The 227,676-nt window shown below is 70.3% G+C and carries 199 protein-coding genes and 7 pseudogenes (2 of these 206 running past the window's edge); 105 read left to right on the forward strand and 101 right to left on the reverse strand.

The genetic code is table 11. The annotated features are described in order from the left end of the window. Both AB0G47_RS22290 and AB0G47_RS22295 read right to left on the reverse strand, forming a co-directional pair. A protein-coding gene (locus tag AB0G47_RS22290; RefSeq protein ID WP_360773185.1) for an RICIN domain-containing protein crosses the window boundary here: on the reverse strand, nt 1-1,372 show its 5' portion. Its footprint begins 86 nt before the window's first position; only the first 1,372 of its 1,458 coding nucleotides appear in the window; the start codon lies at nt 1,370-1,372; its stop codon lies off the left edge, out of view. Between the two features lie 116 nt (nt 1,373-1,488). Then, nucleotides 1,489-2,493: a cellulase family glycosylhydrolase gene (locus AB0G47_RS22295; RefSeq protein WP_360772555.1), complete on the reverse strand. Its 1,005-nt coding sequence runs from the start codon at nt 2,491-2,493 to the stop codon at nt 1,489-1,491. Between the two features lie 655 nt (nt 2,494-3,148). Between AB0G47_RS22295 and AB0G47_RS22300 the strand changes: the two genes are divergently transcribed. From AB0G47_RS22300 to AB0G47_RS22310, 3 genes are all read left to right on the forward strand, one after another. Continuing rightward, nucleotides 3,149-3,901 (forward strand): hypothetical protein, encoded by a 753-nt coding sequence (locus AB0G47_RS22300; protein ID WP_360772557.1) that lies wholly within the window; start codon nt 3,149-3,151, stop codon nt 3,899-3,901. Between the two features lie 98 nt (nt 3,902-3,999). Next, on the forward strand, nt 4,000-4,836 hold the full coding sequence (locus AB0G47_RS22305) for a cyclase family protein (protein WP_360772560.1): 837 nt from the start codon (nt 4,000-4,002) through the stop codon (nt 4,834-4,836). Next, complete coding sequence (locus AB0G47_RS22310) at nt 4,833-6,482, forward strand: thiamine pyrophosphate-binding protein (RefSeq protein ID WP_360772563.1); 1,650 nt, start codon at nt 4,833-4,835, stop codon at nt 6,480-6,482. The genes AB0G47_RS22305 and AB0G47_RS22310 overlap by 4 nt, the downstream gene beginning before the upstream one ends. Nucleotides 6,483-6,500: 18 nt before the next feature. Here the strand turns inward: AB0G47_RS22310 and AB0G47_RS22315 are convergent, their stop codons facing one another. From AB0G47_RS22315 to AB0G47_RS22325, 3 genes are all read right to left on the reverse strand, one after another. Next, nucleotides 6,501-8,774, reverse strand: coding sequence for an MMPL family transporter (locus tag AB0G47_RS22315; RefSeq protein WP_360772566.1), 2,274 nt, complete (start codon nt 8,772-8,774; stop codon nt 6,501-6,503). Between the two features lie 151 nt (nt 8,775-8,925). Further along, a complete protein-coding gene (locus tag AB0G47_RS22320) occupies nt 8,926-9,168 on the reverse strand; it encodes a hypothetical protein (protein WP_360772569.1) in 243 nt (80 codons plus the stop codon). Next, on the reverse strand, nt 9,155-9,790 hold the full coding sequence (locus tag AB0G47_RS22325; RefSeq protein ID WP_360772572.1) for a hypothetical protein: 636 nt from the start codon (nt 9,788-9,790) through the stop codon (nt 9,155-9,157). Before AB0G47_RS22325 ends, AB0G47_RS22320 begins: the two co-directional genes overlap by 14 nt. A 138-nt stretch (nt 9,791-9,928) precedes the next feature. Here AB0G47_RS22325 and AB0G47_RS22330 point away from each other — a divergent pair, with 138 nt between their 5' ends. After that, a complete protein-coding gene (locus AB0G47_RS22330; RefSeq protein ID WP_360772575.1) occupies nt 9,929-10,435 on the forward strand; it encodes an NUDIX hydrolase in 507 nt (168 codons plus the stop codon). A gap of 2 nt (nt 10,436-10,437) precedes the next feature. Here AB0G47_RS22330 and AB0G47_RS22335 read toward each other — a convergent pair whose 3' ends face one another. Both AB0G47_RS22335 and AB0G47_RS22340 read right to left on the reverse strand, forming a co-directional pair. After that, a complete protein-coding gene (locus tag AB0G47_RS22335) occupies nt 10,438-10,953 on the reverse strand; it encodes a flavin reductase family protein (protein ID WP_360772577.1) in 516 nt (171 codons plus the stop codon). Next, nucleotides 10,950-12,539: a tryptophan halogenase family protein gene (locus AB0G47_RS22340; protein ID WP_360772579.1), complete on the reverse strand. Its 1,590-nt coding sequence runs from the start codon at nt 12,537-12,539 to the stop codon at nt 10,950-10,952. Before AB0G47_RS22340 ends, AB0G47_RS22335 begins: the two co-directional genes overlap by 4 nt. 253 nt (nt 12,540-12,792) lie before the next feature. Here AB0G47_RS22340 and AB0G47_RS22345 point away from each other — a divergent pair, with 253 nt between their 5' ends. The 5 genes from AB0G47_RS22345 (at nt 12,793) to AB0G47_RS22365 (ending at nt 23,882) form a co-directional block, all read left to right on the forward strand. After that, nucleotides 12,793-14,253, forward strand: a complete 1,461-nt coding sequence (locus tag AB0G47_RS22345; protein WP_360772582.1) for an NAD(P)/FAD-dependent oxidoreductase — start codon at nt 12,793-12,795, stop codon at nt 14,251-14,253. Continuing rightward, entirely contained in the window at nt 14,254-17,478 is a 3,225-nt protein-coding gene (locus AB0G47_RS22350; RefSeq protein WP_360772585.1) for a ferritin-like domain-containing protein, read from the forward strand. It abuts the gene before it with no gap. Nucleotides 17,479-17,502: 24 nt separating this feature from the next. Beyond that, entirely contained in the window at nt 17,503-18,759 is a 1,257-nt protein-coding gene (locus tag AB0G47_RS22355) for a cytochrome P450 (RefSeq protein ID WP_360772588.1), read from the forward strand. Nucleotides 18,760-18,908: 149 nt separating this feature from the next. Further along, nucleotides 18,909-20,810 (forward strand): BTAD domain-containing putative transcriptional regulator, encoded by a 1,902-nt coding sequence (locus tag AB0G47_RS22360; RefSeq protein ID WP_360772591.1) that lies wholly within the window; start codon nt 18,909-18,911, stop codon nt 20,808-20,810. A gap of 195 nt (nt 20,811-21,005) precedes the next feature. Next, nucleotides 21,006-23,882: an AAA family ATPase gene (locus AB0G47_RS22365; protein WP_360772594.1), complete on the forward strand. Its 2,877-nt coding sequence runs from the start codon at nt 21,006-21,008 to the stop codon at nt 23,880-23,882. A gap of 35 nt (nt 23,883-23,917) precedes the next feature. Here the strand turns inward: AB0G47_RS22365 and AB0G47_RS22370 are convergent, their stop codons facing one another. Together AB0G47_RS22370 and AB0G47_RS22375 are read right to left on the reverse strand one after the other, a co-directional pair. After that, nucleotides 23,918-24,973 (reverse strand): class I SAM-dependent methyltransferase, encoded by a 1,056-nt coding sequence (locus tag AB0G47_RS22370; protein WP_360772597.1) that lies wholly within the window; start codon nt 24,971-24,973, stop codon nt 23,918-23,920. After that, nucleotides 24,936-25,601 carry a TetR/AcrR family transcriptional regulator gene (locus tag AB0G47_RS22375; protein ID WP_360772600.1) on the reverse strand — a complete coding sequence of 222 codons (666 nt, stop codon included), beginning with the start codon at nt 25,599-25,601 and terminating at the stop codon, nt 24,936-24,938. Before AB0G47_RS22375 ends, AB0G47_RS22370 begins: the two co-directional genes overlap by 38 nt. A gap of 171 nt (nt 25,602-25,772) precedes the next feature. On the opposite strand from AB0G47_RS22375, the gene AB0G47_RS22380 reads away from it, so the two are divergent. From AB0G47_RS22380 to AB0G47_RS22435, 12 genes are all read left to right on the forward strand, one after another. Beyond that, complete coding sequence (locus AB0G47_RS22380; RefSeq protein ID WP_360772603.1) at nt 25,773-27,242, forward strand: MFS transporter; 1,470 nt, start codon at nt 25,773-25,775, stop codon at nt 27,240-27,242. 243 nt (nt 27,243-27,485) lie between these two features. Then, nucleotides 27,486-28,100: a SchA/CurD-like domain-containing protein gene (locus AB0G47_RS22385; RefSeq protein WP_360772605.1), complete on the forward strand. Its 615-nt coding sequence runs from the start codon at nt 27,486-27,488 to the stop codon at nt 28,098-28,100. Next, a complete protein-coding gene (locus AB0G47_RS22390) occupies nt 28,097-28,498 on the forward strand; it encodes a cupin domain-containing protein (RefSeq protein ID WP_360772607.1) in 402 nt (133 codons plus the stop codon). Before AB0G47_RS22385 ends, AB0G47_RS22390 begins: the two co-directional genes overlap by 4 nt. Next, nucleotides 28,495-29,760, forward strand: a complete 1,266-nt coding sequence (locus AB0G47_RS22395; RefSeq protein WP_360772610.1) for a beta-ketoacyl-[acyl-carrier-protein] synthase family protein — start codon at nt 28,495-28,497, stop codon at nt 29,758-29,760. Before AB0G47_RS22390 ends, AB0G47_RS22395 begins: the two co-directional genes overlap by 4 nt. After that, nucleotides 29,757-31,010 (forward strand): ketosynthase chain-length factor, encoded by a 1,254-nt coding sequence (locus AB0G47_RS22400; protein WP_360772613.1) that lies wholly within the window; start codon nt 29,757-29,759, stop codon nt 31,008-31,010. The genes AB0G47_RS22395 and AB0G47_RS22400 overlap by 4 nt, the downstream gene beginning before the upstream one ends. 36 nt (nt 31,011-31,046) lie before the next feature. Then, nucleotides 31,047-31,286, forward strand: a complete 240-nt coding sequence (locus AB0G47_RS22405) for an acyl carrier protein (protein WP_360772616.1) — start codon at nt 31,047-31,049, stop codon at nt 31,284-31,286. Next, entirely contained in the window at nt 31,283-31,774 is a 492-nt protein-coding gene (locus AB0G47_RS22410) for an SRPBCC family protein (protein ID WP_360772618.1), read from the forward strand. Before AB0G47_RS22405 ends, AB0G47_RS22410 begins: the two co-directional genes overlap by 4 nt. After that, entirely contained in the window at nt 31,771-32,112 is a 342-nt protein-coding gene (locus AB0G47_RS22415) for a TcmI family type II polyketide cyclase (RefSeq protein ID WP_360772621.1), read from the forward strand. Before AB0G47_RS22410 ends, AB0G47_RS22415 begins: the two co-directional genes overlap by 4 nt. Before the next feature lie 42 nt (nt 32,113-32,154). Beyond that, nucleotides 32,155-33,432: an NAD(P)/FAD-dependent oxidoreductase gene (locus AB0G47_RS22420; RefSeq protein ID WP_360772623.1), complete on the forward strand. Its 1,278-nt coding sequence runs from the start codon at nt 32,155-32,157 to the stop codon at nt 33,430-33,432. After that, a complete protein-coding gene (locus AB0G47_RS22425) occupies nt 33,432-34,772 on the forward strand; it encodes a cation:proton antiporter (RefSeq protein ID WP_360772626.1) in 1,341 nt (446 codons plus the stop codon). The genes AB0G47_RS22420 and AB0G47_RS22425 overlap by 1 nt, the downstream gene beginning before the upstream one ends. Further along, nucleotides 34,684-35,454: an SDR family NAD(P)-dependent oxidoreductase gene (locus tag AB0G47_RS22430; protein ID WP_360772629.1), complete on the forward strand. Its 771-nt coding sequence runs from the start codon at nt 34,684-34,686 to the stop codon at nt 35,452-35,454. The genes AB0G47_RS22425 and AB0G47_RS22430 overlap by 89 nt, the downstream gene beginning before the upstream one ends. A 74-nt stretch (nt 35,455-35,528) precedes the next feature. Continuing rightward, nucleotides 35,529-36,563: a methyltransferase gene (locus AB0G47_RS22435; protein ID WP_360772632.1), complete on the forward strand. Its 1,035-nt coding sequence runs from the start codon at nt 35,529-35,531 to the stop codon at nt 36,561-36,563. A 142-nt stretch (nt 36,564-36,705) separates the two neighbouring features. Here the strand turns inward: AB0G47_RS22435 and AB0G47_RS22440 are convergent, their stop codons facing one another. Further along, the gene (locus AB0G47_RS22440) at nt 36,706-37,434 is read right to left on the reverse strand and encodes a VOC family protein (RefSeq protein ID WP_360772635.1); all 729 of its coding nucleotides are present in this window, start codon (nt 37,432-37,434) and stop codon (nt 36,706-36,708) included. Between the two features lie 70 nt (nt 37,435-37,504). Continuing rightward, nucleotides 37,505-39,088: an MFS transporter gene (locus tag AB0G47_RS22445; protein ID WP_360772637.1), complete on the reverse strand. Its 1,584-nt coding sequence runs from the start codon at nt 39,086-39,088 to the stop codon at nt 37,505-37,507. Nucleotides 39,089-39,168: 80 nt separating this feature from the next. Here AB0G47_RS22445 and AB0G47_RS22450 point away from each other — a divergent pair, with 80 nt between their 5' ends. From AB0G47_RS22450 to AB0G47_RS22460, 3 genes are all read left to right on the forward strand, one after another. Then, a complete protein-coding gene (locus AB0G47_RS22450; RefSeq protein WP_360772640.1) occupies nt 39,169-39,741 on the forward strand; it encodes a TetR/AcrR family transcriptional regulator in 573 nt (190 codons plus the stop codon). Nucleotides 39,742-40,082: 341 nt separating this feature from the next. Then, nucleotides 40,083-40,832 carry a methyltransferase domain-containing protein gene (locus tag AB0G47_RS22455; RefSeq protein ID WP_360772643.1) on the forward strand — a complete coding sequence of 250 codons (750 nt, stop codon included), beginning with the start codon at nt 40,083-40,085 and terminating at the stop codon, nt 40,830-40,832. After that, the gene (locus AB0G47_RS22460) at nt 40,832-42,466 is read left to right on the forward strand and encodes an FAD-dependent monooxygenase (RefSeq protein WP_360772646.1); all 1,635 of its coding nucleotides are present in this window, start codon (nt 40,832-40,834) and stop codon (nt 42,464-42,466) included. The genes AB0G47_RS22455 and AB0G47_RS22460 overlap by 1 nt, the downstream gene beginning before the upstream one ends. Nucleotides 42,467-42,490: 24 nt before the next feature. Here the strand turns inward: AB0G47_RS22460 and AB0G47_RS22465 are convergent, their stop codons facing one another. After that, nucleotides 42,491-43,225: a class I SAM-dependent methyltransferase gene (locus AB0G47_RS22465; RefSeq protein ID WP_360772649.1), complete on the reverse strand. Its 735-nt coding sequence runs from the start codon at nt 43,223-43,225 to the stop codon at nt 42,491-42,493. A gap of 287 nt (nt 43,226-43,512) precedes the next feature. Between AB0G47_RS22465 and AB0G47_RS22470 the strand changes: the two genes are divergently transcribed. Both AB0G47_RS22470 and AB0G47_RS22475 read left to right on the forward strand, forming a co-directional pair. Further along, nucleotides 43,513-45,141 carry an FAD-dependent monooxygenase gene (locus AB0G47_RS22470; protein WP_360772652.1) on the forward strand — a complete coding sequence of 543 codons (1,629 nt, stop codon included), beginning with the start codon at nt 43,513-43,515 and terminating at the stop codon, nt 45,139-45,141. A gap of 31 nt (nt 45,142-45,172) precedes the next feature. Continuing rightward, nucleotides 45,173-46,360, forward strand: a complete 1,188-nt coding sequence (locus AB0G47_RS22475) for a cytochrome P450 (RefSeq protein ID WP_360772655.1) — start codon at nt 45,173-45,175, stop codon at nt 46,358-46,360. Between the two features lie 17 nt (nt 46,361-46,377). Here AB0G47_RS22475 and AB0G47_RS22480 read toward each other — a convergent pair whose 3' ends face one another. Further along, nucleotides 46,378-47,268: an NAD(P)-dependent oxidoreductase gene (locus AB0G47_RS22480; protein WP_360772658.1), complete on the reverse strand. Its 891-nt coding sequence runs from the start codon at nt 47,266-47,268 to the stop codon at nt 46,378-46,380. Between the two features lie 132 nt (nt 47,269-47,400). On the opposite strand from AB0G47_RS22480, the gene AB0G47_RS22485 reads away from it, so the two are divergent. Beyond that, nucleotides 47,401-49,602: a hypothetical protein gene (locus AB0G47_RS22485; RefSeq protein ID WP_360772661.1), complete on the forward strand. Its 2,202-nt coding sequence runs from the start codon at nt 47,401-47,403 to the stop codon at nt 49,600-49,602. Nucleotides 49,603-50,244: 642 nt separating this feature from the next. Here the strand turns inward: AB0G47_RS22485 and AB0G47_RS22490 are convergent. From AB0G47_RS22490 to AB0G47_RS22500, 3 genes are all read right to left on the reverse strand, one after another. Then, complete coding sequence (locus tag AB0G47_RS22490; protein ID WP_360772664.1) at nt 50,245-51,957, reverse strand: hypothetical protein; 1,713 nt, start codon at nt 51,955-51,957, stop codon at nt 50,245-50,247. A 238-nt stretch (nt 51,958-52,195) separates the two neighbouring features. Then, nucleotides 52,196-52,369, reverse strand: coding sequence for a hypothetical protein (locus AB0G47_RS22495; protein ID WP_360772667.1), 174 nt, complete (start codon nt 52,367-52,369; stop codon nt 52,196-52,198). A gap of 60 nt (nt 52,370-52,429) precedes the next feature. Beyond that, nucleotides 52,430-53,743 (reverse strand): MFS transporter, encoded by a 1,314-nt coding sequence (locus AB0G47_RS22500; RefSeq protein ID WP_360772670.1) that lies wholly within the window; start codon nt 53,741-53,743, stop codon nt 52,430-52,432. A 105-nt stretch (nt 53,744-53,848) separates the two neighbouring features. On the opposite strand from AB0G47_RS22500, the gene AB0G47_RS22505 reads away from it, so the two are divergent. Then, nucleotides 53,849-54,301 carry a helix-turn-helix domain-containing protein gene (locus AB0G47_RS22505; protein ID WP_135329663.1) on the forward strand — a complete coding sequence of 151 codons (453 nt, stop codon included), beginning with the start codon at nt 53,849-53,851 and terminating at the stop codon, nt 54,299-54,301. A 32-nt stretch (nt 54,302-54,333) separates the two neighbouring features. Here AB0G47_RS22505 and AB0G47_RS22510 read toward each other — a convergent pair whose 3' ends face one another. After that, the gene (locus tag AB0G47_RS22510) at nt 54,334-55,896 is read right to left on the reverse strand and encodes a sigma-70 family RNA polymerase sigma factor (RefSeq protein WP_360773188.1); all 1,563 of its coding nucleotides are present in this window, start codon (nt 55,894-55,896) and stop codon (nt 54,334-54,336) included. Nucleotides 55,897-56,192: 296 nt separating this feature from the next. On the opposite strand from AB0G47_RS22510, the gene AB0G47_RS22515 reads away from it, so the two are divergent. After that, complete coding sequence (locus tag AB0G47_RS22515) at nt 56,193-56,648, forward strand: hypothetical protein (protein WP_360772674.1); 456 nt, start codon at nt 56,193-56,195, stop codon at nt 56,646-56,648. 83 nt (nt 56,649-56,731) lie between these two features. Here AB0G47_RS22515 and AB0G47_RS22520 read toward each other — a convergent pair whose 3' ends face one another. The 4 genes from AB0G47_RS22520 to AB0G47_RS22535 form a co-directional block, all read right to left on the reverse strand. Further along, nucleotides 56,732-57,874 (reverse strand): serine hydrolase domain-containing protein, encoded by a 1,143-nt coding sequence (locus AB0G47_RS22520; RefSeq protein ID WP_360772677.1) that lies wholly within the window; start codon nt 57,872-57,874, stop codon nt 56,732-56,734. 70 nt (nt 57,875-57,944) lie between these two features. Further along, nucleotides 57,945-59,480, reverse strand: coding sequence for an AMP-binding protein (locus AB0G47_RS22525; RefSeq protein WP_360772680.1), 1,536 nt, complete (start codon nt 59,478-59,480; stop codon nt 57,945-57,947). Nucleotides 59,481-59,557: 77 nt separating this feature from the next. Beyond that, the gene (locus tag AB0G47_RS22530; RefSeq protein ID WP_360772683.1) at nt 59,558-60,976 is read right to left on the reverse strand and encodes a cysteine desulfurase; all 1,419 of its coding nucleotides are present in this window, start codon (nt 60,974-60,976) and stop codon (nt 59,558-59,560) included. Then, the gene (locus tag AB0G47_RS22535; RefSeq protein WP_360772685.1) at nt 60,963-62,351 is read right to left on the reverse strand and encodes a family 2B encapsulin nanocompartment shell protein; all 1,389 of its coding nucleotides are present in this window, start codon (nt 62,349-62,351) and stop codon (nt 60,963-60,965) included. The genes AB0G47_RS22530 and AB0G47_RS22535 overlap by 14 nt, the downstream gene beginning before the upstream one ends. A 474-nt stretch (nt 62,352-62,825) precedes the next feature. Here AB0G47_RS22535 and AB0G47_RS22540 point away from each other — a divergent pair, with 474 nt between their 5' ends. Next, a complete protein-coding gene (locus AB0G47_RS22540) occupies nt 62,826-63,866 on the forward strand; it encodes a S1 family peptidase (RefSeq protein ID WP_360773191.1) in 1,041 nt (346 codons plus the stop codon). A gap of 179 nt (nt 63,867-64,045) precedes the next feature. Continuing rightward, nucleotides 64,046-64,903, forward strand: a complete 858-nt coding sequence (locus tag AB0G47_RS22545) for a GNAT family N-acetyltransferase (protein WP_360772687.1) — start codon at nt 64,046-64,048, stop codon at nt 64,901-64,903. A 46-nt stretch (nt 64,904-64,949) separates the two neighbouring features. Here AB0G47_RS22545 and AB0G47_RS22550 read toward each other — a convergent pair whose 3' ends face one another. Next, nucleotides 64,950-67,079 (reverse strand): glycoside hydrolase family 3 N-terminal domain-containing protein, encoded by a 2,130-nt coding sequence (locus AB0G47_RS22550; protein ID WP_360772689.1) that lies wholly within the window; start codon nt 67,077-67,079, stop codon nt 64,950-64,952. A 262-nt stretch (nt 67,080-67,341) separates the two neighbouring features. On the opposite strand from AB0G47_RS22550, the gene AB0G47_RS22555 reads away from it, so the two are divergent. From AB0G47_RS22555 to AB0G47_RS22565, 3 genes are all read left to right on the forward strand, one after another. Beyond that, nucleotides 67,342-69,252, forward strand: a complete 1,911-nt coding sequence (locus AB0G47_RS22555; RefSeq protein WP_360773194.1) for an ABC transporter ATP-binding protein — start codon at nt 67,342-67,344, stop codon at nt 69,250-69,252. Nucleotides 69,253-69,472: 220 nt separating this feature from the next. Then, entirely contained in the window at nt 69,473-70,192 is a 720-nt protein-coding gene (locus AB0G47_RS22560) for a helix-turn-helix domain-containing protein (protein WP_360772692.1), read from the forward strand. Next, complete coding sequence (locus AB0G47_RS22565) at nt 70,185-72,461, forward strand: arylsulfatase (RefSeq protein WP_360772695.1); 2,277 nt, start codon at nt 70,185-70,187, stop codon at nt 72,459-72,461. The genes AB0G47_RS22560 and AB0G47_RS22565 overlap by 8 nt, the downstream gene beginning before the upstream one ends. A gap of 27 nt (nt 72,462-72,488) precedes the next feature. Here the strand turns inward: AB0G47_RS22565 and AB0G47_RS22570 are convergent, their stop codons facing one another. Together AB0G47_RS22570 and AB0G47_RS22575 are read right to left on the reverse strand one after the other, a co-directional pair. Then, the gene (locus tag AB0G47_RS22570) at nt 72,489-73,190 is read right to left on the reverse strand and encodes a heparin lyase I family protein (RefSeq protein ID WP_360772698.1); all 702 of its coding nucleotides are present in this window, start codon (nt 73,188-73,190) and stop codon (nt 72,489-72,491) included. A gap of 130 nt (nt 73,191-73,320) precedes the next feature. Next, entirely contained in the window at nt 73,321-74,436 is a 1,116-nt protein-coding gene (locus tag AB0G47_RS22575; protein ID WP_360772700.1) for a substrate-binding domain-containing protein, read from the reverse strand. 162 nt (nt 74,437-74,598) lie between these two features. Between AB0G47_RS22575 and panD the strand changes: the two genes are divergently transcribed. From panD to AB0G47_RS22600, 5 genes are all read left to right on the forward strand, one after another. Then, nucleotides 74,599-75,018: an aspartate 1-decarboxylase gene (panD, locus tag AB0G47_RS22580; RefSeq protein ID WP_135336439.1), complete on the forward strand. Its 420-nt coding sequence runs from the start codon at nt 74,599-74,601 to the stop codon at nt 75,016-75,018. 25 nt (nt 75,019-75,043) lie between these two features. After that, nucleotides 75,044-75,391 (forward strand): GNAT family N-acetyltransferase, encoded by a 348-nt coding sequence (locus tag AB0G47_RS22585; protein WP_360772703.1) that lies wholly within the window; start codon nt 75,044-75,046, stop codon nt 75,389-75,391. Beyond that, complete coding sequence (locus AB0G47_RS22590) at nt 75,385-76,065, forward strand: aspartate/glutamate racemase family protein (protein WP_360772705.1); 681 nt, start codon at nt 75,385-75,387, stop codon at nt 76,063-76,065. Before AB0G47_RS22585 ends, AB0G47_RS22590 begins: the two co-directional genes overlap by 7 nt. Before the next feature lie 88 nt (nt 76,066-76,153). Next, nucleotides 76,154-76,600 (forward strand): nitroreductase family deazaflavin-dependent oxidoreductase, encoded by a 447-nt coding sequence (locus AB0G47_RS22595; RefSeq protein WP_360772708.1) that lies wholly within the window; start codon nt 76,154-76,156, stop codon nt 76,598-76,600. Nucleotides 76,601-76,719: 119 nt separating this feature from the next. Further along, nucleotides 76,720-76,917, forward strand: coding sequence for a hypothetical protein (locus AB0G47_RS22600; RefSeq protein ID WP_360772711.1), 198 nt, complete (start codon nt 76,720-76,722; stop codon nt 76,915-76,917). 45 nt (nt 76,918-76,962) lie between these two features. On the opposite strand, the gene gndA is transcribed toward AB0G47_RS22600, so the two are convergent. Further along, nucleotides 76,963-78,405: an NADP-dependent phosphogluconate dehydrogenase gene (gndA, locus tag AB0G47_RS22605; protein WP_360772714.1), complete on the reverse strand. Its 1,443-nt coding sequence runs from the start codon at nt 78,403-78,405 to the stop codon at nt 76,963-76,965. 123 nt (nt 78,406-78,528) lie between these two features. Between gndA and AB0G47_RS22610 the strand changes: the two genes are divergently transcribed. After that, nucleotides 78,529-79,500: an acetylxylan esterase gene (locus AB0G47_RS22610; RefSeq protein ID WP_360772717.1), complete on the forward strand. Its 972-nt coding sequence runs from the start codon at nt 78,529-78,531 to the stop codon at nt 79,498-79,500. A 154-nt stretch (nt 79,501-79,654) separates the two neighbouring features. Beyond that, nucleotides 79,655-80,881 (forward strand): transglycosylase family protein, encoded by a 1,227-nt coding sequence (locus tag AB0G47_RS22615; RefSeq protein WP_360772720.1) that lies wholly within the window; start codon nt 79,655-79,657, stop codon nt 80,879-80,881. 84 nt (nt 80,882-80,965) lie between these two features. On the opposite strand, the gene AB0G47_RS22620 is transcribed toward AB0G47_RS22615, so the two are convergent. Continuing rightward, the gene (locus AB0G47_RS22620) at nt 80,966-81,988 is read right to left on the reverse strand and encodes a DMT family transporter (RefSeq protein WP_360772723.1); all 1,023 of its coding nucleotides are present in this window, start codon (nt 81,986-81,988) and stop codon (nt 80,966-80,968) included. 420 nt (nt 81,989-82,408) lie between these two features. Between AB0G47_RS22620 and AB0G47_RS22625 the strand changes: the two genes are divergently transcribed. The 4 genes from AB0G47_RS22625 to glgC are packed head-to-tail and all read left to right on the forward strand — an operon-like array spanning nt 82,409 to nt 86,413. Next, nucleotides 82,409-83,140, forward strand: a complete 732-nt coding sequence (locus AB0G47_RS22625; protein ID WP_360772726.1) for a class I SAM-dependent methyltransferase — start codon at nt 82,409-82,411, stop codon at nt 83,138-83,140. 34 nt (nt 83,141-83,174) lie between these two features. After that, on the forward strand, nt 83,175-83,945 hold the full coding sequence (locus tag AB0G47_RS22630) for an IucA/IucC family C-terminal-domain containing protein (protein WP_360772729.1): 771 nt from the start codon (nt 83,175-83,177) through the stop codon (nt 83,943-83,945). Nucleotides 83,946-83,997: 52 nt separating this feature from the next. Then, entirely contained in the window at nt 83,998-85,170 is a 1,173-nt protein-coding gene (gene glgA, locus AB0G47_RS22635) for a glycogen synthase (protein ID WP_360772732.1), read from the forward strand. 22 nt (nt 85,171-85,192) lie between these two features. Then, nucleotides 85,193-86,413 carry a glucose-1-phosphate adenylyltransferase gene (gene glgC / locus AB0G47_RS22640; protein ID WP_360772735.1) on the forward strand — a complete coding sequence of 407 codons (1,221 nt, stop codon included), beginning with the start codon at nt 85,193-85,195 and terminating at the stop codon, nt 86,411-86,413. A gap of 42 nt (nt 86,414-86,455) precedes the next feature. Here glgC and AB0G47_RS22645 read toward each other — a convergent pair whose 3' ends face one another. The 5 genes from AB0G47_RS22645 to AB0G47_RS22665 all read right to left on the reverse strand — a co-directional run bounded on the left by AB0G47_RS22645 (nt 86,456) and on the right by AB0G47_RS22665 (nt 92,236). After that, nucleotides 86,456-87,463, reverse strand: coding sequence for an ABC transporter permease (locus AB0G47_RS22645; RefSeq protein ID WP_360773197.1), 1,008 nt, complete (start codon nt 87,461-87,463; stop codon nt 86,456-86,458). Between the two features lie 11 nt (nt 87,464-87,474). After that, nucleotides 87,475-88,440: an ABC transporter permease gene (locus AB0G47_RS22650; protein ID WP_360772738.1), complete on the reverse strand. Its 966-nt coding sequence runs from the start codon at nt 88,438-88,440 to the stop codon at nt 87,475-87,477. Then, nucleotides 88,433-89,974, reverse strand: a complete 1,542-nt coding sequence (locus tag AB0G47_RS22655) for a sugar ABC transporter ATP-binding protein (protein WP_360772741.1) — start codon at nt 89,972-89,974, stop codon at nt 88,433-88,435. The genes AB0G47_RS22650 and AB0G47_RS22655 overlap by 8 nt, the downstream gene beginning before the upstream one ends. A gap of 1 nt (nt 89,975) precedes the next feature. Further along, nucleotides 89,976-91,079: an ABC transporter substrate-binding protein gene (locus AB0G47_RS22660; protein ID WP_360772747.1), complete on the reverse strand. Its 1,104-nt coding sequence runs from the start codon at nt 91,077-91,079 to the stop codon at nt 89,976-89,978. Between the two features lie 143 nt (nt 91,080-91,222). Beyond that, a complete protein-coding gene (locus AB0G47_RS22665; protein ID WP_266872709.1) occupies nt 91,223-92,236 on the reverse strand; it encodes a LacI family DNA-binding transcriptional regulator in 1,014 nt (337 codons plus the stop codon). 257 nt (nt 92,237-92,493) lie between these two features. Here AB0G47_RS22665 and AB0G47_RS22670 point away from each other — a divergent pair, with 257 nt between their 5' ends. From AB0G47_RS22670 to AB0G47_RS22690, 5 genes are all read left to right on the forward strand, one after another. Further along, a complete protein-coding gene (locus AB0G47_RS22670; RefSeq protein WP_360772750.1) occupies nt 92,494-95,076 on the forward strand; it encodes a PA14 domain-containing protein in 2,583 nt (860 codons plus the stop codon). A 95-nt stretch (nt 95,077-95,171) separates the two neighbouring features. Next, nucleotides 95,172-95,891, forward strand: coding sequence for a hypothetical protein (locus AB0G47_RS22675; RefSeq protein WP_360773199.1), 720 nt, complete (start codon nt 95,172-95,174; stop codon nt 95,889-95,891). Nucleotides 95,892-95,993: 102 nt separating this feature from the next. Next, nucleotides 95,994-98,345, forward strand: coding sequence for a GH92 family glycosyl hydrolase (locus AB0G47_RS22680; protein WP_360772752.1), 2,352 nt, complete (start codon nt 95,994-95,996; stop codon nt 98,343-98,345). 233 nt (nt 98,346-98,578) lie between these two features. Further along, the gene (locus AB0G47_RS22685) at nt 98,579-99,958 is read left to right on the forward strand and encodes a wax ester/triacylglycerol synthase family O-acyltransferase (RefSeq protein ID WP_360772755.1); all 1,380 of its coding nucleotides are present in this window, start codon (nt 98,579-98,581) and stop codon (nt 99,956-99,958) included. A gap of 82 nt (nt 99,959-100,040) precedes the next feature. Continuing rightward, nucleotides 100,041-101,546, forward strand: coding sequence for an SDR family NAD(P)-dependent oxidoreductase (locus AB0G47_RS22690; protein WP_360772757.1), 1,506 nt, complete (start codon nt 100,041-100,043; stop codon nt 101,544-101,546). Between the two features lie 83 nt (nt 101,547-101,629). Here AB0G47_RS22690 and AB0G47_RS22695 read toward each other — a convergent pair whose 3' ends face one another. Next, nucleotides 101,630-101,962 carry a hypothetical protein gene (locus tag AB0G47_RS22695; protein WP_360772760.1) on the reverse strand — a complete coding sequence of 111 codons (333 nt, stop codon included), beginning with the start codon at nt 101,960-101,962 and terminating at the stop codon, nt 101,630-101,632. A gap of 132 nt (nt 101,963-102,094) precedes the next feature. Continuing rightward, nucleotides 102,095-102,928 (reverse strand): annotated as a pseudogene (locus AB0G47_RS22700) (SDR family oxidoreductase). 385 nt (nt 102,929-103,313) lie between these two features. On the opposite strand from AB0G47_RS22700, the gene AB0G47_RS22705 reads away from it, so the two are divergent. After that, nucleotides 103,314-103,490: a hypothetical protein gene (locus AB0G47_RS22705; protein WP_360772763.1), complete on the forward strand. Its 177-nt coding sequence runs from the start codon at nt 103,314-103,316 to the stop codon at nt 103,488-103,490. Between the two features lie 176 nt (nt 103,491-103,666). Further along, nucleotides 103,667-103,911, forward strand: a pseudogene (locus tag AB0G47_RS22710) (Rrf2 family transcriptional regulator); the annotation flags it as partial. Between the two features lie 66 nt (nt 103,912-103,977). On the opposite strand, the gene AB0G47_RS22715 reads toward AB0G47_RS22710, so the two are convergent. Continuing rightward, nucleotides 103,978-105,024 carry a matrixin family metalloprotease gene (locus AB0G47_RS22715; protein ID WP_360772766.1) on the reverse strand — a complete coding sequence of 349 codons (1,047 nt, stop codon included), beginning with the start codon at nt 105,022-105,024 and terminating at the stop codon, nt 103,978-103,980. Nucleotides 105,025-105,260: 236 nt separating this feature from the next. Between AB0G47_RS22715 and AB0G47_RS22720 the strand changes: the two genes are divergently transcribed. After that, entirely contained in the window at nt 105,261-107,171 is a 1,911-nt protein-coding gene (locus tag AB0G47_RS22720; protein ID WP_360772769.1) for a family 20 glycosylhydrolase, read from the forward strand. A gap of 52 nt (nt 107,172-107,223) precedes the next feature. Then, nucleotides 107,224-108,852, forward strand: a complete 1,629-nt coding sequence (locus tag AB0G47_RS22725) for an alpha-L-fucosidase (RefSeq protein WP_360772772.1) — start codon at nt 107,224-107,226, stop codon at nt 108,850-108,852. A 216-nt stretch (nt 108,853-109,068) separates the two neighbouring features. Here the strand turns inward: AB0G47_RS22725 and AB0G47_RS22730 are convergent, their stop codons facing one another. Further along, nucleotides 109,069-110,085 carry a LacI family DNA-binding transcriptional regulator gene (locus AB0G47_RS22730; protein WP_360772775.1) on the reverse strand — a complete coding sequence of 339 codons (1,017 nt, stop codon included), beginning with the start codon at nt 110,083-110,085 and terminating at the stop codon, nt 109,069-109,071. Nucleotides 110,086-110,336: 251 nt separating this feature from the next. Between AB0G47_RS22730 and AB0G47_RS22735 the strand changes: the two genes are divergently transcribed. The 5 genes from AB0G47_RS22735 to AB0G47_RS22755 all read left to right on the forward strand — a co-directional run bounded on the left by AB0G47_RS22735 (nt 110,337) and on the right by AB0G47_RS22755 (nt 118,140). Continuing rightward, on the forward strand, nt 110,337-111,644 hold the full coding sequence (locus AB0G47_RS22735) for an extracellular solute-binding protein (RefSeq protein ID WP_360772778.1): 1,308 nt from the start codon (nt 110,337-110,339) through the stop codon (nt 111,642-111,644). A gap of 20 nt (nt 111,645-111,664) precedes the next feature. After that, the gene (locus AB0G47_RS22740; protein ID WP_360772781.1) at nt 111,665-112,588 is read left to right on the forward strand and encodes a sugar ABC transporter permease; all 924 of its coding nucleotides are present in this window, start codon (nt 111,665-111,667) and stop codon (nt 112,586-112,588) included. An 83-nt stretch (nt 112,589-112,671) separates the two neighbouring features. Beyond that, nucleotides 112,672-113,517: a carbohydrate ABC transporter permease gene (locus tag AB0G47_RS22745; protein ID WP_360773202.1), complete on the forward strand. Its 846-nt coding sequence runs from the start codon at nt 112,672-112,674 to the stop codon at nt 113,515-113,517. 68 nt (nt 113,518-113,585) lie between these two features. Then, nucleotides 113,586-114,836 carry a glycosyl hydrolase gene (locus AB0G47_RS22750; protein ID WP_360772784.1) on the forward strand — a complete coding sequence of 417 codons (1,251 nt, stop codon included), beginning with the start codon at nt 113,586-113,588 and terminating at the stop codon, nt 114,834-114,836. 280 nt (nt 114,837-115,116) lie between these two features. Next, on the forward strand, nt 115,117-118,140 hold the full coding sequence (locus AB0G47_RS22755) for a glycoside hydrolase family 38 C-terminal domain-containing protein (RefSeq protein ID WP_360772786.1): 3,024 nt from the start codon (nt 115,117-115,119) through the stop codon (nt 118,138-118,140). Between the two features lie 72 nt (nt 118,141-118,212). Here the strand turns inward: AB0G47_RS22755 and AB0G47_RS22760 are convergent, their stop codons facing one another. Next, entirely contained in the window at nt 118,213-118,599 is a 387-nt protein-coding gene (locus tag AB0G47_RS22760; protein ID WP_360772788.1) for a hypothetical protein, read from the reverse strand. Between the two features lie 171 nt (nt 118,600-118,770). Between AB0G47_RS22760 and AB0G47_RS22765 the strand changes: the two genes are divergently transcribed. Then, nucleotides 118,771-119,709: a helix-turn-helix domain-containing GNAT family N-acetyltransferase gene (locus tag AB0G47_RS22765; RefSeq protein ID WP_360773205.1), complete on the forward strand. Its 939-nt coding sequence runs from the start codon at nt 118,771-118,773 to the stop codon at nt 119,707-119,709. On the opposite strand, the gene AB0G47_RS22770 is transcribed toward AB0G47_RS22765, so the two are convergent. The 5 genes from AB0G47_RS22770 to AB0G47_RS22790 form a co-directional block, all read right to left on the reverse strand. Continuing rightward, on the reverse strand, nt 119,654-119,878 hold the full coding sequence (locus AB0G47_RS22770) for a hypothetical protein (RefSeq protein WP_360772791.1): 225 nt from the start codon (nt 119,876-119,878) through the stop codon (nt 119,654-119,656). The two genes, AB0G47_RS22765 and AB0G47_RS22770, sit on opposite strands and share 56 nt — an antisense overlap. Before the next feature lie 3 nt (nt 119,879-119,881). Continuing rightward, entirely contained in the window at nt 119,882-121,336 is a 1,455-nt protein-coding gene (locus AB0G47_RS22775) for an amino acid permease (RefSeq protein ID WP_360772793.1), read from the reverse strand. Nucleotides 121,337-121,641: 305 nt separating this feature from the next. Beyond that, nucleotides 121,642-124,101, reverse strand: a complete 2,460-nt coding sequence (locus AB0G47_RS22780; RefSeq protein ID WP_360772796.1) for a SpoIIE family protein phosphatase — start codon at nt 124,099-124,101, stop codon at nt 121,642-121,644. A gap of 61 nt (nt 124,102-124,162) precedes the next feature. Then, a complete protein-coding gene (locus AB0G47_RS22785; protein ID WP_360772798.1) occupies nt 124,163-125,785 on the reverse strand; it encodes a helix-turn-helix domain-containing protein in 1,623 nt (540 codons plus the stop codon). Between the two features lie 143 nt (nt 125,786-125,928). Then, complete coding sequence (locus AB0G47_RS22790; RefSeq protein ID WP_360772801.1) at nt 125,929-126,630, reverse strand: FadR/GntR family transcriptional regulator; 702 nt, start codon at nt 126,628-126,630, stop codon at nt 125,929-125,931. 164 nt (nt 126,631-126,794) lie between these two features. Between AB0G47_RS22790 and AB0G47_RS22795 the strand changes: the two genes are divergently transcribed. The 8 genes from AB0G47_RS22795 to AB0G47_RS22830 are packed head-to-tail and all read left to right on the forward strand — an operon-like array spanning nt 126,795 to nt 134,902. Beyond that, nucleotides 126,795-127,880, forward strand: a complete 1,086-nt coding sequence (locus tag AB0G47_RS22795; RefSeq protein WP_360772803.1) for a sugar ABC transporter substrate-binding protein — start codon at nt 126,795-126,797, stop codon at nt 127,878-127,880. A gap of 8 nt (nt 127,881-127,888) precedes the next feature. Next, entirely contained in the window at nt 127,889-129,496 is a 1,608-nt protein-coding gene (locus AB0G47_RS22800; protein ID WP_360772805.1) for a sugar ABC transporter ATP-binding protein, read from the forward strand. After that, nucleotides 129,489-130,526 (forward strand): ABC transporter permease, encoded by a 1,038-nt coding sequence (locus tag AB0G47_RS22805; RefSeq protein ID WP_360772808.1) that lies wholly within the window; start codon nt 129,489-129,491, stop codon nt 130,524-130,526. The genes AB0G47_RS22800 and AB0G47_RS22805 overlap by 8 nt, the downstream gene beginning before the upstream one ends. Nucleotides 130,527-130,574: 48 nt before the next feature. Further along, nucleotides 130,575-131,945 (forward strand): L-fuconate dehydratase, encoded by a 1,371-nt coding sequence (locus tag AB0G47_RS22810; RefSeq protein WP_360772811.1) that lies wholly within the window; start codon nt 130,575-130,577, stop codon nt 131,943-131,945. Further along, on the forward strand, nt 131,942-132,697 hold the full coding sequence (locus AB0G47_RS22815; RefSeq protein ID WP_360772813.1) for an SDR family oxidoreductase: 756 nt from the start codon (nt 131,942-131,944) through the stop codon (nt 132,695-132,697). Before AB0G47_RS22810 ends, AB0G47_RS22815 begins: the two co-directional genes overlap by 4 nt. After that, entirely contained in the window at nt 132,694-133,701 is a 1,008-nt protein-coding gene (locus AB0G47_RS22820; RefSeq protein ID WP_360772816.1) for an aldo/keto reductase, read from the forward strand. The genes AB0G47_RS22815 and AB0G47_RS22820 overlap by 4 nt, the downstream gene beginning before the upstream one ends. Beyond that, nucleotides 133,698-134,009 (forward strand): L-rhamnose mutarotase, encoded by a 312-nt coding sequence (locus AB0G47_RS22825; protein WP_360772818.1) that lies wholly within the window; start codon nt 133,698-133,700, stop codon nt 134,007-134,009. The genes AB0G47_RS22820 and AB0G47_RS22825 overlap by 4 nt, the downstream gene beginning before the upstream one ends. Further along, entirely contained in the window at nt 134,009-134,902 is an 894-nt protein-coding gene (locus AB0G47_RS22830; RefSeq protein WP_360772821.1) for an amidohydrolase family protein, read from the forward strand. Before AB0G47_RS22825 ends, AB0G47_RS22830 begins: the two co-directional genes overlap by 1 nt. Here AB0G47_RS22830 and AB0G47_RS22835 read toward each other — a convergent pair. After that, nucleotides 134,890-136,317, reverse strand: a complete 1,428-nt coding sequence (locus AB0G47_RS22835; RefSeq protein WP_360773208.1) for a lipase maturation factor family protein — start codon at nt 136,315-136,317, stop codon at nt 134,890-134,892. The two genes, AB0G47_RS22830 and AB0G47_RS22835, sit on opposite strands and share 13 nt — an antisense overlap. A 138-nt stretch (nt 136,318-136,455) precedes the next feature. Between AB0G47_RS22835 and AB0G47_RS22840 the strand changes: the two genes are divergently transcribed. Genes AB0G47_RS22840 through AB0G47_RS22855 form a run of 4 tightly spaced genes read left to right on the forward strand, consistent with a single transcriptional unit; the run spans nt 136,456 to nt 140,355 of the window. Beyond that, nucleotides 136,456-136,839, forward strand: a complete 384-nt coding sequence (locus tag AB0G47_RS22840; protein ID WP_360772824.1) for a DUF6777 domain-containing protein — start codon at nt 136,456-136,458, stop codon at nt 136,837-136,839. A 33-nt stretch (nt 136,840-136,872) separates the two neighbouring features. After that, nucleotides 136,873-137,340: a DUF6777 domain-containing protein gene (locus AB0G47_RS22845; protein ID WP_360772827.1), complete on the forward strand. Its 468-nt coding sequence runs from the start codon at nt 136,873-136,875 to the stop codon at nt 137,338-137,340. Between the two features lie 42 nt (nt 137,341-137,382). Continuing rightward, nucleotides 137,383-139,464 carry a SpoIIE family protein phosphatase gene (locus tag AB0G47_RS22850; RefSeq protein ID WP_360772829.1) on the forward strand — a complete coding sequence of 694 codons (2,082 nt, stop codon included), beginning with the start codon at nt 137,383-137,385 and terminating at the stop codon, nt 139,462-139,464. Between the two features lie 30 nt (nt 139,465-139,494). After that, the gene (locus AB0G47_RS22855; protein WP_360772832.1) at nt 139,495-140,355 is read left to right on the forward strand and encodes a DNA-formamidopyrimidine glycosylase family protein; all 861 of its coding nucleotides are present in this window, start codon (nt 139,495-139,497) and stop codon (nt 140,353-140,355) included. Nucleotides 140,356-140,385: 30 nt separating this feature from the next. On the opposite strand, the gene AB0G47_RS22860 is transcribed toward AB0G47_RS22855, so the two are convergent. Together AB0G47_RS22860 and AB0G47_RS22865 are read right to left on the reverse strand one after the other, a co-directional pair. After that, nucleotides 140,386-141,045, reverse strand: a complete 660-nt coding sequence (locus tag AB0G47_RS22860) for a zf-HC2 domain-containing protein (RefSeq protein ID WP_360772835.1) — start codon at nt 141,043-141,045, stop codon at nt 140,386-140,388. A 148-nt stretch (nt 141,046-141,193) separates the two neighbouring features. Then, a complete protein-coding gene (locus AB0G47_RS22865) occupies nt 141,194-141,706 on the reverse strand; it encodes a hypothetical protein (protein ID WP_360772838.1) in 513 nt (170 codons plus the stop codon). A 288-nt stretch (nt 141,707-141,994) separates the two neighbouring features. Between AB0G47_RS22865 and AB0G47_RS22870 the strand changes: the two genes are divergently transcribed. Beyond that, nucleotides 141,995-143,239, forward strand: coding sequence for a CapA family protein (locus tag AB0G47_RS22870; protein WP_360772841.1), 1,245 nt, complete (start codon nt 141,995-141,997; stop codon nt 143,237-143,239). 22 nt (nt 143,240-143,261) lie between these two features. Here the strand turns inward: AB0G47_RS22870 and AB0G47_RS22875 are convergent, their stop codons facing one another. Continuing rightward, nucleotides 143,262-144,038, reverse strand: coding sequence for a methyltransferase domain-containing protein (locus AB0G47_RS22875; RefSeq protein ID WP_360772844.1), 777 nt, complete (start codon nt 144,036-144,038; stop codon nt 143,262-143,264). Nucleotides 144,039-144,066: 28 nt separating this feature from the next. Here AB0G47_RS22875 and AB0G47_RS22880 point away from each other — a divergent pair, with 28 nt between their 5' ends. Then, nucleotides 144,067-144,483: a MerR family transcriptional regulator gene (locus AB0G47_RS22880; RefSeq protein ID WP_360772847.1), complete on the forward strand. Its 417-nt coding sequence runs from the start codon at nt 144,067-144,069 to the stop codon at nt 144,481-144,483. An 82-nt stretch (nt 144,484-144,565) separates the two neighbouring features. On the opposite strand, the gene AB0G47_RS22885 is transcribed toward AB0G47_RS22880, so the two are convergent. Continuing rightward, nucleotides 144,566-147,466: a glycoside hydrolase domain-containing protein gene (locus tag AB0G47_RS22885; RefSeq protein ID WP_360772850.1), complete on the reverse strand. Its 2,901-nt coding sequence runs from the start codon at nt 147,464-147,466 to the stop codon at nt 144,566-144,568. Nucleotides 147,467-147,628: 162 nt separating this feature from the next. Between AB0G47_RS22885 and AB0G47_RS22890 the strand changes: the two genes are divergently transcribed. The 4 genes from AB0G47_RS22890 (at nt 147,629) to AB0G47_RS22905 (ending at nt 152,490) form a co-directional block, all read left to right on the forward strand. Further along, nucleotides 147,629-148,756, forward strand: a complete 1,128-nt coding sequence (locus tag AB0G47_RS22890) for an ROK family transcriptional regulator (protein WP_360772853.1) — start codon at nt 147,629-147,631, stop codon at nt 148,754-148,756. Between the two features lie 127 nt (nt 148,757-148,883). Beyond that, entirely contained in the window at nt 148,884-149,882 is a 999-nt protein-coding gene (locus AB0G47_RS22895) for an ABC transporter permease subunit (protein ID WP_360772856.1), read from the forward strand. Next, nucleotides 149,879-150,802, forward strand: a complete 924-nt coding sequence (locus AB0G47_RS22900) for a carbohydrate ABC transporter permease (RefSeq protein ID WP_360772859.1) — start codon at nt 149,879-149,881, stop codon at nt 150,800-150,802. Before AB0G47_RS22895 ends, AB0G47_RS22900 begins: the two co-directional genes overlap by 4 nt. A 56-nt stretch (nt 150,803-150,858) precedes the next feature. Next, the gene (locus AB0G47_RS22905; protein ID WP_360772862.1) at nt 150,859-152,490 is read left to right on the forward strand and encodes an extracellular solute-binding protein; all 1,632 of its coding nucleotides are present in this window, start codon (nt 150,859-150,861) and stop codon (nt 152,488-152,490) included. A 4-nt stretch (nt 152,491-152,494) separates the two neighbouring features. Here the strand turns inward: AB0G47_RS22905 and AB0G47_RS22910 are convergent, their stop codons facing one another. Together AB0G47_RS22910 and AB0G47_RS22915 are read right to left on the reverse strand one after the other, a co-directional pair. After that, nucleotides 152,495-153,928: an amino acid permease gene (locus AB0G47_RS22910; protein ID WP_360772864.1), complete on the reverse strand. Its 1,434-nt coding sequence runs from the start codon at nt 153,926-153,928 to the stop codon at nt 152,495-152,497. 137 nt (nt 153,929-154,065) lie between these two features. Continuing rightward, nucleotides 154,066-154,527 (reverse strand): universal stress protein, encoded by a 462-nt coding sequence (locus tag AB0G47_RS22915; protein ID WP_360772867.1) that lies wholly within the window; start codon nt 154,525-154,527, stop codon nt 154,066-154,068. A 118-nt stretch (nt 154,528-154,645) separates the two neighbouring features. On the opposite strand from AB0G47_RS22915, the gene AB0G47_RS22920 reads away from it, so the two are divergent. Further along, nucleotides 154,646-155,494 carry a polysaccharide deacetylase family protein gene (locus tag AB0G47_RS22920; protein WP_360772870.1) on the forward strand — a complete coding sequence of 283 codons (849 nt, stop codon included), beginning with the start codon at nt 154,646-154,648 and terminating at the stop codon, nt 155,492-155,494. Nucleotides 155,495-155,552: 58 nt separating this feature from the next. Here the strand turns inward: AB0G47_RS22920 and AB0G47_RS22925 are convergent, their stop codons facing one another. Next, complete coding sequence (locus AB0G47_RS22925) at nt 155,553-156,212, reverse strand: class F sortase (protein WP_360772872.1); 660 nt, start codon at nt 156,210-156,212, stop codon at nt 155,553-155,555. A 350-nt stretch (nt 156,213-156,562) separates the two neighbouring features. Here AB0G47_RS22925 and AB0G47_RS22930 point away from each other — a divergent pair, with 350 nt between their 5' ends. Next, complete coding sequence (locus AB0G47_RS22930) at nt 156,563-157,057, forward strand: hypothetical protein (protein WP_360773210.1); 495 nt, start codon at nt 156,563-156,565, stop codon at nt 157,055-157,057. Nucleotides 157,058-157,118: 61 nt separating this feature from the next. Here the strand turns inward: AB0G47_RS22930 and AB0G47_RS22935 are convergent, their stop codons facing one another. Then, nucleotides 157,119-157,658, reverse strand: coding sequence for a hypothetical protein (locus AB0G47_RS22935; RefSeq protein ID WP_360772875.1), 540 nt, complete (start codon nt 157,656-157,658; stop codon nt 157,119-157,121). Between the two features lie 184 nt (nt 157,659-157,842). Next, nucleotides 157,843-158,073 (reverse strand): hypothetical protein, encoded by a 231-nt coding sequence (locus tag AB0G47_RS22940; RefSeq protein WP_360772877.1) that lies wholly within the window; start codon nt 158,071-158,073, stop codon nt 157,843-157,845. Nucleotides 158,074-158,223: 150 nt separating this feature from the next. Here AB0G47_RS22940 and AB0G47_RS22945 point away from each other — a divergent pair, with 150 nt between their 5' ends. After that, on the forward strand, nt 158,224-158,865 hold the full coding sequence (locus AB0G47_RS22945) for an HAD family hydrolase (protein ID WP_360773213.1): 642 nt from the start codon (nt 158,224-158,226) through the stop codon (nt 158,863-158,865). 1 nt (nt 158,866) lies between these two features. On the opposite strand, the gene AB0G47_RS22950 is transcribed toward AB0G47_RS22945, so the two are convergent. Together AB0G47_RS22950 and AB0G47_RS22955 are read right to left on the reverse strand one after the other, a co-directional pair. After that, the gene (locus AB0G47_RS22950; protein ID WP_360772880.1) at nt 158,867-159,631 is read right to left on the reverse strand and encodes a hypothetical protein; all 765 of its coding nucleotides are present in this window, start codon (nt 159,629-159,631) and stop codon (nt 158,867-158,869) included. A gap of 15 nt (nt 159,632-159,646) precedes the next feature. Beyond that, complete coding sequence (locus AB0G47_RS22955; protein WP_266872759.1) at nt 159,647-159,775, reverse strand: hypothetical protein; 129 nt, start codon at nt 159,773-159,775, stop codon at nt 159,647-159,649. 659 nt (nt 159,776-160,434) lie between these two features. Between AB0G47_RS22955 and AB0G47_RS22960 the strand changes: the two genes are divergently transcribed. From AB0G47_RS22960 to AB0G47_RS22975, 4 genes are all read left to right on the forward strand, one after another. After that, on the forward strand, nt 160,435-161,421 hold the full coding sequence (locus AB0G47_RS22960; protein WP_360772884.1) for an SCO0930 family lipoprotein: 987 nt from the start codon (nt 160,435-160,437) through the stop codon (nt 161,419-161,421). Nucleotides 161,422-161,681: 260 nt separating this feature from the next. Continuing rightward, a complete protein-coding gene (locus AB0G47_RS22965; RefSeq protein WP_360772886.1) occupies nt 161,682-162,494 on the forward strand; it encodes an SAM-dependent methyltransferase in 813 nt (270 codons plus the stop codon). Further along, nucleotides 162,491-164,635, forward strand: a complete 2,145-nt coding sequence (locus AB0G47_RS22970; RefSeq protein ID WP_360772889.1) for an EAL domain-containing protein — start codon at nt 162,491-162,493, stop codon at nt 164,633-164,635. Before AB0G47_RS22965 ends, AB0G47_RS22970 begins: the two co-directional genes overlap by 4 nt. Before the next feature lie 9 nt (nt 164,636-164,644). Then, entirely contained in the window at nt 164,645-165,382 is a 738-nt protein-coding gene (locus AB0G47_RS22975) for a VOC family protein (RefSeq protein ID WP_360772892.1), read from the forward strand. 92 nt (nt 165,383-165,474) lie between these two features. On the opposite strand, the gene AB0G47_RS22980 is transcribed toward AB0G47_RS22975, so the two are convergent. Beyond that, on the reverse strand, nt 165,475-166,362 hold the full coding sequence (locus AB0G47_RS22980; RefSeq protein ID WP_360772895.1) for a LysR substrate-binding domain-containing protein: 888 nt from the start codon (nt 166,360-166,362) through the stop codon (nt 165,475-165,477). 132 nt (nt 166,363-166,494) lie between these two features. Here AB0G47_RS22980 and AB0G47_RS22985 point away from each other — a divergent pair, with 132 nt between their 5' ends. From AB0G47_RS22985 to AB0G47_RS23015, 7 genes are all read left to right on the forward strand, one after another. Further along, entirely contained in the window at nt 166,495-167,166 is a 672-nt protein-coding gene (locus AB0G47_RS22985; RefSeq protein ID WP_360773216.1) for a succinate dehydrogenase, read from the forward strand. Then, nucleotides 167,166-169,115, forward strand: a complete 1,950-nt coding sequence (locus tag AB0G47_RS22990) for a fumarate reductase/succinate dehydrogenase flavoprotein subunit (protein ID WP_360772898.1) — start codon at nt 167,166-167,168, stop codon at nt 169,113-169,115. The genes AB0G47_RS22985 and AB0G47_RS22990 overlap by 1 nt, the downstream gene beginning before the upstream one ends. After that, on the forward strand, nt 169,112-169,858 hold the full coding sequence (locus AB0G47_RS22995; protein ID WP_360772901.1) for a succinate dehydrogenase/fumarate reductase iron-sulfur subunit: 747 nt from the start codon (nt 169,112-169,114) through the stop codon (nt 169,856-169,858). Before AB0G47_RS22990 ends, AB0G47_RS22995 begins: the two co-directional genes overlap by 4 nt. Nucleotides 169,859-169,946: 88 nt before the next feature. Next, entirely contained in the window at nt 169,947-171,458 is a 1,512-nt protein-coding gene (locus tag AB0G47_RS23000) for an acyl-CoA synthetase (protein WP_360772904.1), read from the forward strand. Between the two features lie 148 nt (nt 171,459-171,606). After that, on the forward strand, nt 171,607-172,023 hold the full coding sequence (locus AB0G47_RS23005) for an SRPBCC family protein (RefSeq protein ID WP_360772905.1): 417 nt from the start codon (nt 171,607-171,609) through the stop codon (nt 172,021-172,023). 68 nt (nt 172,024-172,091) lie between these two features. Next, nucleotides 172,092-172,886, forward strand: a complete 795-nt coding sequence (locus tag AB0G47_RS23010; RefSeq protein ID WP_360772908.1) for an SDR family oxidoreductase — start codon at nt 172,092-172,094, stop codon at nt 172,884-172,886. Between the two features lie 254 nt (nt 172,887-173,140). Next, nucleotides 173,141-174,220, forward strand: coding sequence for a glycosyltransferase family 2 protein (locus AB0G47_RS23015; RefSeq protein ID WP_360772910.1), 1,080 nt, complete (start codon nt 173,141-173,143; stop codon nt 174,218-174,220). A 31-nt stretch (nt 174,221-174,251) separates the two neighbouring features. Here the strand turns inward: AB0G47_RS23015 and AB0G47_RS23020 are convergent, their stop codons facing one another. From AB0G47_RS23020 to AB0G47_RS23045, 6 genes and pseudogenes are all read right to left on the reverse strand, one after another. Next, nucleotides 174,252-175,124, reverse strand: a complete 873-nt coding sequence (locus AB0G47_RS23020; protein WP_360772913.1) for a glycoside hydrolase family 16 protein — start codon at nt 175,122-175,124, stop codon at nt 174,252-174,254. Between the two features lie 187 nt (nt 175,125-175,311). After that, nucleotides 175,312-177,711, reverse strand: coding sequence for an excinuclease ABC subunit UvrA (locus AB0G47_RS23025; RefSeq protein WP_360772916.1), 2,400 nt, complete (start codon nt 177,709-177,711; stop codon nt 175,312-175,314). Between the two features lie 42 nt (nt 177,712-177,753). Next, on the reverse strand, nt 177,754-178,908 hold the full coding sequence (locus AB0G47_RS23030) for an LLM class flavin-dependent oxidoreductase (RefSeq protein ID WP_360773219.1): 1,155 nt from the start codon (nt 178,906-178,908) through the stop codon (nt 177,754-177,756). A 592-nt stretch (nt 178,909-179,500) separates the two neighbouring features. Continuing rightward, on the reverse strand, nt 179,501-182,299 hold the full coding sequence (locus AB0G47_RS23035) for a patatin-like protein (RefSeq protein WP_360772918.1): 2,799 nt from the start codon (nt 182,297-182,299) through the stop codon (nt 179,501-179,503). 518 nt (nt 182,300-182,817) lie between these two features. Further along, nucleotides 182,818-183,341: pseudogene (locus AB0G47_RS23040) on the reverse strand (transposase); the annotation flags it as partial. A gap of 83 nt (nt 183,342-183,424) precedes the next feature. Next, nucleotides 183,425-184,372 carry a LysR family transcriptional regulator gene (locus AB0G47_RS23045; RefSeq protein WP_360772921.1) on the reverse strand — a complete coding sequence of 316 codons (948 nt, stop codon included), beginning with the start codon at nt 184,370-184,372 and terminating at the stop codon, nt 183,425-183,427. A 71-nt stretch (nt 184,373-184,443) separates the two neighbouring features. Between AB0G47_RS23045 and AB0G47_RS23050 the strand changes: the two genes are divergently transcribed. The 3 genes and pseudogenes from AB0G47_RS23050 to AB0G47_RS23060 all read left to right on the forward strand — a co-directional run bounded on the left by AB0G47_RS23050 (nt 184,444) and on the right by AB0G47_RS23060 (nt 186,299). Then, on the forward strand, nt 184,444-185,370 hold the full coding sequence (locus AB0G47_RS23050) for a dihydrodipicolinate synthase family protein (protein ID WP_360772924.1): 927 nt from the start codon (nt 184,444-184,446) through the stop codon (nt 185,368-185,370). 6 nt (nt 185,371-185,376) lie between these two features. Next, nucleotides 185,377-185,502, forward strand: a pseudogene (locus tag AB0G47_RS23055) (IS5/IS1182 family transposase); the annotation flags it as partial. 173 nt (nt 185,503-185,675) lie between these two features. Further along, nucleotides 185,676-186,299, forward strand: a complete 624-nt coding sequence (locus AB0G47_RS23060) for a DUF6000 family protein (RefSeq protein ID WP_360772927.1) — start codon at nt 185,676-185,678, stop codon at nt 186,297-186,299. A 371-nt stretch (nt 186,300-186,670) separates the two neighbouring features. Here AB0G47_RS23060 and AB0G47_RS23065 read toward each other — a convergent pair whose 3' ends face one another. From AB0G47_RS23065 to AB0G47_RS23075, 3 genes are all read right to left on the reverse strand, one after another. Further along, complete coding sequence (locus AB0G47_RS23065; RefSeq protein ID WP_360772929.1) at nt 186,671-187,417, reverse strand: hypothetical protein; 747 nt, start codon at nt 187,415-187,417, stop codon at nt 186,671-186,673. Between the two features lie 681 nt (nt 187,418-188,098). Further along, entirely contained in the window at nt 188,099-188,470 is a 372-nt protein-coding gene (locus AB0G47_RS23070) for a hypothetical protein (RefSeq protein WP_360772930.1), read from the reverse strand. A gap of 449 nt (nt 188,471-188,919) precedes the next feature. Then, entirely contained in the window at nt 188,920-189,477 is a 558-nt protein-coding gene (locus AB0G47_RS23075; RefSeq protein WP_360772933.1) for a hypothetical protein, read from the reverse strand. Nucleotides 189,478-189,543: 66 nt separating this feature from the next. Here AB0G47_RS23075 and AB0G47_RS23080 point away from each other — a divergent pair, with 66 nt between their 5' ends. Further along, nucleotides 189,544-189,726, forward strand: coding sequence for a contact-dependent growth inhibition system immunity protein (locus AB0G47_RS23080; RefSeq protein ID WP_360772936.1), 183 nt, complete (start codon nt 189,544-189,546; stop codon nt 189,724-189,726). Here AB0G47_RS23080 and AB0G47_RS23085 read toward each other — a convergent pair. Next, nucleotides 189,716-189,964, reverse strand: coding sequence for a transposase (locus AB0G47_RS23085; protein ID WP_360773233.1), 249 nt, complete (start codon nt 189,962-189,964; stop codon nt 189,716-189,718). The genes AB0G47_RS23080 and AB0G47_RS23085 overlap by 11 nt on opposite strands. Before the next feature lie 254 nt (nt 189,965-190,218). On the opposite strand from AB0G47_RS23085, the gene AB0G47_RS23090 reads away from it, so the two are divergent. Beyond that, nucleotides 190,219-191,184 (forward strand): MerR family transcriptional regulator, encoded by a 966-nt coding sequence (locus AB0G47_RS23090; RefSeq protein WP_360772939.1) that lies wholly within the window; start codon nt 190,219-190,221, stop codon nt 191,182-191,184. Between the two features lie 200 nt (nt 191,185-191,384). Continuing rightward, complete coding sequence (locus AB0G47_RS23095) at nt 191,385-191,792, forward strand: actin depolymerization factor/cofilin-like domain-containing protein (RefSeq protein ID WP_360772942.1); 408 nt, start codon at nt 191,385-191,387, stop codon at nt 191,790-191,792. A gap of 291 nt (nt 191,793-192,083) precedes the next feature. Here AB0G47_RS23095 and AB0G47_RS23100 read toward each other — a convergent pair whose 3' ends face one another. The 7 genes and pseudogenes from AB0G47_RS23100 to AB0G47_RS23130 form a co-directional block, all read right to left on the reverse strand. Further along, complete coding sequence (locus tag AB0G47_RS23100; protein ID WP_360772945.1) at nt 192,084-192,476, reverse strand: nuclear transport factor 2 family protein; 393 nt, start codon at nt 192,474-192,476, stop codon at nt 192,084-192,086. 120 nt (nt 192,477-192,596) lie between these two features. Continuing rightward, a complete protein-coding gene (locus AB0G47_RS23105; RefSeq protein ID WP_360772948.1) occupies nt 192,597-192,872 on the reverse strand; it encodes a hypothetical protein in 276 nt (91 codons plus the stop codon). 231 nt (nt 192,873-193,103) lie between these two features. After that, nucleotides 193,104-193,487 (reverse strand): annotated as a pseudogene (locus AB0G47_RS23110) (helix-turn-helix domain-containing protein); the annotation flags it as partial. A gap of 75 nt (nt 193,488-193,562) precedes the next feature. Further along, nucleotides 193,563-194,437, reverse strand: a pseudogene (locus tag AB0G47_RS23115) (alpha/beta hydrolase). A 172-nt stretch (nt 194,438-194,609) separates the two neighbouring features. After that, nucleotides 194,610-194,909, reverse strand: a complete 300-nt coding sequence (locus AB0G47_RS23120) for a hypothetical protein (RefSeq protein ID WP_360772951.1) — start codon at nt 194,907-194,909, stop codon at nt 194,610-194,612. A gap of 590 nt (nt 194,910-195,499) precedes the next feature. Then, nucleotides 195,500-195,847 carry a DUF2637 domain-containing protein gene (locus AB0G47_RS23125; RefSeq protein ID WP_360772954.1) on the reverse strand — a complete coding sequence of 116 codons (348 nt, stop codon included), beginning with the start codon at nt 195,845-195,847 and terminating at the stop codon, nt 195,500-195,502. A gap of 186 nt (nt 195,848-196,033) precedes the next feature. Next, entirely contained in the window at nt 196,034-196,519 is a 486-nt protein-coding gene (locus AB0G47_RS23130; protein ID WP_360772957.1) for an Lrp/AsnC family transcriptional regulator, read from the reverse strand. 108 nt (nt 196,520-196,627) lie between these two features. Here AB0G47_RS23130 and AB0G47_RS23135 point away from each other — a divergent pair, with 108 nt between their 5' ends. Both AB0G47_RS23135 and AB0G47_RS23140 read left to right on the forward strand, forming a co-directional pair. After that, nucleotides 196,628-197,587, forward strand: coding sequence for an SMP-30/gluconolactonase/LRE family protein (locus AB0G47_RS23135; RefSeq protein ID WP_360772960.1), 960 nt, complete (start codon nt 196,628-196,630; stop codon nt 197,585-197,587). 20 nt (nt 197,588-197,607) lie between these two features. Continuing rightward, nucleotides 197,608-198,096, forward strand: a complete 489-nt coding sequence (locus AB0G47_RS23140) for a hypothetical protein (RefSeq protein WP_360772963.1) — start codon at nt 197,608-197,610, stop codon at nt 198,094-198,096. Nucleotides 198,097-198,123: 27 nt separating this feature from the next. Here AB0G47_RS23140 and AB0G47_RS23145 read toward each other — a convergent pair whose 3' ends face one another. Together AB0G47_RS23145 and AB0G47_RS23150 are read right to left on the reverse strand one after the other, a co-directional pair. Beyond that, the gene (locus AB0G47_RS23145; protein WP_360772966.1) at nt 198,124-198,345 is read right to left on the reverse strand and encodes a dodecin; all 222 of its coding nucleotides are present in this window, start codon (nt 198,343-198,345) and stop codon (nt 198,124-198,126) included. 50 nt (nt 198,346-198,395) lie between these two features. After that, nucleotides 198,396-199,184: a GntR family transcriptional regulator gene (locus AB0G47_RS23150; protein ID WP_360772969.1), complete on the reverse strand. Its 789-nt coding sequence runs from the start codon at nt 199,182-199,184 to the stop codon at nt 198,396-198,398. A 372-nt stretch (nt 199,185-199,556) separates the two neighbouring features. Here AB0G47_RS23150 and AB0G47_RS23155 point away from each other — a divergent pair. Both AB0G47_RS23155 and AB0G47_RS23160 read left to right on the forward strand, forming a co-directional pair. After that, nucleotides 199,557-200,360: pseudogene (locus AB0G47_RS23155) on the forward strand (glycoside hydrolase family 16 protein); the annotation flags it as partial. 253 nt (nt 200,361-200,613) lie between these two features. Next, complete coding sequence (locus tag AB0G47_RS23160) at nt 200,614-201,852, forward strand: extracellular solute-binding protein (protein ID WP_360773222.1); 1,239 nt, start codon at nt 200,614-200,616, stop codon at nt 201,850-201,852. A 225-nt stretch (nt 201,853-202,077) separates the two neighbouring features. Here AB0G47_RS23160 and egtD read toward each other — a convergent pair whose 3' ends face one another. From egtD to egtA, 4 genes are read right to left on the reverse strand one after another with little or no spacing between them, the layout of a single operon-like run. After that, entirely contained in the window at nt 202,078-203,040 is a 963-nt protein-coding gene (gene egtD / locus AB0G47_RS23165) for an L-histidine N(alpha)-methyltransferase (RefSeq protein ID WP_360772972.1), read from the reverse strand. Then, the gene (egtC, locus tag AB0G47_RS23170) at nt 203,037-203,792 is read right to left on the reverse strand and encodes an ergothioneine biosynthesis protein EgtC (protein ID WP_360772975.1); all 756 of its coding nucleotides are present in this window, start codon (nt 203,790-203,792) and stop codon (nt 203,037-203,039) included. The genes egtD and egtC overlap by 4 nt, the downstream gene beginning before the upstream one ends. Further along, nucleotides 203,792-205,144 carry an ergothioneine biosynthesis protein EgtB gene (egtB, locus tag AB0G47_RS23175; protein WP_360772978.1) on the reverse strand — a complete coding sequence of 451 codons (1,353 nt, stop codon included), beginning with the start codon at nt 205,142-205,144 and terminating at the stop codon, nt 203,792-203,794. The genes egtC and egtB overlap by 1 nt, the downstream gene beginning before the upstream one ends. Further along, complete coding sequence (gene egtA, locus AB0G47_RS23180; RefSeq protein WP_360772981.1) at nt 205,141-206,490, reverse strand: ergothioneine biosynthesis glutamate--cysteine ligase EgtA; 1,350 nt, start codon at nt 206,488-206,490, stop codon at nt 205,141-205,143. Before egtA ends, egtB begins: the two co-directional genes overlap by 4 nt. 247 nt (nt 206,491-206,737) lie before the next feature. Here egtA and AB0G47_RS23185 point away from each other — a divergent pair, with 247 nt between their 5' ends. Then, a complete protein-coding gene (locus tag AB0G47_RS23185) occupies nt 206,738-207,580 on the forward strand; it encodes a TIGR02452 family protein (RefSeq protein ID WP_360772984.1) in 843 nt (280 codons plus the stop codon). Nucleotides 207,581-207,629: 49 nt separating this feature from the next. Here the strand turns inward: AB0G47_RS23185 and AB0G47_RS23190 are convergent, their stop codons facing one another. The 5 genes from AB0G47_RS23190 to AB0G47_RS23210 all read right to left on the reverse strand — a co-directional run bounded on the left by AB0G47_RS23190 (nt 207,630) and on the right by AB0G47_RS23210 (nt 210,601). Next, nucleotides 207,630-208,088: a type II toxin-antitoxin system PemK/MazF family toxin gene (locus tag AB0G47_RS23190; RefSeq protein WP_360772987.1), complete on the reverse strand. Its 459-nt coding sequence runs from the start codon at nt 208,086-208,088 to the stop codon at nt 207,630-207,632. 708 nt (nt 208,089-208,796) lie between these two features. Further along, nucleotides 208,797-209,177, reverse strand: a complete 381-nt coding sequence (locus AB0G47_RS23195) for a hypothetical protein (RefSeq protein WP_360772990.1) — start codon at nt 209,175-209,177, stop codon at nt 208,797-208,799. A gap of 292 nt (nt 209,178-209,469) precedes the next feature. Then, nucleotides 209,470-209,631 carry a phage tail protein gene (locus tag AB0G47_RS23200; RefSeq protein WP_360772992.1) on the reverse strand — a complete coding sequence of 54 codons (162 nt, stop codon included), beginning with the start codon at nt 209,629-209,631 and terminating at the stop codon, nt 209,470-209,472. After that, the gene (locus AB0G47_RS23205; RefSeq protein ID WP_360772995.1) at nt 209,628-209,837 is read right to left on the reverse strand and encodes a hypothetical protein; all 210 of its coding nucleotides are present in this window, start codon (nt 209,835-209,837) and stop codon (nt 209,628-209,630) included. Before AB0G47_RS23205 ends, AB0G47_RS23200 begins: the two co-directional genes overlap by 4 nt. Nucleotides 209,838-209,878: 41 nt before the next feature. Beyond that, a complete protein-coding gene (locus tag AB0G47_RS23210; RefSeq protein WP_360772998.1) occupies nt 209,879-210,601 on the reverse strand; it encodes an HNH endonuclease family protein in 723 nt (240 codons plus the stop codon). Between the two features lie 390 nt (nt 210,602-210,991). Between AB0G47_RS23210 and AB0G47_RS23215 the strand changes: the two genes are divergently transcribed. Next, the gene (locus tag AB0G47_RS23215) at nt 210,992-211,441 is read left to right on the forward strand and encodes a hypothetical protein (RefSeq protein ID WP_360773001.1); all 450 of its coding nucleotides are present in this window, start codon (nt 210,992-210,994) and stop codon (nt 211,439-211,441) included. A gap of 182 nt (nt 211,442-211,623) precedes the next feature. On the opposite strand, the gene murJ is transcribed toward AB0G47_RS23215, so the two are convergent. Next, nucleotides 211,624-213,309 (reverse strand): murein biosynthesis integral membrane protein MurJ, encoded by a 1,686-nt coding sequence (gene murJ, locus AB0G47_RS23220; RefSeq protein WP_360773004.1) that lies wholly within the window; start codon nt 213,307-213,309, stop codon nt 211,624-211,626. A 385-nt stretch (nt 213,310-213,694) separates the two neighbouring features. Here murJ and AB0G47_RS23225 point away from each other — a divergent pair, with 385 nt between their 5' ends. Then, the gene (locus tag AB0G47_RS23225; RefSeq protein ID WP_360773007.1) at nt 213,695-214,267 is read left to right on the forward strand and encodes a hypothetical protein; all 573 of its coding nucleotides are present in this window, start codon (nt 213,695-213,697) and stop codon (nt 214,265-214,267) included. Between the two features lie 123 nt (nt 214,268-214,390). Here AB0G47_RS23225 and AB0G47_RS23230 read toward each other — a convergent pair whose 3' ends face one another. From AB0G47_RS23230 to AB0G47_RS23315, 18 genes are all read right to left on the reverse strand, one after another. Next, a complete protein-coding gene (locus AB0G47_RS23230; RefSeq protein ID WP_360773010.1) occupies nt 214,391-214,861 on the reverse strand; it encodes a hypothetical protein in 471 nt (156 codons plus the stop codon). A gap of 33 nt (nt 214,862-214,894) precedes the next feature. Then, nucleotides 214,895-215,935, reverse strand: coding sequence for a YgjP-like metallopeptidase domain-containing protein (locus tag AB0G47_RS23235; RefSeq protein WP_360773012.1), 1,041 nt, complete (start codon nt 215,933-215,935; stop codon nt 214,895-214,897). A gap of 488 nt (nt 215,936-216,423) precedes the next feature. Then, a complete protein-coding gene (locus AB0G47_RS23240) occupies nt 216,424-217,239 on the reverse strand; it encodes a hypothetical protein (protein ID WP_360773015.1) in 816 nt (271 codons plus the stop codon). Nucleotides 217,240-217,256: 17 nt separating this feature from the next. Then, complete coding sequence (locus AB0G47_RS23245; RefSeq protein ID WP_360773018.1) at nt 217,257-217,493, reverse strand: hypothetical protein; 237 nt, start codon at nt 217,491-217,493, stop codon at nt 217,257-217,259. A gap of 451 nt (nt 217,494-217,944) precedes the next feature. Next, nucleotides 217,945-219,561: a ParB N-terminal domain-containing protein gene (locus AB0G47_RS23250; protein ID WP_360773021.1), complete on the reverse strand. Its 1,617-nt coding sequence runs from the start codon at nt 219,559-219,561 to the stop codon at nt 217,945-217,947. A gap of 73 nt (nt 219,562-219,634) precedes the next feature. Continuing rightward, on the reverse strand, nt 219,635-220,249 hold the full coding sequence (locus tag AB0G47_RS23255; protein ID WP_360773024.1) for a hypothetical protein: 615 nt from the start codon (nt 220,247-220,249) through the stop codon (nt 219,635-219,637). A 63-nt stretch (nt 220,250-220,312) separates the two neighbouring features. Next, complete coding sequence (locus AB0G47_RS23260; RefSeq protein ID WP_360773027.1) at nt 220,313-220,684, reverse strand: hypothetical protein; 372 nt, start codon at nt 220,682-220,684, stop codon at nt 220,313-220,315. A 112-nt stretch (nt 220,685-220,796) separates the two neighbouring features. Further along, nucleotides 220,797-221,855, reverse strand: coding sequence for an N-6 DNA methylase (locus AB0G47_RS23265; RefSeq protein WP_360773030.1), 1,059 nt, complete (start codon nt 221,853-221,855; stop codon nt 220,797-220,799). 181 nt (nt 221,856-222,036) lie between these two features. After that, nucleotides 222,037-222,588: a hypothetical protein gene (locus AB0G47_RS23270; protein ID WP_360773033.1), complete on the reverse strand. Its 552-nt coding sequence runs from the start codon at nt 222,586-222,588 to the stop codon at nt 222,037-222,039. 80 nt (nt 222,589-222,668) lie between these two features. Then, nucleotides 222,669-223,139 carry a hypothetical protein gene (locus AB0G47_RS23275; RefSeq protein WP_360773036.1) on the reverse strand — a complete coding sequence of 157 codons (471 nt, stop codon included), beginning with the start codon at nt 223,137-223,139 and terminating at the stop codon, nt 222,669-222,671. Between the two features lie 26 nt (nt 223,140-223,165). After that, nucleotides 223,166-223,693 (reverse strand): hypothetical protein, encoded by a 528-nt coding sequence (locus AB0G47_RS23280; RefSeq protein ID WP_360773039.1) that lies wholly within the window; start codon nt 223,691-223,693, stop codon nt 223,166-223,168. 17 nt (nt 223,694-223,710) lie between these two features. Then, nucleotides 223,711-224,505, reverse strand: coding sequence for a hypothetical protein (locus AB0G47_RS23285; protein WP_360773042.1), 795 nt, complete (start codon nt 224,503-224,505; stop codon nt 223,711-223,713). 160 nt (nt 224,506-224,665) lie between these two features. Then, nucleotides 224,666-225,682 (reverse strand): DUF3560 domain-containing protein, encoded by a 1,017-nt coding sequence (locus tag AB0G47_RS23290; protein WP_360773045.1) that lies wholly within the window; start codon nt 225,680-225,682, stop codon nt 224,666-224,668. A 229-nt stretch (nt 225,683-225,911) separates the two neighbouring features. Beyond that, a complete protein-coding gene (locus AB0G47_RS23295; protein ID WP_360773048.1) occupies nt 225,912-226,571 on the reverse strand; it encodes a hypothetical protein in 660 nt (219 codons plus the stop codon). Between the two features lie 29 nt (nt 226,572-226,600). Further along, a complete protein-coding gene (locus tag AB0G47_RS23300) occupies nt 226,601-226,783 on the reverse strand; it encodes a hypothetical protein (protein WP_360773051.1) in 183 nt (60 codons plus the stop codon). Then, nucleotides 226,780-227,088: a hypothetical protein gene (locus AB0G47_RS23305; RefSeq protein ID WP_360773054.1), complete on the reverse strand. Its 309-nt coding sequence runs from the start codon at nt 227,086-227,088 to the stop codon at nt 226,780-226,782. The genes AB0G47_RS23300 and AB0G47_RS23305 overlap by 4 nt, the downstream gene beginning before the upstream one ends. A gap of 80 nt (nt 227,089-227,168) precedes the next feature. Then, nucleotides 227,169-227,477, reverse strand: a complete 309-nt coding sequence (locus AB0G47_RS23310) for a hypothetical protein (RefSeq protein ID WP_360773056.1) — start codon at nt 227,475-227,477, stop codon at nt 227,169-227,171. A gap of 85 nt (nt 227,478-227,562) precedes the next feature. Beyond that, nucleotides 227,563-227,676, reverse strand: the end of a protein-coding gene (locus AB0G47_RS23315; RefSeq protein ID WP_360773058.1) for a hypothetical protein. It continues 234 nt past the right edge of the window; the window shows 114 of its 348 coding nt (coding positions 235-348); its start codon lies beyond the right edge, outside the window; its stop codon occupies nt 227,563-227,565.

Here is a 227,676-nt window from a genome sequence, read left to right on the forward strand (position 1 = left end):
TGTTCTGTACGTCGAGGCACTTGCCGCTGTGCCGCGCGACGAGGCGCACGCCGTCCCCGGTGGTGTCCTCCACCGTCCAGCGCTGGCTGTCGGCCTCGCCGCAGGCGGACTGGACGACGGCCGCTCCGTCGTCGGTGGAGGTGTCACGGACGTCGAGGCACTTCCCGCTGTGCCGGAGCATCGCGCGCACTGTGCCGTCACCCGAGTCCCGCAGCCAGAACTGCTGGTTGAGGCGCCCCTGCGCGCAGGACCACTGGACCGCGGCCGCACCGTCACCCAGGGACTCGTCGGCGATGTCGGCGCACTTCCCGCTGTGCTCCGCGGTGAGCGTCTCCCAGGTGCCGGTGCCGCTCACCTTGCCGGCCTCCGCGTCGACGGAGATCTGCGGGTAGTAGTCCATCGTCATCGTGTCCCCGGTGGGGAAGTCCAGCGGGAGCCACACGTACTGGGAGTCGTTGACGTTCCCGCCCATCGAGTTGCCCCAGCGGTCGCCCATGTAGAGGTACGACGTCCCGGAACTGCCCTGGACCGACAGGACGTACGCGGTCTGCGAGCTGTATGTCTTCCCGTCGCCGATGTCCTTCAGCCCGTTCCAGTCGCCGGTGATGCTGTCGGCGCTGCTGTACTTCTGCTGGTTCGGCGACCAGCCGGTGGCGCCCGATGTGAGGAGGAAGTACCTGCCGTCGCGCTTGAACATGGCCGGCGCCTCGCGCGACTGGCCCTCCCACAGCTTGCGCACCAGGGAGTCCACCTTGGTGTAGTCCGCGGACAGCCGGTAGACGTGCAGATCGGCGTTCTCGTTCGCCGCCGAGATCATGTAGCCGGTGCCGTCGTCGTCGACGAACGTGGTGATGTCCCGCGACATGTGGTCGAGCGGCCGGAAGCTGCCCTGCCAGGCGTAGTCGCCGTCCACGGTGGAGGAGACCGCCACGGCGGCGCGGGCCTCGCCGTAGTCGGAGCCGTTCTCCTTGTGCATCCACATCACGTACTTGCCGGTGGCTTTGTTGTAAATGACCTTGGGGCGCTCGATGTTGGCCCAGTCCAGCTCCGGGTCCGACTTCTCGGTCAGGACGTGGTTGCGGAACTCCCAGGTCTTCAGGTCGGTGGAGCGGTAGGCGGAGACGTACCGGAAGGTGTTGTCCTCGTTCCGGTTCTCACCGAACCAGTAGTAGTACCCGTCCACCTTGATCACGCCGCCGCCGTGGGCGTGCACGACCTCGCCGTTCGGGTCGGTGAACTGGGTGCCGTTGGTGACGGTGACGGCGGCGGAGGCTGCCTGGGCCGAGCCCGGCGGAGAGAGGAAGGAGAGGAGGAGCCCCGCCAGGGCGGCGAACAGCAGGGCGGCGACCACCACGCCTCTCGTCCTCCGTATCCTCCTGGGCTCCGGTGTTCTCCTCTGCAGATTCGCGGACATGGCTTCTCCCTGTCGGTGTGGGGGTGTGAGGGGTGTGGGGGATGGGCGGGGCGCGCCGGCGTGCAGGAGTGTGACTACCCGGCGTCGAGGCCCCAGGCGTGCTTGAGGCGGTCGATCCCGCTGGGGTTGCGGGGGCTGAGGCGCAGGTCCGTGCCGCTGCCTTCCAGGGCGAAGAGGGAGTAGTAGTCGTACGTGGGACGTTCCTGGTGCTTGCCGCCGAGGGCCGGCCAGTAGATCGCGCCCATGCCGAGGGCGCGGACGGTGTCGGTGTCCGCGCGAAGGTACCGGACGAAGTTCTCGCCGCTTTCCGGGTCGTTGTAGTCGAATCCGGTGTCGGGTTCGTCGTCCATGGGCGCCCCGAACTCGTCCAGGACGGTGCGCGAGGCACAGTCGCCGAGTCCGTTCTTGAGGTCGGCGACCCACCCGTCGTAGTCCTTCGGGTCCTTTCCGAAGGCGTAGTGGTGGAGGGAGAGATAGGTCCCGTCGAGCCTGCTGTCGGCGCACACGGACTTGACCTCGTCGTTGTAGCCGGACCCGCTGACGAAGATCCGTTCCTTGGGGATCGCCGGGCGGTCGGCGATCCAAGTGGCCGCGATGTCCGCCCACTCGGTGGCGCTGTATCCGTGGGGCTCGTTCATCGGCTCGAAGTACACGTGGTCGTCGGAGCCGTACCTCTCCGCAACCGTGTTCCACATCGAGTTGAAGGCGGCCAAGTCGATGATCCGGCCGTTCGAGGACGCTCCGTCCTCCCAGTAGGAGAGGACGACCTTGAACCCCTTGGCCGTCGCGGCGTCGATCGCGCCGGTGTAGGCGTCCCACCACGGCGTGCCCACCGACTTGGTGTTGACGGGGAGGCGGACGGTGTTCACGCCGATGCTCTCGAATCCCGTGTAGACGGAGTCGGCCTTCGCCTTCACGGTGTCGTAGCTGTCCGCGACGTCCAGCCCTTCGGGTACGAGGGGGGCGTCGACGAAATTGTCGCCGGGGCGCGCCCAGTTCACGCCCTTGAATTGGCTGGGGTCCAGCTCGCTCGGCTCCGCGGTGGCCGATGAAGCGCCGGACACGAGGGCGATCGGCACGGCTGCCAGTAGGGGCAACAGGCCGGCCAGCGTGCGACGTTGGAGGCGGCGGAGTCGGCGCCTTCGGGCTGATGGCGGCGTGCTGGGCTGCGAGGTGATGTGGGGGGAGATGTGGGGGGACATGATTCCTTCCCTGGTTCGGCAGCCAAGGGATCTGGATGTTCACGTAAACATCCAGCGGGTCGAGTGAAACCTTGGGAGCAGCCCCGGAATCTGTCAAGGACTTGCGCACGGAGTGGGTGCGCGGGATCCCCGGCTTGGATGCAAAGTGGCTGCTGGGGCCGCTCAATCTCGGTCCAGGGGTGGGGATGTGGTCACGCAGCTAACTGACGTGCCGTCATCTTGTGCCTGTGTCAGTGTCGTTGACGAAGCTCCGCGCCGCCCCTACCGTCCATCGACGAAGCCGCACAGAATCAAACAAGTGGCAACGTCATGCCGTGCCGCGCTGGTACCGGATGTCGCGTGCACCCGCCGCACGGGCGTCACCCCGTCCGCTTTCCGTACGCAACAACGCCGGGCTTGACCGCCAGGCAGGGCAGGGCTGCCTCCACGTGGTTGGTGGGGCGGTTGAGACGAGTGGGGCTGCTGCGCGTATGTGACGGCACACGGAAACCCATCCGGCGGTGGCGTACACCGCCGGGGACAGGAGTCGCACGTGTCGCGCAAGAAGACTCTCACCCGTAAGAAGAAGGTCGTCCTCATGGTGGGCGCCGCCGCGCTGGTGGCGGGAACGGCGGTGGTGATGACCGGTACGAGCCAGGCGTCGGGAGCATGTGACGGGCTGGCCACCGCGCTGAGCAACAACGAGAAGTTCATCGCGGGTCAGCGGGCCAACCCCGACGCCCAGTCCGCTGCGCGGATCGCCAATCGGGAAGCGGTGATCGAGGAGATCAGGCGGAAGCAGGCGGCGTCGGGCTGCGACGCGGATGCCGGGGAGGGTGCGGAGGGCGGTGCGGAGGCCGGCGGGGGTGCCGGGGCCGATGAAGGAGCGGGCGCCGGTGAAGGAGCGGGTGCCGATGAAGGAGCAGGCGCCGGCGAGGGCGCGGGTGCCGGTGAGGGCGGCGCCGGTGGGGACGCTGCGCAGCCGCCGGCGGAGGAGCCGGGTGGCGAGGCCACGGCCACGGCCCCGCCCGAGGGCGGGGGAGACGCGGGGGCTGAGGGCGAGGTCGTCTGCGCCGGTTCCACCGTCACGCTGTCCGGCGAGGCCGGCGCGCCGGCCGCGTCCAGCAACGAGTTCCCCGTCGGTACGCAGCTGAAGGTGACGAACCTGGACAACTCCAAGTCCACCACGGTGGAGGTCACTTCGGCGTCGGGCAGCTGTGTGCTGCTCAACAACGCGGCGTTCGAGGAGGTGCGCGAGGCCGGGAAGTTCCTGATCCGCAAGGCGCGGATCGAGCGCGTCGGATAGGCGGATCCGGCAGGTGGGTCCCGGCAGGTGGGTCCGGTGGGTGGATCCGGGGATCCCGGGCGCTTGTGCGGCCCTGCCGGCGGCTTCAGGATGCAGGCATGTCTGAGTCAACGTCAGCATCCGCAGCCGCGCCGGGATCCTCGTCGCCCTCCGTTCTCGCCGCCCTGGTGGCCGGGTTGCGTGGTGGCGCGATCGAAGTCGTCGACCTCACCGCGCCGTTGTCGTCCAGCACGCCGGTCCTTGAACTGCCGCCCGAGTTCGGGCAGACCAAAGTGTTCGAGCTGGAGGAGATCAGCAGGTACGACGACCGGGGGCCCGCCTGGTACTGGAACAACTTCCGCACCGGCGAGCACACCGGCACCCACTTCGACGCGCCCAACCACTGGGTCACCGGCAAGGACCTCGCCGACGTCGCCTCGGTGCCCGCCCACCAACTGGTGGCTCCCGCGGCGGTGCTCGACGTCACCGACGAAGTCGCCAAGGACCCCGACTTCCTCGTCGAGGTGGAGCACATACAGGCGTGGCAGAACCGGCACGGTGCGCTGCCCGACGGCGGGTGGCTCCTGGTGCGGACCGGGTGGAGCAGCAGGTCGTACGCGCAGGAGCCCTTCCTCAACGCGGATGAGAACGGGCCTCATACGCCGGGCCTGTCCGCCGCGTGCGCCCGCTGGGTGGCCGAGCAGTCGCCGGTGGCCGGGCTCGGCGTGGAGACGGTGGGCACCGACGCGGGCCGTGCGCACGCGTTCGAGCCGGCGTTTCCCTGTCACTCGTACCTCATGGGCAGCGGCAAGTACGGCCTGACGCAGCTGCAGAACCTGGCCGAGCTGCCGCCGACCGGGGCCGTCGTCATCGCGGGGCCGCTGCCCATCGTCTCCGGCTCCGGGGCGCCGGCCCGGGTCCTCGCCCTGGTCGAACGAGCGGGGCGGCCGTCGTGAAGGTCGCCGAAGCGGTCGGGCGGGCCCTGGTCGCGGCCGGGGTCGGCCAGGTCTTCGGCGTGGTGGGCTCCGGCAACTTCCACGTCACCAACGCGATGGTGGCGGCGGGCGCGAGGTTCGTCGCGGCGCGCCACGAGGGCGGCGCCGCCACCATGGCCGACGCGTACGCGCGCGTGCGGGGCGCCGTGACCGTGGTCAGCGTGCACCAGGGATGCGGGTTCACCAACGCACTCACCGGGATCGGCGAGGCCGCCAAGAGCCGTACGCCGCTCGTCGTGCTCGCGGCGGAGGCGTCGAACCCGCGCTCCAACTTCCATGTGGATCAAGGGGCGTTGGCGCAGGCGGTCGGTGCGCGCAGTGCCCGTGTGACGTCGGCCGCCGACGCCGTCGGGCAGGCGACCGCCGCCGTGCGCCGTGCCGCCCAGGAGCGGTGCACGGTCGTGCTCAACCTCCCGCTCGACGTACAGGCACTGGACGCCCCGGACGCGGACCGGGCCCTGGCCGCCGTGGTGCCGCCGCCCCCGCGTCCCGCCGTCGTACCCGCCGACGACGACATCGCGGCCCTCGCCGGGATCCTCGCGCACGCCGAGCGCCCGGTCTTCGTCGCCGGACGCGGCGCGCGCGGCCCCGGCTGCCGCCAGGCCCTTGAGGCGCTCGCCGAGCGCTGCGGCGCACTGCTCGCGACGTCGGCGGTGGCCCGCGGCCTGTTCCAGGGCAACCCGTGGTCGCTCGATGTCGCGGGCGGGTTCTCGTCACCGCTCGCCGCCGAGCTGATCCAGGGCGCCGACGTGATCGTGGCCCTGGGCTGTTCGCTCACCATGTGGACGACGCGGCACGGCCGGCTCATCGGCCCGGACACGACCCTGGTCCAGGTCGACGACGACCCCACGGCGCTCGGCGCGCACCGTCCCGTCCAACTCGGGGTCACCGGCGACGTGCTCCTGACGGCGCGGCAGACGCACACCGCGCTGGGGGACGGCGGCGGCCGCGGCTACCGCACCCCCGCCACCGCCGAAGCGCTCGCCGCGCGACTCAACTGGCGCGACGTCCCGTACGACGACACCGGCACCCGGGACCACATCGATCCACGCACGCTCAGCATCGCCCTCGACGACATCCTCCCCGCGCAGCGCGTGATCGGCGTCGACTCGGGCAACTTCATGGGCTACCCGACGATGTACCTGTCCGTCCCCGACGAACAAGGCCTGTGCTTCACGCAGGCCTTCCAGTCCATCGGCCTCGGACTCGCCACCACGATCGGCGCGGCCCTGGCCCGCCCGGACCGTCTCGCGGTGGCCGCGCTCGGCGACGGCGGGGCGCTGATGAGCGCCGTCGAACTCGACACGGTGCGCAGGCTCGGACTGCCGATGGTGGTCGTGGTCTACAACGACGACGCGTACGGAGCGGAGGTGCACCACTTCGGCCCGGACGGATTCCCGCTCGGCACGGTCGAGTTCCCGCCCACCGACATCGCCGCCGTGGCCCGCGGTCACGGCTTCGAGGCGGTGACCGTGCGCACGCCCGCCGACCTGAAGGCCGTACAGGACTGGGTCGTCGGCCCGCGCACCGCACCGCTGCTCGTCGACGCCAAAGTGGTGCGGGAGCACGGGGCATGGTGGCTGGAGGAGGCGTTCCGCGGACACTGAGTGCGCGGCGTGCGGCGCCTAACGCCCGCCGGCCGCCTCCTCTTCCTTCTCCCTTTCCTCCTCCTCGCCCTCGGCGTCGATGTGCGGGAGCACCCGGTCAAGCCACCGCGGGGTCCACCAGGCGGCCTTCCCCAGGAGGGTCATGACGGCGGGCACCAGCAGCAGGCGGACCACGGTGGCGTCGATGAGTACGCTCGCGGCCAGGCCGAGGCCCAGCATCTTCACCACGATGTTGTCGCTGACGATGAACGCGGCGAAGACGCTGACCATGATCAGTGCGGCGCAGGTGATGACCCGTGCGGTGATCTCCAGGGCATGGGCGACGCTCGCCCGGGGATCCCGGGTGCGCAGCCAGGCCTCGCGGACCCGGGAGAGCAGGAAGATCTCGTAGTCCATGCTCAGGCCGAAGACGATCGCGAACATCATCATCGGTACGTAGCTCTCGATCGGGACCTTTCCCGAGACGCCGAGCGCCGGACCGCCCCAGCCCCACTGGAAGACGGCCACCACGACTCCGTAGGAGGCCGCGATCGACAGGACGTTGAGTACGGCGGCCTTGACCGCGACGAGCAGCCCGCGGAACACGGTGAGGATGACGAGGAAGGCCAGGCCCACCACCACGGCGATGATCAGCGGCAGTTTCTTGGAGACGATCTCCAGGAAGTCGCCCTGCGCGGCGGTCGTCCCCGTGACGTACGTCTGCGCGCTGGTCCCCGACACCGCCTGCGGCAGCACGTCGTCGGTGAGCCGGTCGAGCAGGTCCGTGGTCCGCTCGTCCTGCGGGGCGGCGACGGAGTAGGCCGTCGAGATCAGGACGTCGCCGTCCGATGTGGGCTCGAGCGGGGTGATCGCGGCCGCGTCCGGCACATTGGTGAGGGCCTTCTGCGCCTGGGTCTCCAGCGACTGTCTGTCGTTCTGGGGCACGTCGCTCTGGTCGATGACGAGGGTCATCGGGCCGTTCGAACCGGGCCCGAAGGCGTCGGACATCAGGTCGAAGGCGCGCCGGTCGGTGAAGGACTTCGGGTCAGCCCCGTCGCCGATGTGGCCCAGTTGGAGGGAGAAGACCGGGACCGACAGGACGGCGAGCACGACGACGCCGCCGACCAGGAACCACCAGGGCCGCCGCTCCACGCGCTGCGCGTAGCGGTGCCAGCCGCCCTGCGCCGTCGCCCCCGGCTCGGCGTTCGTCTCGGCCACAGGGGTCCGCACGCGCAGCTTGTCGATCCGCTGCCCGATGAGGCCGAGCAGCGCCGGGACCAGCGTCAGCGCGCCCAGGACGGCCGTGACGACGGTGACCGCGGCGGCAAGGCCCAGCTTGCCGATGAACGAGATCCCCGAGACCCACAGGCCGGACAGGGCGATGATCACCGTGCATCCGGAGACCAGTACGGCCCGGCCGCTGGTCGCCACCGCGTGCCCGGCCGCCGTCGAGGGGTCCTGGGTGAGCAGGTTCTGGCGGTGGCGGGTGACCAGGAAGAGCGCGTAGTCGATCCCGACGCCGAGCCCGATCATCGTCGCAAGGGTCGGCGAGACCGTGGCGAAGGTGAACGCGGCCGCGAGCAGCCCCAGGCAGGCCAGGCCGCAGATCACGCTGATCAGCGCGGTCACCAGGGGCAGCAGCGCGGCGAGCACACTGCCGAAACCGACCAGCAGGACCACGATCGCCACACCGAACCCGATGGCTTCGCTCGTCCGGTCGTCCGGCTCAGGCCGGGCCAGCTCGCCCAGCGGGCCGCCGTACTCCACCTCCACGCCGGCGGCACGCAGCGGCTGGACGGCGTTGTCGACGCCGTCCAGATAGTCGTCGCCGAGCGTGGAGGGCTGCACGTCGAAGCGGACGGTGATGTATCCCGTCTTGCCGTCGGAGGACAGCGGCCCCACGTCGGGCGTGCCGGCGGGCTGCTGCTGCGCGGGCAGCGGGCTCTGCGCGGACAGCACATGGGGGAGCTTCTGCAGACTGCTGACGGCCGAGCCGACCTGGCTGCTCAGGTCGCTGAGCGACTTGGCCGCATCGTGCAGCACGACCTGCGCGCTGTAGCCGCCGGCCGCGGGCTCATGCGCCTTGAGTACGTCGAGGCCCTGCTCGGACTGGGTTCCGGGCAGGGAGAAGTCGTCGGAGTACTCACCGCCCAGTTTTCCGTTCAGAACCTGCAGGCCGACCAGAGCGGCCAGCCACACCACGATGACGATCACGCAGTGGCGGGCGCACCACTGCCCGGTTCTGCGGAGCCGGCCCCCGCGGGGCGGCAGGCTCGCAGGTGACCCCCCGGTCGGGCTGTGCGGCACGGACATGCTGGCTCCCGGAGGCGTCGACCACTGCCGATTCAACGCAATGCCGGCGCTCCCGGCACCCAGGGGCGGGGAGAACGGGTGATTCACCTTTCCCGGGGGACCACCACGGCTGGTTTCCTGGGGGGACTACCAAGGCTGGTTTCCCGGGGGACTACCAAGGCTGGGACGGAGAGCCATCGCCCTCAAGCCCCCAGCACAACAGCCGCCGCGCGCCCGCCGCGTCCCCGGCCTTCTCGCGCAGCCCCGCAAGCCAGCCAAGGGCCCGGGTGTTCCCGGCGTCCGCGGCCCGCAGTACAGCCGCGCGCAGGGCGTACGACTGTGCCCCGTCGATGTCCCCGGCGTCCGCGCGTGACTTCGCAAGGCGCGTCAGTGGCCTGACATCACGCAGGGTCATGCTCCGGGGAGGTCTGTTGCTTGCGGTCGCCGAAGCGGCCGGACAGCCACATGATCAGCACGGTGCCCACCGGGATGGCGAGGATGCCGAGCAGCCAGGCCAGGGGGTAGTGCTCGCTGATCCAGCACGCGCCACCGCTCTCGTAGCAATCGGCGTCCCGGTTCCGGCGCTTGGGCTTGATCGCGCCGAATTGGAGGCCGGCGAGGAACGTGCTCGCCGCGTAGGCCGTGACCGTGGTCAGCGCCCATCCGGACGCCCTGGTCAAGCCCGCCCGTCCCTGGGCGGCGCTCTGCTTCGTACGCATCGCCGCCATGGCCATCAGGGCGATCGCGGCGGGCAGCAGCAGGCCGACGGTGACGGAGAAGCCGTAGCCCTCGGCCGGCCAGTGCGGTGCGAGGCCGGCCCACAGGGGAGCGGTCCAGAAGAAGGTGCCGACCGCGGCCGCCATCAGGCCGAGGACGCAAGCCGTGATCTGGGGCCAGGACATGGCGTTCTTGTCCTTGGTCTTTTTGCCCTTCTTCCCGGCCGGCTTCCGCTCCTGTCGCGGCCGCGGAGTGCGCGGCTCCACCGGCAGCGCCGACGGTGTGGCCCTGCGCCGCTTCGGCCTGGTTGAACCCGCCATCCCGAATGTCCCCTGCTCCGTACGTTGTCTGGGTGCCGCGACATTCCACCACGCCGCTGCCGGGCCCGACCGGCGGCCGGCTCCGGGTGCTGCGTACCGTCGTCGTGTCGTCCCCGGTCACGCAGAAAGGCATGGCGCATGAGCAGCAGTACCTCGCCCGCGGAGCGGCCCGAGCGTCCCGAGAGGCCGGAGCGGGCCTTCCCCACGCCGCACGGGCTCGTCGGTGTCGGAGTCGTCGTCCTCGACGCGAGCGGGCGCGTGCTGCTCGGGCTCGGGCACGACGGGCGCTGGGAGCTGCCGGGCGGCAAGGTCGACCCCGGTGAGAGCTTCGAGGGCGCGGCGGTGCGTGAACTGGCCGAGGAGACCGGTCTTTCGGCGGATGCGGAGGATGTCCGGATCGGCGCGTTCTTCGTGGACGGGGAGCGCGGCGTGACCCGGGTGACGGCCGGAGCACTCGTGACGACGGCCTCAGGTGCCCCGGCCAGGGCGCGCGAGCCGGACAAGATCGAGCGGTGGGCCTGGTTCGCGCCCCAGGACGTACCGTCCGAGCTGTTCGCACCGTCGGCCGCCGTACTGCACGGGTGGCGGCCGGAACTGGGCGTGCCGTCCGGTGCGTTCCACCGCTATCCCACTGTTGCCGGGTGACGTCACGGCTCGCCCGGCCAGGCGGCGAACCGGCGCAGCCCGTAAAGCAGCGGCTGGGGCGGTTCGTCGGCGAGTTCGGCGTCCATCACCTCCCCGAAGACGACGGTGTGCGTGGACACGGTGGTGAGTTCGCTGACCCGGCACTCGGCGACGGCGAACGCGTCATGGGCCAGCCAGGGCAGGCCCTCGGTGCCGAGGCGCTTCCAGTGCACCCGGGCGAACCGGTCGTCCACGGGGGAGGAGAAGACCTCCGCCGCCGACCGGGCCCCGGCGTGCAGCAGGTTCAGCGCGAACCAGCCCCGCTCCCGCACCGCCGCCAGGGTGCTGCTGCCCGCGGTGAGGCAGACCAGGACCGTCGGCGGGACCATGGTCACACTGCACAGCGCGGAGCAGGTCGCGCCCCGCGGTTCCCCGAGTTCGTCGATGCCCGTCACCACCGAGACACCGGTCGGGAAGCCGCTCATCAGGGTCCGGTAGCGGTCGGCCTCGACGGGCCCGGTCTGCCTGCGCCCGTTCATGCGCTGTGCAGGCGGCTCAGATAGTCGTGGTGCGACGGCAGCGTCGCGAGCAGTCCGCGCTGCTCCTCCTCGACCCGCGCGAAGAGCGGCCTGGCCCCCTCCAGGGACTCGGTGCGGTGCAGCAGCGCGGGCAGCGGGTGCTCTGGCTGCAGGCCGAGACCGGAGAAGATGCAGTAGTAGCTGCCGTTGGTCCAGAAGTTGCGGAACTCCGCGTCGAAGTTGCCGTAGTACTCGCTCTCGCCGGCCGTCGGTGCGTTGACGGGCAGCCCCGCCCGGTACATGGCGATCTTCTCCTGGATCTGGTCGGAGAGCTTCAACTCCTTGTTGGCCCGCCAGAATTCGGTGTCGTTGCGGGGCGCCAGCGCGAAGTGCGCCTGCAGGAAGTCCCTGGAGTCGTCGAACATCGCCTCGATCTCGGCGTTGAAGCGGTCGCTGAGCACCGGCTCGAACCGCTTGTCGGGGAAGTGCTTCGCGAGCTGGTAGATGGCGGCGGTGATGAAGTAGATGCCCGTCGATTCGAGTGGTTCGAGGAAGCACGAAGACAGGCCGATGCTCACGCAGTTCTTCACCCAGGCACGGCGGTTGCGTCCGACCCGGAACCGGACGTGGTTCAGCGGCGCCTGCTCGGGGTCCAGGTCCCACAGCCGGCAGAAGTCCTCGGTGGCCTCGTCCTGGCCGGTGAACTCGCGGGAGTAGACGTATCCGGTGCCGAACCGCCCGAGCAGCGGAATGCGCCAGGTCCAGCCCGACTTCATGGCGATCGCCGAGGTGTAGGGCTCGACGCCGTGCGCCGCGTCGTCGTGCGGCACGGCGGAGGCGACCGCGCTGTTGCACAGCAGGTGGTCGCTCATGTCGACGAAGGGCTCCGCCATCGCCTGGTTGATGAGCAGGCCCCGGAAGCCGGAGCAGTCGACGAACAGGTCCCCGTCGAGGACCGTGCCGCTCTTGGTGCCGAGCCCGGTGATGAACCCCCGCTCGTCCCGGTGCACTTCGGTCATCTCGTCCTGTACGTGCAGCACCCCCTGCTTGTCGGTCGCGTACCGGCGCAGGAAGTCCGCCACGAGATGCGCGTCGAAGTGCCAGGCGTAGCGGGTGACCCGTTCGCCGTCGAAGCGGCGTGGCGCCGTCTTCGCGTCCATCAGCGGCGGTTCGCGGAAGCAGGAGTAGTCGTACGGCAGATCCGTCGCACCCCGCTGCCGCTCATGGACCCAGTAGTGCGACAGCGGAAGGCCGTCGTGCTCGGGCAGGATGCCGAACGGGTGGTAGAAGTGGTCGGGCCGCCCGTCGAGCGTGCGCCCCTGGGGCTGGCCTTCGCCCTCGGTGCGCCAGTTGATGAACTTGACCGCCATCTTGAAGGACGCGTTGCACTCGGGCATCCACTCCTCCTCCGTCAGGCCGAGATGGTCGAACAGGACCCTCTGGAGGTTGGGCACGGTCGCCTCGCCGACACCGATGCGTGGTATGCCGGGAGCTTCGAGCACGGTGATGGCGGCGGTGTTCCTGAGTGACTTCGCCAGATAGGCGGCGGTCATCCAGCCGGCCGTGCCGCCGCCGAGAATGACGATCTTCTTGATCCTTCGGTCCACTGCGGACTCCCCCTTAGATCGTTCGCCTGCAGATCGTTCGCATTTCGCTCATGGCGCGGAGCGGCTCGATGCTAGGCACCGGGCGTGCGGGGGTGACGCGGACAACGGCGCGGTCCGGCAGAACCCATGCGGCCGCGCGGGATGCCGCCACGCACGGTCACGGGCCGGGGTAGTACGAGCCGGACGATTCACGGGTACGGGCCGCGCGGTGGGGGATGTGGCGGCCGCGCGCCAAGCAGCAGACTCGGCTCCCGTGTTGATATCGAGCGAAAGGCGGACCGGCGGCGCAGTGGTACTCGGCGCCGGGGTCTCGGGCCTGGTGGCGGCCCACGAGCTGGAGCGACTCGGCCACCGCGTGGCCGTGCTCGAGGGCAGCGAACGGATCGGCGGCCGCATCCACACCCACCGTTTCGGCGACGCGGACGACGCGGCGTACGCGGAGCTCGGCGCCATGCGGATCCCTCAGACCCACACCTTCACCATGCGGTACGTGGCGAAACTGGGCCTGGAGTCCGCGCTGCGCCCCTTCTCGACGATCCTGAGCGACGAGAACAACTACCTGCCCACCGGGCGGGGGTTCGTCAGAGTCCGGGAAGCGGCCGGGCCCGTCGTGGAGGACCTGCGCAGGGACCTGCCCGTCGAACGCCACCGCCCCGCGACCGTCGTCTTCGGCGCGTGGCTCGCGGCCACCGTGCGGGTGCTGGGCCCAGGAGAGCTGAGGGACGGACTCGTCGGGGACCTCGCGGGACTGCTCGACCTCGCCGACGGGGTCGACCTCGCGCCGTATCTGCGGGGCCCCGCCGATGACCGGATCGACCTCGGCCAGGTCTTCCGTGACCACCCCGGGCTGCGGGCGGGCTGCGGGCGACGCCTTGAGGGCTTCCTCGACGACATCCTCGTGGAGACGGGTCCCGGGCTCTGGTACCTCAGCGGCGGCATGGCCCAGCTCACCGACCGGCTCGCCGCGTCGCTGCGCGGACCGGTCCTGCGGCGCCAGGAGGTGCTGGGACTCGGCGTCCGGCCGGGCGGCGTCGACATCCGGGTGCACACCCGGCGCGGCACGCGGACCCTGGCGTACCCGCTGGCCCTGTGCACCCTGCCGTTCTCCGTGCTGCGCGGCCTCGACCTCGACGGGTTCGACGAGGACAAGCGCGACATCATCCGCTCCGTCGAGTACGGGGCGGCGACCAAGGTGGTGCTGCACTGCCGGGAGGCGTTCTGGGAACGCGACGGCATTCTCGGCGGCGCCTCCGCCACCGGCGGACGGACCCGGCAGACCTACTATCCGCCACGCGACGCGGGACCGGGGCGCGGCGCCGTACTCCTGGGCAGCTACGCGATCGCCGAGGACGCCGACCTGCTCGGCCACCTGCCGAAGGAACGGCGCGTCGAGGCCGTCATCGAGGAACTCGCCCCGCTGCACCCCGAGTTGAAGGAACCGGGCATGGTGCTCGACTCCGTGAGCGTCGCCTGGGGGCACAACCCCTGGAGCCAGGGGTGCACCTCGCGCCGCTGGGGCAAGGACGCGGCCGCGCGGACCGTCGAGCGCCGCCGCGCGGCCCGCCCGCAGGGCCGGCTCTTCTTCGCCGGTGAGCACTGCTCGTCCTGCCCCGCGTGGATCAACGGAGCGATCGAGTCGGCGCTCGGGGCGGTCACGGCCATGGACGCCTTCGTCCAGAGGCCACCCCAACGGCACGACGATGCGGAGGTTTGAGTGAGCGTCTTCGACGTCCCCCGGCTGCACTTCGCCGGCACCGCGGTCACCCGGCTGCCCACCGGGCCGCGCAGCGGCCTGTACGACCTGGCCCGCAACCAGGCCATGACCGAGGACGGGCCGTACCCCGTGGACGGCCCGGTGCGGGAGTACCACGATCACCTCGAACGGATCGGCGCCAAGGGCCACAACTTCGGTGGCAACGGGCACTTCTGGGTGGACGCCACCGTCCGCGGCTGGGAGCGGGCCCCCGGCGAGATCGACACCACCGACGCGGTGGTCGGCCGGCACGTCGACATGTGGGGCCACTACAACGACTACCTGGCGACGACGTTCAACCGGGCCCGCGTCCTCGACGTCGACCCGGCGTCGAACTGGACCACCACCCTGATGATCGGCCAGTTCTGCTTCGGCAGGCTCGGCCGCTCCCACGACGTCGGCTACATGGCGGTCGGTGACGTGCGCGGAATGCAGCCGCCGCACCGGCAGAACCCCCGGTACGTGTGCGGCCCCGAAGGGCAGCCGCCGGACGTACGGTTCAGCCGCTCGGTGGTGCACCAGTTCGCCGTGGACCGCGAAGAGGGCCTGGAGTGGCTCGACGAGGCGGAGGCGTCCGAGGCGGCACGGCTGCTGCGGGACCGCACCACGGGAGGCGGCGCGGACGGACTCCTCGTGCGGTTCGCGCTGAGCAACATGGCGACGCCGACAGTCGAAGACGCCCCGGACTTCTGGCAGTTGAGGGGCACGATCGCGCCCTGGCACCGGGACGAGCCGCGCAACTGCCCGGTGGGGCGGCTGCTCAGCGCCCGCCGCACCTCCGGTCCGCTGCACAGCGCGGCGGTCGAGGTGACCGACGGCCACGCCACGCTTGACCTGATCACCGCAGTGCCCGTCGAGTCCCGCAGCCCCGAGCCCGGCCCCGGCCCCATCCACCGGCTCGGCCCCCGACTGGACGCCGGCGACCTGGAGTTGCGCACCAGGGACTCGGGCCGCCTCGTCGCCCGCGTCCCGAGGGCGGCGTATCTGGGGGACACCGATGTGTCCGGCGGGCTCGTCACCGTACCCGTGGAGCGGGGACGCACCGACGAGCCCCTGGTCCTGACCGGACTGCGGGACGGCGGGCCGCCCGTGGTGCTGCTCACGGAGGAGGAGACGACGGTCGCCGTCGACGACGCGAGCCTCTTCCTGGAGCACCCCGACCGCCGCACCGGCGAGAGCCACGCCGCCGAGGTGGAGATCCGTACGTACCGGCTCGGGCGTCCCGCGGCCGTGCCCGACCTGAGAGTCGAGCAGTACGTCAACCCGAGGGCGCTGCCCGCCGATCCGCGCGCCACCGCGCCCGGGGCCAGGAGCACCGACATCCGGACGCTCGACCTGCGGCCCGGCGGCCTCGATGCCACGGGCCCGTACGCCGCGAGCTGCGTCGTCGCCACCGACCCGGACGGCCGCGGCCGGCTCACCCTGCGGTCGGCGGCTCCCGGCGCGGCCCGGCTGCTCTTCCTGCCCGCCGCCGAACCGCCGCCCTGCGACCCGGCCGAACCGGGCTCCGCGGCGCGCGGCTACGACAACGACGACCTGCTCGGCTACTGGCCGGCGATGGGCGCCATGGCGGTCCGTACGCTGCCCGACACCTGGCATCTCGACGACATCCCGCAGGGCGACATCACGCCCGAGCTGCTCTACCGCGAGGTGTTCGCCCCGTACGAACTGCTCTACTCCTTCATGAAGGACGAGATCTTCAGCCTGCGGGACGCCTGCAAGGTGGCCACCTATCCGCGCCTGATGTGGCTGATGTGCGACCCGCGCAACAAGGACAAGACCTTCTACATGCCGCCCACCCGCGACATGACGGGGCCGCAGACCCGGCTGCTCCTGAAGTATCTGCGGGCCGACGAGAGCGGCCGCGCGGCTCCGCCCGCCTTCGTGCCCGCACGAGCCCGCGAGGGCGCCATCACGACGCGGCAGCAGCTCTACGACGGTCTTCGCGAGGCGGCGACCATCGAACTGGCCGTCATGATGCAGTACTTGTACGCCGCCTGGTCCATCCCGCTGTACGAGGCGGGCCGGGAGTACGTACGGCGCGGCGAGTGGAGCGAGGAGCAGTTCCGGCTCGCCTGCGGGGACGGCGGCGAGACGCTCAGCAACGGAATGCGCGGCAGCCTGCTGCACGTGGCCCGTGAAGAGATGATCCACTTCCTGGTCATCAACAACATCATCACCGCCATGGGGCAGCCCTTCCACCTCCCCGCCATCGACTTCGCCACCGTCAACAGCGGTCTTCGGCTGCCGCTCGGGCTCTGTCTGGAGGGCTTCGGACTGAGCAGCCTGCAACGGTTCATCGAGCTGGAGCAGCCGCACTCGCTGCGGCGCGGCCTCGCCGACGACCCGGCGGCCGCGAACACCTCCGCAGGGGGCGGGCTCTATCCGTACGACTCGCTGAGCGACCTCTACGAAGCCATCAAGGAAGGCATCCGGCGGGTGCCCGACCTCTTCCTCGTCGACCCCGGACGGGGCGGCGGCGAACACCATCTGTTCATGCGGGAGTCGGTCAACGCGGTCCACCCCGACTACCAGTTGGAGGTCGACGACGTACGCAGCGCGCTCTTCGCCATCGACTTCGTCACCGAACACGGCGAGGGCGGAGTGATCGACACGACCAAGCCGGACGGAGAGGCGCACTTCGACACGTTCCTGAGGATGTCCGATCTGCTGATGGCCGGGCATCTGAAGGACCCCGGCGACCGGCGCGCGCCCTGGACGCCCGCCTACCCGGTCCTGCGCAACCCGACGCTGCACGCAGGGAGCGGCGCCGCCGACCAGGTGACCGAGCCCGCGGCCCGGTCGGCGATGGTGCTCTTCAACCGCTCGTACTTCCTGATGCAGCAGCTGATGATCCAGCACTTCGGCTCCGCGGCCGACGCGAGCCTGCGGCGCTCGAAGCTGATGAACGCCGCCATCGACGTGATGACGGGCATGATGCGGCCGCTGGCCGAGCTGATCGTCACCCTGCCGTCCGGGCGGCCGGGCAGGACCGCGGGGCCCTCCTTCGAACTGGAGGAGCAGCCCGGTTTCCTGGCCCGCCCGGACGTCGCGCGGCGGTCCATAGCACTGCGCTTCGCGCATCTGGCCCGATCGGCCGAAGAACAGCCGGGGCTGCCGTCGCGAGTGGCCGAACTGATGCGGTACTACGCGGACTTCTTCAGGGAGTTCGATACGCGCGAGTAATCCGAACAGGGGAACGGAAATCCGATGCAAGGGACATTTCTCGAACGGCTCAGGAAGAACATCGAGGAACCGTACGCCCTCTACCGGGAATTCAGGGAGAACGACCCCGTGCACTTGCTGCCGGGGCGTGCGGAGGCCCCGGAACAGCAGTGGTTCGTGTTCCGCCACGACGATGTGGGCCAGGTGTTGACGGGCCGTCATTTCGGTCGCAGGGCCGCCGTCGGATACCGCGGATCAGGGCCGCCGCCCGCACTCATCCCGCCGGGATTTCCGCGGCTTGCCAGGAGCGTCGAGAACTGGCTCGTTTTCATGGATCCGCCGGCGCACGGGAGGCTGCGTTCGCTGATCGCCGACCGGTTCGCGGACCGGCTGCGCAGCGGTGAACTGAACGAGGCGGTGGACAGGATCACCGCGGATCTCGCCCGGGGCCTCGCCGGGCGGTCCACGGTCGAACTGGTCGACGACTACGCGGCCCCGCTGCCGTTGCTCGTGGTGCTCGAAGCGCTCGGCGTCGACCCCGGGGACCGGGAGGCGCTGCGCGGGCACGCGCTCGCGCTGCGCGAGGGAAGCAGCTTCCGCCCCGGCGACCGGGCGGCCCGGCTCGCGCGGGCGGAGGAGGCGGCGGGCCGGCTCGACGACTACTTCCGGGCAGCGGTGCACGAGCGGCGCCGCACGCCCCGTACGGATCTGATCGGGGAGTTGGTCGCCGCGGACGACGGGAGCGGCCCGCTGACGGACGACGCGCTGGTGGGGACCTGTGTGCACCTGCTGACCTCAGGGCACGAGGCCACGTCCAACGTGGTGTCCAAGGCGGCGCTCGCACTGCTCGGCGCCCCCGCGGCGCTCGCCGAGCTGCGGGCGCGGCCCGAGGCGCTGAGCGGGGCCGTGGACGAACTGATCCGCTACGACGCGCCGGTGCAGATGGTGACCCGGTGGGCCTACCAGGACGCGCGGGTCGGCGGGCGCGCGGTGCGCCGCGGCGACAAGCTCACGCTGGTCCTCGGTTCCGCGAACCGGGACCCCGACCGCTACCCCGATCCCGACGAGCTGAGGATCGGCCGTGACGTGGGCCGGCACTTCGGCTTCGGCATGGGGATCCACCATTGTCTGGGATACGGGCTTGCCCGCATGGAGACCACCAAAGCCCTTCAGTCCATCCTTGAATTACTTTCTGAGGTGGACACGACCGACGTGCGGGTCCGGTACGCGGACGACATCGTCTTTCACGGTCCCGAAAGGATTGAGCTGAAGGTTCGTCAGACGGCCGGACCCGAACGCTGAACAAAAGGCAACGGACCCCTGTGTAGGGTCTAATTCAGCCAAAATAAACTGTTCCTCTATTGATCAAGTAGATCGCGGTATGCTGCGATTTGCCATCCCAATCGGCATACGCTCCGATACGTGAAGAGCAAGATTTGGGGGAAGTCCGTATGAGGTTTCAGGTCCTGGGGAACTTCGAGGTCCTCGCCGGCGATCAGGTACGAACGCCGAGTGCGCCAAAGCTGAGAAAGACCCTGGCCCTCCTGATACTGAGGCACAACCAAGTGGTGTCGACCAAGGAACTGATAGACGAGTTGTGGGGAATGCGACCGCCCAGTAAGGCGGTGCGGGCCGTGCACACGTACATATACGAACTGCGCCGGGCCCTGGAGGAGCCCGAGCTCGGCCCCACCCCCTGCCGCCTGCTGACCCGGCCCAACGGCTACCTCGTCCAACTGCCGGACAACGCGGTCGACCTGAACGCCTTCCGCGCCCTGGTGAAGGACGGCAGCGAGGCGCTCTCCGCGGGGAACCCGGCCCGCGCGGGACGGATGCTCGCCCGCTCGCTCTCGCTGTGGCGGGGCAGCGCACTGGCCAATGTGGACTGCGGCGAACTCCTCGAACCGCACGCCGCCGAGCTGGAGGAGAGCCGGATGCGCGCCCTGGAGCTGCGCATAGAAGCCGACTTCCAGCTCGGCAGGCACCAGCAACTGACCGCCGAACTCAAGGCGTTGGCCGCCGCCATGCCGCTGCACGAGGGGGTGTACGCGAAGCTGATCCTGGCCCTGTACCGGTCCAACCGGCGCGGCGAGGCGCTGAAGGTGTTCCAGGACCTGCGCCGCCATCTGATCAAGGAACTCGGACTCGAGCCCGGTCCCGAACTCCAGCGGCTGCAGCAGGCCGTGCTCGCCGCCGACTCCACCCTCGACCCGCCGTCGACGCCCGAGGCGCGGACCTCGGCCCCCGCCCGCTGGGTCGCCGTCGGACCGCCGGCCCAACTGCCCCGCGACAGCGTCGACTTCATCGGCCGCGAGGCGGTCGTCGGGGAGCTGACCGGGACGCTGCGGCGCGGCGGTGCGAGCGACACCGCGATGCCTCTGGTCTCCCTCATCGGCATGCCGGGCGTGGGCAAGACGGCCACCGCGGTCCACCTCGCCCACACGGTCCGCCGGGAGTACCCCGACGGCCAGCTCTTCCTCTCGCTGCGCGGCACGCGGGCGGTCCCGCTGAGCGCGATGGACGGCACGGAACAGATCCTGCGGGGGATCGGGGTGCCGTCCGAGGAGCTGCCGACCACGCTCGCCGGGCGGATCGCGATGTTCCGCACCTGGTCGTCCGGCCGCCGGGTGCTCCTCGTGCTCGACGACGCCGACTCGATGGCCCAGGTCGACCCGCTGCTGCCGGGCGGCACGGGCTGCGCGGTGCTCATCACCGGACGTACGCGGCTCTACGGCCTTCCCGGCGCCCGCAGCGTGCGCCTCGGCCCGCTCGCCGTGCGGGACGGCGTCGACCTGCTCGCCCGGCACGTGGGCAGAGAGCGGATCGCCGCCGAACCGGACGCCGCGCAGGGCCTGGTCCGGTTCGTGGAGGGGCTGCCGCTTGCCGTCAACTTCCTCGGCGAGCGGCTCGCCGCGCTGCCCGACGCCAAGGTCTCCGCCGTGCTAGAGGGGATCGAGTCGGCCAAGGGGGTGTGCGGGCTCTCCGAGCTGGCCGCCGTGGGCCTCGATCTGTACGGCCGATTCGAGGCGAGCTTCAGCAGACTCGACGAGGAGACCCGGAAGATGGCGCTGCGCCTCGCGCTGATGCCGCGCCGCCGGTTCGACGTGGCCCAGGCGGCGCGGACCCTCGGCGTCGACAGCGCCGTCGTCGAGCTGCTCCTGATGCGCCTCTCCGACGCCTCGCTCCTTGAGGCCGCCGGGCCCGACGGGGCGTCACCAGATCAACGGACGTACTGGTTCCCGGAGTTGGTGAGGGAGTACGCCACCGAACGGGGCTCTGACCGAGCGCTCGCCGCACTGCCACGGGTCGGTTCCGGGCGCGAGGACCGGTTCCGGGAGGAGTCCAGGCGCTGAGCCGCGCCGGACCGTGCGGCGGGGCGCCGGATCCCGCGGCAGCACGGTGGGTGGGGCGCGGTGAGCGGCGCATCACCGTCGCCTGAGCACTCCTTGACAGGCGATGGTCAGCCTGGGTCTGTCGTCAGGGCTCGTGGAGTCGCGCACGGCTCCCGGGCCGCGAAGGCCGCAGTGCGCGAAACGGGGGGCGGGAGCATGACTGTCTGCACGGAGTTACGGGAGTTACGACGCCAGGGACCAGCGCTCGGCCAGGGCCCGCAATCGGGGGTCCTGTGGTGCGGGCACGAGCGGCAGTGGGAGCGCTTGTGCGAACTGCTCGACCGGGCCGCGGGATCGGGCGGCGGCGGCATCCTCCTGGTGGAGGGGCCGCCGGGCGCGGGCCGCAGCAGGCTGCTCGCCGATGTGGCGCAGGCCGCTTCCGCACGCGGCCTCTCGGTGGCCCGCGGCGCCGCCGACGAGGTGCGCAGCGCGGTGCCGCTGGCCCCGCTCGCCGCGGCGCTCGGCGCCGACCTCGACGCATCGGCCGACGGCACCGCGTCCGTGTCCCGGCTGATCGGCCACCTCCGCTCGCACATGGAGGAACGGCTGCGCCGCGCGCCGACCGCGGTCGTCATCGACGACCTCCAGTGGGCGGACCCGGCGACCCTGGCGGCGCTTGTCATGCTGGTCACGCGGTTCGCGCAACGGCCGCTCGTGTGGGTCCTCGCGCGCCGCATCGGGGCCGGATCGCGGACGGAGGACCGGCTGTTCCGCCAGCTGCGGCTCGCCGCCGGGGCCGACCTCGTCAGGCTCGGACCGCTGCCCGACCCGGCGGTGCGGCAGATCGCCACCGAGGTGCTCGGCGCCGTGCCCGCACCGGAGCTGATCGCCCTCGCCGACGGCGCGGACGGCAATCCGGCCGCGCTCATCGCGCTGATCGAAGGGCTCGCCGAGGACGGCGCGGTGCACATCAGCGACGGCACCGCCCGGTTCGCACCCCACGCCGAACAGGGCCGCCCGCCACGGCGGTTCGGCCGGCTCGTCCGCGAACGCCTCGACATGGTCGGGCCGTCCACCCGGCTGCTGCTCGACGTGGCCGCCGTGCTCGGACCGTCCTGCGCACCGGACGACCTGTCCCACATGCTGGCCGACCCGGTGGCGAGCGTCCTGCCGGCGCTCCAGGAGGCACTCGACTCCCGCATCCTGGTCTGCGAGGGCGACAACGTGGCCTTCCGGCACGAGCTGGTGAGGCTCGCCCTCCTGTCGACGATCCCCTCACCGCTGCGCTGCGCCCTGCACCGGCAGGCCGCGGACATGATCCTCGGCAGGGACGGCGGCCTCCTTTCGGCGGCCACCCACCTCGTGCACGGGGCGCGGTCCGGCGACGGCCGAGCGGTCGACGTGCTCGGCCGGGCGGCCGCCGAGATCGTCGCATCCGAGCCGGGCCCGGCCGCCGAACTCGCCCTGCGCGCCCTGGAGATCGCGGGACCCGCCGAGCCCGCGCCCGACGCCGTCACCGACACCGCCGTCGAGGCGCTCACCCGCGCGGGGCCGCTGCCGCGTGCCGTCGCCCTCGCGACCGAGGCGCTCGCCCGGCCGATGTCCCCGGACCGGAGCACATTTCTGCGGCACTGGTTGTCCACCGGACTGCTGCTCTCGGGCCGCTCCTGCGAGGCGGTGGCCGCGGCCGAACAGGTCATCGACGGGAGCACCGGTCCTGCCTGGCCGCACGACGAGGCCCTGGCCAACCGGGTGTTCGGGCAACTGGCACGGGACGGGTCCGCCGCCGCCCGCGCTGCGGAGCCGGCCACCAGGACGGACCTGGCCGCCGAAGCGGGCGGCGACTCCGAGCTGCCGCCAGGACGCCTTGCGGCCCTTGCCGAGCTGCGCTGGTCGGCGGGGCGCACCGGCGAGGCCCTGAACCTGGCGCGGGAGGCGGTGAAGCGGGCCGACAGCGGAGCCCCTGCGCCCTGGCATCTGCCGCCCCGGCTGACCCTGGCCACCCTGCTCTGCAGGCTCCGGGAGGCCGACGAGGCGGGCACCGTCACCGACGCGCTGGCCGAAGAGGCACCGGCGTCCGGGAGTTGGGCGCTCAGCGGCGCCTCGATGATCCTCGCCTCCCGTGCCGCGCTGGCCCGAGGCCTGCCCCAGGAGGCGACGGAGCTGGCCACCGCGGGGCTCACGGCCGCCGAGCAGGCGGGAGTGCCGCTGCACGTGCCGCTCGGTCTCACCGTCCTTGCCGAGGCGGCGCTGTGGCGGGGCGAGATCCTCGCGGCCGATGAGCAGGCCGGGCGGCTGCGGGACGCGGCACGGGAGTACGAGGGGGAGGCGGCCCGCATGGGCCGGGTGCGGGCCGACTGGATCACGGCGCAGGTCGCCGCCGCGCGGGCCGACCACGACGGCGTACGTGCCGCGCTCGGCGACGTCCGCCGCGACCCGGAGGCGCTCTCGCGGCTGCTCGTCGACGAGCCGACGGCCGCGGTCTGGCTGATCCGCGCTGCACGCCCCGCGGGGATCCCCGAACTGGCCGACGAGAGCGCCGGGTTGATCGCCGCGCTCGCCGCGGACAACCCCGGAGTCTCCGCGCTGCTCGTCACCGCCGCGCACGCCCGCGGGGTGCACGAGGCCGACGCCGGGGCGCTGCGCTGGGCGGTCGACGAGCACCCCGACGCCTGGTCCCGCGCGTCCGCCGCCGAGGACCTCGGCACGCTGCGGGGCGACGCGGACCGGGAGGAGGCCGTCGCCGCCCTGGACCGCGCCATGGCCGGATACGCCCGCGTTGACGCGGGACGGGACGCGGCCCGCGTACGCCGCAAACTGCGCGAGCGCGGGGTGCGGCGCCGGCACTGGACGCACGCGGAGCGGCCCGACTTCGGCTGGGCGAGCCTGACCGTCACCGAACGCTCGGTGGCCGCCCTTGTGGCGCAGGGCCTGACGAACCGGCAGGTCGCCACCCAGATGTTCCTCTCACCGCACACCGTGGGCTTCCATCTGCGGCAGATCTTCCGGAAGTTGGGCATCCGCTCGCGGGTCGATCTCGCCCGGATGGACGCCGACGGGACCGACGGCACCGGAGGCCAGGGGGCCAAGTAGCCGGGGCGTGGCCACCGGTGCCGTACGGGAACAGGTCAGACCACCCGCTCGGCGAGGAGGACGGATGTGGGCATGTGCGGCGCCTCGTGCCGGGAGACGATGCTGAGACCGGCCGCCGCGAGCATGTCCTGCATCTGGTCGCCGTCGTACACCTGGCCCTCGGCGGTGATGATCAGCATGAGCACCGAGAAGATGCGGGCGACGCCCTCCGGGTCGGTGTCGGGGCCGCCGGGCACGAAGTCCTGGACGACCACCCGGCCACCGGGCTTGAGGGCCTCGGCCGCCCGGGTCAGGAGCTCGACACACCTGCGCTCGCCGAAGTTGTGCAGGACGTTGTTGAGCAGGACCAGGTCGTACGGACCGCCGTAGGGCGCGGTCAGGACGTCTCCGCTGAGCTCGGTGACCCGGTCGGCCACACGCAGCCGCTGTGCGGCGGCCCGGTGCGTCCCAAGGACGTCGGGCCAGTCGAGCAGCGTCACGCGGGCCGCCGGGAACTCCGCGGCGAGCAGGCAGCCGTACAGTCCGCTGCCCGCGGCCAGGTCGAGGATGTCGAGCTCAGGGCGCGATACCGCCCAGGGGCCGAGCAGCCCGGCGGTGAAGCGGGCACCCTGCACGGCGAACTGGCCGCTGGCCTGGGCGAATTCCCGCCAGAAGGGATGCTCGTCCTTGCTCTCGGACGCCAGTACGCTGCCGCCCGCGCGGACCGCGTCGGCGAGCCGGCGGTCGCCCTCCCAGAGGTAGTCGTGGGTCTGGATCCGGGCCGCGTCGCCGAAGTAGGTGTCCTTGCCGAAGACGAGATAGCGCTCCGAGACCGGGGTGAGGCGGTACTCGTTCCCGGTCCGGTCGAGCATGTCGATGCCGGTGAGGGCGTCGAGCAGGATGCGCGTCGCGCGCTCGTCGGCCTCGATGGACAGGGCGACGGTGCGGGCGGTGCACGGACCGGTCACCAGCGCGTCGAAGACGTGCAGTTGGATACCGGCCCGGAGCACCGCCGACTTGTGCACCCCGTTGAGGATCTTCAGGATCGGGGTGGGTGCGGGGGGCGCCGTGGCGTCAGGTCGGGCGGCCGTGCCGGGCTCGTTTCGGGGCATGCCGAGTCTCCTCTGCGGCGGTGCTCGGTTGCAGGACGGGCAGAACCACTTCGTCGACGACGCTCTCGATGGTCCGGTCGTCGGGGGGCGTTCCGTTCATCAGGAAGTGCATGATGATGTGGGCGGGGCCGGTCCGCGCCGCGAGATCGGTGACGGCCGCGGGAGAGATCTCGCCGTTCTCGGCGGCCCGCCGCATCACGGCGAGGATCGCCTCCAGGCGCGGCTCCACGAGCCGGGCGCGGAACGCCGCGACCAGTTCGGGGTGGCGCAGCAGATCGCCCATCAGGACCATGGCGGGCGGGCCGATCCGGCCGGCCAGCGAGTCGTTCATCCGGTGCAGTGCGGCGAGCAGGTTCCCGCGCAGGCTGCCGGTCTCGGGCAACTCATCGGTGACCGGGAGCAGATGGGCGAACGCGTCGAGGAGCAGCTCCTGCGGGGTGCTCCAGCGGCGGTACAGGGCGGCCTTGCCGGTGCGTGCCCGTGCGGCGACGCCCTTGAGCGAAAGCCGGCCGTAGCCCACGGCCGCGCACTCTTCGATCGTCGCCGCGTAGATCTCCTCCTCCAGGGCCGCGCCCCGGCGTCGGGTACGGACCGGGTGCTCCTGCTCCGTCTCCTGATCGGCCGTCACCCGGCCCCCTTCCTCCTGGGCTGCGCGGCCGGTCCCGGTGTCTGTCGCGGGGGACCTTCGCGCTCTTGTGCTCTCCATGCGGAATGGTTCTACCCTACTAAATAGAGAACCATTTGGTCTACTATTTTGGCGGGTGCCGTCCGGTGCCCCCTCCGAGAGGGGTGTATGACCATGAACACGACCGCCCGGAAAGGGCCGTCCTTCGTCCCCGCCATCTCCGTGATCGCCGGCGCCCAGCTGATGGTGGTCCTCGACATCAGCATCGTGAACATCGCGCTGCCGAGCATCCGCGACGATCTCGGCTTCGCCCAGGGCGACCTGCAATGGGTGCTCAACGCCTACACGCTGACCTTCGGCGGGCTGCTGCTGCTCGGCGGGCGCGCCAGCGACATCCTCGGCCGCCGCTCCATGTTCATCGCCGGCATCTGCGCCTTCACCCTTGTGTCACTGCTCGGCGGATTCGCCGCGGGACCCGGCTGGCTGATCGCCGCCCGCGCGGCCCAGGGCGTCGCCGGAGCCGTCATCGCACCGACCGCGCTGGCCCTGATCAGCACGACCTTCGAGCAGGGAAAGCAGCGCAACGCCGCCTTCGGCGTCTATGGAGCGGTCTCCGGATCGGGAGCGGTCATCGGGCTGCTCCTCGGCGGGGCGCTCACCGACTCGCTCGGCTGGCGCTGGGTGCTCTGGGTCAACGTACCCATCGGCATCGCCATCGCCATCGGCGCGTACTACCTGCTGCCCCGTACGGCGGGCAATCCCGGACGCTTCGACATCCCGGGCGCGTTCGCCGTCACCGGCGGTCTCACGCTGCTCGTGTACGGGCTCGTCCGCGCCCCGGAGCACGGCTGGTCGGACGTGTGGACCGTGACGTCGTTCGCCGCCGCCGCGGCCCTGCTGGTGCTCTTCGTCGTCCTGGAGGCGCGCGGCAGCCAGCCGCTGATGCCGCTGCGGATCTTCGCCGACCGGGACCGCGCGGGCGCCTACGCGGTGGCCGTCCTCGTCGGCGCCTCCCTCATCAGCACCCTGTTCTTCCTGGCGCAGTTCGTGCAGGAGGTGATGGGCTACTCGCCGCTGCGCAACGGCGTCGCCTTCCTGCCCAACGCCCTGTGCGTACTCGCCTTCTCCGGCCTTGCGGCCCGCCTCGTCACCCGGATCGGGGCCATGCCGCTGATGGCGACGGGCGCCGCGTCCATGGGCTGCGGCCTGTGGTGGCTCTCGGGCATCGACCTGGACACCGAGTACGCGTCGGGGCTGCTGCCCGGACTGCTCCTGTTCGGCTCCGGGCTCGGCCTGCTGTTCGTGCCCATGGCCATGACCGCCGTCGCCGCGGTCGCCGAACGGGACTCGGGTCTGGCCGCAGGACTCCTCAACACCTCCCAGCAGGTGGGCGGTTCGGTCGGCCTCGCCTCCCTGAGCACGGTGGCGGCCGACGCCACCAAGGACGAACTGCCGCCCGGCCGCCCGGAACCCGGACAGGTCGCCCGCGCCGTCACCGAGGGCTGGTCCACCGCCCTTTCGGTGAGCGTCGGGTTCGTCGCCGTCGCCCTGATCATCACGCTCCTCTTGATCCGCGCCAAGCCGCAGACGTTCCAGGCAGCCGGTGGCGCGCGGCCCCGAGAGGAGGCCGAAGCGGGCGGCTGACCTGGCGCCGAAGTGCTGCTGAACCGGCGCTGACCTGGCACCTTGTGTAAGCCCTGGGAGGTTCCTGAGAGCAGGCGTGCAGTCTCGTTCCGTCGGCATATTCCCGACGGACCGAAGACCGCTCGACCAGCTTCACGGGGGGAGCCACGCATGGCACGCATCGCGCTGGGCATTCCAGTAGCTCTTGGTCAAGAACCGCGGCTCGCAGGGCTGTTGGCACGACAGTCCTCCGGGCCGGCTCCCGTGGCGACGTTCACCGCCGCGGGCACCGTGCTGCACATCGTCGAGAACAACACCGGCGCGGCGCAGGGCCCGACGCCGGACGAGGAACCGAAGGCGGACCCGGAGGCCGAGAGCCTGCTGCGCGAGTGCTGCCGAGTGCCCGCGGCCCGCTCGACCCGCGGGTTCCTGCGCGCCGCCGTGCTCGTGCGCCGGGCCCACTTCGCCCGGCCGCACCCCGGGCCGCGCCCGCCGCACCGCCGCGCCCTGCTCTATCCCGTACGCCCCGGAAGGGCGGGGGAGTTACGGCGTCTGCTCGCCGCGGGCATCGCGCCCGGAACCTCGAAGCAGCTTTCGTCCGCCCTGGTCAGCAGCACCGTCTACGCCCGGGGCGACACCGTCGTGCGGTTCTGGGAAGCGACCGCCGACGCCGACGAGGAAGTCGGCAACCTCATCCGTGTCGTCCCGTACTCGGGCCTCGGCGCCAAGCTGAACGACCTCCTGGACTTCGACCAGGACCTGACCACCGAAAGCGGCTTCCGCACCTTCTTCACGCGCTGTGCGATGACGCTCGCGCATCCGCTCCACCCGCACCCGTCCTTGCCGAGTGGCACCGCCAGGCCCGAGGAGGAAGCGTGACCACCATCCCCGTACCCGTCGTCTCCCTCGACGACGCACCGCCCAACCGCCGGCGCGGCGGCGATCTGCGCACCGTGCTCAGCCCGAAGTCCGTCGGCTCGACCTCCGGCTTTCTCGGAGTGGCACTCATCGACCCCGGCGACCGCGTCGCCGAGCACTACCACCCCTACTCCGAGGAGTTCCTCTACGTCGTCCAGGGCTCGGTCACCGTCGACCTCGACGACGTACCCCATCAAGTCGGCACCGACCAGGGCCTGATGGTGCCCATCGGCATGCGCCACCGGGTGCGCAACACCGGCGACGTACCGGCCCGGATCGTCTTCCACCTCGGCCCGCTCGCGCCCCGCCCCGAACTGGGGCACGTGGACACCGAGACGCTGACCGAGGAGGCCAGGTGAGTCCCCGCCAGGCCGTCATCACCGGCATAGGAGTGGTGGCGCCCGGCGGGATCGGGACCAAGGCCTTCTGGAAACTGCTCACCGACGGACGCACCGCGACCCGGCGGATCTCGCTGTTCGACCCGACCGGATTCCGCTCCCAGATCGCCGCCGAGTGCGACTTCCATCCGGCCGCCGAGGGCCTGAGCCCGCAGGAGATCCGCCGGATGGACCGGGCAGCCCAGTTCGCGGTCACCGCGGCCCGCGAGGCGGTTGCCGACAGCGGCATCGCGGACGAACTCCCCGCGCACCGCACCGGCGTGAGCCTGGGCAGCGCGGTCGGCTGCACCACGGGTCTCGAGCAGGAGTACGTCGTCCTGAGCGACGGCGGCAAGCACCACCTGGTCGACCACCGCTACGGCGTTCCCGAGCTCTACGACTACATGGTCCCCAGCAGCCTCGCCGTCGAGACGGCCTGGGCCTGCGGCGCCGAAGGACCCGTCAACCTCATCTCCACCGGCTGCACTTCGGGGCTCGACGCCGTCGGGTACGGCCGCCAGCTCATCGCCGAGGGCTCGGCCGACGTGATGATCGCGGGCGCCACCGACGCGCCGATCTCGCCCATCACCTCGGCCTGTTTCGACGCGATCAAGGCCACTTCGCCCAGCAACGACGACGCCGAGCACGCCTCGCGCCCCTTCGACCTGGACCGCAACGGCTTCGTGCTCGGCGAGGGCTCCGCCGTCCTCGTCCTGGAGGAGCGGGAGCGCGCGCAGGCCAGGGGAGCGCACATCTACGCCGAGGTCGCCGCCAGTGTGCACCGCAGCAACGCCTTCCACATGACCGGACTCAAGCCGGACGGCAGGGAGATGGCGGAGGCCGTGCGGGTGGCGCTCGACCGGGCGCGCCTCGACCCCACCGCGGTCGACTACATCAACGCGCACGGCTCCGGCACCCGGCAGAACGACCGGCACGAGACGGCCGCGTTCAAGCGCAGCCTGGGCACGCACGCCTACGACGTACCCGTCAGCTCCATCAAGTCGATGGTGGGCCACTCGCTCGGCGCGATCGGCGCGATCGAGGTCGCGGCGTGCGCCCTGGCCCTCGAGCACCAAGTGGTGCCGCCCACCGCCAATCTGCACACCCCCGACCCCGAGTGCGACCTCGACTACGTCCCGCTGACCGCCCGCGACCACACCATGGACACCGTGCTCTCGGTGGGCAGCGGCTTCGGCGGCTTCCAGACCGCGATGCTCCTCACCCGTGACCGGGGGAGCCGATGAGCGTGCGCACGGCCACCCGTACCGCCACCGCGGTCGTCACCGGCATCGGTGTCGCAGCGCCCAACGGCCTGGGAGTGGCGCCCTACTGGTCGGCCGTCCTGCGCGGCGAGAGCGGCATCGGACCGCTGACCCGCTTCGACGCCTCCGGCTATCCCGTACGGCTCGCGGGCGAGATCTCCGCGTACCGCACCGAGGAGCACATCCACGACCGGCTCGCCGTACAGACCGACCGCTGGACCCACCTGGCGCTCACCGCCACCGAAGAGGCCCTCTCCGACGCCGGCGCCGACCCCGCCACGCTGCCCGAGTACGACATGGCGGTGGTCACCTCGTCGTCGTCGGGCGGCACCGAGTTCGGCCAGCACGAGATCGAGAGCCTCTGGTCGCGCGGCCCGCGGTACGTCGGCGCGTACCAGTCGATCGCGTGGTTCTACGCCGCGACCACCGGCCAGATCTCCATCCGGCACGGGATGCGCGGCCCCTGCGGCGTTGTCGCCGCCGAACAGGCCGGTGCCCTGGACGCGTTGGGGCACTCCCGCCGGGTGGTCAGGGAAGGCGCGCGGCTCGTCGTCAGCGGCGGCACCGACGCCTCCCTGTGTCCCTACGGCCTGGTCGCCCAGCTCTCCACCGGCCGGCTGAGTACCAGCGACGACCCGCAGCTCGCGTATCTGCCGTTCGACGCCCGGGCCCGCGGCCATCTGCCGGGCGAGGGCGGCGCGATGCTGATCGTCGAGGACGCGGAGTCCGCCGCCGAGCGGGGCGCCGCCCACCGGTACGGGGAGATCGTCGGCCACGCGTCGACCTTCGACCCGGCGCCGGGCAGCGGACGCGAACCGGGCCTGCGCAGGGCGGTGATGAACGCCCTGATCGACGCCCGCATGGCGCCCGAGGAGATCGATGTCGTCTTCGCCGACGCGGCCGCCGTGCCCGAACTGGACCGGATCGAGGCCGAGGCGCTCGCCTGGGTCTTCGGGCCGCGCGGCGTACCGGTCACCGCGCCCAAGACGATGACCGGCCGGCTGTACGGCGGTGCGTCCCTTGACGTCGCCACCGCGCTCCTGGCCATCAGGGACGACGTCGTCCCGCCGTCCGGCGCGGCGATCGTCCCCCACCCCGATTACGACCTCGACCTCGTGGTGGGCGAGCCGCGGCCAGGACCCGTACGGACCGCGCTCGTCGTCGCGCGCGGCCACGGCGGCATGAACTCCGCGCTCGTCCTGCGCGAGCCGGCACCGGGCGGCGGGGACTGACGCGTACCGCACCAGCACGTCAAGTGAGGAGAGGGAATGACTGAATTCACCATCGACATGCTCCGCGAGATCACCCGCGGCGGCCCCGACGAGGACGCCGACACCGACTACACCGCACTCGACTACGACTCGCTCGCCGTCCTGGAGATCCAGTCGCAGATCGAGAACGCCCTGGGAGTGACGCTGCCCGACGGAGCGATCGTCACCACGATGACGCCCCGCCAGACCGTCGCCCTCGTCAACGACCATCTGCGGAAGCGGGAAGTGAACTCATGACCGCGCACACCGACAACAGCATCGTCATCGACGCGCCGATCGAGCTGATCTGGGAGGTCGTCAACGACGTCGAGGGCTGGCCCGGCCTCTTCAGCGAGTACGCGTCGGTCGAAGTCCTCGAACGCCGGGGCGAGACCGTCCGGTTCCGGCTCACCATGCTCCCCGACGAGCAGGGCAAGCAGTGGAGCTGGGTGTCCGAACGCACCACGGACCCCGCCACGCACACGGTGCGGGCCCGCCGGGTCGAGACGGGACCCTTCGAATTCATGGACATCTTCTGGGAGTTCACCCCCGCCGACGGCGGCGTGCGGATGCGCTGGGTGCAGGACTTCCACATGAAGCCCGAGGCGCCGGCCGACGACGCGGCCATGACCAAGCACATCAACCACAACTCCGCGATCCAGATGGAGCTGATCCGCGACCGGATCGAGGCCATCGCCCGCTCGCGCACCACATCCGACAACGCCGGAAAGGGCGAGAACCGATGAACACCACCTTGATCGTCGCCCGGATGAAGCCGGGCAGCGAGGCCGACATCAGCAGGCTGTTCGCCGCGTCCGACGCCACCGAACTGCCCGACATCGTGGGGGTGCGCGAGCGCAGGCTGCTCACCTTCCACGACCTGTACTTCCACCTCGTACAGACCGAGGACCCGCTCTCGTCGACGCTCACGCCGCAGCACGACAACCCGCTGTTCACCCAGATCAGCGAGGCGCTCGACGAGTTCATCACGCCCTATCAGGGGGCCTGGGGCAGCGTCGAGAAGGCATCCGCCCGGCAGTTCTACCACTGGCAGCGAGGCGTCGGCGTGGTCAGCAGGCCATAGAGGAACGGCCTCTGACGGGCCGTCACGACAAGGGAGATCAGCGTGACCAATACTCCGAGCGCATACGACGTCGTCGTCATCGGCGGCGGACCGGCGGGCTCGACCACCGCCGCCCTCCTGGCGAGGGAGGGCCACCGGGTGCTCCTCCTGGAGAAGGAGAAGTTCCCTCGCTACCACATAGGCGAGTCCCTCATTCCCGGCTGTCTCGGGGTGGTGGAGGAACTCGGCCTGTGGGACCGGCTCGAACAGCTCGGCTTCACCAAGAAGTACGGCGGCACCCTGCTGTGGGGCGCCACCGACGGCACCTGGGATTTCCGGTTCAGCGACGGAAGCGGCTACGACTACTCGTTCCAGGCGCGCCGAGCCGACTTCGACGCCCTGCTCCTGACCCGCGCCAGGGAACTCGGCGCCGACGTCGTCGAAGAGGCCACCGTCAAGGACATCCTCTTCGACGGGGACCGCGCCACCGGCCTCCTCTACACGGTCAAGGGCCGCGACGAACCGGTGCGGATCACCTCCCGGATGATCGTCGACGCCTCCGGGCAGGGCCGGGTGATGGGCCGCAGGCTCGACCTCGTCGAGTGGCACGAGGACCTGCGCAACGTCGCCGTGTGGAGCTACTTCCAGGGCTGCGGCCGGATCTCGGAGGAGAAGGCCGGCGACATCGTCGTCGAGAACATGTGGCAGGACGAGAACCCGCCCGGATGGTTCTGGTTCATCCCGCTCAGCGACGGCACCGTGAGCATCGGCTACGTCACCCGCACCGCGCTGCTCAAGGAGTCCGGACTCAGCACGGACCAGCTGTTCGAGAAGGAGCTCGCGGCATCGGTGGAGGTCCGCAAGCTGACCGCGGACGCCACCCGGGTCAGCGCCTACCGCACGCTGCGCGACTGGTCGTACGAGTGCAACAAGTTCCACGGGCCGGGCTGGGCCATCGTGGGCGACGCCGCCGCCTTCGTCGACCCGCTGTTCTCCACCGGCGTCACCCTCGCCATGCGGGGCGCGCTCTCCCTGTCCACCGCGGTCGACACGGCGCTGCGCGAGCCGGCGAAGGAGGCCGAGCTGCTCAAGGAGTACGAGGACAACTACCGCACGTTCCTTGGCCATGTCCTGGACTTCGTCCGCTTCTTCTACAACGTCAAGATGCGCAAGGAGCAGTACTGGGAGGGCGCCCAGGAGATCGTCGACCCCGAGCGGAAGATGCCCCCGAAGATCGACTTCGCCGCTCTGCTCTCCGGCATCACCGGCCAGGCGCCGAGCGAGGAGATCCTGCGCGAGGCGAAGCTGCGGAGCGAGCAGATACAGGCCAACCAGCCGTGATGAGCGCGATGCCCACGGAGCGGCTGCTGCTGGCCGCCGCCGCGCTCCTGTTCGCCGTACGGGCCGTGCATGTGCTGGCCCGGCGGATCGGTCAGCCCGCCGTGGTGGCGGAGCTCTCCGTGGGCATCGTGCTCGGCCTCGTGCTGACCGGCGGCATGGAGCGGGAACTGCTCACAGCTCCGGTCCGCGAAGGGCTCGCCGCCCTGGGGGGACTCGGGCTGCTGCTCTTCCTCTTCGAGACGGGCTGCGCCACGGGGCACGGCCCATCCCCGCGGCACGGGCGGCGGATCCTGCTGATCGGCGGCGCGAGCTTCCTGGTGCCGTTCGCCGCGGGGGCCGCGGTCGCCGCGCTGCTCGCCGATGCGTACGGCCCGGGTTCCGGACGCTCCGTCGCCTTCGTGCTGTTCCTCGCCACCGCGCTCGCGGTGACCGCGCTGCCCGTCCTTGCCCGCATCATGTCGGACCTGGGCCTCGCGGACACCCGCCTGGGGGTGACGAGCATCGGCAGCGCGGCCGTCTGCGACGCGCTCGCCTGGACGGTGCTCGCCGTGGCGCTCGCCGTGGACGGCAGCGGCGAACTGGGGGAGGGGATCGCGGGCCTGGCCGGCTGCGCGCTGTACACCGCGCTGCTGCTGACCCTGGGCCGCCGCCTCCTGGTGCGGCTCGCCACGGCGCGCGGACCGGTCGCGGCGCATCCGGCGGCCGCGCTGCTCGCCGCCGGGATCCTGCTCTCCGCGTGGGTCACCTCGCTGCTCGGGGTGCACGCCGTGTTCGGGGCGTTCCTCCTTGGCTTTGCCCTGCGCCCCGTGGGGGACGTCGATCCGCTCGGCCCCGCCCGCGCCGTGCTGCGCCCCGTGGCGGCGCTGCTCGCGCCGCTGTACTTCGTGGTCAGCGGCATGGCGGTGGACCTGGGCGCGGTCGCGTCCGAGCTGTGGCTGCTCGGTCTACTCGGCGGGGTCGCCCTCGCAGGGAAGCTCGTCGCCGCGCTGGGGGCCGGTGCCCTCAGCGGCATGAAACCGCGCGAATCGCTGTTGCTCGGCGCGGTGTTGAACACCCGGGGCGTCACCGAGCTGGTGATCCTGTCGATCGGCTTCAGCAACGGCCTGCTCGGCGCGGAGCTCTTCGGCACGCTGACCGTGTTCGCGCTGCTCGCCACGGCACTGACCGGACCCGTGCTGTCCCGGTGGGGCCCCGGCAGAACCCCGGGCACTGAACTCGCCCCACCCGTATCCCTGTTGAGAGGAGACGACGATGGAGCTGGGACTGCAAGGCCGGGTGGCGCTGATCACCGGCGGATCGACGAACATCGGCGCGGCGACGGCCGTGGCATTCGGCCGTGAGGGAGCCAGGGTCGCGCTGACCTACCGCAGCCGTGGCGAGGCCGCCGAGAAGGTGGCGCGCGCGGTGAAGGAGGCCGGCGGGCGGGCGATGGTCCTGCCGTACGACCTCGCCGACGACGCGTCCGCGCGGCGCACCGTCGACGCCGTGCTCGACCGCTGGGGCACCCTCGACGTCCTGGTGAACAACGCGGCGTCCTGGGAAGGCCCGCCACCGGGACCCCACTCGCCGCCCTTCGGCGATGGCACGGACTGGGAGCCGGTGCTCGACGCCAACCTCACCGGCCACCTGCGGCTGCTGCACCACGCGCTGCCCCGGCTGCGCCGCAGCTCCGCGGGCCGCGTCGTCAACGTGTCGAGCATCGTCGCGGCGCGCGGCGCGCACGGCACCACGGTGCTCGCCGCCGCCAAGGCCGGGCTGCACGGCGCAACCCGCTCCCTCGCCTGGGAGTTGGGGCCCGACGGCGTCCTGGTCAACGTGGTGATGCCCGGCCTCGTCCTGGACGGCAAGGACGAGGCGGAGCGGGCCGGACTCCCGCCGCAGCTCCTCCAGGAGGTGCTGCGGGAACTGCCGACCGGCCGGCTGCCGCTGGCCCGGCACGTGGCGGACACCGTCGTCTTCCTGTGCTCGTCGGCGAACGGCGCCATCACCGGCGAGGTGGTGCGCGTCACCGGCGGCGCGTGACGGGCGTACGCCATCAAGAGACCGACTGCCCAGTACCGAATCCTGCTTGACCCTCTGAGAGAGACGGAAGAGCCATGTCCGCAAATGAGTACGCACCTGAACTGGCCACCGCGGCGCGCGTGAAGGAACTGGCGATGGGACTCTGGGTCTCCGCCATGATGATGACGGCCGTCCGGCTGCGCGTGCCGGACGAGATCGGCGACAAGCCGGTCTCCGCCGAGGAGTTGGCGTCCCGCCTGGAAGTCGACCCCGCGGCGCTCGCACGACTGCTGCGCGCGCTCGGCACGCACGGGGTGTTCAAGGAAACCGACGACGACGTCTTCGCCCACACGGACCTGTCGCGGGTCCTGCGCGAGGACGACGTGAACAGCGTGCGCTACCAGGTCCTGTGGACGGTCGCCCCGTGGACCTGGCAGACCTGGCCGCACCTGGAGACCGCCGTGCGCACCGGGGAGCGCGTCTTCCCCGACCTGTACGGCAAGGAGTTCTTCCCCTATCTCGCCGAGGACGCCCCGGAGTCGGCGGAGATCTTCAACCGGGCCATGACGCAGTCGAGCGGCTTCACCTCCGCGATGGTCGCCGACGTCCTCGACGTACGGGGAGTGCGCGAGGTCGTGGACGTCGGCGGTGGCCGGGGGCATCTCCTGCGCACGCTGCTCGAGCGGAACGCCTGGCTGGCCGGGGTGCTCTACGACCTGCCGGGCGTCGTGGCCACGGCCGACCCGGCGCTGCGCACCGGCGGTGAACTCGCCGACCGGGCAAGGGTGGTGGGCGGCGACTGCGTGGAGCGGGTGCCGCCGGGGGACCTGCACATCCTCAAGAACCTGCTGGAGTGGGACGACGACCGCACGGTGGCCACCCTGCGCAACGTGGCCGACGTGGTGCACCCCGGCGGCCGGATCGTCCTGGTGCAGAACTTGGTCGACGACAGCCCCGAGCCCAAGGTGACCACCGGCATGGACCTGATGCTGCTGCTCAACGTGGGCGGCAAGAAGCACACTCGGCGGCATCTGACCGAACTGCTCACCCGGGCGGGCCTGGAGGTCGTGGATGTCCGCCCCACCGCGAGCAGCCTCTTCATCATTGAGGTGGCACGCATCGGAGCGTGACGCTCCGCGGGTAGAGCCGTGAGGTGCGTCGTCGCTCGGCTGCGGGTGTGTTGTGGCTGGGCGCGCAGTTCCCCGCGCCCCTTCGGGCGCGGCCCCGGCCCGGACGCTTAGCGTCCGGGCCGGGGCCTTCCTGTGCGCGGGCTCAGTCGGTGAGCAGCAGTGTGAAGACCTCGCCGCCCGGTGCGCTCACCACGACCGCGGGGCCGTCGGGGCAGTCGTAGCGCAGCAGCACGGATGCGCCGAGCATGACGGCGGCGGGCACGGCGGACTCCTGTGCGCGGAAGCAGGGGTACCAGCCGGACGGGGCGGCGGGACCGACCTGCCGTATCGCGGCCCGGCGGCCGCCGCCGTCCGTACCGGACTCCGTGGCAAAGTCGGCGCCGAACAGCCCCCGGTAGAAGGCGCCGTCGGTCGCGGACGCACCGGTGAGGAGCTCGCTGCGGGTGTACGCGCCGATGCCGTCGTCGGGGCCGCTGCCCGTGTGCTCCTTCGCCTGCCACAGGCCGACGCGGTGCCCCGACGGATCGCCCGCGAGGAGCATCCTGCCCTGTGCGAGGATGTCGATCGGGCCGAGGAGCACGGCACCGCCGAGCTCCGGTACGGCGGCGGCCGCGGCGTCGGCGTCGTCGACGCTGAGATAGCTGGACCAGCCGCCGAGGGCCGGGCCCGGGTTCTCGCCGAGGTCCCCGATGCTGCACACCTCCCGGCCCCGCAGCCGGCACATCGTGTACGGACTAGTGCCGTCGCTCGTGGTGCTGAACTCCCAGCCGAACAGGGCGCTGTAGAACTGCAGGGCGGCTCCCCTGTCCGGCGTCAGGAGGTCCACCCAGGTCGGCTCTCCCGGTGCGGGACGTACGGCGTCGTGGCTCATCCGAGGCTCCCTTTCTGGTCGTTTGCTCGTGATGATGGGCCCCCGCGCTCAGGGCACGGCCCGCGACGGCTCAGGCCACCGGCGGGCCATGGCCTGCCTCTGCCTTCGCCTCGGCAGGACTCGACTGCTTCGAAGTGGTACGGCCCGGAGCGACCAAGGCGGCCAACACGGCGCCCGCACCGGCCAGCACGATCAGCGCGATGGCCGCAGCGGCGAAGCCGTCGGTGAACGCCTCGCGGGCCGCCGCGACGAGCGGACCCGCGGCGGCGTCCGGCATCTGCTGGGCGACGCCGAGCGCCGCGCCGAGCGAGTCCTGGGCCGCTTCCCTTGCCTCCGGGGGCAGTTGGGCCACCACCCGGTCGGGCAGCTGATCGCTGTACACGCTCGTCAGTACGCTGCCGAAGACGGCGATGCCGAGTGCGGCGCCGACCTCGATGGACGCGTCGAAGGTCGCCCCGGCCACCGAACCGCGCTCGGTGGGCGCGTTGGCCATCACGGACTCCGTCATGGAGGGGATGGCGAGACCGCCGCCGAGACCGACGAGGATTCCGGCCACCATCACGACCTGGGCGTCGGTGGACACATCGACCGACGCGAGCACGGCGGCCCCGGCGACGGCGAGCGAAAGCCCGGCCGTGATCGGCCACTTGGGGCCGAACCTGCGGTGCAGCTGCTCCCCGGCCGGCGCGCCCACGATGATCGCGAGCCCGGCGGGAAGCAGCCGCAGGCCGGTGCCGAGCGCGTCCTCGCCGAGCAGTTGCTGGAGGAAGAGCGTGATCAGATAGATGACGCCCACCAGGACCGTGAAGGTGATGAGCGAGAACCCGGCGCCCGCGGCGAAGTGCCGGTTCAGGAACCAGCGCAGGTCGAGCATCGGATCGCTGACCCGCAGCTCGACGGCGATGAAACAGACCAGGGACACCAGGGCCACCGCCCACGCCCCGAGCACCTGGACCGACGTCCAGCCCTCGACGGGGCCCTCGATGACCCCGTACACGAGTCCTCCGAGGAGCAGACAGGACAGCACGGCGCCCAGCGGGTCGAGCTTGCCCGCGTCCTCGTTGCGCGACGCGGGAAGCAGCGGCACGGCGACGGCGAGCAGCACCACGACCAGCGGGATGTTGAGGTAGAACGCCGCTTCCCAGCCGTACGGCTCCACCAGCGAGCCGCTGAGCAACGGCCCTGCCGCGAGCCCGAGTCCGGCCGATGCCGACCACAGGGCGAGTGCGCGCGGGCGCTCCTCGTCGGAGAATGTCACCCGGATCAGACCGAGCGTCGCGGGCATGATCAGCGCGGCGGAGACACCGAGTCCGGTGCGGGCGGCGATCAGCTGCTCCGGGGAGTCGCCGACCGCGCCGAGCACACTGAACGCCCCGAACCCGACGAGGCCGAGCAGCAGCGCGCCGCGGCGGCCGTACTTCTCGCCCGCCGCGCCGAGGGCGAAGAGCAGCGCGGCCATGGTGAGCGGATAGGCGTCGAGGATCCACTGCAGTTCGGACGTGGTCGCGCCCAGCTCCCTCGCGAGGTCGCCGAGTGCCACCGTGAGCGTGATGTTGGCGGTGACGACCAGCAGCAGGCTGATCGAAAGAACCGCTAGTCCGGCCCAGCGGCGCGGATGGTCCTTCGTCGTGGAAAGGGCGGCGGGTTCGGGCATGGGGGCCTCACTCCTCCCTGAGTAGTACGGTACCGTACCGTACTGTAGGGCTTCGGGCGGCAGCCCGTAAGCTGACGGGCATGTCCGTCGCACCGCTCAGGGGAGGCCGTCCCCGTCAGGACCAACTGCTCGGCGCCACACTCGATGTGCTGCGCGAGAAGGGCTACGACCGCCTCACGGTCGACGCCGTCGTCGCCCGCGCCCGCGCCAGCAAGGCCACCGTCTACCGCCGCTGGCCGTCCAAGTCGGCCCTCGTGGTCGCCGCCTTCGCGAGCGCCGTCGAGGGCGTCGCCACCCAGCGGGACACCGGCTCGCTCCGCGGTGACCTGCTCGCCGCACTCGACGGACTGCTCGGCGAGATGGACCGGCTCGGCGACGTGATCGCGGGCCTGGTCGGGGAGTTGCGCCGCAATCCCGAGCTGGCCGATGCGATGCGCGCCGGCTACATCGACGCCCAGCGGCAGATGGTCGTCGACATCTTCAACCGGGCCAGGGACCGCGGCGACCTCGCGGCGGGCGCGGACGTCGAGATGCTGTGGCAACTGGCGCCGTCGGTCATTTCCTTCCGGGTGCTCCTTGCGGGCGAGCCGGTGGATCGCGCGTACGTCACGCGTCTCGTCGACGAGGTTGTGCTGCCGCTGGCGCAGCGGTGAGCGGTCTTGCAGAATTCCGCTGCGGTCCGGCAGCGCCCCGGCAAGGGGCGCGGGGAACTGCGCGACCAGCCACGGCGCACCCGCAGGTACTCGACGGCGCGGCGTGGCACATCCACCGGAGCCCTTAGCGCTGCCGCTCACCCAACCGCATCCCCCGTCCAGCCCGCGCGAGCGGCCAGCACCCCACGCATCCGCGTGGGAAGCCCGCGCCGCGCGGCGCCCGAGGTACCGGGCGGCGCCGCCCGCTGGTTAGCGTCCTCGGTGCCACGGAGCGGCTCCCGTCGCTCCGTGGCACCCCATCTGCCCGCGGACATCGAGGCACGAAGCGGAGCGAGAACGCCATGACAGCAGCTGCCACCTCGCGGGACGACGTTCCCGCCGGTCCCCCCTCGGCGGAGATCCCGGTCCTTTTCGGTGATCTCGCCGCACTCTTCGAACAGTTCACCATCAGCGTGGAGTCGGGCCAGAACCCCATCCACGACTGGCTCGACGCCCGGCTGCCCGGCGGCGGCCGGCTGCTCGACGTCGGCTGCGGCGCCGGACGGCACTGCCTGATGTTCTCCGAGCGCTACGACCAGGTGCTCGGCATCGACCCCGCCGCGCCCATGATCGACATAGCCCGCAAGTCCCGTCCCGCACCCAACATCAGCTACCAGGAGCGGGACGCCTACGACGTCACCGCCGAGAAGGACGGCCAGTTCGACGCCGTCTTCTCCTTCAGCGCCGTCTTCCACATGGGCCGCTACGAGCGGATCCTTGGCCACCTGCGCTCGCTGGTCGCCCCGGGCGGCCGCCTGGTCGTCTTCGACCCCGAGCGCACGCCCGTCTACGGGCAGCCGGACTGGCAGACCACGTACGCCTTCGAGATCGCGCAGACCGCCTACCGGGTCACCGGGGACGCGGGCGCCGCGGCCGACGGCCTGAGTCTCTTCCTGCACCCCAGCTGGCGCAAGCTCAGCGAGTTGAGCGTCCCGCCGAGCCGCGAGGAGTTCCACCGGGCCTACGAGGCGTCGCTGCCCGGAGTGGAGTTCGCCGACGACCTCTACCCAGGCTTCTACGCCGCCTGCTGGCAGGCACCGGCTGCCGGTTGATGGAGACGGACGTACTGATCGTCGGCGCGGGACCGGCGGGCCTCGCCCTGGCGAACGTGCTGGCCGAGTGCGGGGTGCGCTGCCGCATCGTGGACGCGGCCGGCGGTCCGGTCCGGGAGTCGCGCGCGGGTCTCATCCACACCAGAACCCTGGAGCTCCTCGACCGGATCGGCGTCGCCGCGCCGATGATCGAGTCCGGTCGCAAGATCACGCACGTGGAGATGTTCGAACGCGGCCGGCGGGCGGGAGGTTTCCCGCTCGCCGGCCGCGGCATCGAGGGGCGCACCCCCTTCCCGTACGCCCTCGCCCTTGAGCAGTACCGGACCGAGCAACTGCTCGTGGACGCGCTGACGGAGCGGGGCGCCGCGGTCGACTGGGACACCGAGTTCGTCCGCTTCACCGACCCGGCCCGCCCGCGGACCGCGGTGCTGCGGCGGTGCTCCGGCGCCGAGTTCGAGGTGTCCGCGCGCTGGACCGCCGCGGCGGACGGCGCGGGCAGCGCGGTGCGCCGCAGCCTCGGGCTCGGGTTCACCGGGCGGACCTTCGGGCAGACCGGTCTCCTCGCCGACGTCGAGACCGACTTCGCCGGCGCGGGCAGACCCGCCGACGGCCGCCTGCGGCTCAACCTCGCCAGGGGCGGATTCGTCGGGATGCTCGGCATGAGCGGCGACCGGTACCGCTTCTTCGGCGCCGTGCCGCGCGGGTTCACCCCGGCGCCGGACGGACCGCACGCCCCGCACAGCGCCTATGCGGCGATCGGCGACGAGACCCTGCAGCGGTGGTTCGACGAGTACTTCTCGGTGGACGCCACCCTGCGGACGGTGGAGTGGACCGCGCTGTTCCGGCTGCACAGCAGAATCGCCGAACGCTTCGGCTCTGGCCCCGTCCATCTGCTGGGCGACGCCGCCCACATCCACAGCCCGGCCGGCGGCCAGGGCCTCAACCTCGCCATCGGTGACGCCTTCAACCTGGGCTGGAAGCTCGCCCAGGTCGCGGGCGGGCACGCAGGGGAGCGGCTCCTCGACTCCTACGACGCCGAACGCAGACCGGTGGCCCGCCAAGTCCTCCGCGGCACCGACCGCGGCTTCGCCCTTGAGACGGTGGACCACGGCATCGCCGTCTGGTTCCGGACCCATGTCGCGCCGCTGCTCATCCGCCCGCTGAGCCGCCTTCGCCCGGTGCGCCACGGCATCTTCCGCCTGTTCGCCCAGACGTGGATCGGCTACCGCCGCAGCCCCGCGGTCGCGGCGGCCCGCCGCCGGGTGGGCCGCGGGCCACGCCCCGGGGACCGCATTCCGTACGGGGCCTTCCGCCCGGCCTCCGGCGGCGGTGGTGCGCAGGGCGTCCGCTACAGCCTGCTCATCTCCGAGGGGCGGCGCCCGGACCCCGCGTTCGACGGGCGGCTTCGCGCGGTCCGGGACCTCCTCGGCCGCTATCCGGTCCCGGTCGACGTCCACGTGGTGCGGGCGGGGGAGCGGCCGCCGCCCGGCTGGGGAGCCGCCGGGCGACGGCCCCGGGTCAGCCTCGTACGACCCGACGGGCACCTCTGCTACACCGGGGCCCCCGATGAACTCGGGGCCCTGCGCGACTGCCTGGAGGGTCCTTGCGCGTGGCTGCCCCGGGCCGAGGGGTGAACGTCAGGACGGACCGGTGGCGGGTCAGGCGGACGGCGCGTCCCAGACAGCCGTGCAGAGCGTCGGGTTCACGTCGTCCCTGATCACTGCTCCGGGCAGCGCGTCGGCGTACGCACGGTGGAAGGCGCTGCGGGACAGCGGGAGATTGCCCCGGCTCATCTCGAGCCAGCGCGGGTGCAGCATCAGCCGCACCGCGTCGGCGGCCGCGGCGGAGTCACCCGAGACCTGGTACACCATCCGCGCGGTGCCGAAGGCGTACGGCAGTTGCCAGCCGTCCACCGAGGTGTCCCAGTCGTCGTCGAGCACCACGTCGATGACGACGAGCCGGCCGCCCGGCGCGACCAGCGAGCGCAGCCGCGCGAGCACCTCGTCGGGCGGACCCATGTGGAAGACGGAGTTGACGGACAGGACCAGATCGAAGGTGCCGTCCCGGTCGGCCGACAGACCGAAGACGCCGCGGCGTTCGTAGCGGATGGCCGGCTTGGCGCGCTGCGAACGGGCGATGTCGAGCATCCGCTCGGCGATGTCCACGCCGAGCACCTCTTTGTAACGCGTCGACAGGAGCACACAGTTGCGGCCACCGCCGCAGCCGACGTCGAGGGCACGGCCGCCGTCCCGCAGCTGATCGTTGAGCCAGCCGCGTACGGGGCTCTCGTCGCCGTCGATGACCTGGATGAACCGCTCGTACAACTCGGCGAGATCGTCGAAGTACGGCTCCTCGGCGGGGGGTTGGGAACGGGCATCGGTCTGCTGGGCCATGGAAGTCCCCGATCTGACGGCTCGGTCTGCGGCCCGGCGGGCGCCGGTGGCCCCGAGGGTAGGGACACAAGCCCCCGCCGGAAGCCGCCCGAGATCCGGGGCCGCGCGAACCCGCGCATCCCCGTGGGATGACGCGCCCGCGGGGCGGCGGCGGACCCGCTCCGGGCCGCGCGGAGCCACGCGTTCCGGGCACCGGCGGGGGATGTGGGGCCGCCCGCACCGGCAACAGACTGTCCCGGGGCGGCAGCAGGCCCGCACCCCGGCCCGACGACGAACGGGAGAGACCGATGCCGCGCCCCCCACTCCAAACGGATGTCCTCGTCGTCGGCGGTGGCCCGGTGGGCCTCGCCCTGAGCCTCGCCCTGCGCCACCACGGCGTCGACCACCTCGTGGTGGAGCGCACGGACGGCACGGTCGGCCACCCCAAGGTGGGCACCGTCGGCCCCAGGTCGATGGAGCTCTTCCGGCGCTGGGGCGTCGCCCCCGCGCTGCGCGCTGCGGGCTGGCCGGACGACCATCCGCTCGACGTCGCCTGGGTGACCGCGGTCGGCGGCCACGAGATCCTGCGGCTCCCCTTCGGCACCGCGGCCGGCAGGCCGCTGCCCGAGCACACCCCGGAGCCGGACCAGGTCTGCCCCCAGCACTGGCTCATGCCGGCGCTCCTGGCCGCACTCGGCACCCGCCCGCGCGGCCCGGTCGGCCTCGGCCTGCGCTGCGACAGGATCGTGCGGCACGACGACCGGGTGACGGCCACGGTGACGGACGAGGCCGACGGGACGAGCACCACCGTCGAGGCCGCGTACGTGGTGGCATGCGACGGCGCGGCATCCCCGCTGCGCAAGGCCTGCGGGGTGCCCGCTCCCTCGTACCACCGCACCCGGGTGTTCCGGAACATCCTCTTCGACGCCCCCGAACTCCGCGACAGGCTGGGCGAATCGGCGGCCCTCGTGCACTTCCTGACCGCGCCCGGACTGCTGCGCTATCCGCTGCGGGCGATGGACGGACGCCGGATGTACCGCCTGACGGCGAGCGCCGAGAGCGAGGAGGAGCGGGCCGAGGACGCGCTGGGGCTGCTGCGCCGGGCGGTCGCCTTCGACACGCCGCTCACCGTCCTGTCCGACAACACCTGGCATCTGACGCACCGGGTCGCCCAGAGCTTCCGTGCCGGGCGGGTCTTCTTCGCGGGCGACGCCGCCCACACCCTCTCGCCGTCCGGCGGCTTCGGCATGAACACCGGCATCGCGGACGCCGACAACCTCGCCTGGAAGCTCGCGGCGCGGCTCGCCGGGTGGGCGGGGCCCGGACTCCTCGACAGCTACGACACCGAGCGGCGCCCGGTCGCCGAGCAGAGCCTCGACGAGGCACACGCCAACATGGCGCGCACCACCCGCAGGACCCTGCCCCCGGAGATCGCGGCCGACACCGCCGAGGGGGCGCGGGCCCGCGCCGAGCTGGCCCGGCGGATGGAACAGGGCGGCGTACGCAGGGAGTTCGACGCCCCGGACATGGCCTTCGGGCTGCGTTACGACTCCCCGCTCGTCATGAACGACCGGACTCAGGGCACGCCGGACTGGCGGCAGGGAGCTGTCCCGGGCGTGCGCGCCCCGCACGCCTGGCTCGCACCGGACCGCTCCACGCTCGACCTCTTCGGCCGCCGGTACGTGCTGCTCACCTTCGATCCGACCGAGCCCGCGGTGGAAGCGCGGCGGGCGTTCGCCCACCACGGCGTGCCCTTGACCGTCACCCCGTGCGCGGACCCGGACGTGGCCCGGCGGTACGGGCAGCCCTTGGTGCTCGTGCGCCCCGACGGTCATGTCGCCTGGTGCGGGGCGGAGTTGCCGGCGGATGCGGACGCGTTCGTGCAGCGGCTGCGCGGGGCCGAGCCCGCCACCGCCGCTGCCCCGCTCTGGCTCTGACCTCACAGGACCCTTCATGGAAAGGCGCCCCATGGAAGAGCCGGAAGTGTTTCCCGCCGACCGCGAGTGCCCCTACGAGCCCCCACCCAGTTACGGCAGGCTCCGGGAAGAGGGGCCCTTGTCGCAGGTGGTCCTGCATGACGGACGACCGGTCTGGGTGGTGACCGGACACGCCGAGGCGCGCTCCCTGCTCGCCGACCCGCGGCTCTCCGCCGACCGCCAGAACCCCGCCTTCCCGCACCCGACGCCGCGCGACGCCGCCCTCAGCTCGCAGGTGACACCTCTTGTCGGCGTCGACGAACCCAATCACGCGCGGCAGCGCCGCCTGGTCCTTCCCACGTTCAGCTCGCGGCGCATCGGCGCGATGCGGGAGGACATCCGGCGGATCGCGGACGGGCTCCTCGACACGATGCTGGAGCAGGGGCCGCCGGCCGATCTGGTCGCCGCGTTCGCGCAGCCGCTGCCGTCGATGGTGATCTGCGAACTCCTCGGAGTTCCTTACGCCGACCACGACTTCTTCGAGAGCCGCTCGCACCGGCTGCTCACGGCGTCGACGGCGGCCGGGGCGGAGCAGGCGCGCGCGGAGCTCGAAGGCTATCTGCGCGACCTGGTCACGGCACGGGAGGCCGACCCGCGTGACGCGCTCCTCGACGACCTGATCGCCCAGCAGCGCGCCCAAGGGGGCGTAGACCGCGACGAGTTGGCGGGGATCGCGCTGGTGCTGCTGATCGCGGGACACGAGACGACGACCAACATGATCTCCCTCGGCGCGCTCGCCCTGATGGAACACCCCGGAGAACTGGCGGAGTTGAGAGCGGACGGTGCGCTGCTGCCCGGCGCCGTCGACGAACTTCTCCGCTTTCTGTCCGTCGCGGACGGCCTGCTCCGCGTGGCGGTCGCGGACATCCCCGTCGCCGACCGGGTGATCAGAGCCGGTGACGGGGTGGTCATGGCCACGTCGCTGATCAACCGCGACGCCAGGGTGTTCGCGCACCCGGACGTCCTCGACGTGCGGCGCTCCGCCGCTCAGCACGTCGCCTTCGGCCACGGCGTCCACCAGTGCCTGGGCCAGAACCTGGCGCGCGCGGAACTGGAGATCGCCCTGACGGTGCTCCACACCCGCGTGCCCACGCTCGCGCCGAACCTGCCGACGGACCAGGTGCCCTTCAAGCCGGGCGGCACGATCCAGGGGCTGCTCGCCTTCTCGGTCACCTGGTAGCGCCGCCCGGTACCGCGTCAGGCGCGGGATTCGTCGTCGAAGCTGGCGAAGTACGCGGCCGCCATGTCCTCGTCCCCGTGGCCCTGCGCGGCGGCGCGGCGCAGGCGTTCGGCGCCCGCGGCGGCCACGTCGAGGCGGACGCCGTGCCGCTCGCCCGCCTCGACGATCAGGCGGGCGTCCTTCACCGCGGTCGCCACCGCGAAGGCGGCGGGTGTCAGCCGGTCGCCCAGGATGAGATCGGCCTTGGCGTGCAGATAGCCCATGTCGAGCGGGCCGCCCGCGATGACGTCGAAGAAGTCCTGCGGGTCCACGCCGAGCGCCCGGGACAGGGCGAGAGCCTCGCCCGTCGCGTTGGTCGCCGCGATGACCCAGCTGTTGGCCACCAGCTTGAGCCGCGTCGCGCTGCCCGCCGCCCCGTCGTCACCGGTCCACACGGTCCGGGCTCCGACGGCGTCGAAGACGGGGGTCGCCACGTCCCTGGCCTCGACCGGACCCGCGGCCAGGACAAGGAGCGTTCCCGCCTCCGCCGGCTGCCGGGTGCCGAGCACGGGGGCGTCGTAGAAGGGGAGTTGACGGCTCTGGGCGAAGCCGGCGAGGTCGTCGATGGCCTCGATGCCCACGGTCGTCGACTGCACCCACACCGTGCCCGGGCGCAGACCCGGGGCCGCCTCCCGCATGACCTCCAGGGCGGAGGCGCCGTCGTACAGCATGGTGAGGACGGCATCGGCGCCCCGCACCGCGTCGGCGGCGGTGTCGGCGACGTACGCGCCGTCGGCGGCCAGCGGCTCGGCCTTGGCTCGGCTGCGGTTCCAGGCCCGGACGCGATGCCCGGCGCGGGCGAGGTTGCGGGCCATCGCGGTGCCCATGATGCCGGTGCCGAGGACGCTTACGGTGATCTTGTCGGTCATGGCATCAACCTACTGATCGCGCCGCGCGAGTCAGTCGGGGGCCTCCTCGCCAGGACGAAGATCGCTCTCTACGGTGGCACCAGTGATGCTTGGGGGCAGGCGCCCCGAGAACGGAGCGAGGGGGAGCCCTGGATGGCGAGCGAAGAGCCCGATGTGCCGAACGGGCCGGAGCCTTCGGTGATGCACACGCACAACGACCTGTCAGGAATCGTGCACGGGCCCGTCGTCCAGGCGGGGCAGGTGCACGGCGGCATCACCTTCAACGTCCAGCAGGCGCAGGCTCCCGGACCGCACGTCACACCGGACCAAGTCCCGCCCGTCCTGGGGAGTTTCGTCAATCGGCGGGACGACATCGCACGACTCGACGGCTGGTTCGGCGCGGGACGCTCGCAGCGGAGCCGGGCCCGGGTCGGTCTCGGGCTCCTCTACGGTCTGCGCGGGGTCGGCAAGACGTCGATGGTCTGCCACTGGGCCGAGCAGGGGCGCGCGCTCTTCCCCGACGGGCAGATCTACGTCGACTTCGCCTCGCTCGGCGGGCCTTCGGGCGGCAGCGACGTGTCCGAGGCCGCGCGCAAGTGCCTGCTGGCGATCGGGATCGGGGAGTCGTACATTCCCGCGACGTACGAGGACCGCGTCGCGCTGTTCCGGTCGCATTCGGCGCCGCGCCGGTTACTGATGGTCTTCGAGAACGTCAGCCACCCGGCCCAGGTGCGGTCGCTGATTCCCAAGGGGCCCGGCAGCGTCGTGCTGGCCACCAGCCACGCCCGCCTCGGTGAACTCGCCGTCTCCGGGGCCAGGTTGCTGCCCGTGGAACCCTTCGGCCACGGCAGCGGCCTCGAGTTGCTGGCCGAGCTGTGCGGCGACGATGCGGTGACGGACGAGGAGGAGGCGGCCCGGCATCTGGTCGAACTGTGCGCCGGTCTTCCCGAGGCGCTCAGCGTGCTCGCCGCCCGACTGCTCGCCGGTCCGCGGCTGACCATGACACGCCTTGCCCGCGAACTGGCCGACGAAAGCGGCCGGTTGGCGGGGATGGCGGTGGGGAAGGAGCGTTCCGTGACCGCGGTGTTCGATCTCACCTACCGGGAGCTGTCGCCGGAGGCGTCCCGGATGTACCGGCTCGTGTCCTGCCTGCCGGGAGGGTCGTTCGACGCGGGGGCCGCGGCTGCCACCGCCGGGCTCGGCACGGACACCGCCCGCTCCCTCCTCGACGCCCTGGAGGAGGTGCGGCTCCTCGACCTGACCGAGGACGGCCGCTACCGCTTCCACGATCTCGTACGCCTGCACGCCCGCGAGCGCGCCGCCCAGGAGGAGACGCGGGGCACCCTGCGCGCGGCGGTCGAGCGCATGGTGACGCACTATCTCGCCCTGACCGCGTTCGCCGACCGGGCCGTCAGAGCCGACCGGCTGCGCATCGCCGATCTCGCCGAGCTTCTGGCGGACGCGCCGGACCCCTTCGCCGCCGACGGCTCACCGGCCCCGCTCGACTGGCTCGAGGCCGAACACCCCACCATCCTCGAAGTGTTGCGCACGGCCTTCGACGAGGGCCTGTTCACGCAGGTGTGGCAGCTCTCCGAGGCGTTCACGGTGCTCTTCCTCCACCACCGGCATCTCGCCGCCTGGAAGGAGTCCCTGGAGCTGGGCGTGGCGGCCGCGGTGGCCGACGCCACGCCGGTCCCGGCGGCCGAGGCGAGGCTGCGCAGCCTGCTCTCCCGCCCGCTGATGAGCCTCGGCGAGCACGAGGCGGCCCGCGTCGAACTGGAGAAGGCCGTGGCCTGCGCCGAGGTGTCGGGGCACCCCGTGGTGCACGCCTCCGCCCTGGAGTTCGCCGGACGCCTCTGGGAGCGCACCGACCTGCCCCGGGCCATGGCGGCGTACCGGAAGTCCCTCGAACTCAACGTCCAGGGAGGGGAGTTGCGGGGCGCGGCGATAGCGACGTACTTCCTGGGCCGCACACAGGACGCCCACGGCGATCACGCCGCCGCCCTGGACACACTGCGGGAGGCACACCGGGCACTGACGGCCTGCGAGGACCCGAGGATGGCGGCGCGCGTCCTGATCGCCGTCGCAGCGGTGCACGAACGACACGGCAGGACCGACGAGGCGATCGCCGCCCTGGAGGACGCGGCGGGGGCCCTGCGCGCACTGGAGGCGTTCCACTACGAGGCCGAGGCGAGGGTGGCCATGGCCAAGATCCTGGAGGCCCGGGAGGAGGACACGGCGCGGCGCCGCGCTCTGGTGCTGAGGGCGACGGAGATCTACGAGTCCGAAGGCAACCCGGAGGCAGGGGAGTTGAGGCGGTGGCTGGGGCGGATGTCCGGGGAGAGTGATGTGTGAGGTGTGGCGGACGAGGCTGTCTGACACCCGCAACGGACAGGATCTCCGGCCGCCCGGGCGCGCCGCCTGACCGAGGGGAGCGGTCGTCGCCTGGAGTCGGATCCAGAGGGCGAAGGCGGTGGCTGCGGGGCGGTGGTGCGGTCGGCGGGGCTTTCGCTGAGTGGGGCGCCTGAGGTGCGTTGGAGGTCGGGCGTGCGGCTCAGTCGGGGGGAGTGGTCGTCGCGTGGGGGCGGATGCGGAGGGCCACGTCTTCCTCGCGCGTGTCGCCGATTCGTAGTGTCACGGTGGTGTCTGTCAGGGGGAGCTCCGTGCGTAGGCAGGTGTAGAAGGCGGTGGCTGCGGGGCTGTGCTCGGACGGTGGTCCGGTCAGTGATGCTTTCGCTGAGCCGGGCGCCTGACGTCCGTTGGAGGTTAGGCGAGGGGGGTTCGGTCGTCGCTTGGGGGGGGCGGATGCGGAGGGCGTTGTCTTCCTCGCGTGCGTCGCCGATTCGCAGCGTCGCGGTGGTGTTCATCAGGGGAAGGTCTGCGCGTAGGCAGGTGTAGAAGGCGGCGGCTGCGAGGCTGTGCTCGGATGGTGGGCCGGTCAGCGACGCCTTTGCTGAGCGGGGTGCCTGACGTGCGTTGGAGGTTCAGGCGAGCGGCTCAGTCGAGGGGCTCGGTCGTCACCTTGGGTCGGATACGCAGGGCGACGTCCTCCTCTCGCACGTCGCCGATCCGTAGTGTCGCGGTGGTGTTTGTCAGGGGAAGGTCCGCGCGCAGGCAGGTGTAGACGGTGGCGGCCGCGAGGCCGGGGCCGGGCGGTGGGCCGGTCATCGTCGCCTCCACGAGGCGCCCGTCCCGGAGCGCGGCCAGGCAGCCGCCGCCGGACAGCGTCGTCGCGGCGAGCAGTGCGCCGGGGTAGCGGTCGAGGGTGTCGTGCGCCCAGTTGATCGCCTCGGCGGCCGTCGCGGCCGGGGCGCGGCGCAGCAGTACGGACGCGCTCTCGGTCAGCCGGGTGTCCCGCTCGGCGTCGTCGCAGGCCAGGTGCGTGAACGTGCCGGGCTCCTCGCCCGCCGTGTCACCGACTGCGGCCGGATGGCGTCGCACGACGACGGTCGCGGGTTCCTGGTCCCGGATCACCGATGTGGTCACCGTCCAGGACGTGACGACATCGGCCGCCGGTTCGGGGCACGGTGGCGGCGACGGGGCGGGCGGTGCGGTTCGCGGCTCCGGCAACTCCATCAGCCGGTACACCGCCGTCCGCAACCGGGCGAGCGCGAGACCCGGTTCGGCGAAGGCGTGGTCGGCCACGGCGGCGTACCGCCCCGGGGCGGGTGGACGGAGCGCGTGCCGCAGTTGGGCGTACAGATCGCCGTGCGGGTCGAACCGGGGCGCGGTACGGCCGAGTTCGGCGATCGCCGTGCCCGGCACGGAGTCGTGGCCGAACGCGCCGAGCAGGACGGGCTTGCCGAGCGCCGCCCCGTACAGCGTCACCGAACCGTGATCGCCGACGACGGCCGATGCCGCGACGAGTACCGACTGCCACGCGCCCACTGGCGGAACCAGCAGCAGGCCCGCCTCCAGAGCGGTGGCCGCCTGCACGTTCCGGATCTGCCAACTTCCGTGCGCCGCCCAGACATTGGGGTGCACGATGGCGGCCACCCGATACTCGTCGCAGGGCAGCGCGGCAAGGAGCCGTGCCGGGAGATCGGGCGTCCGGCCGAGCAGCGAGGTACGTCCCCAGGTCGAGCTGAGCACCACGAGGTGCTGGTCGTCGCGCAGGCCGAGCGCGCGCCGGTACGCGGCGGCCCGCCCCGCGCCGGCCCGCAGTTCGTCGTAGACCGGGTCGCCGACGAGCAGCGTGCGCCCCGCGGCCTTCGGATGGGCGGCGACCAGCTGCTCCTCCTGGGCCGGATGGGAGAGGGCCAGCCAGGCCCGGCCCGCTTCGAGCAGCCTGTCCGGTACGACACCGGAGAGCCGGTCCTGCGCCGAGCGTGAGTCCGGAACGAACTTCTGGAAGCCGATGCCGTGCGGCAGGACGAGGACCGGGCACGCGCCGTCGGGCACGTCGATGTTCTCGCTCGCCGAGACGATCAGGTCAGGCGTGATCCGGCCTAGCTGATCCCACGGCATGACCCGGCAGCCGGAGGCGTGCAGCAGATCGAGGACTCCGTCGTTGAAGGCGGAAGTGCCGTCGTACGCGAAGACGACGCTCACCCGGCCGTCGCCGCGCAGCAAGGCCGGCAGACACTCCAGGACACGCACGGTCGACGTCACCGTGCGAGCCGCTACGACCAGGGTCTTCTCACCGCGGAAGGTGGTCCAGCGCTCGGCGTCGTGCCCGACGGGGACGCGCAGGGGCCCACCGCCGTTCATGCCCGCCCAGAGGAGCGCCGCCGAACGGCCCGAACGGCCCCGCCGTCACGCCGCTCGCCGCTCGCCGCTCGCCGCTCGCCGCTCGCCGCTCGCCGCTCGCCGCTCGCCGCTCGCCGCTCGCCGCTCGCCGTCATCGTCGACCTATCGCAGTTCAAGCCGCGCCACAACCTTTCCCCGAGAGCCCCTCCGATGAGCTGGGCACACGTTACCGGCGGCGCCCGACGAGGTGCCGTGCGGGCTACGGCGTCGCCTCTCTCCCCCCCCGGGCCCGCCGCTCGGCGACTCCTGCGAGCAACCTGCGGCTCTGTTCCCCGGACGCCGCGAGGTCGGCGCGGGTGCGCTGCAGGGCGCCCCCGGTCTCGTATCCGATCGTCGGGTGGATCGTGGGCACGAGCCGCGTGACGTTGCCCATGTCCGTCGATGCCAGGGTCGTGCCGTGACGGCACCGTACGCATCGTCGGCCTGTACACGGTCAAGCGCATGGGGCATCTGCTGGACGCCGCGGGGCGCCGGAGCGGCATACGGCCGATCTCGCCCTGGTAGGAGTCCTGGTAGCAGTGCTGTTCCGGGTGAGCGCCCACAAGGCGAGGCCGAGGCAGCTGAACGCGGTGCCCAGTGCGCATACGGCGCCCCAGCCGGCCACCGTGTAGAGGGAGGTCGCGGCGATGGCGCCGGTGGCGCTGCCGATCGAGTAGAAGACCATGTACCCGCCGATCAGCCGGCTGCCCGCGTCCGGGTGCAGGGCGTAGATCAGGGTCTGGTTGGTGACATGGACCGCCTGCACGGCGAGGTCCAGCAGGATCACGCCGACGGCGAGCGCCCAGAGCGAGCTGCGGGTGAAGGCCAAGGGCAGCCATGAGGCGGCGAGCAGGGCGAGCGCGATGCCGGTGGTCCGCCCGGAGAGCCCGCGGTCGTTGAGGCGGCCCGCCACGGTCGCGGCCAGCGCGCCGACGACACCGATCAGGCCCAGCGCCCCGATCGCGCTGTGCGACAGGAAGTACGGGGCCTCGCTGAGCGGCAGCGCCACGCTGCTCCACAGAGTGCTGAAGGCGGCGAAGATCAGCAGGCCGAACAGGGCCCGGAGCCGCAGGAGTTGTTCCCGCGCGAAGAGGGTGATGGTGGAGCGCAGGAGTTGTCCGTAGCGCAGGGGTGCCGGCGGTACGGCGCCGTGGCGCGGCAGCACGCGGTACAGGACCAGGGCGAGCAGCGTGGTGAGTGCTGCCGATGCGAGGTAGACGGAGCGCCAGCCCGCGAGATCGGCGATGAGTCCGGATGCGGTGCGGGCGAGCAGGATGCCGATGACCACACCGCTGGTGACGGGACCGACGACCCGTCCGCGCCCGGCGGCAGGTGCCAGTGACGCCGCGAAGGCCACCAGTGTCTGCGTGACGACCGCGAGAAGCCCCATCGCGGCCATGCCGGCGAGCAGGACCGCCGCGGTGCGGGCGACGGCCACCACGATCAACGCCACTGCCAGGAGCAGCAGTTGGGCCACGACGAGCCGTCTGCGGTCGGCCATGTCGCCCAGCGGTACGAGGAAGAAGAGGCCGAGTCCGTATCCGACGTGCGTGAGGGTGACGACGCCGCCGACGAGCGCCGGGCTCATGGCGAGGTCGTGGCCCATGGTCACCAGGAGCGGCTGGGAGAAGTAGACGTTGGCCACCGCGGCCCCGCAGGCGACGGCGAACAGGGTGACGACGCCGCGGGACAGGGCGAACGTGGGGCCTTCCCTGTCGCGGTCCTCGGTCCGTCGTGGCGCGGCCTTGCAGTTGCCGGGCATCAGCACTCCTCACGTACTTCTCCGCGTATCTGGTTTCATCTTGCTACCAGTAGCGGTGACAGTAGCCCTGATTGGTAGCATGTTGCAACCAATGTGAGAGCGAGGGACGCCATGGTGACCAGGACCCGCTTCGACGACAGTGAATGCCCCGTCGCCCGGTCGGTGGACGCGATCGGCGACTGGTGGTCCCTGCTGATCGTGCGGGACGCCTTCGACGGGAGCCGGCGCTTCGGGGAGTTCCAGCGCAGCCTCGGCGTCGCCAAGAACATCCTCACCGCACGCCTTCGCACCCTCGTGGCCGGCGGTGTCCTCGAATCCGTCCCCGCGTCGGACGGCAGCGCCTACCGCGAGTACGTACTGACTCCGAAGGGCAAGGCGCTCTTCCCCGTCATCGTGGCCCTGCGGCAGTGGGGCGAACAGAACTTCTTCGCCCCCGGTGAACCGCACTCGGAGCTGGTCGACCGCCGGGAGGGGAATCGCCTCCGCGCACTGGAGGTGCTGTCGGCGGACGGGCGACGTCTTGACCCCGACGACACCTCCGTCCACAAGGTCTCGGCCCAGTGAGCCGAGTCAGTGCGCCGAGTCGGTGAGCCGCGTCAGAGCGCCGCGCCGAAGGCCTGTGTCCACCAGGGGCCGCCGGAGCCGTTGTGGATGCCCACTCCGAGTTCCTTGAAGGAGCAGTTGAGGATGTTGGCCTTGTGGCCCTCGCTGTTCATCCAGGAGTCCATGACCGAGGCCGGGGTCTGCTGGCCGCGTGCGATGTTCTCGCCGTAGGTGCTCCAGCGGTAGCCGGCCGCGGTGATGCGGTCGCCGGGGTCCTTGCCGTCGGGGCTCGTGTGGTCGAAGTAGTCGCGGGCGGCCATGTCGGCGGAGTGGTTGGTGGCCGCCGTCGCGAGCTTGGCGTTGGAGGTGACGGGGCCGCAACCCGCCTTGGAACGCTCTTTGTTGACCAGTGCGATCACTTGGTCGGCGACGCCGCTGGGCGTGGCCGGCGGCGGGGCGGCGGTCTTCGTCGGCTTCGGCGTGGGCTTCGCCTTGGTGGGGGTCGGGGAGGGCTTCGCCTTCGTCTTGGTCGGCTTCGGCTTGGGCTTGGCCTTGGTCTTGCTCGGGGACGCGGAGGGCTTCGGCGACTTGCTCGGGCTCTTGGAGGGGGAGGCGCTGGTGGGGGACTCCGTGGCCGCCGCGGTGGAGGGCGAGGTCTCCTCCGACTCCGGAGTGGCGAGGACGTAGGCGCTGCCGCCGCCGATCAGCAGGGCGGCGGCAGCGGCCGCCACGGTCGCGTTGCGGCGGCGGCGCCTGGTGCGCCGCAGGCGTGCCCGGCCGCGGGCCGACGGGGCGGCCGAGTGGGCGGCCGAGGGCGACGCGTGGGCGTTCGCCACCGTGACAAGGCCCGGTGCCGCGACCCGGTCCGCGAGCGCCGCCGTCACCGGGACCAGGCCGAGGGCGATGAGCAGCCGCTCCGCCGGCACCAGGTTCGACCAGTGGCTCGCGCAGGCCGCGCAGTCGCGGGCGTGCCGGGCGAGCCGCTTGCGCCAGAGCGCGGAGGGCACGCCGTCCCAGCCGGCGGCTATCTGCTCCAGCTGGACACAGCGCGGATCGGCCGACAGTGCGCGCACCACCACGCGGGCCGTCTCCAACTGGGCCTTCATCCGCTGCACCCGTACCGCCGTGTGCTGCGGCGTCTGCTCAAGGGCGGCGGCGACCTCGACCCTGGAGAGCTCGCCTGCGGACTCCAGCCACCACAGGGAGAGCAGCGCGCGGTCGTCCTCGTCCAGCCAGCGGGTGGCCTCGGCGGTCTCGCGGCGCTGGCCGGAGAGCCCGAGGCGGGCGATGGTCAGGTCGACGAAGTCGGCGCCGGGGTCGACCACGTCGTACGCGTCGGCGAGCCCACCGCCGGCCGGTATCGGCTCGGCCCCGCGCCCGCGCCAGTGGCCGCGTATCTGATTCATCGTGATGGCCACGAGCCAGCTGCGGAAACTCTCCGGGCTGCGCAGCCCCTCAAGGCCCGCGAGCACGCGGAGCATGGTCTCCTGCACCACGTCGTCCACGTCCGCGTGGCCGTTCAGGGCCCGGCCGACGATGTTGTAGACCAGCGGCAGGTACTCGGCGACGAGCTCGTCCTGCGCCTGCTCGTTCCCCGCCCGTGCCGCCATGATCATCGCGACTTCACGTTCACTGCTCACGGTTGTCCACTCTCTGTCCTGGGACCTGTCTCCTCCGACAGAAGGGGAGATCCCTGGTCTCCGCCCCGATAACAGAAACCTGAGGGACAGCGGGAAATTGGCCGCGGTCTTTGCGGACAATGCACCCAAGATGGGCCAAATGCGCCTCGTGGGGGCACGGATGCTGTCCCTCCTGCCCGGGAACGGTGCCACGACATCGGCGGCCGGCGCCAGCAAGAGTGGGGGATGCCACGATGTGGGGCAGGAGAGACGCGTGGGTACGGGGGGAACGTATGGAAGAGGCGAGCGCTCGGCCTCGTCGACGCACGGCGCTGTTCTGGCTGCTCGCAGGATGCGTGGTGTGGACGCTGGCGGTGGTCGTCTGGGCCGCCGTCGCCCTGCTCACCCCGGACGCTCCACCGCCCGAGGAGGCGGTGGAGCGCAGGGCCGCGATGCATCACGACCAGCACCCGGGCACGCGTTTCTATGTGCCGACGTACGCCAAGACGCAGCAGGACGGCACCTCCGTGCTCCGGTACCGGGTCGGCAACAGTGACGACTCGGGAGTCGCCGACTTCCTCCGGACGTACGACATCACCGCCGAGCCGCGGCGGACCGGCCCGTCCGAGGAGCGGTACGCCGACCGCTTCGACGGGGTGCGGCGCACCGTCACGGTCGTCTACGCCCAACCGGCCGACGACGAAGGCCACTTCGACTCGGCGGCGCGGATCACGGTCAGGGCGCGGTGAGACGTGCGAGGCCGGTCCAGGCTTTCATCGCGAGGACCGAGTCCAGGCTGTCCTGCTGTCCTGCTGTCCTGCTGTCCGGCGCCTCAGCCGACGCATGCCCCCAGCGCCTCGATGAGCCGCCTCGCGCGCGCGTCGCCATGGCCGATCATGCGGTTCGCCGTGTAGGCGAAACCGACCCCGAACTCGTCGTCGCCGAAGGCGAATTGGCCGCCCGAGCCGTCGTTGCCGAAGCTGCGGGCGCCGAGCATCGGGCGGAACCGGGGCGCGTCGAGCAGGAAGCCGGAGCCCCAGCGTGCGCCAAGGTCGGGGAAGCCGGACCAGGACGGGCCCGCCGTCAGCTCGCGCAGCGCGTCGGTGACGGTGTCCGCCGTGAGCAGCCGGGGCGCGCCGTCGACTCCGGTCGCCGCGGCCGCGTACAGCGTCGCGAGACCGCGCGCCGACGACACCGCGCCCGCGCCGGGAATCTCGGCGCGCAACAGCGCCGGGTCGTTCCAGCCGTGCGGTTCGTCGAGGCCGGGGAAGGCGAACGCCCCGTTCATCGTGACGATCCGCATCACGAGCGACTCGGGGTCGGGGTTGCCGGGGCGGCCCGCGGCCTCGGTGAGCCGGGCGAGGCGGGGCATCTCCTCCTCGGGCAGCCCGATCCACGTACGCAGGCCGAGGCGGTCACCGACGGCCTCGCGGAAGTACGCGCCCGGTGTGCGCCCGGTGACGCGGCGGATCAGCTCACCGAGCACGAAGCCGAAGGTGTGCCCGTGGTACTCGTGGGCGGTGCCCGGCTCCCACAGCGGCTTCTGCTCCTCGATCGCGCGGACCACCGGCGTCCACGCGGTGATCTCGTCGAAGGTGAGGGAGCGGTCGAGGGCGGGGAGTCCTGCGCGGTGCGCGAGGACCATGCGCGCAGTGATCGCCTCCTTGCCGCCGCGTGCGAACTCCGGCCAGTGCACGGCCACCGGAGCGTCCAGGTCCAAGCGCCCTTCCTGGGCGAGCAGATGGACGCAGACGCTGACGACGCCCTTGGCACAGGAGAAGACCGGTACGACGGTGTCCTCGTCCCACGGCCGCCCGGTCCGCTCGTCCGCGACACCGCCCCACAGGTCGACGACCTTGCGCCCGTCGACGAACACCGCGACGGACGCGCCGAGTTCACGGGACTCCTCGAAGTTCCGGGTGAACGCCTCCGCGACCGCCCCGTACCGTTCGTCGGCCCATCCGCCGTGCTCCACCGTGACTCCTCATCCATTGATCATCGACCGGGTCACGGTATGGGCCGGTGGCAGCCGGCTCCAGCGATTTTCAGTTGACCCCCCGCTCGCGCCCCTCCCAGTAGGGCCGGCGCAGCTTGTACTTCTGGAGCTTTCCGGTGGCCGTGCGGGCCAGTTCGGCGCGGAACTCCACCGAGGTGGGGGCCTTGAAGCCGGCCAGGTGGGCCTTGCAGTGCCGGATCAGGTCCTGCTCCGTGGCCTCGGTGCCGGAAGCGAGGACCACCAGCGCCTTGATGGTCTCGCCCCACTTCTCGTCCGGCACCCCGATCACCGCGACCTCGGCCACCGCGGGATGGCTGAACAGGACGTCCTCCACCTCGATCGAGGAGACGTTCTCACCGCCGGTGATGATCACGTCCTTCTTGCGGTCGCTGATCGTGAGGTGCCCGTTCTCGCCGATGCTCCCGCCGTCGCCCGTGTGGAACCAGCCGTCCTCCAGCGCCTCGGCGGTCTCGTCGGGCTGCTCCCAGTAGCCCTCCAGGATCACGTTCGAGCGGGCGAGTACCTCCCCCTCGTCCGAGGTCCGCAGCGTCACCCCGAGGGCGGGCGGGCCGGCCTGCACCAGTTTCTCCGCGCGCTCCCGCGGCTCCAGGACGTCCCACTCGGCGCGCGTGCGGTTGATCGTGAGGAGCGGGGACGTCTCGGTGAGGCCGTAGATCTGGATGAACTCCCAGCCGAGCTCGGACTCGACCCGCTCGACCGTCTGCGTGGGCGGCGGTGCCCCGGCGACGATGACCCGCACCCGGTCCCGGCCGGGGATCTCCCCCTCCCAGGACTGCGCGGCGGCAAGCACCGCGTTGACCACCGCAGGCGCCGCACACAGCACGGTGACGCCGTGCTCGGCGACGCGGCGCAGGATCTCCGTGCCGTCCACCTTGCGCAGCACGATGTGGCGCGCGCCCATGCCGGACATCGCGAACGGCATGCCCCAGCCGTTGGCGTGGAACATCGGCAGGGTGTGCAGATAGACGTCCCGGTCGCTGACGCCCGCGTGCAGCGCGAACGTCAGCGCGTTCACCCAGATGTTGCGATGGGTGATCTGTACGCCCTTGGGGCGGGCCGTGGTACCGCTGGTGAAGTTGATGGTCGCGGTGGCGTTCTCGTCGGGCTCCCAGGGCTCGGGCTCGGTGCCGAAGCGGTACAACTCCTCGTCGGCGGCCGCCCCGAGCGTGAAACGGTGCGCGCAGTCCACGCCCGCGAGACGCTCCGTCAGCTCGGGGTCGACCAGGAGCACGCTCGCCCCCGACCGCCCGACGATATGGCTCACCTCGTCGGCCGTGAGCCGGAAGTTCACCGGCACGAGCACCCTGCCGTATCCGCTCACCCCGAAGAACGACGTCAACAACCGTGCGCTGTTGGGCGAGACCACCGCGACGCGCGCGCCGTGCGGCAGCCCGAGCGCGTCGAGCCCGGCGGCCTGGGCCCGCGCCAGCTCACCCACCCGGTGGTAGGTGAGCCCCTGCCAGGGCTCCGCGGGCTGATCCGGTTCGTCGACGATGCCGACGCGGTCCCCGTACACGGTCGTGGCGCGGTCCAGAAAATCAAGGGCACCGAACGGGACGAACATCCTGGCCTCCCGAAGCTCATGTGGCGTACGGCGCCCATAGGACCATGGACACCGCACACCACATACTCGCTCACGGGTTAAGGCGTGGGAGGCTGCTGAGCCTGTGGCGCGTCCTGCAGTCGCCGCAGCGACGCCACCAGCTGATCCACCTCCTCGGACGTGTTGTAGAGGGCGAGCGACGCGCGGGCGGCGGACTCCACGCCGTAGTGGGCAAGCGCGGGCTGCGCGCAGTGGTGTCCCGCGCGGATGGCGATGCCGTCACGGTCGAGCCAGTCGGCGACGGACGCCGGGTCGTGCCCCGCGAGGGTGAACGTGAGGACCGCGATCCGGTCGGGCGCCGAACCCAGGACGTCCAGGCCGGGCACCGTCGACATGGCCTGCGTCGCGTACGCGAGGAGCGCGTCCTCGTACGCGGCGACGGCGTCCCGGTCGAAGGACGTGAACCAGTTCAGCGCGGCAAGGAGGCCGACCGCGCCCGAGATATGGCCGGTGCCGGCCTCGAGGCGGTGCGGGACGGGCGCGAACGTCGTCCGCCCGAACTCCACGGACTCGATCATGTTGCCGCCGCCCTGCCACGGGTTCATGGCCTGGAGGATCTCCGGTTTCGCGTACAGGGCGCCGATGCCGGTCGGGGCGAACAGCTTGTGCCCGGAGAAGGCGTAGAAGTCGGCGTCCAGATCCGTCACGTCCACCGGGAAGTGCGCGACGGCCTGCGCCCCGTCGACCAGGACCTTCGCGCCGTAGCGATGCGCGAGTGCGGTCATCTCCTTCACCGGAGGGACGGTGCCGAGGACGTTCGATGCGTGGCTGATGGCGACCAACTGCGTGCGGTACGAGAGGAGATCGGCGTACGCGTCCTGATCGATCTCCCCGTCGGGGGTGAGCGGGATCGGGACGACGCGGGCCCGGGTCTCCTTCGCGAGCAGCTGCCACGGCACGATGTCGGAGTGGTGTTCCAGGACCGGCACCAGAATGTCGTCCCCGGGGCCGAGGTTCGCCCGGCCCCAGCTCTGGGCGACCAGGTTGATGGCCTCGGTCGTCCCGCGTACGAAGACGATGTCGTCCGGCGAACCGGCCCCCAGGAACCCGGCGACCGCGGCCCGCGCCGCCTCGTACAGCTCGGTGGCCTCGCGCGCCATGGTGTGCGCGCCGCGGTGGATGTTGGAGTTGGCCGCCGAGTAGTAGGCGCCGAGCGCCTCGATGACCTGGCGCGGCTTCTGCGTCGTGGCGCCGTTGTCGAGCCAGACCAGGGGGTGCCCGTTCACCGTGCGGTGCAGGATCGGGAAGTCCTTGCGGGCCGACTCGGGGGAGTAGGCGGGTGGTTGGGGGCCGGGGAGCGCGGCGGTCGCCGGTTCGGCGAGCAGTTCCTGGGCCGACGGCACGGGCGGCGTCGCAGGCGTCGCAGGGACCCCCGGGGTGGGCGGCACCCCCGGAACCGTGCCGACCGAAGCCCCCGGCAGCCCCGGCAGCTGCCCCGTGAGGTCAGGAATAGTCATGGTAGTTCGACACCTCGACGTTCTGCAGGACGGCGATGGCGTCCTCCACCAGGACCGCCGTGTTGAAGTACGCCGTCATCAGGTACGACGTGATGCCCTTCTGGTCGACGCCCATGTTCCGCATGGACAGGCCCGGTTCGACCTCGTCCGCGACGCCCGCGGGACGCAGCCCGACCACGCCCTGCTCGGCCTCGCCCGTCCGCATCAGGAGGATCTCGGTGGTGCCGACGGAGACGCCGGAGCCGTTGGAGAACCGCACCTTGTCCGAGGGCAGCAGCGGCACGCCGCGCCAGGTGAGCAGCGGGCTGCCGAAGCGGTTGTCCGTCACCGGGGGCACACCGCGCCGCGTACATTCGCGGCCGAACGCGGCGATGGCCTTGGGGTGCGCGAGGAAGAAGCCGGGCTGCTTCCACACCTTGGTCAGGAGCTCGTCCAGGTCGTCGGGCGTGGGCGCGCCGGTGCGCGACTGGACGCGCTGGCCCGCGGAGACGTTGTTGAAGAGGCCGAACTCGGGGTGGTTCAGGAGCGAGGCCTCCTGGCGCTCGCGCAGCGCGGCGACGGTCAGGTTGGACTGCGCGCGGGTCTGGTCGATGGGCCCGTTGTAGAGGTCGGCGACCCGGGTGTGCACGCGGAGCACGGTCTGCGCGAGGGTCATGTGGTACTCGCGCGGCGCGTCCTCGTAGTCGACGAACGTGCCCGGCAGATCGGGCTCCCCGACGTGCCCCGCGCTGAGGTCCACCGGCACCTCGGCACCCGGCGTCATCATGTCGCCCTCCGCGTACGCCGCGCACGCGCCCCGCAGCGTCTCGTCGCGGTCGATGAGTGCCGCGAGCGCGCTGCGGTCCGCGCAGAGCGCGACACCGGGGGTGAGCGCCTTGACGCGGTAGGGCATCGCCTCGGTGCGGGTCCATGCGCCGAGGTCGAAGAACTGTCCGTCACCGATGACTTCGAGCAGCGCGTCCTCGCCGTACCGCCCCGTCACCCGCTTCTCGGCCCGGCCCCGCACGACGACCCAGAGCCGGTCGGCGGGGTCGCCCTCCTGGGCCAGGACCTGACCGGCCTCGAAGGTGACCTCGGTGAAGGCGCCGGCGAGCTCCGCGAGCAGCGCGTCGTCGGCCTCGCGGAGGTAGGGCACCTCGCGTAAGTCGCCCGGCACGACACGGTGCGAGTCGCCTTCCTCGTACGTGGTGATGCGGTCGTCGCCGAGCACGAAGGTACGGCGGCGGTTCACCCGGTAGGTGCCCGACTCGACGTCCACCCACGGCAGCGCGCGCAGCAGATAGCGCGGGGTGATGCCGCGCATCTGCGGGGTGGTCTTGGTGGTTGTCGCGAGTTGCCGTGCGGCATCCGGGCCGAGGGTCAGACGGTCGGTCACTGGAACCTCCTGGAAGACGGTGCGAAGACGGTGCTCTGGGCGTGTGGCGCCGATCGTCTTCTCGTCGTTCCCGGGCCGCAAGTACCGTTTTTTCAGGGCTGATTGAGAAAAGGCCTGAAATGGCTGACCTGCCGGGCACTAACCCCTGGCAGACCTTTCCATACGACCCCCGGGAATTCCTCGCACGGCAGATATCAGGCTCAAATCACCCCAATACCGGAAGTAGGCGCCCCTGCAAAAGGCGCTTATGGCTCGCCGCTCGGCCGTGGATTTCAAGCCGTTGCGGGTGGCCGGGTCTTGTGACCTTGTGCCGGTCTCGCCATACTCGGCGCCGTTGCCGGGCGGGGACGCAACCACGTCACTGCTTGACATGCTCATGTCTGTAACTCCCCGGAGCCGCCCCACCGGAACGGCTCCAACCCCCCATGGAGGTACTGAGTGAGAACCCCACAGTTGCGCACGCGCCGCCTCGTCATGGCCGGAGCGGGCGTCGCCGCCCTGGTCGCGGGAAGCCTGACCATGGCGAACACCAGCACCGCGGCACCCACCCCCACTGCCGACACCCTGTCGTCGGCCGCCGCGGGTGACCTCGCGACATCGCTGGCCGCCGATCTGAAGGGCGACGAGGCCGGCGCGTACTACGACGCCAAGGCGCGGAACCTGGTCATCAACGTCGTCGACGAGGCCGCGGCCGAGCAGGCGCGCGATGCGGGCGCCGTGGCCAAGGTGGTCAGCCACAGCAGGACCGCGCTCGAAGCGGCGAAGAAGGAGCTCAACGCCAGTTCCGTGCCCGGCACTTCGCGTGCCGTCGACCCGCTGACCAACAAGGTCGTCGTCACCGCCGACAGCACCGTCAAGGGCGCCGAACTGCGGAAGGTGAAGAAGGCCGTCGCCGCCCAGGACGGCAAGGCCGTGCTCAAGCGGACAGCGGGGAAGTTCTCGCCGCTGATCGCGGGCGGCGACCCGATCTACAGCTCGGGCGGCCGCTGTTCGCTCGGCTTCAACGTCGTCAAGGACGGCGCCCCGCACTTCCTCACCGCGGGCCACTGCACCGAACTCGCGGGCACCAGCTGGTCCGACAGCCAGGGCGGCGCCGAGATCGGCCAGGCCGTCGACTGGACGTTCCCCGGAGCCGACCATGCCCTGGTGAAGTACACGGCCGATGTGCCGCACCCGAGCGAGGTCAACCTCTACAACGGCTCCACGCAGCAGATCACCGGCGCGCGCGAGGCCGTCGTCGGTGAGCAGGTACAGCGCAGCGGCAGCACCACCCAACTGCACGACGGCTCGGTGCAGGGACTCGACGTCTCGGTCACCTATCCGCAGGGCACCGTGGACGGTCTCATCCAGACCGACGTCTGCGCAGAACCCGGCGACAGCGGCGGCTCGCTCTTCGCGGGCAGCGACGCGCTGGGCCTGACCTCCGGCGGCAGCGGCGACTGCTCGTCCGGCGGCCAGACGTTCTTCCAGCCGGTGACGGACGCCCTCGCGGTGTACGGAGCGCAGATCGGCTGACCTGAATCGCACCGGAGCACGGTTGGCCGGAGCACCGGATAGCCGGGCGAGGAGTCGGGAAGGATGGTCCCGGTGCGGTCGTGATCAACGACCGCGCCGGGGCGGTCCCTCTCCGATGCGAGGGGCGGCCCCCTTCCGGGGCAGGGGACGGTCCCTGCCGGTGCGAGAAGGGTGCAGCGATGACACATTCGGCCCCAGGACGGCTCGTCATCTCGCGGGCGACGCCCGACGACTGGCGGACGGTCGTCGAATGGGCGGCGGACGAGGGCTGGAACCCGGGTCTCAGAGACGCGCCGTCCTTCTTCGCGCAGGATCCCGAGGGATTCTTCATCGGCCGGGTGGACGGCGGGGCGGCCTCCGCGATCTCGGTCGTCAACTACGACGACCAGTACGCCTTCCTGGGCTTCTACCTGGTCCGCCCCGACCTGCGGGGCCGGGGCCACGGCCTCGCCACCTGGAACACGGCCCTCGCCCACGCGGGCAGACGGACCGTCGGCCTCGACGGCGTGGTCGCCCAGCAGGACAACTACCGCCGCTCGGGCTTCGAGTTCACCCACACCACCATGCGCTACCTGGGCCCCGCACCCACCGGAGCGCCAACTCCCGTGCACATCCGGCCCGTTGAGGCGGCCGGGCTGCGCGCCATCACCGCGTACGACGCCGCGAGCCATCCCGCCGACCGCCCGCGCTTCCTGGACTCCTGGCTCACCGCTCCCGGACACCGCGCCCTCGCCCGCATCGTCGACGGCCGCGTGACCGGGTACGGAGTGCTGCGCCCCGCCCGCGAGGCGCTGCGCATCGGGCCGCTGTTCGCCGACACGCGCGCCGATGCCGAGGCGCTCTTCGACGCGCTGACCGCCGAGGCGGACGGCGCTCCCGTGGCCATCGACGTGCCCGAGACACAGCCCGAAGCCGTCGCCCTGGCCGAGAGCCGCGGCCTGAAGCCCACATTCGAGACCGCCCGGATGTACACGGGCCCGATCCGGCCGCTCGCCCAGGAGCGGGTCTTCGGCGTCACGACGCTGGAGCTCGGCTGACGCTGCGGGCCGGACCCCACCCGGGCCCGGCCCGCACGCCATCGCCCTACGTGATCGTCAGCCGCTGCTTCGCCTTCGCCTCGGAGCTGTTGCCGACGTACAGGTCCACCGCCCCCGCCTCGACCCGGAATTCACCGGCCTCGGCGTTCGTCCAGAACCCGAGGTCATCGGCGCCGAGCCGGAAGCGGACCGTCGTCGACTTGCCCGCTCCGAGCGTCACCCGGCGGAACCCGCGCAGTCTGCGCACCGGCTGGGCGATGCTCGCGGCGATGTCGTGGACGTACAGCTGGACGACCTCGTCGCCCGCCCGGTCACCGGTGTTGGCGACCGTGACCGAGACCTCCACGGTGTCGCCCTTGCGCAGGGCGCCCGCCGGCACGCGGTCGCGGCTCAGCTTCGGGGCGCCGATCTCGAAGGTCGTGTAGCTGAGCCCGTGGCCGAAGGCGAACTGCGGGTCCGGGGGCAGGTCCAGGTACTTGGACGTGTACTTGTTGTCCGCGGCGTACGGACGGCCCGTCGACTCCCGGTTGTAGTGGACGGGGATCTGGCCGACCGTACGCGGGAACGAAACGGGCAGCTTGCCGCCGGGAGCGACCTCGCCGAACAGCACGTCGGCGATGGCGTTCCCGGCCTCGAGCCCCGGGTGCCAGGCCTCGAGAACGGCGGGCGCCCTGTCCAGCCAGTCGCCGATCGTCAGCGGCCGCCCGTTGACCAGAACCACCACGAACGGCTTGCCCGTCCCCGCGATCGCCTCGATCAGCTTCTCCTGCGCGCCGGGCAGCCCGATGTCGCTGCGCGCCGCCGCCTCGCCGCTCATCGCCGGGGGCTCACCGACCACCACGACGGTGACATCGGCGCCCCTGGCCGCGGCGACCGCCGCCGGGATGCCACCGGTGTCCTTGCCCTCCGGGTCGACCCCCTTCGCGTACGTCACCTTTGCGTCCGGAGCCGCGCGCTTGACCGCGTCGAGCACCTTCCCGGCGGGGAACTTCTTCGTGGCGCCGGGGAACGTCCAAGTCCCAAGGAGATCCCCGGAGTTGCCGAACGGTCCGACGACCGCGATCGACCCGGTGGACCTCTTGAGCGGGAGCGCCCGGCCGGCGTTCTTCAGGAGCACCATGGAGCGGGCCGCCGTCTCGCGGGCCGCCTTGCGCGCCGCCGCGGACGGCTTGTCGATGGCGGCGCCCTCGTCGACGTACGGATGCTCGAATAGACCCAACGCGAACTTCAGGCTCAGGATCCGCGCGACCGCCTCGTCGAGCCGCCGCTCGCTGATCTTTCCACCGCTCAGCAGCTTCTTGCCGTGCTTGGCCAGGTCCGTGCTCGCCATCTCCATGTCGACGCCGGCGTCGAGCGCGAGACGGGCCGCGTCGGCGCCGTCCTCGGCGAAGCCGTGCGCGATCAGTTCGTCGACGCCGTTCCAGTCGCTGACGACGAACCCTTCGAAGCCCCACTCCTTGTGCAGTACGTCGATGAGGGTGTGGGAGTTGGCGTGCCCCGGGACCCCGCTGACCGTGTTGAAGGAGGCCATCACCGTGGCCACACCCGCGTCCGACGCGGCCTTGAACGGCGGCAGATACAGATTGCGCAGCCGGGACTCGGACACGTCGACGGTGTTGTAGTCACGGCCGCCCTCGGCCCCGCCGTACGCGACGAAGTGCTTGGCGCACGCGGCGATCCGGTCCTTGGCGTCGAGGCGCGAACCCTTCTCGCCCTGATAGCCCTCGACCTTGGCGACGGCGAACGCCGTCGTCAGATACGGGTCCTCGCCGCAGCCCTCGGCGACGCGGCCCCAGCGCGGCTCGTGCGTGACGTCCATCATCGGCGAGAACGTCCAGTGCACGCCGTTCGAGCGGGACTCCTTCGCGGAGATCTCGGCGTCCCTCCGTGTGACCTCCGGGTCGAAGCTCGCCGCCTGGGCGAGAGGGATCGGGAACGTGGTCCACAGACCATGGATGACATCGAGCCCGAAGAGCAGGGGGATGCCGAGCCGGGACTCCTCGACGGCGATGCGTTGCAGGGCGTTGCTGTTCTCGGCGCCGAAGATGTTCAGCACGGAACCGAGGCGTCCCGCGCGCGCCGCGTCCTCGACGTCCTTGGTCTCACTGCCCCCCGGGCCCGTGCTGACGGCCCACGGCAGTTGCTGCAGCTGACCCAGCTTCTCTTCGACAGTCATACGGTCGAGCAAATTCTTGACCTTCGGATCGGGTTGGCTCGGGCGCTGTGGCGCGGCCTGGGCGCTTCCCGTACCAGCGGCGGTGAAGCCGCTTCCTGCAACGGCCGTGCCGCCGATCGCGGACAGCAGAGAACGCCTTCGTAGCTCTCGCATGTATTCGCTTTCTCGAATCAGGAAGTCGGTAACGGTACCTCTTTCTGATGTCTGTCCAGCTGAAGCTTGACCTCAAGAAAGCTTGAGGTCTTACGTTCCTCGCATGAGCATGGAAACGACAGCCTGGACCCAGCTGCACAGCGTCATGAACGCCGAGCAGGACCGCCGCCCCTTCGCCCGCGCCACGCTGCGCCGCATCGGCGCGTTCGCCCGCCCGCACCGGCGCCGCATCGCCCACTTCGTACTCCTGAGCGTCGTGACCGCGCTCCTCGCCGTGGCGACGCCCGTTCTCGCGGGCAATGTGGTGAACGCGATCGTCTCTGACGGGGAGTCATCTCTTGTCGTCCGGTACGCCCTGCTCATCGCCGCGATCGCCGTCGCCGAGGCGGGACTCGGCCTGCTCAGCCGCTGGCTGTCGGCGAACTTGGGGGAGGGGCTCATCCTCGACCTGCGGACCGCCGTCTTCGACCACGTACAGCGCATGCCCGTCGCCTTCTTCACCCGCACCCGCACCGGCGCGCTCGTCAGCCGCCTCAACAACGACGTGATCGGCGCGCAGCGCGCCTTCAGCAACACCCTTTCCGGCGTGGTCGGCAACATCGTGACCCTGCTTCTCACCCTCGCCGTGATGCTGACGCTCTCCTGGCAGATCACGCTCCTCGCGCTCGTGCTGCTTCCGGTGTTCGTCGTCCCCGCGCGCCGCATGGGCTCCCGAATGGCCAAGCTGCAGCGGGAGGCCGCGCACCACAACGCGGCGATGGGCACCCGCATGACCGAGCGGTTCTCCGCTCCGGGCGCCACGCTGATCAAGCTCTTCGGGCGGCCCGGCGCCGAGTCGGCGGAGTTCGCCGCGCGGGCCCACCGGGTGCGGGACATCGGCGTCCGCACGGCCATGGCGCAGTCCGCGTTCATCACCGCGCTCACCCTCGTCTCGGCCCTCGCGCTCGCTCTCGTCTACGGCCTGGGCGGCTACTTCGCCCTGGAGGGCACGCTGGACGCGGGCGCGGTGGTCTCCCTCGCGCTGCTGCTCACCCGGCTCTACGCGCCGCTGACCTCCCTCGCGGGGGCGCGGGTCGAGGTCATGAGCGCGCTCGTCAGCTTCGAGCGGGTCTTCGAGGTGCTCGACCTGAAACCGCTGATCGACGAGAAGCCGGACGCCCGCGAGGTCCCCTCGGGGCCGGTGGCAGTGGAGTTCGACGACGTCCGCTTCGGCTACCCGTCCGCCGACAAGGTCTCCCTCGCCTCCCTCGAAGAGGTCGCGTCCCTCGACACCCGCGGCGGCGACGAGGTCCTGCACGGGCTGTCCTTCCGCGCCGAGCCCGGCCAGACCGTCGCGCTCGTGGGCTCCTCCGGGGCGGGCAAGTCGACGATCGCGCAACTGCTGCCCCGGCTGTACGACGCCGACGCGGGGACCGTCCGGATCGGCGGGGTCGACGTCCGCGACCTCACGGCGGTGTCCATGCGCCAGACCCTCGGCATGGTCACCCAGGACGGCCACCTCTTCCACGAGTCGGTCCGCGCCAACCTGCTGCTCGCCCGCCCCGAGGCCACCGAGGACGACCTCTGGGACGTCCTGCGCCGGGCCCGCCTCGAAGACCTCGTGCGCTCCCTGCCGGACGGCCTCGACACGGTGGTCGGCGAGCGCGGCTACCGCCTCTCGGGCGGTGAACGCCAGCGGATGACGATCGCCAGGCTGCTGCTCGCCCAGCAGCGGGTGGTCATCCTCGACGAGGCGACGGCCCACCTGGACAACACCTCGGAGGCCGCGGTGCAGGAGGCCCTCGCCGAGGCGCTGGAGGGCCGCACCGCGATCGTCATCGCGCACCGCCTCTCGACGGTGCGTTCCGCCGACCAGATCCTCGTCGTCGAGGCCGGGCGGATCGTGGAGCGCGGGACGCACGAGGAACTGCTCGCGGTCGACGGCCGCTACGCGGAGCTGTACCGGACGCAGTTCGCGGCCAAGGGCGAGGATGCCGGGGCGGGAGTGGTGACGGGCGAGGACGTGGAAGTGGCGGCGTAGGGCCAGGCGCCACGGCTCATGCGGTGTACCGGCGTCTCTGGGCGCCGGTACGCCTCGTCTCAGGCCGCCGCGGGGCAGGTTCCGGCGGCGCTGGGACGCGGCCGACCGCTGCGTTGCACCGCCGCTTGTCTATGACTGACCGTCAAGTCCGTTGCAATTACTGCGAGTTCATCTCTTAACGCACTTGCGTTGAAGGGGCAAGGTCCGCACACTTGCCGACGTGGCCGATCCCCACCAGAGCTCCGCAGCCACCCGGGTCCGGCTCATCGAGACCGCCGAGCGGCTCTTCGTCGAACGCGGCATCCACGCCGTGTCGCTGCGCGAGATCGCCGCGGCGGCCGAACAGCGCAACACCTCCGCCGTCGCCTACCACTTCGGCGACAAGCGGGGCCTGGTGACGGCTGTCTACGCACACCGGCTCGGCCCGACCAACGAGGGCCGGCTCCACCGCCTCGCCGCGCTCGACGAGGAAGGGCGCGGCAAGGAACTGCGCGGACTCGTCGAGGTGTTCGTCCGCCCCATGGCCGACCGGATCACCCGCGCCGCGGCCGACCCGGACGCACCGCCCAGCTACTTCCTCCGCTTCGTCGCGCAGGCCCTGTACGTCGAGGACATCGCCCCCTACGACCTGGCCGCCGAGACCTGGACCCGCGCGCTCGACCGCCTGTACGCCCGCATCGACGCCTGCCTCACCGAGCTCCCCGAACCGGTCCGCGCCGACCGCCGGCGCATCTTCGTCGGGCTCACCCTGCACACCCTCGCCGACCACGAACGCGCCCTGCAGCACGGCGCGGCCGAGCCGGGACGCCGTACGGACCTGCTCGTCGCGAACCTCGTCGACGCGGCGGTGGCCGTCCTCACCGCGCCCGTCGCACCCGCGACGCGCGCCCTCATCGAGCCGGACGTCCCACGCGAACCGGAGGCCCCCACCGATGACTGACCACGGCCACCGCTACCCGGTCGACCCACGCCCCGCCCCCGACGCCCCGGACGTCGTCGTCATCGTCCTCGACGACCTCGGCTTCGCCCAACTCGGCTGCTACGGCTCCGACATGGCGACGCCGCACCTGGACCGACTGGCCGCCGACGGACTGCGCTTCAACCGCTTCCACGTCACCGCGATGTGCTCACCGACCCGCGCAAGCCTGCTGACCGGCCGCAATCACCACGCCGTCGGCATGGGCTTCCTCGTCGACCTGCCGATCGCCCACCCCGGCTACACCGCACGCCTCCCGAAGTCCGCGGCACCGCTCCCCCGTGTCCTGCGCGACGCCGGCTACTCCACCCTCTCCGTCGGCAAATGGCACCTCACCCCGCGCTGGGAGCGCACCGCGTCCGGCCCCTTCGACCGCTGGCCGCTCGGCTACGGCTTCGAGCGCTTCTACGGCTTCCTGCAGGGCGACACCAACCACTACGCCCCGCGGCTCGTCCGTGACAACCACTACACCGAGCCGCCGGCGGGCCCCGACGACGGCTACCACCTCACCGAAGACCTGGCCGACTCGGCGATCCGCATGATCCTCGACCAGAAGCAGGCCACCCCCGACAAGCCCTACTTCCTCTACTTCCCGCTCGGCGCGACACACGCCCCGCACCACGTGCCCAGCGTCTGGAGCGACCCCTACCGAGGCCGCTTCGACCAGGGCTGGGAGCGCTGGCGCGAGGAGACCTTCGCCCGGCAGACCGCCCTGGGCGTGGTGCCGGGGAACACCGAACTCTCGCCCCGGCCGCCCTGGATCCAGGACTGGAGCGAACTGGACGGGGACGAACGGCGGATCTTCGCGCGCATGCAGGAGGTGTACGCCGGGTTCCTCACCCACACCGACGCCCAGATCGGGCGGCTGCTCGACTTCCTGCGCCGCACCGGCCGCCTCGACAACACCCTCGTCCTGGTCCTCTCCGACAACGGGGCGAGCGCGGAGGGCGGCAGCCTAGGCACCCTCAACGAGCACCGCTTCACCGCGCGTTCGGGCGACAGCTCCGCCCGCAACCTCGCCGCACTCGACGACTGGGGCGGCCCCGCGACCTATCCGCACTACGCGTGGGGCTGGGCCTGGGCCGGCAACACCCCGCTGCGGCTGTGGAAGCGCTACACGTGGCTCGGCGGCACCCGCGCCCCGCTCATCGCCCACTGGCCCCGCCGCGTCCCCGACCCTGGCGCGATCCGCCCCGCGTTCACGCACGCCGTCGACCTCATGCCGACGATCCTCGACGCATGCGGGGTCGAGGCGCCGACGGAGGTCGACGGTGTGCCCCAGCAGCCGGTGGACGGCCGCAGCCTGCTGGGTGTCCTCGGCGACCCGGACCACGTCCAACTACCCACCCCCACCCAGTACTTCGAGATGCTCGGCTCCCGTTCCATCGTGCACGGGGCGTGGAAGGCCACCACGGACCACGTCTCGCGCGGCGTCGAGGACGAGGAGCGGCTCCTGCCGGGCAGTCGCGACTTCGCGGCCGACCGCTGGTCGCTGTTCCGCCTCACGGACGACTTCGCGGAGGCGCACGACGTGGCGGACCAACACCCCGATGTCGTACGGAAGTTGGTGACTCTCTGGAACGCGGAGGCCGAGCGCAACCAGGTCCTTCCCCTCGACGACCGCATGCAGGAACGCCTCACCGCGATGATTCCGCCCGCCTGGCCGCCACCCGCCCGTGCCTCCTACGCTCCGGGCGGCACACCGGTGCACGACGAGGCGCTGCCCCTCCTCTTCGGCGGTTTCGAGCTGACCGCCGACGCCGAGGTGCCGGACGGCACGGTGGCCGCGGGGGTGCTGTGCGCGCTCGGCGACCTCAACGGCGGGTTCGTTCTGTACGCCGACGGGGGCCGCCTCGCTTTCGCCTGCTCCCGCGCCGGTGACCTGGACCGGGTGGTGGCGAGCGAACCGCTCGGCGCGGGCAGGCACCGGCTGGGTGTGCGGTACGACGTGGGCCAAGAGGGCAAGGGGGAAGGGGAGTTCACCCTCCACGTGGACGGCGAGGACATCGCGACCGCGCCCCTCGGCGGTCCGTTCCCCTACACCTTCCAGCACGGGGGCGCGGGTCTCTCCGTCGGCCACGACCGAGGGCTCTCGGTCGACCCGGAGCGCTACCGGCCCCCGTTCGCGTGGCGCGGCCCCCTGCACGAGGTGGTCGTCGACACCACACGGGGGAGGGGGCGGGCCAAGCGGTCGGCCGATGACGAACTGCGGGCGGCGCTGCACAGTGACTGACGGGCAGCCTGGCCGGCTGCCGGTCGGTCAGTCGACATCCCCGCGCGTCGAACCCATCTTCAGACCGTCGACCCAGTGCACGGACTCCACGTCGGTGATGGTGGAGCCGTAGGTGCCCCAGCGCGGGACATTGCCCTTGAGGTCCCAGGTCCTGGCGCCCTGCCGGTCGGCAACCTGCTTGCCGTTGACGTACAGGGAGAAGGAACCGGCGGTCGACGTCTGGGCGTTGATGCCGAGCTCGATCTTGTTCCAGGTGCCCGGCGTCCAGGGGACGCTGCCGACCAGGATCCACTCCTCGCCCGGTGCCACGTACCAGATCTTCAACTGGCTGTTCTCGACCTTCATGATGACCGGGTAGTTCTGGTCGTGCTCCGAGCCGGTGCCCCACGACTTCCACTGGAAGACCGTCTGGGCGTTGCCGGTCTTGGTCATCGACTCCCAGCCGAACCAGTAGGTTCTGCCGGCCGAGAGGGTGCGTCCTGCGATGCCGTGCCCCTCGCACCGTTGGGATCCGGGCCGCTTGGTGAAGCCGAAGATCTTGCCGCGGCCGTCGTTCCAGTTCGGCTGGTAGACGTACGACGGCGCGTCGCAGAGGACCGAGGCGAAGACGGCCGTGCCGCCGTTGTCCGCGTCGCCGTTCCATTCGACGGCTGCCTGAGCGGGGGCGGCCAGGACGAGGGAGGCCGCCGTGGCGGCGATCGCCACGGGGACGAGGAATCGCATGCGCATGGACTTCTCCTGGGGGAGGGGGGAATGGCCTCATGGTGCTTGCGGGGCCCTGTTGCTCGGCAAGGTTGGGATTCCGGTTGACCGAGGTCAACGCTCGTCGAGCATTCGGTCAACAAGCGGGCACGAGGCGTCAGTTGTCCGCATCCGCGGGGGCTCCGCACGACGCGCGCACCCGCAGCCGAGGCAGCAGCTCGATGTGCGCGCTCCGGACGCCGGGTTCGGTCAACTGCCGCAGGAGCAGCCGCACGGCGGTGTCGCCCATCGCGTGCTTCGCCGGGGCGATCGAGGTCAGGGGCACATCGGCCAGTGCGGCGAGCTCGTCGTCGTACGCGACGATCGCGAAGTCCTCGGGCACCCGGAGGCCGCGGGCCGTCAGGCGCTGGAGCAGATTGATCGCGTCGGCGTCGGTGTGCACGATCGCGGCCCGCACCCCGTCGGACGCCGCGAGCTCAAGGAGCCGGTCGGTGTCCCGCTCGAAGGTGTCGAATCCGCCCGGCCCTGCGGCGTCGAGCGGGGACAGGTCGTCCTGGGCGAAGCCGAACGAGCTGATCGCGGCGCGGTAGCCGCGGCGCAGATGCGGCGAGGTGTGTGTGGTCCGGGAGAGCAGCGCGATACGCCGGTGGCCGAGCGCGGCGAGATGGCGCACCGCCGACGCGGCACCCTCGGCGTGCGCGGAGCCGACCCGGCCGATGTCAGCGCCCCGCGAGCCCGTCGGTATCCGCCGCTCCACGAGCACCGCGGGGACGGGGAGGCCGATGAGCTCCCGCACCGCGTCCTGATCCGGACCTTCGATGCCCCAACTGGGCGTCAGGAGCAGGCCGGTGGCGCCGGCCTCGACAAGGGTCTCGATCCGCCGGGTGTCCTCCTCGCCGCGGTAGCCGGTGGTCCCGACGAGCAGCCGGGCGCCCAGGGCGGCGGCCGCGGCACGGGCGCCGCGGATGACCGAGGGGTAGAAGTAGCCGGTCGCCGGCACCACCATGCCAAGCACGAGACCGCTCTGCGCGGCGGCAACCGCCGGTGGCGTCCGGGCAAGCCGGGCTTCGTGCGGACTCAGCCGGGCGGTCGGCCAGTGCACCGAGCCGTGCAGCCGCCGCAGCCGCCCCGCCTCGGCCAGCGTGGCGACGTCACGCCGGGCGGTCTCCACCGACACCCCGAGCCGCTCGGCGAGCTCGACGACGCGCACGCTTCCGCGCTCCCGCACGAGGCCGAGCACCCGCTTGTGCCTGGCGTCCACGCTCTCCCGCATCGGCTTCCTCCCGCCGTGGTGACGGAATTATGGCCGAGGAGTGCCTTCCGCGCCGGTGGTGCGGTGCGGCCCTGGTGGGAACCCGCGACGCGATATAAAATGCGCATTCAGCCCTTGACCTGCAAAAACGCGGGCAGGGAGCCTAGATTCCGGAGTGTTCTGATGCTTCGCACCATGTTCAAGTCCAAGATCCACCGCGCCACGGTGACCCAGGCCGACCTGCACTACGTGGGATCCGTCACCATCGACGCCGACCTCCTCGACGCCGCCGACCTGCTGCCCGGCGAGCTCGTGCACATCGTCGACATCACCAACGGCGCCCGCCTGGAGACGTACACCATCGAGGGCGAGCGCGGCAGCGGCGTCATCGGGATCAACGGCGCGGCGGCGCACCTCGTGCACCCCGGCGATAGGGTGATCATCATCAGCTACGCCCAGGTCGACGACGCCGAAGCACGCACGCTGCGGCCCAAGGTCGTGCATGTGGACGGCGCGGACAACCGTGTCGTGGCCCTCGGTGACGACGCGGCCGCTCCGGTTCCCGGCGCCGACGACATGGAGCGCAGTCCGCAGGCGGTGTGAGACCTCCAGATCTCCAGGAGAGCCGATGGGCAGTGCGATCGAGATCCGTGACGACCGGGCGCGCGGCGTCCTGGAGGCTCACGCGGGCGGCGAAGTCGTCGGCCAGATCGTGTACTTCACGCTGGAGGAGCCCGAGCGCGCCCTGGTGCCCGTGCACACCGAGGTCGAGGCCGCGCACGAGGGCGAGGGCATCGCGGGATCGCTGGCCAGGGAGCTGTATGTGATGGCCGCCAGTGAGGGCATCGCCGTCGCACCCCTGTGTCCGTACGTCGTGAAGTGGGCCGAGCGGCACCCGGGCGAGGCGCCGGTCCCCTCCGGCGAGCTCGTCAAGGCCGCCCTGGACAAGGTGCGGTCGGACCCGGCCGCATGGTGAGCGCCGCGAACGACACGACTGGCGCGAGCCTCGCCCTGCTGCACACCTCTCCCGTGCACGTGCCCGTCTTCGAGGCGCTGCGGGACGAGGACCACCCGGGGCTCGGCCTGCGGCATCTCGTCCACGAGGACCTGCTCGCGCGGGCCCGCGTGGAAGGGCCGAAGGCGGTGGCCGGGGACGTCAGGGAACTCCTTGGGCAGGCCGTCGCCGACGGGGCGGACGCCGTGCTCTGCACCTGCTCGACCCTCGGCGGCGTCGCCGAAGCGGCCGCCGCCGCGCTCGGCGTGCCGGTCCTGCGGGTCGACCGGCCCATGGCGGCCGCTGCCGTGGCCGCGGGGCGGTCCGTCGCGGTCGTCGCCACGGTGGAGAGCACCCTGGAGCCGACCCTCGCCCTGGTCGAGGAGGAGGCGGCACGGGCCGGGCGCCCCGTCGAGGTCACCACCGTTCTGGTGGCGGGCGCCTGGGACCGGTTCGCCGCCGGGGACCGCGACGGATGTCTGGAGCTCGTCGCTGCCGCCGTCGACGCCTTGGACGGTGTCGACGCCGTCGTGCTCGCCCAGGCGTCCATCGCGGACGTGGCAGACAGGGCCGCCCTCGCCGTCCCGGTTCTGGCCAGCCCGCGTACGGGCCTGAGTGCGGCCGTTCTCCGGTGCCGGACGGGTGCCGCGTCGTAGGGTGAACGCGGGGGGTGAGCGATCACTCACCTCCCGCGTACCCGACCGTGTACCCCGACCGCGTACCCGGCGTCGACAGGGAGTGGATATGGCTCAGCGGGGCGAAGAAGCCGTGATCAGTCCGACGGGCTGGGTGGCCAAGCAGGCCAAGGTCTACGAGGAGTCCGGCGGCACCAAGGGCACCGAGGTCATGGACGCGCCCTGTCTGCTGCTCGACTACCGCGGCAGGCGCACCGGACAGTGGCGCCGCACCGTGCTCATCTACGGCCGTGACGGCGACGACTACCTGATCGTGGCGTCCAACGGCGGCGCCGCCGAGCACCCCCTGTGGTACCGCAACCTGGTGGACGAGCCCGACGTACGGCTCCGCGTGGGCACCGAGGAGCGGTTCACCGCCCGCGCCACGACCCTCTCGGCCGCGGACAAGGCAAGGGTCTGGCCGGGCCTCGTCGAGCTGTTCGCCCCCTATGCGGAGTACCAGCGCAAGACCGATCGGGACATCCCCGTCGTACGGCTCAGCCGCACCGAAGGCTGACATCGGGCGGCGCGGGGACGCGTGGACTCGGCGGGCGTGGGCACGCGAGGCGGGAGACAGTGGACGCGTCCGACCTCCGGACCCAGCAGACCGACCTCCGAACCCCGCTGGAGGACCCCATGACCCATCCCCACCCCGACCCCGCGCCGCCCCCGCCGTTCCCGGACCCGAACGGGCCGATCCCGGTCCCTGACCCCAATCGGCCCATCCCCGTCCCGGACCCGGTGCCGCACCCCGAGCCCGCGCCCGTGCCGCAGCCGCCCCCGTCCCCGGTCCCGCAGCCGCCGGGACCGGACACGGAGCCGAAGCCGATGTGAGGCCTGGGGCCAGGCGCTGGGACCGCACCTCCGAGCGGCCAGGCGCTAGGACTGCACCTCCGAGCGGTCACCGCCCCACAGCGTGTGGAACGACCCCTCACGGTCCGTACGCCGATAGGTGTGGGCCCCGAAGAAGTCCCGCTGCCCCTGCGTCAGCGCGGCCGGAAGCCGGTCCGCGCGCAGCGCGTCGTAGTAGGCGAGGGCCGCCGAGAAGCCCGGCGTGGGGACGCCCTGCCGGGTGGCGGCGACGACGACCGCGCGCCAGTCGTCCTGGGCCGCGCCGATCTCCTGCGCGAACGTCGCGTCCGAGAGCAGGCTCGGCAGGTCGGCGCGTGCGTCGTAGGCGGCGCGGATGCGGTCGAGGAAGGCGGCCCGGATGATGCAGCCGCCGCGCCAGATGGCGGCGACCGCGCCCAGGTCGATGTCCCAGCCGTACTCCGCGCTGCCCGCCGCGATCTCGTGGAAGCCCTGCGTGTACGACACGATCTTCGAGGCGTACAGCGCCTGCTCGACCTGGTCGGCGAACGCCCGCGCCTCCGCCTCGCCCAGCGGCTTCGCCGTGGGACCCGGCAACTCCCGTGACACCGCCCGCAGTTCGGTGTGCCCCGAGAGCGAGCGGGCGAACACCGCCTCGGCGATGCCCGACACCGGCACGCCCAGATCCAGGGCGATCTGCACGGTCCAGCGGCCCGTGCCCTTCTGCTCGGCCTGGTCCTGCACCACGTCCACGAACGGTTTGCCCGTCTCGGCGTCGACGTGGCTGAGGACCTCCGCCGTGATCTCGATCAGATACGAGTCGAGGCGGCCGGTGTTCCAGGTGCGGAAGATGTCCGCGATCCGGGCGGGGGAGTAGCCCCCCACATCGCGCAGCAGCTGGTACGCCTCGGCGATCAGCTGCATGTCCGCGTACTCGATGCCGTTGTGCACCATCTTCACGAAGTGCCCCGCGCCGTCCGGGCCGACGTGCGTGACACAGGGGGCGCCGTCCTCGGCCTTCGCCGAGATCTTCTCCAGCATCGGGCCGAGTGCCGCGTACGACTCCTCGGAGCCGCCCGGCATGATGCTCGGGCCGAGCAGCGCGCCCTCCTCGCCGCCGGAGACACCCGTGCCGACGAAGTGGAGGCCCTGCTCCCGCAGTTCGCGCTCACGGCGCCGGGTGTCCGCGAAGTGCGCGTTGCCGCCGTCGACGATCATGTCGCCCGGTTCGAGGAGCGGCGCGAACTCCCGGATCACCGCGTCCGTGGGCTCGCCCGCCTTCACCATGACGACCAGGCGGCGCGGGCGTTCGAGCGCGGCGACGAACTCCTTGGCGGTCTCCGTGGGGATGAAGTCGCCCTCGTCGCCGAACTCCTCGACCAGGGCTCGGGTCCTGGCCGCCGTGCGGTTGTGGAGGGCGACCGTATAGCCGTTGCGTGCGAAGTTCCGGGCGAGGTTGCGTCCCATGACCGCGAGGCCCGTGACACCGATCTGGGCTGACGTACTGCTCATGCCGTGGCTCCTGGAAGGGCTGCTGGAAGTGCTTCTGGAAGTGGAAGTGCCGGTGGTGTTCGCCAGTATTGCCCCGCGGCGTAGCGTGACATTCCGACACTGTGTCCGACGAAGGAGCCGCCCGTGCCCCATTTCGACATGCCGCTGGACGAACTCCGCCGCTACCGGCCCGATCTGACGGAGCCGGACGACTTCGACGCGTTCTGGGAGAAGACCCTTTCGGCCGCACGCGAGCATGACCTGGACGCGCGCTTCGTCCCGGTGGACGTCCCGCTGAGCACGGTCGACGTCTTCGACGTGACGTACGCCGGTTTCGGCGGCCACCCCGTCAAGGGCTGGCTGATTCTGCCCGCCGGGACGAGCGAGCCGCTGCCCGCCGTCGTCCAGTACATCGGGTACGGAGGCGGACGCGGCCTGGCCCACGAGCGTCTGCTCTGGTCGGCGGCGGGCTTCGCGCACTTCGTGATGGACACCCGGGGCCAGGGCAGCGGCGGTTCGGTGGGCGACACCCCGGATCCGGTCGGCAGCGGACCGGCGTATCCGGGCTATATGACGCGCGGCATCGAGGACCCGCACGAGTACTACTACCGGCGTGTCTTCACCGACGGCGTACGGGCCGTCGAGGCGGCCCGTACACATCCGCTGGTGGACGCGTCCCGGGTGGCCGCGATCGGCGGCAGCCAGGGCGGCGGCATCACGCTCGCCGTCGGCGGGCTCGTCCCGGACCTGGCGGCGATCGCGTCGGACGTGCCGTTCCTGTGCGACTTCCCACGCGCCACGACCCTCACCGACCGCCCGCCGTATAGAGAGATCGCTCTCTATATGCAGGCAAGGCGCGGCTCCGAAGAGCGCGTCTTTCAGACACTCTCCTACTTCGACGGCGTGCACTTCGCGGCGCGGGGCCGGGCGCCCGCGCTCTTCTCGGCGGCCCTGGAAGACCTCACGTGCCCGCCGTCCACGGTGTTCGCCGCCCACAACGCGTATGCGGGGGCCGAGCGGTCGATGGAGGTGTACGCCTTCAACGACCACGAGGGCGGCGGCCCCTACCAGGAAGGTGTGCAACTTCGTTGGCTCGCCGAGCACTTGACGGCGTGACCGACCGGAGTCCCCTCGGCCTCGCACCCTTGTCATGGATCGGTCGGAGCGGCTAACTTGCCGCCTTGTCGTGTGTCTGATGTGACCATTCCGACCCGATGTCCCGACCTGACGTTCCGAACTGACTGTGATGTGTGTGTCCGAGGGGGCTCTCATGGCCGTACGCGGCCGGCACCGCCGGTATCAGCCGAACCGGATCAACCGAGCGTCGCTGACCGTCACGGCGGGCGGCGCGGGGATGGCGCTTCCGCTGATCGGCACCGGAACGGCGAACGCCGCAGACGTCGACACCTGGAACAAGGTCGCGGCGTGCGAGTCCACCAACAACTGGAGCATCAACACCGGCAACGGCTACTACGGCGGCCTCCAGTTCAAGCAGTCCACCTGGGAGGCGTACGGCGGCACCGCCTACGCCCCGCGCGCCGACCGCGCCACCAAGGACCAGCAGATCGCCGTCGCAGAGAAGGTCCTCGAGGCCCAAGGGCCGCGGGCCTGGCCGGTCTGCTCCGAGCGGGCGGGCCTGACCCGGGGCGGCGACGCGCCGGACGTCACGCCGATGAGCGCGCCCAAGAAGGCGGCGAAGGCGCCCCAGCGCGAGGTCAAGGACGTCAAGCCGGAGGTGACACCGCAGTCCACCGCGGGCACCGCCCGGATGTACACCGTCGTACGCGGCGACACGCTCTCCGGGATCGCCGACGAGCGCCGAGTCGGGGGCGGCTGGCGGCAGTTGTACGACACCAACCGCCAGGTCATCGGTGGCGACCCGGACCTGATCACACCGGGCCAGCGGCTCTCGCTGCACGCCGCGCAGAAGCAGCGGGCGGAGCCCGAGCCAAAGGCCGAGCCCAAGCCGAAGCCGAAGGCCGAACCGAAGCAGCGGGCCGAGCCGAAGCCGAAGGCCGAGCCCAAGCAGCGGGCCGAGGCGAAGCCGAAGCCCAAGGCCGAGCCCCGCAAGGCGAAGCCGGCCCAGGCGACCCAGGGCTTCTCCGCCCCGGTGGCCGCGTCCCCCAGCACGCCCTACCGCGCGGCGGGCGGTTCCTGGTCGAAGGGCTACCACACGGGAGTCGACTTCCCCGTGGCCACCGGCACCTCCGTGAAGGCCGTCGCCGGGGGCACGGTCGTGTCGTCCGGCTGGGGCGGCTCGTACGGCTACGAAGTGGTGATCCGGCACGCCGACGGCAAGTACTCGCAGTACGGCCATCTCTCGGCGCTCACGGTGAAGGCGGGCCAGAAGGTCGGCGCAGGGCAGCGGATAGCGCGCTCGGGGTCCACGGGCAACAGCACGGGCCCGCATCTGCACTTCGAGATCCGGACGGGACCCGGCTTCGGCTCGGACGTCGATCCGCTCGCCTATCTGCGCGCGGGCGGCGTACGGATCTGAGCGACGTTCCCGAAACGCCGGAAGCCCCCTGAGCCTGAGGCTCAGGGGGCTTCGACGACGGGCATCGAATGCTTCGAAGGGGCTTCAGGAGCCGATGCGTTCCCGCGGATGCCGGGTGTGCCGGAACAGCACCCGCCGGTGCGGACCGGGCGTGGACTGCGAAGGCACTGCCGGCAGCTCATGCGCCCGCACATCCCCGGCGTCCACGACGGGCTCCGCGGGCACGGGCCCGCCCTTGGCCACCGGCACGTTCGCTGAGGGCGCCGGGTGGCCCTCCGTGGCGATCCGCTCCGTGGTCAGCAGGATCAGACCGCCCGCGGCGACGACGCCGAAGCCCAGTGCGACAGCCGTACCCGCGGTGCCGTAGCGGAACGATTCACCGAAGAGCGTGAGCCCCACCGCGGCCGCCACGACCGGATTCACCACCGTCACCGTGGACAGCGGCGCCGCGAGGCCCGCACCGCGGTACGAGGCCTGCGAGATGAGCACTCCTGCGCCCGCGAGGACGGCGATCACACCGAGGCTCGGCAGCTGCTGTGTCAGCGGTTCGTGCTCCGACCAGTCCACCGCGACAGTCTTGGTGAACACCGATGCGATGCCGAAGGCCACGCCCGCCGCGCAGGCCAGCAGCACACTGCGCACCACCGGATGCCGGTGCACGGCGTGTGCGAGCACCATCAGGGCCAGGACGGCGCCGCCGGTGGCGAGCGCCACCATGACCCGCTCGGCGTTGTCGAGGGACTGCGCGTCCGCGGCCCGGGTCAGCGACAACAGGCCCGCGAGCCCCACGGTCGCCATGATCGCGCCGCGCCAGGCGGTGGCCCCTGCCTTGCGGCGTACGAAGACGGCGGCCATCGGCAGGGCGAAGACGATGGTCAGGGCGCCCAGCGGCTGCACCACACTCAGCGGCCCGTACGCGAGCGCCACCACGTGCAGCAGCGCACCGAGGCTGTTCAGGGCGATCGCGACCCACCACATGCCGCGGCGCAGCGGTGCGTACCGCCGCTCCGGCGTGGTCACCGCGACGCGCTCCTGAAGGATCGCCCCGCCCGCGTAGGCGACGGCGGATACGAGGGAGAGCAGCACGGCCACCGTGAGGGCACTCATGAGGTGCTCCACGGTGTGCGATGCGCCCTGTGGGCCCGGGGCGTCCGGCGCGGCGAACGGTCGGCTTCCATACCCTCTACGATCTCGCGGATTCGGCTCCACGTCGTCGTCCCTCAGCAGGCATTGGGTCCTACTGCCGATGGAGTACGACCCGCCAGATGTCCTCCCACGGGTGGGTTACGCAGTAGTTCGGTGGATCATCCAGAATCTCGAAAATTCTTCCGCGAGCGGAGCGGTGAACGGCCCCGTGCGGGCCCCTGGCCGCGGCTCCGACGACCGTGCCCGGGTGGTCCGGGGTGCAGCCCTTCGGCGGGTCTCCGGCCCTCCCCAGAAGCCCGCTCGCACCCTCGCGAAACAGTTCCTGACCTGGGCTTTCGCGTAGATCACCGATACGGTTTCCGCTCGTGGAAAGGGGTCCGGATGCACCGGAACATACGCAGTGTCGACGACGTACTGAAGCTCCTGGACGGCCTGTTCGCGCCGGAAGCGGACCGCTGGACCGCCGACGCGGCGGAGTGGTGGGACGGCTTCTACGACGACCGTTCCCGGCAGGTGCCGTTCTTCGTCGCGAAACCGGACGAGAATCTGGTCGGGTACCTGGACCGGGGCCTGATCGCGCCGGGCCGCGCCCTGGATCTGGGCTGCGGGCCGGGCCGCAACGCCCTGCACCTGGCCGCCGAGGGCTTCCAGGTGGACGCCGTCGACCTCTCCCCGGCGGCCGTCGCCTGGGCCGAAGAGCGGGCCCGTGAGGTGGGCGTGGACGTCCGGTTCCACTGCGGAGACGCCTTCGAGCTCACGGCGGACGAGCTGGCAGGACCGTACGACCTGATCTACGACTCGGGCTGCTTCCACCACCTGCCGCCGCACCGCCGCATCAGCTACCTCGCCCTGCTCGACCGCCTCCTCGCGCCCGGCGGCCATCTCGCCCTCAGCTGCTTCGCCGCAGGGGAGATGGGCTCCGAGCTGCCCGACGCGGACTTCTACCGCGCCTGCGGCCTCCAGGGCGGTCTCGCCTACACACCCGAGTCCCTGCGCTGGATCTTCTCCGACCTCACGGAGGTCGAACTGCGCCGCATGCGCGACGAGCCGCCCGAGTCCGCGCACTTCGGTGAGCCCTTCCTCTGGACGGCGCTGTTCCGCCGGGAGGTGTAAGGGTGGCCGGGCCGTCCGCCTAGGCTCTGCTGTCGTGAAACACCACATCGGTAACCACCACACCGGTAACCACCACATCGACCTGGCCGAAGTCGCTTCCGTCGGCGGGTTCTTCGCCCTGCGGACGGGGACACCGCCGGGCGGCGCCCAAGTGACGCCCCTGGCACGGGTGTACGCAGGGGAGAGCGACCCCCTCGCGTTCCGCGTGGCCAAGGTCGGCGCGCGGCTCGGCGCCCCCGACGAGCGGGTGGCCGTGTCCGTGGCGCAGCTGGGGCTCGCGGCACGGCTGTGGTCGGTGGCGCTCGGGTCGGCCGCGCTGCACGGCGAAGTGCCGGACCTCGACCCGGCGCTGCTGCACTGGGACGCCGACGGCAGCTCGCCCGACGACCTGTGGCTCACCGATGTACGGGGCAGGACCGCCGACGCCGCTGCCGTCCGCGATGCCGTCCAGGAGAGTCATCTGGCGCCCCTTGCCGACGCCCTGCGCGACCGCTACCGCATCTCCGCCCGACTGCTGTGGGGCAACGCGGGCTCCGCGCTCGCCGGCGCCGCCCGCGAACTGCACACCTGGGCGCGGCGCACGGGACGTACCGAAGTGGGGGAGCACGCCCTGGACCTGGCCGCCGAGCTCTTCGCCCACCCCGACCTGCGCGGCACCGGAACGCTGGACGGCACGGCCTTCCGGCGCCGCAGCTGCTGCCTCTACTACCGGTGCCCCGGCGGCGGACTGTGCGGCGACTGCTGCTTCGAGCGGCCGCCGCACAGGTCCGTGCGGGACTCTTCCCCGCCGGGCGCTTCTGGGTGACCATGAGGAGGCGAACGGCCGACGGAACGGGCGGACGGACGGGGGGTTCTGCGTGCGAGTGGGACTGCTCACCCGGGAGTATCCGCCGGACGTCTACGGCGGCGCCGGAGTCCATGTCGAGTTCCTCGCAAGGGAGTTACGCTCCCTGATCGACGTCGACGTGCACTGCTGGGGCGAGCCGGACACCGCCGTCGACGGACTCACGCGGCACCAGGCCTGGGAGGCGCTCGACGGCGCCAACGACGCCCTGCGCACCCTCTCCGTAGACCTCTCCATGGCGGCCGCGCTCACCGGCTGCGACCTCGTCCACTCCCACACCTGGTACGCCAACCTCGCGGGCCACATCGGCAGACTTCTGCACGGCGTCCCGCACGTCATGACCTCGCACTCCCTGGAACCCCTGCGCCCCTGGAAGGCCGAGCAACTGGGCGGCGGCTACGCCCTGTCCAGCTGGGCCGAGCGCACCGCCATCGAGTCGGCGGACGCCGTGATCGCCGTGTCGCACGGGATGCGCGCCGACATCCTCGGCTGCTACCCGGCCGTCGACCCGGCCCGCGTACACGTCGTCCACAACGGCATCGACACCGACCTGTACCGCCCCGTCCCCGGCGTGGACGCCCTGGAGAGCCACGGCATCGACCCCGGGCGCCCCTACGTCCTGTTCGTCGGCCGCATCACCCGGCAGAAGGGCGTGCCCCATCTGCTGCGCGCGGCGGCGAAGCTGGATCCCGCCGCGCAGCTCGTGCTCTGTGCGGGAGCCCCCGACACCCCGGAGATCGACGCCGAATTCCGCACCCTCTTCGAGGAGTTGAGCCGCACCCGCGGGGGAGTCCACTGGATCCCGGAGATGCTGCCGCGCCCGCAGATCGTCCAACTCCTCAGCTGCGCCCGGGTGTTCGTCTGCCCTTCGGTGTACGAGCCGCTCGGCATCGTCAATCTGGAGGCGATGGCCTGCGGGACACCAGTGGTGGCATCGGCGGTCGGTGGCATCCCGGAGGTCGTCGCCGACGGCGAGACAGGACTCCTCGTCCCGTACGAGGAAGACGAGGAGCCCGCGGCCTTCGAGGCGCGGCTCGCCCACGCCCTGAACCACCTGATCGCCGATCCGCGCACAGCGACGCGGATGGGCGCCGCCGGACGCGAGCGCGCGGTACGGGAGTTCGGCTGGGACGCGGTCGCCCGGCGCACGGCCCACGTGTACGAGGAGTTGCTCGAGTCCAAGTGATCCCAAGTCAGGGGGCGGCGCGATGCGCGGTGGACCTTCGGTACTCGGAATCGTCCTGGCCGGCGGGGAGGGCAAACGCCTGCTGCCCCTCACCGCCGACCGGGCCAAACCAGCGGTCACGTTCGGCGGCACGTACCGCCTCGTCGACTTCGTGCTCTCCAACCTCGTCAACGGCGACGTCCTGCGGATCTGCGTACTGACCCAGTACAAGTCGCACTCCCTGGACCGGCATGTGACCACGACCTGGCGGATGTCGAGCCTGCTCGGCAACTACGTCACCCCGGTCCCGGCCCAGCAGCGCCTCGGCCCGCGCTGGTACTCGGGCAGCGCGGACGCGATCCTGCAGTCCCTCAACCTCGTCCACGACGAACAGCCCGACTACATCGCGGTGTTCGGCGCCGACCATGTCTACCGCATGGACCCGCGGCAGATGCTGGGCCAGCACTTCGAGAGCGGCGCGGGAGTGACGGTCGCGGGGATCCGGGTGCCGCGCGCCGACGCGTCGTCCTTCGGCATCATCACCCCCGCACGGGACGGCACGCGGGTCGACCGCTTCCTGGAGAAGCCCGCCGACCCGCCGGGCCTGCCTGGCTCCCCGCACCAGGTGTTCGCCTCCATGGGCAACTACGTCTTCACCACGAAGACCCTCGTCGACGCGCTCCAGCAGGACGCCGAGGACGACAACTCCGTGCACGACATGGGCGGTTCGATCCTTCCGATGCTCACCGAACGCGGCCTGGCCCAGCTGTACGACTTCGACGACAACCACGTACCGGGCGAGACCGCGCGCGACCACGGCTACTGGCGTGACGTCGGCACCCTCGACGCGTACTACGAAGCGCACATGGACCTGATCTCGGACCAGCCGGTGTTCAACCTGGACAACCGGCGCTGGCCGATCTACACGCACTCCGGCGGGTTGCCGCCCGCCAAGTTCTGCGCGGGAGGCATCGCGAGCGAGTCCATCGTCAGCCCCGGCTGCGTCATCCGAGGCCAGGTCACCCGCTCCGTCCTCTCGCCCGGGGTGACGGTCGAGGAGGGGGCGGTCGTGCAGGGCTCGGTGCTGCACGACAACGTACGCGTGGGCAGGGGTGCGGTGGTGCGAGGTGCCGTCCTCGACAAGAACGTGGACGTACCGCCCGGGGCGACGATCGGGGTCAACCCGGAGCGGGACCAGGATCTCTACACGGTGTCGAAGGCGGGCGTGATCGCGCTGGGCAAAGGAAAGGCCGTGCCCTTATAGGAGCCCCTAGAGGAGCCCCCAGAGGAACCCCCAGAGGAACCCCTATAGAACCCGGCGCCTGCGGCCCAGCCAGGTCTGCGCGATCACCACGACCGCCAGGAAGGCGCCGCTGACGACCTGTTGGTACGCGGAGTCCAGCGAGCCGATCTGGTTGATGACGTTCTGGATCACCTTCAGGAGCAGTACGCCGACGAGCGATCCGCTGATGAATCCGAAGCCGCCGGTCAGCAGCGTGCCCCCGATGACGACCGCGGAGATCGCCTCGAGCTCCATGCCCGAGCCGAGAATGGTGACGCCCGAGACCAGCCAGGCCGCGTTGAGCGCGCCCGCGAGGCCCGCGCAGAGCCCGGACAGGGTGTACACGGCGATCTTCGTGCGGGCCACGGGGGCGCCCATCAGCGCCGCCGCGTCCTCGTTGCCGCCGACCGCGTACACGTACTGGCCGAAGCGGCTGCGGCGCAGGACGACCGCGCCGGCCACGAAGAGGACGAGGGTGATCCAGACCGGCGCCCCGACACCCAGGACCTTTCCCTGGCCCAGTGTCGCGAAGAACGAGTCCTTGTCGACCAGATAGGTCGTGGAGCCCTCGTCGGTGACGGAGAGGAGGATGCCGCGCGCGCCCAGCATCGCGGCGAGCGTCACGATGAACGGGGCGAGCCGGGAGCGGGCGATCAGGAGGCCGTTGACGAGGCCGATGAGTCCGCACACGGCCAGCGGGAGAAGCAGGGCCACGGCCGTCCCGTACTGCGAACCCCACGCCGCGAGCACGCCGCCCAGTGCGAACAGGGAGCCCACGGAGAGGTCGATCCCGCCGGTGACGACCACGAACGTCATGCCGAGCGCGACGACGGCGAGGAAGGCGGAGGAGACCGCCATGTTCTCGAGGTTGTCACCGGTGAGGAAGGTGTCGAAGCTGAGGGACGCCGCGATGACGGCGACCACCAACGTGACCAGGGCGCCGTGCTGTTGGGCCAGGGCGCTGAGCCGCTCCGAGCGGTTCGCGGTGGGTGGTTCGCCGTCGCTGGTCTTGTTCGCCTGTGCCTCGGATATCACGGTGCCGGTCACCGCTTGCCCCTCTCCCGTGCCGCGTAGACGGCGAGAATGATCACCACGGCCTGGGCGATCTGCGTCCAGGACGGCGGCAGATCGTGCTTGATGAGCGTGGCGGTGAGCAGCTGGATCAGTACGGCGCCCGCGACGGTGCCGCCGATCCGCACCCGCCCGCCGCTGAGCGGTGTGCCGCCGACGACGACCGCCGTGATCGCGGACAGCTCCATCAGGTTGCCGAGCGAGGTGGGGTCGCTCGCGGTGAGACGGGCCGTCGCCAGGACGCCCGCGACGGCGGCGAGCGCGCCGGAGCAGACGTACACCAGGATCAGGACGCGTCGTACGGGCAGTCCCGCGAGGCGGGCGGCCGGGCGGCTGTCGCCGATGGCGAGCAACTGGCGGCCGAAGGTGGTGCGCCGGACGACGAAGGCGACGAGCAGTGCGAGCGCCGCCGCGATCAGGACGAGGTAGGGGATGCCGAGGACGTCGCCGGAGCCGAGCGAGGCCATGTTCGGGTCGCGTACGTCCTTGAGCTGGGGGAGCAGCACGAGGGCGAGCCCGCGGCCCGCGACCATGAGGGCCAGCGTCGCGACGATGGGCTGGACGCCGATGAAGGCGACGAGCGAGCCGTTGGCGACGCCTATGACGGCGCCGCCGATGATCGCGACGATGAGCGCGATCCACATCCCGTAGCCGAGGTAGAGGGAGAGGAGTGACGTGGAGAGCGCCATCACCGAGCCGACGGAGAGGTCCACGCCCTCGCTGCCGATGGCCAGGGCCATGCCGAGGGCGACGATGAGGACGGGTGCCACCTGGACGGCCTGGGTGCGGAAGTTCTCGGCGGAGAGGAAGTGCGGGGTCACGGCGATGTTCAGGAGGAGCAGTACGGCCACGCCGAGGTAGACGCCGTAGTTCTGGAGGAGACGGAGCGCGTGCTCACGGTCGGCGAGCGCCTTGCGGCCGATGGCGAGGTCAGTCATGGGGGCCTCCGGTGGTGGACGGGGCTGCCGCGATCGCTCGCATCAGGTGGGCCTCCGTGACCGCATCGCCGGTCAGCTCCGCCACGACCGCGCCGTCCTTCAGGACAAGCACCCGGTCCGAACCCTCGACCAGTTCCTCCATGTCGGAGGAGATCAGGAGGACACCGAGTCCGTCCTGGGCCAGTTCGTCGATCAGCTTCTGGACCTCGGCCTTCGCGCCGACGTCGATGCCGCGCGTCGGCTCGTCGAGGAGCAGGACCTTCGGGTTCATCGCCAGCCAGCGCGCAAGGAGGACCTTCTGCTGGTTGCCGCCGGACAGTTCGCCCACCTTCTGGTGGGGGCTCGACGCCTTGATGCGCAGGCGCTTGATGAAGGTGTCGACCAGCGCGTCCATGCGGCGCTCGTCCACCAGGCCGAAGCGGGAGAGGCGGGGGAGCGCGGCGAGTGCGATGTTCTCGCGGACCGAGAGGCCGGGGACGATTCCCTCGGCCTTGCGGTCCTCGGGGAGGAGGCTGATGCCGGCCCGGATCGCGGCGGGCGTGGAGCCGGTGTGGACCGGCGCCCCGGCGATCAGTACGCGGCCCGAGTCCGGCGGCAGCGCTCCCGCGATGGCCTTCGCCGTCTCGCTGCGGCCCGAGCCGAGCAGGCCGCCCAGGCCCACCACCTCACCGGGCCTGATGTCGAGGGAGACGCCGTGCAGCTGGTGGCGGACCCTCAAGTCCGTTGCGGTGAGCACGGGTTGGCCAGACGCGTCGTGACTGCCGGTGAACTTGGTGACGCCCTCTTCGCGTACGTCCCCGACCTCGCGGCCCAGCATCAGGGACACCAGGCGGAGCCGGTCGAGCTCCGCGATCGGCCCCGTATGCACCCGCTTGCCGTCCCGCAGCACCGTGACCGTGTCGCACACCTCGTAGAGCTCTTCGAGGCGGTGACTGACGTAGATCACGGCGATGCCCCGGTCCCGCAGCATGCGGATCACGCCGAACAGGGTCTGGACCTCGCGGGGTTCGAGGGACGACGTCGGCTCGTCCATGATGACGACCCGCGCGTCGACCGATACCGCTCGGGCCAGGGCCACCATCTGCTGGGTGCCTACGCCCAGTTCGCGCAGCGGGCGGCGTACGTCGACGCGTATGCCGAGGCGCCGCAGGGCATCGGCCGCCTCGCGGTGCATCCGGCGGAAGTCGATGAGACCGAGGCGCCCGCGCGGCTCGCGACCGAGGAAGAGGTTGCGGGCCACGCTCATCAGAGGGACGAGGTTGACCTCCTGGTAGATGGTGGAGATCCCCGCGTGCTGGGCCTCCAGGGGGGTGGAGAAGGCGAGCTGCCGGCCGTTGTACGTCAGCTCGCCCGCGTCCGGTGCGTACACGCCCGTCAGGACCTTGATGAGCGTGGACTTGCCCGCGCCGTTCTCGCCGATCAGGGCGTGCACCTCACCGACGCGCGCGGTGAAGTCGACCGCGTCCAGGGCCCGTACGCCCGGGAATCTCTTCGTGAGGCGGCTGACCGAGAGGACGTCGGAACCTGACGACATCTCAGTACGCCTTGCCGAGGTCCGACTTGGCATTGGACTTCGTGTACGCGCCGTCCTTGATGACGATGTCCTGCGAGACCTTCGAGCCCTTGGTGAAGGTGTCGAGCGTCTGGAAGGCCAGCGGGCCGAAGCGCGGGTTCGACTCGATGACGCCGTAGATCCAGCCGTCGACGATGCCCTGCACGGCGTTGCGGGTGCCGTCGACCGTCACGATCTTGACGTCACCGGCCTTCTTGCCCGCGCCCTTGAGCGCGCCCACCGCACCGAGGCCCATCTCGTCGTTCTCGGCGTAGATCCCGGTGATGTCGGGCTTGGACTGGATGAGCTGTTCGGTGACCTGCTGGCCCTTCTCGCGGGCGAACTCGCCGGTCTGCTTGAAGACGATCTTCAGTCCTGGGGCCTTCTCCTTGACGCGGTCCTCGAAGCCCTTGGTGCGCTCGGTGGTCACGTTGTTGCCGGCCGCGCCGAGCAGGATGGCGACCTTGCCCTTGCCGCCCGTCGCCTTGATCATCTGGTCGGCGGCGCGCCTGCCCTGCTCGACGAAGTCCGAGCCGATGAAGCTCACATAGTCCTTGCAGGCCTTAGCGTTGATCTTGCGGTCGATGGTGATGATCGGGATGTGCTTGGCGGCCGCCGAGCGAAGCACCGGCTCCCAGCCGTCGGAGTTCAGAGGCGCGATGACCAGCAGGTCGGCGCCCTTGGCGATGAGGTCCTGGACGTCGCTGATCTGCTTGGAGAACTGCGACTGGGCGTTGGCGGTGAGCAGCTTGAGGCCGCGCTTCTCGGCCTCGGCCTTGATGGACGCCGTCTCCGCGATCCGGAAGGGATTGGCCTCCTTCTCCGACTGGGAGAAGCCCACGGTGGCGGTCGTCAGGTCCAGCTTCTTGCCGCCGTACGCATCGATCGCGCAGGTCTCGCCGCTGCCCGCGCCCGGCTCCGAGACGACCTGGCCCGAGTCGCCCTGGTCCTGCGACGTGGAGCTCTTGTCACCGGCGTTGTCGTCCTCGGACTTGGCGCAACCCGCGGCGAGCGCGAGGCTCGCGGCGAGACCGGCGGCGAGGAGGGTCCTGGCTGAGGTACGGCTGAGGAGTGTGGTCGGCTTCATGGAGTCCCCAAAACGGCACGGCCCCGGCGCTGAGAGCGCTCACGGGAAGATCGGCACTTGCGGTCAACTCGCGGTACGGGGAGCTTTTTACATCGTTGGAAGGGGGCTGTAAACCCTCCGCGCACGGGCAGCCGGCCGCCGGCTCAGCGTCGGCCCAGTGTGCTCTCGCGCTCCACCAGCCGGAATTCCGCGGTGAGTTCACGCCCGGCGGGCTCTTTGCCGCCCTCCAGGCTCCGCAGCAGCGAGGCCACCGCGAGCCGTGCGATGGCCTGCTTGTCCGGCGAGACGGTGGTGAGCGTGACCGCCCCGAACTGGCCCTCCGCCAGGTCGTCGAAGCCGACCACCGCCACGTCCCACGGCACCCGAAGACCCCGCTCGTGCAGCACCCGCATCGCGCCGATGGCCACCAGGTCGTTGTACGCGAAGACCGCGTCGGGCCGCACCCCCGCGTCCAGCATCCGCGCCATCGCCTTCGCCCCGTCCCAGCGGTCCCAGCCGCCGACCGGGCCCACCAGGGAGTCCGGCGTGGCTATCCCGGCCTGCGTCAACTCCTCGCGCCAGCCCTGGAGTCGCAGATGCGCCGGGCGGTTCGCGGAGTCGGTGCGGGCGCCGAGATAGGCGATGCGGGTGCGGCCGCGCCCGATGAGATGGCGTACGGCGGTGCGCGCGGCCGCCACGTTGTCGATCGCGATGTGGTCGTAGGGCAGGTCGTACTGGCGCTCGCCGAGCAGCACGAGCGGCACGTCGTCCTCCCGGCCCTGCAGGTCCTCTGCCTCCAACTCCAGCGGGCTGAGGATGAGACCGTCGATGACCCGGGCCCGGAAGCCCTGGCTGACCAGGACCTCCTGCTCGCGCTCGCCGCGTGTGTGGTCGAGCAGCACGGTGAAGTCGTGCTCGGCCGCCGCGTCGATGACCGCGCCCGCGAGCTCGGCGAAGTACGGGTTGCCCAGCTCGGGCAGAGCGAGCGCGATGATCCCCGTACGCCCCTTGCGGAGGTGACGGGCCGTCAAGTTCGGTCGGTAGCCCAGCTCGTCGATGGCCTCCTGTACGCGGGCCCGCATCGCCGGGGTGACGTGCTGATACTTGTTCACCACGTTGGAAACGGTCTTGATGGAGACGCCCGCGCGCTCCGCGACGTCCTTGAGGCTAACCCGCACGTGCAGCTCCCTGCGTCTGGATGCACCCCCGACCGGGGGCGCTTGTCATGACCCTGGACAGCTCGCCGGGAGGCGTGCTGTCATGCCAACTGCCGTTCCTTCCAACGTTGTACAGACTCGTTGTACCGACTGGAGCGACGAGCCGCCACCCTTCCTCAGCCTTCAAGCACCGCTTCAAGCAAGGAGGATCCGTGCGCCCCATCCGAACGAGACGACCCGTACGACCCAGAAGGCCCAGCAGACCCAGCAGCCGACTGATGCTGCTGCTCGCCGTCGCGCTCGCCTTCGCCGGTCTCACCGCGGTACCGGCCGCGACCGCCGCAGACGACGAACCGCCCGAAGTCCACGGCCTGAAGGGCGAGTACTACACCCAGTCCGCCCCCGGAGCCTTCGACTTCCACGAGCTCAAGGCCACCGGCTTCGACCCGCGCATCGACTTCGACAACCTCGACCCACGCCTTTCCTTCGCCACCGGGAAGGCCGACGACGCCACCGTCCGCTGGACCGGCAAGGTCGTACCGGAGAAGACCGGACCCCACACCTTCTCCATGATCGGCGACAACGGCTTCCGGCTCTGGGTCGACGGCAAGCTCGCCATCGACCACTGGGTCGACGACTGGGACAAGGAACAGACCGCCGAGCCAGTGGAGTTGACGGCCGGTCAGGCCTACGACATCAAGGTCGAGTACTTCGAGCACTACGGCGGCTCCAACCTCCATCTGCGCTGGACCGAGCCCGGCGGCTCCAAGGAGGCCGTCCCGCAGTCGGCCTTCCGCCTCCCCGACGGATACGGGTACGACGGGGCGATCGCCGCCACGGTCCTCAAGGACGGCCGCACCCTCAAGCTCGACTTCGCACAGAAGCTCCGCCCGCCGCCCGCCGGCCTCGCGGACCACATCGAAGCCGTCATCGGCGGCGCGAAGTGGCCGCTTGGCACGGTCAAGGCCGACCCCGACGACCCGCGCGCGCTCCTCGTCGGCCTGAAGGAGCCCGTCGTCGGCAACAAGGGCGGCACGGCGAAGGGCACCGCCGACCTGCGCTACGACGGCAAGGGCGGTCTGGCCGGCGACGACGGCAAGGCGGTCGCCGCGTTCTGGACCAGCGGCCCCAACCGCTCCGAGCACCAACTGCGCACCGAGTGGGCCGACGAGGTGGGCCCCGACAACGCGCTGCCCGAGTACCCGCGCCCCCAGCTGACCCGTGACGCCTGGCGCAACCTCAACGGCTCCTGGCAGTTCGCCCCGGCGAAGGCGGGCGAGCAGCCCCCGTTCGGCAAGCAGCTCGGCGAGAAGATCCTCGTCCCCTACCCCGTCGAGTCCCAGCTCTCCGGCGTGGAACGGCACGAGGACCGCATGTGGTACCGCAGGACGTTCACCGTCCCCGAGGGCTGGAAGGTCGGCGACGGCAAGCACCTCAAGCTCAACTTCGGCGCCGTCGACTGGCAGTCCGATGTGTACGTCAACGGCACCAAGGTCGCCGAACACAAGGGCGGCTACGACAAGTTCAGCGCCGACATCACCAAGGCCCTCAAGCCGGGCCGCACCCAGGAACTGATCGTCGGCGTCTACGACCCGACCGACTCCAAGGACGGCGAGAACCCGCCCGTCGGCAAGCAGCGCCTGGACCCCAGCGGCATCTGGTACACCCCGTCGTCCGGCATCTGGCAGACGGTGTGGATGGAGCCGGTGGCGGCCGACCACGTCGACTCGCTCAAGCTCACCCCCGACGTGGCCGCCAAGGAGCTCACCGTCGAGCCGAGGGGCGTGCGCGACGGCCTGCCGGTCAAGGCAGTCGCGTACGAAGGAAAGACCAAGGTCGCGGAGGCGAGCGGACGGACGGGACAGCCGCTCAAGCTGAAGATCGCCGAGCCGCGCCTCTGGTCGCCGGACGACCCCTTCCTCTACGACCTGAAGGTGACGGTCGGCGGCGACCGCGTCGCGAGCTACTTCGGGATGCGCTCCATCGCCGTGGAGAAGGTGAACGGCACTCCGCGCACGGTCCTCAATGGGAAGCCCACCTTCCTGATGGCCACGCTCGACCAGGGCTTCTGGCCGGACGGACTGCACACCGCGCCGACCGACGAGGCCCTCGCGTACGACCTGAAGATGCACAAGGAGATGGGCTTCAACTCGGTCCGCAAGCACATCAAGGTGGAGCCGGACCGCTGGTTCTACTGGGCGGACAAGCTGGGCCTGATGGTCTGGCAGGACATGCCGTCGATGCGCTCCGACCGCACCCCGGACACGGCGGCCCGTGCCGAGTACGAGCGCGAGATGAAGCAGATGATCGACGAGCACGCGAGCAGCCCCTCGATCATCATGTGGGTCACGTTCAACGAGGGCTGGGGCCAGTACGACCAGGGCCGGATCGCCGACCAGGCCAAGTCCTGGGACCCGACCCGCCTGGTCAACGGCATGTCGGGCCTCAACCTGGGGGCCGACGGCGGCACCGGCGACATCATGGACGAGCACGGCTATCCGAGCCCGGCCCTTCCGCCGCACCCCGACGGCGAACGGGCCCTGGTCAACGGCGAGTACGGCGGCCTCGGACTCGCCGTGCCGGGCCACGCCTGGTCGGTCCAGCAGAGTTACGTGGACGTGGACCCGGCGACGTACACGGACGACTACCTCACCAAGCTCGACGAGGTACGGGCGCTCGCCTGCAAGGGCGGCAACGGCGCCGTCTACACCCAGATCTCCGATGTGGAGGGCGAGTTGAACGGTCTGCTCACCTATGACCGCAGGGTGGTCAAGCCCGATGTGAAGCGGCTCAAGGCGGCGCACGCGTCCTTGATCGGCGACGTGTCGCGGCCGGACCCGGCGGGGTGCCCCGGCTCCTGAGAGGCTCCTGAGACGGTGTGGCGCTCCGGCCCGCGCGGGCCGGAGCGCAAATCCCGTGGACGGGCGGCCGCTCCGTTGGCACGATCACCCCCGTGATCACAGCGAACGAGTGGGCAGGGGCCGCGGCCCGCAACAACGCCGAGTGGTGCGACGCGGTCTGTCGCGCGCATGGTCTGTCGGGGGAGTTCGGAGCCGGGTCTTGGAGCAGCGCGCGGCGCACCCCGCCGCTCTATCCCGACGCCGTGACGCTCACCCCTGACGCATCGCCGATGGACCTGGTGTCCCGCATCGACACCGGTTCGCCCGGCTGCTCGGTGAAGGACAGCTTCGCCCGCCTGGACCTGGCGCCGCTGGGCTTCGATGTGCTCTTCGAGGCGCAGTGGATCCACCGCCCGTCGGACAAGGCGGTCATGTCCCAGTCTGCATACGTGAGTTGGGCTCCTCTCGGCGACGCCGACGCCTTGCCCGCGTGGGAGACGGCCTGGGGCGACGGTGAGGAGGGCAGCGGTCTGTTCCGCGCGGAGCTGCTGTCCCACGACACGACGTTTCTGGCCGGGACGTCCGCCGCGGGGGAGATCGTCGCGGGCGCCGTCGTCAGCCGGAGCGACTCGGTGGTCGGCGTCTCCAACCTGTTCGCCCGTGGGGATGTCCCGGGCGGCGAGGAGTCCGCCTGGGCCGGTGTCCTCACGGAAGTCGCCCGGCTCTGGCCCGGCCTGCCCGTCGTCGGGTACGAGAGCGGCGACAGCCTGGACGCGGCCGTGCGCGCGGGGTTCACCCCGATCGGACCGCTGCGGGTGTGGCTGCGGTCCGAGTGAAGGCCGCGGCCGTCTCCCACCCCTTGACGCACCCGACGCCACCCCCGAAGAATAACCGCGTTCGGCGCTCTGACAACGTTGTCCAAGGAGGCGTTCCCACCCATGAGATGGACCCAACGGCTACGCGGTACCGGGGTGGCGGTGGCTGCGGCCGCGCTTCTCGGGGGAGCCCTGACCCTTCCGTCGGCGCAGGCCGCCCCGGCGGCGGACGGTCAACTGACCGATCTGGTCAACCCGTTCATCGGCACCGAGAACGAGGGGAACACCTACCCCGGTGCTGCCGTGCCCTTCGGCATGGTCCAGTTCTCCCCGGACACCGGCCACAACACCGGCTACGACCACTCCGACACCCACATCCGCGGCTTCTCCACCGTGCATCTCTCCGGTGTCGGCTGCGGGTTGGGAGGTGATCTGCCGGTCCTGCCCACCACGGGTGACGTCAAGGAGACGGACTACGCCAAGTACGCGGCGGAGTTCAGCCACGACGACGAGCAGGCGAGCCCCGGCGCGTACAAGGTGGGCCTGAAGTCCGGCATCGACGCCGAGCTGACCGCCACCAAGCGCACCGGCGTCCAGCGCTACACCTTCCCCGCCACCGACAAGGCCAACGTCCTGCTCAACGCGGGCCAGTCGCTGCACAAGACGGGCTCCACCAAGGTCGAGATCCTCGACAGCCGTACGGTCCGCACGGCGATCACCGGCAGCGGCTTCTGCCAGGACACCAAGCCGTACACGGTCTACACGATCACCCGCTTCGACCGGCCCTTCACCACGTCCGGCACCTGGAAGGGCGACACCGTCACCGAGGGCTCCAAGGAGTCGTCGGCGGGCGACGAGCGCAACGGCGCCTTCGTCAGGTTCGACACCTCCAAGGACCGCACGGTCGAGGCGACCACCGCGCTCTCGTACGTCGATGCCAGGGGCGCCGCGCTCAACCTCCGCGCGGAGGGCGGGCGTTCGTACGACCGTGTCGCGCAGGCGGCCCGAGCGGCTTGGGAGGACCGGCTCGACGACGTGCAGGCCAAGGGCGGCAGCGAGACCGTCCGCCGGACCTTCTACTCGTCCCTCTACCGCTCGTTCCTCGCGCCGAACATCGGCAGCGACATCGACGGCCGCTACACCGGCTGGGACCAGAAGACCCACCGCACTGCTGATGACGGGGGATTCACCTACTACCAGAACTGGTCGCTGTGGGACACCTACCGCACCCAGGCGCAGCTTCTCGCGCTCCTCGCGCCGCACGAGTCGCGCGACATGGCGCTGTCCGTCCTCAAGATCGACGAGGAGAGCGGCTGGCTGCCCAAGTGGGGCTACGGCACGGTCGAGACGAACATCATGACCGGCGACCCGGTCACCCCGTTCCTCACCAACGCCTACCAGCAGGGTCTGTTGAAAGGGCACGAGGAAGAGGCGTACCGCGCGCTGAAGAAGAACGCGGACGGTGTGCCGCCCGCCGACTCCGCGCCCGTCGGACGTGAGGCCAACAAGGAATACCTGAGCGACGGTTTCGCGCCATTCATCAAGGGCCGCCCGCACGCCAAGCCCGGCGACTCCGACTACGACCACGGCGCGTCCGCGACCCTGGAGTACGCCCTCTCGGACGCGATGCTCGGCCAGATGGCCCGCGACCTGGGACATGAGGACGACGCGAAGCGCTATGCCGACCGTGCGCAGAACTACCGCAAGATCTTTGACGGTTCGACCGGCTTCTTCCGTGCGCGGGACGCGTCCGGTGCCTTCACCGGCCCCGCCGACCCCGCCAAGAGCGAGGGCTTCCACGAGGGCACGGCCTGGCAGTACCAGTGGCTCGTCCCGCAGGACCTGCCCGGCATGGTCGGCCTGATCGGCGGCAAGCAGGCCACCAACGACCGCCTCGACTCCTTCTTCGCGTACGAGCGGCTCCTGAAGGACCCGGCGAAGACCGCGCGCGAGGTGTGGGTGAACGGTCCTTACGACTACTACAACGCGGACAAGTACAACCCGCAGAACGAGCCGGATCTGATCGCTCCGTACACGTACCTCTCGACGGGCCAGCCGTGGAAGACCACCGACGTGGTGCACGCCGCGCTGACCCTGTTCACGGACACCCCGACCGGCATGACCGGGAACGACGACCTCGGCACCATGTCGGCCTGGAACGTGCTGTCGTCGATCGGCGTCTTCCCGGTGCAGCCCGGCACGGACACCTGGGGCCTTTCGACGCCCGTCTTCGAGCGGGTCGACCTCACGCTCGACCGTCGCTACTACCCGAAGGGGCGCCTCACGGTGAAGGCGCCCGGCACCTCGGACACCAACCGGTACATCCAGTCGGCGAGCACGGACGGCGCCGACTACGGAAAGACGTATCTGACCACCGACGACATCCGCGACACCCGCGAGCTCTCCTTCACGGTGGGCGACAAGCCCTCCGCGTGGGGCACATCGGCGGACGCGGCGCCGCCGGCCCTGAAGTGAGGCGGCGCCGCCCGCGCCACATGGCGTAAGCCGGATGCCGCTGAAATCCGCTGGAGTGACGTAATCGATACGCCACATCAGCCCCACGAGGCCCGCCCTCCCCAGGGAGGCGGGCCTTAATCTGTTGTTAACTGTGCGTAGCTTGATCGTACTTGACCGTAGTCGCGCAACGGCGATTGACTGCTCGCTCCACATCCCACCCCCCGCACCGCCCTCGACGCGAGAGCAGACACGTGACGACGACGACTCGGACCGCTGACACCTCCGACCTGCTCGCACCCCTCGACCTCGCCTTCTGGAACATAGAGACCGCCGAACACCCCATGCACCTGGGAGCCCTCGGCGTCTTCGAGGCCGAGACGCCCGGCGCGGCCGAGCGTGCCGCCCGGCTCCTCGCCTCCCGGGCCGCCGCCGTGCCGGGGCTTCGCCTGCGCATACGGTCCGTCTGGCTGCCGGTCGGCGGGGCCGTCCGGACCACCGCCACCGGCTTCGACCCCCTTGACCACGTCACGCTCGCCGAGCCCATGGAGGACTTCCACGCCGCCGCCGGCGCACTGATGCAGCGCCCTCTGGAACGCGGCAAGCCGCCGTGGGAGGCGCATGTGCTGCCCGCGCGGGACGGCTCCCGCTTCGCCGTGCTCTTCAAGTTCCACCACGCCCTCGCCGACGGGCTGCGGGCCCTGATGCTCGCGGCCGCGGTGATGGACCCCACCGACCTGCCCGCCGCGCGCCCCGTGCCCGTGGGGCCCGCCGCCTCCCGGTGGGACTGGCTGCCCGACCCGCGCAAGCTGCCTGGCCTGGTCCGCGACACCGTCGCCGACGTGGGGCGGGCCCTGGACATCGGCAGCTCCGTCGCCCGCGCCACCTTGGGCGTACGTTCCTCGGACGCGCTCACTTCGGACGCGACCGGCACCCGGCGCACCGCGGGGGTGGCGCTCGACCTCGACGATGTGCACCGCGTACGCAAGACCGTGGGCGGCACCGTCAACGACGTACTGATCGCGGTCGTCGCCGGAGCCCTGCGCCGCTGGCTCGACGAGCGGGGCGACGGCAGCGAGGGCGTGGAGCCGCGCGCCCTGGTTCCCGTCTCCCGGCGCAGGCCGCGCGGCGCACAGCCGCCGGGCAACCGGCTCTCCGGGTATCTGGTCCGGCTGCCTGTGGGCGACCCGGACCCGCTGGCGCGGCTGCGGTCCGTGCGCACCGCCATGGACCGCAACAAGGACGCGGGCCCGAACCGCGGGGCGGGCGCGGTCGCCCTGCTTGCCGATCATGTGCCGCCGCTCGGTCACTGGATCGGCGGCCCCGTCGTCGCCCAGGCCGCACGGCTGCTCTTCGACATCCTGGTCACCAGCGTCCCGCTGCCCAGCCTCGGCCTGCGGCTCGACGGCTGCCCGCTCACCGAGGTGTACCCCTTCGCGCCGCTGGCCCAGGGGCAGGCGCTTGCCGTCGCCGTGTCGACCTACCGGGGGCGGGTGCACTTCGGTCTGGTCGCGGACGCGGCCGCCGTGCCCGACCTGGACGTTCTCGCCCGGAGCGTGCGGGAGGAGCTCGCGGGGCTCGTCGCGGCGTGCGCCGAAGGCCCGAGTTTGGTAAAGGGACCCGTCGCTACGTAAAGTTCCCTTCTTTGGAACATTTCTCTGGAACATTCGCGGTCACCCGGACGGCCGCGGCATGAGTGACGCGAGGACAGCGGCGATGACGGTGACAGAAGACAGCCTGGAGGCTGCCGGTTCGGCCGATGAGGCCGTCACATACGGCCCCGGTATCGACCCCGACCGTCTCGCCGTCTGCCTCAGTGTGCTCGACGAGCTGGACAAGCTGGACGTCGACCACCCCGACGCCATCGCGGTGCGCCGCGCCACGGCCGGCATCTACCGGACCGTGAAGCAGCGCCGCCGCCAGGAGCGGAGGGCCGCCAAGACCGCGCACGACAAGGCGGTCACCGAGGCCACCGCGACCGGCTCCGCCGAGCGGATCGACGACGAGACCGAGGGCCTGCTGCCCTCGTCGCAGACCGAGGAAGGCCGGCTCGCGGGGATACTCCAGCGCCCGCGCTCCTGCTACACCTGCAAGATCCGGTACGTGGAAGTCGACTACTTCTACCACCAGCTCTGTCCGGACTGCGCCCGCCTTAACCGGAACAAGCGCGACGCCCGCGCCGACCTCACCGGCAAGCGCGCGCTGCTCACCGGCGGCCGCGCCAAGATCGGCATGTACATCGCGCTGCGCCTCCTGCGCGACGGCGCCCACACGACCATCACGACGCGGTTCCCCAAGGACGCCATCCGCCGCTTCAAGGCGATGGACGACTCGGCGGACTGGCTGCACCGCCTGGAGGTCGTCGGCATCGACCTGCGCGACCCGGCCCAGTCCGTGGCCCTCGCCGAGCAGCTCGCCGCGGCGGGACCGCTCGACATCCTGATCAACAACGCGACGCAGACCGTGCGCCGGCTGCCCTCCGCGTACGCCGCCCTGGTCGACGGCGAGAGCGCGCCGCTGCCCGCAGGGGAGCTGCCCGCCCACTCCGTCATCGGCGCCTTCAACTCCGGCGCGGTGGACGGCCTGGCCGCGCTGCCCGTCGGCACCAGCGGCATCGACGCGCAGAAGGTCGCCGACCTCGCCCTCGTCGCGGGCAACGCCAGCGTCGCCCGGCACCTCGACGGCACCGCCATCGACGCGGGCGGCCTGGTCCCGGACGTCGTCGACAGCAACACCTGGGTGCAGACCATCGAGCAGATCTCCCCGGTGGAGCTCCTCGAGACCCAGCTGTGCAACTACACCTCGCCGTTCATCCTGATCAGCGCGCTGCGCTCGGCGATGGCCGACGCCGCGAAGAAGGCGTCGAGCGGCCGCGCCTACGTCGTGAACGTCTCGGCGATGGAGGGCGTCTTCGGCCGTGGCTACAAGGGCGCGGGCCACCCGAACACCAACGCCGCGAAGGCCGCGATGAACATGGTGACGCGGACCAGCGCCCAGGAGATGTTCCAGACCGACGGCATCCTCATGACCTCGATCGACACCGGCTGGATCACCGACGAGCGCCCGCACTACGACAAGCTGCGCCTCGCCGAGGAGGGCTTCCACGCCCCGCTCGACCTGATCGACGGCGCGGCCCGGGTCTATGACCCGATCGTGCGCGGCGAGGCGGGCGAGGACCTGTACGGCGTCTTCCTGAAGGACTACGCACCGGGCAAGTGGTAGGGCGGGCCGGCTGACCGGCAAGGGCCTCGCGGCCCGCCGGACGGCCGCACCCACCACATAAACGGCCGTCTTATACGAGCGACCTATACAAGCGTCATAGACGGCCGTATGGTTTCCGTCATGACGCAGACAGCGGCACGCCATCTCCCCGCACGGCCCGGATCCTTGGCCGCCTTCGCGCGCTTCGTGCTCTGCGGCGGCGGGGTGGGCGTCGTCTCCAGTGGCGCGGTGGTCGCAGTGGCGTCCTGGCTGCCGTGGGCCGTGGCCAACGCCCTGGTCACCGTCGCGTCGACCCTGCTCGCCACCGAACTGCACAGTCGCTTCACCTTCGGGGTGCGGGCCGGCAGCCGACTGCGCACCCATCTGCAGAGCGCCGCCACCGCGGCGGCCGCGTACGCCGTGACCACGCTCGCCATGGGGGTGCTGCACTGCCTGCGCCCCGAGCCGGGCGCCCTGTGTGAGCAGGCCGTCTATCTAGGGGCCTCCGGTATCGCGGGCATCGGCAGGTTCCTGGTGCTGAGGCTGGTCGTCTTCGTCCGGCCGACGCCTCAGATCTGGCCCTCGCTCTCGCCCGACGCCGCACGCAGCCGCTCGTGCACGGCGTACGAGGCGGCCGCGCCGGAGGCGGCGCGCACCCTCGTCCCGCCGTCGACCAGGAGGTCCGCCCCCGTCACCCATTCGGCCGCGTCGGACACGAGCCATGCGACGGCCCGCGCCACGTCCTGCGGCTCCCCGATGCGGCCGAGCGGCAGGCCCGCGGCGAGCCGCTCCTCGGCGCCCTCCCAGACGAAGCGCGCGAGTTCGGTGCGGACCAGGCCGGGGGAGACGGAGTTGACCCGCACCAAGGGGGCCAGTTCGCCCGCGAGTTGGGCGGTCAGGTGCAGGAGCGCGGCCTTGCTCGTGCCGTACGCGCCCACGTTGGGTCCCACATGGGTGGCGCCCTCCGAGCAGACGTTCACCACCCGGCCGCCGTGCTCGCCCATCCAGGCCCGCCAGGCCAGTTGGGTCAGGCGCAGCGCGGCCTCGACGTTCAGGGCGAAGGCGTCGCGTCACCGGGCGAGGTCGACGTCCATCAGCGCGCCGTAGGGGGCGTTCGTCGCGGCGTTGTTCACCAGTACGTCGAGCCGCCCGAACTCCCTTGCCGCCAGGGCCACGCAGGCCTCCGCATGGCCGGGGTCGGCCACGTCACCCGCGAGGCCGACCGCATCGGCGCCCCGGGCCCGGAGTCCGCCGACCGCGGTCCGCAGCGCGTCCGCGTCACGGGCGGTGACCACCAGGCGGTGCCCGGACTCCGCGAGGGCGTGCGCGACCGCGAGCCCGATTCCCCGCGAGGCTCCGGTCGTCAGAGCCACCGGGGTCTCCTGTGCCGGCCGAGAAGTCATCCGCGTACGGTCCCACGAAGTCCCCGAAAGGCCCATGGGCGCGGTCCGGGTGGGGAGTTGGCGCTCTCCCGATGTCGACTTCGTGCCGCCCTCGTGCGGCCCTCGTCCTGTCCCGCCCTGACCGCGATCTGACCTCGCTCTGACCTTGTGGTGACCCCACACCGTCACCAAGTGTCCGAAATCCACTCCTTCGCCTGCCCCCATCGAGCGCGGGCGCGCTCATTTGGTTAACCTGGGGCGAACGGACGGCCGCAAGGGATCTACAAGCTCCCCCAAGCCGCCCCGGGACAGGCTCGCAACCAGGGCCGCGGTCCCGCCCGACAACCGGCGCCACCGCGACCGAACTGCCCTTGTCCTTCCGTTACGCGACACAAAGGAGTGCGCGGTGACACCAGATCTGACGAAGCAGGAAAAGCGACCGGCGGAGCGCGGCGGCGGCGAGCGGGCCGGACGGCCTCGCAAGCTGAGCAATCTCGACTCGTGGGCCAAGGCGGCCCCGATCCGGCTTGCCGGATACGAGGACGACCTCGCGGAGCCGCACATCCTCCCCGGTATCGACTGATCCGACCGCTTCGCCGTGTGCCCCCGCCGAGATCGGCGGGGGCACACGGCGTTCTGATCGGAGGCGGCCGGGATGGCCTGGTGGCGCCCGTCCGCCGCCAGAAGGTTCCCCGTGGTGGTCCCGAAGAAGTCCCGGGACGCCGCGTCGAACGTGGGCGAGTTCGACACGCAGCTGCACACGACGTCTCGCCCAGCTATCCGGCCAAGCAGATGCAGCGCTGTCCCGGGCGGGTCTCGTGAAGTCCCTCCAGGGCAAGGCGGGCGGATACGTGCTGACGCGGGCTGCCGCCGAGATCCGTCAGCGGGGCCCGCTCCGGACGCCGGCCGAACAGTGCACGGAGCCGTGCCCCATCGCCCGCGGACCGGAAGCTCTGCCGGGCATCGGCGTGTGGCTCACCTCGGTGAGCGGCTCCGACGGCTGAGCGGGCAGAAGTCAGTGCCCCCGCCACGGACGCGGCGGGGGCACGGTGGTGACCGGTGACCGGACCTCAGTCCGTCACCTCGAGCTCGTGCAGGCCGTTGTAGTCGCCCTTGCCCAGGTAGCTCTTGTCGTTGCTGCAGACGTCCGCGGTCGGTGCCATCGTCAGGTTCTCGTGGCCGCTCGGCACGTGGCCGAGGCCGAAGGCGTGGCCGAACTCGTGGGTCATCGTGGACTCGAGGTAGAACTCGCTGAGGCAGGCGTTCCCGGCGCGCAGGAACGGTGCCTCGCTCTGGTTGTCGTTGATCTCGATGTCGGCCTCGTCGATGTACCAGCCGAACCACCAGGACTCGTACGCGCAGGTGGTCGCCAGGACTCCCGCGCGCCGGTCCCCGAAGGCGACGACGCTGTCGCCGTCGTCGTCATCGCAGGATTCGAGGCCGATGTTGGTCCCGCTGTCCGTGGTGCCTTCGTACGTCGCGTCGTCGGAGTCGAGGTCCTCGGCGAGACCGCAGTTGTTGCGGCCGAAGTCGACGTTGTCGGCCGACTCCGTGACCTCGTTCCTGATGGTCTCGGCGTCGAGATAGCCGGGCACGGAGCCCTGGTTGAAGCGCCACTCCATCGGGTCGTCGTCCCAGCTGTCGCCGTCCTTGCTGAAGGCATACTCGCCGTCGTCGCACTTGGCGGGTGCCGACTTGGCGCCCGCTGCCGGGTCGTCGGCGCGCCGCACGGTGGTGGTCACCTTGCCGTCGTGGCGCCGTACGTTGATGCTCAACGGCTGGTCCGGCGCGGCGTCATCGGCCAGCTGCACCGAGTAGGTGACGCCCTTGTTCTCCTGCGTCGGGACGCGGACGCCGAGGTCCCCCACCTTGATGAGCCGGCCGCGCAGATCGCAGTCCGCGAGCGAGACCGTTCTGCCGATGACGTCTGCCGGGACGGCGCGGTCGCTCTCGCTGTCGCAGTACGCGGCGAGAGGCGAGGCCTCCGTATCGGACGGGTTCTGTGCGGCCTGTGACGATCCGGTGGACAGGCCACCGAACAGCCCGGCGAGCGCGACCGTGGTAACGGCCAGATGCCTGGCTCTGCTGCGCATGTATCCCCCTGGTGTGGTGTTCACGTCACGCACCTGATGCGACGCGATGTGGCGTGCGATGTGACGTGGTCATGTCAGGAAAGCATTCCCCGTGATCAGTCGTCGAGCCATAAAGCGGGTCATGGCGCGGAATGTCTGGATCCGGGTGCATGCAGGCGCAGGGCTCACGCGATTCATCCGATGGGTCCGTGCAAATGTCCAAGTCCCCGCCGTGCGCTATGCATTGACACCCCCATGGGGCGCTTGAATCATCGGACGTCATGACCGTCCTGCGCTCGATCTTCGCGCCCCGCCCCCGTACTCGCCCCCGCCCGCACAGGAGACGGCTGCGGGGCACCGTGGTCGCCCTGCTGCTGCTCGCCGCATCGGTCCCGGCCACCGCCCAGGCCGCCCCGTCGGCAGCCGCGGACCCGCCCCGCACCGTCCCCGCGCTCACCGACTGGACGCCGGGGGAGGGAAGTTACTCCTACGGCCCGGACACCCGCCTCATCGCCCGCGGGAAGGCGGCGCGCGAGGTCGCCCGTACCCTCGCCGACGATCTGCGCGCGGCGGGCGAGGGCCGGGTTCCGGTCGCCGACGGCGCCCCGCGCGACGGCGACATCGTGATCGACGTCGACCCGGCACGGAAGCCGCTCGGCACCGAAGGGTACGAACTCCGGGCGGGTGAACGCCTGGAGATCACCGGAGCCACCGGGGCCGGCGCCTTCTACGGCACCCGCACGCTCCTCCAGCTCCTCGCCCAGGGCGACCGCGTCCCGGCGGGCCGCACCGTCGACGTGCCCCGGTACAAGGAGCGCGGCGTCGGCGTCTGCGCCTGCTACATCCACATCTCGACGCCCTGGCTGGAGAACCTCGTACGCGACATGGCGTACAACAAACAGAACCAACTGCTGCTCGAACTGAAGGTGAAGAGCGACAAGCACCCCGCGGCCAACAGCTGGGGCTACTACACCAAGCGCGAGATCCGCCGCCTCGTCGCGCTCGGCGAGAAGTACCACGTCACGATCATTCCCGAGATCAACTCGCCGGGCCACATGGACCCTTGGCTGGAGAACCGCACCGACCTGCAGCTCACCGACTCCGACGGAAAGCCGCAGCCGTCCCGCCTCGACATCACCAAGGACGAGGCCTTCGCCTACTACACGAGCCTCATCGACGAGTACGCCGAGGTGTTCCCCGCCAAGTCCTGGCACATGGGCGCCGACGAGTACATGCTCGGCTCCGACTTCGCCAAGTACCCGCACATCCTGGAGTACGCGCGCAAGAAGTACGGCGCGAACGCGACCCCGCAGGACGCCTTCGTCGACTTCATCAACCGCGTGCACGCCTACGCGACGCAGCAGGGCAAGCAACTGCGCATCTGGAACGACGGCCTGACCGGTGCGAACACCGTGCCCGTCGCCGCCGGGACGAGCGTCGAGCACTGGCTGGACGTGAAGACCAAACCGAGCCAACTCATCGCGCAGGGTCACCCGTTGCAGAACGCCGCGTACGCCCTCTATCTCGTACGCGGTGGCTTCCACACGAACACCAAGGCGCTCTACGACCAGGCCTGGGACCCGCGCAGCTTCGAGGGCGAGAAGCTGGCGTCGCGGGACGGCATCACCGGGGCGAAGATCAGCCTGTGGCCCGACAACGGCCGCGGCGAGACCGAGAACGAGGTCGCGGCCGCCATGGCGATGCCGCTCAGCCACATCGCCCAGGTGACGTGGGGCGCGGCGCACCCCGATCCGACGTACACGGACTTCACCGCCCGCGCCGGCACAGTCGGCCACGCGCCCGGCTGGCGGGACCTGACCCGGACCCCGGTCGCCGACGGGACGTACACCCTCCGGGACGCCAAGGGCCATGCGAAGCCCGCCCGTTACGAGATCAGGCGCACCGCCGACGGATACATCACCCTCAAGTCCGCGGCGGGCGGCAAGTGCCTGGAGACCCGCAGCGGCAAGCTCACGCTCAACGTGCCGCTGCAGCCCGGCACGGCCGTCACCGAGGAGACCTGCGACCCGGCGAACACCCTCCAGCGCTGGCAGCTCACCGAGAGCGCCGGCGGCTACCGGCTCACCAACGCCATCACCCGCATGAGCGCGCACGTCACCGACGACGGACGGATCCTCCAGTACCCGGACGACCAACAGCCGCCCGCCGTATGGACATTGACCACCCACTGACCGACCCGGCCCGCGTGATCTCAATCCGACCCCCGAGGGAGACCGCACCCCCATGACCGTCAGCAGACGCATCTTCATGGCCGCCGCCGTCACCACGGCCGTCGCCGCGTCGAGCACCTCGCTCGCGTCGGCCGCCGCGACCCGCCCCGGTGGCGCCGAACCGCCGTACCGCATCCCGATCAGCCCCGACGACACCCCGGACGAAGTCGTCGCCAAGGCCGCCCAAGTGCGGCCCACGGAACGGCAGATCGCCTGGCAGCGCCTGGAGCAGACCGCGTTTCTGCACTTCGGCGTCAACACGTTCACCGGCCTCGAATGGGGCACGGGCGACGAGGACCCCGACGTCTTCCAGCCGTCCGGGCTCGACACCGACCAGTGGGCCAGGGCCCTGCGCGACGGCGGGTTCAAGCTCGCCATCCTCACCGTCAAGCACCACGACGGCTTCGTTCTCTACCCCTCGCGCTACACCAAGCACAGTGTGGTGAGCAGCAGTTGGCAGGGCGGCAAGGGCGACGTCCTGCGCTCCTTCGCCGACTCGCTGCGGCGCCACGGCATCAAGGTGGGCGTCTACATCTCGCCCGCCGACGAGAACCAGTACCTCTACGGCGTCTACGCCAACGGCAGCAAGCGCTCGCCCCGCATCATCCCCACGCTCACGGCCGACGACGACCGCGCGGGCGACGACCTGCGCTCCTTCACGCTCGACGCCACCGACTACGGCGCCCACATGCTCAACCAGCTCTACGAAGTGCTCACCGAGTACGGCCCGGTCGACGAGGTGTGGTTCGACGGGGCGCAGGGCCGCATCCCGCCGGAGAAGGTGGAGACGTACGACTGGGACAGCTGGTACGCGGTCATCCGCGCCCTGGCCCCGAACGCGACGGTCGCCGTGCGCGGGCCGGACGTCCGGTGGGTCGGCAACGAGGGCGGGCTCGCGCGGGAGAACGAGTGGAGTGTCGTCCCGGTCAAGGACTCCGGCAACGGCAGCATCGATTACGCGCTCAAGTACGACGCGCCCGACCAGGGCAGCAGGGAGGCGCTGGCCGAGGCGCGGGCGGTCGCCCAGTACGTGCAGTGGTGGCCGGCGGAATGCGATGTCTCGATCCGGCCGGGGTGGTTCTATCACGAGGACCAACAGCCCAAGTCGGTAGAGCAGTTGACGGACATCTGGTTCCGCTCGGTGGGCCGCAACTCGGTGCTGCTCCTGAACATCCCGCCGGACAAGCGGGGACTGCTGCCGGATGCCGATGTGGCGCGGCTGCGGGAGTTCCGCGAGCGGCTCGGGCGCGAGCTGCCGGAGGACTTCGCGCGGGGCGCGCGGGTTCGGGGGGACGGGGCGTATGCGGGGCACGCGGTGGACGGTGACCCGGACTCGGCGTGGAAGTGCCCGGCCCCTTCGCGGGGGACGTTGACGGTCGACCTCGGGCAGGCCCGGTCGGTCGACCGGATCCGGCTCGGTGAGGAGATCCGGCAGGGGCAGCGGCTGGAGCACGCGGTGATCGAGGCACGGGCTTCGTCCGGCGCGGCGTGGTCCCTCGTGACGGAGGTCGCCACGGTGGGCGCGAGCCGGGTGTTGACCCTGCCTGCGCCGGTGACTGCCCGGGAGTGGCGGCTTCGGGTGAAGGGGTCGCGCGGGGCGGTGCGGTTGGCGGAGTTCGGGTTGTATCGGGCGCGGGTGTAGAGCGGTTTTTCTTTCCCCAACCCCGCCCCTTCCCGAACCTTTCCGGCTTCGCCGGCCGCGAGGTGGCCGTAGATCACCGGCTCCGCCGAGTTCGTCCTCAAACGCCGGACGGGCTAGAGGGTGGGCGGGCGGCTGCGGGGCAATCGGGTGGGTGGGCGGGAAAAAATCCGCCGCGAAGCGGCGGCCTCGAGCGGGGTCTGAGGCGCCCCGCCAGGCTCAGCGCCCGCCCACACCCCCCGTACTCTCCCGCTCGATCAGCCGAGGCAACGGCACCTGCACAGTCGCCGCAGCCTCACCGTCGATCAGCGCGAGCAACTCCCGCGCCGCCGTCCGCCCGAAGGACACCGTGTCGCGCGACAGCGCCGTCAGCCACGGGTGCACCATCCGGCACAGCGCCGAGTCCTCCCATGCCACCACCGACACATCCCCGGGCACACTGAAGCCGAGGGACGAAGCCGCGGCGACCCCCGCCACCGCCATCACGTCGTTGTCGTACACGAGCGCCGTCGGCGGCGACGCGGCGCCCAGCACCCGTCGCGTCACGGCCGCGCCCTCCGCGTCGGAGTAGTCGGTGGTCACCGAGCGGACCTCGGACAGGCCCCGGCGCCGCGCCTCCGCCCGCAGCGTACGGATCCGGCGCTCCGTGTGCGCGAGGCCGGGCAGCCCCGCGATGTGCACGATCCGCCGATGCCCGAGGCCGTAGAGGTGGTCCACGACCGCGGCCATCGCTCCCGCGTCGTCCGCCCAGACCGTGGAGAGCCCCGGATGCGCCGCGTCCGGATCCGGCGCGCCTCCCGTCACCACGGCCGGAAGACCCAGCTCGTCGAGGAGCGCCGGGCGCGGATCGTCCGTGCGCGGGTCCACGACCAGGACGCCGTCAACGCGGTGCTCGGCCCACCACCGCCGATAGACCGCGCACTCGGCGGCCACGTCCTCCACCACCTGGAAGAGCAAGCCCAGGTGACGCTCCGCCAGGACTTCCTGGATGCCCGAGATCAGCTGCAGGAAGAACGAGTCGACGCCGAGCGTCCCGGCGGGGCGTGCCACCACGAGCCCCACTGTCGCCGAGCCCTCACCCGACAGTGCGCGCGCCGCCGTGCTCGGCCGCCAGCCCAGCTGCTCGGCGACCCTGCGGACACGGTCGCGGGTGACGTCGGAGACCCCGGGCCGGTCGTTGAGCGCGAAGGAGACGGCGCTCTCGGAGACTCCGGCGCGGCGTGCGATGTCCTTCATGGTCGGCCGGCGTGCCGGTGACCGCTTGCCTTGCACCCGTGTTGCCCCTTTCCCGTTGCCCGCATACTAATGCGCTTGAGCCCGCCCACTCTAAAGCGCATTAGTCGATCCCCGCAAGAACTTCAACACACCTCTCTGACCTGCGGAGTTGGCGCCCTCGCCAAGGATTCTTCAGCGAATCCATTGACTTTTTACCCGCGTTCCATGCAGGGTCTGCCTCACGCTGGGCCGAGCAAAGGAGCCGTTTCACCGTGCGCATCTCCCGTCATCCCCGCATCCACCGAAGGGCAGTTGCCGCTGCCGCCGCCATCGCCGTGCTCCTGCCGCTGAGCGCCTGCGGGGACGGGGGCGAAGGGGGCGGATCGAATGACGCCTCCGGCAAGATCGAGGGCGAGATCACCTTCCAGACCTGGAATCTGAAGGCCAACTTCAAGTCGTACTTCGAGGGCGTCGTCGACGGCTTCGAGGAGAAGTACCCGGGTACGAAGGTGAATTGGGTCGACCAGCCCGGCGAGGGCTACGCCGACAAGATCAGTGCCGACGCCGCCGCGGGCACCCTCCCCGACGTCGTGAACGTCTCGCCCGACCTGGTGGCCCCGCTCGCCAAGGCGGGCCTCGCGCTCGACCTCGACAAGGCCGCGGGCAAGTACGAGAAGGAGTACCTGCCGGGCGCGTGGCAGAGCCACCAGATACCGGGCACGGAGGGGACGTACGCCTTCCCCTGGTATCTGAACACCGGGCCGCTCTTCTACAACAAGCGGCTCTTCAAGGATGCCGGACTCGACGCCGAGAAGCCGCCGAAGACGTTCGACGAACTCTTCGAAGCCTCCCTGCAGATGTCAAAGAAGAGCAAGGGCAAGACCGCCACGCTCGCCAACATCCCCGCCATCGAGGACTTCGGGCGCTACGGCGTACCGCTGATGGACAAGGAAGGGACCAAGTTCACCTTCAACGGCCCCAAGGGGGTCGAACTCCTCAAGAAGTACAAGGAGTTGTACGACGCGAAGGCCCTCGACGGGCAGGCGCTGAACGCGACGCCCGAGTCCACGGGCAAGAAGTTCCTCACCGAGGCCGTCGCCATGAACCCCGGAAGCGCCCTGGACCTCGGCAAGTTCAAGAAGGAAGCGCCCGGTCTCTACAAGAACATCGGGATCACCCCGCAGATCACCAACACCGGCAAGGACAACATGTACGTGATGGGGGTGATGGTGAACACCCGCACCAAGCACACGCCCGCCGCCGTCGCCTTCGCGCACTACGTCACGGACGCGCAGCACCAGATGTCCTTCGCCAAGAAGGTCGCGATCTTCCCCAGCACGAAGGGCTCGCTCGACGACCAGTACTTCACCAAGCAGGACGGTACGGACGACACGCGCGTGCGGATCGCCGCCGCCAAGTCCATCAAGACCGCGGTGAATTACACGCCGGTGCAGTTCAGCGAGCAGATGAAGATCGAGCTGCGCAACAGCGTCGGCAAGGCCCTGCAGGGCAAGGAGAGCCCCCAAGAAGCGCTTGACAACGCTGTCAAGAACTGTGACCGGCTGCTGAAGCAGAGCTGAGACGATCCGGGACCGCCACCATGAAAAGCTCAAGCGCCGCCACCGCGCCACGCCCGGGACCGTCCCGCGGCCGCATCCGGCGTCAACTGCCGTCCAGCCCCTGGCTGTTCGCCGCGCCCGGACTCGCGATCGTGGGGATCTTCATCCTCTATCCGTTCGTCAGCACGGTCATCAACTCCTTCACCGACAAGCGGACCCTGATCCCGGGGGAGTACGTCGGCCTGGACAACTTCCGTGAACTGCTGCACGACGAGATGTTCTGGATCGGCCTGCGCAACAGCACGCTGTACGTCGTCGGGGTCGTCCCCGCGCTCGTCCTGCTGCCCCTGCTGCTCGCGATGCTCGTCCAGAAGCACATCCCCGGCATCACCTTCTTCCGGTCCGCCTTCTACACGCCGGTGGTCGCGTCCGTCGTCGTGGTGGGCCTGATCTGGGTGTGGATGCTGGATGAACGGGGCCTGGTCAACGCGGTGTTGGAGGCCGTGGGCGTCGGCAAGCTCGGCTTCCTCAGCGACCAGTGGCTGCTGCTGCTCAGCGCCATGGCGGTCACGGTCTGGAAGGGCCTCGGCTACTACATGATCATTTATCTGGCGGCGCTCGCCAACGTCCCCCGCGAGCTCCACGAGGCCGCGGCGGTGGACGGCGCCGGAGCGGTCCGCCGCTTCTTCACCGTCACCGTCCCCGCCGTGCGCTCCACGATGGTCCTGGTCGCCGCGCTGTCCTCGGTCGCCGCCTTCAAGGTGTTCTCCGAGGTCTATCTGATGGCAGGGCCCAACGGCGGTCCCGCGGGCGAGGACACGACGCTCGTGATGCTGGTGCAGCGCGTCGGCACCGGCCTCACCGGTCGCGTCGGCTACGCCTCTGCCATCTCCGTCGTCGTCTTCGTCGTCACCGTCGCGCTGATGCTGCTCGTGCTGCGGGCGGACCGGAAGGAGGACGCGTGAGCATCGCGACCGACGCACGCAAGACCGAGCAGCCGGCACGGACCGACGAGAAGCCCCGCAAGAAGGGCACCCGGCGGGGGCGGATCACCGACGAGAACGGCCGCCGGATGCCGGTGTGGGAGATCGTCCTGCGCTACGCACTCCTGCTCGGCGTACTCGCGCTGATGATCGGCCCCTTCCTGTGGCAGCTGTCCACGTCCCTGAAGGGACCGCACGAGAACATCTTCAGCTCACCCCCGAAATTCCTGCCGTCCGAGCCGACCCTGCACAACTACGAGCGCGTCGCCGACACCATCCCCGTATGGGACTACGCCCTCAACTCCCTGAAGGTGGCCACCGCCAACGTGGTGACCAACTGCGTGGGCGCCACCCTCGCCGGCTACGCCCTCGCCCGCCTGCGCTACCGGGGCCGCAAGGTCGCCACGCTCGTCTTCATCCTCGCCATGCTGGTGCCGGTGGAGGGCATCATCATCGCCCAGTTCACGACCATGCGGGAGCTGGGCCTGAACAACACCCTCATCGGCGTGCTCCTGCCCGGCTGCATATCGGCGCTCAATGTGCTGCTCATGCGCAACGCGTTCCTCAATCTGCCGTACGAGGTCGAGGAGGCGGCCTACGTCGACGGCGCGAACGTATGGCAGCGGTTCTCCAGGATCGCCCTGCCCGCGGTCAAGGGAACCCTCGCCGTGGTCGCGATCTTCGCCTTCATGGGCGCCTGGGACGACTTCCTCTGGCCGCTGATCGTGCTGAGCGACCCGGACCGGTTCACCCTGACCATCGGCCTGAACTATCTGCACGGCACCTTCGCCAACGACGAACGGCTCGTCGCGGCGGGCACGGTCATCGCCGTCCTGCCGCTGATCGCTCTCTTCGCCTGTCTGCAGCGGTACTTCTTCCGCGGGGTTGGCGAAGGGGCGGTCAAGGGCTGAGGCCGTTCCCTCAGTTCGCCGCCGTACCGGAGATCATCCCCCCCGCACCCCCGAGAACCAGGACTCGTATGCCTCGCACGCCTTCTGACGTGGTGCGCTTCGGCGCCAACTACACGCCGAGCCAAGGGTGGTTCCACCACTGGCTCGACTTCGACCTCGACGCCGTGCGCGCCGACCTCGACTCGATCGCCGGGCTCGGCCTCGACCACATCCGGGTCTTCCCCGTCTGGCCGTACTTCCAGCCCAACCGCACCCTGATCAGGCCGCGCGCCGTCGAGCAGCTGGTCGCGCTCGCGGACGCCGCCGCCGAGCGCGGACTCGACGTCAACGTCGACGGACTGCAGGGCCATCTGTCGAGCTTCGACTTCCTGCCCGCGTGGACGCAGACCTGGCACCGGCGGAACATCTTCACCGATCCGGACGTCGTGACGGCGCAGGCCGGGTATCTGCGCACGCTCGCCGCCGCGCTCGCCGACCGGCCGAACTTCATCGGCATGACCATCGGCAACGAGGTCAACCAGTTCTCGGCGGGGCCACATCCCGACCCGGACAGGATCACCGAGGGGCAGGCGGAGGCCTGGCTGACGCGGGTGCTCGCCGCGTGCGAGGAGGGCGCCCCCGGCAAGCTGCATCTGCATGCCGAGTACGACGCCGCCTGGTACCAGGACGACCAGCCCTTCACCCCGGCGCAGGCCGCCCGGCTCGGGGGTGTGACCGCCGTGCACTCCTGGGTGTTCAACGGGACGGCGCAGCGGCATGGGCGGGAGGGGGTGGCCACCGCGCACCACGCCGCGTACATGATCGAACTGTCCAAGGCCTGGGCGGACGATCCGCACCGCCCCGTCTGGCTCCAGGAGGTCGGGGCGCCCGCGCCCCTCATCCCGGCCGAGCATGCGGCTCTGTTTACGGAGGCGACGGTGGCTGCGGCGCTGGACTGCGCCGATGTGTGGGGTGTGACGTGGTGGTGCTCCCACGATGTGTCGCGGTCGCTGGCGGACTTTCCCGAACTCGAGTACAGCCTGGGTCTGTTGACCAATGACGGGCGGGTGAAACCGGGGGGTGCGGCGTTGGCGCGGATCGCCAAGGAGTGGCGGGGGCGGAGGCAGGCGCCTGCGCCCCGGACGACTGCGGTGGTCGTGGACGGCGCCGTGTCCCGGCGCTCGGAGTGCGCGCCCGGAGGGGTGGTCTTCGAGGCGTTCGCTCGCCTCGTGGCGGATGGGGTGCGCCCTGCCGTGGTCCTCGCCGGACGGGTGGGGGATGCGGGGCATCTCGCTGCGCGGGGCATTACGGAGGTCGTGTCGCCGGGGGAGGTCGGCTAGGCCAAGGCGTTTCGAGCCCGCCGCTTCGCGGCGGATTTTTCCCCGCCCACCCACCCGATTGCCCCGGAGTTGCCCGCCCATCCCGTCGGTAGGTTTTCCCAGCCCGGCCGCAGATCATTCAGCCCGTCCGGCGTTTGAGGACGAACTCGGCGGAGCCGGTGATCTACGGCCACCTCGCGGCCGGCGCAGCCGGAAAATTTCGGGAAGGGGCGGGTTGGGGAAAGAAGCCCCGCAGGGCCCACCCACGCACCCGCACCCAACACCCCACCGGGAGACCCACATGCACGACGACCGCACCCTCATCGAAGCCCGCCTCAAGCGCGTCCTGGACGAGCGCATCAGGCCAGCCGTGTACCCCGAGTCCGTGCCGCTCGACGTAGCGGTGTGGACCGCCCCCGGCGAACCGGTTCCCGTCGCCGAAGGCCTCGCCGCCACCCCCGAGCCGACCACCGTCGGCGCCCGCTGGGGCGCCCCCTGGGCCACCAGCTGGTTCCGGGTGACCGGCACCGTCCCCCAGGAGTGGGCCGGGAAGACCGTCGAGGCAATCCTCGACCTCGGCTTCGACGAGAACATGCCCGGCTTCCAGTGCGAAGGCCTCGTCTACCGCCCCGACGGCACCCCGGTTAAGGGCCTCAACCCCCGCAACCAGTGGGTCAGGATCGCCGCCCCGGCGACCGGCGGCGAAGACGTCCGGCTGCACATCGAGGCCGCGTCCAACCCCGTCATCCTCGACTACCACCCCTTCCTGCCCACCCGGCTCGGCGACAAGGAGACGGCCGGCAGCGAGCCCCAGTACAAGCTCGCCCGCATGGACCTCGCCATCTTCGACGAGACGGTCTGGCAGCTCGTCATCGACCTCGAAGTACTCGGCGAACTCATGCAGGAACTCCCCGAGCACTCCGCACGCCGCTACGCCATCGTGCGCGCCATCGGCCGCGCCCTCGACACCGTCGACCTCCAGGACGTCAACGGCAGCGCACCCGCCGCCCGCGCCGAACTCGAAGGCGTCCTCGCCACCCCCGCCGAGCCCTCCGCGCACCGCATCAGCGCCGTCGGCCACGCGCACATCGACTCCGCGTGGCTGTGGCCGCTGCGCGAGACGGTGCGGAAGGTCGCCCGTACGACCTCCAACATGACCGCGCTCATCGAGGACGAACCGGACTTCGTCTTCGCCATGTCGCAGGCGCAGCAGTGGGCGTGGGTCAAGGAGCACCGCCCCGAGGTGTGGGCGAAGGTCAAGAAGGCCGTCGCCGACGGCCGGTTCGTGCCGGCCGGCGGCATGTGGGTCGAGTCGGACACGAACATGCCGGGCTCGGAGGCGATGGCCCGTCAGTTCGTGCACGGCAAGCGGTTCTTCCTCGACGAGTTCGGCATCGAGAACGACGAGGCGTGGCTGCCGGACACCTTCGGGTTCGCGGCCGGGCTTCCGCAGATCATCAAGGCCGCGGGCTCCAAGTGGCTGCTCACGCAGAAGATCTCCTGGTCGCAGACCAACCGCTTCCCGCACCACACCTTCAACTGGGAGGGCATCGACGGGACCCGGATCTTCACCCACTTCCCGCCCGTCGATACGTACAACTGCTCCATGAAGGGCAGCGAGATCGCCCACGCGGCGAAGAACTTCAAGGACAAAGGCGTCGCCCGGCACTCGCTCGCGCCTACCGGCTGGGGTGACGGAGGCGGTGGCACCACCCGCGAGATGATCGCGAAGGCGGGACGGCTGCGGAACCTGGAGGGCTCGGCGACCGTCGAGTGGGAGACCCCCGCGGCCTTCTTCGAGAAGGCGGAGGCCGAGTACCCGAACGCCCCTGTCTGGGTCGGGGAGTTGTACCTCGAACTGCACCGTGCCACCCTCACCAGCCAGGCCGGCACCAAGCAGGGCAACCGCCGCAGCGAGCACCTGCTGCGGGAGGCCGAGCTGTGGGCCGCGACCGCTGCCGTGCGCGATGCCGAATTCGCCTACCCCTACGAGGAGTTGGACCGGATCTGGAAGACGGTCCTGCTCCACCAGTTCCACGACATCCTGCCCGGCTCGTCCATCGCCTGGGTGCACCGGGAGGCGCGGGCCACCTACGCGGCGGTGGCCGACGAGCTGAACGGCATCATCGACTCGGCCCAGCGTGCACTGGCGGGGGACGGCGGCACGGGAACCCTCGTCTTCAACTCCACCCCGCACACCCGCGACGGCGTCCCGGCGGGAGGCGCGCGCCCCGCCCTCGCCGACGGGCAGTCGGCGATCGCCTCGCGGGCGGACGGCGGTTACGTCCTGGACAACGGTCTGCTGCGGGTCGAGATCGACGCCCGCGGGCTCATCGTCTCGGCGTACGACATCGCCGCAGACCGGGAGACCGTCGCACCCGGCCAGGTGGCGAACCTGCCGCAGATCCATGCCGACTTCCCGAACATGTGGGACGCGTGGGACGTCGACGAGTTCTACCGCAACACCGTCACCGATCTCACCGAGGCGGATGAGGTCGTGCCGGGGGACGGCGGCGCTTCGGTCCGTGTCGTGCGCGTCTTCGGGGACTCGAAGCTCACGCAGGTCCTGTCCCTTGCGCCCGGCGCCGCGCGCCTGGACATCGACACCGAGGTCGACTGGCACGAGACGGAGAAGTTCCTGAAGCTGGCCTTTCCGCTGGACATCCACGCCGAGCGGTACGCGTCGGAGACCCAGTTCGGCCACTTCTACCGCGCCACGCACACCAACACGAGCTGGGAGGCAGCCAAGTTCGAGGCGTGCAACCACCGCTTCGTGCACATGGAGGAGCCGGGCTGGGGTGTCGCGCTGGTCAACGACTCGACGTACGGGCATGACGTGACGCGGACGGTCCGGGAGACGGACGCCGGGACGACCACGACCGTGCGTGTCTCGCTCCTTCGCGCCCCCCGTTTCCCCGACCCCGAGACGGACCAGGGCGTGCACCGGTTCCGGCATGCGCTGGTGCCGGGGGCGGCGATCGGCGACGCCGTGCGGGAGGGGTACCGGATCAACCTTCCGGAGCGCCGGATCGCCGGTGGCGCGGAGGTGGCCCCATTGGTGACCGTCGACAACGACGCGGTCGTCGTCACCGCGGTCAAGCTCGCCGACGACGGCAGCGGTGACGTGGTGGTCCGTTTCCATGAATCGCGCGGCGGCCGGGCGCGGGCCACGCTGACGGCGGGCTTCGGCATCGGCTCGGTGACGGTGACGGACCTGCTGGAGCGTCCGCTGGCCGACGCCCCGTCCCCGGAGCGGGTGGGGGAGGGCGTCGCGGTGCGGCTGCGGCCGTTCGAGCTGGTGACGCTGCGGCTGACCAGGGCGTGATCCGTTCGCGATCCCGCTGCTGAAGACCGCCGGATGGGCTGTGGCGACAGCCCATCCGGCGGTCTTGGCGGGTCAGCCGGTGATGGTCACGCAGGGCAGGCCCACGCTGTCGCCGCCGCGGAAGCCCTCCGCGCACAGCCGGGTGCCCGCCGGGAAGTGGCGCTGGGGGTAGGCCTGGTCCCGGTACGTCCGGAACGCGGCGACGTCCTCCGTCTTGGTGTTGGCGCTCCAGCCGTTGGTGGTCCACACGCGCGCGCGGATGCTGTGCGGCTGGTTGGTGTTGGTGACCGACACCTCCACCCGGCCCAGATAGGTCCCCGAGTCGTACGTCTCGATGCAGACCGAGTGGTTGCACCACTTGCCGTCGGCGACCGCCGACGGGCCCGCGGCGATGACGCAGCCGAGTGCGGCGGCTGCTGCCGCGATCCAGGTAGCGAGCTTCTTGGTGATCTCGTGCATGGTGGAAAGCCCCTCAATCCTTCGCCATGGCCCGCGACGGAATCGCCGGGCCCCGGCAGACCAACGCGACGCCAGATCGTCAGTTACGCGCATTCCCACTGGCGTCTGACGGCGTTATCTGACTAAAGTCAGAGAATGAACCCAGTGGACCCAGCGGACGCGGCGGGCGAAATGCCCCAGGGGCAGATCGAACAGGTGCGTAGGTTCAATCGCACCGTCACCGAGCGTGTGGGTGTGCTCCATGACCGCTACCTGGGCCGCGACCGGCCCATCGGCGAGGCCCGGCTGCTCTGGGAGATCGGCGTGGGCGGCCAGGACGTACGGTGGCTGCGCGAGCGCCTCGGGCTCGACTCCGGTTACGTGAGCCGGCTGCTCCGCTCACTGGAGGCCGACGGGCTCGTGGCGGTGGAGCCGCAGCCCCGGGACAGGCGGGTGCGTACCGTCCGGCTCACCGAAGCGGGCCTCGCGGAGCGTGCCCTGCTCGACGACAGCAGCGACGAGCTTGCGGGCGCCATCCTGGAGCCGCTCAACGCCGATCAGCGTGCCCGTCTTGTGGCCGCCATGGCCGAGGTCGACCGCCTGCTGACCGCCGGCACGGTCACGCTCGACGTCGTCGACCCGGACCACCCGGACGCCCGGCACTGCCTGCTGTCCTACTTCGCCGAGCTGCGGGAGCGCTTCGACACGGGCTTCGACCCCGAGCGGAGCCTGCTGCCCGACGCCGGTGAACTCCGGCCGCCGCACGGCCTGTTCCTCGTCGCGCGGACGCACGGCGAGCCCGTCGGCTGCGCCGGTCTGAAGCTGCCGCCCGGCGCCCCGGCCGAGGTCAAACGCATGTGGGTCGCGCCGCACGCGCGGGGCCTCGGCCTCGCCCGCCGGTTCCTCGCCGACCTGGAGGCGCGGGCCGTCCGGCACGGCTGTGAAGCGCTGCGCCTGGACACCAACAAGGCACTCAGTGCCGCGATCGGCCTGTACCGTTCCTTCGGTTTCCAGGAGGTCGCCGCCTTCAATGACGAGCCGTACGCCCATCACTGGTTCGAGAAGCGTCTGCCGGTCACGGGCTGTTCTCCGGCCCCCAGGCCTGCGGCCCGGCCCCGCGCCACTCGATGAGCTCCGGGTCGTCGATCGCCGTGTCGGCCTCGGGCAGGCCCGCTCGGCGCAGGAACTCCAGCACATCGAACAGGTAGAAGGCCGTTCCCACGTCTTCACCGCGGATCGTGACCCGCCGGCCACCGTTCGGGGACGGCGGGTGCACGATCACAGGCGCATGTCCTGACATATGTCAATGATGCCGCTGGTGGCGTGCCTGTGCACCCCACCGCTCGCGGACCAGCGAGACGCCGACCACCAGCACCGCGAGGAGCACGGACAACAGCACCTGGATACGGCCGCCGCCCGGACTGTCGTCGGTGAGCATGTAGACCAGGATGAACGAGATCATCGCGATAGTGACCCACGTCAGATACGGGAAGAGCCACATCCGGACGATGAGCTTCTCCGGGTTCTCGCGGAGGATGATGCCGCGCATCCGCAGCTGCGAGAAGCAGATCACCAGCCAGACGAAGAGCGCGACCGCGCCGGAGGAGTTCAGCAGGAACTGGAACACCGTGTCCGGCCACAGGTAGTTGAAGCCGACCGCGACGAAGCCGAAGACGACGGAGGCCAGGATCGCGGCCTGCGGGACGCCCCGCCCGTTCGTCCGGGCGAAGGCCTTCGGGGCGTCACCGCGCCGGCTGAGGGAGAAGGCCATGCGGGACGCGGTGTAGAGCCCGGAGTTCAGACAGGAGAGCACCGCGGTCAGGACGATGACGTTCATGACCTGACCGGCGTGCGGAATGCCGATCGAGTCGAGGGCCGCGACGTACGAGCCCTTCTTCTCGATCGAGGGGTCGTTCCAGGGGAGCAGGGAGACCACGACGAGGATCGAGCCGAGGTAGAAGACGCCGACCCGCCAGATGACGCTCTTGGTGGCCTTGGCGACGGCGCGCTGCGGGTCCTTGGACTCACCGGCGGCGAGGGTGACGATCTCGCTGCCCATGAAGGAGAAGACGACCATCAGTACGCCGGTGAGGATGGCGCTGGGGCCGTTCGGCAGGAATCCGCCGTGCGAGGTGAGATTGCCGAAGTCGGTGGCTGCGTTGTCCGAGCCGGGCAGCACACCGAAGATCGCCAGGGCGCCGAGGCCGATGAAGGCGGCGATGGCGACGACCTTGATGCCCGCGAACCAGAACTCGAACTCGCCGAAGGAGGCGACCGATGCGAGGTTGGTGGCGGTCAGGACGGTCATCACGATGAGCGCCCAGCCCCACTGCGGTACGGCCGGTATCCAGCCGTTGAGGATGACGGCACCGGCGGTGGCCTCCACCGCGAGCACGACGACCCAGAAGAACCAGTACAGCCAGCCGATGGAGAAACCGGCCCAGCGGCCGAGCGCCCGGTCCGCGTACGCCGAGAAGGACCCCGATGTCGGGTCGGCGGCGGCCATCTCGCCGAGCATCCGCATCACCATGACGACCAGGGTGCCGACCAGCGCGTACGACAGCAGGATGCCGGGACCCGCGGCGGCGATGCCGGAGGCGGAGCCCACGAACAGGCCCGCTCCGATGACACCGCCGATGGCGATCATGGACAGATGGCGGTTCTTGAGGCCGGACCGCAGCTCCGAATCGTGCGGAGCCGTGCGGTCGCCGGGGGGAGCGGGAGGGGAGGCCGCGGGGGCAGGGGGAAGTGAAGTCATCTCGACATCCAGTGAGTTGGGACGGGTCGTGCGAGGGGTGACTACGTGCTGGATCGCCTTGGCGGCACATCGCCTCGGTGACAAGGCGGGAGCGGGCCGCGCTCTCCGTGTTCCGGCACGGGGCAGGGGGATGGGGACGTGACGGCTGCCGCGCTGTGGCCCTTCGCGCCGCCTCCTTGTGAGAGGTGAGCCGCGTCACTGCCGGAATGGATTTGCGACAGCGTATGCGGCGATGCGAGGCGGATTATTTGTGAGCAGCCACAAAATCCCCGTCGATCGCTGGCCGGCCGGCCAATGCGGGGAGCTCACACCGCGTCGTCCGGTGCAATCTGCTGCTCGGTCCAGATGATCTTGCCGGTCGACGTGTAGCGGGTGCCCCACCGCCGGGTGAGCTGGGCGACGATGAAAAGACCACGCCCGCCCTCGTCGGTGGTGCGGGCGTGCCGCAGGCGCGGTGCGGAGCTGCCGGCGTCGGAGACCTCGCAGATCAGGGCGGCCTGCCGGATCAGCCGCAAGGTGATCGGTCCGGTGGCGTGCCGGATGGCGTTGGTGACCAGTTCGCTGACGATCAGCTCGGTGGTGAAGAGCAGATCGTCCAGGCCCCACTCCGTCAGCTGCCGTCCTGCGAGGCTGCGGGCATCGGCGACCACGGCCGGATCGGACGGCAGGTCCCAGGAGGCGACCTGGTGGGCACCGAGGGCGCGGGTCCTGGCGAGCAGCAGGGCGGCGTCGTCGGACGGCGGCCCGGTGAGGAGCGCCTTGACCACGTTCCGGCCGATCTCCTCCAGCGTCGGCCCGGTCACCGCCAGGGCGTTGCTCAGCCGGGCGAGACCGACGTCGATGTCCCGGTCGCAGGTCTCGATCAGGCCATTGGTGTAGAGGGCGAGCAGGCTGCCCTCGGCCAGTTCGAACTCGACGGGTTCGAAGGGCAGCGCCCCGAGGCCGAGCGGCGGTCCCGCGGGCAGGTCGGGGAAGTCGACGGCGCCGTCGGGGGTGACGATCGCGGGCGGCAGGTGGCCGGCCCGGGCCAGTGTGCAGCGCCTGCTGACCGGGTCGTACACGGCGTACAGACAGGTGGCCCCCGTGAAGGTGGCGGCCACGCTCTCGTTGCCCGCATCCGCCGATTCGGCGGAGCCGTGCTGCTCGACGAGCCCGATGACCAGGTCGTCGAGGCGGGCGAGGAGTTCATCGGGCGGCAGATCCAGATTGGCCAGTGTCTGCACGGCGGTGCGCAGGCGTCCCATGGTGGCCGCGGCGTTGATGCCGTGTCCGACGACGTCCCCGACGACCAGGGCGACGCGGGCCCCGGACAGCGGGATCACGTCGAACCAGTCCCCGCCGACACCGCTCGGGGCGTCCGCGGGGAAGTACCACGAGGCCACGTCGACGGCGGATCCCCCGGCCAGGGCGTGCGGCAGCAGATTGCGCTGCATCACGCGGGCCGCGGCGCGCTCACGGGTGAAGCGGCGGGCGTTGTCGACACATACCGCGGCACGGGCGACGAGTTCCTCGGCGAGCTGGATGTCGCCCTCGTCGAACGGACCGAGCCGCCGGGACCGTACGAAGGTCGCAGCGCCCAGGGTGGCACCGCGCGCGAGGAGCGGCACGACGAGCACCGAGCGGAAGTCGAAGTCGCGGATGTCGGCGGCCCGCGCCGGGTCGTCGGTGACCCATCCGCTGGTGGCCGCGTCAAGGATCGTTTCGACCAGGGACCGGCTCTCCAGGAGGCAGCGGGAGATCGGCGACGAGGGCGACCGCGGGACGGCTTCCCCCACGGTCCGACTGGATTCCGGGCAGCCCTCACGGACCGACCTCTGGCCCGACCGGCGGAGGGCGGGTGCGCCGTCGACCGGGCCGGGCACCGGCTCCTGGCCACTGATGACCGAGTCGAGCAGGTCGACCGTGACGAAGTCGGCCAGCGGCGGCACGCTGACATCGGCCAGTTCCTGCGCGGTCCGTGTGACATCCAGCGTGCTGCCGATCCGGGCACCGGCGTTGTTCAGCAGGTCAAGGCGTCCCTGGGCCTGCCAGCGGTCGGTGATGTCGATGACCATGTACCAGATGCCGACGCGCCGGCCGTGCGGGCCCTCCAGGCCGAAGAAGGAGGCCGAGTAGACGCGCTCCTCGTGGGGGTCGGCGTATGTGGGGCTGCGGAATTCGTACTCCATGACCGGGGATCCGGTCTCCAGGACGTGGCGCATCCTCTCGTCGAACGCCTCGGCCTCCAGCTTCGGCAGCACCTCGCTCACCTGCCGGCCGAGCCGGCGCTCCAGGGGGATCAGGCGTTCCAGTACGTCATTGACCCAGACGTAGCGCAGATCGCTGTCCAGTACGGCCATGCCCACGGGTGCGTGGGCGAGGAACGGCTCCAGCATCAGCTGGTTCACGCCGCCGCCCGGCACCCGCCACTCCTTGAGCGCGAGGACGGACCAGCGCTCCCGTCCCGCCGCGTCGACCAGCGGCGTCACCTGCACCGCCAGCTGTACGCTCCCGCCGTCGCGGTGGCGCGCCGCGACCGAGCCGCTCCAGCCGTCCGCGGCGCGGCACCAGTTGGCGACGGCGGCCACGCGCGCCTCGTCCCCGGGGATCGCCAGCAGTTGGGCCGCAGGACGGTTCAGGATCTCTTCGGCAGGAAGGCCGAGCAGCCGCTCGGCCGCCCTGGTCCACCCGATGACGGTTCCCGCCGCGTCCAGTTCGGCCATGGCAGCGCCGGCGATGTCGCATGCTCGGTCCGAGCCGTCCGGCAGGGCATTCTCCGAGGTCATCTTCGCCAGCCCGTCATCAGCCCGTCATCTCAACTGCGCATAGTGCACATTCTAGTGAGAATCACCCGGAAAGCCGCAGCTGCAGCATGGCGAGCAGCCGCTGATCGGGACGGCTCAGATCGAGACCGGTCAGCTGCTCGGCCCGGCCGATCCGGTAGCGCACGGTGTTGGGGTGCACATGCAGCTGGGCGGCGGCCGCCCGCACATCGCCGAAGGCGTTCAGGTACGCCAGGATCGACTCGGCAAGGCGCCCTTGATGCCGGCTGTCGTGGGCGGTCACGGCGGTCAGCCGGGGGTCCCGCATGTCGGGGCGGTCGGCGAGCAGCGCAAGTACCTCGCTGACCAGGACCTCCGCCTGGATGTCCGGCAGCGCGGCGACCGTGGTGGCGACATCGGCGTTCACCATGGCGTCGAGGATCCGGTCCGCCTCCCGGCGCGACTGGGGGACCTTGCCGAGGCCCGGCACGATGCAGCCGACCGATCCGCGCAGCGCCAGGCCCAGGTGGCGGCGTGCGGTGTCGGCGATGTCCTGCCCCCAGCCGCGCAGCGTGCCGATGTCGATGCTGCGCGGCAGCGCCGGGAGCAGGACGTAGATGCGGTGATCGCCCTCCGTGACCAGGGCGGCGCGGTGCCGGGCGGCGGTGTGCACCGAGATCAGGTTGGTGACCTCGGCGCGGGCCAGCTCGGCTCCGGTGGCCTCGGTCGCCCCGTACGAGAAGCCGAGGACCGCGGCAGGCCGGGCGGCGTCGAGGCCCAGGTGGGCGGCGAGCGGCTGCGGGCCGCTGCTGCCCTCCAGGAGTCCGGCCGCGAGGGTGCGGGCGAGCGTCACGTCCGCCGAGAGCTCCCGGCGGCGGCGCACCAGGTGGAGCGCGGCGACCCGGGCAGCGCCGAGCAGCGCCTGGTCCGAGCGCTCGGTCAGCGGCGTCGATCCCTCCTGGACCCAGATGGTGCCCAGCTGCCGGTCTCCTGACCGGATGGCGATCGCGAGCCGGCGGCGGATCCCCAACTCGGGGTGGCTGTCGACATTGATCACGTCGTCGGAGGTGCGAAGCCGCTGGAACACACCCCATTCGCGCAGCCGCGCCAGATACGCCTCCGGGCCCTGCCACCCCAGGATGGACTGCCGCCGCAGGTCGTCGGCCCCGTCGTGGTCGGCGGAGCGTGAATAGGCGAGGACCCGGTTGGCGGTGTCCTCGATGCTGACGATGCCGCCGGTGAGCATGGCGGTGGTCTGCGCGAGCGAGAAGAGGTCGCCCTCATCGGCGTCCTCGGTGGAGCCGTCCACGGGTGCGTCGTCGAGGGCGGCCCTGGCGATCGCGTCCACCTGGTCCCAGCGCGCCTCGCCGCGCACCGAAAGCAGCGCGACCCCTGCCTCGGCTGCGGTCTCGCTGAGGGCGGCGGCCTGCCCTGGGGCATCCACCTTGACGGCGACGGCGGCGGCTCCGTCGCGCCCGGCCGCCCGCAGCGCGGGGAAGGCGGCGCGGCCACGGGCGCCGATGGCGAGCACCAGCTCCCCCGGGTGGGCGACCGGCGGATCCTCGGGGTCGAGCAGGGCCACACTGCGGATCTCGACGTCAAGGCCCGCGGGCGCGGTCTGCAGCTCCACCAGGGGCTCGCCGAGCGACATCAGCAGCTGGCGCAGGCTGATTCCGGCGGTGGGTGGTCCCGCGGCGGGTGATTCCATCGTCGGCGCCTCTGCTCGGGTCGGGTGGCCTGGCTCATGGCGAGGATGGCCTGGCCTCATGGCGAGGATGACCTGATGAGAGCACTCGCACATCACGTCACGGCAAGCATCCGATCACGCCGTGACCGGCAGCGGGAATCCTGCTACTCGTCCAGCTGCGCCCGCAGCCACTCCTCGACCTCTCCCACATGCGCCGCGGCGGCGGCCCGCGCCGCCTCCGGGTCGCGGGCCACCAGCGCCCGGTGGATGCGGGCGTGCTCCCGGCGCGTCCGCTCGAACGCACCCTCCTCCTGGTAGCCGCGCCACACCCGCGCGCGGAACGTGCGGGAGGAGAGGCCCTCCAGGATGGCGGCCATCGTGTCGTTGCCGGCCGCGAAGGCGATGGTGCGGTGGAACGCCAGATCGTGGGAGAGGATCTCCTCGGGATCGTCGGTGGCGTTCATCGCCTCCAAGTGCTTCTCCACATCGGCCAGTTGGTCGGCCGAGATGCGCGCGGCGGCCAGCGCCGTCGCGGTGGACTCAAGGACCCTGCGGACTTCGAGGAGCTCGACGAGCCGCGGCCCGCGCGACAGATCGGCCACCACCCCGAAGGTCTCCAGGAGATCCCCGGCCTCCAGCTGGGTGACGTAGATGCCCGATCCGTGCCGGGCCTCCAGGACGCCCATCACGGTCAGGGCGCGAATCGCCTCCCGCATGGAACTGCGCGAGATGCCCAGCCGCGTCGCCAACTCCCGTTCGGTGGGCAGCCGTTCACCCGGTTCGAGCCGGCCCTCGCCGATCATGGCCTTGATCTGCTCGATGGCCCGACCGGTCACGGTGCCCTTCTGCGGGGCGGTCTGGTCCACGTGATGCTCCTCCACTGGCTGAGTGCGCCGCAGTCTAACCAGAGATGTGGTCCGACCACTACGGCCTGAAAGCGGGGAAAGTTGGCGACGAGGGGTGTTGTGAGCGCCAAGTGGTCTGATAAATATTCGCCCATCAGTCGCCAGGACTACTGAGGAGCCGACAGATGGCCGGCAGAACAGTTCGCAACAGGCCCAGCAGGGTGGGGACTTCGCGGGCGGTGCGGATCGCCGCAGCGGCCGCCTGCGCGTCCCTCGTGATCACGGCGTGCGGCAGTACGAAGGACAGCGCGTCGCCCGGTGCCGGGGGCGGCGGCGGAGAGGGCGAGGTCGGGGTGATCCTGCCCCTGCTGACCTCGCCGTTCTGGCAGTCGTACAACGACTACGTACCGAAGATGGCGAAGTCCGAGGACGTCGACGCGCACAAGACGGTCAACTCCAACAGCGACCCCTCGCAGCAGATCACCGACATCAACAACCAGCTCAACCAGGGCGTGAAGGGGCTGGTCGTCGCCCCGCTCGACAGCGCCGCCATCTCCGCGGGACTCGACCAGGCCGAGCGCAAGGGCGTCCCCGTGGTCGCCGTCGACGTCGCCCCCGAGAAGGGCAAGGTCGCGATGGTGGTGCGGGCCAACAACGTCGCGTACGGCGAGAAGGCGTGCGCATACCTCGGCAAGCAGGTCAAGACCGGCAAGGTCGTCCAGATCATGGGAGACCTCGCCTCCGTCAACGGCCGTGAGCGCTCGGAGGCGTTCCGCACCTGCGTGAAGAAGAAGTACCCCAAGCTGAAGGTCCTGGAGATCCCCGCCAAGTGGGAGTCCGACACGGCCGCCTCCAAGCTGGACACGCTGCTCAACTCCAACCCCGACATCAAGGGCATCTACATGCAGGCCGGCGGCGTCTATCTCGCGCCCACCCTGCAGACCCTGAAGTCCAAGAAGATGCTCAAGAAGACAGGGGAGAAGGGCCACATCACCGTCGTCTCCAACGACGGCATCCCGCAGGAGTTCGACGCCATCCGCAAGGGCCAGATCGACGCGACCGTCTCGCAGCCCGCCGACGCCTACGCCAAGTACGGCATGTACTACATCAAGGCCGCGATGAACGGAAAGAAGTTCAAGCCGGGGCCGACCGACCACGACTCCACGATCGTGAAGCTGCCCAGCGGCATCCTCGAGGACCAGCTGCCCGCGCCCCTGGTCACCAAGGAGAACGTGGACGACTCCAAGCTCTGGGGCAACACGGTCGAATGAGTACGCCGATGAGCAAGCCCCCCACGACAGGGCCGACGCCGCTCGTCGAGGCGAGCGGCATAGTCAAGCGGTACGGACCCACCGTCGCCCTGCAGGACGGCCGTCTCACCGTCCTGCCCGGTGAGTCCCACGCCCTCGTCGGCCGCAACGGCGCGGGCAAGTCCACTCTGGTCACCGTCCTCACCGGGCTGCAGGCCCCGGACGCGGGCACCGTCCGCTTCGACGGCGAGCCCGCACCGCCGCTCGCCGACCGCGACGCCTGGCGCCGCAAGGTCGCCTGCGTCTACCAGAAGCCGACCGTCGTCCCCGAACTGACCGTCGCCGAGAACCTCTTCATCAACCGGCAGCCCGAGGGCCGCGGCGGCTTCATCAGCTGGCGCAGGCTGCGCGAAGAGGCGGCGCAGGTCCTCGACACCTGGGACGTGCGCGTCGACCCGGACGCGCGCACCGCCGACCTCAAGGTCGAGGACCGCCAAATGGTGGAGATCGCACGGGCGTTGAGCTTCGGCGCCCGCTTCATCGTCCTCGACGAGCCGACCGCGCAGCTCGACAACCGCGAGATCGAGCGGCTCTTCACGCGGATGCGGGCGCTGCAGGAGTCCGGCGTCACCTTCCTCTTCATCTCGCACCACCTCCAAGAGGTGTACGAGGTCTGCCAGACCGTCACCGTCCTGCGCGACGCCCGCTGGATCACCACCGCGCCCGTGGCCGAACTGCCGCGCGCCGCCCTCGTGGAGGCGATGGCGGGCGAGGCCCTGACGGAGCAGGCCGCGGCCGAGGAGTCCGTCGCCCGGACCGAGGTCCCCGCCGACGCCCCGGTGATGCTCGACGTCAGAGGCCTCACGAGTGAGTCGTACGAGGACGTCGACCTGACCGTCCGCAAGGGCGAGGTCGTCGGCCTCGCGGGGTCCAGCGGCAGCGGCAAGATCAACCTGGCCGAGACCATCGCCGGACTGCACACGCCGACCGGCGGCACGGCTCAACTGGACGGCAGGCGACTGCCGTTCGGCAATGTGGCCGCCACTCTGCGCGCCGGGGTCGGCTGTGTGCCGCGCGACCGGCACGACCAGGGCCTCGTCTTCGGCATGTCCATCGGCGACAACGCCACGATGACCGTGCTCGACCGGCTCGGGAAGTACGGCTTCGTCGGCACCGAACGCAAGCGCGGCTTCGCCGAGGAGCTGATCGACCGCCTCGACATCCACGCCGAGGGCCCCGACCAGCCGGTCTCCGACCTCTCCGGCGGCAACGCCCAGAAGGTCGTCATGGCCCGCGCGCTCGCCTCCGACCCACGTCTTCTCGTCCTCATCAACCCGACGGCCGGCGTGGACGTGAAGTCCAAGGAGTCCCTGCTCGCCCGCATGGACAACGCCCGCGAGGACGGCACGGCCGTCCTGGTCGTCTCCGACGAACTGGACGACCTGCGGCGCTGCGACCGGGTGCTGGTCCTCTTCCACGGCAGGGTCGTCGCGGAACACAAGGCGGGCTTCAACGATCACGACCTGATCGCATCAATCGAGGGGGTGGGCACCACGGGCCCCGATAGGGGCGCGGGGAACTGCGCGACAAGCCCCCACCGGCCCGCGGCCGACGCACAAGGAGACCACCATGGCTGACCTCAAGGCCCCGGCTGCGAAGGCCACCCCGGCAGCAAAGCACCCCGCCGAAGCCCGCGCAGCGAAAAGCATCCTCCTACGCCGCGCACGCGAACTCGCCCTGGTCCCCGCCCTGTTGCTCCTCATGCTCCTAGGCACCCTGGTGAACGACTCATTCCTCACCGAGCGCAACCTCATCTCCATCCTCGGCGCCTCCGCGGCCCTCGCGATGGTCGTGCTCGCCGAGTCGCTGGTCCTGATCACCGGAAAGTTCGACCTCTCCCTGGAGTCCGTCGTCGGCATCGCGCCCGCTGTCGGGGCGCTGCTGGTGCTGCCGGTGGCGCAGTCGGGGTGGGGCAGCGAGTTCCCGGCCGCCCTCGCGATCCTCGCGATCCTGGTGGCTGGCGCCGTCATCGGCGCCTTCAACGGCATCCTCGTGGTGAAGCTCAAGCTCAACGCGTTCATCGTGACGCTCGCCATGCTGATCGTGCTGCGCGGGCTGCTCGTCGGCGCCACCGAGGGCAAGACGCTCTTCGGCATGCCCGACGCCTTCTACACCCTCGCCACCTCCACCTTCCTGACCATCCCGCTCTCCGTATGGCTCGCGGCGGCCGCCTTCGGCATCGCGGGCTTCGTCCTCAAGTACCACCGCGTGGGGCGTGCGTTGTACGCGATCGGCGGCAACGCGGACGCGGCGCGCGCCGCCGGTATCCGGGTGGAGCGCGTGATGCTCGGCGTGTTCGTCGTCGCCGGTGTGCTCGCCGCCCTCGGCGGGCTGATGCAGACCGGGTACGTCGGCGCGATCAACGCCAACCAGGGCCAGAACATGATCTTCACGGTGTTCGCGGCCGCGGTCATCGGCGGCATCAGCCTCGACGGCGGCAAGGGCACCATGTTCGGCGCCCTCACCGGCGTACTGCTGCTCGGTGTCGTCCAGAACCTGCTCACCCTCGCCCAGGTGCCGTCCTTCTGGATCCAGGCCATCTACGGCGGAATCATCCTGGTCGCCCTGATGATCGCGCGCGTCACCACGGGGCGCGCACAGGACTGACCCCGTTCTGGTTCAGCGCCTCCTTGCCCCTTTCCGGAAAGGCCTCCTGTGTCCCCGACTCCCGCCCGCATCACCGCGGTTGACACCTTCGACGTACGGTTTCCGACCTCACGGGAACTGGACGGATCCGACGCGATGAACCCGGACCCCGACTACTCCGCCGCCTACGTGGTCCTTCGCACCGACGCGGACGACGGCCTGGAAGGACACGGTTTCACCTTCACCATCGGGCGCGGCAACGACGTCCAGGTCGCCGCGATCGCCTCGCTGCGCCACCACGTGCTCGGCCGGTCCGTCGAGGAACTCTGCGCCGACCCGGGGACGTTGAACCGCGACCTGATCGGGGACAGCCAACTGCGCTGGCTCGGCCCCGAGAAGGGCGTGATGCACATGGCCATCGGGGCCGTCGTCAACGCGCTGTGGGACCTGGCGGCCAAGCGCGCGCACAAGCCGCTGTGGCGGTTCCTCGCCGACGCCGACCCGCAGTGGCTCGTCTCGCAGGTCGACTTCCGCTACATCGCGGACGCGCTCACCCCCCAAGAGGCCCTGGATCTCCTCCAGTTGGGCCGCCACGGAGCCGCCGACCGGGAAGCCCTGCTGCGGGAGCGCGGCTTCCCCGGCTACACCACCTCACCCGGCTGGCTCGGCTACAGCGACGAGAAGCTCACCCGCCTCGCCCGCCAGGCCGTGGCCGACGGCTTCACCCAGATCAAGCTGAAGGTCGGCGCGGACCTGGCGGACGACATACGCCGCTGCCGCACCGCACGCGAGGCGGTCGGGGCCGGCATCCGGATGGCGATCGACGCCAACCAGCGCTGGAACGTCGACGAGGCCGTCGAATGGACCCGCGCCCTCGCCGAGTTCGACCCGTACTGGGTCGAGGAGCCCACAAGCCCCGACGACGTCCTCGGCCACGCCGCGATCCGCAAGGCCGTCGCCCCCGTCAAGGTCGCCACCGGCGAGCACGTACAGAACCGCATCGTCTTCAAGCAGCTCCTCCAGGCGGGCGCCATCGACGTCCTGCAGATCGACGCGGCCCGCGTCGGCGGTGTCAACGAGAACCTCGCGATCCTGCTGCTCGCCGCCAAGTTCCGCGTCCCGGTCTGCCCGCACGCGGGCGGCGTGGGCCTGTGCGAACTGGTCCAGCACCTGTCGATGTTCGACTACGTGGCGCTGTCCGGGACCACCGAGAACCGCGTCATCGAGTACGTCGACCACCTCCACGAACACTTCACCGACCCGGTGGTGGTGCGCGCCGGCCACTACACGGCCCCCGGCGCGCCGGGCTTCTCCGCCACCATGCGGCCCGAGTCGCTCGCGGAGTTCACCTATCCGGACGGCGCCTTCTGGGCCGCCGACCTCGCTCAAGGATCACTCGCCCAAGGCGCCGTCCCTCAAGGCAAAGGAGCAGCCGCATGACCGACTTCGAGGGGCTGAAGGCCCTCGTCACCGGCGGAGCCTCCGGCATCGGGCGGGCCACCGCCGAACTCCTGTCCGCGCGCGGCGCCCAGGTGGCCGTGCTCGACCTCGATCCGAGCACCGTGGAGAAGCCGCTCACCGGCCACCGCGCCGACGTCTCGGACGACGCGTCGGTACGCGAGGCCGTCGCCGCCGCCGTGGCCGGGCTCGGCGGACTCGACGTACTGGTCAACAACGCCGGGATCGGCGCCCAGGGGACGGTCGAGGACAACGACGACGCCCAGTGGCACACCGTCCTTGACGTCAACGTCCTCGGGATCGTCCGCACCAGCCGCGCCTGCCTGCCGCACCTCAGGGACTCCGGCCGCGCGGCGATCGTCAACACCTGCTCCATCGCCGCCACCGCCGGACTCCCGCAGCGCGCCCTGTACTCGGCGTCGAAGGGAGCGGTGCTCTCGCTGACCCTCGCGATGGCCGCCGACCATGTACGCGAAGGGGTGCGGGTCAACTGTGTCAACCCCGGCACCGTCGACACCCCGTGGGTCGGCAGGCTCCTGGACGCGGCGCCCGACCCGGCCGCCGAGCGGGCCGCGCTCCAGGCCCGCCAGCCCACAGGACGCCTGGTGTCGGCGGACGAAGTCGCGGGCGCCATCGCCTACTTGGCGAGCCCCCTCTCCGGCGCGACCACCGGCACCGCGCTCGCCGTGGACGGCGGCATGCAGGGCCTGCGACTGCGTCCGGCGGGCCGGTGAGCGGCATCGCGCGGCGCACCCTGGGACCCGGCGGCGTCGAGGTGACCGAGCTGTCCTTCGGCGCCGCCGGCATCGGCAACCTCTACGCGCCCGTCACCGACGAGGAGGCGGCCGCGGCGGTCGACGCCGCGTGGGACGCGGGCATCCGCTGCTTCGACACCGCGCCGCACTACGGCATGGGCCTGTCGGAGCGCAGGCTCGGCGAGGCGCTGCGGGCCCGCCCCCGTGACGCGTACGCGCTCTCCACCAAAGCGGGACGGATCCTCGAACCGGTGGCGGGGCGGCCGGTCGGCGACGACCTCGCCAACGGCTTCGCCGTGCCCGCCACGCACCGCCGCGTCTGGGACTTCAGCGCGGACGGCGTGCGCCGCTCCCTGGAGGACAGCCTCACCCGCCTTGGCCTCGACCGCGTCGACATCGTCTACCTCCACGACCCCGACGACCACGCCGAGCAGGCCTTCCGCGAGGGCTATCCGGCCCTCGAGCGGCTGCGCGCGGAGGGCGTCGTCGGTGCGATCGGCGCCGGCATGAACCAGACGGCCATGCTCACCCGCTTCGTCCGCGACACGGACGTCGACGCCGTGCTGTGCGCGGGCCGCTACACACTCCTCGACCAGAGCGCGCTCGCCGATCTGCTCCCGGCGGCACAGCAGCACGGCACATCGGTGGTGATGGGCGGGGTCTTCAACTCCGGCCTGCTCGCCGACCCCAGGCCCGGCGCCACCTACGACTACGCGACCGCGCCCGCCGGCCTCCTGGACCGCGCCCTCCGGCTGAAGGCCATGGCCGAACGGCACGGCACCACCCTGCGCGCCGCCGCCATCGCCTTCCCGCTCGCCCACCCGTCCGTCGCCGGTGTCCTCGTCGGCGCCCGCTCGGCGTACGAAGTCCGGGACGCCGCCGAGCAGTTCGCGCGGGCGGTGCCCGACGCCTTCTGGCAGGACGCCAGGGCCGAGGGACTGCTGCCCGCCGAAGTTCCCGTCCCCCGTGAGGAGTCCGCGTGAGAGTCGCCCTGCACACCAAGGTCCGCGCCGACCGCGTCGCCGAGTACGACGCCGCCCACCGCGAAGTGCCGGACGAGCTCACCGCCGCCATCCGCGCGGCGGGCGCCACCTCCTGGACGATCTGGCGCAGCGGGACCGACCTCTTCCACGTCCTGGAGTGCGCGGACTACCCCCGTATGCTCGCCGAACTGGAGAAGCTGCCGGTCAACATCGCCTGGCAGGCACGCATGGGCGAGCTGCTCGATGTCGTCCACGACTACTCGGCCGACGGCGCGGAGGCGGGACTGCCCGTCGTATGGGAGCTGTGATGAGCGAACCGGAGCGGGTGGCCGAACCGGAGCGGACGGCCGAAACGCCGTGGATGGTAGACGCCCACCACCACGTGTGGGACCTCTCCGTACGAGACCAGGACTGGATCACCGGCGACGCGCTCGCCCCGATCCGCCGGGACTTTTCCCTGGCCGATCTGCTGCCCGAGGCCCGCGCCGCCAAGGTCGCGGCGACCGTCGTCGTCCAGACGGTCACCGTCGCGGAGGAGACCCCCGAACTCCTCGCCCTTGCCGCGGCGGACCCCGAGCTCGTCGCCGGCGTCGTCGGCTGGACCGACCTCACCCGCCCGGATGTCGCCGACGCGCTCGCCGAGCTGTGCGAGCTTCCCGGCAGGCGGTATCTGGTCGGCATCCGGCACCAGGTCCAGGGGGAGCGCGACCCACGGTGGCTGCTGCGCCCCGACGTACGCCGTGGTCTCAAGGCGGTCGCCGACACAGGCCTCGCCTACGACCTCGTGGTGCTGCCCCATCAACTGCCCGCCTGCGTCGAGGCGGCCCGGGAGCACCCCGAACTCACCTTCGTGCTCGACCACTTGGGCAAGCCGCCGATCGCGTCCGGCGACCTGGAACCCTGGGACGCCGCCGTCCGCGCCCTCGCCGCGCTGCCCAACACCGTCTGCAAACTCTCCGGCCTGGTGACCGAGGCGGACCCGAAGAGCTGGACGGTCGAGGATCTGCGGCCGTACGCCGACACCGTGCTCGAGGCCTTCGGCCCGGACCGGCTGATGTTCGGCTCCGACTGGCCCGTCTGCACCCTGGAAGCCTCGTACGGCGAAGTGGTCGACATCGCACGGGAGTTGACCGACGCGCTGAGCGACGCCGAACGTGCCGCCGTGTTCGCCGGGACCGCGACCCGCGTCTACCGCCTCTGAGCCGCCGAGCCGAAGTGCGTCGGCGGCATGAACTCACGCACATACGTCCGCTCCCAGCAGGCGCCCGTCTCGCGCAGCTCCCGCCAGGTCGTGTAGCGGTAGCGGTACAGGCGCGCCCGGATGTACGCGGGCGGCGCCTCCGGCGGGAACGGGGAGCGGCGAAGCAGCCGCAGCGTGTCCCGGTCGCCGTCCAGGAGCCGCTCCACCAGCGGGCCGAACCACGGCCGGGCGTAGGCGGGGGAGAGCGCGGCGAACCACATCAACCAGTCGAGCCGCAGATGGTAGGGCGCGAACTGGCGTGGCCAGCGCCGCACATCGCCCGGCTTGCCCTTGAACTCGTACTCCAGCCAACGCGAGTCGTGCCGGGGCAATGTGTCCGCCGTGCCTTCGACGACGACCTCCATACGGACGCGGCTGATGCTGCCGAACGCGCCGTAGGCGTTGACGAGATGGAGCGGGTCGAAGGCGTAGTTCATGATCTGGCGGCGCGAGACGAGGTTCCGCGCCGGACGGTAGCTCAGGCCGAGGAGCAGCGCGGTCGCGGCGATGACCACCACCTCGTACCAGAGCGGGGCGCCGGGCGGATCGGCCGGTGCGCCCACGCCCCCGAAGTCCAGGACCGACAGGGCGACCACGATCGTGATCCAGTTCAGCCAGCTGAAGTTCCCGGACAGGACAAGCCACAGCTGGGTGGCGATCATCAGGCAGGCCGCGGCCGTCGCGATCGGCTGGGGTGTGAACAGGAGGACGGGGACGACGAGTTGGGTGAAGTGGTTCGCCGCGACCTCCATCCGGTGGACCGGCTTCGGCAGATGATGGAAGAACCAGCTCAGCGGGCCGGGCATCGGCTGTGTCTCGTGGTGGAAGTACAGGCAGGTGAGCTTGCGCCAGCAGGCGTCGCCGCGCATCTTGATAAGACCGGCCCCGAACTCGACACGGAACAGCACCCAGCGCAGCAGGAACAGCACAAGGACCGGGGGAGCGGTCTCGTCGTTGCCGAGGAAGACGGCGAGGAAGCCCACCTCCAGGAGCAGTGACTCCCAGCCGAAGGCGTACCAGGTCTGCCCCACGTTCACGATCGACAGATAGAGCACCCAGGGCACGATCCAGAGGAGCATCGCGCCCCACAGCGGCAGCAGCCCGTCGACCCCCGCGACCAGCGCCGCCGCACAGCCGCAGCCCGCCCAGCAGACCGCGGCGAAGAAGCGGTCCGAGTAGTGCAGCTGGAAGAGGCTCGGCGCCCGGCGGAACGGCACCTGCTCCACGTAACGCGGCACCGGCAGCATCCCGCGCTCCCCGATCAGTGCGCGGAACTGCAGCACCGCGCTCAGGAACGCGACGAGGTAGACGGCGGCCAGTGCCCGCTGGAAGACGAGTCGGGCGAGCCAGTACTGATCTGCCGTGAACCACTGCACAAGGCCATTTTGCGCCCGGACCGGCTCCGGCCACCCCTCGGCCCGCGCGGACACGCCGCCCTCACCTCGGCTTGCGCGCACCTTCCGACACCCTCAGAGAATGGGTGGAAAGTGCCTGAAAGCGGGCGGGAGAGCACGGTGCGAGTGCCCACCAGGACCTATGTGACGGCCTTCGCGATATCCATGGCCGTCGCCGTCGCGGGATGCTCCGACGGAGGCGAGAAGAACGCCGCCGACGGCGAGTCCGAGCTGTTCATGCAGCCCGCAGCCGCCGAGGGCCCCGACCCCTTCACCGACTCCACCGCCACGTCCACGGCGACCCCCTCGCCCGTCACCCGTTCGCCGCAGCCCGCACCGAGCGGAACGTCGTCGCCCACGGCCCACCAGGGCGCCCGCTCCTACTCGGCCAGCACACCGGGCCTCTACGGCGGCACACAGTCCGTCGGCAGCTGCGACGTAGACGCCCAGGTCCGCTTCCTCACCGCCGACCAGGGCAAGGCCCGCGCCTTCGCCGACTGGTAGCCGGTGGCCTGACCACTGCGGTAGCCGTGGTTCGTGACGCGGGTGTCGCTCCAGGGCACCCCGAGCAGGCAAGGACCGCAGTGGCCCGGCTACCGCCCGACGCAGGTGATCGTCGTGACCCCGGCACCGAAGATCATCACGAACATCACCATCGTGAACATCGTCAACAACACCTGGATCGAGCGGAAGACCGGCGACTACCACGGCGGCCACGACCACCGGGTGCCCCCGCCGCCCCCGACACCGACGCCGAGCACTCCGACCCCGAGCACGCCGACGCCGAGTACGTCGCCTCCCACGCCGAGCGACTCGGAGAGCAGCGAGCCCTCCACCGACCCGGGCACCACCTCCGCGGACTGCCCGACGCCCGCCCCGGCCACGGGCACGGAGCCGCCCGACGACTCCCTGTCCCCGCCTCCGCCCGGCTGCCCCACACCCACCCCGCCGACTCCGTCGAACGACGTCCCGCTGACCAGCGATCCCGGAACTTTCGAGAGCTGAGCGTGCGCGCTCGGGCCCGACAGCGAAGAATCATGAAGTGTCATGACGCCCACGTCACTGCCGGACGGCTGGCCAGCGGACCCGCGGCCGATCCTGGCGCTCAACCGCACAGGCTGCTTCGACTGGGACCTCGACAGCGGCCTGATGCACCTGGACGCCGCGGGCCTGGACGTCTTCGACCTGCGGGCCGACGAGTACGACGGTCATCCGGCGACCCTGGCCGTACGGGTCCCGCCGATCGAGGCGCACCGCCTGGACGCGTACGTCTCGCACGCGCTGAAGGACGGCAGCCGGACCTACGGCATCTACTTCCGCATCCGCCTGCGCGACGGCGGGCTGCGCTGGACGCACACCCAGGGGCACATCGAACGCGACCCGACGGGCCGCCCGCGCCGCATCGTCGGCATCGTCCGCGACGCCACCCAGGAGCTGGGCGACAGCACGGCCCGGCGCGAGCGCGCCGACGAGGAGGAGGACCGGCGGCGCCGCACGAGCATCGTGCAGGGCACCACCGCGGCCCTCGCACACGCCCGCACCGTGCGGGACGTCATCGACGTGCTCAAGGACACCCACGGCCTGGCCCACCTGGGCGCGTCGAACCTCGTCATGGGCCTGGTCGAGGCCGGCCGGATCCGTCTTGTCGCGGAGGGGCCGACGGGCAGCTTCGTGCCGGGCACCAAGTTCAGCCGCGTCGACGAGCCGTATCCGATGAGCGAGGTGGTGCGCACGCTCGCGCCGCGCTTCATCGAGACGGCCGCCGAGTTCGCGGCCTCGTACCCGGAGCTGTGGCCGCACATCGACAAGCTCGGCATCACCGCGGCCGCCTATCTGCCGCTGATCGCGCAGGCCAGGCCGATCGGCGTGCTCGGCCTGCTCTACCAGGAAAAGACCGGCTTCACCGAGGAGGAACGCAACGTCCTGGTCGCCCTGGGCAGCGGCATCGCGCAGAGCCTGCAGCGCGCGATGTTCTACGAGCAGGAGAAGGACCTCGCCCAGGGCCTCCAGCAGGCGATGCTGCCGCGCACCATCCCCGGCGTCCAGGGCGCCGAGATCGCGGTCCGCTACCGCTCGGCGGCGCTCGGCCGGGACATCGGCGGCGACTGGTACGACGTGATCCCGCTGCCCGGCGGCCGGGTCGGTGCCGTCATCGGCGACGTACAAGGTCATGACACACACGCCGCTGCCGTCATGGGTCAGCTGCGCATCGTCCTTCGCGCCTACGCCGCCGAGGGGCACAACCCCGCCACCGTCATGGCCCGCGCCTCGGGCTTCCTGCACGAGCTGGACACCGAGCGCTTCGCCACCTGCCTCTACGCCGAGGCCGATCTGTCGACGGGCGTCGTCCAGCTGGTGCGGGCCGGGCACATCGATCCGCTGCTCCAGCAGACCGACGGGAGCTGCCGCAGGGTGCCGGTCGACGGTGGGCTCCCGCTGGGCCTCTCCGCCGAGTTCGGCGGTCTCGAATACCCCGTCAGCACCCTCGAACTCGACGCGGGACAGACCCTGTTGCTCTTCACCGACGGTCTCATCGAGGAGCCGGGCGCCGACCTCGACGACGGCCTTCGGGCGCTCGGCAACCTCGCCTGCTCGGGCCCGCGCGACCTCCAGCAGCTCGCCGACCGGCTCTGCTCGATCGTCGACGAGCGGGGCGGCGACGACGACGCGGCACTGCTGCTCCTGCGCCGCCGCCTCCTGGACGCGCCGCGCTCCGGAGGCCGCCTCCAGCAGCATGTCGGCCCCGGCGATCCGGAGGCGCTCGCCGAGGCCCGGCACATGATCAGGGCCGCCGTCCGCGCCTGGGGGGCCAAGGACCGCGCCGACGAGGTCGAGCTGGTCGCCGACGAGGTCATCACCAACGCCCTGATGCACACCGACGGCGCGGCGATCGTGACCCTGCGCGTCCTGACCGGCCCCGACCGGCGCCTTCGCGTCGAGGTCGAGGACTCGTCAAGCGCGCTGCCGCGCCGCAGGGAGGCCGGGGAGTCGGGGGTGTCGGGCCGCGGCCTGCTCCTGGTGGACATGCTCGCGGACGTGTGGGGCGTGGACTCGCGGGGGACCGGCAAGTGCGTGTGGTGCGAGTTCATCGTGCCCGAGCGGGACAGCCCGAGTCGAGGAAGCACATGACCATGCCGGACCAGGGTCAGGAGTGAGCGGATGCCGGAACTCCCCGAGGTCGAGGCGCTGCGCGCCTTCCTCACCGACCACCTCACCGGCCACGAGATCGTCCGGGTGCTGCCCGTCGCGGTCAGCGTTCTGAAGACGTACGACCCCGCGCTCACCGCCCTCGAAGGCCGGCCCGTCACGGGCGTGGCGCGGCACGGCAAGTTCCTCGACGTCGACGCGGACGGCCTGCATCTGGTCACCCATCTCGCCCGCGCCGGCTGGCTGCACTGGAAGGACCGGCTGCCCGACGGCGTGCCACGCCCCGGCAAGGGCCCGCTCGCCCTGCGGGTCGCCCTGGAGACCGGTGAGGGCTTCGACCTGACGGAGGCCGGCACTCAGAAGCGCCTCGCCGTGTACGTCACCGAGGATCCGGCACAGATCCCGGGCATCGCCCGTCTCGGTCCCGACCCGCTCGCCGACGACTTCGACGAGGACCGTTTCGCGGGGCTCCTGGCGGACGAACGACGCCAGATCAAGGGCGCGTTGCGGGACCAGACCCTGATCGCCGGCGTCGGGAACGCGTACAGCGACGAGATCCTGCACGCGGCCCGGATGTCCCCGTACAAGCTGGCTTCGAGCCTGACGAAGGAGGAGACCCACGGGCTGTACGTGGCGCTGCGGACCACGCTGAGCGAGGCGGTGGAGCGCTCGCACGGCGTCGCGGCGGGCCGGCTCAAGGCGGAGAAGAAGAGCGGCCTGCGCGTCCACGGCCGTACGGGTGAGCCGTGCCCCGTCTGCGGCGACACCATCCGGGAGGTCTCCTTCAGCGACTCCTCGCTGCAGTACTGCCCCACCTGCCAGACGGGAGGCAAACGGCTCGCGGACCGCCGGATGTCACGGTTGCTCAAGTAGCGGGGTTCAGCGGTTCAGCAGTGGCGGGGTTCAGCGGCGGTCGAGCGTCAGGAGGTGCCTGCCCGCCGTGGTGCGCACCTCGTACCGGTCGATGTCCGCGCGGGGGAGCGCGGCGCCGCCCTGCGTCGACACCCCGTCCGACGGCGCACCGGCGGGCACCTTCCACGTGGTCACCGGCTGCTCGGAGCCGTCGGCGGCGATGGCGACGAGTTCGCAGACCCGGGAGCCCTCCGGGTCGTGGACACGGAGCCCGATGTCCGTGCCCCAGGCGCGGTCGCGCGCGGTGAGCGTCGCCGAGACGCCGGTGCGGCCGTCCCGCGCGGTGATCCGCTCGGGGCCGGGGCCGTCGGCGGTGAGGACCGCCACCGCGGGCCCCGCAACGGCGAGCACGACGCTCGCTGCGACCGCGCACAGCCACCGCCTGCGCCCGGCCGCCCTGCGCCGCAGCCGCCCCGAATCGGCGAGCAGCCGGTCGAGCAGGCCGGGTCCTGCCGTGGCCAGCGGGTCGACGCGCGGTGGCGTCACCCGGGCGTATGCCGCCAACTGCCGTGCTGTGGGGGTTAGTTCAGTGACCAGATCACGGCAGACCGGGCAGTCCATGAGGTGATCGTCGAAGCGGAAGGTGTCCGCCGCGTCGAGGACACCGAGCGCGTAGGCGCCGGCGTCGCGATGCCGCTCCAGGGACCTCATGGCGTTCCTTGCGTTCTGTGTGGGTCAGGTAGCTTCTTGCCCTCCCGTACGCAGTGGACCGTCGAATCACTCAAGACTCGGCGGCAGAACAGCCATTCGTGTCGTGGTGTGGCCTCGCGGGCCACAAGGCGGCGCGGTCGGCGACGTATCAGAACAAGTGGATCGCCAGATGTCCCAGCGGCAGCCCCAGGCGCCAGGCGGCCGTCCACACCTTCGGTCCGTCGTCCTCGCTCCCGGGCGACCCGCCGCCCGGCACCGCGTCCAGGTCCGGGGCGAGCAGCTCCGTCTCCTCCAGCCACCGCCAGGCCTGGTCGGCCAGTTCCAGATCGGGCGTGGGGGCGCCGGATGCGGCCGCGTCCGCCGCGAGCCCGGCCATCCGCTCGGCGACCCAGTCCTGCCACTGCTGGTCATAGGCCGTCAGGGAGAGCCAGGTCTCCAGCTGCGAGACCACACGGATGCCCGACAGCTCGCCCTGCGTGTCGGAGAGGAAAATAGTCAGGGCCAGAGCATCACGCCCCGCTCGGTATTCGAAAGATGTCGGCGGCATCAAATCGCCGGTGCGCAGTAATTCGTCCGCGATGTACTCCGCGTACAACCAGGCCATCGGCACGGTCAGTTCGCCGCCGGGGTCCTCGGCGTTTCCTCTGCTCTCGTGCAGCATCCCGTCTCGCCTTCCTCTGTCCGTGCGCGTCGCCGGCCTCTGGCCCCCAATCCGAAGCACGGATGAGGACAGCCGATTACTCAACAGGGGTGCTGAGCAAGGCGCTTTACAGAGGCTTGACCCGGGCCCCGGTTTCGTCGCAGGTCACATGCCCTCTGTCTTTCGTGTCACATGGCCGAAGGTTTTGAGTCCGTTTCAGGGACTATGGAGGCATTGCTGCTTGACTCGGCCTTGTGCCCGAATGTGGATTCGTTTCGCCGAATATCCCCCATTCACGGAGCCCGGTCGATGACACAGCGCACACCGCAGGGAACGGCCGTGCTGGCGGCCGTAATGATCGGAGCCGCTCTCGCCGGGACCGCGGCCTGCACGGCGAATGTGGAGTCCGCGCAACAGCACAAGCCGAAGCCGCGACACGAAATGCAGCGGGACGGCGAGGACGGCGGCCCGCGCGACGCCCATCGGAACGCGCCATCCGCGGCGGGCGGCGGCGCGGGCGCACCCCGCGCCTTCACCCTCATCGCCTCGGGGGACGTGCTCCCGCACTCCTCGATCATCAGCAGGGCGAACGCCGACGCGGGCGGCGACGGCCATGACTTCGAGCCGATGCTCGCGGGCGTCAAGCCCGTCGTCTCCAAGGCGGATCTGGCGATCTGTCACATGGAGACGGTGTATGGCGAGAACGGGGACTACACCGGCTACCCCAGCTTCAAGTCCCCGCCGCAGATCGCCCGCGCCCTGAAGGCCACCGGCTACGACTCCTGCTCGACCGCCTCCAACCACACGCTCGACGACGGCGCCGCGGGGGTACGCCGAACGCTGGCCGCGCTGGACAAGGCGGGCGTCAAGCACGCGGGTTCGGGCCGCACGGCCGCCGAGGGCAGGTCCCCGGCATGGCTGCCGGCGGGCGGCGCGAAGGTCGCGCAACTGGCGTACACCTACGGCACCAACGGGTACCCGCTGCCCAAGGACCAGCCTTGGGCGGTCAACCTCATGGAGCGCGACCGGATCGTCGCGGACGCGCGGGCGGCCCGCAAGGCGGGCGCGGACGTGGTCGTGGTCTCCGTCCATTGGGGCACGGAGTGGCAGGAGGCACCGGACCTCCGCCAGCTGAGCCTCGGCAAGCAGCTGACGTCCTCGCGGACGGCGGGCCGCCCCGACATCGACCTGATCATCGGTACGCACGCGCATGTGCCGCAGGCGTACGAGAAGGTCAACGGCACCTGGGTCGTGTACGGCATGGGAGACCAGATCGCCGGCGACATGATCAACCACGACGGCGAGAACGACCCCCGGGGCAACCAGGGCACCCTCGGCCGCTTCACGTTCGCCCCGCCGACCGAGCCGGGCGCCCGCTGGGTGGTGAAGAAGGCGGAGTTCATTCCACAGTGGTTCAACACGGAGACGGGCCGGGTCGTGAATCTGAACGCCGCGTTGGCGCGCGGGGCGGACGTCGGCGACGTCCGGGACCGCATCCGCAGGGTGGTGCTGAGCCGCGGGGCGGGGAAGCAGGGCTTGGTGATGGGCCGGTAGCCGGCGACCGGACGGCGCCTGCTCAGGCGGGGAGGGAGGCGGCAGCCACGAAGAACGGGACGGCGACGAGGAAGCGGCCGGTCTCGGCGCGTCGGCGCTGTTCGGCAAGCCACTCGTCCGCCCGTGCGCGGTCGACGGCGCCGCTTGCGCAGGCCGGCTCGGCGAGCCTCGTGAGCAGCGACAGCATCGCGGGGTCGGTGAACACGCTGGTGTGCGCCTCGACCGTGACATCGTCGAAGCCACCGTCCAGGAGCAGGCCGCGGTACTGGCGCCCGGCGCGGGGCGTGCCCAGGAGGTCGGCGCGGGCGTGCACGATCGTGCGGGTGAGCTCCGCGTCAGCCGACTCGATCATGATGGCGTCCCAGTCCTGACCGACCAGGACGATCCTGCCGCCCGGACAGAGCACCCGTCGCGCCTCCGTCACCGCGCGCTCCGGCTCCCGCAGTACGTGGAAGACCTTGTCGGCACGGTAGCCGCGCACGCTGCCGTCGGCGAACGGCAGATCCTCCGCCCCCGCCTCCCGGAACTCGGCCCCCGGCCACCGTCCCCGGGCCGCGGCCAGCATCTCCGGGCCGGGGTCCACCCCCACCGCGTGGACGCCGCGTTCGGCCAGCTCGGCGACGGCCCGTCCGCCGCCGCAGCCGACGTCCACGACGGTCGATCCCGGGACGAGAGACAGCAGTTCGTAGGAGCGCTCCCGCAGCCGAGCGGCGCTCGGCAGTCGGTCCGCGGCGTCGAGGACGGCCAGCAGGGCTTCGGTGTCGCGGTGCTCTTGCACCGCTTCCTGATTCTTGGACATGGGCGTCATGCTGCGACTTAATGTCGGCATGAAGTCAAGCGAAGACGGCTGCGGCACCGGCACGTTGAGCATCGGCGCCGTCGCGGCACGGTTCGGCCTGGCCACGCATGTGCTGCGGCACTGGGAGACGATGGGCCTGCTGCACCCCGGACGCGACGCCGGCGGGCGCCGCCGCTATGGCGCGGACGACCTCACCCGCGTGGCGACGATCCTCATCCTGAAGGAGGCGGGCCTCGGCCTGACCACCATCAGGAGTCTGTCCGCGACCGTCGACCGCCCCACCCGGCACAAGATCCTGCGCCCCGCGGCTGAGGAACTCCGGTCGAGAATCGCAGCGGCCCAGGCCTCATTGGCGCTCATCGAGGGCGGTCTGAACTGCGAGCACGAGGACGTCACCCAGTGCCCGAACTACCGACGGCTCATCGCCGAGCGGGTCGGCCACTAGGCGCTCCGCGGGAAGTGCGGTACTCGTCTGCGGGTTCGTTGTGGCCGGTCGCGCAGTTCCCCGCGCCCCTTCGGGGGCGCGCCTACCCGATCCGCAGCAACCACCCCCGCCCGGGCGCCACCGGCACCGCCTCGCCCGGCGCGAACCTCCGCTCGGCCTGAAAGCCCTCGACCGCGGGTGCGTACGCCGCCACCGGCTCCCCGGCAGCCGACGTCAGCACGACGTCCACCGGCCCCGCCGCCCACGAGGCGACCGCCGCCACCGTCCCGCCGGGCCCCTCCCAGGTCGTGGCGAGCACGTCCTCCCGCCCCGTGCGGACGGACGGCGACGCCCACCACCCCGTCATCTCCGCCTCCGGCAGCCGAAGTTGATCGAAGGCCCGCCACAACCCCCGCACATCCACCATCGGCGCCCGCCCGGTCATCCCGAAGACCAGCCCCCGCCAGGGATTTCCGCCGCCCTCCAGCATCTCGCCCATCAGCCCGAACGGAATCCCGGAGATCTCCACGAGCCAGTAGGCGGGGTCCGCCCCGGCGCCGTCCTCATAGTCGAAGAGCTCGCCCAGCCACAGCCGGTCCACGTACGGAAGCAGCTCCGCGTACAGATTCGCGCTGGAGGCGAATCCATCCGCCTCCCGGAACTGATTGCAGGAGTGCAGATCGACGAGCGGCGGTGACGCCCCCGCCCCGCCCAGCGCCTTCCGCACCCGCTTCATCGTCGTCCGGTCGTACGCCACGTCGTCGAGGTAGAGCCCGTCCACGCCCACCACCCGCCGCAGCCGCTCGATCCCGCACACATAGGAGTTGTGCCACCGCGAGTCGCCCGACGTGACGACCGCGACGTCTCCCACGTCGGGCGCCACCCAGCCGGGGACGTAGTCACCGCCCAGATGCTCCCGCAGCCACGCGTGACCGCCGCCAGGACCCGGCGCGAAGATCTCGTCGCCGAGCCCGGCAAGGACCGGCAACTCCGGTGTGTGCCGCGTCAGTTCGCGCACCGTGTCGTACACCTTGACCCGGACCCCGAGCCGATGCGCCTCCGCCACGTACGAGCGCAGCGCGTCCGCGCCGAGCAGCGGATCGTTGATGTAGGGGTTGGGCGGCGTCGCGTGGTGGAGGTTGGCGACGTTCGCGCCGTACTCGGCGATCTCCGCGGGCGACGCGTACGCGTGGAAGTAGCGCTCGGAGAGCTGGCGGCCCGGATCCAGCGGCTTGAACGGGGTCAGGAGCAGCCGGAACTCGAAGCACCGGCTCTCCCCGGCGCGCAGCGTCAGCGGACCGCTGAAGGCGGTCAGCAGCCGGACCCCTTCCTCCGTGCGCAGCCGCACCCCGCCCGCCCCGTCGTCGCCCGCCCAGGAACGCGGCGTACGCAGGGGCTTCTCCCGGTAGTAGTTGGTGTTGAGCGGCCGCGCGTAGTGCTCGTCGCGCAGGCTCAGCTGGAGGCCCGCCGCCGGGCCGCCGAGCCAGAAGGCGTCCTGGTTGCGGGTGGGGGTGTCCCAATGCCAGTCGTACGTCGTCGGGCACGCCCGGCCGGTCAGGCCGAGCCCCATCGCGTACCGCGCGACCTCCTCGCGCACCGGCACGTCCAGTGTCACGTCCAGCTCGGTGTCGGCGCTCGCCTCGACCGTGGCGCGTACGACGAGGAAGCCGTCCGCCTCCAACTCGCCCTGGACGGACAGGAGTACGTCCTGTCCGGTCGCCCGCGCGGACCAGTGCGCCCGTGCCGGGCCCGGCTGGTCGAGGGTGAGCGGCTCCCGTTCCAGGGGGCGGCCCAGGTCGAGTGTGATCGGCGCGGCGAGCAGCTCACGCGCCGGTCCGTCGGTGCGTGTGACGGTCGGGGTGAAGGCGGAGGTGATCCGCCGGGGGAGTCCGTCCGGGCCGAGTTCGACGGTGCGGCCGAGGATGGCCAGGCGCCGTCCGTCGGCCTCGACGGGGGTGAACGGCGCCACCACCTCGTCGTCCTGCGCGTACGCCGAGTCCAGCCAGCCGAGCCGCGCGAGCCGCCACGGCTCCCCGGCACCGCCGTCGGCGACGACGTCCTCGCCGACGGTGAGCCGCAGCGGCAGGATCCGCTCCGGGGCGCCGGACGCCTGGACGGCGATCTCGCCCTCGTACACGCCCGGTTCAGCCTCCTCGGGCACCTCCACGCCGAACCACAGCGCGCCCGCCCGCCCCGCGTCGAGACCGACGGGCCGCTCGAAGGCCCGGCCCCGCGCGTCTGTGCCGCCCGTGCTGAGGCACCGCACGGCGAAGGGCAGCCCGCGGATCTCGGCGCGTACGTCCGTCAGGTCCCCGAGCGCGTACACGCCGACCTGCAGCGCGTGGAACTCGCCGCGGTCGGCCGTGACCGTGTGCGGTGCGAAGGGGGTGGCCCGTGCCCAGCGCGCGGGCAGCCGGTGGTAGCGGCCGAGCGGATGTGCCCGGTCCTCGCCGAAGAGGAGGAACTGCTCGGCGGCGTACGTCTGTTGGAGGCGGTCGCGCTCCTCCGCCGTCGCCGCGAAGCCCAGCGGTGCGAACGAGTCGACCGCGCTCGCCGCCTCGTATCCGAAGGCCTCGGCGCGCGGCAGTTTCTCCCACCCGGCGGCGTCGTGCAGGCCGCAGCGGTGGACCCAGCCGGGGTCGGCGGTCCTGGTCGGCCTGCGGTAGTCGGCCTGCGGGTAGTAGGGCTTGCCCGTGTGCGCGTACGGGAGATAGTGCACGGCGTAGGTGCCGGGGCCGTCCACCGGCTCGAAGGCGATGCGCCCCGCCTCGTCGGTCACCTCCAGGGCCACCGTGTTGCGCACGCGCTCTCCGGAGGGGCCCACGACGATCACGTCGACGGACGCGGGGTCCGGATCCTGGCGCCGCCACGGAAGTTCGGCCGCGACGGCGGGCGCCGCGGTGTCGGAGGCGTCGGCGCGCACCAGCAGCCGGTGGTTGCCGTAGACGTCGCTGTCCCAGGAGCCGATCCCGCATGCCAGCTCCGGATGACCAGTCTCACCCATCTGTGCTCCCCCAAGGGCGCTGTTTATTAGGTAAGTTTCTCAATCTCTCCGGGGTCACACTGGAGATCAACCGATCGCGATGTCAAGGGGGACGCCTTGAATCGGGGAGCCCAGGCGGGGGAGTCCATGAAGCAGCCCGGGGAGTCCATGAAGGGGGAACCCATGAGTGGAGACCCGTCGCTGCTGCGCCGCCTGAACGCGGCCGCCGCCCTGCGCGTGCTGCGCGAGCGCGACGAGATCACCGTGCCCGAACTCGCCGCGCTGATCGGCGTCTCGCGGCCCACGGCGCAGGACCTCACGGCCCAGCTCCTTCGCGAGGGCCGCCTGGTGGAGCTGACGCCGGGCAGCGGCAGCGTGGGCAGGCCGGCCCGCAGGTTCCGCTTCCGCGCCGAGGCCGCCCATGTGCTCGGCGTGGACATCGGCGCGCACAAGATCCTGGTGCACGCGGCCGATCTGCTCGGCCGCACCGTGGCCACCCAGCGCGTCGCCGTCACGCCCGAACTGCCGGGGCCCCGGCGCCTGGACGCCGTCCGTGAGGCGATCGCGGGCTGTCTGGCCCAGCCGGCGGCGGCAGGCGTGCGCCCGCTGGCCACCGGCGTCGGCACCAGCGGCATGGTGGACGCGCGGGGCCGGGTGGTGGAGAGCGACTCGCTGCCGGACTGGACGGGCCGCGACCTGACCCGCGAGCTCGCCGACGACACCCACGGCCCGGTCGTGGTGGGCAACGACATCCAGCTCGCGACCCTCGCCGAGTGCACCGGGGGAGTGTCCGTCGGCGCCCGTGACTGTGTGTACCTGTACGTCGGCAACCGCCTCGGCATCGGCCTGTGGCTGCGCGGCGAGCTGCACCGCGGACACCACGGCGCGGCGGGCGAGATGGTCGCAGGGGACGGCTGGGGGAACTGCTACCAGCGGCTTCTCGACTGGTTCGCGGGCCACGAGGGCGCGGACCGGCCAACCCGCGAGAACGCGGCACGGGCGGTGGTGACCGCCGCGGCGGCCGGTGACGGCGGGGCCCGCTACACGCTGCGCGCGTTCGCCGAGGCGCTCGCCGACAGCCTGGCCCGCCATGTCGCCGTACTCGACCCGCAGTCCGTGGTGCTCGGCGGTGGCATCTCCCGTGCGGGCGCCCTGCTCAGCGAGCCGTTCGCGGAGCGGCTCGCCGGGCTCAGCCCCTATGCGCCGACGGTGCAAACTTCCGTACTCGGCGAGGAATCGACCGCAATCGGGGCAGCCCGTCTCGCACTGGAACACATCGATCACGCCGCGCAGAAAAGTCCAACTCTCTAGGGCCGAGAGGTGGTTGACGGACGGGAGCCGCGCTTCGATGATGTGGCTCTCATTCGGCAAGTTGGCTTCCTAATTAGCCGGATGCCGACTTCCCTATTCCGTCGTGCCGTCAGGCCAGGGAGTACGTGTGACATCCCAAGGAACGCTGCGCAGGCCCGAGGCCGCGTCGCCACCACCCGCGTCAGCCGCGACATCAAAGGGCCCGCAGCGCCACCGCCGCGTCCCGCTCCGCGTCCGATTGCGGAACAACTGGGTGATGCTCGCCCTGATGGCCCCGGGCCTGCTCTTCTTCCTGGTCTTCTTCTACGTGCCGATGCTCGGCAACATCGTCGCCTTCCAGGACTACCAGCCCTTCATCGGCTTCAAGGAAAGCCCGCTGGTCGGCCTCGCCAACTTCCAGGAGCTCTTCGCCGACCCCGCGTTCTGGGAGGCGGTCCGCAATACCCTGGCCTTCGCCGCGCTCCAGCTGATCTTCTTCTTCCCGGCCCCGCTGGCCCTCGCCCTGCTTATCAACAGCCTGGTCAGCCCACGCATCAAGAAGTTCGTGCAGAGCGTCGTCTATCTGCCGCACTTCATCTCCTGGGTGCTCGTCGTCGCGCTCTTCCAGCAAGTACTCGGCGGCGCTGGCCTGTTGAGCAACTACCTGCGCGACCACGGCATGTCGGCCCTGGAGGTGATGACCGACCCCGGCACCTTCCCGCTCCTGATCACCGGGCAGGTGATCTGGAAGGACATCGGCTGGGGCATGATCATTTACCTGGCGGCGCTCGCGAGCGTCGACCAGTCCCTGTACGAGTCGGCGGCCGTCGACGGCGCCGGACGCTGGCGCCGCATGTGGCACGTGACCCTGCCCGCGGTGCGCGGCGTCACGATCATGCTCCTCGTGCTCCGCCTCGGCGACGTACTGTCCGTCGGCTTCGAGCAGTTCCTGCTCCAGCGTGACGCGGTCGGCGCCCGCGCGGCGGAAGTCCTCGACACGTACATCTACTACCACGGCGTCGTCTACGGCGACTGGGGCGTCGGCGCCGCCGCCGGCCTGGTCAAGGGCGTCGTCGGAGCCCTGATGATCTACGGCGCCAACAAGGTCGCCCACGCCTTCGGAGAGCACGGGGTGTACAGCAAATGAGCAGCTTCGGATCTCCCCTGCGCACCCGCGCGGTCCGCGAGGAGCGGCCCGCCTGGGAAGAACCGCCGACGAAGATCGGCTCGACCGCCAAGGCCGTCGTCATCACCGTCATCTGCGCCGTGATGATCCTGCCGTTCGTCACGGTCCTCTCCACCAGCCTGGCCTCCCGCAAGGAGATAACCGAGGCGGGCGGCTTCGTCCTCTTCCCCGCGGAGCCGACCCTGGACGCGTACCGCACGATCCTTTCCGGAGGCATCGTCTCGCGCGCCGTCGTCGTCAGCGTCCTGATCACCCTGGTCGGCACGGCCCTCTCGCTCCTGACGACGATCGCCCTCGCGTACGCCCTCAGCAAGCGCGGCGTCCCCGGCAGCAAGCCGATCCTCCTGATGGTCCTGTTCACGCTGCTCTTCGTGCCCGGCATGGTCCCGATGTACGTGGTGGTCAAGGAGCTCGGACTCCTGGACTCCTACTGGTCGTTGATCCTCCCCGTCATGATCAACGCCTTCAATCTGGTCGTCCTGCGGGCGTTCTTCATGAACATCCCCGAGGAGCTCTACCAGGCGGCGCGGATCGACGGCGCAGGCGACTGGCGGATCCTGACCCGTATCGTGCTCCCGCTCTCCAAGGGCGTCGTCGCCGTCGTCGGCCTCTTCTACGCGGTGACGTACTGGAACGCCTTCTTCAACGCGATGCTCTACCTCAACGACTCGGGCAAGTGGCCCATCCAGTTGGTCCTGCGCACCTATGTCGTGCAGGGAAAGTCCATCACGGGCGACCAGTTGGGGGTCACGAACATGCCTCCCCAGCAGTCGATCTCCATGGCGGTCGTCATGATCGCGCTCATCCCGATCCTGCTGCTCTTCCCGTTCCTGCAGAAGTACTTCACCAAGGGCGTGCTCACCGGCGCCATCAAGGGCTGAACCTCCCCGCCCCCTTCCAGACCCTGACACCCTTCGCGGAGATTCCCATGACAGGCATGTCCCGACGCACCTTCCTCAGCCTCTCCACCGCCGTCGCCGCGGGAGCGGCCGCCACCTCGCTGACGGGCTGCGGCTCCTCGACGAAGAAGACGGGCGAGGCGGCATCGTCGAAGGTGAAGCTGCCTTCGTACGTTCCCTTCGCCGGGATCAGTCCCGACCTGGCGCCGAACGCGAAGGGGCTCTCGGCGGGGTTCCTCTCGTACCCCAAGGACCTGGTGCAGAGCGTCGCCAAGACCCCGGGCGACGGCTCGAAGATCACCATGCTCACGGAGATCTGGACGCAGCCGCCGACCCCCAAGGGCTCCAACGCGTACTGGAAGAAGCTGGACAAGGAACTCGGCGTCGACCTGACCGCGATCCTGGGCACCGACCCCGGCTACGAGGAGAAGTTCTCCGCGGTCGTCGCGGGCGGCGACCTGCCCGACCTGTTGTGGATCCCGCCCAACCAGGGCATCCAGCACATCGCCGAGCTGCTCGAAGCCAAGTGCGCCGACATCACCGAGTACGTCTCGGGCGACGAGGTGAAGAGATATCCGAACCTCGCCGCGATGACGCCCGCGCACTGGAAGACGGCCGTGGTGAACGGCAAGATCTGGGGCGCGCCCGTCCCGTACCCCGCGTTCGGCCAGGTCTTCGGCGGCAATCCCAAGGTCTGGGCGAAGGCGGACGGCATCCAGGCGAGCAGCCCCGAGGAGTTCCTCGCCAAGTGCAAGGAGGTCACCGGCGACAAGGTCTGGGCCCTCGAGCCGATCTACGTCAACACCGCCAGCGTGATGAGCCAGTGTTTCGGCGCCCCCAACAAGTGGCGGCAGAACAAGGACGGTTCGCTCACCTGGTTCCAGGACACCGACGAGTACCTGGAAGCCCTCAACTTCGTCCTGAAGCTGAAGAAGGCCGGGGTCTTCTACCCGGGCAACCCCAAGATGGCCGACGCGTACACCAAGATGGCGCAGGGCTCGATCGGCGCCTGCGTCTTCGCGAACCCCTTCAACGCCCGCAAGGACACCCGCGTCCAGGACCCCGAGCTTGCCGCCGAGATCCTGATCCCCTTCGCCGCGGGCGGCGGGAAGCCCAACCACCACTACCACTTGGGCACCATCGGCTACACCGCCGTCAAGAAGGGCGACGAGAAGCGGGTGCGCATGCTGCTCGACGTCCTGAACTACCTGGCGGCGCCGTTCGGCAGCAAGGAGCGCGAGTTCCTCGAATACGGCACCGAGGGTGAGGACTTCACGTACGACAAGAACGGCTTCCCCACCCGCACCAAGCAGGGCAAGCAGCAGGTCGAGGGCCTCTTCAGCGGACTGCAGACGTCGACGACCTCGCCCTTCGCGATCATCGCGTCGAGCTTCCCCGGCGACGAGCGCGCCCAGGACGTCAAGGACGTGTACGCCGCCGAGAAGAAGCTCCTTGCGACCGCCATCCAGAACCCGGTGGTCGGCCACTACTCCGACGCGTACACCCAGCACTACGGCCGCATGCAGACCGAGGCGGGGGACCTCGTCAACGACATCGTCAGCGGCCGCAAGAAGCTGAGCGAGTGGAAGCCGTTCTGGGCGGAGTGGAAGAACAAGGGCCTGGACCAGATGGCCAAGGAGTTCGCCCTCTCGATCGAGAAGAGCGCCTGATCCGCTAGGACGTCTTGTCGCGTACGTCGGCCTTGGCGAGCTCCGACTTCCGGTACGAGTACCCGAAGTAGACGACGAGGCCGGCGGCGAACCACACGGCGAACCGCACCCAGGTCTGCCACTGCAGGAACGTGATCAGCCAGATGGAGAAGACGACCCCGATCGCCGGCACCACGGGCATTCCGGGGCAGCGGAACGTCCGCGGCAGATCGGGCTGCTTGTAACGCAGCACGATCACCGCGACGCACACCACGACGAACGCGAGCAGGATGCCGATGTTCGTCAGCTCGGCCGCCTCGCCGATCGGCAGGAACCCGGCGATGGCGGCCGACGCGAACCCGACGATCCAGGTCACGCGCGTCGGCACATGGCGGGTCCGGTGCGTCTTGGCGAACCACTTCGGCAGCAGCCCGTCGCGCGACATGCTGAACCACACACGGGTGACGCCGAGCATGAACGTGAACATCACGGTGAGGATGCCGATGATCGCGCCGACCGCGATGACATCGGCGAGACCGCCGAGCCCCACGGACTTGAAGGCGGTGGAGAACCCGCTCTCCGGGTCGATGTCCGTATAGCTCTGCATGCCCGTGAGGACCAGGCACGCGAGCACGTACAGCACCATCGAGATGGCGAGGGAGTAGAGGATCGCCTTCGGCATGTGGCGCTGGGCGTCCTTGGACTCCTCGGCGGCGGTGCTCATCGCGTCGTACCCGAAGACCGCGAAGAAGACCGTCGCCGCACCCGTGAACGCCCCGCTGACCCCGAAGGGGAAGAACGGGCTGTAGTTGTCGGTGTTGATGTGGAAGAACCCCACCGCGATCACCACGATCACGACGATGACCTTCAGGATCACGACGACCATCTCGAACCGCGCCGCGTTCTTGATGCCGAGGGTCAGCAGATACGCGATGAGCAGGCAGAGCACCGCAGCGAACAGGTCGACCTTGTGCCCGTCGCCCGTCCCCGGCGCGCCCAGCATCCAGGTGGGCAGCTCGGCGCCCATGTCGTTGAGCAGGAAGTTGAAGTAGCCGGAGATGCCGATCGCGACCACCGCCACGATCGCCGTGTACTCCAGGAGCAGGTCCCAGCCGATGAACCAGCCCGCGAGTTCGCCGAGCACCACATAGCCGTACGTGTACGCCGATCCGGCCTTCGGGATGAGGCCCGCGAACTCGGCGTACGAGAAGGCCGCGGCCGCGCTCGCGACACCGGCGATGAGGAAGGAGATCAGGACGGCGGGCCCGGCTGTGCCGTTGGCCACCGTCCCGGCGAGGGTGAAGATCCCCGCGCCGATGATGCCGCCGATGCCGATCGCCGTGAGCTGCCACAGACCGAGCGACCGGGAGAGGCCGCCGGCCGCTCCCGACTCGGTCTCTTCGATGTGTTCGATGGGCTTGCGGCGCAGTACGCCCTGCCCCATACGGAGTCCCGCCATGAGCTCCACCTCTTCGCAGACGGCCATGAGCTGATGGCGGATCATGATGGCGCAGGCGGGCTCGCGGCGACAGACACCACACCCCTCACATATGTGAGGGTTCAGCACTCTGGCTGGCGACGGCTACGACATCACGGCTACGGCACCACGGTGACGGGCCAGCGGCCCGCCTTGACCAGGCGTACCGCGACCGATCCGACGATCCGGTGCCCGGCCTGCTCGGATGCGCCGACGACCACGGCGTCGGCCGTGAGATCGTCCGCCGCCTTGACCAGACCGCTGTAGGGGTCGCCGCGGAAGGTGTGGAACTCCCAGCGCACGTCGAATATCCCCTTCACCCGCTCGGTCGCCGCCCGGATCTCGGCGATCAGGCCCTCGGCGATCTCGTCCGTCGTCTCGGCGACAGGGGCGCCGAGCGCGGCACCGGCGGCCATCACCGGCTGGACGTAGACGACGGCGAGCAGCGCACGCTGCCGTCGGGCGAGCCCTCCGGCGTAGGCGGCGGCCCGGAGCGAGGAGTCCGAGCCGTCGACCCCGACGACGATCACCTTCGGGCCGTCAGTACCGCGTTCGAACTGGTGAGAGTGGTCTTCGGTCACAGCGCAGAGGGTACCCACCCGGCCCCGGAGCCGTTGCCGCTGGTCGAATCGGGTGCATTCGAGGCTCGCCGTGGTGTTGCTGGTCCGCGCGGGGCTTCCGCCATGCGACGGATTAGTCATGAAAAAGGATCAAATGATGCCAGGGCGCCGCGCATTGTTGCGCGGCGCCGCTGTCTTCGGTCTTGCCGCCACCGCGGGCTGTGTGGGCGCGGAACGGCCCGGCGCGCCAGGACCCAAGGCCACCGGCGGCGCGGCGGCCGGTGGACCGTCGGCCGCGCGCGCCCTCAAGCCGTCCGCGTACCGCCTCCAGCCGATGGCCGGCCACGGACCGCCGCAGCACGCCGCCCGCGCCCTGCCGCGCGTACGCCGTGCCCCGATCCTGCGCATGGACGGACAGGACCGCAGCATGGTGCTGACCTTCGACGACGGACCCGACCCCCGCTACACCCCGGGCATCCTGCGCACCCTGCGCCGGTACGACGTCCGCGCCATGTTCTTCGTGTGCGGGGAGATGGCCGTCGACAACAAGGACCTGCTGCGCGAGATGGCCGACGAAGGGCATCTGATCGGCAATCACACCTGGTCCCATCCGCTCCTGCTGAAGGTGAACAGGAGCGCGATGCGCGAGGAGATGGAGCGCACCTGCGAGGTTGTCGACGACGTCGTCGGCGAACCCCCGGCCTGGTTCCGCGCCCCCTACGGGGCCTGGAACCGCAATGCCTTCCAGCTCGGCGCCGACCTGGGCATGGAGCCGCTCGCCTGGACCGTCGACACCCTGGACTGGACCGAGCCGGGCACCGCCACGATCATCCGGCGCGTGCGCAAGGGCGCGGCTCCCGGAGTCGTGGTGCTCGCGCACGACGCGGGCGGCGACCGCTCCCAGAGCGTCGACGCCCTGCGGACGTACCTTCCGGAACTCATCGACTCGGGCTACCGCATCACGGTGCCGAGCCGCCATTCGATGTAGCTCTGAGCAGTTCGGACTTTCGCCTGCCCTGTGCCGCGTGCTTTCGGCGAGATCGCCGTCAGCCCCGCACATCCACAAGGCGGGCGAAAACGACGACGTTCCCGTCGTATCCGGCCCGCTTGGAGAAACCGCCGCCACAGGTGATGACGCGGATTTCCGGGGTTCCCTTGTCGCCGTAGACGCGATCTCCCGGGAAATTGTTCTTCTCGAACACTTCGATGCCGTAGATCTCGAAGACCGCGGTCTTGCGGTCCCTGCGCAGGACCTCGACGCGATTTCCCTTCCTCAGCGAACCGAGGCCGTAGAAGATGGCGGGCCCCTGCTGATTGTCGACATGGCCGACGATCACGGACGTGCCCTTCTCGCCCGGCGACACCGCCCCGGTGAACCAGCCGGCCAGGTTCGGGACCTCCGGAGGCGGCGCGTCCACCCAGCCCTCCGCGTCGAGCCCCACGGCCATGACCGGCGCGTCCACCCGGATCCCCTTGATCTGGACCCGGTCGGCGGGCGAGTACGTCAGCGGTGCGACGTCCTTCCTGGCCACATCGGGCGCCTGGTCCGCCGCGGCCGCCGACGCGGGCTGTGGCGGACCCACGTCGAATTCCCCTGAGCCATTTCGGATCAGCGCGAGGCCGGTCAGCAGAACAAGCGCCATCACGCCCCAGGGCGCGCGCTTCCTCTGCATTTCCTCCTCTTCGGCCGGCTGGGACGAAAGCATTCTCTGATCCCCTCTCAACGCGGCTTTCGAACCGCGTCCATTGCGCGTACGAGAACGCTAAGCGCGGCGCGCGCGGTCAGCGACAGAGCAGGAGCGAACGGGTGGCGGCCATACCGGGCATGCGCCATCCGAGTCGCCCCGGAAACTAATTTTCTGACGGTCCGTGACCTGCGGCAATATCGGCTTGTGCCTGCGCCCTTCGGCGTGTCGCCTCACCGGTACGGCCGATTCCCGAAATGCGGCCCTGTGCAAGGCATCTGAGGGTCTGTCTGGGAGGCGCTCTCGCCGATCGACCGGGGACGGTTTCCCCGGGGCGTCTTCCGCGGAGGATTCACATGCGTACTTCCCGTATGCGCGCCACCCGTGCTCTGGCGGTCGCCGTCACCGCGGGTGCGGTCGTGGGGCTCGCCGCCCCGACGGCTGCCGCCTGGGACAACCCGTCCAACATCGTGGCCATGCCGAGCGTCATCCCGAGAGGCGGGCAGCTGACGGTCACGGTCGACAACTGCCCGTCCGGCGGTCACATCGAGTCGCCCGCCTTCCCCAGGACGAACGTGAAGCCGATGCCGAACGGCCACACGGCGACAGGGACCGCGACCATCCACCACCACGCCACCCCGGGCGCGTACGACATCAAGGCCGTGTGCGGCGGCAAGGAAATCACCCGCCCGTCCGCCTTCACCGTCATCCACGGCGGTGTCCGCGGTGGTCTCGGCGGCAGCTCCAGCGAGGGGGCGACCACCACCGACATGGCGATCGGCGGTGGTCTCGTCGCGGCCGCCGTGATCGGCGGCGGGCTGTTCTGGATGCGGCGCCGCGCGGAGAACGCGGGGCGCGGCTTCTGACGGCACGTTCCTGTGCGGTTCGTTCCGCCTTCCTGACCGGCGCGTCCCCCTTCCGCGCCGGTCAGGAGTTGTCGTCGCCGGTACGGCGGCGCGTCCAGTAGTACGCGGTGCCGAGCGTGCCCACGATCAAGGCGCCGCCCAGGGCGATCTCGTGCAGATCGAGACCGCCGAAGCTGCCGCCCACGCCGGCCTTCACGCCCCGGTGGGCGGGGGCGGTGGGGTGCATGGTCGGGTGGTGCGTGGGACGGCCCGTGGCGATGGTGAGATCCGTCGTCCCCTTCTCGCCCTTGCAGTCGAAGGTCACCTCGTACATCGCGCCGGGTTTGGCGTCCGGGAAGACCTGGGCGTTGACGGACTGCTGCCCTTTGGGGATATGGGCGTCGTCGAAGACCCCGGAGGTGACCGTCGTGTCGCCCTGGCAGCCGTCCACACTGAGCGTGACCTGGCCGCCCGCGGCGATCGTCGACGGGGTGACGCGGAAGCCGAACGACGTGATGTTGTTGTTCGAGTCGCCGTCGTTCGCGACGGCCGCGGTGGGGGCGGTGAGGGTCAGGGCGGTGGCGGCGAGCAGAGCGGCCGAGGCAACGCGTATCGCGCGCATGGTGATTCCTCCGGGTCCCCGAGGAGCAGCCGCGGACCTTCTTCCGCTTGCACCTGAAATGCACCTCGATGCCCGAAACGCTAGGCAGGGACCCGGGCGGCCGCGATCGCTGTCGCGCGAACGGGGCAACCGCGTGGGCCGGACAGGGGAACGGCCGGGGTGTCGCGGCCCCGATGACGGGATATCAGGGCGTCGGCGGTGTAGCGGCCCACACATGCGGCCCGCCGCCGCGCCACTCCACCAGATGCGGGTCGTCAAGCGCCATGTCGGCGTCGCCGAGTCCCGTACGGCGCAGGAACTCGACCAGGTCCCGGTCGTCGTGGGCGACACCGATGGGCCGCCCCCGCACGGTGACCTGCCGTCCCCCGTCGGAAGCGGGCGGGTGAACGACGATGGGTGTCTGCCAGGCTGCCATGCCACCAGAGTGCGCCGCGCGGGGCCGCGGCGCAGCCCGGTTTACGGACCTGTGGGGGCAGCCGGTGCCGGTGCGGCGGCCGAAGACACGTCGAAGTCTGCGCGCCGCACGGCCGTGGTCGTGGGCCGGAGTTCTAGGCTACGGACGATGATGATCGAGACTGTGGTATTCGGCGTGGGGGAGACCCTCACGAAAGATGACCGCTACTGGGCGTCCTGGGCGGACTGGCTCGGCGTGCCACGGCACACCGTCTCCGCGCTCGTGGGAAGCGTGGTCACCCAGGGGCACGACCCCACCGACGCGCTGCGCCTGCTCAGTCCGGACATGGACGTCGCCGCCGCGTACCACGCCCGTGAGGTCGCGGGACGCGGCGAGCACCTGGACGAGACCGACCTCTACCCCGATGTGCGCCCCGCGCTCGGCGGGCTGCGCAAGCAGGGGATCCGCGTCGTCGTCGCCGGGAACCAGAGCCCGCGCGCGGGCGAACTGCTGCGTGACCTGGATCTGCCCGCCGACCTCGTCGTCACGTCGGAGGAGTGGGGCGTGGCGAAGCCCGATCCGTCGTTCTTCGCCCGGGTCGCCGAGGTCGCGCAGGCCGCGCCGGAGCGGACCGTGTACGTCGGTGACCACCCCGCGCACGACATCTACCCGGCGAAGGCGGCGGGCCTGCGCGCGGCGCACATCCGGCGCGGGCCCTGGGGCCACTGGTGGGCCGACGATCCGACCGTCGCCCTGAGCGCGGACTGGCGGATCGACAACCTCACCCAGCTGGCATCGGTCATCGCCGGCTGACTCATCCCCCTAGGTTGTCGAAGAGTGCCCGGAACGGATCCGCGCTGGCCGAGATGCCGCGGCTGTAGGGCGCGTCGAAGTCCCAGATCAGGAAGAGCAGGAAGGCGAACAGGGCCGAGAAGAGCCCGGCCAGGATCAGTTCGCGCGGGGTGCGGCGGATCTGCAGCGCGAAGATCATGCCGATGGTCACAAGCCCGCCGATGATCAGGCCGAACCACACCACGCCGGGCATGGTCGCCCCCGCGCTGTCGCCACGGGCGCTACGGGCGTCGTCGGCGGCGGCGACCTGGTCGACCAGCGGCTGATAGGCCTGCGCCTCGAAGTCGGACTTGGGTACGTAGTCGGTCACGTCGTGGCGGACCCGGGTGAGCAACTGCGTTCCACGGTCGGTGAGTTCGGCGTTCTCCGCCATGCTCTCCCACTCCGTGTTCACCACGTAGCTGACATACGCGTGGACGTCGGTGCGGATGCGGTCGCGGACCTCCTCCGGGTAGACCCGGGCCCGTTCGGAGACCTCGTGCAGGGCCTGGGCCTCGGCGTGGACATGGTCCTCGGCGACGCTGCGGGCCTCCCAGACCCCGGCGATGGCCAGACCGAGGACGATCGCGTACACCACGCCGATCATCATCGTCATGTACTCGATGACGTCCGGCGTCTCCGACGCGTCGTAATCCGGACTCGTTCTGCGGTGCCGCAGAAAGGCGATGACGAGGACGACGCCGCATGCGGCGAGCATCGCGAGGGTGAGAACAAGCCATTCCGACATGGGACCTCCGGCGGTTCAGCGCGGCCGCAGCGCGGCGGCGGCGAGCACCGCGGGCGCGGTGACGAGCAGGGTGAGCGAGACCAGGGACGGGCCGCTGCGGGGCGGCGTCTTGCGCGGTGCTGTGCGGTACGAGGGGTAACTCACCGGCGCCGGCGCGAGTTTGGGGCGGACGGCCGGCGTGGGCTTCGGCGTCGGCTTCGGAGCGGGCTCGGGAGCCGCCGGGGGCGGCGGAGGGGACGGGGGCGGTGGAGGCGGCGGCTCCGGTGCCGGGGGTTCGATCCGAGGCGGGGGAGCCGGGGCGGGCGGCGGCGGAGGAGGGGGCGGAGGAGGCGGAGGGGGCGGCTTCGGGCGGCGCGTGGGACCGGCACTGCACACCACTCCGTCACCCGAGACGGCCACCGCGCCGCCCCCCGAACCGCTGCCGTCCTGATCGACCGATGCGTAGGCGCAGTCGGCGAAGGGAACAGCCACGGCGGTGGCCGGCGAACCGATTAACCAGGCCAGCACCAGCAGTGCCAGCGCTCGCGTGACCAGGGCGGATACGCCCCTTGATGATCCAAGCACGTCAGAGATCATGGGCGCCGTTTCCCGCAGGAACGCCGCGCCGCCCCGATGATGACCCGAAGGTGGGTGCCCGTGATCGCGGGATTGACGCCGACCGCCCCAGTGGCCCCCCGCGTACCCGCCCCCTCACAAAAATTCTTGGAACCCCGTTGAACGCATCAGCCGCTCCCGCCCGTACCTAGGGCCATGCGTGACCCACTCGGGTGGCGCGAACAGCCAAGCGGACAGCGGGAGTCAACATGCTGCATCTATCTGGGGGTTCCCCCCGGGCCTGGCGGAGCGCCTCGCTCGTAGCGACAGCTGCGGCGATGCTGGCGCTGACGACGGCGTGCGGTCAGGAGAAGGGGGACCAGTCGCCCAACGGACAGAACGTGGGCAACCAGGCCCCGGCCGACGCCGGTTACGGTGCCGGCGACGGGTACGGCGCGGACTCGGGGGACGCGCAAGAGGGAGCGGAGGCGAAGTCGGCGGGCCAACTCGCCGTCTGGGACAGCAAGAAGCTCGGCAAGGTCGTCACCGACAGCGAGGGCCACACGCTCTACCGCTTCGACAAGGACACCGCCCAGCCGCCCAAGTCGAACTGTGAGGGCGCCTGCGCCACGACCTGGCCCGTCGTGTCGGCCAAGGGTGCGGTGGCCCCGCCCGGCGTCGACGAGTCCCTGATGGGCGAGGTCACCCGCGCGGACGGCAGCAAGCAGCTGACCATCGACGGCTGGCCGATGTACCGGTACGCGAAGGACAAGAAGGCCGGCGACGCCAAGGGCCAAGGCGTGGGCGGAACTTGGTACGCCGCCGCCCCCGACGGCAAGAAGGCGGCGGCCGCCGAGGCGGAGGCGCCGCCCGCCGAGACCGAACCCGTCGACCCGGCTGGTCTTTCCACCAGGAACGACCCGAAGCTCGGCGAGATCGTCGTCGACAAGAACGGCATGACGGTCTACCGCTTCACGAAGGACTCCGCCTGGCCGATGAAGTCCGCCTGCACGGGCGCGTGCCTGGAGAAGTGGCCGGTGGTGCCGCCGGTCGAGAAGAACGACACCAAGGGAATCCTCAAGAAGGGCTTCGTCGTCTTCGACCGGCCCGACGGACAGCAGCAGCAGACCATCGACTGCTGGCCGATGTACACCTTCGCCGGTGACAAGAAGCCGGGCGACACCAACGGCCAGGGTGTGGGCGGTACTTGGTACGCGGCCGGGCCGGACGGAAAGCCCGTCGGCGCGCCGAAGTAGGTCGAACTTCGGCCGAGAAAGGACGAACTCCGGCCAAGAAAGGGGGACAGTCAGAAGGAGTGCGCGTACGGTCGACCGGTCCGTTCCATTCCCGCCAGGGAGGGTGGAACGGACCGGTTCTTTGGGTTGATATTCGGCACTTGCCGCAGGCAGTGACCGAGAACGGACGACCAATTTCCGTTTTGACTCGCTCCCTTGGCGGACGATCAGTAGCCTCACCTTCGAACACCGGCTCGCCTCGCCTACGCCTTGGAGTCCTGATGGAGCGTCCCGCCTGGGCCCCGCAGGGCATCGACATCACGATGCCCAGCGTGTCCCGCATCTACGACTACTACCTTGGCGGTTCGCACAATTTCGAGGTCGACCGGGACGCGGCCCGCAGGGCCATGGAGTTCATGCCGGGCCTGCCCAAGATCATGCAGGCGAATCGTGCCTTCATGCGGCGAGCCGTACGTTTCGCCGTGGACGAGGGCATCGGCCAGTTCCTGGACATCGGCTCCGGGATCCCCACGTTCGGCAATGTCCACGAGGTCGCACAGCAGGCCGACCCGGACGCCCGCGTGGTGTACGTCGATCACGACCCGGTGGCCGTCGCGCACAGCCGGGCCGTGCTCGAAGGCAACGACAAGGCTGGGATCGTCGCCGCGGATCTGCGCAAACCACAGGACATTCTGGGCAGTTCGGAGGTGAAGGGACTCCTTGACCTGGAGCGTCCGGTGGCCCTTCTCCTCGTCGCCGTCCTGCACTTCGTGGAGGACGCGTACGATCCCTACACAGCGGTCGCCGAACTGCGGGACGCACTCGCGCCCGGCAGCGTGATCGTCCTCACGCACGCCTCGTACGAAGGGATGCCGATCCCCGCCGAGCAGGCCGGCCAGACCGTCGGCGTGTACAAGGACATCCGCAATCCACTGATCATGCGCTCGCGCGAAGAGATCGCGCGGTTCTTCGAGGGATACGACATGGTGGAACCCGGCCTCGTGCCGATGCCGCACTGGCGGCCCGACACCTCGCCCGAGGAGGAGGATCCGTACGCCTTCTCCGGGTTCGCCGGCGTGGGGCGCAGGGCATGAGCGGGGAAGCGGACGGCCCCGAGGACAGAGTGCGCAGGTTCGCGACGATCTGGAGCCGGGCGATCTTCCCGGTGACCGCCACGTCGCTGACCCGGCCCGAGTTCGAGCTCCAACTGGTGCCGCTGGCCCGGCGGTTGCGTGACGCGCTCCTTGAGCGGGTCTTCGACTCCGGCGAGGGACAGGCGGTCGGCGCCGCCCTGATCGGCACGCACTGCACCGATCCGGAGGCGCTGAGCCGCACCCTGGACTGCGTGGACGCGTACCTGGTCCTGTACTGCGGCCAGGAAGGCCGGCAGGAGGAGCTGCGGGCCCGCTCCGCGCGGCTCCAGCACGCCGTCGCCGCGGGGTTCGCCGCGGCGCTGCGCGAGCGCACCCTCTCCGAGCAGGAGGCGATATCGCGGGCCGCCCTGAACGCGCGCAGTGTCGTCGCCGAGGCCCTGCACGCGAGCGAGGCCCGCTTCCGCGCGGTGTTCCACGGAGCCGCGATCGGCATCGGCATCGCCGACCTCTCGGGCACGGTCCTGGAGGTGAACGACGCCCTGATCCGGATGTTCGGCGGCCTGGAGAACCAGCTGCGCGGACGCAACGTGGCGGAGTGGACGCACCCCGACGACTCCCCGCACGTATGGAAGCTCTACGACGAGCTGGTGCGCGGTGAGCGCGAGCACTACCGCGTCGAGAAGGCCTTCTACCGGCCCGACGGCACGGTCCTGTGGACCAATCTGACCGTCTCGCTGCTGCGGGACGCGGACGGAGTGCCGCAGTACCAGCTGGCGTTGATGGAGGACACCACCGAGCGCCGGCTGCTCAATCTGCGCCTGCGCTACGAGGCGACGCACGACGCGCTCACCGGCCTGCCGAACCGGACGCTGTTCTTCGAACGCCTGGAGAAGGCCCTTGCCGCGGGCGACGGCGCCCGCTTCGGGCTCTGCTATCTCGACCTCGACGGCTTCAAGACCGTCAACGACAGCCTGGGCCATGCGGCGGGCGACCGGCTCCTGGTGGAGGTCGCCGACCGGCTGCAGTCCTGCGCCACCGCGCCCGGCGAGATGGTCGCGCGCCTCGGCGGCGACGAGTTCGTGGCGCTGACCACGGGCCGCGACACGGAGGCCGAGGTCGACGAGCTCGCCGGGCGCATCATGCACGCGCTGTCCACGCCGATCCGCGTCGAGGGCCGCGAGCTGACCGTGCGCGGCAGCATCGGCATCGTGGAGGGCCCGGCGGGCGAGCGGGGCGCCGCGGAGGTGCTGCGCAGCGCCGACATCACGATGTACCGCGCCAAGTCGGCGGGCGGCAACCGCTTCGAGCTCGCCGACCCGGAGGCCGACGCCCGCGCGATCACCCGGCACGGCCTGACCACCGCGCTGCCCGCGGCCCTGGAGCGCGGCGAGTTCTTCATCGAGTACCAGCCGCTCGTCCACCTCGGCGACGGCAGTGTGCGCGGCGCCGAGGCCCTTGTGCGGTGGCTGCACCCGCAGCACGGCGTCATCGGCCCGGACCGGTTCATCCCGCTCGCCGAGCACACCGGACTGATCGTGCCGCTCGGCCGCTGGGTCCTGGAGGAGTCGGTCCGCCAGGCCCGCACCTGGGAGGCGCGAACCGCAGAGGGGACAGCCGCCGGGCCGCTGCGCGTCAACGTGAACCTGTCGCCCATGCAGCTGACCCACCCCGGTCTGGTCTCGGACACGGTGGAGATCCTGGAGCGCGCCGGGCTCGAACCGGGCGCGCTGTGCCTGGAGGTCACCGAGTCCGCGCTGATCGGCGCCGACGACGACCTGCTCAAGCCGCTGCGGCGGCTCGCCGAGATGGGCGTGGACATCGCGCTCGACGACTTCGGCACGGGTTACTCCAACCTCGCCAATCTGCGCCGCCTGCCGGTGAGCATCCTCAAGCTGGACCGTTCCTTCACCCAGGGCATGCAGCACTTCCCGGCCGACCCCGTAGACCTGAAGATCGTCGAGGGGATCGTGTCGCTCGCCCACAGCCTGGACCTCGCGGTGACGGTCGAGGGCGTCGAGACGGGCGCGCAGGCGGACCAGCTGCGAGAGTTGGGCTGTGACACGGCACAGGGTTGGTACTACGCCCGCCCCGGCCCGCCGGACCGGCTGCACGAGCTTGCCCTCGCGGACGCGACTAGCTGAGGTACCACGGTGATCCATTGGGTGTACGCCTTCGTCGACCGGCCCGCGGACCGGTTCGCTCGGGCCTGCGCGTTCTGGACGGCGGTCACGGGGACGCGGCTCTCCGCGTTCCGCGGTGAGGACGACCAGTTCGTGACGCTGCTGCCCGAGCAGGGCGACGCGTACGTGAAGGCGCAGGCGGTCGGCGGCCCCGGCGGCGCGCATCTCGACTTCGCGGTGGACGACGTGGCCGCCGCGGCGAGCGCCGCCCGCGAGCTGGGGGCCACCCCCGTCTTCGCGGAGGACGGCCTGGAGGTCCTGCGCTCCCCGGGCGGGCAACTGTTCTGCGTGGTGCCGTGGCAGGCCGAACGAGTCCGCCCCGCACCGCTGGCCGCCCCGGACGGTTCCACGAGCCGCCTCGACCAGGTGTGCCTCGATGTGCCGCCGGGGGTGTGGGAGGCGGAGAAGGAGTTCTGGCCCGCCTTCACCGGGTGGTCGTCGGGCCCCGGTTCACGCCCGGAGTTCCACCTCGTCAAGTCGCCCGCGAGCCTGCCGATCCGGATCCTGCTGCAGCGCCTCGACGCGGACGGCCCCGCGGGCGCGCACCTGGACTTCTCCTGCTCCGACCCCGAAGCGACCCGCGCCCACCACGAGAAGCAGGACGCCGAGTCGGTGACGCGAGGCCCACACTGGATCGTGATGCGGGACCCGGCGGGCGGAACGTACTGCTTGACGATCAGAAACCCAGAGACGGGCAGCCTGAGCTAAGCAGCCCTGCCGAGGCCCGCGCCCCGCCGAGGTCCGCGCCCGAAGGGGCGCGGGGAACTGCGCGACAAGCCCCCACCGGACTTGCAGCCAAATCACTGCACCCCCCGCGGAGCCAAAAGCATGCGCTGAAGCTCCCGCGCAGCCCGAGGCGGAGCCACATCGCTGCGGTGGGCCAGCGCGATCGTACGGTGAAGAGAAGGCCGCGCAAGCGGCGTCATCCGCAACCCGCGCCCGGCCCGCTCGGCCACCATCCGCGGCACGACGGCCACCCCGAGCCCCGCCTGAACAAAGCCGAGCACCGCATCCATCTCGCCGCCCTCGACCGCGAAATCCGGCTCGAAGCCCGCCGCGCGACACGCGGCGACCGTCAGCTCCCGCAGGTCATAGCCGTGCCGGAACATCACAAGGCGCTCACCCTGCAGATCGGCCACCCGCACCGACGTGCCGAGCCCCGGCGCGTCGGGCGAGGACACCACGACCAGGTCCTCCCGCAGCAGTTCCACGGTCGTCAGGGCGGGGGACGGGCTCGGCAGCGGAAGGACGACGAGGGCCAGGTCCAGGGCGCCGCGCGCCAGTTCGCGTACGAGGTCGTGGGAGCCGCCCTCCTCCAGGAGGAGCTGGATGCCGGGATGCCGGTCGTGGAAGGCACGCAGTACCTCGGGAAGCAGGCCGGTGCAGACACTGGGCGTGGCGCCGAGGCGGATCCGGCCGCGCCGCAGCTGGGCCAGCTCCTGCACCTCGATCCGCGCGGTGTCGGCGTCCGCGAGGATCCGGCGGGCCAGCGGAAGCAGCGCCTCGCCGGCGTCGGTCAGGGCGATGTTGCCCCGTGCCCTGCTGAACAGCTCGGCGCCCAGTTCCTTCTCCAGGGCGCGGACCTGCTGGGAGAGGGACGGCTGCGAGACGTGCACCTGCTCGGCGGCCCGGGTGAAGTGCCTGGTCTCGGCGACGGCGACGAAGTAGAGAAGCTGCTGGAACTGCATATACGGCAGGGTACGGCCGATGATAGCCATTCGCTATGGAGATGAGCTGATCCATCTCTTGGACCGATCGGGACCTTCGGCCTTAGCGTCTGCGTCATGGCTCTGGCAACGCGGACGGACCGACGGCCGTCGATGACGCGCACGATCTGGGACTCATCCGTCGGCAAGAAGACGGTGATGGCGGTGAGCGGCCTGATCATGCTGCTCTACCTGGTCGTGCACATGATCGGAAACCTGAAGATCTTCTTCGGCCCGGAGGAGATCAACCACTACGCCCACTGGCTGCGCACGGTCGGCGAGCCCTTCATGCACTACGAGTGGACGCTCTGGCTGGTCCGCGTCGTGCTCGTCGTCGCCGTGGTCGCGCACGCCGTCTCCGCGTACCAGCTGAGCCGCCGCGACATCAAGGCGCGCCCCACCAAGTACGTGCACAAGAAGGCCGGTTCGAGCTTCGCGACGCGCACGATGCGCTGGGGCGGGATCATCCTCGCCCTGTTCATCGTCTGGCACATCCTCGACCTGACGACCGGCACCGTGCACCCGGGCGGCTACGAACACCTGCACCCGTACCAGAACATCATCGACACCTTCTCGACCTGGTACGGCAACGTCATCTACATCGTCGCGGTGGTCGCCCTCGGCTTCCACGTCCGCCATGGGCTCTGGAGCGCCGCGCAGACGCTCGGCGCGGGCAAGGCGACCCGCGACCGCGCCCTCAAGATCATCGCCAATGGCCTCGCGCTGTTCCTGACGGCGGGCTTCGTCGTCGTACCCGTGGCCGTCATGACCGGAGTGGTGAGCTGATGAATTCGTATGCCGAGTACGTGACCGGCGAGCCGGTCGTCGACTCCAAGGCGCCCGCCGGACCGATCGCCGAGCGCTGGGACACCCGCCGCTTCGAGGCCAAACTGGTCAACCCGGCCAACCGCCGCAAGCACACCGTGATCGTCGTCGGCACCGGCCTCGCGGGCGGCTCCGCAGGCGCCACGCTCGCCGAACAGGGCTACCACGTCGTCCAGTTCTGCTACCAGGACTCCCCGCGCCGCGCCCACTCGATCGCCGCGCAGGGCGGCATCAACGCCGCCAAGAACTACCGCAACGACGGCGACTCCGTACACCGTCTCTTCTACGACACGGTCAAGGGCGGCGACTTCCGCGCCCGCGAGTCCAATGTGCACCGGCTCGCGCAGATCTCCGTCGAGATCATCGACCAGTGCGTCGCGCAGGGCGTCCCGTTCGCCCGCGAGTACGGCGGTCTGCTCGACACCCGCTCCTTCGGCGGCGTACAGGTTTCCAGGACCTTCTACGCGCGCGGCCAGACGGGGCAGCAGCTGCTCCTCGGGGCGTATCAGGCGCTGTCCCGGCAGATCGCCGCGGGCAATGTCGAGATGCACCCGCGCACGGAGATGCTGGACGTCATCGTCGTCGACGGGCGGGCCCGCGGCATCGTCGCCCGCGATCTGATCACCGGCAAGATCGAGACATATTTCGCCGACGCGGTGGTCCTCGCCTCCGGCGGCTACGGCAACGTCTTCTACCTGTCGACGAACGCCATGAACTCGAACGCCACGGCCGTGTGGCGGGCCCACCGGCGCGGTGCCTACTTCGCCAACCCGTGCTTCACGCAGATCCACCCCACCTGCATCCCGCGCACCGGCGACCACCAGTCCAAGCTGACGCTGATGAGTGAGTCGCTGCGCAACGACGGCCGGATCTGGGTGCCGAAGGCCAAGGGCGACGACCGCCCCGCCAACAAGATCCCCGAGGACGAGCGCGACTACTACCTGGAGCGCATCTACCCGTCCTTCGGCAACCTGGTGCCCCGCGACATCGCATCGCGCGCCGCCAAGAACGTATGCGACGAGGGCCGTGGCGTCGGCCCCGGCGGACAGGGCGTCTACCTCGACTTCGCGGACGCCATCCAACGCATGGGCAAGAAGAAGGTCGAGGAGAAGTACGGCAACCTCTTCGACATGTACGCGCGGATCACCGCGGAGAACCCGTACGAGACGCCGATGCGGATCTACCCCGCCGTGCACTACACGATGGGCGGACTGTGGGTCGACTACGACCTGCAGACCACCGTCCCCGGCCTGTTCGCCGTCGGCGAGGCCAACTTCTCCGACCACGGCGCGAACCGGCTCGGCGCGTCGGCCCTGATGCAGGGCCTCGCCGACGGCTACTTCGTACTCCCATCGACGATCAACGACTACCTCGCACGCAACCCGCACCACGACGAGGTCAACGACGAACACCCCGTCGTGCGCGAGGTGCTGACCGAGACCGAGGACCGGCTGGCCAAGCTCCTCGCGGTCGACGGCGACCGCACGCCCGACTCCTTCCACCGCGAACTCGGCGAGCTCATGTGGGAGTTCTGCGGCATGGCCCGTACGGAGACGGGTCTGCGCAAGGCGCTGGAGCGGATCCCGCAGATCCGCGAGGAGTTCTGGCGCCGCATCAAGGTCCCCGGCACCGGCGAGGAGTTCAACCAGTCCCTGGAGAAGGCGAACCGCATCGTCGACTACATCGAGCTCGCCGAGCTGATGTGCCTCGACGCCCTGCACCGCGCCGAGTCCTGCGGCGGCCACTTCCGCGAGGAGTCCCAGACCCCGGACGGCGAGGCGGCCCGCGTGGACGAGGAGTTCTCGTACGCCGCCGCCTGGGAGTTCACCGCCACGGGCGATGCCCCCGTCCTTCATAAAGAAGACCTCGTCTTCGAGTACGTCCACCCCACTCAGCGGAGCTACGCATGAAGCTCACCCTGCGCGTCTGGCGCCAGCAGAACGCCGACGCCGACGGCGCCATGTCCACGTACGAAGTGGACGGCATCTCCTCCGACATGTCCTTCCTGGAGATGCTCGACACCCTCAACGAAGAGCTCATCGTCAAGGGCGACGACCCCGTCGCCTTCGACCACGACTGCCGCGAGGGCATCTGCGGGGCCTGCTCGCTCGTCATCAACGGCGACGCGCACGGCCCGGAGCGCACCACCACCTGCCAGTTGCACATGCGGTCCTTCAACGACGGCGACACGATCGACATCGAGCCGTGGCGCGCCGCCGCCTTCCCGGTCGTCAAGGACCTGGTGGTGGACCGCTCGTCCTTCGACCGCATCATCCAGTCCGGCGGCTACATCAGCGCCCCGACCGGCGCGGCCCCCGAGGCGCATGCCGCGCCCGTGCCGAAGCCGGACGCGGACTTCGCCTTCGAGCACGCGGAGTGCATCGGGTGCGGCGCCTGTGTCGCCGCCTGTCCCAACGGCTCGGCGATGCTGTTCACTTCGGCCAAGGTGAACCACCTCAACGTGCTTCCGCAGGGTGCGCCCGAGCGCGAGACGCGTGTCCTGGACATGGTGGCGCAGATGGACGAAGAGGGCTTCGGTGGCTGCACGCTGACTGGCGAGTGCGCCACCGCTTGTCCTAAGGGGATCCCGTTGCCTTCCATCGCGGCGATGAACAAGGAGTGGCTGCGGGCCACTCGGAAGGTCAGCCGCTAGTCACTCTGAGGGGCCGTTGGGATCTGCGGGTCGGTTGTGGCTTGTCGCGCAGTTCCACGCGCCCCTGCGGGGCGCGTACCTTCGCGGCATGTATCCGGGAGCGTACGACCCTGCCAGGCCGGCCGTCGTCACCGCCGACGGCACACGGACCCTCAGCTACGGACAACTCGAAGAACGCTCCCTGCGGCTCGCGGATCATCTGCGGGCCGCAGGCTTGCGTCGGGGCGACCACTTCGCCCTGCTGTGCGACAACGACCCGCGCGCCCTGGAGGTCTACTGGGCCGCCCTGCGCTCGGGCCTCTATCTCACCGCCGTCAATCACCACCTCACGGCCGACGAGGCCGCCTATATCGTCCGGGACTGCGGGGCGAAGGCGCTGATCGTCTCCGGCTCGCTCGCCGAACTCGGCGCGACCGTCCTGGAGTTGGCGGGCGGCCCGCCGATCGTGCTCGGCCTCGACGACGGAACGTACGAAAAGGCCCTGGAGTCCGCGTCCGCCGAGCCGCCCGCGCACCAGCCACGCGGCACCGACATGCTCTACTCCTCCGGCACCACCGGCCGCCCCAAGGGCATCAAACCCGCGCTGCCCGATGGCGATGTGCGCGAGGAGCCCAGTACGTACACGCTCATCTTCCAGGCGATGTACGGCTTCGGCGAGGACACCGTCTATCTCAGCCCCGCACCGATCTACCACGCGGCGCCGCTGCGGTTCTGCGGCGTCGTCACCGCGCTCGGCGGCACGGTCGTCCTGATGGACGCCTTCGACGCGGAGGGCGCCCTCGCGGCCGTGCAGGGGCACCGGGTCACGCACAGCCAGTGGGTGCCGACGATGTTCGTACGGATGCTGAAGCTGCCCGCACCGGTGCGCGAGCGCTACGACCTGTCGTCGATGAAGACCGCCATCCACGCGGCCGCGCCCTGCCCCGTCGAGGTCAAGCGGCGGATGCTGGAGTGGTGGGGGCCCGTCCTGTACGAGTACTACTCCTCGACGGAGGGCAACGGCATCACGTTCATCTCGCCCGAGGAGTGGCTGCGCAAGCCCGGCTCGGTGGGCCGGGACGGCTTCCTCGGCGTGCTGCGGATCTGCGACGACGCGGGGGTGCAACTGCCGGTCGGCGAGACCGGGATCGTCTACTTCGAGCGCGACGACCTGCCCTTCCGCTACCACAACGACGAGGGCAGGACCCGCGAGGCCCAGCACCCCGAGCATCCCAACTGGACCACCACGGGGGACATCGGGCACGTCGACGAGGACGGCTATCTCTTCCTCACGGACCGCAGGGCATTCATGATCATCTCCGGGGGCGTGAACGTCTATCCGCAGGAGGCCGAGGACTGCCTCGTACTGCATCCGGCGGTCGCGGACGTCGCGGTGATCGGGGTGCCGGACGCGGAGATGGGCGAGGCGGTCAAGGCGGTGGTGCAGCCGGCCGACGGGGCGGCTCCGGGGCCGGAACTGGAGCGTGAGTTGATCGAGTTCGTGCGGCAGCGCATCGCCCACTACAAGGCGCCCCGCTCCGTGGACTTCGCCGACTCGCTGCCCAGGACGCCCACCGGGAAACTGGCGAAGTCGCGGCTGCGGAAGGCGTATTGGGACTGACGGCGCGCGGAGGCGGCTGAAGATCGACCGTTTCGGCATCTTGCGGGTTCATGATGTCGCGCACACCGTACCCATCTCCGTACCCATCTCCGTACGCATCTCCGTACCCATCTCCGTACCCATCTCCGTACCCATCAAGGAGAATCCCGTGGCTTCCACCAGCGCATCGATCGAGATCCCCGCACCGGCCGACCGCGTCTGGCAGCTCATCGGCGGCTTCGACGCGCTGCCCGACTGGCTGCCCTTCATCCCTTCCAGCGAGTCCAGCGAGGGCGGCCGCGTGCGCACCCTCACGAGCGAGGACGGCGGCGTCATCGTCGAACGCCTGCTGACCTTCGACGAAGAGGCGCGCACGTACAGCTACTCCATCCTCAAGGCCCCCTTCCCCGCCACCGACTACGTGGCGACCCTCAAGGTGCACGAGATGCCAGGCCAGGACGCCTCCCGTGTGGAGTGGTCCGGCGTCTTCACACCGGTGGGTGTCGGCGACGACGAGGTCGTCGCGCTGTTCCACGGCATCTTCAGCGACGGACTCGCGGCGCTGAAGCAGACCCTCGCAGCCTGAGCCCTGAGTGATCTACTGGCTCCCGGGCCCCGGGGGCCATCCGTCAACCCCAGCAGGAGGTACGCAGCATGCTCGTCGATCTCTCCGGCAAGACCGCCCTCGTCACCGGCTCCACCCAGGGAATCGGGGCGGCCATCGCGACCGGCCTGGCCCGGGCGGGCGCGCGGGTCGCGGTGAACGGGCGGTCCGCGGCATCCGTCGACAAGGCCGTGGAGCGTCTGAAGGACGAGCACGGCGGAGCCGAATTCCTCCGGGCCCCCGGCGACATCTCCACCGACGACGGCGCCCGTCAGGTCTTCGACGCCGTGCCCCAGGCGGACATCCTCATCAACAACCTCGGCGTCTTCGGCGCCGCATCGGCCCTCGACATCAGCGACGACGAATGGCGCCGCTACTTCGAGGTGAACGTGCTGACCGCGGTCCGGATGATCCGCCACTACCTGCCGGGCATGAAAGACCGCTCCTGGGGGCGGATCCAGAACATCGCCAGCGACTCGGCGCTCGTCACGCCCGCCGAGATGATCCACTACGGCACGTCGAAGACCGCGCTCCTGGCCGTCTCCCGAGGCTTCGCGAAGGAGGCCGCCGGGTCGGGCGTGACCGTCAACTCCGTGATCGCGGGCCCCACGCACACCGGCGGCGTGGAGGACTTCGTGTACGAGTTGGTCGACCCCGCCCTGCCCTGGGACGAGGCGCAGCGGGAGTTCATGGTCAAGCACCGCCCGCAATCACTGATCCAGCGGCTCATCGAACCGGAGGAGATCGCGCACATGGTCGTCTACCTCAGTTCGCCGCTCGCCTCGGCGACGACGGGCGGCGCGCTGCGGGTCGACGGGGGTTACGTCGACTCGATCGTTCCGTAGCCGTCACTTCCGCGCCCGGCTCGCGTATCGCCTCCCCCGAGTTATCCACAGGAATTTCCCGTTCCACATGTTCCGCGCCCTTTCGTCTAGCGTGATCGTCAACGGAAGGACAGGAAGGGACAGAACGGGAGAGGACGGGGGAGAGCGGATGCACGGGGGACTGCCGTTCATCGGCATCAGCACGCTGGTCTACGGCGTGGTCGGACTGGCCGTGCTCATGGGGAGCACGGTGCGCAAACTCGGGGGAGTGCGACATGCGGAACCGGTATGGCATCACAGTGATCGTGCCCGCGCACAACGAGGAAGCGGGCCTACCGGCCACGCTGGACTCGCTGGCACGACAGACGGCACCGCCCGACCGCGTCATCGTCGTCGATGACGGCTCGGACGACCGCACGGGAGACGTGGCCGCGGCCCACGGCGTGACGGTGATCAGGCCGCCGCGCAATCTGGGCAGCAAGGCCAAGGCGCAGAACCACGCACTGCCGTACTGCGACACGGAGTTGGTGCTCGCCGTCGACGCGGACACGGTGCTCGCGCCCGACTACATCGAGCGGATACTGCCCGCCTTCGACGACCCGGAGGTGACCGTCGCGGCGGGCAACGTCCAGACACGGCACACCAGAACGGTCTGGGAGCGGGGCCGGTCCGTGGAGTACCTCTTCGGCTTCCACTGGCACCGCCCCATCCAGCACGCCGCGGGCAGCCCCATGGTCTGCTCCGGATGCTGCTCGGTGTTCCGCCGCGCGGATCTGCTCGCCTTCGGCGGCTTTCCGGAACGCACCATCGTCGAGGACATGGACTACACCTGGTCCCAGCAGATCGCGGGCCGGCGCGCCCTGTACGTCAGCGACGCGGTCGCCTGGGCCGCCGACCCCGAGACGCTCACCTATCTGCGCAAACAGGTGTGGCGGTGGATGGCGGGCTTCTGTCAGAACGTGCGGCTGCACCTGGGCCGGATGCTCACCGCGAAACCGATGCTCGCACTCTGGATCCTGCTGGCGCTCCTCGAAATCGTCACGGCACCCCTGTGGTGGGCCACGCCGTTCCTGCTCGCGGCCACGACGAGCCAGTCGCTGAGCGAGTCCTTCGGGTGGTGGGCGGCGGCCGAGATACTGCTCACCGCGCCACCCCTGATCTATGCGGCCCGCCGGCGGCGGCTGCCCGTGGCGGGGGTCCTGCTGAACATCCCGTGCGTCTACGCCACCAAGGCGGTCAACGTCTGCTACGCGTGGAAGGCACTGATCGTCGAGCTGATCCTCGTCCCGCTGCGGCTGTCCAAGGGACTCACCGTGTACGAGAAGGGGCGCCCGGCCATACCGGCCGCGCGGTGACGCGGTGACGCCCGGGAACGTGAAGGCTTGCTCAACTCCCGGGCGCGACACCGTCGTTGGTGGTCACGTGGACGTAGTCGACGACGAGCTGCTGCGGGAAGGTGGTGCTGCCGTCCGGGTCGCCGGGCCAGTAGCCGCCGACCGCGAGGTTCAGGATCAGGAAGAAGGGCTTGTCGAACACCCACTGCTTGCCGCCCAGGTCGGCCGGGGTGCGGGTCTGGTAGACGTTGCCGTCCACGGACCAAGTGACCTTGTTGGGTGACCAGTCCACGGCGAAGGTGTGGAACTTGTCCGCGAACGCCTCGCCGCCGGGCAGCGTGTATCCCGCGCCGATGCCGCCGGAGCCGGAGTAGCCGGGGCCGTGCAGGGTGCCGTGCACGGTGCCCGGTTCGAAGCCGACGTTCTCCATCACGTCGATCTCACCGCTCTGGGGCCAGCCCACGTCGCCGATGTCGGCGCCGAGCATCCAGAACGCGGGCCACATGCCCTGGCCGCGCGGCACCTTCATGCGGGCCTCGACATGGCCGTACGTCTGCGTGAACTTGCCCGCGGTGTTGAGGCGGGCGGAGGTGTACTCACAAGTTCCGTACCAGCACTGGTAGTTGCCCGGGTTCTCCTTGCGGGCGGTGATGACGAGGTTGCCCTGGCCGTCGAGGGCGGCGTTGTTGTTGCCGGAGGTGTAGTACTGCCGCTCGTGGTTGTTGACGTTGTCGCCGGTCTCGATCTGCCACTTGGCGCCGTCGACCGCCGAACCGGCCGGTCCGTCGAAGTCGTCGGTGAACGTGGCGGCCGCGGCCGCGGGTTCGGCCGATGCTCCGGCCGGGAGTGCGGTCAGGATGGCGGCGCCGCAGACCAGGGCGGCCGCGAGCGCCGTACGGCGGCGGGTGGAGGTACGCACTGTCATCACATCGCTTCGCGTGGGGGAGGGGGAGGGGGAGAGGGAAGCGGAGAGGAGGGGGAAGCGGAGAGGAGGGGAGCACACGCCGCGTAGGGCATGCGCATGACAAACCACCGTCAAGAACTGAACGCGGCAAGCGATCTGTCCCGACGCTTAGTTCAGTACTTGATTTAAGGCACCCTCCGAGGCGCCGTCAAGGAGTTGGTGCGGACCAACCAGAACCGTCGGGCGTCAGCGCCCGTGCCAGATACGGCGCCGTGCGGCTGCCCGGCGCCCCCGCCATGACCGCCGGCGGGCCGGACGCGACGATTCTGCCGCCCTCCTCGCCGCCGCCGGGGCCCAGGTCGATCACCCAGTCCGCGCCCGCCACCACCGCCATGTCGTGCTCGACGACGACCACCGAGTGGCCCGCGTCGACCAGGCCGTGCAGCTGACGCATCAGGACCTCGACGTCCGCCGGGTGGAGTCCGGTCGTCGGCTCGTCCAGGAGGTAGAGCGTGTGACCGCGCCGGACGCTTCCCCGAGCTTTTCGAACAGGTGAGGCCCCTTGCAACTCGCCCGCCAGCTTGATGCGTTGGGCCTCGCCGCCGGACAGCTCGGTGGCGGGCTGGCCGAGCCGCAGATAGCCGAGCCCCACGTCGAGCAGGGTCCGCAGGCTGCGGGCGACCGCCGGGGTGTCCGCGAAGAAGTCCGCGGCCGACTCGACGGTGAGGTCGAGGACTTCCGCGATGTTCCGCCCCTGGTAGGTCACTTGGAGCGTCTCGGGGTTGTAGCGCGCGCCCCCGCAGTCGGGGCACGGTGCGTACGTACTGGGCAGGAAGAGCAGTTCCACGCTCACGAACCCCTCGCCCTGGCAGGTCTCGCACCGTCCGCCCGCGACGTTGAACGAGAAGCGCCCCACGCCGTAGCCCCGCTCGCGCGCCGCGTCCGTGGCCGCGAAGACCTTGCGCACGACGTCGAAGAGGCCGGTGTAGGTGGCGAGGTTGGAGCGGGGCGTGCGACCGATCGGCTTCTGGTCGACGGACACCAGGCGTCCCACGCCCTCCAGTTCGTCGGTGATCTCGCCGATGAGCGTGGACTTGCCCGAGCCGGAGACACCGGTGACGGCGGTGAAGGTGCCGAGCGGGATCTCGGCCGTCACCTCACGCAGATTGTGGCGGCTGACGGGCCCGACCTTCAGCCAGCCACGGGGCGCGCGCACCTCGCGCACCGGTTCCGGTTCGCGCCCGAAGAGGAAGCGGGCCGTCGCGGACTCCGCGACACCCGCGAGGTCCGCGACCGGCCCGCTGTGCAGGACCTCACCGCCGTGCTCACCCGCGTGCGGGCCCACGTCGACGAGCCAGTCGGCATGACGTACGACATCGAGGTGGTGCTCCACGACGAAGACCGAGTTGCCCGCTGCCTTGAGCCGGTCGAGGAGGGTGAGCAGCGACTCCGTGTCTGCCGGGTGCAGTCCGGCCGAGGGTTCGTCCAGGACGTACACGACGCCGAAGAGCCCGGAACGGAGCTGCGTCGCGAGCCGCAGCCGCTGCAGTTCGCCCGTGGAGAGGGTGGGCGTCGCGCGGTCCGGGCTCAGATAGCCGAGCCCGAGCTCGGTGATCGTGGCGATCCGTGCGAGCAGGTCGGCGGCCAGGACGCGGGCCGCCTCCGAACCCGTCGCGCCTTCGAGCGTCTTGGCCAGTTCCGACAGCGGCAGCGCGGCGAGGTCGGCGATCGTACGGCCCGCGAACGTGACGGCCATCGCCTCCGGACGCAGCCTGCTGCCGCCGCAGGCCGGGCAGTCGGCGCTCTCCAGGAAACGCTCGGCCTTGGTGCGCAGCGTCTGGCTCTTGGAGTCCGCGAAGGTCTTCATCACATAGCGCCGCGCGCTCATGTACGTGCCCTGGTAAGGGCGTTGGATACGGCCGGCGTCCCGCACGGGGTGCACGGTCACCACCGGCTGCTCGTCGGTGAACAGGATCCAGTCCCGGTCCTGCTGTGGCAGTTCGCGCCAGGGCAGGTCGACGTCGTGGCCGAGGGTGTCGAGGACGTCGCGGAGGTTCTTGCCCTGCCAGGCCCCGGGCCACGCCGCGATCGCGCCCTCCCGGATCGAGAGGGACGGATCGGGGACGAGGAGTTGCTCGCTGGTGCGGTGCACGCGGCCCAGGCCGTGGCACTCCGGGCAGGCCCCGGCGGCGGTGTTCGGCGAGAAGGCGTCCGAGTCGAGGCGCTCGGCGCCCTGCGGATAGTCGCCGGCGCGGGAGAAGAGCATGCGCAGCGAGTTCGAGAGGTTGGTGACCGTGCCCACTGAGGACCGGGAGGTGGGCGCCGCCCGACGCTGCTGGAGCGAGACGGCGGGCGGGAGGCCCGTGATCTCGCCGACCCGCGGCGCGCCCACCTGGTGGATCAGCCGCCGGGCGTACGGGGCGACGGACTCGAAGTAGCGGCGCTGGGCCTCCGCGTAGATCGTGCCGAAGGCGAGCGAGGACTTTCCCGAGCCGGAGACGCCGGTGAAGACGGCGAGGACGTCGCGCGGAATGGCGACGTCCACGTTGCGGAGGTTGTGCTCCCGCGCACCACGCACACGTACGAACGGATCGTGGGGGCTGTGCATGGGGCGGACTCCGTACGCGGCTCGGGGGCAAACCCCACGATTCTAGGCCGCCGCCAGACCCGCGACCCGGGCGAGCCGCCGGTAGGAGTCGAGGAGCCCATCGCGGTCGTACGTACTGGTCGTGACCAGCACTTCCTGCGCGCCGCTCTCCTTGAGCAGTACTTCCAGCTCCTCGGCCACCTGCTCCTCCGTGCCGTGGATGTGGCCCTGGAGCCCGGATTCGTAGAACCCGCGCTCCTTCTCCGTCATCGTCATCGCCGGCGACTCGACGCGCTCGGCCGGGGGCAGCGGCGGGAAGGTGCCGTGCGTGCGCGAGTACGCCATGGACCAGGCTTCCGGTATCAGCAGGCGGCGGGCCGCTTCGGGCGTCTCGGCGACGGCGATGGTGCCCGAGACGACGACGTACGGCTCGCTCGACCACACCGAGGGCCGGAACGACGATCGGTAGTGGTCGATGCCGCGGAGCATCTTCTCGCGGCTCCGGATGTCGCCGATGACCATGGGAAGCCCGGCCTGCGCGGCGATGGTGGCGCCCTCGCCGATGGCCAGGACGTACGGCGGAACGGTCAGGCCCTCGGCGGGCCGGGCATGCGCGCCGGTGTCCGACGTGCCGCGGAACCAGCCGAGGAGCTCGGTGAGCTGCGCGGCGAAGTCCTCGGCGTTGTGCTTGTCCCGCCCCAGCGCCTTGCGCACCCCGTCGGTGAAGCCGACCGAGCGGCCGAGCCCCATGTCGATGCGTCCGGGAAAGAGCGCTTCGAGCACCCCGAACTGCTCGGCGACGATGAGCGGTTGATGGTTCGGCAGCATCACGCCGCCGGTGCCGACCCGGATGGTGCGCGTCGCCGCCGCGACGGCCGCCGCGAGCACGGTCGGCGCCGAACCAGCCACACCCGGCACGCCGTGATGCTCGGAGACCCAGAGACGGTGGTACCCGAGCCCTTCGAGCTCCTTGGCGAGCCGCACGGTGTCGCGCAGGGCCTCGGGGCCGTCGTGCCCCTCACGGGTGCGGGAGCGGTCGAGGACGGAGAACCGGGTTGCTTCCACACGAGACCCCTCTGGCTGGTGGACATCACGTTCCCGTGGGGAAGTGCGTTCCTGTTCGTCCTGCATGGCTGCTCCGGAGGCTTCGGTCTCGGCCGTCTCTCGGCTGATCTCCTCTGCGGTTTCAATGATCCGTGAGGTCTGTGGGGCGGGCAAAGTGATTTTGATCTCCGCGGAGTCCAGCGCCTTGTTCAGCGTGATGGTGCGCTGGAGGAGCTCGATGAGCTGTCGCTGCTCGCAGTCCTGTGCCTGGCGGAGGATATTGCGCTGACGTCGGGCGAGGTCGTCGACTTTCCGCTGGAGCCGATCGCGCTCAGCTTCACGCTCCTCTACTGCATGATCCTCGCAAGTCGCGAGATCGGCGGCGAGGAAGTCACGGCGGTGCGAACCGAACACCCGGTCCGCAAGGAAGCGCGAAATGCCGTCGAGGAACACCTCCTCCCGGACGTACAGCGTTGTCGGGTGCTCGGGGAACCAGCCCGAGTGGCCGACCCGGCTCGGCTTCGGCCAGCACATGTAGTAGGTCCGGGTGCCCCCGGTGCCTCGGCAGACACCGGACATCCTGCGTCTGCAACGGTCCCTGGACCAGGCGTGTGCACGGCGGCGCGCGTACATCTCATCGAACGTCCACTTCGGGATCAGGGGTTCATGCGATGGGCTCGGAGGACCACACCCACTGGGACGGATGGGAGCGCGAGAGGTTCAGCACGGTGCACAGCCGCTTCACGCCGAAGACGTCCGGCCGGCTTCACGCCGTAGCGACTGGACCCTCGCCCGGACCGGATGCTGACGTGGCCCGGTGGTTGGACGAGGATGCCTTCCGCTGACTGACGTGTCTGGCAGCCCAGCACCAGAGACCGGTGCCGATGAATTCCAGACTGAGCAGCACGGCCATGCCCGCCGCTGCGGTGACCAGCTGCAGCGTCCAGCTCCAGTCGCTCTTCCACAGGTACCGGACCAGGACCGAGAGTCCGAAGGCGCCGGCCATCGCCGAGACCAGGGCCAGCAGGGCCGTCAACAGAGTGGTCCGCATGGCGGTCGCCGGATCCCTCCTGATCCGCCACCACCACAGCCACCGCGCCGGGGAGCAGACCAGCCGTGAGGGCCCCATCCACTGCCTTGCCCCGATCCGGCGGCCGAACGCCCGCCAGAACATGACCTTGCCGGCCTCGGCCTTGACGCCGCTGTCCGTAGATCCCTTGCCCGCCAGGATGCTCAGCACCGCCTCCACCATCCTGCCGGCCGTGTGCCGCCCGTCCTTGGTATCCAGGTAGCGCTTGAACAGCAGGGAGTCGTCGGGCTCGGCCAGCTCGTCGAGGTTGCGGGTCATCTGCTCCTTGCCGATCTCGGCCCGGAGAATGGCTTCGTGCAACGAGGTCTCGATGAGCCGCCGTTCCTGATGGTCCGGGATGAACAACCGCAGCAGATGGTGGGAGGCATCGAGCCTTCCCCAGGTGAAGTCGGAGGCACGCCACTCGGGCTTGACGAACGCGCCGAAGTGGCCGAGCCGGATGCCGTAGAGCTTGCGGTCACCGAGAGGCGCGTACTTGTCCAACGGGAAGACGGGGCTGTGGTCGTCCGGGCCCAGCCGCAGGAACTCGAACTGCGGCGTGTGCTCGACCAACTCCTCCGGGGAGGCGAATGCGTGCGCCACCACCTCCGCGATGAGACAGAAGCGCAGGATCTCCACCGCCTCGAGTTCCGAGAGGACGGGGTCCTTGACCTTGCGCAGGGCGTCTGCGTATGCGTTGACGGCATTGTGCACCTGATCGCCCAACACATCCTTAAGCCCGAGTTGTTCATAGACGGCGTTGAGCAGAGCAACGGGCCCCTGCTCCGGGTCAAGCCGGTCGGCCGGAGCTCCACCGGTCTCGGCCGCGTTGCGGATCAGGCCGAAGAGAGTGTCCTGGACGGCCCGCACGGTCCGAACACAGGAACTCAGCCCGTCCAGCGCTTCGGTCAGGGCGGACTGCTCCCTGCGCCGGGCGTCGGCAACGTCCTCGTCCGGCGCGCATTGCGGGGAATCCTGCCCTGCGGCGCTCACCCTCAGCCGTCGTTCGATGTCGCCGACGAGGGTCCACATCAGGCGTTCGGCCACACTTCCGCCCCACACCCACGGCTGCCACTGCGGGTCCTCCAGGGCTCTCTTGGTTTCCGGCACCCAGGAGGGCTGGTGACCGTTGTGCAGAATGTCGTCGATGCCCTCCGCTTGCGGGATGCCCACCAGGGAACGTACGCCGCGTCCCTCCTCACGCAGTTGCCGCATCTTCCACACCGCGCCGCTGATCCGGCTCTTGCGGTACTCGCGGAAGAGGGATTCGGACAGCATGCGCAGCTCGTCGCGGACTTCCGCCTTGCGTTCGTTCTCCTGCTTGAGGAGGGCCTCGGGATCGTCCGTCGGCCCGCTCGGGTTCTTGCGAGCGTCCCTGTCCCTTAGCGGCTCGATTTGGCGGACGAAAAGCTCCAGATGCCGGTCGAAGGACTGGCGATTCATCAGATCCAGCAGTTCGGACGTCCCGTTGCGGAAGTCGGCCTCCCGCGGATAGCTGACGGCTGTGCCGAGCACCGACGGCCATTCCGTCGCCTTGCACGGCGGCCTGGTATCCGCATGCCGCTCAGCAACCCCGGTGGAGGGCACGATGTAGACGACGATGCGCCGCACAGGCCCGTCCACACGCCGGTCTCCGATGGCCCCCAGGACCGGCTCAAAGGGGGCGTTGTTCAGCAGCCCACCGTCGACGATCCAGCTGGCCCGGTCCCGGCCCTGGCTCGGGATCTCCGGGGCCGGCCGCACGCGCTGCTCCAGCAGCGGCGACTCGTCCACCGGTGCGAAAGCCACCGGGAACCCGGCCGAGGCACGCGCTGCCAGCCGGAGCCGGTCCAGCACCTTTTCGTTGAGGAAGTCCCCGCGCGCGTGGTTCTCCGGTCTCCACACATCGGACTCGGCACCGGCCTTCCGGAAGACCACGGCACACGGGTCGTGCTGGAACTTGTAGATCCGGCGGTGGTCGGCGACCTGGAACCGGCCTCCGAAACCATCGCGGAGATACTCCGGCAGGCCGTCGAGCGCGGTCGCGGTGACGAAGAGGGTCACCGGCTCGGCCTCGCGCTGGCTCCCGCCCATCCCGTGCAGGATCTTCCCGATCTCGTCCTCGAAATACCGTCCGTCGAGAACGCTGTTGTACGGCGGATGCCCGAGCAGCCGGTCGTCCGTGAGCGCTGCCGCCTCCTGCCAGGTCTTCCGAAGATCAGGCAGCACCGTTCCCCGGCCGATGGCCGCAGCGAGCAGCGAGCCGTTCAGTCCGCCCGCGGACGTGCCCGCGATGACATCCACAAGGACCTGTGTGTGCGCCTGTCGCATCACCTGCTGCCACATGTCGAAGCACGCGTGGTCGGCCGGGGAAACGGACTCCGGCCGGTCGGACTGGAGTCCACGGGACGCCCGCCGCAGCAGGTCCAGCTCATGCGTCACACCCCCCATCCAGACGGCGAGGCTGACCCCGCCATTGAGGACCAGGGCGAGACGCGTCTGTTCAGGAGTCGCCATCTACGCACCGTAATCAGGCCAGTCAGCCGGTCCCGGAATTGCGCACGTGCCCGGGGTGGCAGGCCACCTGACTGGGGGCACGCCGGCGCGATGAGCCGCATGCCACGGCGTCCGTGTACCGCTTCACCTCCTGGTGGGGGAGAAGCACACCCACGCAAGCGTTGCAGGGACCGTGCGGTGAAGACGTGTTGGACGCGGGTTTGACCAGGCCGCGGTAGCGATAGCGGGAGCGGTTCCTCGTCCTTCCACATAGAGAAGGTGCTGCTCCTCGAGCGCGGCCCTGAACCACGAGTTCTGGCCGTGGTTGGCATCGGCCACCACCACGGGCGGCGCCAGGCTCCCGCCGACCAGCTCGTCCAGCGCCAGCAGCCGCTTCTCCCGGGCCCGCCTACTGAAGCACCTTCGTCTTCTGCCTGTGTGCGAGGTCGGTGGCCCACTGCGCGGGCAGGAACAGACGCCGGGTTAGTGGGCTGGAGGCGGCGTCGGTGGCGGCGTACCCGGCTCACCGTCACCTGGCATTTGAACTGGTGCAGCCAGGCGAAGGCACACTCGACCACCCAGCGCACCTTGCCCAGTCCGGACCCGTGGGCGACGCCGCGGCGCGCGATCAACGCATTGATGCCGTGTTTCCGCAGTAGGCGGCGGTACTTGTCGAAGCCGTAGCCCCGGTCCGCGTACATGCGCCGGGGCTTGCGGCGGGGACGTCCCCGCCGACCCCGAATCGGCGGAACGGCGTCCAGCAGCGGCAGGAGCTGGGTGACGTCATGCCGGTTCCCGACGGCCAGCGTCACGGCGAGCGGGGTGCCGTGGCGGTCCACGATCAGGTGGTGCTTGGAGCCGGAACGGACGCGGTCGACGGGCGAGGGACCGACGCGATCCCCCCTTTGAGGGCCTGGACGTGCAGGCCTGGCCAGACATCGGCCTCGGTCCAGTGCTGCAGCCGACGCCAGGCCGCCGGAGCAGCCCACGGTCTCTGCGGGACATCGCGCCACGCGGCACCGGTTCGCAGCACGTACATGACGCCGGCGAGTGCTGCCCGGTCGGGCCCACCGGTCGTCAGGAACAAGATCAGTCCGTACTCCGGACACCCTGCCGACCAAGATCGTCGAGCATAAGACCCGCAACTCAACTCTCTGAAGCGACCAGCAAGGAGGCACTGCCCGTGCTGCCCACCGCTGTTCGCGCCGCCGCCACGAATGCTGCGATCGCCGGGTGGGTACCGCCGCCCGCGCGGAAGGCTACCTTCGAACGGCGGAAGAGGGGCAGCCGGGTCAGGACCAGGTTCTCGGGGGCGTGTGCGGTGGCCATCTCCGGTACGAATCCGGCGCCTTGCCCGATGGCGGCCAATGCCAAGACCGTACGGAAGTCGTTGACCTGATGGCGGATGCGCGGCTGGAATCCGGCCGCCTGACAGGCACGTACGGCCATCGCGTGACCGGTCGTGCCGTCCCGGGCCGTGATCCATGGGGACGTGGCCCACGGTCCGAGCAGCTCCGCCAGCGCGTCGCCGCGGGCGGCAGGACCGGTAGCGCTGTCGGTGGCGCCACCCGTGGCCAGGTACATCGGCTCCTCCAACAGAGGCACCTGGTCGACTGTGGTGTCCGGTGACGCGGGCACGAAGTCGTAGTCGTGGACGAGGGCCACGTCGAGTTCACCGGCGCGTAGGCCGTCGGAGACCCGCGCCGAGTCGATCTCCTGCACCATCGGTTCCAGCGCGGGGTGCCGCTGGGCCAGTTCGGCCAGCGTGGCGGGCACGATCGCGGGGCCGCCAGAGGGAAACGTCCCGATCCGCAGCGGACCACCGACGCCCTCGCGTGCACCAGCCAGCTCGGAGACCGCCAGTTCGAGGCGTTCGAGGACGGCATCGGCGTGGGTGACGAGAGTTCGGCCCGCGGGGGTGAGCACCACCCGTCTGCCACTTCGTTCCAGCAGGGGTACGCCCGCCTCGCGCTCAAGCACGCTCAGCTGCTGGGATACGGCCGAGGCGGTGAAGGTCAGCGCCTCGGCGACGGCCGCGATGGTGCCGCGCCGGTCCAGTTCGCGCAGCAGGTGGAGACGTCGGACATCGAGCATAAGATGAGCTTACGCATAAGTAAAGAAATATGAACTGGATCTACTGTGTTTGGGTCGGTCAGGCTGGGCGTATGAAGCCCAAAGCGAATCTCACCGACCTGTTTGTCCCCTTGGTGACTCCGTTCACCGACGACTTGCGCCTCGCCCCGGACGCGCTCGCCGGCCTCGCCGACGAGGCGCTGTCGGCCGGCGGCGCTCGGGGACTCGTCGCTCTGGGCACCACCGCGGAGGCCGCCACGCTGACCGCCGAGGAGAAGCGGGCCGTGGTCCGCATCTGCTCGGCCGCCTGCCGGGCACACGGAGCTCCGCTGATCGTCGGCGTCGGCACCAACGACACCGCCGCCGCCATCACGACACTGCGGGAGCTCGCTCAGAGCGGTGACGTCGCCGCGGCGCTGGTTCCCGCACCGCCCTACACCCGGCCCGGCGAGGCGGGAGTGCTGGCGCACTTCACGGCACTCGCCGAGCACGGGGGCCTGCCCCTGGTCGTCTACGACATCCCGTACCGCACCGGTCAGCCCCTCGGCATCAGCACGCTGAACGCGCTCAGGCACCTACCGGAGGTCGTCGGGGTCAAGTACGCGACCGGTGCGATCGACGCGGCCGCGATGGAACTGCTCGGCTCGTCGACCCCGGACTTCGCGGTGCTCGGCGGCGATGACGCCGTCATCTCGCCACTGCTCGCGGCGGGCGCCCGCGGCGGCATCCTGGCGTCGGCCAATGTCCGCACCGCTGATTACGCCGAGCTGATCTCGCTGTGGCAGCGCGACGCCACCGGACCGGCCCGCAGGCTGGGAGCCGAGCTGGCCCGGCTGTCCTCCGCGCTCTTCGCCGAGCCGAACCCGACCGTGATCAAGGGGGTGTTGCACGCCCAGGGCCGTATCCCCAGCCCGGCCGTCCGGCTGCCGCTGCTGGCCGCCTCCGCCGATTCGGTCCGGCAAGCGGCAGACCTGGCCACCGCCAGGACCCACCGAGCCCACCAAGAGACCGCGGCCTAGTGGGCCCGCGGTCCCCGGCGTATGTACGCGGACCGGGGCTACGGCTTCGACAAGTACCGCCGCCTACTGCGGAAACACGGCATCAAGCCGTTGATCGCGCGCCGCGGCGTCGCTCACGGGTCCGGACTGGGGGACCGGTGGTGGCAGATCAGCGATTACAAGATCGATCGAACCCAATCACGCTGAAACCGCCAGATCGTGCCAGAGCAGACAGGCACCACACCGGCGCCGAACACGGTGGCTGCCTGGGACCTACTCGCCCCTCAGCCCTAGCCTGACACGGCCTGTAGGGCACCATGCTGGGCATGCGCTACGACCTTGAGGATCCCGAACTGAGGCGGCTGCGCCGCCACTACGTCGCTGCCGGTCAGCGCTACATGCGGCTGCACTACGGCATCTTCCGGCTGAGTGACCGCGAGCGCGGCAAGTTCGCGCGGGAGTTGGCCCGAGCGGCAGATTCCATAACGCCCCGAGAGCTCGGCGTCCTCCTCGACAGCGGCTGGCGCGAACGCAAGACCGCGGCCTGGCTGATCGCGATCGCGGGCCGTACCGAGTTCCGGCCGCGGCTGGGCGAGCTCCTTCTGGCGAGCGAGGTCTGCTACGCCGGGCACGCGTACTGCATCACCCTGGCCACCTTCGGCACCGAGGCCGACGCCGACCTGCTGGCCGCCTACCTCGACCGGTATCTGGCCCGCCCCGACCTGGACTACGACCAGTCCTCCGCACTCGGAGCCCTCCTCCACCTCGACGCTGCGCACGGCACCGACCGGGCGGCCCGATTTCTCACACCGAACGGCCCCTGGCAGCAGTGGATACACGGGCCGCGCGCCACTCGAGAGTCGGAGCCCGCCGAATACCAGCAGGTAATGGCCCGGTTCTGCTCCTTCGCGCAGGAAAGCGCCCGCCACTGCACCGCCCACAGAACATGATCCGTGGGCTGGCCCATGGGCAGCGGAAGGTTCGACGAGTCACTGCGCCGCTGGCCGCGGGCGGTGGCCGAGGCGTGGACGACCTGGCACGTGTGATCAGTGGCAGGGGGCAGGACTCGAACCTGTGGCATCCGGTTTTGGAGACCGGCAGCCAAGCTCCGCTGGGGCCTTGCCGTCGACACTAAGGAGCGGACCTCGCTCCGCAAGCTAGCGCCGTGTCAGCCAAGGTTCGCCCCGCCCTCGCCGTCCGGTGCCTGCTCTCGCAGCACCGGGCTTCCAGTACGAGGGTCCTCGCCCAGCGCACCGAGAGCACGCCCCGGACGCGGCTCTGAAACTGACGGGCAGAGCCTGACTGAAACAGGACTGATGCATCAATGTGCCCAGGACGGGGCGTACTCGACGTGGGCCCCGTCCCAGGGCCCGAGGTCCCGGCAGATGTGGTAATAGCAGCCACCGGGGATGAAGTGCCCGACCTGCGCGTGCGGAGGGCCGTATACGGTCAGGTCGACGAGATCCCTGGCCGCCGCCCGGTAGTCCATCGGATCACCGGTCAGGAAGAGGGTCTCGGCCTGTATCTGGTCCTGTATTCGGGGCGGCCGCTGCCAGTTCGAGGGCTGCTCGCGCTGCTGCCGCGCCATCAGTTCCCGATACTGGTAGGGCCAGAGACCGAGCGGCATCTCGGGCCCCGGCTCGGGGAGATCGGCGAGTGGGGGCGAGACACTGGTAACGCTGCCGCTGTTGGCTCTGGAGCTGGCCAACTGACGCACCCGCTTCCAGTGCCCTGGGCGGAACTGCAGTGCCCGGGGCGCCAGTACGAGATCGAAGGGCACCTCGTGCTCGTCGTCGAAGGCGGGCGCCAGGGCCGCGCTGCGGGTGGGCAGGTGGATGAGCGAGTGGCTGGAACGGGCCGCCAGCAAGAAGAGCGCGGCGAGGCGCCTGCCGTCGGGGCGGTCCACGGACATCCGCCATTCGTCGTCATTCTGCCGATAGAGGGCCACGCACCGAAGCGGCGGCTCGGGCCGCACGATCGTCAACTCCCTGCTACCGGTGCGCACTCGACGGCGCACCACCCGGACCCGCAGATCTTCCTGGACCAGCGCCGCCTTCACTTGCCCCATCCCCCGACATCCCTATCCGTCGCCATCTCTGTGCGACCCATTGTGGGTGTACCAGAGGCGGCCTCCTCCAGACGGCGCGAGTGTGACGAGCCGACCAAGCCAAGGGAGTTCGGAACGTCTCACGGTGACAGTGACAGCCAGTCAGTGTCCGCTCAATCGCCTTCGGCGGTGGCTTTATTCGGCAGTAGTGAAGTCAGTTGTCGATGGGTTTGGGAGGCACTGACCGCCAACGCAGCCAGAGCAGTTCAGCTACGGCCGGAGGAGTGGCCAACCAGCTGGACTGAGCGGTCCGGGCCGGGCCCGCACCGGCGTGGCCGTGTGCTGTGCGGCTAGACCCCCATCTCGTCGTGGGCCCGCTTTTGTTGGATCAAGTTGTTGGCCTGCTGCGCCAGCGTGTTCGTGCCGCCTACCAGCGAGTCAGTGACGCTTTCGACGTTCCCGCCGGAGCCATCGGAGTTCTGCGCGAACGCCTTGGCCAGCTGCTTCTGGCTTTGCGGGGTCTGGTTCTTCAGCCATCGCTGGTTGTCGGGGTTGAGCAGGCTCAGCAGGTTCTGGAGCGGGGCGGGGTGGCTCCCTCGACGAAGTCGGTCAGGTTCTGGCTCAGCTTTGGTGATGCAGCCACGCTGAGTGATTGGATCAGCTCGGGAGTGGCCAATCCCGGTGGCGAGAACGAACCGCTGGTCAGTTCCCCGCCTCGACGGCCGCCCCCTTGCTAAGGAACTGCTTCGCTGCGTTAACCGCTTCCCCGTTGAGTTCCTCGACGGAGGCACCCCAGCTCTCCTCCCAGCCGTCCAAGTTGTGCGCGCAGTGGACGAGGGGTTCCAGTTCTACGGGGTAGCCGAGGTCATAGGCGATGTCTGCCCAGATGAGGTGGGTGCCGGCTGCAGGATCCAGGGATCCGTCGGCGATCTGACCGGCGACCCAATAGGCCATGGCCCACTTCGCGGCCCGAGGGTCAGCGGGCGGGTGGAAGAACAGTCCCAACTCCTCCAGCACCTGGTCGAAGAGAGCCGGAGCCTCGGGCTCTTCGCTCCGGAAGAGACCGGCCAGCATGGCGAGGGAGGGGCTCTCGACCCCGGCAATCAGCGCGTCCAGCCCGACCTAGATGAGCCGGTCCGACCCGACGTGCCTACCGAATGCCCTCTCGCGCGCGATGTGGCTGAGCTGCTTGAGAGCGTCGTCGGGGGTCATCACAGTCTTCTCGATCGGCCATCCGGGAGAAGGAGACTCGCACATTCTCAGAACCCGTCTTTGAACCCGTCGTACGCCGCTGAAACTTCAGCATCATGGGCGGCATGGGGAACGTCGCGGATGACTCCGAGAAGTTCTGCCCCAGGATCCAACTGAACACCTGGCGTCGTGAAGGAGCACGGCGAGCAGTCCCGCAGGATCATCGACCTGGACTTAGCGGTGAAGCACGGCATCATCCCGACCCGGACCCCAGGACTGATCCGCAGGGGCTTTCCAACTCGACACTGACCAGCCCACCCAACAAAGTCCTACTAGCCCTCGATCAGGGTGCCCGGTGGGACCTCCGCGTCCTTCGCCTTGTCACCCGGCTGCAACTGGCGGTCGTAGCAGCCCTGACGCCAGACCAGTTTCTTGAACTGCTCCGGGGTGAGCACGCCCTGCCAAGGGGTGCCGCCCGGGCAGAACACGCCCTCGCAGCCGTAGCAGTAGTGCGCCGGCAGCCAGAACTCGTTGGCCAGTGCCTCGCCGGACGTCTCGGCGTCCTTCTCCCGGCCGTCGTCGCGCACCACCGCGAGGGTGACGGCGAGGATGAGCAGCCCGAGGACCACACCGCCGACCGTGTACAGCTGGTTGTCCTTCTCGACGCCCATGTAGGCCAGACCGCCGCCGAACATGAGGCTCAGGACGAGCCCCTCGACGAAGTGGATGCAGCCGTCGCCGCTCTTCTCCGGCCCCTTCGCCAGGCGGGTACCGAGGCTCTTGGTCAGGGCGCCCTTGCCGGAGCGCGCCTGTTCGACCGTCCGCACCTCGGCTCCACCGCAGCGCGGGCACATCGGCGTCGGCGGCTGCGGCCTTCCGTCCGTTGTCATGCGCAGAACGCTATCTGGTGCGGGTGTCGGCGCTGACGGCGGAGTGCGGTGCGGCCGGCGGCGCTGATGCGTGATGCAACCAGTTTGGTGCGCAGGGTGCATGAGCTGCGGCGCGTTCCGCCAGGCGAACTCGGTCCGGCGGATCTGCGCGCCCTTGTCTTTCAACAGGTGGCGCTGCCGTACGTTCTTCCGCTCTCTCAGACGGTGCTGCCATCGAGTTCATCGTGCGTATTCGTGATCAGGACATGAGAACCCGTTTCCGCAGGAGGGCGAAGCCCGCGCGACCGAACATCTGGCGCTTGAGCATTTTGATCCGGTTGAAATGCCCTTCGACGACGTCTGGGTTCCAGGGCAGGGTCTGGCCGGCGATGACGGCGTCCCAGTCGCGTTCGAGTCCTGTGGCGAGGGTGTGGAGGCTGGGAAGGTCGTCCTGTCGGACGGCGTCGAGCCAGTCCGGCAGCTGTTCGCCCTGACGCTCGGTCAGCATGGTCGCGAGCGACCGGACGTGGCGGGTGAGGGCGGCGATCTCGGGCGGTTGGCCGAGATGTTCTTGAGCTGGAGTTGCTCCGGTTCGGTGAGGGTCTCGGGGCGGCGGAGGATCCATCCGACGACTGAGCGGGGCGAAGGGGGTGAGCCGCCACCGGACGGGGCGATGCCCGTTTGAGGCAGGGAGACCCGCCCCCGCCCTTGACCCGTCCCCCAAGGTCCGGGTTTAGCGTTCTGGGCGACGAGGAGGTGCACATGCGTGCAGGTGAGGCGGCTGCGGCCGCCGGTGTGACGATCAAGGCGCTGCGCTACTACGAGGACTGCGGGCTGCTCAGCCCCGGCCGGGCGGCCAACGGCTACCGCGACTACACCGGGGAAGACGTCCGGTTGGCAGAGGAGATCCGCAGCCTCGGGGCCTTCGGTCTCACCCCCAAGGAGACCGGGCCCTTTCTTGCCTGCCTGCGCGCGGGACACGATGCGGGCGACTACTGCGCGGAGTCCCTGGCGGCCTACCAGCAGAAGATCGAGGCACTTGACCTCCTCGTCGCCCGGCTGACGCACAGCCGGGACCAGCTGATCAGCCGCCGGGACGAGGCGGCCAGGCGAGGATTCCCCGCCGCCACCGAACCATCGAAGGAGCCCGACGAGATGCTGCCCAAGGCCGACCCCCTGCCCGCCGACCTGCCTGCCCCGGTGGACGACGGCGCCGCCTCCCACCTGCCGGGCCGAACGCTCCCCGCCCTGCCGTTCACTGGTACGGACGGCAGCGACATACGTCTGGAGGCTGTCTCCGAGGGCCGCTGGGTGCTCTTCCTCTACCCGCTCACCGGAGACCCGGCCGCCGACATCCCGGAGGGCTGGAACGAGATCCCCGGCGCTCGCGGTTGCAGCCAGGAGGCCTGCAACTTCCGCGACAACCTCGACGCACTGCGGGCGGAAGGCGTCGACCGCGTGCTCGCCCTGTCCTCGGACCGAGCCGACTACCAACAGGCGCTCGTGGACCGCCTGCACCTGCCCTACCCGATGCTCTCCGACCCCCGGCTCACGCTCGCGGAGGAGCTGAAGCTCCCGACGTTCGAGGCCAACGGCCAGACGCTCTACCGGCGTCTCACCCTCGTACTGCGCGGCGCCACGATCGAGCACGTCTTCTACCCCGTCTTCCCGCCGGACACCCATGCCGACGAGGTGGCGCAGTGGTTCCGGAATCATCGCGACGCGTAACTGAACCGACGAGGGGCCGCCACACCTTCTGGGCCGCCACACCTTCCGGGGCGGCGGCCTCTCGCCGCTGCGGGCAAGGACGCGTGGGGGCACGTTGCCAAGTCCGCGGCTACGCCGACTGGTCCACGTTGGACTGTGCGCTTCAGTTGGCTGGTCACAGCCGATAGATGGCCATCTCGCTTCGAGCAGGAGGGCGAGCCATGAGCAGTGACGTCGTGGTGGAGGACAGTGTGATCAGCGCGTTCCAAGGACTGAAGGCGAAGAGGACCGTCAATACGATCTTCTGCAGGCTCAGCGACGACTTCAACACGATCGTCCCCGACTTCCAGGGAACGCTGACGCACGACGAACTGCTCGAGCGCCTGCCGAGGAGTGAAGCCCGCTACGTCGTGTACGACCTGGCCTACGCCAGGAGCAAGGGCGATGAGCAGCGCTACAAGATCACGCTGATCTCATGGTGCCCCGACGGCGTCACCATCAAGTCGCGCATGGTGCACTCCTCCGGCTACAACACCCTGCAGAACATGCTCGACGGCGTTGGGCTGTACATCCAGGCCGCCGACCTGTCGGACGTGGAGTACGACGAGCTCGTCTCGCGCGTCAGCTGACTGGGGCGGCGGCCCAGGGCCGCGGGCGAATCAGGGACTCGATGTTGGCTCTGACCCGGATTCCGTGAAGCCTCAGCTAAATGTTGGAGGCCAGAGACGCCTCCAGGCGTATACGTGGCGGAACCGCGGTCAGGGGTGTTCCGTGTGTCACCCTTGGTCGGCCGAGGTTTCCGTAGCTGGCTGCAAGGCGTGACCATGCACAGGCACAAAGAACCCGGCTACAGCCGGCCAGACGCCTGCGTGATCGACGACTGGCGCTGAGACCGCGTTGCGTCTGCCGTTCCCAGGCGCCTACGACCAGAACTCGTCGTAGGCTTGCGGGTCGGTCGTCAGGACCCAACCCTCGGCGATCTTGGCGTCCCTGATGTGGAAGACGATGGCGTAGTCCAAATCAAGCTGCTTGCCTTCACGTGACGCTGTGACGTGCAGCAGTGCGACTGTGTGGTCATCGTTGGCGAGCACATCGTGGAGCTGCGGCCGGTACGTGCCGCCCGTCAGCTGGAATTCCCGCCCGAACACCGCGAATGTTTCCTCGCGTCCCCGGTACTCCCCTGCCAGCGGGTTCCTGCCCCCGATGTGCCAGACCACTTCGGGGTGGAAGAGTTCCGCCAGCGCATCCATATCGCCGGCTGCGAAGGCAGCCATGACACCGTGAAACACGGCGATGTGGGGGTGCTCGGTCATCAGTACCTCCAGCTCTCCCTGGCCACCTGCGCACCGCGACACGCGCAGTGGCACATTGACGTCGGCCATTGGGCCGAACGCCGCACAGGGACGTAGCGGCCGAGGTCCAGGCGTAGGTTCCTAGCCGATGTCCACGTTCACCGCTTCGTAGATCTTCGGCTCGACCCTCGGCATGCCATTTGCCTCGAAGATCGTCGCCGCCTTCTCCATGAACGCCGCGAGGGCCGCTTTCGACTCCCAGACGTCGACCACGAGCCAGCCACCGTCCGCCGGGGCGCCCGCGTGGGAAATGAAGCCCTCCGCCGGCCACCACGGTGCCGCGTGGATGCTCGCGTGGCTGACCTCGTACTGCTCCTTGGCGACGCCCGGCAAATCGATGATGGCGATGATGGCCACGGCCTGCTCCCGTGAGGTTGGAGGATGGGGGGAACTCCCTCCAGTTGAGCAGTCCGCACAACCCTCCGCACGGCGGCGGGAGCCGACCAGGCTACGGGCTCGATCCGCCGGGTACGCCATAGCCCCAGCCGCCAAGCACGGGCTCGGCATGCCCTCCATCTACTTCCCGACCGCGTCTCCGAGAGAGACCGGCTCGACAAGGCACAGGCTGACGTCGCATCGGTCGTAGCCAACCCCCTCTGCGACCAGAAAGTCCGCCAGTTTTGTCAGGCTCCAGGTCGAGAACGGCAGGCCGTACTCGGCCGGTTTGGACTTCGCGATCTTTTTGATCTCTCGGCGCTCAAGCAGGGTGAAGGTCTTCGGCCGCCCGGCCTTGTACTTGGGGTAGAGGGAGCCGAAGCCGTCGGCGTTGAAGTTGTGGATCACCTCCCGGACCCGGTCCGGACTGGTGAAGGTCACCTCGGCGATCTTCGCCACGGCCATGCCCTGCGCGGACAGCAGCAGCATCTGGGCCCGCCGCCAGGTCACCACCGACCTGGTTCCCCGGCGGATGATTCGCAACAGCCGTCTGCCTTCGTCGCCGTCGATCTCCCGCACCCGCACCTGTTCCGCCACCCGCACAGCTTGACGGAGCTCGGCCGTCCGGCACAGTGCGCGCCTCCCGTCCCGGCCCTGCCATGAGCCGGTCGCCTACCGGTCGGTGGTGGCCTTCTCAAGAAGCGAAGTGAGGATCGACTCGGCATGTGTCCACAGCAGTGCGCCGCCGATCCCCGGTACGACACGGTGATGAGCACCGGGTATACGGGTAGCGAGCAGTGCTCCGTTATCGGGCGAGTGGCTGGTGTCCCGCTCGCCGTACCAGATCTCGACCGGGACGGTGATCTCGTCTAGGGCGAACGGCCACCGACCCATGGCCAGGACCGTGTCGCGGGCGTAACCAGCAGCACCTTGAACAAGCCCTCGTCCAAAGCCCTGCGGTAAACAGCCGCGAAATCAGGATCCTGATACACGGCGAGGTCACACACTGGACTCCCGGCCATGACCATGCCCCACATCGCATCCGCAGTGAAGCCCGCAAAAAACTCCTCGGCGCCGACCGGGTCGCAGGCGGTCCGCTCAACCAGGCCACGCAGATCCGCCGGCAGAGCGGAAGCGAACTCCGGCGCGGCGACCTCATCCGCGCCGGAGACGACAGCCAGTACCGAGGCCACACCCTCCTCAGCACACGCGAGAGCGAACGGCGCGCCTTGTGAGTTCCCGACCACAGCCGGATGTCCCAGCCCTCGCAGCACGCAGAGTTGCCGAAGATCACCAGCGAAGTCGGAGAAGGTCCGACCGGGCGCAGATGTTGAGGCACCGAGCCCCGGGCGGTCCACGGAGACAAGACGCACTCCAAGCGCCTCAACGACCCCTGCGCCGAAGCCGAGCCACCGGCTCGTAGCCGCACCCGGACACAACAGAACGGGCACCCCGTCCAACGGCCCCCACTCGGCCCAGCCAAGCAACCGTCCATCAGGCAGACGACTCTCACCGACCCGAGCAGGATTGTCGACGTACACAGTCATGATCCACATCATGGCCATGGACGGGACGTCTCGCACTCGACTTTCACCGTAGCCCTGGAGGTGCGCCTGTCCGGGGTACCCCCTTCCAGGGCCAAGACGGCCGCACCTCACCGCGCATGGTCCGAATGGTGCCCCGACGATCGCGCGCCGGGGCACACAGCAATCGGTGAGACTACTCGCAGGACATGGTCACGCTTGCTCGGAAGATGTGGCCGTAGTTCGGGTCGTCGAAGACCTCGAAGACCTGGGGCTCACCATCGAGTTCACATTGGAACCTGCCGTCTCCGCTCGCCGAGACTTGGGCGTCGTCGATCGCGCCTTGGATCGCGACCTCGGCTGTCGGCCCGCGGCCGGCGCCGCAGTAAAGTGCTGCCGAGCCGGCGGTTGCGGGCGTAGCGACGGCCAGCAGGGCGGCGACTGCTCCGGCTACGAGGAGCCCACCCCGGGTCGTCCATCTGGTTGGTCGCAGCATCGTCGATCCCTGCCCTTCAGCGGTCGGCCCCGTCGTATGACGGGGATGCGGTCGCGCACTCAATCAGTGATACGGACGCCGCATGCCACATGTTCACTGCCTGCCCCCTGGAGGCTCCTGCGCGGATCTGGACGCTGTTCCGAATCAGGTGACGATTGAGGTTTGTGGATGGCGTGTCGGGGAGCGAGGGACTTGTGGGTGTCAGCTGACCTGGGGCGCTCAGCGCCTGCCCTGCTTCCTCTCTGAGGACATCGACGGCCCCTGCCCACTTCGACGCCGCCACTGCCGGGCGACGGCCCCTTGGAAAGCGACCGCGCAAACGCTGGCGGTATGGCCTCCATAGGATATCGCTGCCGAGCGACGGGAGTTGACGCTCCGAGAGACCAAGTGCGCGGAGGCGCGGGCCTCTTGGGCGAGTCCACTCAGGTCGAGTCCAAGGACGGCTGCTGCGGTGCCCCCGCTTTGGACACGGACACGGCTACAGCGCCGCGGGCATCGAGACGCGCAGATGGTCTTCGATCGGTCCGTGCCAACTCGTAGCTCCTTGCGCAGCGACTCCGCCGAGATCGGCCTCTGATGCAGCTTCCTGTTCAGGTCATCGGCCTGTCGTGCGCGCTCCGTCGGGTAGTGGACCAAGAGCTCGACCGACAGGAGTAGGGCGCGACAGGCGGCCAGCCGGCCACCAGTACCGGCTTCCAGGTCAACGAGGGCGCTGCGGCGATGCTGGCGGCAAGGGACACGGCGATTCCGAGGAGAAATGCCGTCCACACCACGCACCGCTTCCAACGGCCGCATTGCGCAGGCCGTTTGAGGAGGCCGACCGTGGCCAGCAGGAGCAGGCCGTCCACAGACAGGGGCCACAACGATGCGCTCACCGGATCGGCCCCGCCTTGCCGGGCGAAGTCGCGCTGATGGATGTACGAGGCGTACGCCGCCACCCCTGCAACGACCAGGGCGCAACAGCGTCGTAGCCAGGTCTCAACTTCTGGTGTTCCGCCCGCCGTGAGGCCGATCGGGATCGTGGTGGAGAGCGTGAGCTTCCTGTGATCCTCGCCGGCATGTCGGCTGCGTGTCGAAGCGGCACGGTTCCTCGACGGAGAACCGGGTTGCTTCGATCACTGAGCTCACGGAAGGTTCAACGCCTGAGCGTCGCCAGGATTCCCGCCGGGCGCGGGGTGCGGGGAGAGCGGCCGTTCGAAGAAGGTCTCGAGGGCCACCGTGGCCTGCGTGCCGCTGACGCCGTCGATGGCGTAGAGGCGGCGCAGGACGTCCTGTAGCTGCTCAGTGGTGGCGGTGCGCACTTTCACCAGTACCGAGGCGCTGCCGGCGATGACGTGTGCCTCCAGGATTTCGGGGAGTGCGGCGAAGTCCTGTGCCGAATCGCCCATCCACGAGGTCGAGTCGACCATCACGTACGCGAGGACGGCACCGCCTACCGCGGCCGGGTCCACTTCGATCGTGGTGCGGCGGATGACACCGCGCTCCCGGAGCTTGCGTACCCGTTCATGAGCGGCGCCGGCGGACAGGCCGACGGCTTGTCCCAATGCGGCGTAGGGCTGGGTGGCGTCCTGCTGGAGCTCGGCCAGCAGGGCGCGATCGATGTGATCCACAGCTCTCCATTCGGGTATGTGTTGCATGAACCGTATCTCATACTGCAGTCTCGGCTCTGAGCCGAATGAGGTTCGTACAAGTGAATGCTTCTAGGAGAGGGGGACCTCATGAGTAGTGAGGGTCCTGGGTTGTACGAGATGCTCGACGACCGGTTCCGCTCCGGGCGGTGCATGAACGGTGACAGCGGCCTCGAGGTCCTGTACTCCGGGTGCCGTTGGGCCGAGGGGCCGATCTACCTGCCCGCCTGGCGGCAGTTGATCTGGAGCGACATACCCAACGACCGGATGCTTCGCTGGGACGAGGAGACCGGCGCGGTCGGCGTCTTCCGCCGTTCGGCCGGGCACACCAACGGCAACACCCTCGACGGCGAGGGCCGGTTGATCACCTGCGAGCAGGGCAACCGCCGGGTCACCCGGACCGAGCACGACGGGACGGTCACGGTGCTGGCCGACCGTTGGCAGGGCAAGCGGCTGAACAGCCCGAACGACGCGGCGGTGAAGTCCGACGGCTCCATCTGGTTCTCCGACCCGGACTTCGGCATCACCAGCGACTACGAGGGCTACCGGGCCGAGAGCGAGATCGGCGCCAACAACGTCTACCGGATCGATCCGGACACCGGCGAGGTACAGCTCGCCGCCGACGGTTTCGGTGCCCCGAACGGACTGGTCTTCTCGGCCGACGAACGGCAGCTGTTCGTCTCCGACACCCGGGCAGGTTTCATCCGGGTCTTCGACGTCACCGCGGACGGCACCCTGTCCGACGGCAAGGTCTTCGCCGAAGCCGCAGCTCGTGAAGGTGCCCGCTTCGACAACCTGCGCTTCGACGACGGCGGTCGACTCTGGGCGGCCGCGATGGATGACGGCGTGCACTGTTATGACCCCGACGGCACACTGATCGGCCGTCTCAACCTGCCGGAAACCGTCGCCAACATCTCCTGGGGCGGCGCCAAGCGCAACCGCCTGTTCATCACCGCCGAAACCAGCCTCTACTCGGTGGTCATGGGAGTCACCGGCACCCACCCGGCCGGACCCGGGCGCCACCCCTGGTTGGAGGCAGGGCCCCGGTGAGCATTGCCTAGGCTGTGCGCGTGACGGATGACAGCAGGCCACTGGCCGTATTCGATCTGGACGGCACCCTCGCGGACACCGCGCACCGGCAGCGGTTCCTGGAGCGCAAGCCGCGCGACTGGGGCGCCTTCTTCGCCGCCGCCCCGGAGGATCCGCCGCTTGCGGAGGGTGTGGCGCTGGCCCTTGAGAGCGCTCAGGAGTGTGAGGTCGTCTATCTGACGGGCAGGCCGGAGCGGTGCCGCAAGGACACTGTGGCGTGGCTCGCGGCGCAGGGGCTGCCCGAGGGGCGGATCTGGATGCGGCGCAACGACGACCGGCGGCCCGCGCGCCGCACCAAGTTGGAGATTCTCCAGAAGATTGCGCAGAAGCGTGCGGTGCGCGTGCTCGTGGACGACGACGAGCTGGTGTGCGAGGAGGCCGAGAGGGCGGGCTTCAAGGTCGTACGGGCACGCTGGGCGAGCACGTCCGCCGCGCTCAAGGACGCCCAGGAGCGGGAGGGGCGGACGTGACCGGCTGACGGGCGTGCCCCGCAGGCTTCAGGCGCTGTCGCCGTCCTCGAGGCGGAATCCGACCTTCAGGCCCACCTGGTAGTGCTCGATCTGCCCGTTCTCGATATGGCCGCGCACCTGGGTGACCTCGAACCAGTCCAGGGAGCGCAGGGTCTGCGAGGCGCGGGCGATGCCGTTGCGGATCGCCTGGTCGACGCCCTCGTGCGAGCTGCCGACGATCTCGGTGACCCGGTAGGTGTGGTCGGACATGAGGGTGTTCCTCTCCTCCGTGCGGTGGCGTCACAGCGGTGGGGGTGACGTCACTCCACCGTGCCCCACCACGCGGCGGTGCGCGAGGCGGTGGGCGCGGGATGTTCGGCGGCCGCGCCCAGGGTGAGCCGGGAGACGACGCGGTAGCGGTCGCCGCGGTAGAGGGAGCGCACATACTCGACGGGGCGGCCCTCGGTGTCCGTGGTGATCCGGTCGAAGAGCAGCGCGGGGGAGAGCTCGGGCACGCCGAGCAGCCGCGCCTCGGCCTCCGTCACCACCGTCGGTTCGATGGACTGCACGGCGTGGGCGGGACGGATGCGCCGGACCTCGCGGAGATGGGCGTAGAAACCGGACTCCATCTGCTCGGGCGTGAGGCCCGGCGTCAGCGCGGCCGGAATGTGCAGATGCTCCAGAGCGATGGGTTCGCCGTCGACGAGGCGCAGCCGTGCCACGTACACGATCTCGGCGGCGGGGGAGACGCGCAGCTTGCGTCCGGTCCGTGCCCCGGCCCGGACGGTGCTGAACTCCACCACCCGGCTCGACCAGCCGCCCGGGGCCTGCGGTGCGCTGAGCGGGCGGCTCGCCGAGATCAGCTCCTGGGTGACCTTGGCGGGTGCCACGAACATCCCGCGCCCGTGTTCGCGTACGAGAAGTCCCGAGGTCACAAGGTCGTCGACGGCAGCCCGCAGCGTCGGCCGCGATACACCGAGGTCGGCGCAGAGCGTGCGCTCGGAGGGGATCGCGTCGCCGGGCCGGCGGGTCTCGATCAGGTCGAGCAGGACCTCGCGCACGCGCTCGCGCTTGAGCATGCCGCCGGGGGTGCTTCCTTGGTGCTTCATCGATGTCGTCCCGTTCCGGCGGAGGGGTGGGCCGTGTCCACAACTCCCGCCCGTGCAAAGGGACTTGACGCCCCCATTGGTCTATGCCACCTTCAGTCCTCGCGAGTGGTCACCTTACCAATTGGTCAAGCCCGCGTCGTGTCGTTGTGCCGCACCTCCCCCCCCACGCCGGGAGCGGTGAGCGCTCCCGGCATTCCGAAAGGAACCAGGTCGATGAACCGACACCGCTTCAGAGTGACCTCCCGGCCGCTGACAACCGTCGCGGTCGCGACGGCGATCGCGACCGCCGCCGCCGGCCTCGGCCTGGCGGGGCCCGCCGCGCTGCCCGCCTCCGCCGCCCCGGACGGCAGCGCCCCGGCGGCCGCCGCCGCGACGCTCTTCGACGACTTCGCCTACACCGGTCACACCGATCCGAAGATCTCCGAGCACGGCTGGAGCATCCGCTCCAACGCTGGCGGCCCCGGCGTGCCCGGCGCCACCTGGGCGCCCGAGAACATCACCTTCCGCGCCGCGGACGGCAACTCCGTGATGAACCTGGAGACTTCGACCGCCGGCACGGGGGAGTCGACGAAGCAGACCGAGATTCTCACCAAGGCGGTCAAGTTCAAGAACGGCACCTACGCGGCCCGCGTGAAATACGCCGACGCACCGAAGTCCGGCCCCGACGGGGACCACCTGGTCCAGGCGTTCTTCTCCATCAACGACCTCAAGTCCCCGATGGCCGACGACTATTCCGAGTACGACTTCGAGTATCTGCCCAACGGAGGCTGGGGCGAGCCCGCCGACATCCTCTACGCCACCTCCTGGGAGACCTTCAATCCCGAGCCGTGGGAAGCCGTCAACCAGCACACAGAGGTGCGGCAGAGCTACGAGGGCTGGCACGACGTGGTGTTCACCATCGACGACAGCGCCATCAAGTACTACGTCGACGGGCAGCTGTTCGGCACGCACGACGCCAAGTACCTGCCGGAACGGCCCATGTCCATCAACTTCAACCAGTGGCTCATCGACCTCGCGGGACAGTCGAGCACCACGCCCCGCGCCTACGACCAGCAGGTCGACTACGTCCTGCACGTCAAGGACGAGGTTCTGACGCCGGACCAGGTGAAGGAGCGGGTCGGCGCCTATCGCGGCGCGGGCACGACGTTCGAGGACACGGTCCCCGGCGGCGGCTGATACGGCTCGGATCACTTCAGGGGTCACATCAGGGGGGGGCACATCAGGCGGGCGCGTCAGGCGGGAGCGTCAGGGGGGGGCGCGGCACCGGCATCGGCAGATCCCGGTGCCGTGACCCCCTTGACCGACCCATTGGTACAGACCAAAATCCAGCCATACCCGTTCGAGCCTGGAGCTCACCCCCACGTCGGGCCGACCTTCCCCTGTCCGCAGGCAGAAAGTGACCGACGTGAAACCGCTCCGCCGCACCGCCATGTCCCTCGTCCTCGCCGCCACCGCGCTGCTCCCCGGATGCGGCGTCCTGCCCGGCGGGGACGAGGAGCAGCGGACCATCACCGTGTGGTTCATGAAGGACAGCGCCTCGGCGGATTTCATCAAGCGGTTCACCGAGGACTTCGAGCAGCAGCACGGCGACATCGACCTGGAGATACGCATCCAGGAATGGACCGGAATCGGCGACAAGGTCAAGGCCGCGCTCAAGGCCGAGGACGGCCCGGACGTGATCGAGGTCGGCAATACGCAGGTCGCTCAGTACGTCGACGAGGGCGGGCTCTATGACCTCACCCTGGAGTCCGCGCGCGATCTCGGCATGAAGGACTGGCTGCCGGGTCTGGCCGAGCCGGGGCGCTACAACGGCAGCCAGTACGGCGTGCCCTGGTACGCCGCCAACCGTGTCGTCATCTACCACAAGGACCTCTTCGCGCAGGCCGGGATCGAGCAGCCGCCGAAGACGCGGGCGCAGTGGCTCGCCGATACGCAGCGGCTCAACTCCGGGGGAAATCAGGGGATCTACCTGGCGGGCCAGGACTGGTACACCCTGTCGGGGTTCATCTGGGACGAGGGCGGTGACCTGGCCAAGGAGAGGAACGGGGTGTGGCGGGGCAGCCTGCACTCGCCCGCGGCGCTGCGGGGCATGGAGTTCTACCGGCAGCTCCAGGCGCTGGGTTCGGGCCCCCGCGACGCGGACGAGGAGCATCCGCCGCAGGCCGGGGTGTTCGCGCGGGGTGACGTGGCGCAGATCGTCGCCGTGCCGGGGACGGTGCGGGCGATCGAGGAGAAGAATCCGAAGCTGAGGGGGAAGCTCGGCTACTTCCCCATCCCCGGGAAGACGGCGGGCAAGCCGGGGGCCGTCTTCACCGGTGGGTCCGATCTCGTGGTGCGTGGCAAGACCGGCGACCGCAAGGGCGCGGTCGCCGTGATCGAGGCGCTCGCCGGGAAGAAGTGGCAGACGGAGCTTGCCCGGACCATGAATTACGTGCCGAACAAGACGACGCTGGCCTCTGCCGTGTCGGATGAGCCGGGGGTCGCGGCGATGGCCGCGGGGGCGGCGCGGGGGCGGGCGACTCCGGCCTCCCCGAAGTGGGCCGCCGTGGAGGCGGACAATCCCATCAAGGCGTACATGTCGAAGGTGCTGGGCGGGGGTGAGGCGGCGGCGGAGGCGGGGGTGGCTTCCCGCCGGATCACCAAGGCGCTGGACGTGAGCGGGCCGTGAGGGTTCTCTTTCCCCGACCCCGCCCCTTCCCGAAACTTTCCGGCTGCGCCGGCCGCTAGGTGGCCGTAGATCACCGGCTCCGCCGAGTTCGTCCTCAAACTCCCCCAAGCTCTTAAAGAGCAGGGGGGACCCCCTCGACGGGCTGAAAGAAGCTGCCGGGCAATCGGGTGGGTGGGCGGGAAAGATCCGCCGCGAAGCGGCGGTCTTTCCGGAAGGGAAATCCCCCTACCGCGCCACGCTCAACGACAACGCGAAGCGGCCCCTCTCATCCGTCCACCAATGCGTCAGCTTCAGGTCCGCCGCGGACAGTTCCGCCCGCACCCCGTCCTCCCGGAACTTCGCCGAGACCTCCGTCCGCATCTCCTCGTGCCGCTCGAAGTCGACCGCCAGGTCGAGCGCCGGGATCTTCACCGTCTGCGCGGCCAGCGACCGCAGCCGCATCTCGATCCACTCGTGCTCGCGGTCCCAGACGGCGACGTGCGAGAACGCGTCGGGGTCGAAGTCGGCGTCCAGTTCGCGGTTGATGACGGTCAGGACGTTCTTGTTGAAGGCGGCCGTGACACCCGCCCCGTCGTCGTACGCGGAGACGAGCACGGACTCGTCCTTCACCAGGTCCGTGCCGAGCAGCAGCGCGTCACCGGGGGAGAGCAGGGCACGTACCGACGTGAGGAAGGCGGCGCGTTCGGCCGGCAGCAGATTGCCGATGGTGCCGCCGAGGAAGGCCACCAGACGCGGGCCCGGCGTGCCCGGCAGGGCGAGACCGCGGGTGAAGTCGGCGATCAGGGCGTGTACGTCGAGTGCCGGGCGCGATGCGAGGAGCGTGTTCGCGGCGCCGGTCAGCGCGCTCTCGCTGACGTCCACGGGGACGTACGTGTGCAGCGAGGGCAGCGCGTCGATGAGGTGGCGGGTCTTCTCCGAGGAGCCCGAGCCCAGCTCGATGAGGGTGCGCGCGTCCGTCACGGCGGCGATCTCCGCGGCGCGTGTCTGCAGGATCTCCCGCTCGGCGCGCGTCGGGTAGTACTCGGGCAGTGTGGTGATCTCGTCGAACAGGGCGCTGCCGCGTGCGTCGTAGAACCACTTGGGCGGCAGCGTCTTGGGCGTACGGGTGAGGCCTTGCAGGACGTCGGCGCGCAGGGCGGCGTCGGTGGCGTCCTCGGGCAGGGTGCGGGTCAGCAGGAACGGGCTCACGCGGTGGGCTCCTTGAGCGGGGTCAGCAGGACATCGGTACGGCTCGCGGCGAGCAGCGTGCGGTCGGGGACCTGACGCCAGTGCGGATCGTCGTCGTAGGGCTCGGAGGCCACGACGGTGCGGCGGCCCGGTTCGGTGAGATACCAGAGGGTGTCGCCCCAGGCGGTCGCCGTGATCGTCTCGCCGTTGGTGAGGAGAAGGTTGAGGCGCGACCCCGGGGCCGCCTCGGCGACCTCGACGACGGTGTCCGCGAGGGCCTGTCCCTCGTCGTCACCGCTGCGCAGCCGGTGCAGGACGAGCGCCCACACCAGCGCGGAATCGCAGCGCGCCTCCATCGAGAGGAGCTCGGCGGGCGGCAGGCCCGCGGTGAGCGGGGCGAGAGAGCGTGGCCAGCCCGCCACCGCGCCGTTGTGGCTGAACAGCCAGGCTCCGGCGGCGAACGGCGCCGCCGCCGCTTCCCCGTCGGCGCCCGCCACGGTCGCGTCCCGCACCGCGGCGAGCAGGGCGCCGGACCGTACGACCCGGGCCAGGTCCGCGAAGGACCGGTCGCCCCAGATCGGCCCGGCGCGGCGATAGCGGGCGGGCTCGGGATCGCCTTCCGCGTACCAACCAACCCCGAATCCATCGGCGTTGACCGTGCCGTAGCGCTGCTGCCGGGGCGCCCACGACTGACGGAACAGGCTGTACTCGGGCTCCACCAGGAGCTTGCCGAGCGGCTCCTGGGGCCCCAGGTAGGCGAGATGACGGCACATCAGACGGCCTCCGCCGGGCCGCCGGGCCCGGTCCCCGCCGGACCCGCGTCACGTGCCGTACGGAACCCGGAGAAGATCTGCCGCCGCACCGGATGGTCCCAGTTGCGGAACGTGCCCCGGCAGGCCACCTCGTCCACGGAGAACGCACCGCCCCGCAGTACCTTGTAGTCACCGCCGAAGAACACGTCCGAGTACTCGCGATAGGGGAAGGCGGCGAAGCCCGGGTAGGGCAGGAAGTCGCTCGACGTCCACTCCCACACGTCGCCGATCAACTGGCGTATGCCGAGCGGCGATTCACCGGCCGGATAGCTGCCCGCCGGGGCCGGCCGCAGATGGCGCTGGCCCAGGTTGGCGCGCTCGGGTGTGGGGTCCGCGTCGCCCCACGGGTAGCGCATGGACCGCCCTGACGCCGGGTCGTGCCGGGCGGCCTTCTCCCACTCCACCTCGCTGGGCAGCCGCCGGCCCGCCCAGCGGGCGTACGCGTCCGCCTCGTACCAACTGACGTGCAGGACCGGCTCGTCGGGCGGCACGGCCTCCACCGTCCCGAAGTGGCGGCGCAGCCACTGCCCCGCGTCGCGACGCCAGAACAGCGGCGCCGAGAGCTTGTTGCCCCGGACCATGTCCCAGCCCGCGGGGGCCCACCAGCGCTCGTCCGTGTAGCCGCCGTCGGCGATGAAGCGCTGGAACTCGGCGTTGGTCACCGGCGTCGTGTCGATGAAGAACGGCGGGACGAGGCGGTGGTGCGCCGGACGTTCGTTGTCCAGCGCCCACGGTTCGGTGGACGTGCCCATCGTGAACGGGCCGCCGGGGACGAGGACTTCGGACGGTCCGGTGAACGGCGGCGCGGGAGCGGGGTCGGGAGCGGTGAGCGCCGTCGGCCCCGAGCGCAGCTGATGGGTGATCAGCATCGTCTCGTCGTGCTGCTGTTCATGCTGCGCGATCATGCCGAACGCGAAGCCCGCGTCGGTCAGCGGAGAGCCGCGGAACGGCGTGCTCTCCAGGACGTCGAGGGCGCGCCCGCGCACCTCGGCCGCGTACCGGCGAGCCTCGGCGGGGGCGAGCAGCGGCAGGGTCGGCCGTTCGGCGCGGGGATGCTCGAAGGCGTCGTACAGGCCGTCGATCTCCGGCCGCATGGCGTCACGGCCGGCCACCGCCCGCAGCAGCCACAGCTCCTCCTGGTTGCCGATGTGCGCGAGGTCCCAGACCAGCGGCGACATCAACGGCGAGTGCTGCGCGGTCAGTTCGGGGTCCTCGACACACGTGGTCAGGAGCGAGGTGCGGTCCCTGGCGGCGAGCAGCGCCGCCAGGGCGCGCTCCCGAAGGGAATCGGGGTCGCTGACGGTTCCGGTCATCGGAGGCTGCCCTTCTCGTGCTCGTTCTCGGTAACGGGCTCGTGGTCGCGGTCGTGCGCCCGCGCACGGTGCCGGTCGAGCACGTCGTCGGCCGGGCAGCGGCCCCGGGCGACATAACGCTCGGCGTACGCGGCCACCGCGTCCCGCACGGTCGTGCTCGCGCCCATCCGGGGCAGCGCGTCGACGGCGGCGGCGAAACAGGCCGCCGCTGCCTCGCGCAGCTCGGGATCGGCGAGCCCGTGCCGGGCGGCGTCCAGATACAGCGGGCTGCGCGGCGCCGCGGGGGCGCCGGGCGGGCACGCGCGCTCGGCCAGCGGCTTGACCGTGCGGTACGCGGTCTCGGCGGCCTGCGGATCGTCGAACAGCGCGCTCGTCACGGCGAGCGGCACGATCCATCCGTCATCGCCCGGCTGGGCGTCGACCATCCGCAGCTCCAGGTGGCCGCGCGGGCGTACGGGCGGGAAGAGGGTGGTCAGGTGGTAGTCGAGGTCCTCGCGCGTGGGCGGGCGCGGTGCGCCAGAACGCGCCCAGGCGCGGAAGGTCAGCCCTTCCGGGACGGCCCAGTCGTCGTCGCCCTCCTCCGCCCTGACGAACATCACCGGCGCGTCCAGGGCGTGCCGTGTCCAGGCCGCCCGCGGCTCCGCGTCCATCGGCGGCGCGGCGGACGTCCCCGGGTCGATGGCGGCCCACACCGCCTGCCGGGTGGACCGCCAGCCGGTGGCACGGCCGTCCTGGAGCGGCGAGTTGGCGAACGCGGCGACCAGTACGGCGCCAAGGAGATGCGCGAGCCGCCAGCGCCGCCCGTAGCCGAGCGGTCCCGGCTCCTCGTGCCCCGCGTCCAGGCAGATCTGCACGGACGCGGTGGAGCACATCATGCGCCGCCCCGCGGGGCCCGCGCGGTCGAGATAGGACTCCATGGCGTCATAGCGCGGACGGTGCAGGATGCGGTTCGGCGGGCGCCATGGATCGGCACCGATGCCGGTGAGGGTCAGGTTCAGGGATTCCAGTCGGTCGCGTACGACGGACAGATCGGCCGACACGGCCGATACGCACTCCATGAGCGAGGCGGCGGGGAGCGAGCTGAGCTCTAGCTGGCCGCCCGGTTCGACGGTGATCAGGGAGTGCAGGGGCAGGGCCCGCAGTGCGGCGTAGGCCGCTTCGAGGCGGACGGTGGACACGGGCATTCGGAGCCGGTGCGGCTCGTGGATCAGCCATTCCAGTTCGACACCGGTGGCGCGAGGTGGTCCGGTCTTGAAGCAGATGCCGCTGACCAGCGCCTCCGCCTCGACTTCGGATACCGCGGTGCCGTACTTCGCGCGGTAGGTCGTACAGTCTCCCTCGGGCATGCAGGGGTCCTCCTGTTCACGGTTCCGCCTGGTCCGGCGGTTGCGGACCACCCCGGTCAACTCGATGTGGGGTGGACCGAGTTGGTCTTGAGCCGGAACGCTCCGTCCCACCCAAGACCTTGTCGGCCATTCGCACAAGAGTGCCCCTGGGGTCGAGTCGACGCCAGGGAATTCTGTTGCGGCGGACGATGCGAACCGCTCACCATGCGTTCATGTACGAGTCGGGGGACAGGACGGGGGAGCGGGTATGAGTGCCCGCCTGCGCGGGATTGCGCAGCAGACCGAGGAGATCGTCGCGGCGGGCCGGTATGTCTCTGCCGGTGGCCGCGACGTGGTGATCGCGCATGCGGTGGACGCCGCGCGCTCCGGCACGCGGATGTTCGGACCCGCCGCCGTGCGCGTGACGCTGCCCGAGCCGACCTCCACGGTAATCGAGGTCACCGCGGAGAGCAGCTTGGAGGCGGCGCACAGGCTTGCCACCAGGGAGGACACCCCGGTGGCCGTCCTGAACTTCTCCTCCGCGCGCAATCCCGGCGGCGGCTATCTGAACGGGGCCCAGGCCCAGGAGGAGGCGCTGTGCCGCGCCTCCGCGCTGTACACGTGCGTGCGGTCGGCCCGGGAGTTCTACGACCACCACCGGGCCCACCGCGATCCGTTCTACAGCGACCGCGTCATCCACTCCCCGGCCGTCCCGGTCTTCCGCGACGACCGCGGGCGGCTGCTCGACGAGGCGTACACCGTGGGCTTCCTGACGTCGGCGGCGCCGAACGCGGGAGTCGTCAGACGGCAGACGCCGGAGCGCGCGGGGCAGCTGTCCGACGCCTTGCTCGGCCGCGCCGAGCGGGTCCTGGAGACCGCGCTGGCCTGCGGCTATCGGCGGCTTGTGCTCGGCGCGTGGGGCTGCGGGGTCTTCCAGAACGACCCGGTGGACGTGGCGGAGGCCTTCCGCGGCCGGCTCGACGAGGGCGGCCGGTTCCACGGGGCCTTCGAGCACATCGTCTTCGGCGTGCTCGACCGCACGCGCGGCGCGGTGACGCGGTCCGCCTTCGAGCGGGCGTTCGCGGACATGGCGGCTCAGCGCCGGCAATAGCGGCTCAAGCGCCGGCCGTAGCGAGTGGTTCAGCGCTGACCGTCGCGGCTCAGCGCCAGCCGTACCGCTCCTGGAGCCGCCGCACGACCAGGTTGAACCGCATCCGGTCGATGGCGCACGCCTCGCGCCGCATGCCCTTCTCGTGCACCCGCAACACCCGGTCGATGTCGACCCAGGAGTCGCGGCCCGTACGGTCCCACGGCCCGCTGCCGATCGGCACCCATTCGCGGTCGCCGTCGTGCCGCTTGCTTGAGAGCTGCACGGCGAGCAGCGTGCCGCGGTCCTCGCGGGCGACGACGAGGACGGGGCGGTCCTTGCCGCGTCCGTCGTTCTCCTCGTAGGGGACCCATGTCCACACGATCTCGCCGGGGTCGGGGTCGCCGTCATGGGCGGGCGCGTACTCCGTACGGACCGTGCCGACCTCGTGCGCCGCGCACTCACAGGTCGCGAAGGGGACGCCGTGGCCAGGAGTTTCGGGCACGCGGGGATCATCGGTGAAGGCAGTCACGCGGTCAGGCTAGGGCCTGACTGGAGCAGCCCGCAGGGTGGGGGCGGCCGGATGGTCCAGTCTCCCGAATTGCTTGTTGGTCCCTGGATTTCCCCCCTCGTCCCGATGTTTCCCTGACCTGCTGTCCCCCTGCTGTCCCCCGCGTCCCCCTGAACAGGCGAGGTGGCGCCTCTGCTGAACCGAAGTCACGGGGCGGCGCGTTGGCCTGCGAAGACAATTCGGATAGCCATCGCACTGGGTTCGCGGCATCCTGTAACTGGGCGCGACGCTCGCCGGCCTCCCGGCGGATGCGCCTCTGCTCCTCGTTGAGTCCTGCCCGGGCCTCAACTACCGCCGCCATGTCCACACGCGCTCAACTCGCTCAACCACGACGCCGAGTCTGCTACCCCCGTCCAAACGGGACTGAACTGCTCCCGAGCTCGGGCAGAGCAAGTCACGCCACAAGTGCTGGTGGTGGCCTCTTCCCTCGGTAGCATCGCCGTGCCAGAACACCAGCCGTACCGCTAGAACCAGTCAGCGCATGAGGCTGTAGCGGAGAAGACGCGACCGGGCATCCTCCTGCGATAGGCCGAGAGCCTGGCTGATCGATTCCATCGAGAGGTCGTCTGCCGCGGCGTACTCAGCGGCACGATGGCTGATGGGCTTGGTCGTACGCTCCAAGGCCGCAACAGCCTTCAGCGCGGCTAGCGGCGCGTCCTCGACAAGGGCCTACAACTGCTCTTCCACCCGCCCCAGCAGCTCCTCAAGCTCCGGCGGCAGCGGAATCGTCTGCGCCTCGACGTCCCGAATGTGCTGCCGCCACTCGTCGTACGGCTCCCTCATGGGGAACTCGTCGGTGAAGGCGTCAACTTCGTCCCAATCGGTTGGGTACTGCTCTTCACCACGCCAGCCACACGAGCACGCTCCTCGCGCCACGGTGGCACGCAGCCGGTTCAGCTTCCCGCTGTACGCCCACCACTCACGCGTCCTATGGAAGTTGGCGCCACTACCGGCATCGAGCACCGCCTCCTTCGGCTCGCTGCCGTCGTCCAGGACTGCGCCCACCCAGCCCTCATGAGACGCCCCGAACTCCTCGGTCTTCCACTCCATGGCTTCTCCGCTCCGTGAGTGACCTACCCGATCCCACGATGCCGGACCCTGAGCACCGACGACCGGCGAATCCGCAGACAGGCTGCGCCCTCGTTCGCCCACTCGCAGCTGGCGGGGAGCGTCATTCGAACCGTGCCGTATTCCTGGCCGTCGACGTGACAGGTGTCGGATGTCCTGGGAAACGGCTTCCAGGCGCCCCCATCTCGGGCCGAGCGGTGCCGTCCACTCAGCCCGAGGCCAGCCTGTGGCTGGTGCGGTGGTTAGGGATTCGGGATGCCGATCAGCTGGGTGGTCACTCGACCGTCAGGTCCTCGTACGCGATGGTCACCCTCTCCAGCGCGGGATCCACGTCAGAGCTGTCGGGGGAGGAGCCCTCCCACTTGCTGGCCCAGGCGTTGGTGAGATGGAAGCGCCGGATAGCCCGTCCCTGGCTGTCGGACATGGTGATCGTCATGTTCGCCTGCGCGTCGTCGGGTTTGGCGTCGGCGTCGGGCGTTCGAAGGTGATCTCGGGCAAGAGGTTCCCGTTCGGAGCTGCCTGCCCGGTCTCCATGACGTCGGTTGCCAGGTTGAGTCCGGAGGCGGACGCGTATGTCGCCACCCGGTACGTGCCCATCTCGATGCTGAACACGTCGGTGCGCACTGGGTCGCCGATTGCCATGTCTGTGTCCTTCCTTCGGTGGTCTGGTGGGCTGTGTTCCGTCAGGACGCGGGTTCGTAGATGACAGAGGTGTCCGGGCACTTCTTCGCGACCCTTTGCAGGGCCTGGCGCTCGGCGTCATCGGTGGCGAGGTTCCAGCGGAGTTTGGTCGCGGCCCAGTGGGCGGCGTACTCGCAGTGGTAACCGCGGGCCGGGGGCAGCCACTGCGCGGGGTCCTTGTCCCCTTTGGAGCGATTCGATTTCGCGGTGACCGCGATCAGCGTCACCGGGGATGCCTGGTCGTTCGCGTACGCCTCACGCCGGGCCGCGTCCCACGCGTAGCCACCCGAGTCGTGGACTTCGGCCAGAGGCACGAAATGGTCTACATCGAGACCCGCGGCATCTGTCACGGTGACGTCGTCGTAGGGACTCAGCCACGATCCGCCCGACAGCTTGCAGCCCGGAGCGACGTGCGGGGCCTCGATCGCCTCGGAGAGGATGACCTCCTTGCGGGTGTTACAGCCGTCGGTGGGGTTCAGTCCGCGGTTCCAGTGCCTGTACAGATTCCGCGTGTAGCCGTCGCGCTGCTCATCGGCGACCGGGATCTGGTCGATCGCCTCGGACAACGGCAACGGCGCGCGTACGCCCGGGGCTCCGGCGGTGCCGAACGCGCGGGGTGTGGCTGGCTGGGCGCTGGTCGCGTGTGCGGCGGGAGAGGTGGTGAGCAGGGGCAGGGCGGCGAGGGCGAGGGCGGGCAGGCCGCGCTGCAGCAGGTTCTTGATCACGCTATGGGTTGTAGCGAAGCCCAGGCGGACAGGGACAGGCCCTGGAGCCCCAACTCACCCGGTCGGGGGGCCGCTTTCACCGCAGAAACGATCTGCACGGCAGCCAGAGGTGAAGGTCATCCAGACTCGCCACGACGGGTACCACTTCCGTTCACGCACCGAGGCCCGATGGGCCGTGGTTCTTCACCGAGTTGGGCATCAAGTACGAGTACGAGACCGATCTTCAACGGGTGAGTCGTCGGCCCCTCACGGTGCGGGCGAGGTGCCTTCGGGCTCGTGCCCGTGATGACCGGTCCGAAGGCCCGAGCCGCCCCGGTTTGGATCCCCGCAAGAGCGAGGGCTTCATCGCATTGCTCACGTCCGGGTGCTGAACCGGGCAGGATTGCCGCTATGCCGACTTTCCGGAGCGTCGCACTCGTCCTGCTGCTCGCCGCGGTGCTGGCAGGGTGTGATTCCGGTACGTCGGCAAACGGTGACGGACCGGCCTCGGATGGGCCGGTCGATCTGGCGCAGATCGGGGACACTTGCGTCGCTGAGACCGCCGACTCGCTCAAGACCTTCACCGACAAGCTGACCGCGGACCAGTTCTACGAGCTGTCGGCTGACGGCAAGACGCTCCGTGTCCTCACTCCCGCGCCCATGGGAAACGCCGTCACCAGGTCTGAGGCGCTCGCCGCCACACAGTGCGTGTTCCGAGAGGCCAACGCGCCCCAGATCGTGGTCGACCGACTCGGTGTGCCGGCCACCGGTGAGCAGAGCAGTGCGTGGACGGACTTCACCGCGACCTGGGAGTCGGACAACGAACTCGGGTATCGGGCGCGCGTGGTGGCCGCCCGCTGAGGGTGCCCGGCAGGCCTCAGTCCGACCGTGGAGAGCGAACAGACTGTGTTCGGCGCGACCAGTCCTCCGCGCTAGGCTAAGCAGACGACAGGAAGTCGATTGCTGAACCTTTGCCCGGCGGCTTCGTGGTTCGTGACAAGCCGCAGCCTTACCGGATCAGCAGCGGAATTCACCGGGTCCGCTCAGCGCATCCCGGGCAGGCGACGCAGCTCGCTGATCTTCATCAGGCGAGCGAGAAGGACGTACGCGAGCCCGGTCGTGAGCACTCCCATGGCCAGCGCGGCCGCGGTGGGCCAGGTCCCGGTTCCCAACCTGGCGCACGCATGCGCGGCGCCCCAACCCAGCCCTGCGGCCGGACCCGCGGCGCACAGCAGCTTCACGTAGGTGCGGCGCAGCCCTCCGTCAACGTCGATGCGGCCACCGAGTCTCCTGCGCAGCAAGAAGCCCGTGAGTGCGAGGCCGGCCAGGTAGGAGAGCGTGTAGGCCCCGGCCATGCCAACCACGGCCCAGCGTGCCGGCAGCAGCTGATGGCAGGCCGTGGCCAGGGTGATGTTCACCCCGGCGATCCAGGCAGCCATGAGGAACGGAGTGCGTGTGTCCTCGAAGGCGTAGAAGCCACGCAGCAGTAGGTACTGGGCGGAGAACGGGATGAGTCCCAGCCCGAACGCCTGCAGCATGTAACCCAGCGGGCGGGCCGAGTCGGCATCCGCTGCTCCGTGGGCGAACAGCAGCGTGGAGATCTGCGGCCCCAGAGCGAGGAAGAGGAAGGCGGCGGGGACGATGACGACGCCGCTGATGCGCAGCGCACGGGAGAGGTCCGTGCGCAGGTCCAGGGTGCGGCCTTCAGCTGCGGCCCGGCTCATACGCGGCAGCAGCGCCGTCACCAGGGAAACGGTCACGATCGACTGCGGCAGCAGCCAGATGGTCTGTGCGTAGGTGTAGGCCGAGTAGCCCGCGCCTGCCTGGGGCAGTTCCTGGTCGGCCGCATTGGCGTAATTGGTCACCACCGTCAGGGCGACTTGGTTGGCCAGGACGAACAGCAGCGTCCACTTCGCCGCGTGGGCGCTCTTGCCCAGTCCGGTACCTCGCCAGTCGAACCGCGGCCGGAAACGGAAGCCCGCCGCCCGCGCGAAGGGGATGAGCGCAACCGCCTGCAGGGCGATGCCTGCCGTCGTGCCGATCCCCAGCAGTCGGACCTGGCCGGCAGTAATGTCCTCCACTCCGTCAGGGACCGTCATCAGTCCCAGATAGGCGGCGAACATGCCGACCAGCACGACATTGTTCAGCACCGGCGTCCACATCATCGCGCCGAACTTCTCCCGAGCGTTCAGCACTTGTCCGTAGATGCTGAACAGGCCGTAGAAGAAGATCTGCGGCAGCAGGAACCGAGCGAACGTCACCGTCAGCTCGAATGCCTCGTGACTGTCCGGCGTGTCCCGCATATAAAGGCCCACGATCTGCGGCGCCGCCCAGACCGCCAGAGCCGTCCCCACACCCAGCACGCACACGACGAGCGTCACCAGACGCTGCTCGTAGGCACGCCCTCCATCGGCCTGCGTCGTCCGGGCCCGCACCAGTTGCGGCACCAGCACGGCGTTGAGCGCACCGCCGATCAGCAGTGTGTACAGGCTCGTCGGCACCGTGTTCGCCGTGTTGTACGTACTGGCCAGCAGGCCCGTTCCCAGTGCTGCGGCCTGCAAGACCTGACGTATCAGCCCCGTCGCCCGCGACACCACCGTGCCAAGCGCCATCAGCAAGGACGAACGGGCCAACCCACCCTTGTCCTTCTTCCGACGGGCGGCATGCCGCCCCCTCGATCGCTGCTCCGACGGCATGACCGGTGCTGCGGCGTTCGCCCCCTCAACCATGCCGCCAACCTACGCGCTCAAGATTCTTCGGCCCCAACTCGCCTGCGTCGCACAGCAGGATTCGCTTCCGGTTCAACAGCGGACTTCACCGGGTGCGCTTAGCCACCGGGCCGACTCAGTTGCTGGCTGCCAGCCATCTCCGGGGCGCGGTAGACCTGTCTGACGCCGTGTCCCCACCCTGTCCCACCGCGTACCCATCGGACAGGTATGTCTTCGCAGGTGGCGACGGCTGGTCAAAGCCGCAGGTGACGGGCGGCTCAGGGAATGAAGGACTGCCGCTTAGGGTTCGCGGCTGCTGTCCTGTTGAGGCCGAGAGACTCCAGGGCCCTGCTGTCACTTCGAGAGAAGCCCCTCCTCGAGGACGGATGTTCGGGATCATTGAGGGATGGACGGGGGGCAGGCAACGATCTACGCCGCAGGCCTTGCTGCGAGCGTTACGCTGCTGGGCGCTGCTATTGCCTACAAGGCTGGCCGGCGGCAGGTACGTTATCAGGCTGCTGTGGAGCATGAGCAGTGGGTTCGCGGCCAGCGTGAGCAGGCGTACGTTGACTTTCTTGGCGCATGCGAGCGGGCGACGGAGGCTGTTCATCAGTGCCGAGAGCAAGCAGATGATCTCCATGCTCGTCTTGTGCGCCAGGAGATCGAGATTGGGCGAGGTCAGCCTGTCTCGATGGATGAGGCCTGGCGTTTGTACGATGCCGCCCGGCAGCCTTTGAACCGGATCTTGATGCTGTCGCCGGGTGCGGTGATCGCGTGTGCTGTAGCGATTGATGACGCGATCTCCAGCTTCTGCTTGGCTGTGCAGCGTGTCAGTCAGCAACTGATGCTGCGCCGGGTGGAGCAGGTTGAGCTGGACCTGGTCTCGGACAAGATGAATGAGGTCTTCACGGCCCGCGCGAATTTCATCAACGTGGCTCGACAAGTGCTGACTGGCGATGCCACCGCTATCGCGGAGTGAGGTTTGCCCTCCCAGGAGGTTCCGGCATTGAGGGGAAAGAGCTCTGTCGCCGGACCTCATGCGATCTGTCGCGCGGACACCGGATGGTGGGGATCCCCCACAGTTTCGGCCCTGGCCATCGCGTCAGTCCGTTGTGAGTGTCGCGCCGTAGCAGTCCTCGCAGTGCTCGGAGCACAGCATCGCTTCGCCCTGCGTCTGCCCATTGCCGCAGGTCCGGCAGGTGGCCCAGGCTCTCGTGGTGAACGCCACCTGGTCTGAGCCGCACGCGGTGCAGCGCACGCCGTGTACGACGGGGAGCTTCCCGTCCTCGCCGGGTTCGCCGGCGGCGTAGCCCTGGAGTTGGATCTGTCCGCTGGTTACGTCTACCTCGGGTATGTCCGGGCGTTGTTGGTTGATGTAGAGCCAGACCTGGTGGCCGATCGTGCGGTTGGAGGTGAGGGGGTGCGCTTCGATCTCGGTTGTCCAGCAGCGGCCGTTCGGCTTTCGGTTGATGCCGTCCTCGGCCGCCTCGTAGTAGGTGATCTGCCACACCGCCCGCATGTTGTCGGAGAGGCCCGGTCGCATCGCTGTCGTGCGCGGGGTTGTCGTTGTCACTGTGGGCGTTTGTCCTTGTCTCGGGGTGGGTGGTCAGGGCAGCAGCGTCATGCGCTGGGTTGAGGGGGCCCAGTGGCATTCGCGGTAGAGCCGGTTGAAGTCGTGCATGGCGCCTGGGTCGTCGGCGTTGCACGGTTCGTAGCCGTCGGGGGTGGGGCGGCAGTAGAAGCCGTACTCGGTGCATTCGGGTTCGCCGGGTATGTGGCCGGTCCAGACGGTGTTGCAGGTGTTGCCCGGGTGGCAGTGGGTGCGTTGGAGGCCCGTGATGGCGCAGCGTGCGATGTCGCATCGGTCGGCGTGCAGGGTGCCCGGCGGGGTGGAGCAATCCGGGCAGCGGTCTGTGGGTGCCGGGTTGAGGTGGATTCGCGGGTCGAGGGTGGTGGGGGTGGTGAGTCGGCCGAGCCAGAGCGTGCGGAGGGCATCGTTGAGGTCGCGGCTGCTGGCGACGGTGTGGAGGCCCAGGGCGCGGTGGATGAGCTCGTGAAGGAGTGTGGGCGGGAGTTGGGCTGTGGCCCAGTGAAGGGCGAGTCCGCGGGTTGGGTGGTTGCGGGTCCAGTTGGTGCGCATGCGGGTGGAGAAGGTGACCGGTAGGCGGGTATTTGATCCGTGTGTGATGGTTTGCGAATGATCGTTTTTCAGCCATTCGCGACCGGTTTCGGCGTAGAGATTGATGATGCTTTGTCGAGCTTCGTCCACCTTGAGCATTGTGCTGCGTCGTAGGTGGAGCCAGCTGCCGGATGGGGTGCTCGGCTGCTGAGTGAGCGGCTCGCCCTGGGTGTCGTCGGGGACTATTCGCAGGCGGTGCGGTTGTCCGAGAACGTCGAATCCTGCGCCGACGGCGAGTTCCTTGAGGGGGTTGTTGGGTGTGGTCTCGGCGAGGTGCGTGAGCTGCCGGTAGATCCATGAACGGCGTCGTTCGACGAGTGCGGTGGCGTCTGTGTCGGTGGTGGCGTGCGGGCCGTAGACGATGATGTTGCCGCTCTTGGTGACAGTGACGGACAGCGTGATTCTGTTGCTGGTGCGAACGGTGATGTCGATGGTGCCGACGCGTATGGTGCGGTCGCTGGCGGGCATGGTCGTGGGTCCTTGATGCGAGGGGAGTTGGCTGACGGGTCGTCGTGCGGTTAGTGCTGGTCGCAGACCCAGGCCTGCGGGATGCCGTGAACGGGAAGGTCGAGGACGCGTCGGCGCGTGCGGGTGCAGAGCTGGCAGGCGAGGTCGAATGCGCGCAGCATCTGCAGGGGGCGTATCGGCTCGTCGTCGCGAAGGGTGATTGGCGAGGCGTGGCCTTCGAGGTCGAGGAGCCATAGCGGCTGAAGGTGACGCCGCTTCGCGAGGATGGTCAGGGGGCTGTTGTTGCCGACGAGGGCGAAGGTGTCGCCTTCTTTCAGGGCGGTGGGGGGATGGTCGGGGTCTGTTCGACGGTGACGATGAAGCCGTTGGGTGTGGTGCTCATGTGGGTCCTTTGTTCGATGACTCCCCTCGTCTGAGTTAATTCTACTATGCATGAAGGGGGCGTCAAAGTCATTTGCCCAGCTCAGGACGGGTATGGAGGTGTCTACTCAGGGCCTCGTGCTACCGGAGTGACGTTCGATGGTGGCGAGCATCAGAGCGAGTCCGCGGGCGAGTTTGCGTATCTCGGCGCTGTAGAGAACCAGCTCGACGGCCTCACCGTCAGCACCGACATGGAGTCGGTCGCCGTACTGGGCTCGGTGTGACTGCGCCTCGTAGCGGCCCGGCCTTGCACGCACCCAGTCCTCCGCGCCACGAAAGCGTCCCTTCTGGAACCAGCTGCGGTCCACGGCTGCCTCGACGAACGTGCCCCACGCGCGGCCCGGCACGTGTGCGGCTTCGACTCTCGCGGTCGCCCCCTCGTTGTCGACCACGATGTACCAGCGGCCGAGCACCTCACTGTCGAAGCTGAGGATGCTCCCGTAGCGGGCCTGCAGCGCGGGCCACACCATCTGGATCAGTTCCACCGCCCGGTCGACGGCAGCTGTCTGTGCCCTCTTGTGCGAGGCGACCGCCGCCTCCCACGGCTCTCGGTCGGTGGTGAAGCCGTCCTGCTGCGCGTAGTTGGTCACCCTGGTCCGCGCGCCCTTGTCGATGAGCGCGTATCCGAGGTCCTCGGCGTAGCCGGGCGTCATTTCGGTGATCAGTTCGCGGCCGTCGTGGACGGTGTGCAGACGGAGGTAGCGCACATACTCCTGCTCGTCGGGCAGGGAGTCGACGATATGCGGATTGCGCTGGGCGAACTCGGTGGGGATCACGTCGTCCCCTTCGGCGCGTTCGGTCCAGGCGCCGCTGGTGGTGACGGCCTGCGAGAGATGCTTGGAGACTTTCGGATACCAGGTGGCCTTGCGGCGGTTGATCTTCATGGGGTGTCTTGTGCCGTTCAGGAAGCGGTGGTGCCGGCAGAGGGGGTGAAGACTGCGGTGCCGGTCGCAGTGATGCGGAGCAGGTTCACGAAGGTGCTGGCGCTCAGGTCGGACAGGTCGAGGTGGGCGATGCGGATGCCGCCTTCGTCGATGGCGTGGATGGTGGCCCTGCCGCCGGGCCAGCGCAGATCTGCGACGCCGGGCACGGACCCGTAGGTCACCTGCGCCTCTGGGCCGGCCAGTTGCTCGGCCATGGTCATGAAATGCCTTGAGTTCGCAGAGCGTCCGGTCGGTCCGCACGCTGAGGTCGGCGAGGAGCCTGGTCCACGCGGGCAAGCCGGTGGTGAGGATGGCGTCGGCGACGGCCTGCGGGTCACCGATCGTTCCAGTCACTTCGTGGCGGTGGTCGCTGCGGCGGGGCCAGACGACGGCGTGCTTCAGCGATAGGGAGACCTTGACGGTGCCGGACGCGTGTCCAGGCGTCGGGGAGGCAACTTCCAGTGACATGACGGGGCCGTTGAGGAGGGCGAGGTCGCTGTGCCCGCAGCTGTCTGCTGTCCAGTCAGGTCCCAGTAGGGCAGCAAGGGTGCGGGCGTAGTCGAGCGCGGAGCGAGCAGTGCGCATGAAGGAGTTCTTTCGAGCCGGGAGGGGGTGAGGGCTGGAGGCCGGCGGGAGGCCCGCAGTGGGGCCTCCCGCCGGAGGAGGTCAGGCTGCGGCTGTCAGCGGCTCGTCCTCCTGGCCGTCTTCGGTGTCCTCGTTCGGCTCCGGCTCGTCGTTCTCGCCTGCGCCCGCCTTCTCTTCCTCCTGCTGAGCGTGGCCCTTGGCCACGGTCTCCGCTTCGACGGTGCTCAGCGCATAGCCCTCCGCTTGAAGGAACGTCAGCCACGCGACGGTCTGCTCATTGATGTGGTTGCGCCAGGCGGCGTCGTCCATGTGCTCCAGTTCGTAGGCGCCAGCGACATGGGCGAGCAGGATCCTCCAGGAGCGCGCCGGGCTGGTGCGCGCGATGACCGGGCCGAACGGGTCGCCCACCCGACTCCACTGGCTGCGGCCCTCGTTGGGGTCCTCGACGCCGAGGAAGCGTGCGGTCAGGTCGGTCCGCTTACGGCTGATGTAGTTCTCGTACGCGTAGCTGGTGCCGGTGATCATGGAGAGGATCAGCGGCCATACGCGGATGCTGGCCTCGGGCTGCTGGCACAGGTCCTTGATGAAGTCCGCGCGGACCTCGCGGGCCTGCCTCCATGCCTTGTTGTTCGCGATGACCAGGCGCCGCTCCGCTTTGGCCGCCTCTTTGTCCGGGCCTGCCTGCGCGGTGTCCTTCTTGGCGGCTTCGGTGGTGAGTGGGTGGCCGTGGCGGTGCCAGGCGGTGCACAGCCAGATGACCTCGGCGTCGTTCGGGGCGACGCACGCCGCGTGACCGGGGCAGGGGTGGTGGGTCTGCGAGGTCTGCGGGGCGCCGTCCTCGGTGAGGAGGTCAGTGAGCGGCCTCGTGCTGGTGTCGGACCAGTTCCAACGCCAGTCGACGACCGTGACTTCCGCGGCGGTCAGCTCGGTGGCCTGCTGGGCGCACTTGTCGGTGAGTTCCTTCTCGGCGCGCAGGTCGGCCAGGGCGTGCTTCCAGTGGCCGCGCTTGGTGTTGTTCTCGCGCTGGTCACGGCTCTTGGCCCGCTTGAGGGTCCACAGGGCGTCCTCGACGCTTTCGACTTCCTGGAACTCGGCCAGTTCGACGAGGTTGAAGTCTTCCTCGATCGCCTCGGCGAGCGACGCGTCGGACAGTTGGGCGGCCTTGCTGGCGGCGCCGAGCTCGGCGGGCTTGAAGCCCATGGCCCGCGCGTTGCGCATCCTGCGGGCCTTGGGGATGTTCATGAGGGAGAGCTGCCGGGCGGCTTCGATGTCGTCGCGGACGGTGGCCTGGCGGCGGTGCTTGTTCTCGATGAACGACACCGTCAATGCCGCATCGTCGACCCCGGCAAGGTCATCGCGGACGATCGCGGGAACGAGCCGGTAGGGCTTCTTCTTCGCCTTGGCCTTCTTCGCGGCGGCCAGGGCCGCGTTGTTGCGGCGCTGCCCGAAGATGATCCCGAGCTTCCCTGCACCCTCGCCTTCCTGCGGGCGCAGCACGAGCGGGGTGAGGACACCGAGTTCGTCGATGCTGGCCTGGAGTTCAGGATCAGGCTGGGTGGTGTCCTCACCGTCCTGGTCGGCGCGATTCTTGCGGTGGTTGTACGGGTCGACAACAAGGTCGTGGGGATCGACCCAGATGAAGCGGCCGGCGAATCCCTCGACGGCTTGCGGGCGTGCGTCGGCGGTGGTGGTGCTCATGGCGGCGATCCTTCGAGTGAGGGGGCGGGCGCGAGACGGAGTGCGCCCGCCAGGTGTTGTGCGGGGGCCGGGCTCAGGCGGCTGCTGCGGTGCTGCGCTTGGCCGAGGTGGAGCGGCGTGCTGTGCTCTTCGGCTTGGCCTTGGCCTTCGTGGCGGGGCTGTCCGTGGTGTCGGTGCTGTCCTCGGCCGTGGGCTGGGCTGCGGGAGGGATCAGCGTGCCGTTGGCGCGCAGGCGCAGCCGAGTCCCGTCGAAGGCGGGCAGCAGCACGGTGCGGATCGCGGTGAGGATCTCGTCCAGCGGCGAGGCCGTGGCGAAGCGAACCCCGGTGCTGTACCGCACCCCCTTGGGCAGCCGCGTGATCTCACAGGCCACACCGTCGGAGCCTGCCGTCTGCTCGAGGGCGGGGCCGCCGACGGCGAAGGTCTGCACGGCCCGGCCCTGCCACAGGTGCCGGATGCCGATGGACCGGCCGTCGGGGTGGATGAGGCGGATCGACCTGTCCGCGAAGCCTGCCGGGCTGTCCTCAAGGTCCTCGCTCCATCCGTCGGCGAGGGCCTCGACGATGGGCTTGCCCAGCAGGTAGAGGTCGACCTCGCTGAGAGTGGCGGGCTCCGGTGCTTCGGTGCCCGCCGCCTCGGGGCCGGTGAGGTCTGCGGCGTCGGGTTCGGCGGTGATCGTGCTGTTCAAGAGAGTGCTCTCGTTCCAAGAGGCGTGCGGATAGCGGAGGGTTGAGGGCTGCCGGGCGGGGATTCAGCGGACGGCGGGGATGACGGAGGCGGTGCGGATGGTGCGCACGGCATCCTCGGTCAGGCTGGTGAGCGCGTCTTGCCGGTTGAAGCCCGCGAAGATCACGGGGCCCTGAATGCCGGCGATCAGGCTCTCGCCGAGGAGGAAGTGCAGGGCGATGGCCGCGTACAGGTTCGGGGGCTGGCCGTCGCTGGTTTCGGCGGCGAGGGCGACGGTGTGCGAGCCGTCCGGGCGGCGTACGTAGCGCAGGGCCTCGGCGTAGTCGCCGAGTGCCTGATGGATCTGTGTGCGCTGGGGGGTGTCGTTGGTGCTCAGGTGCAGGTCGGTGATCGTGCCGTCGGTGGCGACGAGCAGGGCGTGAACGGTGTCGGGCATCTTGGCCTTTCTGTCTGTAGTCGGTGAGGTGACCCCCCAATTTCTAAGTTAATTCTACTATGGCCAGAGGGTGGGTCAACTGCGTTCATGCAGGTCAGGTGAGGGGGTGGGCCTACGCCGCAGGCGAGAGGGCCTGCTCCATCAGGTGCTCGGCCTGGCGCAGGGCGGCGATGATCCGCGCCTTGCCCAGCACCTCGTCGCGGTGCTCGAAGACGGCGCGCGCCTCCTTCATGGCATCCTCGACGGCGTTCGGATTGGCCAGGGAGTTCGCGCACGTCACGGTCACCCGCGGGCCGAGCCCAAACACGATCGCGTTGACGGCAGCGCAGGCGGCGGCGATCTCGTCAATGTCGACCATGGACCACTGGTGATCGGCCGGGTCCATGCCGAACTCGCGCATCCGTTGTGCGGCCGCACGCAGGAGGCCCCCGCTGCCGGCCGCAGGGTCGTGGATGTGCTCCCCGCCCTTGAGGGTGCGCAAGTTCTCACCGGTGATGTCGATGATGGTGCCGTGAGCCAGCGCCTCCGCCACGGGATCGGGGGTGTGGTACTCGCCGAGCCCCTGCCGGGCCCCGTGGGAGCGCAGGCACGTCATCACGGGCGACAGGACGTCCGTTGCCGAGCGCAGGAACGGGTCCTCGTGCGCGGTCAGGCCGAACAAGCCGCGCTTCAGGGCCGTTTCGGCGATGGCGCGCACCGCCTGCATGCGGTACTCGTCGACGTCGCCGTTCAGCCACTCATGGAGAATCCGTGCCCGGTCGATCAGGTCGGGCCGGTGCATCCAGTGTGTCGACCAGATCTCGCGCAGCATCCCGATCATCTGTGGGCCGTCCTGGGCGAGGATCTGCGCCTTGAGGTCCGGTCCGTTCGGGTCCTTCTCTCGGATCAGCGTGAGGGCGGCGACGACACCGACCGGCACCTCGATGGCCGTGCCGCCATGCCGGTTGTGCCACCGCTCGGCAACAGCCTCTCCGATCTCCATGGCGCGCCGATGAGGATCACGCGCAGGGTGTGGATGCCGGGCGCGCGAAACAGAAGGCGCGGCCGGCTGTGCCAGCTTCGGCGGTGGTGGGGGTGCGGAGTGTGCGGGCTTCGGCGGCGCTGTGAAGGTGGCGGGTATCGGCTCGGGGTTGGCGGCGATCTCTGCGAACAGATCGAGTTGCTGGGTCACGGCGGAATTCGCCTTCCGTGAGTGGAGTTGGGCAAAAGGCGACCCGCCCCGGGTGGGGCGGGTCGCGGTGCTGGGCGGGGTGCTTCGAGCGGGGACTTCGTTCTCCCTCTCAACCTTCGATAGTTAATTCTACTATCGTAAGGGGTGCGGTCAACTGCGAACGCCCAGCTCAGGAGGGGGGTTAGGCCTGATCGACCCAGGCCATGCCGTATGGGGTCTGCCACATCCAGGACAAGCCCGCCTTGTGGATCTCCGCCCGGGCCCTGTCCCACCACACCCGCCCGAAGCGGTCGGTGTGTGCCTCGATGGCCCAGGTAGCCGATGCTGCCGATTTCGGCGCCTGCAGAATCTCGGCGACCGACTCCCCGAAACCGTGGACGCGTTCACGCAGACTCATGTGCAGTTCGGAAACCTCGGTGCGCCAGAACTCGTCACGACGGCGCTCCTGACGCTCGTACGACAGCGGCCACCCCCGCTCCGTGATCGCCCCGTTCTGCTGCAGCGCGATCCAGGCCGCAGCCCGCTCGCGTGAGAGCACCGCAGGCTTGAATATCACGTTCAACACCTTAAGTTCAGAGGTGTCGTCCGCCCGTATCCGCGCCCCGAAGTGGGCCGCATTCGCGTCGTGCTTCGCCTGGGCGCGCTCCCGAGCTGCGATTTCCGTCCGGGCATCCCACGCGGGAATCAGATAGTTCCACGTCGTCCTGGTGTGCTCCGGGTGCGTGTACGTCACTTCCCATAGGCCCCGCATGTACGTTCCTTCTCCTTGCTGGTCGCGCTGTTCTGGCTGGTACCGGTGTTCGGGCGGCACGTTTACTGGGGCACCGGCATGGCCCTGTGGGGGGCCACCCAGTCCTCGAAGGCGCGCGGGTCCACGGCGCGCAGTTGCTGGATGCAGTGCCCGGCCATGCGGGCGTGCAGGGCGCGGGCCTTGTCGGTGAACGGAACTCGTACCGGCAGGTGCCCCCGGCCTGACGGCCACGTCAGGCGGCTGGAGTCGGGTGCGGCTGCCGCGATGTACCAGTCAAGGTTCGCGGCCAGGCGTACGGGCAGCTGGTCTTCGGCCGGCTCGTCCTCCATAGGCCAGATGCCCTCGCTGTCGTCGGCGAAGAAGTCGTGCGGACTACCGGCCGTGGCGTCGTGCGGCATGTTCACCCACACGCGCTGGCCGTGCTCCGCGTGCGGTTCGACGTCGATGACGGTGCGGTTGTAGGCCAGGCACGTTCCGTTCGACTTCGACAGATAGAGGACGGCAATGCGATCACCGCGCTCGTACTCGCTCATGTGAGGCAACTCCTGTTCTGAAGCGGCTACTTCGAGGTGTGCTGGAGGGTGCGGACGGCCTGGGCGCGGGCGGCCGTGGCCGGGCAGGGGCCGGTGAGAGCCCTCACGTAGGCGATGACTTGGCCGTGGTCGTCCTTGCGGACGGCGCGCTGTAGGCCGTCGATTGCCTGTGCCACCTCGTCCACGGTGGTGGCGTGTCCCCGCCGGCACGGGCAGCTGTCTGCCATGTACGCGGACAGCGCCTTGAGCAGATACGGGTGCTGGTCCTGCGGGACGCAGCCGCGATGGCGCATCGCAGGGCGCGCACGGCGCAGATGGCTGTAGAAGCGCAGGACGGGCTTGCCGCACATCAGGCAGGCGACGGGCCACAGCACGTCGCTGCCCGGATACCCGCCGAGCGGAGCCCAGCCGAGTTCGTCGATGCGGGCGACAGCGAGGGCGGCGGAGGTGACGTTGCGGAGCGTGGGCCCCAGCCCAGAAAGGTAGGCGCCGAGCTCATCACCTATCGCTCCGTCGACGGTGCCCGCCCGAGGTGTCTTGCTGATCACGGTCACGGTCTCCTCGGGCCGGATCATGCGGTGGTGTAGGCGCGCAGGACGGCGTACGTGGCGGCGATTGAGGTGTCGCTGGTGCGCAGGGCAAAGGGTGCGCTCGGTTCGGCAGCGTTCGCATCGTGGAGGATTTCGAGCGGCCCGTGTGTTGGGTAGAGGTTCGTGAATCCGGCCCGGGGCGGTGCGCCGTTGATTTCGGGGAGGGCGTCGAGCACTGCGCGTACGTCCGGCGGGAAGGGGTCTGCTTCGCCTTCGAGGTGGGACGGGGGCCTGGTCAGTGCCGCGCGCCCGCACTGGATGGCCCGCTCGGCGGTAAGTCGATTCATCCGAACGTTCACGCTCACGGCGCCGGGACGTGGCGAGCGTATATGGATGGAGAGCGTCGGGTTGGCGCTGTCCCCGCCCTCTAGAACGAGCTCTGAACGGGCGGCTGTTCCTTGCGCCACGGCGGGCAGCTGGGCGTCGCGCAGAGGGAGACTCAGCAGCCGCAGTGCCGCGCGGGCGTCCCGGCGCCCGAAGTACGGCAGGACTTGGCTGTGGATCAGTTCAGCGACCTTCACGCCGTTCGCGCTCTGCAGCGGCGTGGTCGCGGTGAACGGCTTGGCGGGCTGGCGCGGCTCGCTGTCCTGGGAGACGAACGCGCTGACGCTGAGCAGGCCATCGCGGGTCTGGAGGCTGCAGCGCAGGCCGAAGGGGTGGGTCACGATCGCCGTGCCGAGCAGTCCGGTCACGGCCCATTCTGGTCCGAGTGTGGTGGCTGTCTGCTCGGCGAGTGCGAGCAGGTCGGGGGCGACGAGCTGGGTGTCGTAAGGCATGGAGTGCTCTCTTCGGAAGTGCCGTTCCGCGTCCGGGTGTTGCGTCGAACGGACGGCTGTGGGCGTGGTGAAGGGGGCGCTGGTGACAACGTGTCCAGCACCCCCTCGCTAATAACTATTCTACTATTGATGAGGGTAGGGTCAACTGCGAAAGACCAGCTCAGATGGGGGTTACTGGGGGAGTGGACGCTGCGAGTGCGGCTTCTATCTCCTCGGCGCTGCGACGCCCGAACACCTCGTCGTAGGTGAGCAGCCATGTCCAGCCGTCGAGCTTGTTGTCCGAGGCGCGTACGACACCCCCGCCGATGCCGTTGTGGATGTGCGGGATGGTCAGCGACTTTGCGTTGACGCGCAGGACTTCGAACCAGGTGTTGCCCCGGCGGGCGAAGTCGCCCTTCTTGAAGTCGGTCTTGGACCACACCTTGAAGCCGTTCTTCTCGGCCTCGGCGATGACCGCTTCCCAGTAGGCGATCTCCTCGGTGAGCTCCTCGTGCCGGATCGTGAGCTCCTGCACGGTGTCGGGGTTGGTGATGTCCCGGTGGAAGCCCCCGGCCGACTCTCCGCGCTGCCACTTCTGAACGCGCCGCAGGTCGGCCTGCAGCTTCTCGATACGGCGCAGCGTGCGCCTCGGCGCCTTGCGGAACTGCTCATATCCTTCAGCCGCCTTCTGGCGTCCGGACCAGTAGGAAGCCTTGCCGCCTTCGCTGATGCTGGTCCGCATCGCGTTGTCCATGCGCTCCTGGTCGCGGCGCGCACGGCGCTCCGAGTGGTGGCCGACCAGAATCGGCTGCCCCAGGGGGATGCCGTCGGCGATCTGGTGGCCGTGCTGGTACGCGGACTCGGAGCGGCTGGCGGCGTTGTCGGCGTAGCCGCTGAACCGCTCGGCCCGCCCCTCGGCGCGCTCGACACGGTCCGCCTCGGCTTCGGCGAAGCTCCGACGGTCACTCTCGTCGATCTGCACGTTGACCTCGAAGCCGGCCTTGCGCAGCGCGGACGCGGCCGCGTTGATGTACCAGGTCTTGGCGGCTCGGTCGCGGGACTGCCGGATACCGAGCTGACCGATGGAGGGGAAGTAGCGGAAGCCGTGATGGCGGACGATTTCGTAGACGCCATCCCCCTTCGCGCTGCCCTCGATGAGGGTTCCGTCGCTGCGTGTATGGATGATCTCGATGGTCACTGTCGGGGTCCTTCTGCGAGTTCAGACAGGGTGATGGGGATGAGGGCCAGACCGGTGTGCCAGCCGCCGAAGATGTCCTGCGCCGCGCGGTGAGCGGTGCGCAGCTGATACCAAGTGCTGTGGCCAGCCAGGGCTTTGGATGCAGCGATGCGGAATGAGATCGCCTCACCGTGCGTGTCGCGCACAGGCTGGTTGCCGTGACCGCGTAGCCACACGTAACCCCCGGGCTTCACGACTCCTCCGGGGCCGCTGCACGGGAGCACAGGAGCAGCGCCGTCTCCAGGGACACCAAGAGGTCGTCGCGCTCGAAGGCGAGGGAAGACGCGGCATGGCGTGCCGAGTGCGGGCCGGCGCAGAACCCTTCCGCGTCCCCGTCCGGGTGCTGCTCGGCCCACGAGGACGCGTACTGGGTGAACGCCCACGCGTACTGGCCTGCGGACGTGGGGGATCCGAGCTCGGCCGCTGTCGCGGAGCGGGCTTCCCAGGCGGCCAGGAGCAGCACTTGCCGTCGCACTTCCGGGCGGGTGAGGGACCAGAGGCTGGGCAAGCCGAAGACGACGAAGGCTTCCTGAACGTTGTTGTCGACGGCGGCAATGGCCCGGGCGAGGAGCCGGTGAAGCGAGACGATCTCCGGCTCGGCGTCCTCGGTCTCGCTGTTGCGGATGCTGTCGTTCACGGATATCTCTTTCGTCGGTGATGGTGTGGCGGCCCAGGACGGCCACCACGCGGTGCGGGATTCGGGATTGTCAGGGCCGGAGCGGCGGGCGAAGTCGCAGGCCGCAAGCACCTGGTACTCCCACGAGCCGTCCGGCCAAGGGCCCTTGCGGTCGATGACCGTGGCGGTGCCGTCCGGCAGGCTGCGGGCCCACTGCTGGTTGATGTGGCTCACTCGTGTGCCGACTGGTAAGGGATGCGTGGTCATGGGTGCTCCAATCCGTCGATTCGGGAGGCGAGATATGCGTTGATCTCTTGGCGGGTACGGCGTTTGTCGCGCTGCCGGAAGGCGCGACGGGCCCGCCGGGTCGCGGCGGCGTTGTAGAACTCGTCGGCGTAGTGATGGCCTGGTCCGATGCGGGCGATCTCTCGCGGTGTGAGGATCACGCCGCGCCACCCGCGTTGCGCGCGGCTTCCAGATGCCGGGCTGCTGTGATCAGCGTGCAGGCCTCGGAGTCGCGGCCGAGCAGGACCAGCCCGCACACTTCGAACATCAGCGACCAGTGACACTCAGGAACCGCATCGGCGAACTCCTCGAATGCCACGGCCTGTTTGGCCCGGCTGCGCCGGGTCCAGGCGCGGTAGACGATGCGCTGCATCGTGCGATTGGCCCGGCGAGTTTGAGTGCTGTTGAGGCCGAGGCTGCTGATGATCTCGGCGGCCGCCTCAAGCGGCAGGTGCTTGTCGAGCACGGTGGTCATCGTCTTTCGGGGATCCAGGATCGGCGGCGTACTGGCCGGGGCTGCGCTACGGCGCAGCCCCGTGGCGTGCATCAGTGGGCGGCCACGCCGAAGAACAGCCAGCCGTCCGCGCCGTCGTCTGTGGCGATCGGCAGTGCGCCGGCGGGCCCGTACTTGGTGCTGACCCGCGGATCTTCGCCGTCGAGCAGTTCCTTCGCGCGCTCCATGGCGTCCTGCTCGCTGCGCTTCGGCTCGTCGAGCAGTGTCACCTCGTCCTTCTCGGCGATGGTGCCGGTGAAGCCGGAGGTCCCGTACTCCCATTCGGCATGCTCGCGAGCAGCGTTGAAGGCCGTCTGCACGTCGGTGCCGGTGGCGGTGGTGTAGAAGTCGAGAGCGCCCATGAGGCGGCTCCTTCCGTTGAGTTGAGTTGAGATGACGGCATGGCGCGGCCCGCCCCGGTACGAGGCGGGCCGAAGTCGCGGAGTGTCAGTGGATGCGGACGCGGGGCCGGTTGGTGCGCATGACCCGCGCACGGGGAGGCTGATGGCCGTCCTGCTTGCGGTAGGTCTCGGCGAGCACGCTGTCGGCGCCGACCACCGC

This window comes from Streptomyces sp. NPDC021622 (genome assembly GCF_040640795.1).
Taxonomy (GTDB): domain Bacteria; phylum Actinomycetota; class Actinomycetes; order Streptomycetales; family Streptomycetaceae; genus Streptomyces.

Excerpts from the sequence above, each read along its gene's own strand:
- AB0G47_RS22440 (WP_360772635.1), bottom strand. The coding sequence starts at position 37,434 with ATGAGCCACGACGCCGTACGTCCCGCACCGGGAGAGCCGACCTGGGTG.
- AB0G47_RS22980 (WP_360772895.1), bottom strand. The coding sequence starts at position 166,362 with ATGCAGTTCCAGCAGCTTCTCTACTTCGTCGCCGTCGCCGAGACCAGG.
- AB0G47_RS22450 (WP_360772640.1), top strand. The coding sequence starts at position 39,169 with ATGTCCGTCGCACCGCTCAGGGGAGGCCGTCCCCGTCAGGACCAACTG.
- AB0G47_RS22990 (WP_360772898.1), top strand. The coding sequence starts at position 167,166 with ATGAATTCGTATGCCGAGTACGTGACCGGCGAGCCGGTCGTCGACTCC.
- AB0G47_RS23065 (WP_360772929.1), bottom strand. The coding sequence starts at position 187,417 with ATGGGGCAAGTGAAGGCGGCGCTGGTCCAGGAAGATCTGCGGGTCCGG.
- AB0G47_RS23085 (WP_360773233.1), bottom strand. The coding sequence starts at position 189,964 with ATGCTGACCGAGCGTCAGGGCGAACAGCTGCCGGACTGGCTCGACGCC.
- AB0G47_RS22570 (WP_360772698.1), bottom strand. The coding sequence starts at position 73,190 with ATGCGCATGCGATTCCTCGTCCCCGTGGCGATCGCCGCCACGGCGGCC.
- AB0G47_RS22765 (WP_360773205.1), top strand. The coding sequence starts at position 118,771 with ATGCCCCAGGGGCAGATCGAACAGGTGCGTAGGTTCAATCGCACCGTC.
- AB0G47_RS22795 (WP_360772803.1), top strand. The coding sequence starts at position 126,795 with ATGGCCGGCAGAACAGTTCGCAACAGGCCCAGCAGGGTGGGGACTTCG.
- AB0G47_RS23240 (WP_360773015.1), bottom strand. The coding sequence starts at position 217,239 with ATGAAGATCAACCGCCGCAAGGCCACCTGGTATCCGAAAGTCTCCAAG.
- AB0G47_RS22565 (WP_360772695.1), top strand. The coding sequence starts at position 70,185 with ATGACTGACCACGGCCACCGCTACCCGGTCGACCCACGCCCCGCCCCC.
- AB0G47_RS22725 (WP_360772772.1), top strand. The coding sequence starts at position 107,224 with ATGACCGTCAGCAGACGCATCTTCATGGCCGCCGCCGTCACCACGGCC.
- AB0G47_RS22755 (WP_360772786.1), top strand. The coding sequence starts at position 115,117 with ATGCACGACGACCGCACCCTCATCGAAGCCCGCCTCAAGCGCGTCCTG.
- AB0G47_RS22460 (WP_360772646.1), top strand. The coding sequence starts at position 40,832 with ATGGAGACGGACGTACTGATCGTCGGCGCGGGACCGGCGGGCCTCGCC.
- AB0G47_RS22830 (WP_360772821.1), top strand. The coding sequence starts at position 134,009 with ATGAGCGAACCGGAGCGGGTGGCCGAACCGGAGCGGACGGCCGAAACG.
- AB0G47_RS22940 (WP_360772877.1), bottom strand. The coding sequence starts at position 158,073 with ATGGCAGCCTGGCAGACACCCATCGTCGTTCACCCGCCCGCTTCCGAC.
- AB0G47_RS23050 (WP_360772924.1), top strand. The coding sequence starts at position 184,444 with ATGAAGCCCAAAGCGAATCTCACCGACCTGTTTGTCCCCTTGGTGACT.
- AB0G47_RS22815 (WP_360772813.1), top strand. The coding sequence starts at position 131,942 with ATGACCGACTTCGAGGGGCTGAAGGCCCTCGTCACCGGCGGAGCCTCC.
- AB0G47_RS22525 (WP_360772680.1), bottom strand. The coding sequence starts at position 59,480 with ATGTTCGTCCCGTTCGGTGCCCTTGATTTTCTGGACCGCGCCACGACC.
- AB0G47_RS23025 (WP_360772916.1), bottom strand. The coding sequence starts at position 177,711 with ATGCACAGCCCCCACGATCCGTTCGTACGTGTGCGTGGTGCGCGGGAG.
- AB0G47_RS23250 (WP_360773021.1), bottom strand. The coding sequence starts at position 219,561 with ATGAGCACCACCACCGCCGACGCACGCCCGCAAGCCGTCGAGGGATTC.
- AB0G47_RS22425 (WP_360772626.1), top strand. The coding sequence starts at position 33,432 with ATGAGCGCGATGCCCACGGAGCGGCTGCTGCTGGCCGCCGCCGCGCTC.
- AB0G47_RS22760 (WP_360772788.1), bottom strand. The coding sequence starts at position 118,599 with ATGCACGAGATCACCAAGAAGCTCGCTACCTGGATCGCGGCAGCAGCC.
- AB0G47_RS22410 (WP_360772618.1), top strand. The coding sequence starts at position 31,283 with ATGACCGCGCACACCGACAACAGCATCGTCATCGACGCGCCGATCGAG.
- AB0G47_RS22540 (WP_360773191.1), top strand. The coding sequence starts at position 62,826 with ATGGCCGGAGCGGGCGTCGCCGCCCTGGTCGCGGGAAGCCTGACCATG.
- AB0G47_RS23095 (WP_360772942.1), top strand. The coding sequence starts at position 191,385 with ATGAGCAGTGACGTCGTGGTGGAGGACAGTGTGATCAGCGCGTTCCAA.
- AB0G47_RS23235 (WP_360773012.1), bottom strand. The coding sequence starts at position 215,935 with ATGCCCGCCAGCGACCGCACCATACGCGTCGGCACCATCGACATCACC.
- AB0G47_RS22740 (WP_360772781.1), top strand. The coding sequence starts at position 111,665 with ATGAAAAGCTCAAGCGCCGCCACCGCGCCACGCCCGGGACCGTCCCGC.
- AB0G47_RS22475 (WP_360772655.1), top strand. The coding sequence starts at position 45,173 with ATGGAAGAGCCGGAAGTGTTTCCCGCCGACCGCGAGTGCCCCTACGAG.
- AB0G47_RS22365 (WP_360772594.1), top strand. The coding sequence starts at position 21,006 with ATGACTGTCTGCACGGAGTTACGGGAGTTACGACGCCAGGGACCAGCG.
- AB0G47_RS22490 (WP_360772664.1), bottom strand. The coding sequence starts at position 51,957 with ATGAACGGCGGTGGGCCCCTGCGCGTCCCCGTCGGGCACGACGCCGAG.
- AB0G47_RS23045 (WP_360772921.1), bottom strand. The coding sequence starts at position 184,372 with ATGCTCGATGTCCGACGTCTCCACCTGCTGCGCGAACTGGACCGGCGC.
- AB0G47_RS23015 (WP_360772910.1), top strand. The coding sequence starts at position 173,141 with ATGCGGAACCGGTATGGCATCACAGTGATCGTGCCCGCGCACAACGAG.
- AB0G47_RS22485 (WP_360772661.1), top strand. The coding sequence starts at position 47,401 with ATGGCGAGCGAAGAGCCCGATGTGCCGAACGGGCCGGAGCCTTCGGTG.
- AB0G47_RS23215 (WP_360773001.1), top strand. The coding sequence starts at position 210,992 with ATGCCGACTTTCCGGAGCGTCGCACTCGTCCTGCTGCTCGCCGCGGTG.
- AB0G47_RS22900 (WP_360772859.1), top strand. The coding sequence starts at position 149,879 with ATGAGCAGCTTCGGATCTCCCCTGCGCACCCGCGCGGTCCGCGAGGAG.
- AB0G47_RS23160 (WP_360773222.1), top strand. The coding sequence starts at position 200,614 with ATGTCCCTCGTCCTCGCCGCCACCGCGCTGCTCCCCGGATGCGGCGTC.
- AB0G47_RS22550 (WP_360772689.1), bottom strand. The coding sequence starts at position 67,079 with ATGACTGTCGAAGAGAAGCTGGGTCAGCTGCAGCAACTGCCGTGGGCC.
- AB0G47_RS22720 (WP_360772769.1), top strand. The coding sequence starts at position 105,261 with ATGACCGTCCTGCGCTCGATCTTCGCGCCCCGCCCCCGTACTCGCCCC.
- AB0G47_RS23260 (WP_360773027.1), bottom strand. The coding sequence starts at position 220,684 with ATGCCCGACACCGTTCACGCCCTGCTCGTCGCCACCGACGGCACGATC.
- AB0G47_RS22800 (WP_360772805.1), top strand. The coding sequence starts at position 127,889 with ATGAGCAAGCCCCCCACGACAGGGCCGACGCCGCTCGTCGAGGCGAGC.
- AB0G47_RS23150 (WP_360772969.1), bottom strand. The coding sequence starts at position 199,184 with ATGAAGCACCAAGGAAGCACCCCCGGCGGCATGCTCAAGCGCGAGCGC.
- AB0G47_RS23100 (WP_360772945.1), bottom strand. The coding sequence starts at position 192,476 with ATGACCGAGCACCCCCACATCGCCGTGTTTCACGGTGTCATGGCTGCC.
- murJ (WP_360773004.1), bottom strand. The coding sequence starts at position 213,309 with ATGGTTGAGGGGGCGAACGCCGCAGCACCGGTCATGCCGTCGGAGCAG.
- AB0G47_RS22355 (WP_360772588.1), top strand. The coding sequence starts at position 17,503 with ATGCAAGGGACATTTCTCGAACGGCTCAGGAAGAACATCGAGGAACCG.
- AB0G47_RS23200 (WP_360772992.1), bottom strand. The coding sequence starts at position 209,631 with ATGACGATCACCATGTCCGACAGCCAGGGACGGGCTATCCGGCGCTTC.
- AB0G47_RS22465 (WP_360772649.1), bottom strand. The coding sequence starts at position 43,225 with ATGGCCCAGCAGACCGATGCCCGTTCCCAACCCCCCGCCGAGGAGCCG.
- panD (WP_135336439.1), top strand. The coding sequence starts at position 74,599 with ATGCTTCGCACCATGTTCAAGTCCAAGATCCACCGCGCCACGGTGACC.
- AB0G47_RS22945 (WP_360773213.1), top strand. The coding sequence starts at position 158,224 with ATGATCGAGACTGTGGTATTCGGCGTGGGGGAGACCCTCACGAAAGAT.
- AB0G47_RS22445 (WP_360772637.1), bottom strand. The coding sequence starts at position 39,088 with ATGCCCGAACCCGCCGCCCTTTCCACGACGAAGGACCATCCGCGCCGC.
- AB0G47_RS22785 (WP_360772798.1), bottom strand. The coding sequence starts at position 125,785 with ATGGAATCACCCGCCGCGGGACCACCCACCGCCGGAATCAGCCTGCGC.
- AB0G47_RS23225 (WP_360773007.1), top strand. The coding sequence starts at position 213,695 with ATGGACGGGGGGCAGGCAACGATCTACGCCGCAGGCCTTGCTGCGAGC.
- AB0G47_RS22415 (WP_360772621.1), top strand. The coding sequence starts at position 31,771 with ATGAACACCACCTTGATCGTCGCCCGGATGAAGCCGGGCAGCGAGGCC.
- AB0G47_RS22430 (WP_360772629.1), top strand. The coding sequence starts at position 34,684 with ATGGAGCTGGGACTGCAAGGCCGGGTGGCGCTGATCACCGGCGGATCG.
- AB0G47_RS22650 (WP_360772738.1), bottom strand. The coding sequence starts at position 88,440 with ATGACTGACCTCGCCATCGGCCGCAAGGCGCTCGCCGACCGTGAGCAC.
- AB0G47_RS23000 (WP_360772904.1), top strand. The coding sequence starts at position 169,947 with ATGTATCCGGGAGCGTACGACCCTGCCAGGCCGGCCGTCGTCACCGCC.
- AB0G47_RS22850 (WP_360772829.1), top strand. The coding sequence starts at position 137,383 with ATGACGCCCACGTCACTGCCGGACGGCTGGCCAGCGGACCCGCGGCCG.
- AB0G47_RS22925 (WP_360772872.1), bottom strand. The coding sequence starts at position 156,212 with ATGCTTTCGTCCCAGCCGGCCGAAGAGGAGGAAATGCAGAGGAAGCGC.
- AB0G47_RS23145 (WP_360772966.1), bottom strand. The coding sequence starts at position 198,345 with ATGTCCGACCACACCTACCGGGTCACCGAGATCGTCGGCAGCTCGCAC.
- AB0G47_RS22330 (WP_360772575.1), top strand. The coding sequence starts at position 9,929 with ATGAGCAGCAGTACCTCGCCCGCGGAGCGGCCCGAGCGTCCCGAGAGG.
- AB0G47_RS22775 (WP_360772793.1), bottom strand. The coding sequence starts at position 121,336 with ATGACTTCACTTCCCCCTGCCCCCGCGGCCTCCCCTCCCGCTCCCCCC.
- AB0G47_RS23060 (WP_360772927.1), top strand. The coding sequence starts at position 185,676 with ATGCGCTACGACCTTGAGGATCCCGAACTGAGGCGGCTGCGCCGCCAC.
- AB0G47_RS22690 (WP_360772757.1), top strand. The coding sequence starts at position 100,041 with ATGACGGTGACAGAAGACAGCCTGGAGGCTGCCGGTTCGGCCGATGAG.
- AB0G47_RS22960 (WP_360772884.1), top strand. The coding sequence starts at position 160,435 with ATGCTGCATCTATCTGGGGGTTCCCCCCGGGCCTGGCGGAGCGCCTCG.
- AB0G47_RS22970 (WP_360772889.1), top strand. The coding sequence starts at position 162,491 with ATGAGCGGGGAAGCGGACGGCCCCGAGGACAGAGTGCGCAGGTTCGCG.
- AB0G47_RS23310 (WP_360773056.1), bottom strand. The coding sequence starts at position 227,477 with ATGGGCGCTCTCGACTTCTACACCACCGCCACCGGCACCGACGTGCAG.
- AB0G47_RS22660 (WP_360772747.1), bottom strand. The coding sequence starts at position 91,079 with ATGAAGCCGACCACACTCCTCAGCCGTACCTCAGCCAGGACCCTCCTC.
- AB0G47_RS23090 (WP_360772939.1), top strand. The coding sequence starts at position 190,219 with ATGCGTGCAGGTGAGGCGGCTGCGGCCGCCGGTGTGACGATCAAGGCG.
- AB0G47_RS22880 (WP_360772847.1), top strand. The coding sequence starts at position 144,067 with ATGAAGTCAAGCGAAGACGGCTGCGGCACCGGCACGTTGAGCATCGGC.
- AB0G47_RS22890 (WP_360772853.1), top strand. The coding sequence starts at position 147,629 with ATGAGTGGAGACCCGTCGCTGCTGCGCCGCCTGAACGCGGCCGCCGCC.
- AB0G47_RS22555 (WP_360773194.1), top strand. The coding sequence starts at position 67,342 with ATGGAAACGACAGCCTGGACCCAGCTGCACAGCGTCATGAACGCCGAG.
- egtA (WP_360772981.1), bottom strand. The coding sequence starts at position 206,490 with ATGCCCGAGGGAGACTGTACGACCTACCGCGCGAAGTACGGCACCGCG.
- AB0G47_RS23010 (WP_360772908.1), top strand. The coding sequence starts at position 172,092 with ATGCTCGTCGATCTCTCCGGCAAGACCGCCCTCGTCACCGGCTCCACC.
- AB0G47_RS22935 (WP_360772875.1), bottom strand. The coding sequence starts at position 157,658 with ATGCGCGCGATACGCGTTGCCTCGGCCGCTCTGCTCGCCGCCACCGCC.
- AB0G47_RS22985 (WP_360773216.1), top strand. The coding sequence starts at position 166,495 with ATGACGCGCACGATCTGGGACTCATCCGTCGGCAAGAAGACGGTGATG.
- AB0G47_RS22865 (WP_360772838.1), bottom strand. The coding sequence starts at position 141,706 with ATGCTGCACGAGAGCAGAGGAAACGCCGAGGACCCCGGCGGCGAACTG.
- glgC (WP_360772735.1), top strand. The coding sequence starts at position 85,193 with ATGCGCGGTGGACCTTCGGTACTCGGAATCGTCCTGGCCGGCGGGGAG.
- AB0G47_RS22910 (WP_360772864.1), bottom strand. The coding sequence starts at position 153,928 with ATGGCGGGACTCCGTATGGGGCAGGGCGTACTGCGCCGCAAGCCCATC.
- AB0G47_RS22545 (WP_360772687.1), top strand. The coding sequence starts at position 64,046 with ATGACACATTCGGCCCCAGGACGGCTCGTCATCTCGCGGGCGACGCCC.
- egtC (WP_360772975.1), bottom strand. The coding sequence starts at position 203,792 with ATGTGCCGTCATCTCGCCTACCTGGGGCCCCAGGAGCCGCTCGGCAAG.
- AB0G47_RS22495 (WP_360772667.1), bottom strand. The coding sequence starts at position 52,369 with ATGGGCAACGTCACGCGGCTCGTGCCCACGATCCACCCGACGATCGGA.
- AB0G47_RS22510 (WP_360773188.1), bottom strand. The coding sequence starts at position 55,896 with ATGATCATGGCGGCACGGGCGGGGAACGAGCAGGCGCAGGACGAGCTC.
- AB0G47_RS22930 (WP_360773210.1), top strand. The coding sequence starts at position 156,563 with ATGCGCGCCACCCGTGCTCTGGCGGTCGCCGTCACCGCGGGTGCGGTC.
- AB0G47_RS22320 (WP_360772569.1), bottom strand. The coding sequence starts at position 9,168 with ATGACCCTGCGTGATGTCAGGCCACTGACGCGCCTTGCGAAGTCACGC.
- AB0G47_RS23245 (WP_360773018.1), bottom strand. The coding sequence starts at position 217,493 with ATGGCCGAGCAACTGGCCGGCCCAGAGGCGCAGGTGACCTACGGGTCC.
- AB0G47_RS22380 (WP_360772603.1), top strand. The coding sequence starts at position 25,773 with ATGAACACGACCGCCCGGAAAGGGCCGTCCTTCGTCCCCGCCATCTCC.
- AB0G47_RS22315 (WP_360772566.1), bottom strand. The coding sequence starts at position 8,774 with ATGTCCGTGCCGCACAGCCCGACCGGGGGGTCACCTGCGAGCCTGCCG.
- AB0G47_RS22680 (WP_360772752.1), top strand. The coding sequence starts at position 95,994 with ATGAGATGGACCCAACGGCTACGCGGTACCGGGGTGGCGGTGGCTGCG.
- AB0G47_RS22600 (WP_360772711.1), top strand. The coding sequence starts at position 76,720 with ATGACCCATCCCCACCCCGACCCCGCGCCGCCCCCGCCGTTCCCGGAC.
- AB0G47_RS22855 (WP_360772832.1), top strand. The coding sequence starts at position 139,495 with ATGCCGGAACTCCCCGAGGTCGAGGCGCTGCGCGCCTTCCTCACCGAC.
- AB0G47_RS22995 (WP_360772901.1), top strand. The coding sequence starts at position 169,112 with ATGAAGCTCACCCTGCGCGTCTGGCGCCAGCAGAACGCCGACGCCGAC.
- AB0G47_RS23020 (WP_360772913.1), bottom strand. The coding sequence starts at position 175,124 with ATGACAGTGCGTACCTCCACCCGCCGCCGTACGGCGCTCGCGGCCGCC.
- AB0G47_RS22585 (WP_360772703.1), top strand. The coding sequence starts at position 75,044 with ATGGGCAGTGCGATCGAGATCCGTGACGACCGGGCGCGCGGCGTCCTG.
- AB0G47_RS22325 (WP_360772572.1), bottom strand. The coding sequence starts at position 9,790 with ATGGCGGGTTCAACCAGGCCGAAGCGGCGCAGGGCCACACCGTCGGCG.
- AB0G47_RS22780 (WP_360772796.1), bottom strand. The coding sequence starts at position 124,101 with ATGACCTCGGAGAATGCCCTGCCGGACGGCTCGGACCGAGCATGCGAC.
- AB0G47_RS22335 (WP_360772577.1), bottom strand. The coding sequence starts at position 10,953 with ATGAACGGGCGCAGGCAGACCGGGCCCGTCGAGGCCGACCGCTACCGG.
- AB0G47_RS22575 (WP_360772700.1), bottom strand. The coding sequence starts at position 74,436 with ATGCGGGAGAGCGTGGACGCCAGGCACAAGCGGGTGCTCGGCCTCGTG.
- AB0G47_RS22655 (WP_360772741.1), bottom strand. The coding sequence starts at position 89,974 with ATGTCGTCAGGTTCCGACGTCCTCTCGGTCAGCCGCCTCACGAAGAGA.
- AB0G47_RS22885 (WP_360772850.1), bottom strand. The coding sequence starts at position 147,466 with ATGGGTGAGACTGGTCATCCGGAGCTGGCATGCGGGATCGGCTCCTGG.
- AB0G47_RS22965 (WP_360772886.1), top strand. The coding sequence starts at position 161,682 with ATGGAGCGTCCCGCCTGGGCCCCGCAGGGCATCGACATCACGATGCCC.
- AB0G47_RS22770 (WP_360772791.1), bottom strand. The coding sequence starts at position 119,878 with ATGTCAGGACATGCGCCTGTGATCGTGCACCCGCCGTCCCCGAACGGT.
- AB0G47_RS22590 (WP_360772705.1), top strand. The coding sequence starts at position 75,385 with ATGGTGAGCGCCGCGAACGACACGACTGGCGCGAGCCTCGCCCTGCTG.
- AB0G47_RS22875 (WP_360772844.1), bottom strand. The coding sequence starts at position 144,038 with ATGTCCAAGAATCAGGAAGCGGTGCAAGAGCACCGCGACACCGAAGCC.
- AB0G47_RS23275 (WP_360773036.1), bottom strand. The coding sequence starts at position 223,139 with ATGAGCGAGTACGAGCGCGGTGATCGCATTGCCGTCCTCTATCTGTCG.
- AB0G47_RS22360 (WP_360772591.1), top strand. The coding sequence starts at position 18,909 with ATGAGGTTTCAGGTCCTGGGGAACTTCGAGGTCCTCGCCGGCGATCAG.
- AB0G47_RS23195 (WP_360772990.1), bottom strand. The coding sequence starts at position 209,177 with ATGGAGTGGAAGACCGAGGAGTTCGGGGCGTCTCATGAGGGCTGGGTG.
- AB0G47_RS22530 (WP_360772683.1), bottom strand. The coding sequence starts at position 60,976 with ATGACTATTCCTGACCTCACGGGGCAGCTGCCGGGGCTGCCGGGGGCT.
- AB0G47_RS22730 (WP_360772775.1), bottom strand. The coding sequence starts at position 110,085 with ATGAAGGACATCGCACGCCGCGCCGGAGTCTCCGAGAGCGCCGTCTCC.
- AB0G47_RS22805 (WP_360772808.1), top strand. The coding sequence starts at position 129,489 with ATGGCTGACCTCAAGGCCCCGGCTGCGAAGGCCACCCCGGCAGCAAAG.
- AB0G47_RS22695 (WP_360772760.1), bottom strand. The coding sequence starts at position 101,962 with ATGGCGAGCGTGGTCACGGCGTACGCGGCCGCCGCGGTGGCGGCGCTC.
- AB0G47_RS23285 (WP_360773042.1), bottom strand. The coding sequence starts at position 224,505 with ATGCCTTACGACACCCAGCTCGTCGCCCCCGACCTGCTCGCACTCGCC.
- AB0G47_RS22305 (WP_360772560.1), top strand. The coding sequence starts at position 4,000 with ATGTCTGAGTCAACGTCAGCATCCGCAGCCGCGCCGGGATCCTCGTCG.
- AB0G47_RS22870 (WP_360772841.1), top strand. The coding sequence starts at position 141,995 with ATGACACAGCGCACACCGCAGGGAACGGCCGTGCTGGCGGCCGTAATG.
- AB0G47_RS22920 (WP_360772870.1), top strand. The coding sequence starts at position 154,646 with ATGAAAAAGGATCAAATGATGCCAGGGCGCCGCGCATTGTTGCGCGGC.
- AB0G47_RS22515 (WP_360772674.1), top strand. The coding sequence starts at position 56,193 with ATGGAAGAGGCGAGCGCTCGGCCTCGTCGACGCACGGCGCTGTTCTGG.
- AB0G47_RS23185 (WP_360772984.1), top strand. The coding sequence starts at position 206,738 with ATGAGTGCCCGCCTGCGCGGGATTGCGCAGCAGACCGAGGAGATCGTC.
- AB0G47_RS22670 (WP_360772750.1), top strand. The coding sequence starts at position 92,494 with ATGCTGCTGCTCGCCGTCGCGCTCGCCTTCGCCGGTCTCACCGCGGTA.
- AB0G47_RS22615 (WP_360772720.1), top strand. The coding sequence starts at position 79,655 with ATGGCCGTACGCGGCCGGCACCGCCGGTATCAGCCGAACCGGATCAAC.
- gndA (WP_360772714.1), bottom strand. The coding sequence starts at position 78,405 with ATGAGCAGTACGTCAGCCCAGATCGGTGTCACGGGCCTCGCGGTCATG.
- AB0G47_RS23205 (WP_360772995.1), bottom strand. The coding sequence starts at position 209,837 with ATGGCAATCGGCGACCCAGTGCGCACCGACGTGTTCAGCATCGAGATG.
- AB0G47_RS22625 (WP_360772726.1), top strand. The coding sequence starts at position 82,409 with ATGCACCGGAACATACGCAGTGTCGACGACGTACTGAAGCTCCTGGAC.
- AB0G47_RS22455 (WP_360772643.1), top strand. The coding sequence starts at position 40,083 with ATGACAGCAGCTGCCACCTCGCGGGACGACGTTCCCGCCGGTCCCCCC.
- AB0G47_RS22480 (WP_360772658.1), bottom strand. The coding sequence starts at position 47,268 with ATGACCGACAAGATCACCGTAAGCGTCCTCGGCACCGGCATCATGGGC.
- AB0G47_RS22860 (WP_360772835.1), bottom strand. The coding sequence starts at position 141,045 with ATGAGGTCCCTGGAGCGGCATCGCGACGCCGGCGCCTACGCGCTCGGT.
- egtB (WP_360772978.1), bottom strand. The coding sequence starts at position 205,144 with ATGACCGGAACCGTCAGCGACCCCGATTCCCTTCGGGAGCGCGCCCTG.
- AB0G47_RS22620 (WP_360772723.1), bottom strand. The coding sequence starts at position 81,988 with ATGAGTGCCCTCACGGTGGCCGTGCTGCTCTCCCTCGTATCCGCCGTC.
- AB0G47_RS22950 (WP_360772880.1), bottom strand. The coding sequence starts at position 159,631 with ATGTCGGAATGGCTTGTTCTCACCCTCGCGATGCTCGCCGCATGCGGC.
- AB0G47_RS22400 (WP_360772613.1), top strand. The coding sequence starts at position 29,757 with ATGAGCGTGCGCACGGCCACCCGTACCGCCACCGCGGTCGTCACCGGC.
- AB0G47_RS22435 (WP_360772632.1), top strand. The coding sequence starts at position 35,529 with ATGTCCGCAAATGAGTACGCACCTGAACTGGCCACCGCGGCGCGCGTG.
- AB0G47_RS23035 (WP_360772918.1), bottom strand. The coding sequence starts at position 182,299 with ATGGCGACTCCTGAACAGACGCGTCTCGCCCTGGTCCTCAATGGCGGG.
- AB0G47_RS23135 (WP_360772960.1), top strand. The coding sequence starts at position 196,628 with ATGAGTAGTGAGGGTCCTGGGTTGTACGAGATGCTCGACGACCGGTTC.
- AB0G47_RS22595 (WP_360772708.1), top strand. The coding sequence starts at position 76,154 with ATGGCTCAGCGGGGCGAAGAAGCCGTGATCAGTCCGACGGGCTGGGTG.
- AB0G47_RS22505 (WP_135329663.1), top strand. The coding sequence starts at position 53,849 with ATGGTGACCAGGACCCGCTTCGACGACAGTGAATGCCCCGTCGCCCGG.
- AB0G47_RS23120 (WP_360772951.1), bottom strand. The coding sequence starts at position 194,909 with ATGCTGCGACCAACCAGATGGACGACCCGGGGTGGGCTCCTCGTAGCC.
- AB0G47_RS22405 (WP_360772616.1), top strand. The coding sequence starts at position 31,047 with ATGACTGAATTCACCATCGACATGCTCCGCGAGATCACCCGCGGCGGC.
- AB0G47_RS22370 (WP_360772597.1), bottom strand. The coding sequence starts at position 24,973 with ATGCCCCGAAACGAGCCCGGCACGGCCGCCCGACCTGACGCCACGGCG.
- AB0G47_RS22470 (WP_360772652.1), top strand. The coding sequence starts at position 43,513 with ATGCCGCGCCCCCCACTCCAAACGGATGTCCTCGTCGTCGGCGGTGGC.
- AB0G47_RS22905 (WP_360772862.1), top strand. The coding sequence starts at position 150,859 with ATGTCCCGACGCACCTTCCTCAGCCTCTCCACCGCCGTCGCCGCGGGA.
- AB0G47_RS23080 (WP_360772936.1), top strand. The coding sequence starts at position 189,544 with ATGCGTGATGCAACCAGTTTGGTGCGCAGGGTGCATGAGCTGCGGCGC.
- AB0G47_RS23070 (WP_360772930.1), bottom strand. The coding sequence starts at position 188,470 with ATGCTGGCCGGTCTCTTCCGGAGCGAAGAGCCCGAGGCTCCGGCTCTC.
- AB0G47_RS23075 (WP_360772933.1), bottom strand. The coding sequence starts at position 189,477 with ATGACAACGGACGGAAGGCCGCAGCCGCCGACGCCGATGTGCCCGCGC.
- AB0G47_RS22750 (WP_360772784.1), top strand. The coding sequence starts at position 113,586 with ATGCCTCGCACGCCTTCTGACGTGGTGCGCTTCGGCGCCAACTACACG.